Raw genomic sequence first — 223144 nt, forward strand, 5'->3', positions numbered from 1 at the left:
CTGGTTGAGCTGGAAGCGCCATCCCTCGTACCCGCCGGGGACGGAGGCGTTGACGTCGGCGCCCTTCGCCGCGTACGCCCAGGTCCCGTCGGCGGGGGCGACATAGAAGGACCAGTACGCCCCGCCGGGCGGGAACTCCTGGCACTTCTCGGTGTAGCGGCGACCATCGAGGTCGAGCGCCTCGTCCTCCGCAGGCTGACCGTCGATGCGGCAGGCGCCCGTCATCCCGCTGCCGGTCACCGGGGTGACCTCGAAGCCCGCGGCCTCGAGCGCCTGCATGCCGGTCATGCCGGCGGAGTCTTCGGCGCACTTGACCTCGACGTCGCCGCCGAGATCGGTGAAGTCGACGACGACGGTGGTGCCCGACGCGTCGGTGCACACCCCGTCGGCGGCGTGGGCGGACTGGGTGGTCCCCAGGACGGGGAGGGCGGCCCCTACGAGAAGAGCGGCGGCAGCGGCGAGCGTGCGCATGCGAGCGGTTCCTTCCTGCTGCGACGGGCGGGGCCCGTTGTCCTCGGCAGCACACGGAGGTGGACTCCGGATCGCGGAGCGGATCGCGGAGCTGGCAGCAGGTGCTCCGGCTCGCCTCTTAGGGGAGGCCTACGGTTGCGGGTCAGCGCCGGACTTCGACCGGCTTTCCCTTTTGCCGCACTCAGCCTAACCGGTCAGCCGGGGAGGCGGTGCACCGTCCAGTCGTCGCCGTCACGCCTGGCCTCGCACCTCGTGCTCGGTCCGTCGTCGTCGCCAGCCCAGAACGTCAGGCGCTGCGGAACGAGGTGGAAGCAGAGCCATGTCGGCGGTGGCACGAGGACGGGATGGGCCTCGTCGAAGCGGCGCCACTCCTCCTGGCGTTCCTCGCGGGGCAGCCGGGCAAGGCGCGGATCGTTGAGCCACGCCAGCAGCTGGAGGTCACGCGGACATGCCTCGAACAGCCGCGCCGCCTCGTCGTCCGTCGCCCGCTCGGTCGCGCCGGCGACCACCAGCTGCCTCGCTTCCTCCGGCCACACGAGGACGCCGACGGCGTACGGGTAGGCCGTGAGCTGGGCGACCTTGCGGGCGCGGCTGTCGCTGTGGAACGAGATCCGCTCGCCGTCGAACCCGTTGACCATGACCGTACGGGCGTCGGGCGCGCCGTCGATCTCGCGCGTGGCGAGCGTCATCAGCGGTGGCTCCGCGCCCGGGACGGGACCGAGCCACGAGGCCAGCAGGTCGAGCGGATCGGGGAGGTCCTCCCCCGGCTCCGGGACGTGCCGATCACGCGCGCTCACGGGGCCGACACTAGCGGCCTCACCAGGGCTGACCCGGACGACCGGTTGATGTCGCCGTGACTATCCCCCTCTCGGCGCGCTCTTACGCGTGCGAGAACCTCGTCTTCGTCCTCGTCGTGCCGGTGTCGATGGGGCTCCCCCGGCGCTAGTCGTCGTGCTCGGGCTCACGACGATCCTCGTGCTCACCCGGCGACGTCCGGCGTCGCTCGGCCGGCTCACACCGCTCCGCATCGCCATCGACGCAGGCCCGGCACCAAGCGCCACTGGCCGCAGCAGCCTCCGTACCGGTAGAACTCGTCCATGACGCTCCCGCCTCGTACCGCCGCCACGCTCGTCGTCGCCGTCGGGGTCTGGGTCCTCTGCGACCTCGTCCGCGTGTGGGCGCCCTCGCTGATCACGATCTTCGGACAGGCCGCGTCGACGCCGCCCGAGCTGATTGGCGCGTACGCGCTCGGATGCGTCGCGGTCGGCGCGGTGGTTGCGCTTCTCGCGCGGCGCCACGCCACGGGCGTGGCCGCGGGCGCGCTGGCCGTCGCGCTCGTGTGCCGGACCGCCCTGCAGCTGACCGACGGCGGGCAGGCTCAGCTCGTCGCCGCCTCGCTCGGGATCGCCGCGGGCATCGCGTGGCTCTCGCTGGCGGCAGTCTCGTACGGTGACGTGCTCGTCGTCGGCCTCGCGGCAGGCCTCTCGCTCGGGACGGTGACGCATGCGGCCCTCGGGACGTGGGGTGCGGTCTGGCGCGGTGACGCGTGGGGCTGGGTGCTGCTCGTCTTCCAGGTCGTGGGCGCCGCGGTGGCATGGCGGCTCGCGCGCGACCACCGGTCGAGGGCAGCGGCGCGTCGTACGGCCTGGCTGGTGATGCCCGGTCTCCTCCTCGCCGGCATCGTCTTCGCGAACGCGGGCCGCGCGTCGGCGGTCGCGGGGACGGCCGGGCTGGTCGTCGTCGCGCTCGCGTCGGTTGCCGCAGTCGCGACAGCGGCCGTGCGGCCGCGCCGCGCGATGGCGTGGGCGGCGGCGGTGGTCCTCGTCGCAGCGAGCGCCGTGGCGCTGCTCGTGACCGCCGACGTCGACGGCATCCCGGCGGTGTCGCCGACGTGGACTCTGGCGGCGTACGCCGTCGGGCTTCCCGCGCTCACCCACCTGTGGGCCGCCTCCGACCACGGCCGACCGGCGCGTGCCGCGACCCTGGCGCTCGGCGGGCTCGTGTGGGTGGCGCTGCTGTTCGTCTACTACGCCGGGTACGACCTCGGCTACCGTGCGGACATCGTCGTCGTCCTCGCAGCGGCAGTGCTCGCCGTCGTCGCGGCGACCGGGGCCCCGCGCGCGGCCGGCACCGACCGTACGGGGGCGGCGCGCGTGTCGCCCGTCCTCCTGGGCGGCCTCGGCCTCCTCGCCGGCACCGTCGCGTGGCTCGGCCCCGGGCTCACTGTCCCGGCGCTCGACGACGTCGCGGGCCCCGACCTGCCCGCCTCGGGGAGCGTGCGCGTGACCGCGTACAACCTGCGCATGGGCTACGGCATGGACGGCACGTTCCGCCCCGACCTCGTCGCCGAGACCCTGCGGTCGAGCGAGGTCGCGCTGCTCAGCGAGGTCGACCGCGGGTGGTATCTCAACGGCGGCCAGGACGAGCTCGCGATCCTCGAGCGGATGCTCGACCGCGACGCCGTGTTCGCGCCCGCGGCCGACCCGGTGTGGGGCGACGCGGTGCTCACAGCGCTGCCGGTCGAGGAGTCGGTCGGGACCCCGCTGCCGTCGCACGGCGCGGTGACCGGAGCCCAGGCGTTGTCCGTACGGCTCGACCTCGCGGGGGCACCGACGTGGTTCGTGTCGACGCACCTGCAGCCGAACGACGGCGATGAAGGCGTCGGCCCGCAGACCGAGGATCTCGCCGCGATGCTCCGGACCCGGCTCGCCGACGGTCTCCCGCTCGTCCTCGGCGGTGACCTCAACACGCAGCCGGGCAGCACCTCGTACGCGCTGCTTGTGGGCCTCGGGCTCGTCGACGCCCTCGACGGCGCAGACCCGACCTCGCCGGCGGACCGGCCGACGGCACGCATCGACCACCTGCTCGTCAGCCCCGACCTCGCTCCGTCCGCGCCGCGCGTCGGCGGCTCGCAGGCCTCCGACCACCTACCCGCCTCGGTGACGCTCACGCCACGCGGCTGACCCGCGTACCGTGGCCGGATGAGCGCTCACCGGATGCTCCGCGGCGCGGCCGTCGGCGCCCTCGCGTCGCTGCCCGCGTCGTACGTCAAGGCCGTGACCGAGCCTGCGCTGCAGCGCGCCGCGGAGCAGGTGGTCCCGCCGCAGGTGTGGCAGAAGCGCCTCGTCGGGACTGACCCGAGCGGCCACCCGGAGAACATGCCGCCGGCCGTCGTCGCCGCGGAGGTCGCCGAGCTGCGCGACGGGACCGTGCTCGACACCGCCCAGAAGGTCCGCGCCAGCACGGCGATCCACTACGTGTTCGGTGCCGTGGCCGGCGCCGCGTACGGGGCGCTTGCCGCGCGCTTCCCCGGCGTGACGCGCGGGAGCGGCGCGCCTGCGGGGATCGCGCTCTACGCGGCCACCCATGGGACGGGGCTGCCGGCGGCGGGGATCCAGGAGCCACCGTGGACGCTCCCGGCGTCGGCCGTGCTGTGGGAGAGCGGCAGCCACGCCGTCTATGGGGTGACGCTGGAGGTGTCTCGCCGGCTGCTCGACCGGGTCCTGCCGTAGGTCAGCGCACCGCGCTCCACTGCATGACGGGCCGGGACGGCTTCCAGGCGATCGAGCCGCCGCCCGAGAAGACGGCGTCCACGGCGATCCGGACCAGCTCACCGCCGTGCTTGCGGAAGCGATCGATCAGCGCGGCCTCGTCGTCGAGCGTGACGGCGTGCACGACGAGTCGTCCGCCCGGGCGCAGCACGCTCCAGGCGGCTTCGACGAGCGCGGTGTCGGAGCCACGGGCACCGAGAAAGACAGCATCGGGTGCCGCCAGGGCGTCGAGGGCCTCGGGCAGCGCTCCCTCGACGACGCGCAGCTCGGGAACGCCGAGGTCGGCCGCCGACTCCTTCGTGCGGACGAGGCCTGCGCGGTCGGGCTCGACGACGACGCCCGAGGCCAGCGGCTCGGCGCGCACCCACTCGATCGCGACCGAGGCGGCTCCCGGTCCGAGCCCCCAGAGCAGGTCGCCGGCGGCAGGAGCGAGGCGCGCCAGCGCGGCCGTACGGACGTCGCGCGGCACGACCGCGCCTCCCTCTCCGAAGGCGCTGTCCGGCAGACCCGGGACGCTCGACATCGCGGAACGGCGGGACGCGTCGGCAACGCAGTCGAGGCAGACCACGTTGAGCTCGGAGGCGACCCGGACGTTCCACGACGCCGCCGTCGCGTCGGCACGCGACTCGGTGAGCCCGCCGAGGTCTCCGAGCACGGTCATCCTCGTGTCCCCGTACCCCTGGGCGACCAGCAGCGCGGCCACCGACGAGGGCGTGCCGCCGTCGTTCGACAGCACCACCAGCCTGCGCCCGGGCGCGAGGTGCGGGACGAGCTGGCGGACGTCGCGGCCGACGAGCGAGACCAGCGAGGTCTCCTCGTACGACCAGTGCATGCGTGCGCGTGCGAGCGCCTCCGACGACACGGTCGGCACGATCTCGACATACTCGGCGCCGAGCATCCGGACGAGCGTCGTCCCGATCCCGGCGACGAGGGGGTCGCCGGACGAGAGGACGACGACGCGCTTGCCCTCGTGCTCGTCGAGCAGAGCCGGCAGCACCTCGTCGAGCGGGTGCGGCCACTCGACCCGGACCTGCCACCACGCCCACGGAACGGTCTCGAGGTGTCGCTTGCCGCCCATGACCACCTCGGCCTCACGGACGAGCCGGCGCGACTCCATGGCGAGACCCTCCCAGCCGTCCGCGCCCATGCCTACGACCGTGATCCGCTGCATGGGTGCAGACGCTATCCGTCCGAGCGGGCAGAGCCCAAGCCCGGGCGGAGTGTGATCGAGCAGATTGTCCGCGATGCGGCGGGTACGACCCGTGCGGGAATTCCGCGCCTACCATCGAGGACTCATCCGCGAACGAGAGGACGACCGCGCTGATGGCACGCGCCGAGGGGTTCCGAGCCACCCTTCCCGTCTCCGGCCGCCGCGTCCTGGTGGTCGGCGGCGACACCGAAGCGCTCACGCACGTCGCTGCCCTGCGCGACGGCGGCGCCCGCGTCACGGTCGTCGCGCCGCAAACCGTGCAGTCGATCAGCGACCTCGCGGACCGGGGCATCCTGACGTGGCACGCGCGGGCGTACGAGCCCTCCGACGTCACCGGTCACGACCTCGTCGTCCTCGCGACCGGCGATCCCCAGCTCGACGCCCGGGTCTCCTCCGACGCCTCCGAGACCGGCACCTGGTGCTCCGTCCCCGATTCGGGCAGTTCTCCACGTTCTGACGGGGGCGAAAGCGTGGAGAACCGCCCGAATCGCGGACGGGTCGTGCTCGTGGGCGGCGGGCCGGGCGACCCGGGGCTGATCACGGTGGCGGGTCTGGAGGCCGTACGCTCGGCCGACGTCGTCGTCACGGACCGGCTGGCGCCCCTCGGCGTCCTGCACGGCCTCGGCTGCGAGATCGTCGACGTCGGCAAGATCCCTCGCGGGCGCACCACCCCGCAGGAGGAGATCAACCGGATCCTCGTCGCGCACGCCGCGGCCGGCAAGCGTGTCGTACGGCTCAAGGGCGGCGACACCTTCGTCTTCGGGCGGGGCGGCGAGGAGCTCGAGGCGTGCGTGGCCGCCGGCATCCCCGTCGACGTCATCCCCGGCGTCACGTCCGCGATCGCCGGTCCGGCACTGGCCGGCATCCCGGTCACGCACCGCGGGCTGAGCCAGGGCTTCACCGTGGTCTCCGGACACGTGCCGCCGGGAGACCCGCGCTCGACCCTCGACTGGGCAGCGCTCGCCCGCTCCGGCACGGACCTGGTCCTGCTCATGGCCGTGGCGACGCTCCCGGCGATCACCGCGACACTGATCACCGAGGGCCTCGACGCCGCGACCCCCGCCGCGACGGTTGCCGACGCGACGCTGCCGACGCAGCGCGTGGTCCGCGCGGACCTGGCCACGATCGCCGAGCGCATCGCCGAGGCCTGCATCGCCTCTCCGGCGATCACGGTGATCGGCAAGGTCGCGGGCTTCGACCCCGGCTCCGAGACCACCGGCGTTTGATGCTTCCCTGCGCCGGGTACCCGTCCGGTGACGGAGGGAGCGGACGTGCGGATCGTCGTCACCGGAGCCAGCGGCAACGTCGGGAGTGCCGTGGTGCGCGAGCTCACCCGCAGGCGCCACGCCCTGACCGGGGTTGCCCGGCGCTCACCCGAGCGCTCCCGTGGCACGGCGCTGGACGGCGTCGACTGGCACGCCGCGGATGTCGCCCACGAGCCGCTCGACCCGGTCCTCGTCGACACGGACGCGCTCGTGCACCTGGCCTGGATGTTCCAGCCCACCCACGATCCCGACACCACGTGGCGAGCGAACGCGGTCGGCACGAGGAAGGTGCTCGAGGCCGCCTCACGGACCGGCATCGGTGTGGTCGTTTGCGCGTCCTCGGTCGCCGCGTACTCCCCCGCGCGCGGCGACGACCCGGTCGACGAGTCGTGGCCGACCGACGGCCCGTCTCCTGCCGCGTACTGCCGTGAGAAGGCCTACGTCGAGCGGGTGCTCGACGTATTCGAGGCCACCCACCCCGAGGTGCGCGTGGTACGCATACGCCCGGCCTTCGTCTTCCAGCGCTCGGCGGCCTCGGAGCAGCGGCGCATCTTCGGCGCTCCCGCGCTGCGTCCTTGGATGCTCGACCGCCGCCTGCTCCCTCTCCTCCCGATCCCGTCGGGACTGCGTCTGCAGACCGTCCACGCCGACGACCTCGCCCGGGTCTACGCCGAGGCCGTGGAGCGGCCGGTACGGGGAGCGTTCAACGTGGCCGCCGACGGTCTCCTACGACGCGAGGAGCTCGGCGAGGTCTTCGGCGCGCACACGTTCACCGCGCCCCGACGCATCGCGCGCGCCGCGTTGGAGGGAGCGTGGCGCGCGCGGCTCGCCGGCGCACCCGGCGACCTCTTCGACGCGCTCCTGCGAGTCCCCGTGCTGGGGACGGCGCGTGCCAAGACCGAGCTTGGGTGGCAGCCTCGCCACGACGCCGCCGAGGCCCTCGGTGAGATGCTCGCCGGCGCCCGGGAAGGCGCCGGCGGGCCTACACCGCCGCTTGACCCCGACTCATCGCGAGTCTGAGACGCCCTCCACCGACTCGTCGAGCCCCGGCAGCGTCTTCATGACCCTCGGGTCACCCGCGTCGGCGAAGTAGTCGCCCGCGATCGTCTCGTCGGTCCCGTTCGAGACCTTGCCGGCCCGCAGTGCGAGCGTGACGACCGCCGCCACCCCCACGTTGATGACGAACGCCGTCAGCGCGATGTATCCGAGGTGCCCGATGATCGGGATCGGGTCGAGCGACCCTCCGAAGTGCGCGCCCGTGACCGGGTTGACGACCTGGTACGCGCTGATCGTCCCGTACACCATCCCGACGGCCCAGCCGAGGAGCAGACCCCAGCGGTGGAACCACTTCGTGTAGAGGCTGAACACGATCGCCGGCAGCGTCTGCAGGATCCAGATGCCGCCCAGCAGCTGGAAGTTGATCGCGTTCTGCTTGTCGAGCGTCAGCACGAACGCCAGCGCGAACACCTTCACCACGAGCGAGGCGAGCTTGGAGACCTTCGCCTCTTGCTTCGGGGTGGCGTCCGGTCTGACGAACTCCTTGTAGACGTTGCGCGTGAACGTGTTCGCCGCCGCGATCGACATGATCGCCGCAGGCACCAGAGCTCCGATCGCGATCGCCGCCCAGGCCACGCCCGCGAACCACGACGGGAACATGTCCTCGAACAGCTGCGGGATCACCAGCTGCGCGTTCGGCTCACCGTCGAGCCCGACGGGTTGCGTCCCGGCCGCGATCGCGACCCAGCCGAGCAGCGCGAGAAGACCCAGGATGAACGAGTACGCCGGCAGGATCGACGCGTTGCGCCGGATCGTGTTGCGGCTCTGGCTGGACAGCGTCGCCGTGATCGAGTGCGGGTACATGAACAGCGCGAGCGCAGAGCCGAGCGCCAAGGTCGCGTACGCCCAGTGGGCATCAATGCCGGTCGGGATGAACGAGCCGGTCGGTGCACCGGTCGCAGGGTTGGGTGTGGCCATCTTCTCCTCGGCCGCACCGAAGATCGCCTCCCAGCCGCCGACCTTCGAGGGGAGATAGATGATCGCGACGATGATGACCAGATAGATCAGCGCGTCCTTCACGAACGCGATGACCGCGGGCGCGCGCAGCCCCGACGAGTACGTGTAGGCGGCGAGCAGCGCGAACGCGATGAACAGCGGCGCGTCCTTGGCGACCCAGTTGGAGCCGCCGCCGAGACCCGCGACCTCGAGCACGGCCTGGATGCCGACGAGCTGGAGCGCGATGTACGGCATGGTCGCCAGGAATCCGGTGATCGCGATCGCGAGGGTCAGGCCGCGGCTGCTGTAGCGCCCGCGCACGAAGTCGGCGGGCGTCACGTACCCGTGCCGGTGGCTCACCGACCACAGCCGCGCCATGAACACGAAGATGATCGGATAGAGCACGATCGTGTACGGCACCGCGAAGAAGCCCGCGACGGCGCCGGTTGCGAACATCGCCGCGGGCACGGCGACGAACGTGTACGCCGTGTAGAGGTCGCCGCCGAGAAGGAACCACGTGACCCAGGTGCCGAACTTGCGACCCCCGAGCCCCCACTCGTCGAGCGACTCCATCGAGTGCGGGCGGCGCCAGCGCGCCGCGTAGAAGCCCATCACGGTGACGAGCGCGAAGAGCAGGATCAAGATCGTGAGGGCGACCCCGTTGATGTCGTTCATCGCTCGTCGCCCTCGTGCATCGGACGGTGCGGGCGGGCCACGAGGACGATCCGGTACGAGGTGTACGTCAGCGCGGCGGTGATGAAGACCCAGAGGAACTGGTACCAGAAGAAGAACGGCCAGGGACCGAGCTTCGGGTCGACACGTGCGTACGAGTCGACCCACAGCAGGGCGATCACGGGGATGGCGAGCAGCACGGCTGCGAGGGTCAGCAGCGCACGATTCGCCGGTGGAGTGGTTTCGTGCAGGGTCGGGTCGTCGGCCCGGTCGTTTCCGGAGGTCATCACGTCTCGCTCTCTCGAGGCATTGCGGGGTCCCGGGGAGGACGTACCCGGTGTGACTGCGGTCACACAGGCTGGCACCGGCCCCGTGCGCCGTCCACGGCCCGCGCCGTCGACGTCGGTGAGCGGTCGGTACGAGGCGGCAGACGGTCGCGTGCGCCGGTCAGGCGGAGCCGGGCTTAGGCTGAAGGGCCCGTTCGCCCCACTCGGAGGACCACCCGATGACCCGTCCCGACGCCGCAGGCCGCGTCGCTCCCCCGTCCGACCGCGCCCGTACGCAGGCCGCCGAGCGGCTGGCCGGACTCGCGACGCCTGCCGGTGCGCTGGGCCGGCTCGGTGATGCCGCCGTCTGGTTGTCGGCCGTGCAGGACGCATGCCCGCCGCGCCCGCTCGACGACGTCCGCATCGTCGTCTTCGCCGGCGACCACGGGGTGACCTCGCACGGCGTCTCGGCGTACCCGAAGGAGATCACCGCGCTGATGGTGCGGCAGTTCCTGTCCGGCGGTGCCGGGGTCGCGGTGCTCGCCCGCCAGCACGGTGCGGCACTGCGTGTGCTCGACCTCGGCGTCGATGTCGAGCCGGGCGTCCTGCCGGCCGAGGTGAGCGTCCACAAGGTCCGTCGCGGCTCGGGTGCCCTCCACCTTGAGGACGCGCTCACGCCTGGCGAGACCGACCAGGCGCTCGCCGTCGGCGCCACCGTCGCCGCGGAGGAGATCGCCGCGGGCGCCGACCTGCTGATCCCGGGCGACATGGGCATCGGCAACACCACGCCGTCCGCCGCCCTGATCGCCGCCACGCTCGGGCTCGACGCTCGTGACGTGACCGGCCGCGGGTCGGGCGTGGACGAGGCGACGCTCGCACACAAGGAGCAGGTCGTCGCGCGGGCCCTCGTACGCGCGGGCGAGCGCGTCGCCGATCCCGTCGACCGCCTCACCGCACTCGGATCGGCAGACCTGGCCGCACAGGTCGGGTTCCTCGCCGAGGCCGGCCGGCAGGGGGTGCCGGTGCTCCTCGACGGGGTCATCTCGGTCGCGTGCGCGCTCGTGGCGGAGGACTACGCGCCCGGCTCGTCGGCGTGGTTCGCGGCGGGCCACCGCTCCCCCGAGCCCGCGCAGGCGCTCGCGCTCAGCAAGCTCGGCCTCGACCCGCTCCTCGACCTCGACATGCGCCTCGGCGAGGGCAGCGGCGCGGTCGCCGCACTGCCGGTGCTGCGCTCGGCCGGGGCGCTGCTCGCCGAGATGTCGTTGCTCGCGGACGTCCTGGGGTCGTGACCGCAGGGGTGCGCCGCGGGGTGCTCCCCGACGGCGTCCTGCTCGCGGTCGGGACGTTCACGGTCTTCCCCGTGGCGCCGCCGTCGACGGTGGATCGGGCCCGTGCACGTGCGGCGATGCTGCTCGCGCCTCTCGCGGTGCTCCCGCTCGCGCTCGGCGTCGCGGCGGTCGTCGCGCTCGGCGACGCGCTGGCCTGGCCCGCCGTGCTGACCGGCGCGCTCGGTGTCGGCACGCTCGCCGTCGGGACGCGGGTGCTGCACCTGGACGGACTCGCGGACACCGTCGACGGGCTCAGCGCCCCGTACGACCGCGAACGCCGGCTCGCGATCATGAAGTCGGGTGACGTCGGGCCCGCCGGCGTCGTTGCGCTCGTCCTCGCGCTGCTCGTCCAGGCCGCAGTGCTCGGCGCCGTCGCCTCACGCCCGTACGGGTGGCTGCTCGCCGGTGTCCTCGTGTGCGTGTCGCGGGCCGTCGTCGTCGTCACGTGCGCGACCCCTGTCCCCGCCGCCACGCCTGGCGGACTGGGTGCGGCCGTCGCCGGCTCCGTCCCGGTTCTGGCCGCCGTCGGCGTCGGCCTCGTCGGCGCCGCTGTCCTCACGCTCGCACTCGCCGCGACCGGCGCACCGTGGTGGCAGGGGTTCGTCGCCGCGGCGGTGGCCGCGGCGGCCGTCGTGCTCCTCGTACGCCGGGCGGTCACGCTCCTCGGCGGGATCACGGGCGACGTGATCGGTGCCGCGGTCGAGCTGGCCCTGGTCGCGCTCTGCGTCGTCACCGCGGCACGATGAGGCCGCGCGACCTCAGAGGTAGAGCACGCGCCCCGCGACGACCAGCGCAACCTCGTCCGAGCACTCTGCGACCCGCTGGTTCACGAGCCCGAGGACGTCGCGGAACACCCGGCCCGAGCGGTGCTCCGGCACCACGCCGAAGCCGACCTCATTGGTGACCGCCACGCTCAGGTGACGACGCGCGCACCACGCCTCGACGAGGCTGTCGATCTGCTTGCCGACCTCCGGTCGCCACTGCGCGTCCGGGGCGTCCCAGGCGCCGAGCTCGTCGAGCATCGCCGTCACCCACGTGCCGAGGCAATCGACGATCACCGGGGTCGATGTGCCCTCGAGCGCGCTCGCGACGTCGGTGGTCTCCGTCGTCACCCACCCGTCCGGGCGGCGGCTCTGGTGGTCGGCGACCCGCGCCGACCACTCGGGATCGCTCCCGTCCGGCGCCGGGCCCGGCGCGATGTAGGTAACCACCGGCTCTTGCTGGAGGAGCGACTCCGCGTACCGGGACTTGCCCGACCGTACGCCTCCGGTCACCAGCACCCTGTGTCCCATGTCCGCCCCTCTCGCCCTGAAGGTCGTCCGTGCGTCACGCGCCGACGGCGCTCCTCCGCAGCCTTGCACGTCGGCCCGCGCGACGCGAGCCTGACCCCGCGACAGGGTCCGACCGAGGCGGATACGGTGCGGGGATGAGCCGGAACCGTCGCGGAGTGATCATCGGCGCGCTGCTGGGCGCCGCGCTCCTCGCAGCAGTCGCGATCGCAGGGACGTGGTGGGTCATGGACGACGCCGATGCCGACGAGTTCTCCGGCGAGTGCGCCCGGATCACGTACGACGGCCGTTCCTACTACTCGGTCAGTCGGCCGGTCTCCCGCGACGACCTGGTCACCCCAGACGACCCGCTGAACGCCGGCGAGGGGCCGCGCAGCTGCGATCCGGGCGCGATGGAGACGCTGGAGTTCCGGCCGGCGGGCGTCCGTCACATCCCGGGCGTTGATCCGACCGAGGCCGTCGTGGCCCGGTACGACATGACCGACGGGCGCGAGGCGCTGTACGTCGCCGACCGCGACTACGCCCGTACGGGCGAGCTCCCCGACGACCTCGCCGAGGCGCTCGGCTCGTCATGACCGAGCCGGGCGGCTGGCGGCGACCGGCGGTCGTGATCGTCGGGCTGGGCGTCCTCCTCGGCTGCTCGTCGGCCGCCGACCTTGCGGGCGACCGCACCGCCTCCCCCACCCCGACCACCCCGACCGCCACGCCGTCGACCGCCACGCCGCCGCCCCGTGCGCTGCCGGGCGGCTGGCAGGCCGAGGCCCTGCCCGGGCGGCTGCGACCCGTGGTCATCACCACCGACGGCAGCCGCCTCGTCGTCGGTGGAGGCGCGGGCATCGGCGACGACGCCGAGCCGCGCCTGCTCGTACGGGGCGGCGACGGGTGGGAGGACGTGCCGCTCACGCCGCGGACCGGGTACGGAGAGATCGCCTCCCTCGTCGAGCTCGCGGTCGCCCCGAGCGGCAGGGTCGTCGCGCTCGGCAACGCCACCGGAGGCGCCCATCTGATGCCGCGCTGGACCGCGTGGTCGGGCACGCTGGAAGCGGTGACGGAGACGCCGCAGGTGTTCGAGACGTTCGGCGGTCCGTCGGCGGGCGGACTCGCGGGCGTCGCCTCAGCCCCGGTCGCGACGGTGATCGGCAGCTGGGCGACCTCGTCCCAGCAGCTGTCGCCCGCGGTGTGGCACGAGGATGCCGGGCGATGGCTCCGCCGTACGGATGTCGACGCCTTCGCGGACCGGGGCGGAGTCCAGGCGCTCCCGACGGCGGTGGCCGCCACCCGCACTCAGGTCGTGGTCGTGGGCACCGAGACGATCACCACCGCCACGAGCACGCGACAGACCGCCGTGGCGTGGCGTACCCGCGACCTCCAGCGATGGGACCGGCTCGCGCTGGCCGCAGGCGCCCGCGTCTCCAGCGGGGCGACGGACCTCGCCTGCGGACCGGACGCCTGCGTCGTCGCCGGCTGGGTCGGCGACCGGCTGTCCGCGTGGCGGGTCGACGCGCAGGCCGTGCGGCGTCTCCGGCTGCCGCGTGTCGCGGTCGAGGCGTACGTGGCGCGGCCGCGCGCGGCGTACGACGGGACCTGCATCGCCGTGGCCGCAGGGCAGGAGTCGCGCGACCTCGTCTCGTCCGCCGACGGGCTGCGCTGGAGGTCGACGCCGGTCCCTCAGGCCAAGGTCACCGACCTCGCGGTCGTCAGTCGGCGGCTGTACGCGCTCGCACCCGCGGGCGCGACGCCGCTGGTCTCGCGCGACGACGCGTGCGCGAGGTGAGGTGACGACCTCTCAGGCCGGGATCCCCACGACCTCGCGCGAGCCCTCGACGTCGACGCGCGACCCGGTCGCGACCCGGGGTGACCCCACGATTTGACGGGTTCTCCACCGCATCGCGGGCAGAAAGGGTGGAAAAGGCGTCAAATCGCGGGGCGGACGCGGTCACGCCGGGGCGAGTGCCTCGGCCAGCGGGACCAGCGTCTCGGCGCACCCGGCGTCGACCTTGAGCGTCGCGAGCTCGTCGCCGCGCGTCATCCCACGGTTCACGATCACCACCGGCGTCCCGGCCTTCGCCGCCTGGCGAACGAACCGCAGGCCCGACATCACCTGCAGCGACGACCCCACCACGAGGAGCGCGCCGGCGTCGTCGACGAAGGCACGGCACTGCTCCACCCGCGGCTTCGGGACGTTCTCCCCGAAGAACACCACGTCTGGCTTCAGCCTCCCGCCGCACCGCTCGCACGGGGCGACGACGAACCCGCTCGTCTCCTCGAGGACGGCGTCGCCGTCGGGCGCGATCGCGTGCGCCCCCTCCCCGTACCCGGGGTTCAGTGCCTCCAGCCGCTCGTGCAGCGCGAGCCGCGACGTACGGTCGCCGCAGTCGAGGCAGACGACGTCGGCAATCCGCCCGTGGAGCGTGACGAGCGCGTCCTGCCCCGCGGCCTCGTGGAGCCCGTCGACGTTCTGCGTGATGACGGCCGACACCGCGCCCGCGCGTTCGAGCGCGACGAGTGCATGATGCGCCGCGTTGGGCGCGGCGCCGGTCATGTGGCGCCACCCGACGTGTGCGCGTGCCCAGTAGCGCTGCTGCGCGTGCGGGGTCGCCACGAACTCCTGGTACGTCATCGGCTGGCGTGGCACGGAGTCCGGGCCGCGGTAGTCAGGGATGCCCGAGTCGGTGCTGATCCCGGCCCCGGTCAGCACGACGACGCGGCGCCCGGCGAGCAGCGTACGGGCCTCGGCGAGGGCGGGAGCGGGGGTCAGGGTGTCCACCCTTCGAGGGTACGAGGCCGGGCACACCGCGCTCTCCGTCTACGCTGGCGGGCGTGAGCGACCGGGTCTGGACGAGCAAGGGTGTCGTGATCCCGGCTGTCCTGAGCCTCGCGTGCGCCTCGGCAGGCCTCCTGGCCTGGGCGGGCGCGAGCGCCGGGGCCCAGGTCAGCGAGGCGAGCGTCACGACTCTCGAGGCGCCGAGCATCGCGACCGACGCGCCCGCTCAGCCTCTTGTCACGCCCTATCTCGCGGCGACGTCGCTCGACTCCGGTGTCGGGACATCCGGCTCGGGAGTCGCTCGCGCCTGGGTGTCGGACATGGCCGCCCGTACGGGGATCGGCGACGTCGCCCTTGCCGCGTACGCCGGCGCCGCGCTCCGGATCGGCACGGAACAACCCACCTGCACCCTCGGATGGACCACGCTGGCCGCCATCGGCTGGGTCGAGTCGCAGCACGGCACGATCGACGGCAACGCACTGCTGCCCGACGGCACCACCCGTACCCCGATCCTCGGCCCCGCGCTCGACGGCGGCGACGGCGTCGGCGCCCACCGGGCCCAGAGCGAGGACACCGCCGCCCACGGCAACGCCGAGTGGGACCAGGCCGTCGGCCCGATGCAGTTCATCGGCTCCACGTGGCGCCGGTGGGGTGCTGACGGCGACGACGACGGACGCACCGACCGTACGGACATCGACGACGCCGCGTACGCCGCGGCCCGCTACCTGTGCGCGGACGGACACGACCTGGCCACAGGCCCGGGGTGGACTGCCGCCGTCAGGTCGTACAACCACTCCGACGCCTACGTCGCCTCGGTGCTCGCCACCGCCGACGACTACGGCGCACGCGTGGGCTGACGCGTACGACCAGGGTCGGGTACCCCAGCGAACCTCAGGACACCCGACGGTGCACAGTCGGGGAAGGGTGCGTTCGCTGGGGTACCCCAGCGAACGCACCCTCGACCGACGCAGGTGACGTCAGCGCGTTCCGGCCTCGACCGGCTCCTTCGACTCCTGGGCCTCCAGGCGCTTCGTGAGCTGGTCGCCCTCGATGTCGAGGTTCGGGATCAGCCTGTCGAGCCACTTCGGCAGCCACCACGCCGACTTGCCGACGATCGCCATGAACGCTGGGATCAGCGTCATGCGGACCAGGAACGCGTCGACGAGGATGCCGAACGCCAACCCGAAGCCGATCGGCTTGATCATCGCCATGTCGCTGATGATGAAGCTGCCGAACACCGAGATCATGATGATCGCGGCCGCGGTGACGACACGGGCGCTGTGGCTGAACCCCGTGACCACCGACGCCTGCGCGTCACCGGTGTGGACGAACTCCTCACGCATCCGCGACACCAGGAACACCTGGTAGTCCATCGCCAGGCCGAACAGGATGCCCACCATGAGCAGCGGCAGGATGCTGATGATCGGTCCCGGGGTGTCCACACCGAAGAGCTCCGACAGCCAGCCCCACTGGAAGACCGCCACGGTCGCACCGATCGCCATGCCGATGGTCAGCAGGAAGCCGACCACCGCCGACAGCGGCACCAGGAGCGAGCGGAACACCAAGATCAGCAGGATGAACGCCAGCCCGACCACGAGCGCGAGGTAGACCGGCAGGGCGTCAGCGAGCTTCTCCGACACGTCCACCGACACGGCTGTCTGGCCACTGACCAGGACCTCGGCACCGGTGTCGTCCTGGATGCCTCCCACCGCGTCACGGATCTCGGCGACCAGGTCCTGCGTCGCGGCGTCTGCAGGGCCGCTCTCCGGGATCACGGTGATCGTGGCGAGGTCGGCGTCAGGGATCCCCTGGCCGGGAACGACCGCGGCGACATCGGTGTCGATGCCCTCGATCGCCTCGGTGGTCTGGCTGACGGCGGCCTCCGCGTCCGCGGCGTCGCGGGTGTCCACCACGACCAGAAGCGGGCCGTTCGCCCCGGCGCCGAAGCTGTCGGCGATGAGGTCGTACGCCTTGCGCTGGGTGGTGTCCGTCGCTGCGGTGCCGTCGTCGGGCAGGGACTCCTCCAGCGACATCACCGGGATCGACGCGATCGCGGCGACCAGCACCCCGAGCACCGCGACGATCCACTTGCGCCGCGAGACGAAGCCGGCCCAGCGGTGCCCCATCGCGGGCTTGTCGGAGTGGTCGTCGGCTTCGGGGTCGTGCTGGCGCAGGCCCGGGATCTTGCCCTTGATGATGCGCTTCTTCGCGAAGCCGAACAGCGCCGGGAGCAGCGTGAGCGCGATGAGGACGGCGATCGCGACGGTGGCGGCAGCAGCGAGGCCCATCTCCGTGAGGATCGAGATGTTGACGACCGACAGGCCGACCAGCGCGATCACGACGGTGAGGCCGGCGAAGACCACGGCACTGCCGGCGGTGCCGACCGCGCGACCTGTCGCCTCCTCGGGGTCACGGCCGATCATCACCTCGTGGCGGTAGCGCGACACGATGAACAGCGCGTAGTCGATGCCGACCGCGAGGCCGAGCATCGTCGCGAGGATCGGCGTCGTCGAACCCAGCGACATGAAGCCCGTGAGCGTGGTGATGCCCGCGATGCCGATCCCCACGCCGATCAAGGCCGTGAGCAGCGGCATGCCGGCGGCGATCAGTGACCCGAAGGTGAAGATGAGGACCACGAGCGCGACGACGACACCAATCGCCTCCGACGCCCCCGTCTCCGGGATCTCCATGAGCGCGTCGCCGCCGATCTCGACCGTCATCCCGGCCTCGCGTCCGGCTTCGGGCGCCTCCTCGAGCGCCTCGACCTGGGCCTCGCTGAGGTCGACCGACTGCGTGTCGTACGTGATGGTCGTGTAGGCGACGGTCTCGTCCGGCGAGATCTGCTTCGCCTCGAACGGGTCGACGGCGTTGATCACGCCCTCCTCGGCGCCCAGTGACTCGACCGTCTCGCCGATCACGCCGGCGTACTCCGGATCGGTGACCTTCGAGCCCTCCGGCGCCTGGAAGACGATGCGCGCTGTGGCACCGTCCGCGGCCGCGTCGGGGTTGCGTTCCTTCATCAGGTCGAACGCCTCGACGGACTCCAGGCCCGGCATCGAGAAGTTGTCGGAGGTCTTGCCGGACAGCGTCGCCGCGCCGGTGCCGGCGAGGATGAGCGCGATCAACCAGGCGGCGAGGACGCCCTTGCGGTGACGGAACGCCCACCGTCCGAGGCGGTAGAGGTACCAGGACACGGTGTCTCCTGTGGGTCGTGCGCCCGCGGGCGCGTGGTGGGTCAGGGGGTGGGAGAGGTAACGCCGAGCGCCGGCAGCAGCACGGCGTCGAGGATCTCGACGAAGAAGTCGGGTCCGCACTGCTCGTTGGTGAGTGCGTCACGGAGGATCGCCGGCCCGATGAGGACCGGGACGACCAGCGGGATAGCGGGGTTGTCGGCCCTCACCTCGCCGCGTGCGATGGCGCGGTCGACGACCGTGGCGACGACCTGCACCCGCGACGCGACCACGCGGTCGCTGAACGACTGCGCGAGGGACGGGTGCGTCTTGCAGGCGTGGAGGATCGCGCCGGCAAGCGCGATGTCCGGGTCCTCGTCGCGCGGCAGCGCCTCGATGAGCGCGAGGAGGTCACCGCGCAGAGAGCCGGTGTCGACGCTCTGAGGCACCACCGGCGCATCGGCGTCGATCGCCGCGATGACCAGGGCTTCCTTGCTCCCCCACTGCCGGTAGAGCGTGGCCTTGCTGGAGCGCGTGTGCTCGGCGACCTTGTCCATCGTCAGCTTGTCGTAGCCGACCTCGGCCAGCAGGCGCAGCGTGGCGGCGTACAGCTCGTCCGTGCGCTCGGGGGTCAGTCGACTGCTCACGCGTACGGGCTCCTGCTCGATCGAAACGAAACGGTTTCGTTCTGATGTTAGGTCGGGCCTCGCCAGAACCGCAGCGCGCTGGACGTGGCCTCGCTCACACCGGGCCGCCAGGTAGCGTCGAGGTATGGCCGACCTCGCGACCTCCCTCCGCACCGCCCTCGACGGCCCGTACGCCACCGCGCGCGACACCGCGCGCGACCAGCTGGCGGCGACCGGCGTCCTCACCGACCCGACGCTCTCCCTGGACGAGCAACGCGCCACCATCCGCGAGGCGCTCAAGGGCCTTGCCTCGAGCGGACTGTCCGCAGCCGGCTTCGCCACCGCGCACGGCGGCACCGGCGACATCGCCGCGACGCTGGTCGGGTTCGAGATGCTCGTCCACTCCGACGTGTCGCTGATGGTGAAGGCCGGGGTCCAGTGGGGCCTGTTCGGCGGTGCCATCGAGAACCTCGGCACCGACCGCCACCACGCCGCGTACCTTCCCGACGTCATCAGCGGCGACCTCCTCGGCTGCTTCGCGATGACCGAGACCGGGCACGGCAGCGACGTGCAGAGCCTGGAGACGACGGCGACGTACGACCCGACGACGGGCGAGTTCGTCGTCGACTCCCCCACGCCGACCGCCCGCAAGGACTACATCGGCGGGGCGGCCCACGACGCGACGCTCGCCGCTGTCTTCGCGCAGCTCGTCACCGCTGCGCCGGGCGAGACGCCGGAGTCGAAGGGCGTCCACTGCCTGCTGGTGCCGATCCGCGACGCCGAGGGCAACGACCTCCCTGGCGTCACCACCTCGGACTGCGGGGTCAAGGGCGGCCTCAACGGCGTCGACAACGGCCGGATCGTCTTCGACCAGGTCCGGGTGCCGCGCCAGAACCTGCTCGACCAGTACGCGTCGGTGGCCGAGGACGGCACGTACTCCTCCCCCATCGACAACCCGAACCGCCGCTTCTTCACGATGCTGGGCACCCTCATCCGCGGCCGGGTGAGCATCGCGGGCGCGAGCGGCGCGGCAGCGCGGCACGCACTGGCGCTGGCCGTCCGGTACGCGCTGCAGCGGCGCCAGTTCGGCGCACCCGGGAGCGACGGCGAGGTGCTGCTGATGGACTACCGCACCCACCAGCGCCGCCTGCTCCCCGCGCTCGCCCGCGCGTACGCCCTGCAGACCGCGCAGAACGACCTCGTCGCCACCCTGGCGCGGCTCCAGGGCGGCGGCAGTCCCGCAGACCCGAAGGAGCAGCGCGAGCTCGAGGCGCTGGCCGCCGGCGTGAAGGCGTACGCGTCCTGGCACGCGACCGCGACGATCCAGGAGAGCCGCGAGGCGTGCGGCGGCGCCGGATACCTCGCGGCGAACCGTCTCACCTCCCTCAAGGCCGACACCGACGTCTTCACGACCTTCGAGGGCGACAACACCGTGCTGATGCAGCTCGTCGGCAAGGAGCTACTGACTGGGTACGCCGACGAGGTGCGCGGGCTCGACCCGGTCGGGATGGTGTCGTTCGCGGTGTCCAACGCCGCCGAGGTCGTGCTGGAGCGTACGCCGGTGGCACCGCTGGTCGCCCGGCTGCGCGACGCGACCAAGCGCGAGGGCGACGAGCCCGACCTGCTCGACCGCGGGACGCAGCTGCGCCTGCTCACCGACCGCGAGGAGCACCTGCTGGAGACGCTGGCGCGCCGCATGCAGGCGGCACGCAAGGCCTCGAGCGGGGAGGCGTTCGAGGCGTTCAACCGCGCTCAGGACCACCTCGTCCACCTGGGACGCGCGCACGTGGAGCGCGTCGTGCTGGAGTCGTTCGTCACCGTCGTCGGCGAGGTCGAGGACGACGAGACGCGCCAGGTCCTCGACGCGCTCTGCGACCTCTACGCCCTGAGCGTCGTCGAGCAGGACAAGGCATGGTTCCTCGAGCACCGCCGGCTGTCCATCAGCCGGGCGAAGAACGTGACGACGTCCGTCAACGCCCTCTGCGAGCGGCTGCGCCCGTACGCCGGCGACCTCGTCGACGCCTTCGGCATCCCCGACGGCCTGCTCGAGGTCGAGATGCTCGGCTAGGAACGGGCGGTCATCGGTCCGCGCGGTCGAGGCGTAGCCGCTCGGGCGTGTGCAGCCGCACCATCGTGCGGGCGACATTTGACGGCCGGCGGTGCTGGGTCGCGAGCGACACCACCACCATCGCGGTGAACGCGAGCGGCACCGACCACGCCGCAGGCCGGGACAGCAGGAGGTCGAGCCAGCCGTCGTCGGTCCCCCGGACGATCGTCGCGACAACCGCGCCGCCCGCCCCGAGGCCGCCGGCGAGCATCCCCGCAACCGCGCCGGCAGCCGTGAGGCGACGCCACCAGATGCCGAGGACGAGCAGCGGGCAGAACGTCGAAGCCGCCACGGCGAACGCGAACCCGACCGAGCTCGCCACCGCGATCTGGTCCGAGGCGAGGGCGAGACCGAGCGGGAACGCCGTCCCGACGACCGCGCCCGCCCGGACGGCGGCGACCGGTCCGAGTGCGCGACGGCCGAGCGATCCCTGGGCGAGCACACCCGCGACCGACATCGTCAGTCCCGAGGACGTCGACAGGAAGGCGGCGAACGCCCCCGCCGTCAGCAGCGCGCCAAGCACGTCGCCGAGCGTCCCGCCGATGACGCGCAGCGGCAGCTCGAGGACGACGATGTCGCTGCTGCCGGTCCCGGCCAGGTCTCCGGCGTACACGCGACCGATCACCCCGTACGCCGTCGGCAGCAGGTAGAACGCACCCAGCAGCGCCAGCACGATCAGCGTCGTCCGGCGCGCGGCCCGGCCGTCGGGGTTCGTGTAGAAGCGCACGACGACGTGCGGCAGGCCCATCGTGCCGAGGAACGTGGCGACGATGAGCGAGTACGTCCCGTACAGGGCGAGCGAGGTGTTGTCCCCCGACATCGGCGACAACCAGGCCCCCGTGGCGCCCGCGCCGGACGGGGTGGGGCGACCGTCCTCGGTCCACGCGTGGAGGAGGAAGACGAGCGGGACGAGCAGCGCGGTGAGCTTCAGCCAGTACTGGAAGGCCTGGACGAACGTGATGCTTCGCATACCTCCGGAGACGACGTTGACGACGACGATCGCCGCGACCAGCACCGACCCGGCCCAGGTCGGCGCCCCGGTGACGGTGTGGAGGACCAGACCGGCCCCTTGGAACTGCGGCATGAGGTAGAGCCACCCGATCACCACCACCAGCACGCTCGCCACGGCACGGGCGACGCTCGACTGGACACGGATCTGGGTGAAGTCCGGCAGCGTGTAGGCCCCAGAGCGGCGCAGCGGCGCGGCCACGAACGCGAGGAGCACGAGATAGCCCGCGGTCCAGCCGACGGGGAACCACAGCATGTCCGCGCCGAAGGTGAGGACGAGCCCGGCGATGCCGAGGTACGAGGCCGCGGAGAGGTACTCCCCTCCGATCGCCGAGGAGTTCCAGAGCGGGCTCACCGACCGCGAGGCGACGTAGAAGTCCGAGGTCGTCCTGCTGAAGCGCAGCCCGAACAGACCGATCCCCAGCGTCAGCAGCGCCACCACGGTGACGGCGACGGCGGCGTACGAGCTGTTCACGGCCTCTCGACCAGGTCGCTGAACGCCCGCTCGTTGCGCTCAGACGCGCGGACGAACCCCCACCCGACGACGAACAGCAACGGATAGACCGCCACCCCCAGCAGCCACCACGGCAGCGGGACCGAAGCGACCGTGACGGTCTCGAGGTCGGACAGCACGAAGAGCAGCGGCAGGCTCCCGACGAGGAGGACCAGCAGGGCAGCGACCGCGAGCGCGAGCCGCAGCTGGGAGCGGACGAGCGAGCGCATGTAGACCTCGCCGATCGCGGTGTCCTCGTCGATCTCCTGCTCGACCGTCCGGCGCCGGTGCGGGCGTGCCGTGGTGTGCGGGCTGGCGATCCGGACCCGCGAGGGCGCCTCGTCGGGCGCCACCTCAGCCGCCGCCGGTGCGGGCGCGCTGCTGCACGAGATCGCGGAGGTCGCGGGTGTGGCGGCGCGCGACTTGGAGCTCGACGTACGGAGGGCCGCCCGCGTCGACGAGGACCGAGCAGCGCCCGGAGACCGTCCGTACCTCGTGGACCCGCGCGGACGATACGAGCAGACTCCGGTGGATCCGGACGAACCCGGCCGGCGCCCAGTCGTGCTCGAGCGTCATCAGCGGCGTACGGAGCAGGTGGCTCTCGCCCTCGGTGGTGTGGAGGCGGACGTAGTCGCCCTGCGCCTCCACGTACGCGACGCTGGAGCGGGGGACGAACCGGGTGACCCCGGCGAGCTCGACCGCGACGACCTCGTCGTCGGAAACCGGCGTCACGGGTTGGGGAGAGCGCGCGCCCACCACGCGGCGTACGGACTCGCGCAGGCGCTCCTCGGCGACCGGCTTGAGGACGTAGTCGACGGCGTCGAGGTCCCACGCGCCGACGGCGTGGTCCTCGTGGGCGGTGACGAACACAACCTTGGGCTGGGTGCGGAACCGCGCCAGGACCCGGGCGACCTCCAGCCCCGAGAGCGCGGGCATCGCGATGTCGAGGAACACGGCGTCGACCGGGTCGGACTCCAGCGCGCGGAGCACGTCAGCGCCGGACCCGACCGCGCGGACCTGGCTCACGCGCTCGTCTCGGCCGAGCAGATAGACCAGCTCGTCGAGAACTGGCTGCTCGTCGTCGGCGACGAGGACGCGGAGACCCATGGCGCACGAGTCTAGGCCGCACCTGTGGTCCCCGTCACGCACCGACTCAGCGGGAGGCACCGGGGGCGTACTTCGGCACCCGGACGCTCACCTTCGTCCCGGCGCCGGGTGCCGTCTCGATGACGATCCCGTACGCGTTGCCGTAGACCGTGCGCATCCGCTCGTCCACGTTGCCCAGACCCACGGAGTCGGTGGACGGGTCGCCCGCCAGTGCACGGCGTACGCGGTCCGGCTCCTCCCCCACCCCGTCGTCCTCGATCGTGATCACGGCCTCGTTGCCCGCATCTCGCGCGATCACGACCACGTTGCCGCCGCCCGCCTTGCGCTCGAGGCCGTGCCGGACTGCGTTCTCGACCAGCGGCTGGATCGAGAGGAACGGCAGCGTCACGCTCAGCACCTCCGGCGCGACCTGGACCGTGACGTGCAGCCGGTCGCCGAAGCGCGCCTTCTCCAGCACCAGGTAGCGCTCGATCGACCGCAGCTCGTCGGCCAGCGTCGTGAACTCGCCGTGCCGCCGGAACGAGTAGCGGGTGAAGTCGGCGAACTCCAGCAGCAGCTCGCGCGCCCGCTCGGGATCGGTCCGGACGAACGACGCGATCGCGCCCAGCGAGTTGTAGACGAAGTGCGGCGAGATCTGCGCCCGCAGCGCCCGCAGCTCGGCCTCCATGAGCGCCGTGCGTGACTTGTCGAGCTCGGCGAGCTCGAGCTGGCTCGACACCCACCGCGCGACCTCGGTCGTCGCTCTCGCCAGGCCCGCCGACGCGGTGGGCGAGCTGACGACGACGGCACCCACCACGGCGTCCTCGACGGTCAACGGGGCGACGATCGCGTGAGGATAGGTGGCCCGCGGCGTGCTGAACGCCTGCGTCGTCCCGGCCGAGATCACCTCGCGGGCCAGCTCCATGACGTCGGTGAGACGCTGACGCGGGCCGTCGGTCGCGAGCACCCGCTCGGTGTCGGTGAGGGCGACGGCCGGCGCTCCGAGGAGGGTGCGCAGGTGCTTGAGCGCCTTCTCAGCGCTGCCCTCGTCGAGACCGCGACGCAGTGCCGGCGCCGCCAGCGACGCGGTGTGCAAGGTCTCGTACGTCGCACGGTCTTCGGCGGACCCGAGCGAACGGCGCGACCACGGCGTCCTCACGCGAGCGCCTTCTCCAGACGCACGAGCGTCCCCCACGGCTCCTCGAACGCACGCTCACCGCGCTCGACGAAGCCGCGGTCCCGGTAGTACGTCCGCAGCGCAGCGTTGGCCGCGGCCGTGTCGAGGCGCAGGTATGCCCGCCCCGCCTCGCGGGCACGCGCCTCCGCCCACTCCAGCAGCACCACGCCGAGCCCGCGTCCGCGGTGGAGCCGCCGCACCATCAGCCCGTGCACGTACAGCGCGTCTCCGGAGCCCGGTGCGACGAGGTCGTCCCAGATCTCGGGGTCGTCCTCGAGGATCCGGACGGTGGCGTTGAGCGCACCGTCGTCACGCAGGACCCACCACTGCCCGGCCGCGATCTGGTCGCGCACCGTCGGCACGTCGACCTCGCCAGGCTGCCACTGGTCGATGCCGGCGGACGCCTGCCAGCGAGCGAGCGCGTCACGCAGGGACACGATGGCAGCGGCGTCGAGGACGTACGCACGGGAGGGGATCACGCGCCTCAGCGTAGGACGACCGCGGCCGCAGGTCGACCGTTCGCTAGGCGCCCATCACGGCGGGGATCGTCGCGGTCCACGTCTCGCGCAGCTCGGAGATTGGCACCGTGAACTGTCCCTCGACGGACAGTGCCTCGCCGCCGGTGGTCCCGATCTGTGCGACCGGCACCCCGTACGAGCCGGCGAGCGCTGTGAATGCGTCCACACGCTCGGGCGACACGGTGACCAGCGCCCGCGCCGTCGACTCGGAGAAGAGCCCGACGAACGCGTCGCCGTCGAGCGCGACCGTGGCGCCGACGCCGTTGCGGATCGCTGCCTCGGCGAGCGCGATCGCGAGCCCGCCGTCCGACAGGTCGTGCGCGGCCGTGGCCAGGCCCTGCTTGGCGACGTCGACCATCAGGTCGGCCAGCGCCTTCTCTGCAGCCAGATCGACCTGCGGCGGAAGGCCGCCGAGGTGGTCGTGGGCGACCTGCGACCACGCCGATCCGTCGAGCTCGTCGCGGGTAGTCCCGAGGACGAGCACGGCGTCGCCCTCGGAGGAGAACCCCTGCTTGATGCGCTTGGTGACGTCCTCGACCACGCCCAGGACGCCGACCACGGGCGTGGGGAGGATCGCCGTCTCGCCGGTCTGGTTGTAGAACGACACGTTGCCGCCCGTGACCGGGATGCCGAGCACCTCGCACGCGTCCTTCAGCCCCGACGTGGCGCGCTCGAACTGCCACATGACCGCCGGGTCCTCGGGCGAGCCGAAGTTGAGGCAGTCCGTGACGGCCAGCGGCAGCCCGCCGGAGACACCGACGTTGCGGTACGACTCAGCGAGCGCGAGCTGCGCGCCGGCGTACGGGTCGAGCTTGGCGAACCGTCCGTTGCAGTCGGTCGAGACAGCCACACCGAGGTTGGTCTCGTCGTCGATCCGGATGACACCGGCGTCCTCGGGCTGCGCGAGCACGGTGTTGCCGCGGACGTACCGGTCGTACTGGTCGGTGACCCACGACTTGTCGGCCTGGTTGGGCGAACCGAGCACCCTCAGCACCGTCGTACGGAGCTCGTCGCCGGTCGTCGGCCGCGCAAGGGACGCGGTCGTGTCAGCCTGCAGCGCGTCCTGCCAGTCGGGGCGCGCGTAGGGGCGGTGGTAGGTCGGTCCGTCGTGCGCGACCGACCGCGGCGGCACGTCCACGACGGTCTCGCCGTGCCAGTCGATGACCAGGCGACCGGTCTCCGTGACCTCGCCGACCACGGTCGCCTCGACGTCCCACTTGCGGCAGATGTCCATGAACGCGTCGAGGTGCTGCGGCTCGACCACGGCCATCATGCGCTCCTGCGACTCGCTCATGAGGATCTCCTCCGGCGAGAGCGTCGAGTCGCGAAGCGGCACGGTGTCGAGCTCGACGTGCATGCCGCCGTCGCCCGCGCTGGCCAGCTCGCTCGTCGCGCACGACAGCCCGGCACCGCCGAGATCCTGGATGCCTGCGACGACGCCGGCGTCGAACAGCTCGAGCGTGCACTCGATGAGGAGCTTCTCCATGAACGGGTCACCGACCTGGACGCTCGGGCGCTTCGCGGGACCGCCGCTGGTCGAGCCTGTCGAGGCCTCGAAGGTCTCCGACGCGAGCACCGAGACTCCGCCGATGCCGTCGCCGCCGGTGCGTGCCCCGTACAGGACGACCTTGTTGCCCTCGCCCGAGGCATGGGCGGTGTGGAGCTGCTCGTGGCGCAGGACGCCGACGCAGAGCGCGTTGACGAGCGGGTTGCCGAGATAGGTCTCGTCAAACACGACCTCGCCCCCGATGTTGGGCAGGCCGAGGCAGTTGCCGTAGCCGCCGACGCCCGCGACGATGCCGGGCATCACGCGCTTGGTGTCCGGGGCGTCGAGCGGGCCGAAGCGCAGCGGGTCCATCACGGCGACCGGGCGTGCGCCCATCGCGAGGATGTCGCGGACGATGCCGCCGACGCCGGTCGCCGCACCCTGGTACGGCTCGACGTAGCTCGGGTGATTGTGCGACTCAACCTTGAAGGTGACCGCATAGCCCTGGCCGACGTCGATCACGCCAGCGTTCTCGCCGATGCCCGCCAGCGTCTTGCCCAGCGGCGTCTCCTGCGACAGCTCGCCGAACTTCTTGAGGTGGACCTTGCTCGACTTGTAGGAGCAGTGCTCGCTCCACATCACCGAGTACATCGCGAGCTCGGCACCGGTCGGGCGGCGACCGAGGATCTCGAGGATCTGCTCGTACTCGTCGGGCTTGAGTCCCAGCTCGGCCCACGGCAGCTCCCGGTCAGGAGTGGCGGCGGCATGCTCGACGGTGTCGAGGCGGGTCTGGGGAGTCGGTGCGGTGGCGGCAGGCGCGTCGGTCACGGGACCAGGGTAGTCGTCGCCGCCAGAGGGCTACTCCAGCCAGTCGGTCTCGAACGTGTCGCTGGCGTGGATGTGGGTCGCCCGGTAGCCACCCGGAAGCACGGAGAACTTGTGCGGGGTCTCCGGCGGGACCACGATCACCTGGCCCGCGCGGCCGACGAGCTCGTCGCCGTCGACGGTGAACAGCGCGCTGCCGGCATGGATCACGAAGGTCTCCGCGTACGGATGGGTGTGCAGCCGCGGGCCGCTCCCCTCCACGTCGGTGTCCTCCTGGATGATCGAGATCCCGGCTCCGTACGCCGCGCCCTCGATGTTGTCGGTGGTGGTGACGTCGATCAGGTACATGTCCTCGACGCTAGTCCGACTGCGGCCAGGTGTTCTCCCAGAGCCCGACGATGTTGCCCTCCGGGTCACCGAAGTACGCGGCGTAGCCCATGTCGCCGACCTTCTCCTTCGGGCCGACCACCGCGCCGCCCGCTGAACGGCTCGGTGCCGAGAAAGTCCTTCGACCGTCACCCGGCCGAGCCGCTAGTTTCGACCAGTGGAGATCCGTGACCTCGCTGTCGACGACCTCGACCCCGCCCTCGACGTCCGCTCGCGCTCGTTCGGCCCGCTGTCGGGGGGCGACGTCGACCAGTGGAAGACGATGATGACGCGCGCGATCGGTGCAGGTCGCGTGCTCGCCGCGTACGACGGCGGCACGGTCGTCGCGATCGCCCGCATCAACGCGTTCGGGCAGTGGTGGGGCGGACGACGAGTGCCGATGGCGGGCATCGGCGGGGTGGTCGTGGCCCCTGAGCACCGTGGGTCCGGCGTCGGCCTGGCCCTCATGGAGGCCGTCGTCGGACGCTCCCGTTCACTCGGGTTCACACTCTCCGCGCTGTACCCCGCGACCACTGCCCCCTACCGCCGCGCCGGCTACGAGCTCGCGGGCGTACGCCGCACGGTCGACCTCTCGACCGACGCCCTGCGACGGCTGCCCGGCTCTTCGGTGCCGCTGCGGCGCGGTGGAGCGGAGGACGCGAAGGAGGTCGTGCGGCTCCTCGGCGCCGCCACGCAGGCGCGCGGCGACAGTGGCCCCTTCGACTGGGAGCCGGCCGAGGTCGCGGCCGACCTCGCGGACGACGAGGTGCTGACCTACCTCGCCGACGACGGCGCGCTCCAGTACGGGTTCGCTGGCGACCGCTTTCAGGTCCACGCGATCGGCGCGACGTCGCCCGAGACGCTGCACGCCCTTTGGCGGCTGGTCGGGTCGGGCTCTTCGACGCAGGCGACGACCCGAGTCGCCCTGGGGCCGACCGACCCGGTGTTCTGGATGCTCGCCGACAACGAGATCGCGGCCGCCGCGAGCCAGTGGTGGATGCTCCGGCTGGTCGACGCGGCCGCTGCGGTCGCGGAGCGTGGGTTCCCGGTCGGGCTCACCGTCGAGGTGCCGCTCACGCTCTCCGACCCGCTCGACGCCGCAGGCTCAGGGACGTTCGTGCTCGCGGTCTCAGGCGGCCGCGGAGTCCTGCGTCGTTCGGACGGCCCGGGAGGCATCGCGCTCGGCCCACGCGGCGCAGCGGCGCTGTTCGCAGGGACGCCGGTGTCGACCCTGCGGGCGTCGGGGCTCGCCGAGGACGGCGATCCGTCCAACGACGCGCTGCTCGACGCCGCCTTCGCGGCGACGCCGTTCATGACCGACTACTTCTGAGGACGGACGGTCAGGCCTTCGGCTGAGTCGCCTTCCAGGCGCGGAAGCCCTCCTCGGTCGCGCCCTGCCGCCAGTAGCCCGACAGCGACAGGCGCTCGCGCGGGACGCCACGCTCGGTGAGGAGGTACGAGCGGAGCTGCTTGAGCAGACCGGCCTCACCGTGGACGAACACCTGGGGCGCTCCTGGCGGCCACTCGTCGGCGCGTACGGCATCGGCGATCAGCGTCGTGCTCCCGGGAGCGGCGCCGTCGCGGTGGAGCCAGGTGAGCGTCACGTCGGCCTCGCTGACGACCGGCTGCTCGTCGGCGGGCCCGTCGACCTCGACGTAGGCGTGCACGCGCGCACCGGCCGGCATCGCCTCGAGCGCGGCCTGGATCGCGGGCAGTGCTGCCTCGTCTCCGGCGACGAGGTGCCAGGGCGCGATCGGGTCGGGCGAGTAGGCGCCACCGGGACCCAACGCGTGCAGTGTGTCTCCGACCTTGGCCGTAGCGGCCCACGGCCCCGCCACACCGGAATCGCCATGGAGCACGAAGTCGATCGTGATCCGCCCGTGCTCCAGGTCGATCGCCCGCAGCGTGTATGTGCGGACCGTCGGCTGCGCTTCGGGCGGGTAGGACTCCTTGACGAAGTCGAGGTCGAGCGGATCGGGGTAGTCCACACCCTCGGTGAGGAAGACCAGCTTGACGTACGAGTCGGAGAATCCGCCGAACTTGCGGGCGAACTCGTCGAACTGGTGACTCGAGAAGACCACACGCTGCATGTGCCGGGTGAGTCGCTCGCTGGCGACGACCTCGAACCTGAGGGGCGTACGGCGCCCCCGTGCTGCGGATGACTCCGGCTGCGCCGTGATGCTCATATCAGGCAACCCTAACCGCACCCGTCAAGTGCCCTCGCGCGCGTCCGGACGGTCGACTCTGAAGAGCACGTGCCGGTGCAACGGCGACTCCACCGGCAGGGTCGGGTGGTCGAACTCGGCCGCGAGCACCATCCCGAGGCGCCGCATGACGGCCTGCGAGCGAACGTTGGTGCGGGCGGTGAAGGACCACACGCGGTCGAGCCCGGCCGAGCCGAACGCGTGTGCGAGCGCCGCACGTGCGGCCTCGGTGGCATAGCCGCACCCCCAGGCTTCGTACGAGAGTCGCCAGCCGACCTCTGTGCCTGGGGGCTCACCAGCGGCCAGGATCCCCGGCGGGACAGGGTTGAAACCGGTGAATCCGAGGAACCTCCCTGACGCGCGCTCCTCAAGCGCCCACAGGCCGTACCCCTGCGCGGCCATCCGGTCCATGATCCGGTCGACCATCGCGTCGGACTGCTCCCGCGTCAGCGTGCTCGGGAAGTGCTCCATCACGCGAGGATCGGCGTTGAGCGCGGCGAACGCCGGACGGTCGTCGTCGGTCCAGCCCCGCAGGATCAGCCGTGCCGTCGTCAGCACGACCGGCGCGGCGCCGGTCACGGGAGCAGGTCTTGACCGATCGGACCCGGGTTGTACGCGATCTCCCAGGCGAACCCGTCAGGGTCGACGACGTAGCCGCTGTAGCCGCCCCACTCCCGCTCGGCACCAGCCGAACGGAGCGTCGCACCTGCGGCCACAGCCTCCTCGATGACCTCGTCGACGTCGGCGGGAGAGGCGACGTTGTGGGCGAGGGTGAGCGGTGGGACCCCCGTGCCACCGGCGATCGGGCCGACCTCGGCCTCGAAGGCCACCCGGTCCCACAACGAGAGGACGAGACGCTCCCCGACCCGGAGCATGAGCACCTCACCGGGGACGTACAGGCTCTCCTGCCACCCCAGGCCGTCGACGAAGAACGCACGGCTGCGGGCGACGTCGGCGACCGCGAGGGTGATAAAGCTCAGACGTTGGTCCATGTCGGCAGCCTAGGGCTCGGCACCGTCAGGCAAAGGTCAGAACGAGAAGCGCCACGTTGAGCGCGATGACAAGGCCGGCGATGACCGCCGCGACAGCCGTGGTCACACGGCGGTTCACCCACTCCCCCATCACCGACCGGCGCGCCGTCAGCCACAGCAGCGGGACGAGCGCGAAGGGGATGCCGACCGACAGCACGACCTGGGACACCACCAGCGCCCACGACGGCTCGATCCCGAGGGCAAGCACGATCAGCGCAGGGATCACGGTGACGATCCGGCGCGCCACCAGCGGGACCCGCCGACGCAGCAGCCCGTGCATCACCTCGGCCCCTGCCGCGCAGCCGACCGACGTCGACGCCAGGCCGGAACCGAGCAGGGCGACCGCGAACAAGAGCGCGACGCCGGTGCCCAGCTCGGAGCTCATCAGCGCGTGCACGCCGTCGAGCGTGTCGGTGCCCTCCTTGCCGGCCAGGCTCGTCGCGGCGGTGAGCAGGAGCGCCAGGTTGAGGGTGCCGGCCACCAGCAGCGCGACGCCGACGTCGATGCGCGTCGCGCCGAGCAGCTCGGCAACCGTCCGGCGCTGGCCGCGGACACCGAGCCGACCCGCGGTCAGACCGGAGTGGAGATAGATGACGTGCGGCATCACGGTCGCACCGATGATCGCCGACGACAGGAGCAGACTCTCCGTCCCCTCGAAACGGGGGACGAGACCCTCGGCGACGGCACCGGCGTCCGGTGGCGCCACGAAGAGGCCGGCGGTGAACCCGGCCGCGATGAGGAGCAGGAACCCGATGACCACGCGCTCGAGGACGCTCTGCCCGAACCGGTCGCCGATGCGCAGGACGACCATCGAGACGACGACCGTGACGACCGCCCCGATCAGCAACGGCAGGTCGAACAGCAGCGACAGCGCGACCGCGCCGCCGACGACCTCGGCGACGTCGGTGGCGATCGCGACGCCCTCGGCCTGCAGCCAGTACGCGAGACGGGCCGGGCGCGGCAGCGTCTCGCCCATGTGCGTGGCCAGCGACTGCCCGGTCACGATGCCGAGCTTGGCGGAGAGGTACTGGACGATCACCGCCATCGCGTTGGCAAGGACGACCACCCACACCAGTGTGTATCCGAAGGTCGCGCCAGCGGTGACGTTGGTCGCGACGTTGCCCGGGTCGACGTAGGCCACGGCCGCCACGAAGGCAGGGCCGAGGAGGCTGACGCTCTTGGGGAGGCGGGGCGCGCGGACGAACACGCCCCCCAGCATGGACCAACGCCGTCTCGGAGGCGACGAGCGTGTCACACCACGACGAACCACGCGCCTCCTGCGCGGACGAGGACGAACACCGCGTTGTGCATCGCGACCGGCGCGTGCGCGAGGTGGCGAGGCTCGACCGTCGCACCGTCTCCCTCGACGAGGGCACCCCGAACCACGACCTCGCGGTACGCGCTCAGCTCACGGGGTTCGAGGTCGTCCAGAAGCCGCCCGAGCCCGTCCTCGCAGCGCTGCAATGCCGTCCCCGTACGGATCGGGAAGCCGTCAGGCGCGGCAACGGAGCAGGCGGCTCCCACGTCACCCTCGCCGAGCGCGTGCAGCATCGTCTCGACGCTGCGCTCGGGCGTCGTCGGGGCGGGTGCCCCGGCCGCCTGTGCGTGCGAGCCGCTCGCACCGATCGTCCCGAGGCTCGTCGTCAGGCTCGCGACCGCGGCCAGCGCGACGCCGGCGACGAGCGCGGCGAGCATCGCCATGGGGCGCGGGAAGGGCTGCTCTCGGTGACGCGGCGCGGTGCCGGTCACGAGGTCGTCACCACCACGTACCAGCGGTCGTCGATCCGTACGAGCTCGAAGAAGCCCTCGTCGAACGGCTGCGTGATCCCGGCGATCCGCTCGCCCGGGATCTCGACGTGCGTCCCCTTCGCTGGGACGTCCGGAACGGAAGCCTGTCGCAGCACCTGGATGACACCGGGGCGTAGACCCTCGGCGTATACGCGCATCGTCCTGACGCACTCGGTGAGCGCGTCGCCGTCGACCGGGACGCCGTCCTGCGCGGTGAGCCTGCACGCGTCCTCGTACTCGCGGTTGGCCATCGCCACGAGCATCCTCTCGAGGCTCTCGCCGGGCTCGTCGGCCGGACCTTGGCCCGCACCACCGACGAAACTGAGCGCGGCGATCGCTGACAGGGTGACCGACCACGTCACAAGCTTGGCGACCATCGAGCGGACCCTCCCCGAGCTCGGAATCTCCTACATCGTGGGGGGTCACTCGATCCTCACCCGAGACCGGGCGAGGCGCTACTCGAAGGGCCGGGCGGACCTCAACGCTCGACGACGAGGTCCGCGTACTCGGTGTGCTTCTGCACGTACGAGGCCACGTACGGGCACGTCGGGACGACCTTCAGGCCCTTGGCACGGGCGTCGTCGAGGGCCGCTCTCGCGATGATCGAGGCGAGCCCCTGCCCGCTCAGCTCTGGGCGCACCTCCGTATGGACGAGCTGCCTCACGCCGGCTCGGGGGTCCCGGTAAACGATCGTGCCGGCGAGCTCACCGTCGACCAGGAGGTCGTACCGCTGGTCCTCGGCGTTGTCGACGACCTCGATGCTGCGAGTGTCCTCAATCATGGCGTCCACCATACTGAGCGCCGTGGCGCTCCTGGAGGTACGAGGTCTGCGACGGCGGTATGCCGAGGTCGACGTCGTGAGCGGTCTCGACCTCGACGTCGACGCCGGGCAGGCGGTCGCGCTGGTCGGCAGCAACGGCAGCGGCAAGTCCACCGTGCTGCGGTGCGTGACCGGTGCCGACGCACCGACCGAGGGCACGGTCACGCTGGACGGCGCGCCGCTCGACGAGCGAGCGGCGCGGGTCCGCGCCGCGCTCGCGATCGTGATGGACGACCTCGACTACTTCCCCGACCTCAGCGTCGTCGAACACCTTGACCTGTTCGCACGGGCCCATCGCGTCAGCGATGCCGAGACGGTCGTCGACGACGTGCTGCGTGACGTCGGGTTGGTGGCGCAGGCGAGCCAGCTGCCCGGCTCCCTGTCCTCCGGTCAGCGTCGGCGGCTCGCCCTGGCCAGCGCGCTGGTACGGCCGCGCCGGCTGCTGATCCTCGACGAGCCCGAGCAGCGGCTCGACGTCGAGGGCGTCGCGTGGCTCGCAGAGCGCCTCCAGCGTGAGAAGGCCGCGGGCACCGCGATCCTCATGGCCAGCCACGAGCCGAGCCTCGTCGACGCCGTCGCCGACCGCGTGATCACTCTCGGGGCCCCGCGCTGAGCACTCACGAGCTCCGTGCACTGCGCGCCGAGATCCGCCACTGGAGACGAGGGCGCGCGTCCGTCCGGCTGGTCGACGCGCTTCAGGACGCCTACGTCGCCGTGTTCGCGACGATCATGCTCGGCGGGATGTTCGTCAACGCGGTCGTCCAGGTCGGTGGCGTCACCGATCAGCTCTGCGCCTCGGCGGCGTGCCGCGACGCCCGCAGCCTCGTGCCCTGGCTCGTCGCTGGCGGCTGCCTGGTCACGATTCTCGTCGTGGCCCGACTGTTCGGTCCGGTGTACGTGACGCCGGCCGACGGCTCGTGGCTCCTGTCGAGCCCGCTCGACCGCGCCTCGCTCCTGCGGCCACGGCTCACGCAGATCCTGCTTGCTGCCACCGTCGTGACGCTCGCGACGGTGGGTGTCGGCGTGGTGCTGGCCGGGACCGCCCTCACCTCCGCCGTCGCGTTCGCCGCCGCGACGTCCCTGCTCGCGACTGCGACCGCGGCAGCGGCCGCGTACGCCCAGGAGCAGGACCGACGCGCGCTGGCCACGGCGTCGCAGTGGGTGCTCGTCGTCGTGCTGTGGTGCGCAGTCCTGTCGATCGCCGTCGGCGAAGCTCCCCGGATGCCGCTGCCCGCGGCGGATCACCCGGCATCGGCGGTCGCCGTGGTCGTGGTGGCGGCCGCAGCCGTCCTCGCCGGTACGGCGGCCTGGCGGCGGCTGGGCCGGCTGCGTCACCGCGACGTCGTCACCGGCGGGGAGCTGACCCCCGGACTGTCGGGTGCACTCGCGACCCTCGACCTCGCCCTCGCGTACGACGTCGTCCTCTCGCACCGCTGGAAGGGGCGCGGCAGCGTACGCGCCCGCCGAGGTGGACCCGGCGGCGCGCTCGCGCTCGTGGGGAGCGACGTCCTGCGGCTGCGTCGCAGCCCGCAGCGGCTCGTGGTGCTGGCGGCGACGGCAGCGGTCCCGTACGCGGCGACCGCTGCCGGTGCGGGACGGTTCGTCGTGCTCGTGGCCGCGACTGCCGGATTCGTTGCGTGCCTGCCGCTGCTGAGCGGCCTGCGGGTGATGGCGCGCGGCCCCTCGCTCGCCCGCGCGATGCCATTCTCGAGCGCGGTCGCCCAGGCGGCGACGGCGGCGGTGCCGACGGTGGCGGCACTGGCGTACGGGATGGCGACGGCGGCGGCGATGCGCCAGGACGTCGCAGCGGACCGTGAGGCTGCGCTGCTGTGCGGGCTCGCAGTAGGCGTCGCCGTCGCGGCCTCGGGGGTGCGCTGGGTGACGCGACGTCCCCCCGACTACAGCAAGCCACTCATCGCGACACCGGCGGGCGCGATCCCGACGAACCTCTACGGGAGCGTGATCGCGGGGTTCGACGTGCTGCTGCTGACGACAACGCCGATGCTGCTCGCCCCGGACCTGCACGGCGCGTCGGTCTCGCTCGCGCTCGGCGCAGGCGTGTGGGCCTTCTTGGTCAGCCGTTCACCAGCGCGCTGAGCACCGAGGTGAAGAACGGGAGGCCGTCCGTCCCGGGGCCGCAGAGCTCTTCGACAGCGTGCTCGGGGTGCGGCATGAGACCGACGACGTTGCCGCGCTCGTTGGTGATGCCGGCGATGTCGCGCATCGAGCCGTTCGGGTTGTCGTCGAGGTAGCGGGCGACGACGCGCCCCTCCCCCTCGAGAAGGTCCAGGGTGAAGTCGTCGGCGACGAAGCCACCCTCGCCGTTCTTGAGCGGGATCACGATCTCGTCGCCCGCCTCGTACCCGCTGGTCCACGCAGTCGCGGCGTTGTCGATGCGCAGGCGCTGGTCACGGCAGACGAACTTGCGGTGGTCGTTGCGGATCAGTGCACCCGGGAGCAGGTGGGACTCGCACAGGATCTGGAAGCCGTTGCAGATGCCGAGGACGGGCATGCCGCCGTTCGCGGCGTCCACGACCTCGCTCATCACCGGGGCGAAGCGCGCGATCGCCCCGCAGCGCAGGTAGTCGCCGTACGAGAAGCCGCCCGGCAGCACGACCGCGTCGACCGACTTGAGGTCGTGGTCGCCGTGCCAGAGCGCGACTGGCTCGGCACCGGCGAGGCGTACGGCCCGCTGGGCGTCGATGTCGTCGAGCGACCCCGGGAAGGTGACGACGCCGACCCTCATGCGTCGAGCCCGGCCTCGGAGACGGGCTGCTCGATGCGGACCGCAAAGTCCTCGATGACAGGGTTGGAGAGCAGGGTCTCAGCGAGCGTACGGATCTCGGCGAGGCGCTCCTCGGTGATCTCGCCCTCGACCTCGAGCTCGAAGCGCTTGCCCTGGCGGACGTCGGCGACTCCGCCGAAGCCGAGCCGGTCGAGCGCGCCGTGGACGGCCTTGCCCTGGGGGTCGAGGATCTCCGGCTTGGGCATGACGTCGACGACGACACGAGCCACGGTGGCACTCCTTGGGAGGCGGGACGGGATTCCGGGCCAGTCTACCGGCCGCCGTCGCGTCCCCGATTCGGGCGGTTTCCCACCGAGCACCCCGGCGGGAAGGGTGGAGAAGTGCCCAAATCGGGGACGGGACGGGAGGGCGTCAGATCTCGCGCTTGAGGATCTTGCCGGTGGCCGTCATCGGGAGCTCGTCACGGAACTCGACGACGCGCGGGTACTTGTACGCCGCCATCTGCTCCTTGGCCCACGCGACCAGCTCCTCCTCGGTGGTCTCGTCACCGGCGTTCTTGATGACGACGGCCTTGACCTCCTCGCCGTGGCTGTCGTGGGGGACGCCGATGACCGCGACCAGCGACACCGCCGGGTGGGTCATCAGCACCTCCTCCAGCTCGCGCGGGTACACGTTGAAGCCGCCGCGGATGATCATGTCCTTGGCGCGGTCGACGATGTAGTAGAAGCCATCCTCGTCCTTGCGGGCAAGGTCGCCCGACCGGAACCAGCCGTCCTTGATGACCTCGGCGGTTGCCTCCGGGCGGTCGTAGTAGCCCTTCATGATGTTCGGGCCCTTGATCGCGATCTCGCCGATCTCGCCGAGCTCGGTGACCTCGGCCCAGTCCGGGTCGATGAGCTTCATCTCGACATCGGGGATCGGGGTGCCGATCGAGCCCGGACGCGGCTCCTCACCGGGCGGGGCGAAGCTGGCGACCGGCGAGGTCTCCGACAGGCCGTACCCCTCGCGGATGTCGATGCCGAAGCGCGACTTGAACTCCCTGATGATCTCGACCGGCAACGACGAACCGCCGGCGGCCGCGATTCGGAGGTTGTCGGCGATCTGTTGCGCCTCGATGCCGCTGCCCTCGAGCGCACCGAGCAGGGCCCAGTACATCGTGGGAACACCGGCGAAGAAGCTGACCTTCTCGCCCACGAGCAGCTGCAGCGCGGCGTTCGGCTCGAAGCGGGGCAGCATCACGATCGTGCCGCCGTACGCGAAGGCGCCGTTCTGGATCACCGTCTGGCCGAACGAGTGGAACAGCGGCAGCACGCACAGGTACGTGTCGGGGTGAGTGGCGTCCGCACCGAAGAGGCGGTCGCCGACGAGGGCGTTGCTCCGCATGTTCTCATGGGTCAGCTCGGCGCCCTTGGGCTGCCCGGTCGTCCCGCTGGTGTAGAGGATGACCGCGGTGTCGTCATCGGCCGTCTCGACCGAGTCGAACGTGAGGGGCTGGTTCGCGACGGCGGAGGCGAACGTCTCGGCACCCTCGATCGGCGATGGGGCCGTCGGGTCGATCGTGATGAGGAAGAAGTTGTCGCACTCGTCGGCGTCGTTGAAGCCCTTCCAGGCCTCCGCGCCGATCGGCAGGTCGGCGGTGCCCTCGAACGCGAAGAGGGCGCGTGCGTCGGAGTCGTCGAGGTAGTACGTGACCTCACGCGCCTTGTTGAGCACGTTCAGCGGAACGACGGTGGCACCGGTCTTGAGGATGCCGTAGTAGACGATCGAGAAGTACGGGACGTTCGGTGCCGCGAGAGCGACCTTGTCGCCGTGCCCGATCCCGCGGGACGCCAGCAGGTTGGCGACCTGGTTGGCGGCGCCGTCGACCTGCGCGTAGCTGAAGCGCTTGTCACCGAAGACGATCGCGGTCCGCTCGGGGTACTGGGCGGCAGAGTTCTCGAGGAAGGAAGCCAGGTTGCTCACCGCAGGTGCTCCTGTTCTGGGGGGGTCGGTCAGAGCGCACGGCTACTGACGAGTACGTTCGGCCCAAGAGTGACACGCGACACATGATGCACGTCACGCCGGGTCGGGCAGCCCGTCTCAGAACGTGGAACCGGTGAGCGTCTCGTACGCCTCCACGTAGCGCGCACGGGTCCGCTCGACGATCTCATCGGGCAGGCGCGGTGGAGGCGTGTCGGACGCGCGGTCCCACCCGGAGGCCGGGGACGTCAGCCAGTCGCGGACGAACTGCTTGTCGTACGAGGACTGCGGGTGGCCGGGCTCCCACTGGTCGGCGGGCCAGAAGCGTGACGAGTCGGGCGTGAGCAGCTCGTCGGCGAGCACGAGCGTGCCGTCGGGTCGCAGGCCGATCTCGATCTTGGTGTCGGCGACGATGATGCCGCGTTCGCGCGCGAGCGCCTCGCCACGCACGTACACCTCCAGCGTGAGGTCGCGCAGCTTCGCGGCCAGGCCCTCACCGACCAGGTCCACGACCTGCTCGTACGAGATGGGCTCGTCGTGGCCCCCGTACGCGGCCTTCGTGCTCGGCGTGAAGATCGGCTCGGGCAGCTGCGAGCCGTCGGTCAAGCCGTCCGGGAGCGCGATGCCGGAGACGACGCCCGTCGCGCGGTAGTCGGAGAGGCCGGAGCCGGTGAGGTAGCCACGGGCGATACACTCGACCTGCACCATGTCGAGCCGCTCGACCTCGATGCCGCGCCCGGCGACCACATCGGGGACGCCGGTCGACACCACGTGGTTGGGGGCGACGTCGCTCAGCTGGTCGAACCACCACAGCGACATGCGGGTGAGGATCTCCCCCTTGTCGGGGATCGGTGGGTCGAGCGCATGGTCGTACGCGGAGATCCGGTCGCTGGCGACCATCAGCAGGTTGCCGTCGGCCAGGTCGTACAGGTCGCGGACCTTGCCGGAGTAGACGTGGGTGGCTCCGGGGATGTCGTACGGCTCGCTCACGCGCTCAGCGTAGACGAGGCCGCAGACCGTCGAGCGCGGTGGCGACGACGCCGTCGGCGTACGCGTGGGTGAGCGGCCCGCTGCGTTGGAGCCAGCGACTGAACAGCGGGCTCCACACGAGGTCGACGACCACGTCCAGGTCGAGGTCGTCGCGCAGCTCGCCGGCGCGCTGGGCACTGCGCAGGCGCTCCTTCTTGAGCGCGCTCATCGGCTCGCCCAGGCGCTCGGCGTAGGTGGCGGCGAGGGCGGGATCGCGCGCGATCTCCAGCATCAGCGCCCGCATCGGGACGTCGTACCGCGGGTCGTTGAGCTCGTCGACGGTCGCACGCAGCACCAGGGCGAGGTCGGCCCGCAGGTCGCCGGTGTCGGGAAGCGCCGGGTCACCGTCGTCGCCCTCGCTGAGCATCAGGAACGCGTCGAAGAGCACCGCGCCCTTGGACGGCCACCAGCGATAGATCGTCTGCTTGCCGACGCCGGCTCGCGAGGCGATGCCCTCGATGCTCAGCCCGGAGTAGCCGACCTCCTGCACGAGGTCGAACGCGGCCGTGAGGATCGCGCGCCGCGAGGACTCGCTGCGGCGGGACGCGTGGGCGGTAGAGGTCGACTTCGGACGCTGGGTCGGCATGGGCTCCACCCTAGCAAGTGACTAGACGAGACGGTCCGTCTTGACGTGGCGACCGAACGCGCCTTAGAGTCAAGGAAGCGAGACGAACCGTCTCGCTTCACCCGACCGCAGGAGTACCGCTGCACACCTCACCGCACTCCCAGCTCGCCCTCCACGACGTCTCCAAGACCTACGACGAGCGCCGCGTGATCGACCGCGTCTCCCTGACGGTCAAGCCCGGCGAAAAGGTCGGCGTCGTCGGCGACAACGGCTCGGGCAAGTCCACACTGCTCCGCCTCCTCGCGGGCCACGAACACCCCGACGACGGCGAGGTCACCGTCCGCGCACCGGGCGGCATCGGCTACCTCGCTCAGGCGCTCGACCTCCCGCCGGAGGCCACCGTGCGGGACGCCGTCGACCTCGCACTCGCCGACCTACGCACTCTCGAGTCCGCGATGCACGCGCTCGAGGACGCCCTCACCCGCGAGCCGCCGGAGCGGTTCGCCTCCTCCTCCGTCGCCGCGACCTACGCCACCCTCACCGCACGGTACGAAGCGCGCGGCGGGTACGAGGCCGACGTCCGGGTGGGCATCGCGCTGCACGGGCTCGGCCTGCCCGACCTGGATCCGGCGCGGCCGCTCGGCACGCTGTCCGGAGGCGAGCGCGCGCGGCTGGCGCTGGCTGCGACCCTAGCCTCGCAGCCGGAGCTGCTCCTGCTCGACGAGCCGACCAACGACCTCGACGACGCGGCGATCGGCTGGCTGGAGGACCACCTGCTGCGCCACTCCGGGACGGTCGTGGTCGTCACCCACGACCGCGTGTTCCTCGAACGGCTCACCACGACCGTCCTCGAGATCGACGGCGGCCGGGTCGCGCGGTTCGGCAACGGGTACGACGGCTACCTCACGGCGAAGGCCGCCGAGCGCCGGCGACGCCTGCAGGAGTACGAGGCCTGGCGCGACGAGCTCGTCCGCAACGAGCGGCTCGCCGCCTCGAACGTCGCCCGGCTGGATGCGATCCCGCGCAAGCTGCCGCTGAGCGTGTTCGGACACAGCGGGTTCCGGACGCGCGGTCGCGGCCACGGCGCCATGGTCCGCATCCGCAACGCGAAGCAGCGTGCCGAGCGGCTGCGAGCGGCGCCGCTGGCTCCGCCGCCAGACCCGCTCACCCTCGCCGCGCGGATCGCGACCGGCGACGGCGGGTCGCACGAGCCGGCAGCCCGACTCGCCGACGTGCGGGTCGGCGAGCGGCTCGACGTGCCGTCGCTGGTGATCCCGGCCGGGGGCCGCGTGCTCGTGACCGGTCCCAACGGGGCCGGCAAGACCACGCTGGTCCGTGTCCTCGCCGGCGAGCTGCGCCCCGACGCCGGCAGCGTCCGGGTCCCGGGCACGGTCGGTCACCTTCGCCAGGACGAGGCGCCGTGGCCGCCGGGGACCACCGCGCTCCAGGCCTTCGCGTACGGGCGGCCGGGCCCTGCGGACGAGCACGCGGAGGCGCTGCTGTCGCTCGGGCTGTTCGAGCCGGGGGATCTGCAGAAACGCGTCGACGTGCTGTCGTACGGGCAGCGGCGCCGGATCGAGCTGGCCCGCCTGGTCAGTCAGCCCCTCGACCTGCTGCTGCTCGACGAGCCGACCAACCACCTGTCCCCCGCACTGGTGGAGGACCTGGAGGAGGCGCTGGCCGCGTACGAGGGCGCACTCGTGGTCGTCACGCACGACCGGCGGATGCGTTCGCGCTTCACCGGCTTGCACCTCGCGATGCGCGACGGACGGATCGACGACGGCCCGCCCAGGTGATTAGGCGTCCACGCACCCGTACAGCGCGCGCAGATATCCCGCGCCGCGGTGCGAGCCGAGCAGGCCGTTGCCCATCCTGTTCATCACGTAGGTCGCGGTCATCTGTCGGTCGAGGTCGTTGACGACGTATGACCCGCCCCAGCCGCCCCAGTGGCAGATCCGGCCCTCGGGGAGGTAGGGCTGAGTGACCGGGTCGACGAGCGCATAGCCGATCCCCCAGCGCAGCGGCGCGCCGAGCACGAGGTCTGGCCCGGACGCCTGCTCGTCGAAGATCAGCGCGATCGTCTCGTCAGAGAGGAACGTGCGTCCGCCCGCGACGCCGCCGTTGCTGACGGTCGACTGGATCGTCGCCAGCGAGCGGGCGTTGCCGTGGCCGTTCGCGCCGCCGATGTCGGCGCTGCGCCACTCGTCGGTGAGGACGACCGTCGCATGCAGCGGGGGCCCGCCGAGCGTACGGAGCGCCAGCGGGCCCGGCTCCACACCCGGCGGCATCTCGACACCCGTAGGCGCGATGATCGGGCTGACTCGGTCGTACGCGTCCGCTGGCAGGCCGATCGTGAAGTCGGCGCCGAGCGGGCCAGCGACCTCGGCGGCGACGAACTCCTTCAGGCTCTGGCCCGTCACGCGACGGACGACCTCACCGATCAGATGCCCGTAGTTGATCGCGTGATAGCCCGACGCCGTCCCCGGCTCCCACCACGGCTCCTGCGCCGCGAACCGCGCGGCAGCGCTCTCGGCGTCGAACAGGTCGTCGACCGTGCACGGCTGGTCCATCGCCGGGACGCCGGACATGTGCGCGAGCAGATGGCGCACCTCGACGTCAGCCTTGCCGTTGGCGGCGAACTCGGGCCAGTACGTGGCGACCTTCTCGTACACGTCGATCAACCCGCGGTCGTGCAGGACGAGGGCGGCCAGCGCGGTGACCGTCTTGGTGCACGACCAGACGTTGGTGACGGTGTCCTCGCTCCACGGCGTCGTCCGCTCGGCGTCGGCATGGCCTCCCCAGACGTCCACGACCGTACGGCCGTCCTGGACGACCGCAAGCGAGGCGCCCACCTCGTCGCCGACATCGAAGCGACGTGCGAGCTCGTCGATCAGCGGCTGGAAGCGGTCGTCGTACGTGCCGTGGATCTCGGCCATGGGGGCTCCTGAGGGACGAGGCTAAGCGTGCGCTTACCTTGCCAGCCCGCGGCGAGCGTGTCGAGGACCGGCGGTGTGCCCGCTCAGCACGATCACCGCCACGAACGGGGTCAGCCCGGCGCACAGCAGCAGCATCGACCCGGTCGGCCCGAACGCGTCACCGAGCACGAGGGACAGACCCTGCGAGGCGACGAGGTTGCCGCCGGCGTGCAGCATCGCGCCGGGCCACACCGAGCCGGTCTCGGACCACAGCCATCCGATGACGAACTCGAGCAGGATGCTCAGGGGCACCCACAAGACCATGGCCCACACGGCGTCGGCAGGGGTGGTGGTCCCGCCGAGGTAGCCGACCCAGGGCAGCGGCCAGTGCCACACGCCCCACACCAGTCCCGTGAGGAAGGTGGTCGCGACGGGCCGCCCCGGGACGAGACGATCTCGGAGATAGGCGGTCCAGCCGTACTCCTCACCCCAGAAGAGAGGCGCCGCAAGCAGGCACACCAGCGGACCTGCTGCCAGGTAGGCCCATGACGTCGCGCTCAGGTCGACCGACGCCGGCGACCATCCGGCGAGCATCGCGACGGCGACGGCCGCGAGCACCACACCCCACGGCATCGTGATCGCGATCAGGACGTGCCGCCACGACGTGCGTAGGTGCAGACGGAGCCCGGAGTCAGCGAAGCCTTGACGGGTTACCCACTGCCGGACCACGCACGCCGCGATCGCCGGCACGAACGCGGCGGTCGCGAGCTGGATCACCGGATCATCCATCGAACCGCCGGCCAGATGGACCACCAGCCAGGGCACCCACGCACCCAGGAAGGCCAACGCGAGGAACCACCGCACTCCACGGTGACGGACGTGATCGGGCTCGGGCAGCACTGGCGTACGGGGGACGTTCATGTCTCCAGTTCATCGCGGCGGTGGCACGAAATCCCTACCCCGTGGGCCCGTCCAGGGGTAGCGCAGACGCCACCTCGGCGCGCGCTCGAGCGGTGGTCGAGATCAGCCGGCGCCGGAGAGCAGTGCACCCGCGCGCTGCAGGTGCTCGACAAGCGCCGGTGGCTCGACCTGCTCGTACGGGGCACCGACCGAGGCGAGGGCGAACACCACCCAGTCGAAGGTGTCCACGCTCATCGTCACGCAGCACCGCTCGTCGCCGTCGGCCTCGACCGTCCCCCACCAGCGGACGACCCGTGCGACCTTGTCCGCCGGCGCGTGGACGAGGAACGACACGTCGGTCGTCGGTCGCAGCGCGGCGATCTTCTCGTTGACGAACGTCGCCGCGTCCGGCGCGGGCAGCTCGCGCTGACGGAACCGCACGCCGGTGGCTCGCGGCTCGGACATCCGGTCGACGCGGAACGTACGCCAGTCGCTGCGCCCGAGGTCGTAGGCCACGAGGTACCAGCGGCGACCGAGCGAGACAAGCCGGTGGGGCTCGACCGTACGACGGGTCCGCTCGCCGTCGGCGCGATGGTAGACGAGCTCGAGGCGCTCGTCGTCGCGACAGGTCTGGGCGAGCACCGACAGCAGCACCGCGTCGACCGACGGGCCGTACATCGGGCCTCGGTCGGTGTAGTCCTGCAGCGCCTTCACCCGGCGACGCAGCCGCGGCGGCATCACCTGGACGATCTTGCTCAGCGCGCGGACGGCGGCGTCGTCGAACGCGCTCGCCCCCGTGCCGGCCGACGACTGCAGTCCGACCGCGATGGCGACCGCCTCGTCGTCCGCGACCAGCAGCGGAGGCAGCGACGCGCCGGCCTGGAGCTGGTAGCCACCGGCCGCCCCTCGCGTCGCGTCCACGGGGTAGCCGAGCCCGCGCAGCCGATCGACGTCGCGGCGCAGCGTGCGCTCGCTGACGTCGAGCTTGTCGGCCAGCACGGGGCCCGTCCAGTAGCGGTGGGTCTGCAGCAGAGACAGCAGCCGCAGCATGCGTTCACTCGATCCGGCCATGTTTCTCAGCCTAGGGCACCAATCAGGACAGAACCTGTCCGGAAGCTACGAGACAGTAAGGCCATGGACACGATGATCGAGACACAGGGACTCACCAAGGAGTTCCGTTCCGGCAAGAAGACCGTCACCGCGGTCAAGGACCTCGACCTCCACATCGCGGCGGGTGAGATGGTCGCGCTGCTCGGGCCGAACGGCGCGGGCAAGTCGACCACGCTGCGCATGCTCACGACGCTGCTCGCCCCGACCTCAGGGTCCGCCCGCGTCGCCGGGTTCGACGTGACGAGCGACCAGCACGCCGTCCGTCGGGCGATCGGCTACATCGGCCAGGGCAACAGCGCCGGCCACGCGCAGCGCGTGATCGACGAGCTCGTCGTCAGCGGGCGGGCGTACGGACTGTCGCGCGCCGAGACACGGACCCGCGCCGACGAGATGCTCGAGTCGCTCGGGCTCACCGACCAGGCGACGCAGAAGGTCATGACGCTCTCGGGCGGGCAACGGCGCCGGCTCGACATCGCGATGGGCCTCATCCACTCGCCGGGGCTGCTCTTCCTCGACGAGCCGTCGACCGGGCTCGACCCGCAGAACCGCGCGAACCTCCAGCAGCACGTCGTGGACCTGCGACACAAGCACGGGGCGACCGTCGTGCTCACGACCCACTACCTCGAAGAGGCCGACAGCCTCGCCGAGCGCATCGTGGTCATCGACGACGGGAAGGTCGTCGCCGACGACTCCCCCGCGGCCCTCAAGTCGCGCCACGCGGGCGACCGCATCGCGATGACGTTCGAGAGCCGCGACGCGGCAGCGCGTGCCGCACGGCGGGCGATCGCCGCGCACCCGGCCGCACAGGTCGCGCACGACGGCACCGCGGTCGATGTCCAGGCCACCGGAGGCGCCGGGCTCGTGAGCGGGCTTGTCACCGACCTCGCTGCGTCAGGCATCGCGCCGTCGACGATCGAGGTGGCGCGCCCGACGCTCGACGACGTCTTCCTCGCGCTCACGGGCCGCAGCCTGCGCGAGGGCCGCACGGACCTTCGCACCGACCTGACCACCGACATCACCGAGGAGGTGGCGGCATGACCGCCCTCGACACCCCCACCCGTACGGCCACAGCACCGGCGCCGACGAGCCGACCGACCAGCCAGCTCCACAACATCGGGCTCGTCTTCGGCCGCGAGCTGCGGCCCGTCGTCCGAGACCCGTTCTCGGTCGTCTTCGGGATCATCCAGCCCTTGTTCTTCCTCGGACTGTTCACGCCGCTGCTCGTCGCGTCGTCGGGTCAGTCGACGGCCGACACACTGCAGTGGTTCGTGCCGGGCGTGATCGTGATGCTGTCGTTGTTCGGCACGTCCACGACCGGGGCCAACCTACAGTTCGAGATGCAGACCGGCTCGCACGAGCGCACGCTCGTCAGCCCGCTCTCGCGCTCGTCGCTGATGATCGGGCGCGCGCTGAAGGAGATCGTCCCGACGATCGTGCAGGCGCTGGTCATCGTCGGCGTCGCGGTGCCGTTCGGCTTCCGTCCCGACGTCGCCGGGCTGGTCGTCGGTCTCGCGGTGCTGTCGGTGTTCTGCGTCGGGCTCGGCGCGCTGTCATATGCGCTGGCGCTTGCCGTGAAGGAGAACCAGTGGGCGTTCTGGGGTGTGCAGCAGACCCTGCTGTTCCCGCTGATGCTGCTCGCCGGGATCCTCCTGCCGCTCCAGGGGGCTCCGGGATGGCTCGAGGTGGCCTCGAAGATCAACCCGCTGACCTACGTCGTCGACGCCGAGCGCGCCCTGATCGCAGGCACCTGGGACGGCGACGCGGTCGCCGGTGCGGTCGCCGCCGCGATCACCTGCGTCGTCGGGCTCGTCATCGGGGCGAAGGCGATGCGCGCCAGCAGCTGACGCGCGACCCTGCAGGACGACGAGGCATTCCGACCAGATATCGGTCGGAGTGCCTCGACGTCCGTGCGGGTGCTGTCAGAGAATGGAGCCGGGAGAGTACGCCGCAGCCTCCGGGTGCTGCTCGACCACTGCGGCGACCTTCGCGACGACCGCGCCGACCTGCGCGACCGCGGCGCCGGTGAACGTCAGCGGCTCGGCGACCAGGGTCCCGAGGTCGGACTCGGTCAGCCCGAGGCGCGGGTCGGCACCGAGGCGCGCGAACAGCTCGTTCTCGGTCGACCCCTTCTCGCGCATCTCCAGCGCGACGGCGACCGCGTGCTCCTTGATCGCCTCGTGCGCCTCCTCGCGTCCGACGCCGTGGCGGACCGCCGCCATCAGCATCTTGGTGGTCGCGAGGAACGGCAGGTAGCGGTCGAGCTCGCGCGCGATCACCGCGGGGAACGCACCGAACTCGTCGAGCACCGTCAGGAACGTCTCGAACAGCCCGTCGGTCGCGTAGAACGCATCCGGCAGCGCGACCCGCCGGACGACGGAGTCCGAGACGTCGCCCTCGTTCCACTGGTCGCCGGCGAGCTCGGAGACCATCGACAGGTGGCCGCGCAGCACGACCGCGAGCCCGTTGACCCGCTCGGACGAGCGCGAGTTCATCTTGTGCGGCATCGCGGACGAGCCGACCTGACCCGGCTTGAAGCCTTCCGTGACCAGCTCGTTGCCGGCCATGAGCCGGATCGTGGTCGCCAGGTTCGAGGGGGCGCTGACGAGCTGGACGAGCGCGCTCACCACGTCGAAGTCGAGCGAGCGGGGATAGACCTGGCCCACCGAAGTGAGCACGTTCTCGAAGCCGACGTGCCCCGCGACCCGCTGCTCGAGCGTCGCGAGCGCGTCTCGGTCTCCGCCCAGCAGGTCGAGCTGGTCCTGCGCGGTGCCGACGGGGCCCTTGATGCCGCGCAGCGGGTAGCGCGCGATCAGTTCCTCGACGCGGGCGTACGCCACCAGCATCTCGTCGGCGACCGTGGCGAACCGCTTGCCGACGGTCGTCGTCTGGGCCGCGACGTTGTGGCTGCGGCCGGTGAGCACCTGGGCCTCGAACTCCGCCGCGCGCTCGGCCAGCCGGGCCAGCACCGCGACGGCACGGTCGCGCACGAGGAGGAGGGACGACCGGATCTGCAGCTGCTCGACGTTCTCGGTGAGGTCGCGCGAGGTCATGCCCTTGTGGATGTGCTCGTGGCCGGCGAGGGCATTGAACTCCTCGATCCGCGCCTTCACGTCGTGACGCGTCACGCGCTCACGGGCGGCGATCGAGTCGAGGTCGACCTGGTCGACGACGCCCTCGTACGCCTCGATCACGCCGTCGGGTGTCTCGATGCCAAGGTCACGCTGAGCCTCGAGGACGGCGATCCACAGGCGGCGTTCGAGCACGATCTTGTGCTCGGGCGACCAGATGCGGACCATCTCGGGCGAGGCGTAGCGGAGCGCGAGCACGTTCGGAGTCGTCACGCGCCCCATTGTCCCAGGTGCCCCGTACGAGAACCGATCCAGCGTGGCGCCGCGAGACGGTCACCGCTTTCCCTTGCGCAGGTGGAGAACGCTCGCGATAGGTTTCGTCGTCATGGAAAGTGACTCTGAGGTCCGCGACCAGCTCCGGGACCTCGAGCGCGCAGAACCTGCGTCCTACACCGACGCTCCGCCGACTCCCCGGTGGCGCCTCCCCACAACCGCGCTCGCGTCCGCTGCCCTCGCGGCTCTCGCGAAGCTGACGTACGGCAACGACCCGTACCGCATCTGGGCCGCCGCCAGCAACGTCGGGTTGTCGGTATTGGTCGGCGTCTACCTGGGCTGGTACCAGCGCTACCACGAGGCGCCGCCCTCGCTGCGCGGCAAGAAGCCGTTCGAGATCCGGAGCGTCGGGCGTAGCTATCTCGTGGGGGCTGCGGTCGCGCTCGCGGTCAACGCGGCCACGGTCGCCGTCGCCCCGTGGTGGTTGTGCGCAGCGGTCGGGTTCGTCACCGTGGGGGCCGGACTGTGGTGGTACGAGCGCGCGTACGCCCGGGCAGCAGCGGCGGCGAAGGAGCGTCTCGGTTGACCCTCGCCGACCTCGACCCGGTGATCCACGCGCCGAAGCGGCTGGCCGCGATGGCCGTGCTGACCTCCTCTGACCACGTGACGTTCCGGTTCCTCCTGGCCACCTCGGCCTCACGGAGTCGGACCTGTCGAAGCAGATGTCTGCGCTCGATGCCGCTGGCTACGTGAAGGTGCACAAGAGCGGACGCGGACGCGGGTCAGGCACGTCCTACTCGCTCACCGCGACCGGCCGGGCGGCCTACCGCCGCTACCGCACGGCGCTCAAGGAGCTCCTCGGCGACTGAGCCGCTCCTACACCGGTTCGGCGAGCAGGACGGGGATCTCGCGGTCGGTGCGGCGCCGGTACTCCGCGTACGGCGGAAACGCCTCGACCGCCCGCTTCCACCACTCCTGGCGCTCGTCACCGTGGAGCTCGCGGACGCGCATGGCACGCTTCTCCGTCCCGTCCTGCAGGTCGATCTCGGGATGCAGGGTGAGCGCGTGGTACCACGCCGGGTGCTGTGGCGCCCCGCCCTTGGACGCGACCAAGGCGTAGGAGCCGTCGTGCTCGACCCGCATCACGGCCGTCTTGTGGACCTTGTGCGAACGACGACTGTGGAACGTCATGACGACGATCGGCTTGTCGAGAGGCGTGCCGGTCGGGACACCCGTCGTCTCCATCTCCTCCACGTGCTTGCGCACGCGTGCCGACGGGCTCGGTTCGTACTCTCCGGTGACTGACATCTGCCCAGTCAAGCACCGGTAACGGGCTCCAGCACGAGGACAGGGATCTCGCGAGTCGTCTTCTTCTGATAGCCGGCGTACGGAGGAAAGGCCTCGACGGCCCGCTCCCACCACAGTGCCTTCTCGTCACCGTGCACCTCGCGCGCGACGAAGTCCGCAGGCTCGGGCCCGTCCTGGAGCATCACGTGCGGGTCGGCGACGACGCTCGCGTACCACTGCGGGTGCTGCGGGGCACCGCCCAGCGACGCGACGATCGCATAGACGCCGTCGTGCTCGACCCGCATCACCGGCGTCTTGCGCACCTTGCCCGTGGTGCGACCGCGATAGGTGACGATGACGACGGGCTTGCCCACGATCGTGCGGTGCGTACGCCCGCCGGACGCCTCGTACCCCTCGACCTGGTCACGCGACATCTTCCACGCGCTCGGGACGTACTCTCCAGTGATCGGCATGTCCGCCAGTGTGCACCCGCCCTCGCGCGTCGCGCGAGGGCTTAGACGGCAGCCGCCTTCGCGGCGATGTCGCGACGCGAGAACCCGCCGTCGATGTGGATCAGGTCCACGGCCTCGTACGCCCGGCGGCGCGCGTCGGCGAGATCGTCCCCGCGTGCCGTCACGGTCAGCACCCGGCCACCGGCGGTGACGAGGTTGCCGTCGGCGTCGCGCGCGGTGCCGGCGTGGATGACGTCGACGCCCTCGAGCGCGTCGGCGGCCTCGACCCCGGTGATGACGTCGCCCTTGCGCGGCGACGCCGGGTAGTCCTCGGCGGCGATGACCACCGTGACCGCAGCCCCGTCGCGCCAGCGCGGTGACGGGACCTGCGCGAGCGTGCCGTCGGCGGCGCCGGCGAGGAGCGCGCCGAGCGGCGACTCGAGCAGCGCCATCAGCGCTTGCGTCTCTGGATCACCGAAGCGCGCGTTGAACTCGACGACCCGCAGGCCACGGCTCGTCAGCGCCAGACCCGCGTAGAGCAGGCCCGTGAACGGGCGACCGCTCTTCGCCATCTCGTCCACCGTCGGCTGGAGGACGCGGCGGGTGACCTCGTCGACGAGGTCGCCAGGCGCCCACGGGAGCGGTGTGTAGGCGCCCATGCCACCGGTGTTCGGGCCGGCGTCGTCGTCGTACGCGCGCTTGAAGTCCTGGGCCGGCTGGAGCGGGACGACGGTCGCGCCGTCCGTCTCGCTCCAGCTGCACAGCGCGAAGAGCGAGACCTCGGGCCCGTCGAGGTACTCCTCGATCACGACCCGCTCGCACTGGGCGGCGTGGTCGACGGCGGCCTCGCGGTCGTCGGTCACCACGACGCCCTTGCCGGCGGCCAGCCCGTCGTCCTTCACGACGTACGGAGGTCCAAAGGCGTCGAGCGCGGCGGCAACCTCGTCGGCCGTCTCGCACACGTGGGCCATCGCGGTCGGCACCTCGGCAGCCGCCATGACCTGCTTGGCGAACGCCTTGGACCCCTCGAGCCGCGCGGCCTCGCCGGACGGTCCGAACACGGCGATCCCGCGCTCACGGACGGCGTCGGCGACACCCGCGACCAGCGGAGCCTCGGGCCCGACGACGACCAGGTCGACGCCGAGCGACGCGGCGAGGTCGGCCACCGCAGCACCGTCGAGTGCGTCGACAGAGTGCAGGGTCGCGACCTGCTCGATGCCGGGATTGCCGGGCGCGGCATGCACCTCGGTGACGGACGGATCGCGGGAGAGCGCGAGCGCGAGCGCGTGCTCACGGCCGCCGGTGCCGATGACGAGGGTCTTCACGGGCGACCAGCCTAGTGGTGGCGTCTTCGCGCCAGCGCATCGCAATCCGCCAGTGCGAGTGTTACATTCTCGATGAGACCTGGCTCACATCCTCGCCAGAAGGAGACCGCGCATGTCGCTGACCACCGACGAGCAGCAGTCGCGCATCGCCGCCCAGCGCGAGGAGTCCGGCCAGCGGCTCCTGAGGTCGTCCGCCGCGCTGTCGTACGACCCCGTCGTCGACCTCGACTGGGACGCCCCGCTGCTCGACGACGCGTTCTTCGCGCCGCCGCACCGGATCACCCTGTACGGGACCGACCTGTGGGACTCGATGTCGCGCGCCCAGCGCATCGACCTGTCGCGCCTCGAGCTCGCGAGCATCGCCTCGATGGGCATCTGGTTCGAGACGCTGCTGATGCAGATGATGGTGCGGCGCCTCTACGACAACGACCCTCGTACGGCCCACGTCCAGTACGGGTTCACCGAGATCGGCGACGAGTGCCGCCACTCGGTGATGTTCGGCAAGCTCCTCTCGAAGCTCGACGCGCCGTACTACCGGCCGGTGCGCTTCATGCACGAGGGCGGCCGCTTCCTCAAGGCCACGTCCAACGGCGCCACCTGCTTCGCCGCCGCGCTGTTCGTCGAGGAGGTGCTCGACCAGATGCAGCGCGAGGCGTTTGCCGACGAGTCGCTGCAGCCGCTCGTGCGCGGGGTCTCGCACGTCCATGTCGTCGAAGAAGCGCGGCACATGCGGTTCGCGCGCGAGGAGGCGGCCCTCGAGTACGAAGGTCAGGGCCGTGTCACCCGCGAGTGGTCCAAGCTCGCGATCGCCACGTCGGCGTTCCTCGCCTCGCGTGGCCTGGTCCACCCCCACGTCTATCGCGATGCCGGACTCGACATGCGGACGGCGGTGCGCGTGGCCCGCACCAACCCGTACGCGCGAGCGACCCGCACCTGGGCGGCCCGACGCGTACGCGCGACGCTGGAGGAGATCGGCATGATCACCGGCCCGAGCCGCCTGCTGTGGAAGCGCGCAGGCCTGCTCGACGCGGTTCCGGAGACGGCGTGAGCGACGCGGAGGAGCAGGACGAGGCCACGTACGTCGGGACGCTCGAGCTGGTCGCGGGAGACGAGGTCGTCGCCGCACGGGGGACGTTGTCCGGCGTGATGCAGCCGATCGACGGCGCGTACCACTGGACCGGGCGACTCGAGCCCGCCGACGCGCTCACCGCGCTCGCCACCAAGGTCGGGCGCAAGCCGATCGGCGTACGGGCGCCCGGCGGCACCGAGGTGACCGCACGGCTCGGAGAGCGCAACCCGTGGGGCGGCTACCGCGCAGCGGGACCGGAGCGCCGCCCGTCCCGCTGACGCGGTGACCCTCAGAGCAGGTCGTGGCAGACGATCGCCTGGTCACGGCCGGGGCCCACACCGATGACGGACATGCGCGCGCCCGACAGCTCCTCGACGCGACGCACGTACGCCTGCGCGTTGGCCGGCAGCTCCTCGAACGTCCGTGCCCCCGAGATGTCCTCGGGCCAGCCCGGCAGCTCCTCGTACACGGGCACCGCGTGGTGGAAGTCGGACTGGTCGACCGGCATCTCGTCGTGACGCACGCCGTCGACGTCGTACGCGACGCAGACCGGGACGGTCTCCAGGCCGGTGAGCACGTCGAGCTTCGTGAGGACGAAGTCGGTGACGCCGTTGATCCGCGCGGCGTAGCGGGCGACGACGGAGTCGTACCAACCGCAGCGACGCGGCCGACCCGTCGTCGTGCCGAACTCGCCGCCCTGCTCGCGCAGGAAGTCGCCGGACGCGTCGAGCAGCTCGGTCGGGAACGGGCCCTCGCCCACACGCGTCGTGTAGGCCTTGACGATGCCGATGACCCGCTCGATGCGCGTCGGGGCGATACCCGAGCCGGTCGCCGCGCCCCCGGAGGTCGCCGACGACGACGTGACGAACGGGTACGTCCCGTGGTCGACGTCGAGCATCGTCGCCTGTCCCGCCTCGAGGAGCACCGTCTTGCCGTCGGCGATCGCGCGATCGAGCACCAAGGTGGTGTCGGTGACGTACGGCGCGAGCCGGTCGGCGTACCCCCGCAGCTCCTCGACGACCTCCTCGACCGTCACGGCGCGGCGGTTGTAGACCTTGGTGAGGATCTGGTTCTTCAGCTCCAGCGCACCCTCGACCTTCTGGGTGAGGATCTTCTCGTCGAAGAGGTCCTGCACGCGGATGCCCAGACGGTTCATCTTGTCGGCGTACGTCGGGCCGATGCCGCGCCCGGTCGTGCCGATCTTGCGCGAGCCGAGGAACCGCTCGGTGACCTTGTCGAGGACCTTGTTGTACTCGGGGATCACGTGCGCGCTCGCGCTGACCTGCAGGGCCGAGGTGTCGACGCCGCGCGCCTCGAGGCCGTCGATCTCTTCGAACAGCACGCCGATGTCGACGACGACGCCGTTGCCGATGACCGGGATGCAGCCCGGCGTGAGGATGCCGCTGGGCAGGAGGTGGAGGGCGTACTTCTCGCTGGTCCCGTCTTCCTGGGGGATCACGACCGTGTGTCCGGCGTTGTTGCCGCCGTTGAACTTGACGACATAGTCGACGCGGCTACCGAGCAGGTCGGTCGCCTTGCCCTTCCCCTCGTCTCCCCACTGGGCTCCGACGATCACGACTGCGGGCATGGACCTGCACCACCTGAGACATGCGACAAGCCCCGTGCGACGGGGCTCTTACGGTCAGAGTCTACCGGGCCGCGCCGACCGACGGCGCCCCCCGAGGTGGTAGACCGTCTCCATGACCTCCGCCCTCCTCATTGCGAACACCTCCGCAGGCAGTGCCGACGACGACGTGCTCGACGAGGTGGTCGCTGCGCTGCGCTCTCGCTGGGACGTCGAGGTCGCCCGTACGGCCAAGCCGGACGAGCTGCGTGACGTGCTCGCCTCCCACACCGACACCGACGTGGTGGTCGCGGCCGGCGGCGACGGTTCGTGGCACGCGGTGGTGCAGGCGCTGCACTCCCTCGGCCGGCTCCCCGAGCAGGTCGTTGCGCTGGTCCCGATGGGCACCGGCAACGACTTCGCACGCACGCTCGGGCTCCCCGACGATCCTGTCGACGCGGCCCGCGGGCTGCTCGACGCCGAGCCCCAGCCGCTCGACCTCGCCGTCGACAAGGACGGCGCCGTCGTCGTGAACGCCGTCCACGTCGGCGTCGGCGCGCTCGCCGGCGAGGAGGCTGGCCCGTGGAAACGTCGGCTCGGGCCGCTCGGCTATGCCGTGGGCGCCGTCAAGGCAGGTCTGGTCGGGGCGCCCGAACGGCTGCGGGTCGTGGTCGACGGGCGGCTCGTCGACCACGGTGATGACGTCGTCCAGGCTGCGGTCGGGATCGGCCGGTACGTCGGGGGCGGCGCACCGCTGCTCCCCGACGCCGATCCGAGCGACGGGCTGCTCGACATCACGATCTCCCACGCGGACGCCCTGCCACGACGGCTCGCATACGGGCTGCGCCTCTTGCGGGGCCGGCACACCGAGCGCGACGACGTCGTGTCCGTACGGGGCCGCGAGGTCACCATCTCCGGCGACGCCATGACCTGGAACGCCGACGGCGAGGTCAGCGACGGCATGCGGACGCGGACCTGGCGGATCGAGCAGGCTGGCTACCGCATGCTCGTCTCGGGCCCCGACAAGCCCACCCAGGACGAGTGAAACTCGGTCTTACAGGACATATTGCGGAGTGACCCCATCCGGGTCACAATGGGGTGAGTGGCAGTGGCCGCGACGGAGTCTACCGGGGGATGGCTCCAGTCCGCGGCCACTGTTACGCCTTTCAGGACAGGCTATTCGGCCCCTGCGCGACCGCCCAGGACGAGCACGTCGTACGCCTCCTGGCTCGACTCCCGAAGGAACTCCCGGCAGCGGTGCGCCTCGTCGAGATCGCCGATACGCTCCGAGGCTTCGGCCAGATCGGCCAGCGCCCGCAGGAAGCCCTGGTTGCCGGGGTGCGACCACGGGACCGGGCCGTGACCCTTCCAGCCGCTGCGGCGCAGCGCGTCGAGCCCACGGTGGTAGCCCGTACGGGCGAACGCGTACGCCGTGACGTCGTCGTCGGCCGCGAGCGCCTCGTCCGCGCACAGCGCCCACGCCAGGCTGGACGCCGGGTAGGCCCGCGCGACGTCCTGCGGCGTGCCGTCGGCTCCCGCCGCCGGGTCGTCGGGAAGCAGGGTCTCGGTCGGTTCTCCGAGCAGGTTGGACATGTCCGCCGCCTCAGCCGAGCTTCGTGCCGGTCGAGGACAGGTGCTGGCAGGCCTCGACGACACGCGCCGCCATGCCGGCCTCGGCCGCCTTGCCCCACGAGCGGGGGTCGTACTTCTTCTTGTCGCCGACCTCGCCGTCGACCTTGAGCACGCCGTCGTAGTTGCGGAACATGTGGTCGGCCGCCGGGCGCGTGAAGGCGTACTGGGTGTCGGTGTCGATGTTCATCTTGATGACGCCGTACGAGACCGCCTCGGCGATCTCCTCCGCCGTCGAGCCGGAGCCGCCGTGGAAGACGAAGTCGAACGCGCGCGCGATGCCGTACTTCTCCTGGACCGCCTTCTGGGCGGCGTCGAGGACGGCGGGCCGCAGCTTGACGTTGCCCGGCTTGTAGACGCCGTGGACGTTGCCGAAGGTGAGCGCCGTGAGATAGCGGCCCTTCTCACCCGTGCCGAGCGCGGCGACGGTGGCGAGCGCGTCCCCCGGAGTCGTGTAGAGCTTGTCGTCGATCGCGCCGACAATGCCGTCTTCCTCGCCGCCGACGACACCGACCTCGATCTCGAGGATGACGTTGGCCGCGGCGCACGCGGCGAGCAGCTCCTCGGCGATCTGGAGGTTCTCGTCGAGCGGCACGGCCGAGCCGTCCCACATGTGCGACTGGAAGTAGGGCAGACCGCCCTGCTTCACGCGCTCGGTGGACGCGGCGAGCAGCGGACGGACGAAGCCGTCGAGCTTGTTCTCGGGGCAGTGGTCGGTGTGGAGCGCGACGTTCACCGGGTACTTCTTGGCGACCTCGTGCGCGTACGCGGCGAACGCCAACGAGCCGGTGACCATGTCCTTGACGGTCGGCCCGGAGAGGTACTCGGCGCCGCCGGTCGAGACCTGGATGATGCCGTCGCTCTCGGCCTCGGCGAAGCCGGCGAGCGCGGCGTTGAGCGTCTGGGACGAGCTGACGTTGATCGCGGGGTAGGCGAACGCGTCGCGCTTCGCCTTGTCGAGCATCTCGGCGTAGACCTCGGGCGTTGCGACGGGCATGGATGACTCCTCATCGAGCTCGGCTGTGCAGTTCGTGGGGCGGTGAGTTCATGACCCACGCAGTGGGGCCATTATCGCAGGGGCGCGCCGAGCGTCGACACCGCGGCGCGTGCGGCCTGCTGGACGGGGTCCCAGACCGAGGCGAACGGCGGCGCGTAGCCGAGATCGGTCATCATCAGGTCGTCGACGGTCATCTCGTTCCACAGGGCGAGCGCGAACGAGTCGATCCGCAGGGCCGCTCCCTCTCCCCCGACGATCTGGGCGCCCAGGAGCCGCCGGCTCGGACGGTCGGCGACGACCTTGACCGTCAGCGGGCGGGCGTTCGGCATGTATCCGGCGCTCGTCGTCGCCTCGATCGTGACCGCGACGGGCGTGAAGCCCGTGTCGGAGGCGTCCTGCTCCCCCAGCCCCGTACGCGCGATCTCGAGCGTGACGACCTTCGTCATGGCGGTACCGACGACGCCGGGGAAGGTGACGTCGGACCCGGCGAGATTGCGGCCGACGACCCATCCCTGCTTGTTGGCGTGCGTGCCGAGCGGGATGTAGACCTGGCGCCCGCTCACCCGGTGGCGCGACTCGACGCAGTCTCCGGCGGCCCAGACGTGCCGGTCGGCGTCGAGCATCCCGCGGGCGTCGACAGGCAGCGCGCCCTTGACCCCGGTCGGCAGACCCGCGCCCGCGGCGAGCTCCGTCCGGGCCCGTACTCCGGCGCCGAGGATCACGAGATCGGTCTCGATCGTGCCGTGGTCGGTCACCACCGCCCGTACGCGGCCGTCGACGTCGGACTCGAAGCCCGTCACCGTGACGGGCGCGCGGACGTCGATGCCGTCCGTGCGCATCTCGGTCGCGATCTGCGCGCCGAGCTCGGCGTCGATCGTCGGCATCGGGGTCGGGTGGCTGCCGACGACGACGGTCTCGAGGCCGCGACGCACGCATGCCTCGGCCATCTCGACGCCGATGTATCCGGCGCCCACGATGACGACGTGCTTCGGGTCCTTCTCGAGCGCGTCGAGCACGCGGCGGCCGTCGGCAAGCGTCTGCACCCCATGGATGCCGTCGGCGTCGACGCCCGGGACGTCGGGGCGTACGGGCTCGGCGCCGGTGGCGATCAGGAGCTCGTCGTACGCGAACGTCTCCGTACCCTCAGGCGTCCGCGCGACGACCTTGCCGGCATCGAGGTCGAGCTCGATCGCCGTCGTCTCCGTACGGACGTCGATGCCGTTGGCGCGGTGCTGCTCAGGCGTACGGGCGACGAGGTCGTCGAGCGTGGTGACATCGCCGGCGACCCAGTACGGGATGCCGCACGCGGAGTACGACGTCCAGGGCTGGCGCTCGAGGACGACGACGTCGAGCGCGTCTTTGAGCGCGCGCTTCGCGGTGGACGCCGCTGACATCCCGGCGGCGTCACCTCCGACCACGACAAGTCTGCGGGGCATGGGTCGAGCCTAGGCGCCGCCGGCGATGAGCCCTCGTTGGAAGGCTGGTGGTTGCGGTGCTCGCTGCCGGAATGTCCGGTCAGGACCTTCTGCCAGGACAGATCCCGAGCTGTCGCGCCAAGCGTCCCGCCGGCCAGCCGCCCGAGCAGAGCAGCTGCCGCGAAGCGGGGATCCCAGTCGTGGTCCGCCAGCTCCTGGGCGCCCTCGCTGTAGAGCCGGTCAACGTTGGGGCCGTGCGAGGCCGCAACGACGAGCGCGGAGGTCGCCGGCATCTCTGGGATCGCGCCGGTGGCGATCGCGCCACGCGATCAGTTTGAGGACGACCTGCGCCTCCAGGGTCGGGACGGCGATTCGTCCTGCGTGACGCAGCCGCGCGACGTCTGCGTTCGCATAGGCCTCAGTGAAGCCCAGCACCGTCATCACGTAGTCATTGGTCCACCCGATGGTGCGGTCCGCACGCTCGACCGCTCTCCCTGCGGAGGTCGCTCGACTTCAGCCGCGAGGTCTCTTGACGGTTCATGCGTTCGGAATAGCCCATTGTTCATGGTTTCTGAACAGACTTGAATCCTGAACAGACCTGAACGCTCAGCCCGAGATCTCCGCGTGCTGCAGGACCCAGGAGTGCATCGCGACGGCGGCCGCGGCGCCGACGTTGATCGAGCGCGTCGAGCCGAACTGCGTGATCTCCAGCACGGCATCGGCCGCCGCGAGCATCTCCTCCGACAGCCCTGGCCCTTCCTGGCCGAACACCAGTGCGCATGCGCGCGGCAGCACGGCGCGCTCGATCGGGCGCGACCGCTCCACGTTGTCGATCGCGACCAGCGGCAGCCCTTCCGTACGGGCCCATGCCACGAAGTCCTCGACCGTCGGATGGTGGCGCACGTGCTGATAACGGTCCGTCACCATCGCGCCCCGACGGTTCCAGCGACGTCGCCCCACGACGTGCACCTCCGCGGCAAGGAAGGCGTTGGCGGTACGGACAATCGAGCCGATGTTGTGGTCGTGCTGCCAGTTCTCGACGACGACGTGGAACGGGTGCCGGCGCGTGTCGAGGTCGGCGACGATCGCCTCAACCGTCCAGTAGCGATAGGCGTCGACCACGTTGCGCCGGTCGCCGTCACGCAGCAGCTCGACGTCGAACCGCGGATCGTCGGGCCACTCCCCCTCCCAGGGGCCGACTCCGACCTCGGTCTCGTGCGCCTCGTCACCGTCCACGGGGCGAGCGTACGGGTCTCGACAGGGCTCGACCGGCGGGAGGCGGGCTCGACCGGCGGGAGGTCTCGACAGGCTCGACCGGCGCAGGCCAGAGCTCGACCAGCGGAGGACCGGCGAGCCGGACCGCGGGCGCTTGCCCACGCGGCGTACGCTCGTCCCGCTATGTCTGGACTCCCCGGACCGGCAGGCAACGTCCGACCGGTCGTGATTGCACACCGCGGCGCCTCCGGCTATCGCCCGGAGCACACGCTCGCGTCGTACCTCCTCAGCGTCGCGCTCGGCGCCGACGTCATCGAGCCCGACCTCGTCAGCACCGCCGACGGCGTCCTGGTCGCCCGCCACGAAAACGAGATCGGCGGCACCACCGACGTCGCCGCCCACCCCGAGTTCGCCGGCCGCCGGACCACCAGGCGCGTCGACGGCCGCGAGGTGACCGGCTGGTTCACCGAGGACTTCACGCTCGCCGAGCTCAAGACGCTGCGCGCCCGCGAACGGATCCCGCAGCTGCGCCCGAGCAACACCTCGTACGACGGCTGGTACGAGGTGCCGACACTCGACGAGATCCTCGGGCTCGCCGAGATGGCGTCGTACCAGTTCGGGCGACGCGTCGGCGTCGTGCCCGAGCTCAAGACGTCCACGTACTTCCGCGAGCGCGACCTGCCGCTCGAAGAGCCGCTCCTGCGGGCCGTGCGCGAATGGGGACTCGACGCCGCCGACTCCGGGTTCGCCGTGCAGTCGTTCGAGGTCGCGAACCTTCAGCGGCTGGCCGCGGACTCGCGGCTGCGACTCGTCCAGCTGGTCGAGCCGGTGGGTGCCCCGTACGACCGTGTGCGCGCGGGCGACCCGCTCACGTACGCCGAGATGGTGCGCCCCACGGGTCTGGCGCGGGTCGCCGAGTACGCGCACGTGCTCGGCGCGCCGAAAGACCTGCTGCTCCCCCGGACGCCGGCAGGCGAGCTCGGGTCACCCAGCGGCCTCACCGGCGACGCACACGCGGCCGGCCTCGAGGTGTACGTCTGGACGGTCCGGCGCGAGAACGCCTTCCTACCCGTCGACCTGCGCTCCAGCGAGATCGGCGGCGACGCCGGAGACGTACGCCGGGAGCTCGACGCGCTGCTCGCGCTCGGCGTGGACGGGATGTTCGCCGACCAGCCGGACGTCGCCGTCGAGGCCGTCGCGGCGCGGGTGGCGCGCTACAGCCCGAGGTCGGTCTTCGAGATCGCGAAGCGGTAGTCGAGGCCCTCGGCGCGCACGCGGTCGGCCGCGTCGGTCTCGCGGTCCACGATCACGGCGACGGCGACGACCTCCGCACCGGCCTCGCGCAGCGCCTCGACGGCAGTGAGCACCGAGCCACCGGTGGTGGAGGTGTCCTCGACGGCGACGACCCGCCGACCGGCGACGTCGGGCCCCTCGATCCGGCGCTGGAGCCCGTGGGCCTTCTCGGCCTTGCGGACCACGAACGCGTCGAGCGCCCGTCCCTGCGCCGCGGCCTGGTGGAGCATCGCCGCTGCGACGGGGTCGGCGCCCATCGTGAGCCCGCCGACCGCGTCGTACTCGAGGTCGCCGAGCAGGTCGAGCATTACGCGTCCGACCAGCGGTGCTGCCTCGTGGTCGAGCGTCACCCGGCGCAGATCGACGTAGTAGTCGGCCTCCTTGCCCGAGGAGAGCGTGACCTTGCCGTGAATGACGGCCTTGTCCTTGACCTGGTCGATGAGGGCGTCGCGATCGCTCATGGCTCGAGGGTATCGAGCCGCTGGCGCCTACTTCGCGACGGCCGACGCCAGCTCGCCGAAGACCACCGACCGCGCGTCGGTGTGGAACAGCTCCGAGCACGTGACGAGGGTGATCAACCGCTCGGTCGGCACCCCGCCCGGCTCCCCGGGCACCGGGTCGAGCACCCACCCCTCGGAGAAGTCGAGCTCGCGGTCCGTCCCGTCGTCGCGCAGGAGGTACGTGAAAACGTGCGTGCGTGTCTCGACGATGACCTCGTCGCCCTTGCGCAGCCCGAGGAAGTGGCGGAACGGCTCGCCGTGCGTGACCCGATGTCCGCTCGCACGCGTGGACGGCGCGCCTGCCGGTCTCCGCCCTCACCCGACGACTCGCGCCCCACCCGAGGGCGCGACTCGTCAGGGAGCAGGTGCTGGGGCGCGATCGTCGCGGCGTACCGGTGCCCCGCGTACGCCCGTGGGCTGCGAAGCACGTGGTGGCGCCTAGAGTCGGGACGGTGAAGACCAGCAGCGCACGCGTCGCCGGACTCGGCACGACCATCTTCGCCGAGATGTCGGCGCTCGCCGTCCGTACGGGCGCGGTCAACCTGGGCCAGGGCTTCCCCGACACCGACGGTCCGAGCGACGTGATCGACGTGGCGGTCGAGGCGATGCGCGCCGGCGCCAACCAGTATCCGCCGGGCCTCGGGGTCCCCGCGCTGCGCGAGGCGATCGCGGCGCACCAGCGGCGCTGGTACGGGATCGTTCTCGATCCCGAGACCCAGATCGCGGTGTCGACCGGGGCGACCGAAGCGATCGCGGCGGCGATCCTCGGCCTGGTCGACCCCGGCGACGAGGTGGTCGTCCTCGAGCCGTACTACGACTCGTACGTGGCGGTCCTGGAGTTTGCCGGGGGCATCCGCAAACCGGTCACGCTGCGTGCTCCCGACTTCCGGCTCGACCTCGACGCGCTGCGCGCCGCCGTCGGTCCACGCACGACGGCGATGCTGATCAACAGCCCGCACAACCCGACCGGGATGGTGCTGAACGCCGAGGAGCGCGAAGCGATCCGCGACCTCGCCGTCGCGCACGACCTCGTGGTGATCACCGACGAGGTGTACGAGCACCTCACCTTCGACGGGGTCGCGCACGTGCCGCTGGCGACGCTGCCCGGCATGGGCGAGCGGACGTTGACGATCTCCAGCGCCGGCAAGTCGTTCTCGTTCACCGGCTGGAAGATCGGCTGGCTGAGCGGGCCTGCCGCGCTCGTCCGGGCGGCCGTCGGAGCGAAGCAGTTCCTCACCTACACTTCCGGCGCGCCGTTCCAGCCCGCGATCGCGCACGCGCTCGGGCACGACGCGGCGTACTTCGAAGGGTTCGCGGCGACGCTGCAGGCGCGGCGCGACCAGCTCTGCGCCGGGCTAACCGAGATCGGCTTCACGACCTACGTGCCGCAGGGGACCTACTTCGCGACGACCGACATCCGCCCGCTCGGCTACGACGACGGCATCGCGTTCTGCCGCGCGCTGCCCGAGCTCGCAGGCGTCGTCGCGGTGCCGACGCAGGTGTTCTACGACGACGAGGACGCGGGTCGTCCCCTCGTACGGTGGGCGTTCTGCAAGCAGGAGCCGGTGATCGCCGAGGCCCTGAGCCGCCTGGACGCCCTCCGCGTCCGCGCGGTGAAAGCAACCTGACCGAATTCGGCAGCAAGAAGGGTCAGGTTCCTTTCACAACGCGGAGAAGGCGTGACGCCCCGCGCGAGCGCCCCTAGCGTCCCCTCATGCGCGCTGCCCTCCGCCGTCTGCTCGTTCCCCTGGCCTCCCCAGAACCCCGCGACCACCACCACGGGCACCGCGACGATGCACGGCGACTCGGCGTCCAGCGACACGACCCCGTACGCAGGTCCGGGCACCGGATCGGTCGCGCTCTGCACCGCGATCTTCGACCGGACGCCGACGGTCCACCTGCTCGACCCGGCGAACGGCAAGAGCCTCGCCTCGCTGCCGCTGACGAAGGGAAGCCTCTTCGGCGGCGTGTACGCCTACCTGGACCACGAGGACCGGCTCGTCGTGGTCGACGGCGACAAGAACCTGCTGCGGATCGGCCACCACCGCGACGGCAGCACGTGGCGCCTCACAGTCGACGAGTCGACTCCGCTCGCGTCGGCGCTGCCGGCCGGGGCGGCCGTCGTCGGACTCTCCCCGGGCTGGGACCACGAGGTGTGGATCGCTGCGAGCGACGGCACCGTCGGTACGGTCGCCGAGGACGGGACCGTACGGACGATCGCCCTCGGCGAGGCCGTCCAGAACAGCATCTCCACCGTCGAGGGCCGCACCGCCGTTGTCACGGAGCATGCGCTGTACGTCCTCTCCGCACGCGCCGACGGCACGCCCGAGGTGCGGTGGCGTGCCCCGTACGCCCGTGGTCCGGGCCGCAAACCCGGCCAGCTCAGCTGGGGAAGCGGCGCGACGCCGACGTTCTTCGGCCCGCGCCAGGGCACCGAGTAGGTGACGATCACCGACAACGCCGCCCCGCACTCGCGACTGCTCGTCTATCCCGCGAACAGCGGCAGCGAGGACTCGCCGATCGCGTCGGGGCGCAGCGTCTTCGTCACCAACACCTTCGGCTACCCCTATCCGGCCCTTCCGGACGGCGCGCCAGCGAGCGTGCCGTCGTCAGGGTCGTTCACCGGGGGCATGACCCGCGTCGACGTGCGCGCCGACGAGTCCGGCTGCGACGTCGTCTGGGAGTCCGACGTGAAGTCGGCCGCGCTCCCCCGAACTCTCGCTCGGAGACGACCTGACCTACACCGTCACCGTCAGCGGGCCCACCGACATCGTCGGGAGCCACACGTTCGCCGCGTACTCGTACGCGGTCGTCGACCCTCACACGGGCCGCGTCGTGAAGACGTCGCTGCTCGGCCTCGGGCTGCTCTTCAACCCGCTGCAGATGACCGGCATGACGGGACGCGACGCGACGCTCTACCAGGGGACGGAGACCGGCGTCGTGCACGTACGCCGCAGCTGACGAGTCACTACGCGTCTCGCGCCCCGCGCCGTCGTACCAGGAGCGAGGCGAGCACACCTGCACCGAGCACGAACGAGGCAGTCGGGACGACGTCGGCGACGCGGGACGGAGGCGACGCTCCGTCCCGACCGGCGGCCACCGCGGATCGTGCCTCGTCAGGCCGCTGCGTGAGATCGGACGAGGGATATGCCACGACCTCGCACGCGTTGGTCGCGAAGTCTTCGCTCGTCCCGACCAGGTAGCGCTCACCCGGCTCCAGCTCTGCGTCGATCGAGCTCGTGGCGGCCCTCTACGAGAACGGCCATGGCGGTGCCTCCTGTCCGGACAGGACCCACACCTCCGGTGCAAGGTCCGGGCCCTTCCAGACCTCTTCGACCGCGAGCCGCGTGAAGCCGCGCTCAGTCTCCGCTGCGACGCCGACGAAGACCACAGGCGCTCTCGTCGGAGCGTTCACGGCACAGATCGCGTGGGCAGGAGCCGCAGACGCGACCAGCGCGGCGAACCCGAGACCCGCAGCAACGACGAGCGACCTCACGGGCGCGCCTGGGCGGCGGCCTCGATCTCCTTCGCCGGGGCGAACGTGCGGGCGACGAAGAGGATGGACGGCACGAGGATGAGCGGCACGACGTAGATCCACCGGAGCGCGCCCTCGGTGGCGAGCACCCCGATGAGTCCGGCGCCGATGATGTTGCCCAGATAGTTGAAGAGGTTGAGGCGGGCGATCGCGACGTCGGCGTCGGAGCCGGGCAGGTTGCCGGCCGCGGCGAACGCGAGCGGGATGATCACCGGGAGGCCGAGGCCCATCAGGCCGAACGCGGCGATCGCCAGTGCCGGGGTCGGCGCCACGACGACGAGTGCGAGGGCGACGATGCCGACCACGGTCCCCGCGCGGACGACGGCGACCGCGCCGAACCGGACGACGAACCGGTCACCCGCCAGCCGGGAGATGACGGCACCGACCTGGTAGGCCGCATAACCGAGCGGCGCGACCGACTTCGCGGCGTCGAGGGCGTCGTGGAGGTAGATCGTGCTCCAGCTCATCACCGACGTGTCGGCCAGGTAGAAGACCACGACGACGAGCCCGAGCGCGACGAGCGGGCGCCACGGCACGTGCAGCGGCGGACGCTCCACCTCCGAAACCTCGCCCGCCTCGTGCTCGACGGCCGGACGCACCAGGTAAGGGGAGAGCACCAGGGTGGCTGCCACGCCGACCACTCCGACAGCCACCAGCGACGGCATCAGCCCAATCTCGAGCTCCGCGCAGCCGGCGGCGTATAGGGCTCCGACGATCGCACCGATGCTCCACATCCCGTGGAAGCTGGTCATGATGCTGCGGCCGTACAGCCTCTGGACGGTCACACCCTGCATGTTCGTCGAGGCGTCCGTTGCACCCACACCGATCCCGTACACGGCGAACGCCGCGTACATCGCCGGCTTGGACTCGGCGAACCCGATCACGACCACCATCACGCTGATCGTCAGCAGCGCGAGTCGTAGAGCGAGCGCGCTCGAGCGGCGCACCGCGATCCGTTCAGCCAGCAGCGACCCGCCGCCGGCGATGACCGAGGTCAGCAGCAGGAGGAGCGTGACGTCGCCCTCAGTGACGCCACGCTCGTCCTGGAAGTCGGGCAGCCTAGACAGGATCGTGACGAGGATCGCCGCCTGGAGGAAGAAGCCGACCGAGGTCGCGAGTCGCGCCCGCCGTGCCACAGCATCAGGGGGTTGCGTGATCTTGGACACACGCCCAGTATGTGCCCATGACCGGAGCAGAGGCCAGGGTTTCGACGAGCTCAACCGGCGGGACCGGTGACTTCTGGTGGGGCGCCGCGACCGCGTCGTACCAGGTCGAGGGCGCCGTGGACGAGGACGGACGAGGCCCCAGCATCTGGGACACCTTCAGCGCCGAGCCCGGTCGGATCGCGGACGGCTCGTCGGGCGCGGTCGCCTGCGACTCGTACCACCGGTGGCGCGAGGACCTCGACCTGCTCAGCGGTCTCGGCGCGAACGCCTACCGGTTCTCGATCGCCTGGCCCCGCGTCCAGCCGACCGGATCCGGCCAGGTCAACGCCGCGGGGCTGGCGTACTACGACCGCCTCGTCGACGGCCTGCTCGCACGCGGCATCGCGCCGTTCGCCACCCTCTTCCACTGGGACCTCCCGCAGCCGCTGCAGGACGCCGGCGGGTGGATGGTGCGCGACACGGCGCAGCGGTTCGCCGAGTACGCGGCCGTGATCGCGGAGGCGCTCGGTGACCGGGTGGCTGCCTGGGGAACGCTCAACGAGCCGTTCGTGCACATGGCGCTGGGCTATGCGTTCGGCAGTCACGCGCCGGGCGAGACGCTGCTGCTCGACGCGTTCGCCGCGGGGCACCACCAGCTGCTCGGGCACGGGCTTGCGACGCAGGCGTTGCGGGCGGGGTCTCGACAGGGCTCGACCGGCGGATGGGGCTCGACCGGCGGATGGGGCTCGACCGGCGGACAGGGCTCGACCGGCTCACCGCCGGTGATGCTGGTGAACAACCTGACCCCCGTACGCGCCGCGTCGCCGTCGACGGAGGATGCCGCCGCGGCGGCGGTGTACGACGCGTTCCACAACCGGATGTTCCTCGACACCGTGCTGCGGGGTACCTATCCCGACGAGCTCGCCGACGCAGCCGAGAGGGTCGTGCACGACGGCGACCTCGCGACCATCGCGCAACCGCTCGACCTGCTCGGCGTGAACTACTACAACCCCACGCTCGTGAGAGCGCCCGGCCCGGACAACCCGCTGCCGTTCGAGCTCGTGCCGATCGAGGGCTATCCGCTGACCGGCTTCGGGTGGCCGGTGGTGCCCGAGGGCCTGACCGACCTCCTGACCGGACTACGCCAGACGTATGGCGAGGCGCTGCCGCCGGTAGTGGTCACCGAGAACGGATGCTCCTACCCCGACGAGCCCGGGCCCGACGGCACGGTCGACGACGCGGCACGGATCGCGTACCTCGACAGCCACATCGCGGCGGTCGGCGCCGCCCGTGAGGCAGGTGTCGACGTGCGCGGCTACCTGGCATGGTCGCTGCTCGACAACTTCGAGTGGGCAGAGGGCTACACGCAGCGCTTCGGGATCACGCGCGTCGACTTCGCGACGGGCGAGCGCACCCCGAAGGCCTCGTACGAGTGGTTCCGCGAGCGGATCGCCCGAGGCTGGTGAGGGCAGCCCGGTCGGTCAGGAGGCGAAGAGGCGGTCCGGACCGAATTGGAACCAGATCGTCGCGATCACCGCGACGTACCAGAGCAGCACGATCAGCAGCGACCAGTTGGACACGAGCTTGGTGAAGCCTGACGCCGGCGCCCAAGACCGGAGGTTGCGCGCGGTCACCATGACGAAGAGCGGGATCGTGACCGTCCAGACGACCATGCAGTAGGGGCAGAGCTTCACGAGAGTGAAGATGCTCGTGTACTGGAGGAAGGTGATGAGGCCGATCGCGAACACGACGCCGACCTGCAGGCCGCCCCACATCCACTCCGGCAGGCGGGTGCCCGACAGGAGCAGCACGCCGAGCGTCACGACGACGGCGAATCCGACGAGGCCGAGGAACGTGTTGGGGAACCCGAAGAGCGACGACTGCGAGCTCGAGACGACACCGCCGCAGTCGACCCACGGGTTGAGCGTGCAGGCGAGCTGGCTGTCGGGGTTCTGCAAGAGCTTGATCTTGTCGTAGGTCAGGACGCCCGAGGCGATCAGGCCGATCCCTCCACCCACGACCATCAGCCACGCCAGCACGCTGCGGACGCCGGTCGCCTCCACAGCACCGTCTCGGGGAGCCACCTGCTCGTCGATGTCGATCACGAAGCCATCGTAGGCGGGCAGTCCCACCCCGCGGGGCCGGACGTCGTGATGCGTCTCACCACCGGGCAAGGAAACATGGAGTCACCGAGACCTCGTTGTCTGGTTGTAGGCGATTTGCGCCGCGCGAACGTGGGGAGGGAGCGCATGAGCACCAAGGAACGAACCCCGTGGCCGATGATGGCCGGGCTGGTGACGACCACAGGAGCAGCGGCAATCACGCTCCTGCTGTCGGGGACGGGTCTTCCCGACGTTCTCGTCGTCCCGGTGCTGGTCGTCCTCCTCGCCACCATGGTCGGCGGTCTCGTCGCCGACTTCCTCGTACGCCGTGACGAGCGGCGGACCATCGCCACCCAGCGACGCTGGCTGGCGGGACTCGGCAAGGACCTGCCGACGTACCGGCACCGCGTCGACGACCGGGAGCGGGTGCTGTTCAGCTGGGAGAGCAGCTGGTATCAGCCGCTCGGGACGCTGTTCCTCGTAGCACTGGCGGCCGCGCTCGTCCCGTTCAACCTGATCTTGCCGCTGGCGCCGCGCGCCGGCGTCGAAGCGCTCGTCACTGCCTGGGTGGCCGCCTCGCTGCTGCTGACCGGCGCGCTGGTCGTACGGACGGTGGCCGCGGCACGCAAGGACAGCCGTGGGCTCCTGCTCCCGGGCCCGGCAGTGCCGTGGACCCCGGCGTCTCCTGTGGCGCCGCGCGATCCCGCCAAGCTCGCCGCCGAGGAGAACGCCGCGAGGTATCTGGTCGTCGAGGAGGACGCATCACCGCAGGAGCACCTCTCACGGGAGATCGAGCGGATGACGTCGATCCTCGACAGCCCCGAAGCACCGCAGCCCGTGCTGCCCGTGCCCGCCGATTGGATGCCGCGGCCTCCCGCGCCGCCTGAGGCGCCCGAAGCGACCAAGCCCGAGCCCGAGCAGCCGTCCACGCCGTCCACGCCCGAGACTCCCCCGGCACCGCCGACGGAAGACAGGCCCGAGGGCGAGCTCGACAAGCTCGCCAGGCTCTTCCACAGCGCCGCCTGAGCTCAGGGGCTACTTGGGCTCCTCGGAGTCGTCGGCACCCTGCTCCATCTCGTATCCACGCTCCCACTTCGCACGGGCCTCGGCTGCTGCGGCATCCTCGGCGTCTTGCGCGGTCCGTAGCGCGACCAGCGCCGACGCGACCGCGCCCGACTCCGCGATCTCGTACGGCGTGCCGCCGATGGTGACCTCCGGGACGATCGGGGCGACCGCCCGCGCGAAGTCCTGCAGAGCCTGACCGAGCCCAGACCCGTTCGGGCCGAGGTGGAACGAGCCCACGGAGAGCACCGTGCCGCCGGGGAGGGACTCGAGCCTCTTGTCGAGCACCTCATACCCGATCTCGTGCTTGTCGAGCACGCCGAGCAGCGCCTCCGCGCCGTTCTCGGTGACGGCGACCTCCACCGTCTGCGTCCCGGCCAGCCCGCCGCTGATCCGCAGCTCGACGCCGGTCGATGCCGTCATCGCCGTCCCCTCTCGTCCCCCGTCACGTTCCGTTCATCATGGCGCGGGCGGCCGTACCCCGCCATCGCGCGAACGTCCTGCTCAGCCGTCGCCGGTGGGCCCGAACCGCTCGGTGCGCACCCGGCGTGGGTCGTGGCCCAACGCGACCAGCATGTCGGCGACGGTCTCGACGAACCCCGTGGGGCCGCAGACGTAGCAGGTGGGCGCGAAGTCCGGTGGCCACCCGCCGGTGTTGACGTCGGCGACGGTGAGGCGCCCCGCCGGCCGCGGAGCAGCCTCCGGCGCCTCACGCGTGTAGGCGATCGTGACGTCGAGTCCCGGATCGGGCGCGCGGAGCTCCCGGCGGTAGAACTGCTCGGCACGTGAGCGTACGGAGTAGATCAGCCGGAACGGCGCCTTGCTGCCGGCGTCACGACGGGCCCGGATCATCGCCATCAGCGGCACGACGCCAGAGCCGCCAGCGACCAGCAGGACGGGCTCGGTCTGCTCGGGCCGCCACACGAACCACCCTCCGATCGGTCCGCGCAGCTCAAGCTCGGCGCCGACCTCGATGTCGTCGACGAGGAACGGCGAGACCTCTCCCCCCTCGATCGCCTGCACGGTGATCTCGGCCCGGTCGAGGTCACCGACGCGCGCGAGCGAGTATTCACGGTCGGCGGTGTAGCCGTCCTCGGCGGTCAGCCGGACCTCCACCCGCTGCCCGGCGACGGCCTGATGGTCACCGTCGACGTGCAGCAGCAGCGTCGCCGCCGTCGGTGTCTCCTCGCGGCGCGCCAGCACCACGGCACGACGCCACGGCATCCCCGCCATCAGTCGCCCGCGTAGCGTTGCTCGCGCCACGGATCGCCGTAGTCGTGGTAGCCCGCGCGCTCCCAGAAGCCGGGCTCGTTCGTGCTCATCAGCTCCAGGCCGCGCACCCACTTGGCCGACTTCCAGAAGTACAGGTGCGGGACGAGCAGTCGTGCGGGTCCGCCGTGCTCGGGCCGCAGCGGCGCGCCGTCGTACGCGAACGCCACCCACGCCTGCCCGTCGCGCAGGTCGGCGAGCGGCAGGTTGGTCGTGTAGCCGCCGTACGAGTGGGCCATCACGTACGCGGCCTGCGTGTCTACGCCGTCGAGCAGCAGGTCGACGCTGACACCGCGCCAGCGCGTGCCGAGCTTGGACCACTTCGTGACGCAGTGCAGGTCGACGGTCACGTCCTCGGCCGGCATCGCCCGCAGCTCGTCCCAGCTCCACCGGCGTTGTGACCCGGTCTCCGTCGTCACCGTGAACGACCACGCACCCGGTGCGATCTGCGGCGTCGGCCCCGCCGAGAGCACAGGGAACCCGTGCTCGAGGTACTGACCGGGCGGCAGCACGACCTCATCGCGGTCGCGGCGTCCGCGAAAGCCTCGCGTGACGATTCCCATCGCCGTCTCCCTTCGCCCAGGGTCCGAGCGTAGGGCGGTGGCGGTCGCGACGCACGAGGGCGCGCGTCAGCTGTTGCGCAAGGCCGAGATCAGCTCGCTCTTGGTCATCGACGACCGGCCGTCGATCCCGATCTCCTTCGCACGCGCGTACAGGTCGGACTTGGACCAGTCGTCGTAGTCGCCCGCCTTGCCGCCCTTGCGCCCCACTTTCGCGCGCCCCTGCGCCGCGGCGGCGTTCGCGATGCGCGCCGACTTCTGCTTCGAGTTGCCTTCGCCGCGCAGCTCCTCGTACAGCTCCTTGTCCTTGACGCTCGGTCCCGACGACTTGCGACCCGGCATGGTGCTCTCCTCTCGTACGGGCTCTCCGCTTCCCGATACCCGCACGATCGGTCACCCATGCGCACACTGGTGCTCGTGACCACCGTGCTGGCCGACCTCGACTCCGCCGCAGCGCGCGCCCGCGCCCTCGTACGCGACGGCGGGCGTCTGCTCGGCGTCGCCGGACCGCCCGGGGCAGGCAAGTCGTGGCTGGTCGAGGCGGTCGTCGCGCGCAGCGTGGATCTCGCGGTGGCGCACGTGCCGATGGACGGCTTCCACCTTGCCGACGACTCGCTCGCACGGCTCGGGCTCCTCGACGTGAAGGGCGCACCAGCGACGTTCGACGTCGGCGGGTACGCGGCGGCGCTGCGCCGGATCGCGACGCGCGACGAGGATCTGGTCTACGTCCCGGGGTTCGCGCGCGACCTCGAGCAGCCGATCGCGGCGGCGCTCGCGGTCCCGCGGGAGGCAGGCCTCGTGCTCACGGAGGGCAACTACCTGCTGCTCGACGAGTCGGGGTGGCGCGACGTCCGGTCGCTGCTCGACGAGGTCTGGTACGTCGACGTCCCAGACGACCTGCGCGGACGACGGCTGGTCGCCCGGCACGTCGCGTTCGGGAAGTCGCCGGCGCAGGCCGAGGCGTGGGTACGCCGAAGCGACGAGGCGAACGCGAGGCTCGTCGCCGAGTCACGCACCCGCGCCGATGTCCAGGTCCGGCTCGGCTGATCAGCTCTGGCGCTGCCGACGGATCAGGTTCGAGCCGATGATGAGGCGCTGGATCTCGCTAGTGCCCTCGTACAGGCGCAGCAGACGCACGTCGCGATAGATCCGCTCGACCGTGCTCTCACGCATGTAGCCCGACCCGCCGTGGACCTGGACGGCAAGGTCCGCGACACGGCCGGCCATCTCCGTGCAGTACAGCTTGGCCGCCGACGGAGCGATCCGACGGTCCTCGCCGGACACGTACGCCCGCGCGGCCTCGCGAACCAGGCTGCGACCGGCCATCACGCCCGTCTGCTGGTCGGCGAGCATCGCCTGGACGAGCTGGAAGTCGCCGATCGGCGTCCCGCCCTGTGTCGCCGTCGCGGCGTACGAGACCGACTCGTCGAGCGCGCGCTGGGCCTGCCCGACGGCGAGCGCGGCGATGTGGACGCGGCCCCTGGCCAGCGAGGTCATCGCCGCCCGGTAGCCGACCTCGACCGCGCCGCCGACGAGTGCGTCGTCGTCGACGCGTACGTCGTCAAGGTGCACGTCGGCCGTCCACGCGCCCTCTTGGCCCATCTTCTTGTCGTGCGGGCCGACCGTCAGGCCTGGCGCGTCACCTGGCACGAGGAAGACGGCGATCTGCCCGTCGCCGTCGGCCCCGACAACCCGAGCGAACACCATGAAGAGGTCGGCGAGCGGGGCGTTCGTGATGAACCGCTTCTCGCCGGACAGCGCCCAGCCGCCCTCGACCCGTGCGGCACGGGTGCGCAGGCCGGCAGGGTTGGACCCGGCACCGGCCTCGGTCAGCGCGAACGACGCGACGACCTCGCCGCTCGCGATCCGCTCCAGCCAGGCCGCCTTCTGCGGGTCCGTGCCGAAGTTCACGAGAACCTGGCCGGCGATCCCGTTGTTGGTGCCGAACATCGAGCGGAAGGCCAGCGTCGTGTAGCCCAGCTCCATCGCCAGCTCGACCTCCTGGGTGAGGTCGAGGCCGAGGCCGCCCCACTCCTGGTCGATCGCGTAGCCGAACAGACCCATCTCCCGCGCCATCGCCCGCAGGTCGTCGGGGACCGCGTCGGACTCGACGATCTCGCGCTCGCGGGGAACGACCTCTTTGCGGACGAACTGACGCACCTGCTCGAGGACGTCGTCGAACTCCTCGGGACTCACCTGCTGGGTCATGACGCGATCATCGCCTGACACGGCGACGTGTGCCTAGAGATCACTCCCAGGCGATGCGCCGTCCGCTCACCTCGCTGGGCGTCAGCGCGATCCACAGGATCCGGCTGCCGTCGGCCCACGGCGTCGCCCGGTCGGGTCCCCACAGCTCGCTGAGGACCGCAGGATCGGTCTCGTGCTGGCCCGTCCCGCTCAGGAGCACCGACCATCCCGTCTGGTTGGGGTGGTCGATCATGTCCACCTCGAAGGCGATCGGCGTGTCGGTGACCGCCTGCGCCACGGCTCCGTACGGGGTGGTCCGGAACAGGACGCGGCCCTCGTGGACCTGGAAGTTGACGGGGAAGATCTGCGGCGTGCCGTGGTGGACGAACCCGACCCGTCCCACCTCCTGGTTCTGCAGCAGGTCCCAGCACTCCTCGGCCGACAGCTGGAGGAGCTGTCGGCGTGGTCCTCGGTCGTCGAGCGTGCTCATGGTCGTCCTCTCAGCTGGGGCGTTGCTTCGGGGCGTTGCGGCCGGTCATCGCAGGGTCGCGCACGACCACGTCCGCGAGGACGTCGTCGATCGCGTCCATGATCTCCGCGTCGAGCCGCACCCCGCTCGCGGCGACGTTGTCGCTCACCTGCTCGGGACGGGAGGCCCCGATGATGGCGGCCGAGACGTTGTCGTTCTGGAGCACCCACGCCACCGCCAGCTGTGCCATCGTCAGGCCGGCGTCGGCGGCGACGGGCGCAAGACGCGCGACACGCTCGAGCACGTCGTCGTTGAGCCAGCGGGCGATCGTGTCGGCGCCGCCCTTTGCGTCCGTCGCGCGAGAGCCCGGAGGCACGGGCTGGCCGGGCTGGTACTTGCCAGTGAGCACGCCCTGCGCGATCGGCGACCAGACGATCTGGCTGATGCCGAGCTCCTCGCTCGTCGGGATGACCTCCTCCTCGATCACCCGCCACAGCATCGAGTACTGCGGCTGGCTGGAGATGAGGGAGATGCGCAGCTCCTTCGCCAGGGCCGCACCGGCGCGGAGCTGGTCGGCGGTCCACTCCGAGACGCCGATGTAGAGCGCCTTGCCTGACCGTACGACGTCGGCGAAGGCCTGCATCGTCTCTTCCAGCGGCGTCTCCACGTCGTACCGATGCGCCTGGTAGAGGTCGACGTAGTCGGTGCCGAGGCGACGCAGCGACCCGTCGATCGACTCCATGATGTGCTTGCGGGAGAGGCCGGAGTCATTGGGACCGCCGGGGCCCGTCGGCCAGTAGACCTTGGTGAAGATCTCCAGGGACTCGCGGCGGACGCCGGCCAGCGCCGCCCCGAGGACGGACTCCGCCCTGGTGTTGGCGTAGACGTCCGCGGTGTCGAACGTCGTGATGCCTTCGTCCAGAGCACGGCGTACGCACTCGGTCGCGATGTCGGCCTCCACCTGGGAGCCGTGGGTGAGCCAGTTGCCGTAGGCGATCTCGCTGATCTTCAGACCACTGTCGCCGAGGTAGCGGAATTCCATGCACCCCACGTTAGTGCGACAAGCCCGATGGGGGGCCGGGGACGAGCACGGCCCGCGCAAGGCAGGATGTCGTCCGTGACGACGTTCGACGACGTACCCGAGGGCAGCACGACCGGCACCGCGCGCTGGACGACGCGGATCACGCTCGTGGTGCTCTGCGCGGTCGTCGTCGCCGGAGCCGCCGGGCTGTTCGGCGTCCGCAACCTGACGGCGACGACCGAGGAGGACGGCTGGACCCTGTCGGTCGACTACCCGCGACTCGCCCGCGCCGGGCTCGACACCCCGCTGTCGATCACGGTGTCGAACCCCGACGGTGTCGGTGAGGAGGTCGTCCTCGCGATCTCGCAGGAGTACCTCGAGATCTTCGAGCACCAAGGCATCTTCCCCGACCCCAGCGACTCGAGCACGGACGGAAAGCTCCTCTATCTCACCGTCGCCGCAGCACCAGGTGCCACCGAGGTGCGCATCGACTTCGACGTGTACATCCAGCCTTCCAGCCAGCAGGGCGAGCAGGCGACCGTCTCGGTGGTCGACGACGGTCGACGGATCGCGTCGACCCGGATCCGTACGAGCCTGGTTCCCTGACCCCCGACAGAACGAGGACCCGCAATGGAGATCGTCATCCGAGCGATCGTCGTCTTCGCGTTCCTGTGGCTCATCACACGGGCCGTGGGCCGCTCGACGCTCGGCGAGCTGAGCACGTTCGAGCTGGTGCTCTTCATCGTCATGGGCGACCTCATCCAGGGCGCGGTCACCCAGCAGGACTCCTCCGTCACGGGAGCCGTGCTCGCCGTCGGCACGTTCACCCTCTTGACGGTCGCGCTGTCATGGCTTTCGTGGCGGTGGCCGCGGCGCCTGCGCTTCATCCGCGGCGAGCCGGTCGTGGTCCTTCGCGACGGAGAGCCGCGCATGAAGGTGCTCGCAGACCAGCGCCTGAGCCTGGCCGATCTGGTCACCTCCGCGCGCCAGCAGGGCGTACGGCGCCTGCGTGACGTCGAGATCGCTGTCCTGGAGACGGACGGCCGGATCTCGTTCTTCACGTACGAGGGCGAGGACGACGGCGCCCCGGAGAGCGGGCCTCAGGCTGCGTGACGTGCGGCGAGCCGCTCAGCCGTACGCCCCAGCGGCGAGCACCGCGGCGCCGATGATGCCCGCCGCGTTGCCGAGTCGCGCCGCGACGATCGGGGCCCGTAGGTGCAGGAGCGGAAGGTAGTGGTCGGCATGCTTGGCGACCCCTCCCCCGACGATGAAGAGGTCGGGCCACAACAGGTCCTCGACCCGCGCGAAGTACGTCTGCAACCGCGCGGCCCACTCCTCCCACGACAGGTCCTCGTTCTCGCGTGCCGCCGACGACGTCGACTTCTCCGCGTCCTCGCCGTCGATGCGCAGGTGGCCGAGCTCGCTGTTGGGGACGAGGACGCCGTCGCTGATGAGGGCGGTGCCGATGCCCGTCCCCAGTGTCGTCATGATCACCAGCCCGGAGGTCCCGCGACCCGCGCCGTACTCCAGCTCCCCGATGCCGGCGGCGTCGGCGTCGTTGGTGACGACGACGGGGCGGTCCAGGCGTCCGGTGAGCAGTCGTGCAGCGTCGGTCCCGATCCAGCTCCGGTCGATGTTGGCCGCCGTACGGACGAGGCCGCGGGTGACGACGGCCGGCACTGTGACCCCGACCGGCGCATCCTTGGCCGGCGCGAAGTGGTCGACGATCTCGGCGACCACCTCCGCCACGGCGTCCGGCGTCGACGGCTGCGGCGTTGCGATCCGCAGTCGGTCATCGGCGAACTCACCCTTCTTCAGGTCGACCGGAGCACCTTTGATGCCGCTGCCACCGATGTCGACCCCGAGAGGACGCGAATGCTTGGCCATGGCACCAACGTGCCATTACCCGGCGTCCCACGCTGGCTCAGAAGTTGCCGCGCCGCTCCTGCTCACGCTCGATCGCCTCGAACAGCGCCTTGAAGTTGCCCTTGCCGAAGCCGAGCGAGCCGTGCCTCTCGATCAGCTCGAAGAACACCGTCGGGCGGTCGCCGACCGGCTTGGTGAAGATCTGCAGCAGATAGCCGTCCTCGTCACGGTCGACGAGGATGCCGCGTGCCTGGAGCTCCTCGATCGGCACTCTGACCTCGCCGATGCGGGCGCGCAGCTCCGGGTCGGTGTAGTAGGACTCCGGCGTCGCGAGGAACTCAACACCCTCGGCACGCAGGATGTCGACCGCACGCACGATGTCGTTCGTCGCGAGCGCGAGATGCTGAGCGCCGGGGCCGCCGTAGAACTCGAGGTACTCGTCAATCTGCGACTTCTTCTTGCCGGCCGCCGGCTCGTTGAGCGGGAACTTCACGCGGTGGTTGCCGCTGGCCACGACCTTGCTCATCAGCGCCGAGTAGTCGGTGGCGATGTCGTCCCCGATGAACTCGGCCATGTTCGTGAAGCCCATGACGCGGTGATAGAAGTCGACCCAGTCGTCCATCCGGCCGAGCTCGACGTTGCCGACGACGTGGTCGAGCGCCTGGAAGATCCGCCGCGGGGCACCGTCCCCCCGCTGGTTGAGCCTGCGCCGTCCTGAGCCTGTCGAAGGGTCGAAACCGCTGGTGCGCGCGACGTACCCGGGCAGGTACGCGCCGTCGTACCGCGAGCGGTCGACAAGGGTGTGGCGGGTGTCGCCGTACGTCGCGATCGCGCCGACGCGGACCGTGCCGTGCTCGTCGGTGACGTCGTGCGGCTCCTCGAGGACGGTCGCGCCCTGCTCGCGCGCGTGGGCGACGCAGCGGTCGACATCGGGCACCTCGAGGGCGATGTCGACGATGCCGTCGCCGTGCGCGGCGTGGTGTGCGACGAGGGTGCTGTCGGCAGCGACGGCGCCCTTCAGGACGAAGCGCACCCCGCCGCTGCGCAGCACGTACGCCGCGTGGTCGCGGTTGCCGGTCTCGGGACCGGAGTACGCGACGAGCTCCATCCCGTACGCCGACTGGTAGTAGTGGGCGGCCTGCGCGGCGTTGCCCACGACCCAGACCACCGCGTCCCAGCCGGTCACCGGGAAGGGATCGTTCTGCTCGTCGTACTCGACCAGGCCGACGAGCTGCTTGAGCTGGTCGACGTCGAGTCCGGCGAGAGCTTCCTCACTGGTCAGCGTGTGCTCGATGGTCATCGCGGGTCCCTCCGTGAACGGTTGTGGTCCCGATCACAGCGTCTCGTCGACCGCTGTGCAACCCGTGCGCCGCGGGCTGGCCAGAACGTGCAGATCGCCCATCCGATCCCCCTTTGTGGTGGACGACCAGCCCAGTTCATACGACAGTAGGCAGATGACCCTCGACGAGCTGGACCTCGCCCTGATCCGCGCGATGCACGCGCATCCGCGTGCGGGAGTGCTGGAGCTGTCCCGCACCACCTCCGTCGCCCGCGGCACCGTCCAGGCACGCCTGAAGCGGCTCGAGGAGGAGGGCGTGATCACCGGGTACGGACCGGACGTCGACCTGCGGCGTGCCGGGTTCCCGGTCCAGGCCTATGTGACGCTGGAGATCGCGCAGGGCGCGCTCGACGAGGTCCGCGAGGCTCTGGACGCGATCTCGCAGGTGGTCGAGGCGGTCGTGACGACGGGGTCGTTCGACGTGCTGTGCCTCGTGGCCACGGCGTCGCACGAGGACCTCCAGGCGACGCTGCTGCGGCTCGACCAGTCACCGAGCATCGTCCGCTCGACGAGCATCGTCGTGCTGTCGGTGCTCATCGCACGGCGTGTGCAGCCGCTGCTGGAGTCCGCTCCACGCCCCGGCACCACCCGCGCCCCCGCGTACCGGGGATAGGCCGCCGGCCAGGCCGCGCTCAGCGCCGGCGCGTGCTCCGTACGACGAACGTCGGCGCCTCGGTGAAGGCCACCGGTAGGTTGCGCACCTGCGGCATCGCCGCACCGCGCGACTCCAGCTCGTCCTCGAGCTCGGCGACGCGCGACTGCAACGCCATCACCTGGTTCTCGAGCTCGAGGACGCGCTTGACGCCCTCGAGCCCGAGTCCCTCGGCGGTCAGTCGCGCCACCGATCGCAACAGCTCGATGTCGCGCAGCGAGTAACGACGCCCGCCACCCCCCGTGCGCGCGGGACGGACCAGCCCTAGCCGGTCGTACGTCCGCAGGGTCTGGGGGTGCAGCCCGGACAGCTCGGCGGCGACGCTGATCACGAAGACCTTCGCTTCGGGGCCCGGCGGCACGAAGTCACCGTTGCCGCGCGACATCATCACGCACCTCCCGCGAAGAGCGTCGCGCGTGGGTCGCCGCCGTCGCGCGCATCCCGGTACGACTCGACCGCGGCCCGCTCCCCCTCGGTCGGCGCCGTGGGCACCTGGACCTCGACGGTCACGAGCAAGTCGGCCTTGGTGCCGTCCTTGCGCGGCGCACCCTTGCCCCGGGCCCGGAACGTACGCCCGTTGGGCGTGCCCGCCGGGACCTTGATGCGGACCGGCGCCCCGCCCAGCGTCGGGACCGCGATCTCGGCGCCCAGCACGGCCTCGTCGAACGTGACCGGCACGGTGACCGTGAGGTTGTCGCCCTTGCGGCCGAACACCCGGTGCGGCTTCACGTGCACGGTGACGTACAGGTCGCCGTTGGGACCGCCGTTCTCGCCCTTCGTACCCTTGCCCTTGAGGCGGATGCGCTGGCCGTCCTTGACGCCGGCGGGGATGCGGACCTGCATCGTCCGCGACGACGCGGCGCGTCCCGACCCGTGGCACGTGTCGCAGGCCTCGTCGACGACCAGGCCACGGCCGCGGCAGACGTCGCACGGCTCGGTCATCGTGAAGACGCCGCCCGACGCGCTGGTCTGCATGCCACTGCCCTCGCAGCGGGGGCAGACCCGCGGGACGGTGCCCGCCTTGGCCCCGGTGCCGTGGCAGGTCGGGCACGGCTCGTCGCTGGACATCCGCAGCGACACCGTCGTCCCCGAGATCGCGTCCTCGAACGCCAGCGTCGTCTCGGACTCGAGGTCGGCACCGCGACGCGCCGGCGCCGAGCGCGTACGTGCCCCGCCGCCACCAAACACCCCGCCGAGCAGGTCGGAGAAGTCGAACCCCCCGCCGCCGCTCTGGCCGTAGCCAAATCCGCCGGTGCCCGTTCGGCCGCCGCCGAACCCGCCGCCGAACCCGCCGGAGGAGAACATCGCTCGCTGCTCGTCGTACTCCTTGCGCTTCTCGGCGTTGGAGAGCACGCCGTACGCCTCGGAGATCTCCTTGAACTTGTCCTCGGCGGCCTTGTCGCCGGGCTTGGCATCGGGGTGGTGGTCCCGCGCGAGCTTGCGGTACGCCTTTTTGATGTCGGACGCGCTCGCGTCCTTCGAGATTCCCAGGACCTTGTAGAAGTCCTTCTCGAACCACTCGTTGTTCACGAGACCACCTCCCTACTTCTGATCGATCGAATTCTCGTGCGGATCACTCCGCCGTGGGCTCGGACGCGCCGTCGACCTCCGAGGTTGCCTCGGCCTCGCCGGCGGGATCGTGCTCGACGACCGAGACCCGCGCGGGGCGCAGGATCTTGTCGCCGATCCGGTATCCGACCTGCATGATCGCGTCGACGGTCGGCTCGCCCTCGGGCGCGTCGGCGTCGAGGCGGTGCATGAGCGCCTCGTGGAGCATCGGGTCGAACACGTCGCCGTGCTTGCCGAATGGCTCCAGCCCGTGCGCGCTCGTGGCCTGGACGAGCGAGTCAGCGACGGCCTTGAAGCCGCCCTCCAGCTCACCGTGGTCACGGGCGCGGCCGATGTCGTCGAGCACCGGGAGGAACGAGACGAGGACGGACGCCGTGGCGTTCACCCGCTGCACCTCGCGGTCGCGGTCGACGCGCCGCTTGTAGTTGACGTACTCGGCCTGCAGGCGCTGGAGATCGAGCGTCCGCTCGGCGAGCTGGCGCGCGAGGTCGGACGCGGCGAGCTCCTCCTCCTGGGCCGTGGCCTCGGGGGCCGGAGCAGCCTCCTGCTCCGGCACCCCCTCAGCCTCGGGCGTGACGTCGCGCTCCGACGTCACTTGTTCTCACCCTCGTCGTCGACGATCTCGGCCTCGACCACGTCGTCCTCCTCGGCCTGCGCCTGCCCCTCACCGGAGCCGGCGGCGTTGGCCTGGGCCGACGCGGCCTCGTACATCGCCGTCCCCATCTTCTGGCTCGACTCGCCGAGCTTGGCGATGGCGGCCTTGATGGCGTCGGTGTCGTCGCCGTTGAGCGACTCCTTGAGGGCGTCGACGTCGGCCTGGACCTCGGTCTTGACGTCGTCGGAGACCTTGTCGCCGTTCTCGGCGAGGAACTTCTCCGTCGAGTGGACGAGCGTCTCACCCTGGTTGCGGACCTCGACGGCCTCCTTGGCCTTGCGGTCCTCCTCGGCGTACTGCTCGGCCTCGCGGACCATCCTGTCGATGTCGTCCTTGGAGAGGGCCGACCCGCCGGTGATCGTCATCGACTGCTCCTTGCCGGTGCCCCGGTCCTTGGCGGAGACGTTGACGATGCCGTTGGCGTCGATGTCGAAGGTGACCTCGATCTGCGGCACGCCACGCGGGGCCGGCGCGATGCCCGTCAGCTCGAACGTGCCGAGCATCTGGTTGTGCGCCGCGATCTCGCGCTCGCCCTGGTAGACCTGGATCGCGACCGACGGCTGGTTGTCGTCGGCGGTCGTGAAGACCTCCGAGCGCCGGGTCGGGATCGTGGTGTTGCGCTCGATGAGCTTGGTCATCACGCCACCCTTGGTCTCGATACCGAGCGACAGCGGGGTGACGTCGAGCAGCAGCACGTCCTTGACCTCGCCCTTGAGGACGCCGGCCTGCAGGCTCGCGCCGACGGCGACGACCTCGTCAGGGTTCACGCCCTTGTTGGGCTCCTTGCCGCCGAGCAGCTCACGGACCAGGTCGGACACGGCCGGCATGCGGGTCGAGCCACCGACGAGGACCACGTGGTCGATGTCGGCGACCTTGATGCTGGCGTCCTTGATGACGTGCTCGAACGGCGCACGGGTGCGCTGGAGCAGGTCGGCGGTGATCTTCTGGAACTCCGCACGCGTCAGCGTCTCGTCGAGGAACACGGGGTTCTTCTCGGCGTCGACGGTGATGTACGGCAGGTTGATCGAGGTCGACTGCGAGCTGGACAGCTCGATCTTGGCGCGCTCGGCAGCCTCACGGACACGCGGCATGGCCATCTTGTCCTTGGTGAGGTCGAGGCCGGTGCTCGCCTTGAACTTGTCGACGATCCAGTCGACGACCTTCTGGTCCCAGTCGTCGCCGCCGAGGTGGTTGTCGCCGCTGGTGGCCTTCACCTCGATGACGCCGTCGCCGATCTCGAGCAGGGACACGTCGAAGGTGCCGCCGCCGAGGTCGAAGACGAGGATCGTCTGGTCGTCGCCCTTGTCGAGCCCGTACGCCAACGCAGCGGCGGTGGGCTCGTTGATGATGCGGCTCACGTTGAGGCCGGCGATCTCGCCCGCCTCCTTGGTGGCCTGGCGCTGAGCGTCGCTGAAGTATGCCGGGACGGTGATCACCGCGTCGGTGACCGGCTCGCCCAGGTATGCCTCTGCGTCGCGCTTGAGCTTCTGCAGCACGAACGCCGAGATCTGCTGCGGGGTGAAGGTCTTGTCGTCGATCTTCACGGACCAGTCGGTGCCCATGTGACGCTTGACCGAACGGATGGTCCGGTCGACGTTGGTGACACCCTGGCGCTTGGCGACCTCTCCGGTCAGCACCTCGCCGTTCTTGGCGAAGGCGACGACGGACGGGGTCGTACGCGCACCCTCGGCGTTCGCAATGACGGTGGGCTCTCCGCCCTCCAGCACGGCGACGACAGAGTTGGTCGTGCCGAGATCGATTCCGACCGCACGGGCCATGAGTTCCTCCTGATGGATCGCGGGGCGGGCTCGCGACCCGCCGATTTGCCTGCACTCAGTTAATTGAGTCTGATCCTATCAACTTATGTGAGCGCGACTTCATTCCACCCTAGCGCCAACGTTTTCGCCCTCGTCGAGTGGTGACCAGACCAGGCGGTCGGTTAATATCTACGTATGTACGAAGATACGCAGATAGATTCGTTCGATGCCGACAGCCAGTACGCGGAGCTCGCCGCGGAGGTCTTCTCGATGCTGGCTGACCCCACGCGGGTCCGGATCATCCTCGCGCTCCGCAACGGCGAGCTCTCGGTCAACGCGCTCGCCGAAGCCGCTGCGAAGTCCCCGACAGCGGTCTCCCAGCACCTGGCGAAGCTGCGGTGGGGGCGGGTCGTTCGGTCCCGCCAGGAGGGCAACCGGGTCTTCTACTCGCTGACCGACGAGCACGCGCGCACCCTCGTCACCCAGGCCGTGTTCCAAGCACAGCACTCAGTTGACGACATGCCCCCGCACCACGGCAGGCATCCGGGTCGGCAGAACGGCGCGCCATGACCTCCGTCCACGCGCACGGCCACGGGCACCGGCACGGGCTGAGCGGCTGGCTTCACGAGCTGTTCGGCCCGCACTCGCACGACCCGGCAAGATCTGTGGACGACGTCCTGGAGGCAAGCGGGCAGGGCATCCGCGCGGTCACGATCAGCCTCGCCGTCCTCGCCCTGACCGCGATGGCGCAGCTCACGATCGTCGCGGTGAGCGGATCGGTCGCCCTGCTGGCCGACACGGTCCACAACTTCTCCGACGCCCTGACCGCCGTGCCGCTGTGGATCGCTTTCGCCCTCGGCCGCCGGCTGGCCACGGACCGGTACACCTACGGCTTCGGACGCGCCGAGGACCTGGCCGGACTCTGCGTGGTCGCGATGATCGCCCTCTCCGCGGTCGTCGCCGGCGTGGAGTCCGTCCGCCGTCTGGGCACACCGGTGCCGATCGAGAACTTGGGCTGGGTGCTCGTCGCCGGGCTCATCGGGTTCGCCGGCAACGAGGTCGTCGCGGTCTACCGCATCCGGGTCGGTCGCCGGATCGGCTCTGCCGCCCTCGTCGCGGACGGCCTGCACGCCCGTACCGACGGACTCACATCCCTCGCTGTCGTCCTCGGAGTAGTCGGGATCTGGTCCGGGTTCCCGCTCGCAGACCCGATCGTCGGCCTGCTCATCACCCTCGCCATCCTCGTCCTGCTGTGGGGGACGGCCCGGGACGTCGGGCGCCGCCTGCTCGACGGCGTCGACCCGGACCTCACCCACCGCGCCCGTCACGTGCTCGCACACGCTCCTGGCGTCGTGGAGGTCACCGACCTCCGACTCCGCTGGATCGGACACCGGCTCGCCGTCCAAGGTCGGCTGCGGTTCCCTCTCGGCACCCCGCTCGCGGCCGCCGACGCGACCACGGCGACCGTCGCCGACGAGGTACGCCGGGTGCTACCTGCAGTCGGCAAGGTCGACCTGGTCGTGACCGTCAGATGACGAGCTCGGGCTGCAGCTGCTTGGGGGTCCAGACCTTCTGCCGTCGCGCCGCCAGCGCGGTCAGGAGGATCGCGACGACGAACACGCCGAACAGCACCGAGACGTCGCGAACGATGATCCACGCCTCTCCCCCGTAGAGCGTCTGCCGCAGCCCGTTGACCCCGTACGACATCGGCAGAAGCCAGTGCAGCGACCGCAGCGGCTCGGGGATCGTCTCCCACGGGAAGGTGCCCCCCGCGGTGACGAGCTGGACGAGCATGAGGACGAGCCCCAGGAACTCGCCCACCTCGCCGAGCCAGGCGTTGAGCGCCTGCAGGATCGCAACGAAGGTCATCGACGCGATCACGAGCAGGGCGACTGTCGCGACCTCGTAGACCGGATCGATGTCGAGTGCGAACCGGACGATCGTGAACATGACCGCGACCTGGACCAGTCCGACGACCGCCGGCGGGATCCACGCGCCGAGCGCCGTCCGGGTCGCCGGACCGTTCGCCGCGAGGGCACGCGACGACAACGGCCGGACGAGCAGGAAGAGCACGTACGCCCCGATCCATGCCGCGAGCGACATGAAGAACGGGGCGAGGCCGGCACCGTACGACCCGGCGGGCGCGAGCGTGTCCTCCTTGACCGCCACCGGATCACCGATCGTCTCCGCGGTGTCACGCGCGGTCGTCTTGTCCAGGTCGGGGACCTTGCGCAGCCCGTCCTGCAGTCCGTTCCGGAGCTCGCTGGTCCCGGTCTCGAGCCTCGCGCTGCCCTTGCGCAGCGCGAGGCTCGAGGTGGCGAGCCGCTCAGCGCCGTTCGCCACCTCCTCCGTCCCGTCCGCCAGCGTGCCGGCACCACGTGCCAGCGTCTGGGCGCCGCGGTCGACGCGCGCCGACCCCGAGGCGAGCTCGGCTCCTCCCGACGCGGCCTTCCTGACGCCTCGCGTGAGAACGGGGGCCGCGCCCGCGAGCTTCTCGGTGCCGGCGGCGACCTCGGAGGATCCCCTGCTCAGCGCGTCCAGCCGGTCTGCCGCGCTCTCGATCTGCGCTGCCACCGCGTCGACGGGGACTTCGGCGTCGGCGAACAACGCCAGCAGGGCGTCTCTCTCGGCGTCGGTCATCCTCCCCTGCTCGACGAGCGAGTCGAGGCCTTCGTCGAGCGAGGCTCGCGCGGCACGGAACTGGTCGACCACCGCGCCCGCCACCTCCGCCGCGTCGTCACCGACGGCGGCGACCTTCGCGTTTCCCGCGGCGACCTCCTGCGCGCCGTTCGCGAGCTTGCGCGTGTCCGCCGGCAGGCTCCCCGTGCGGCGCTTCAGCTCCTCGAGCCCGTTCGAGAGCGTGGTCGCGCCGTTGGCGATACGACGCGTCCCAGTCGCCAGCTCACCGGCACCCGACTCGAGGCGGGCGGCACCGTTCGCCGCCTCCTCAGCGCCACGCGCGAGCGTCGCCGTCCCGTCGACGAGCTCGGCGGTCCCACTGGTGAGCTGACTGGAGCCGGTGACGAGCTCCTGTGCGCCGTTCACCCCCTTGGTGAGATCGGTGTGCACCACGGAGAGGCCGTCGAGGAAGCTGCTCGCGGCGACGGTGCCGACCTGTGTCGCGATCGTGTCCCGCACATCTCCCACGATCGTCTCGGCGACCCGGGTGACGATGTAGTTGTTCGCGTTGTTCGTAATGAGGGTGAGCCCTGCGCGCTCCGGCTCGAACCGGGCGGACGACGTCAGCTCCTCGGAGAACTGTGGACCGATGATGAGCGCGGCGTCGTAGCGTCCGTTCCGCACACCGGACTCCGCCTCGCCCTCCGTCGTCTCGACCCAGCCGAATCCGCCGTCGCCGCGCAAGAGGCGCTCGGCGACCTCGCCTCCGTAGTCGACCTTCTCGGTCGTCCCGTTGATCGCGTTGGTCGTGGTCGCACCACGGTCCTGCACCACGAGGGCCGCCGGTACGCGGTGGAGCTCGCCGTACGGGTCCTCGTTGGCGAACAGGTAGAGCCCTGCGTACAACGAAGGGATCACGGCCATGGCGAGGATCGCCAGCTTGGGCAGCGTGCCTGCACTGATGCGCCGGATCTCCGAGACGGCCAGGCGGATCGCGATCATTGATCCTTCTCCCTCGTACGGGGAGCACCGGGCTCCTGCTGGTCGTCTGCCGGCGCCTCGCCGAACAGCCAGGCGGTGTCGAGCGCCTCGTCGGGGGCCGGACGGTCAGGGTCGGCGGCGGTTGGTCGCGGCGCCGACGGCGGCCGGGTCCGGAGGGCCTCCAGTGGTGTCGCCCGGCGCGCACTGTCCCCGCGGGCCGGCGGGATGTCGGCACCGAGGTCCCGCGCCGAGGAGCGGCCGCACTGGACCAGCACCCCGTACCCGAACGACGCATACGCCTGAGCGATCTCCCACCAGTCCGCTGGCTCTCCGCCGTGCCTGTCGGGCAGGGAGAGCACGAGGAAGCGGACCTCCTTCCGCTCGGCAGCTAGCGCGGTGAGCAGTGCCGTGCGGACGGCGCCCCCGACCTCGTCGACCCGGACGGTGCGCAGCGCTCCCATGTCGTGCCTGTCCAGCCAGCGCGTCGGCCCGCCCGGCGCGCTACCCCGGCGGGCCAGGGCGAGTCCCTCGGCGGTGACGGTCCCCACCGGGACGGCGTCGTCGGGCTCGGAGACGGCGGGGAGGTCGACGACGGCGGTGAGGCGTCGGCGCTCCGTCCGGTCCTCGGTCTCCGACCCGTCGTCCCTGACGAGGCGGACCCGACCCGAGAAGGGGGCGAGGCGACCGGTCGCGACGAGGGCCATGGCCGTGTGGCCCTGCCCGGGCTCCCCCGCCATGAGCACGCACTCACCGGTCGAGACGGTGAACCGGTCGAGCTCGAGCAGCGGGCCGCGCCGCCCGTAGACCGTGATGTCCTCCAGCACGAGCTGCACGTCCGCACTCCCTCGGTCAGCGACCGCGTGGGCGTCGTCGCGGCTGGCGCGCGCTCCTGCCCAGCGGCGTCATGGGCGTTTGAGCATCGGGATGAACGCCGCGACCACCAGCAGTACCCAGGTGGTGAGGATGTAGGGCCACGTGTAGTGCGGCTGATCGGTCAGGTCCGTCATGACGAGGGTCGTCACCGCCGTGATCGCCGCACCGACCGCGGCGTACACCCACGAGGCGGCGCTGCTCTTGAGGAACACGACCGACAGCGCGATCGCCGTCAGGACGCCGGAGTATCCGGCCAGGCCCTCCGCGATGGTGGCGTCGGTCTCTCCGAGCGCAAGCGCGCAGAGGCTCCCGATCACGCTGCCCATCACGGCGGCGAGACCGACCTTCCAGGAGGCGATGAAGAGCCCCAGGAGGATCAGCGCGCCGGCCCACACGCTGTTGACCAGCACGACCTCGGAGACGTTGGTGAGCAGCGAGCGCAGCACGGACTCCCCCGTACCGTCGGTGGCGTGCACGGTCGATCCGCTGACGTGCAGGTTGAGGGTCGAGGCGTAGATGATCCCAGCGACCGTGCAGAACGGTGCGGTCGTCGACGGGAGAGCAAAACGCTTGAGCGGCTCGGTGGCGAAGAGCCACACGAAGAACCACGTCACCGGCGCGCACAGGACGCCCCCGATGACGGTGAAGAGGTACGCCCACCCCTCGCCGCCCATCGCGGTGTACATCGCGGCGCCGATGAGCGCGCCGTTGAACCCCTGCATCCCGATCCGGATGTTGTCCGCACCGACGCGCATGAGGGCACCGGCAACTGTCGAGCAGACGGCTCCGATGACAACGAGCAGCGCCATCTGCCAGTCGGCGAAGAAGAAGCCGGCGATGATCAGGAGGCCGGTCCACACGTTGTTCTGGAAGAAGATCTCGGACACCCCGCGCGGCAGCGTGGAGGCCCACGTGACCCAGGTAGTCAGTGGTGACGCAGTGGCTCCGGACGTCGACATGTCGGCTCCTAGCTCTTACGGATGGCGGGGGCATCGATGCCGGTGAGCAGGCATCGCAGGGCGCGCCAGGCCAGCGTGATCGCATGCAGGACGACCTGAGTGTCATCGCCCAGGAGCCGGACCCAGACGCCGGCGTCAGCGGGGAGCGCGCTGACTCCGAGGACGAGGCCAGCAGCGGAGGACGGCCGTAGCGCCTCGTGAAGGAGGTCATTGACCTCGCCCACCGAGGCGCGTGGCGTGAATACGTACAGCGTGGAGAGGACGTCGTGATCGTCCAGCACCGCGAGTCCACCCGTGACCCCGTCGCTGGGGGTCAGGCGCACCCGGTCCAGTGCGACCATCGCCCCGTCAGGACGACGTACCTCGAGGTCCGACGCGATCGCGGTGTACTGGTGGCGCTCGTCGCGGGCGAGGCGTCCTGAGATGAGCGTCTCGCCCAGGACGAGCGTCCCCGACGGCGCGAGCGTCACCGACGTGCGCTGATAGAGGCGCGCGCCGCCGAAGGCGATGACCGGGTCCGGCAGGTACTCGAGGTAAGCGTCCTCGGCGACCGAGATGTTGGTCTGGGCCACCGCGTAGTCGTGCTCCATCCGCAGCACCTTCGTGTACGCCGATGTCGTCACGTACGCCGACGTGCCCGCTCCGAACGTGAGGTCGGTACGGAGCCGGTCGCCCTGGAGGATCCCGGCCCCGGTCGACATGAGATACGTGTACGGCATGTCGGGACGGGCGAGGTCGTAGTAGAGCGGGCGCATGATCTGCAGCGGCGACTTCTGGTAGTGCTGGACCAGCTCAGTCCCATTGCCGGTCCGGCCGAACTCGAGCTGGAGCACCCCGACCTTCCCGGGGCTGCCGGACGGCAGGGTGTCCGGCACGCCGCTGAAGCGTGCGACCTCGCGCGGCACCCGGTCGGGCTCGTAGTACGAAGGATCGAGCCGGTGCCCGCCGTACCGCGACGCCGGCGCCAGACCGCTCGCGGGTGTGGGCGACACGGCGCGGACGGTGGCGGCTTTCATCGCGACAGCACCGCCGGGCGGGCTTCCCACGCAGCGAGGATCTGGTCCTGCAGCGCGTCGACACCCTCCCCCGTCAGCGAGTTCGTGAGCACCACCGGTTTGCCGTCGCGCACCCGACGGGCATCGGACTCCATGACCTCGAGATCGGTCCGGACATACTGGGCGATGTCGATCTTGTTGATCACAAGGATGTCGGAGTCGGTGATCCCGGGCCCCCTCTTGCGTGGCATCTTCTCCCCCTCGGACGTGTCGAGGACGAAGACGAAGACGTCGGCCAGCGACGGCGAGAACGTGAGCGTCAGGTTGTCCCCGCCCGACTCGTAGACCAGCGTGTCGACCTGCGGAAACCGCTCGAGCATCTCGGCTCCCGCGGCGAGGTTCATCGTCGGGTCGTCGCGGACCGCGGTGTGGGGGCAGGCGCCCGTCTCGACGCCGACCACCCGATCCGGGTCCAGAACCCCCGCGAGCTCACGACGCACATGCTGCGCGTCCTCCTGCGTGTAGATGTCGTTGGTGATGACCGCGGGCTGCCGGCCGGCGGCGAAGAGCCGAGGCACGAGTGCCTCCGTCAGCGCCGTCTTGCCCGAGCCCACCGGTCCTCCGATGCCGATCCGCAGCACGTCCTCGCTCATTCGTCCTCCTCGTTCTCGTCGCTCTTGCCTCGCTGTGGTGTCGTCAGCTCGCGAAGAGTCGTGCCTCCGCGCGCTCGTGCTGGGCGGACATGGCGTCCGCCATCGGGACGCACCCGCCCATGTCCTCGAGGTCACGACCGACCGCCTCGGCGGCCTCCTCGGCGATGACAGGTCCGACCGCGTGCAGCACGACCTGCACGTGCCGATGGTCGGAGAGCCGCAGACGCAGAGCCGCCCCGAGGAAGCTCACCGCGAACGCGAACATGTCCGAGGCGACCGCCTGCTCCGTGCCTACGCCGGTCGCCGCATAGGCGACTGCCGTCGCGACCGGCTGACAGCCCGGCGTCTCCTTGGCGGCCACGGCCCGCTTCCACTCCTCGAGCTCCGGTCCCCCGATCGCCTCGAGTGCGATGTCGGTGAGCTGGTGACCGCTGCGCACCGACGCCCGGCGCATCTCTGCGTTGAGCTTCGCGGCGAACAGCATCTCGTCGACCCGGCGTACGCGCTCCCAGTCACCGTCCTCGACCGCCTCGTGCGCCCGGGCGAGCGCCGTGGCGTCCCCCGGGCCGACGGAGTGCCGCAGCAGTCCGATGAGCAGACCCTCGATCCCGTCCTGGTCGACCGCACGCGCCTGGCTGAACCCCTCGAGCCCGTGCGACATCGTGTAGAAGCCGCTCGGGAACGCGGAGTCGGAGAGCTGGAGGCTCACCAGGAGGTCACGCACTGCGGTCGACGTCATCGCGGTCTCAGGCGAGGAAGAACAGCTGGGTCAGCGGCAAGGACTCCGCCGGCTCGATGTGTGCTGGCTTCCCGTCGTACGTCACCTTGTATGTCTCTGGGTCGACGTCGATGACCGGCAGCTGGTCGTTGTACATCATGTGCTGCTTGCCGATCGCCCGGCACCGCCGCACGGGCAGCACCTGGCTCTCCAGCCCCAGTTGCTCCGGGACGCCCAGGTCGATGGCGGCCTGGGACATGAAGGTGACCCGCGTCTTCTGCTGCGCCTTGCCGTACCCGCCGAACATCGGCCGGTAGTACACCGGCTGAGGCGTCGGCAGCGAGGCGTTGGGGTCCCCCATGAGCGCCCAGTTGATAAGGCCGCCCTTGATGACCATCCGCGGCTTCGCGGCAAAGGAGGAGACCGGCCAGAGCACGATGTCGGCGATCTTCCCGGCCTCGAGCGATCCGATGTAGTCGGAGACGCCTTGGGTGATCGCCGGGTTGATCGTCACCTTGGCGAGGTAGCGCAGCACCCGGAAGTTGTCGTTGCCCTCGTCGTCCTCCGGCAGTGGGCCGCGCACCTCTTTGTTGTGGTGGGCCGTCTGGAACGCGCGCGTCACGGACTCACCGATGCGCCCCATCGCCTGCGAGTCCGACGAGAACATCGACAAGACGCCCTCGTCGTGCAGCACGGTCTCCGCCGAGATGGTCTCCGCACGCACCCGCGAGTCCGCGAAAGCGACATCCTCGGGGATGTCGTGCGACAGGTGGTGGCAGACCATCACCATGTCGAGCAGCTCGTCCACCGAGTTCGCCGTGTACGGGAGCGTCGGGTTCGTCGAGGACGGGAGGATGTTGGGGTAGCCCGCAGCCCTCATGATGTCCGGCGCGTGACCACCGCCCGCACCCTCGGTGTGGTAGGTGTGGATCGTCCGACCGTCGATGGCGGAGATCGTGTCCTCCACGAACCCAGCCTCGTTGAGGCTGTCGGTGTGGATCGACACCTGAACGTCGTACTCGTCGGCCACGGTCAGCGCGTTGTCGATGACCGCTGGCGTCGAGCCCCAGTCCTCGTGCACCTTGAGCGAGGAGGCCCCGGCCTCGATCTGCTCGATGAGCGCCGCTGGCAGGGAGCCGTTGCCCTTGCCGTGAAAGCCCATGTTGACCCCCACGTCCTCCGCAGCCTGGATCATGCGGTGGAGGTTCCATGCACCCGGCGTCGTGGTGACGCCGTTCGTGGCGTCCGTCGGTCCGGTGCCGCCGCCGAACAGCGTCGTGATGCCGTTCGACAGCGCCGCCAGCGCCTGCTGCGGAGAGATGTAGTGCACGTGGCTGTCGATCGCCCCGGCGGTCGCGATGCAGTGCTCCCCCGCGAGCACCTCGGTCACGGCGCCGACGACCAGGCGGGGGTCGACCCCTTCCTGCAGGGCCGGGTTGCCCGATTTGCCGACACCGACGATCTTGCCGTCCTTGACCCCGATGTCGCCCTTGACCACACCGAGGACGGGATCGAGGACGATCGCGTTGGTGATGACGAGGTCGAGGGCACCCTGTGCGCCAGTGGCCTGTGGATCGGCCGCCATGCCGTCGCGTGCGGACTTGCCGCCGCCGTAGACGACCTCGTCGCCGTAGTGCCCCTCGTTGTAGTCCTTCTCGATCTCGATGACGAGGTTGGTGTCGGCGAGCTGAACCCTGTCGCCAGTCGTCGGACCGAAGAGATCCGTGTACTGCTTGCGCGAGACGATAGCCATCAGTTCTTCCTCGCCCTCTTCGCGGCGCCGGTCTTCTTCGCGGCGCCGGTCTTCTTCGCCGCGGTCGACTTCGTCGCCGCGCTGGACTTCTTGGCCGGTCGGGAACGTGCCGCCGGCTTGCCGTTCTTGAACTCGCCCTCGGTCATCCTGGCCATCGCGTCGATACGGGTCTGTCCGGCATCGAGCCCGCCGTCGACGAGGTTGTTGAACCCGTAGACGCGCCGCGAACCCGCGTACGCGGTCAGCGTGACGTTGCGCGTGTCGCCCGGCTCAAACCGCACGCCGGTCCCGGCCGGGATGTCGAGATGCATCCCGTACGCCTTCTCCCGCTCGAAGAGCAGGGCGCGATTGACCTCGAAGAAGTGGAAGTGCGACCCGATCTGCACTGCCCGATCACCCGTGTTGCTCACGGCGATCGTGACGCTCTCGCGCCCGGCATTGATCTCGATGTCGTCGTCGAGGTGGTGGTACTTAGGGCTTCCCAGCATGTGGTTCCCTCCGCTCTGTGCGGGCCCGCGCCAGAGGCGTAGCCCGATGGCTCAGTGGGGCGAGGTGAGGACCTCGTCGTGGGAGGCGCCGCGCTCGGCAGACGTCTCGTACGGTGCGTGGTGACGGGGATGCGGGTGGGAATGACCTCCCGCATCGACCTCGAACGCGTGTGAGTGGGCGTACCCGTGACCGTGGTCCGCGAGGAGGCCGGCAGCGATCCCGTCGAGCCCGTGGCTCAGGTCGTGCTGCGCGGCACCCACCCGGCGGCGGATGACGTCGAGCACGGCCCGCTCCGAGAGCAGCGGTCCGAAGAACGTCGCGTGCTCGGAGGGCAGCCCCGCCGGTGCGGTCCGCGCGAAGCCGGCCGGCACCACGACCACGTCGTCGGAACCGAGCAGGCGAGCCCGGTCCACGGCGTGTGCCAGGTCCGCCGTGGCAGCGACGCACGCCACCTCGACCTGGACGCCGGCACCGTGCGTGCGCACGAGGTGGGCGATGCGATGCAGCTCCGCGTCGTCGAACGGGTTGGACGACGGCGCGGTGACGAGCATCCCACTGCCGTGGCACTGTCGTGCCGTCTCCGTCGCAGCACGACGCAGCCAGGCAACCATGTGGTCGATGGTCCCGAAGCTCGGGCACAGAGCCACGCGTCCGGCGCCGGCGCTGGCTGCGATCCAGCTCAACGTCTTGGCGGCGTCGGCCACCATGACCGGGTCCCGGCCCCACGTCATGGGAAGGACCGCCACGCGGGCTTCATCCGCAGCGAGGTGCGTCGTGACGGCGTCGCGCAACGCGCGTCCGGGCGGGGTCACCACAGCACCAGGCAGCGCGTCGAGCAGCGGCACAAGGTCGCTCCCCTGAGCGCTCTCGTGGCCACCGACGAGAACCGTCGTGACCGCGCCGTGCTCCCCCGTCGGCATTACGTCAGGCCGCCACAGGATCGTGACAGGACACGAGCTTGCTGCCGTCGATGAACGTCGCCTCGACCTGGAGCAAGGCAAGGCGTTCGCGTACGCCGGGCATGCAGTCAGCCTCGGACACGACATGCTTGCCGAGCTCCATGCACTCCGCGACCGACTTGCCGTCACGTGCCGCCTCGAGGATTGCCTCGGAGACGAGAGCCTGGACTTCGCTGAGGTTGAGCTTGGTGCCGCGGTCTCGCCGCCGCCGGGCCAGCTCGGCGACCTGGTACACGTAGAGCTTGTCGATCTCTCGTGGCGTGAGATTCATTGCCTCGACCACCTTTCATGTTCGCGGCTGGCGACGGACAGACACCAACCTGGGTGTGTCGTACCTCATCCGATAGTTCGCTGGGGCCGTGTGCACCGCAAGTCGAAAGAGGCGTCTGACCAGCGCGAAGGATTCGCGAGGCGTATCTCGCCCGCGCCGTTAGCCTGACCGGGTGGAGGCCATCTGGTTCGTCCTGGGCGTCGTCGTCCTGACGGCGACACTGCTCGACGTCTTCCTCACGGCACTGAACTACGACGAGGCCGGGTTCATCAGCGGCGTGGTGACGCGTGTGCAGTGGCGCGTCCTACGTCAGATCACCCGGCGGCTTCCCCGTCGCTGGCGAGCGGTCGGCCTGCGCCAGGTCACCGGCATCCAGATCGTCGTCGTGATCGCCGTCTGGCTGTTCGGGATCATCCTCGGGTTCGGGCTGGTCTACTACGGGCTGATGTCGAAGTCGTCGTTCTCCGTCTCGGGCAGTGGCGCAGGGCTCACGCTCTTCGACGCGCTCTACTTCAGCGCCGCTCAGCTGTCGACCGTCGGCGGCTCGTCGCTGACAGCCGAGACCGACCTGCTGCGCTTCCTCAGCATCACCGAGACGCTGACCGGCGTCATCCTGATCTCCCTCGTCCTCACGTTCCTGCTCGGCGTGTACTCGGTCATCAGCGACCTCAACACCCTGTGCCGCTATTTCTTCACCGTCGAACGTGGTGCAGGCTCCCCCGTCGCGAGTCTCTCGCCCTTCTTCCGCGACGGGCAGCCCAACGGACTCGACGGCCATCTCGATGGCATCGTCGGCGCGTTCGCCGCGTACACCGACGGTCTCCGCTTCCACCACGCCGCGTACTACTTCCAGAGCGGACACGACCAGTTCGCGCTCCCGTACGCGCTCCGCATGCTCGCCGGGACGCTCGGGGCGCTCAGATGGGGCCTGCCTTCGGGGCACCCCGCGTCGACCGACCCCGGACTGGTCCCTCTCACCTTCCAGTTCCTCGAGTTCGGGGAGTACATAAAGAGGGGCGCACCCTGGAAGAGTCGCGACGTACCCGAAGTCGTGAGCGCCGAGGAGTTCACGACCCTCGTCCGGGATCACGGACGTGACGCGGGAGACGGCTGGGTCGGCCAGTTCGTCGACCTCGACGCGTCGATGGCGCGGCTCGCCCAGGTCGAGCCGCTCGCCGACATCGACGACGCCTATCAGCGCTACAGCCAGTGGCTGCCGTTCGCGTACCGGGCCCAGCAGATCGCCCTCGCCGTGAGCAAGGACCTCGACTACCAACCCGCCATCGTCACGGACAGACCGATCTCGCTCTTGCACAGCCACGACACTCTCGCCATGCAGACCGTTCTGGCGGAAGAGTCGTCACCGGTCCGTCCGCAGCCCGACCCGGCGCGCGAGCTCCCGGCCCCCGCAGGCTCCCGCCTCTCGCGCTGGTGGTCGTCGCTGGACCTGCGGCACTCCCAGGTCGATCCCGGGTACGCGCGTCTGCGCGCGGCAAGCCGAGCCGTCCTCGCGGCCGTCAGCGCCGCGCTCCTCCTCTATCTGTTCCTCGACGCGACCGGCCGTACCGCCCTGCAGCCGGCCATCTTCTGCGGGTTCGTGGGCATGCTGAGCACCGGGGCCTCAGGAGGCACGACGCCCCGCGCCGCGAGGATCACCAGTGCCCTCGTCGTCCTCCCGATCGGGGTCGTCGTGCTCCTGGGCGCCCTCGTCTCCGACTCTGTCCTGCTGACCGGAGTCCTCGTCGTCGTGGTCGCCTTGCTGGGCGTCTGGTCAGGGCGGTTCGGCCCTCGCTGGGCATCGCTCGGCCGCGTCACGTTCATGTCGTACTACTTCGCCCTGATCCTGCGGCTGGACATCTCGGAGGTGCTGCCGTACCTCTGCGCGGCCGTGGTCGGCGTCGCGATGGCATTCCTGTTCAACCACGTCCTGCTCCCGCCGCGACCCCGCCGGATCCTCCGCAGCGGGATCGACGGGTTCGGCCACCGCCTCCTGTCTTCGCTGGACCCGCTCCTCGACGCCGTCGCCGGGGCACGGTGGGATCCCGACATCCGTCGGCGTGTCTCTCTCAGCGAGCGCCAGCTCCGCAGAGACGCGGCGTTCCTCGAGGGTCAGCTGAGCGCCGACGAAAGCATGACGGACATCCCCGCCGAACGAGCCGCCGCGCTCCGGCTTCGGGTGTTCGACAGCGAGCTCGCGCTCACGAACCTCGTCATGGCGGCGCGCAACGTCACCGGCACGGTGATCTCGCTGGAGCTGCGTGGCCGACTTGCGGGCCGGATCGAGCTACTGCAGGCCCACCTCGTCCAGATGGCCAGACAGCCAGGGATCCCGGGCGCGGAGGCGCCCGCACGCGACGTGACCCCGCTCGCCCCATGGAGCGACGACGACCCACCTCCGACATGGCCGAAGGCGGCGCGGCTCCTGTACCAGGCGATCGGCGACCTCCACCGCTCCGCCCGCGAGTTCCGGACCGTCGCGGTGGCGACCCTCGACCCGACCGTCCCGTTCACCGCCGCCCTGAGCGACGACGTCGGCGTCGACAGCGAGCCCGACCGTTCCGTCGCGACGCCGACGCCGGACGCCGCAGCCGGCGGCCGACCGTTGTCCCCCACGACCCGCCTCGCCACCCAGGCCGCCGTCGCCACGGGCGCCGCGCTGACGATTGGCGAGATCGTCTCCGCGACCCACCAGTACTGGGCTGCGCTCGCGGCGTACCAGGTACTGGGTGGGACCAACGGCGAGACCTTCGTCAAGGGCGCGCAGCGTGTGGCCGGCACCGTCGCGGGCGCCGCGGTCGGCTTCTGGGTCGTGCTCTCGACCGACGCCGACGCCGCAGTGGTGCTCCCGCTGCTCGCCGTCGCGGTCTTCGGGTCGACGTACTACCGCCCGGTGGCCCCGGCGGTGTCGACGTTCTGGACCACGATGATCTTCGCCCTCCTGTACGAGTTCCTCGGTCGGCTCACCACGCTCGCGCTGGAGATCCGGGTCCTGGAGACGCTTTTCGGTGCCGCGATCGCCCTCGTCGTCTCTGTCGTCGTGCTGCCCACACGCACCCGTTCCGTCGTGAACAAGGACATCGCCTCCCTCGCGAAGGACGTCGACGCGATCGTGAGCGCGAGCCTGAGCCGGCTCGCCGGCGACCGGACGATCTCGAGGTCCGCGATCCGTCAGCGGCTCTTCCTCGCCGAGCAGCACGTCCGCACGATCGACACCGCCGCCGCACCGCTGCGACTCGCCCCCAGCGCCTTCGCGGTGGGTGCCTTCGAGGTGGGCGGTGTCGAGAGCCGGCTCACGGCGGTCTGGTCGCTGATGTACCACACCCGCCACCTCGTCGGAGCGGTCGAGCACGCGATCAGTGCAGGCGTCAGCACGACGGCCGAGGACTGGCGCGACCTCGGCGGCGCCACCAGTGAGAACGTCACCGCACTGACGACCGCGCTGAGCGGGAGCCTCCCAGGACGGGTCAACCCCGTCGTCACCGGCGACGACGGGCAGGAGGAAGACGGGCTGACGCCTGCGGCCTCCCGCGCCACGAAGGACGTCCTGCGCGAGCTCCAGCTGGTCAACCAGACGGTGCTGGCGCTCACCGAGGACATCTCACCCGGCGCCGTCAACGCCGCAGACAAGGGCGACGCCGTCCGCCTCTGAGGTGCGCGACACCCGACGCGCACCCTCGGTGAAGCCGCACTATGGTCGAATGATGACCACTGGGGCACGGCCGGCGTACCTGAAGGGTGCGTCGATCGCGCTCGTCTTCGTCGGCGGGGTCATCGGCGTAGCGGCACGCGAGGGCTTCATGCTCGCCGTTCCGAACGAGGACAACATCCCCATAGTCGTCCCGATCGTGAACATTCTCGGCGCGTTCGTGCTCGGCTACCTGTACGAGGCACTCACCCGTACCGCCCCTGGTCCGGAGTTGACCTCACGGCTCAAGCTGCTCATCGGCACCGGGTTCTGCGGCGGCCTCACGACCTACAGCTCGCTCGCGACGGACACCGCCGTGCTCTTCGACGACGACCGGGCCGGCATCGGCATCCTGTACGCCGTGGGGACGGTCGTCATCGGCGCGGGCGCGACGTTCGCCGGCATCGCGCTCGCGTCGACCCTTCACGAACGCAAGAGCGAGGGGACGGGGTCCGGCACATGACGTTCGCACTCTTCCTCCTGATGATCGTCTCCGGCGGGCTCGGCGCCACCGTGCGCTACGTGGTCGACGCGATGATCAAGGCCAAGACCACCCACTCGAAGTTCCCCTGGTCGACCGCGATCATCAACCTGACCGGCTCGCTCGTCCTGGGCTTCCTCACCGGCCTGGTCGTGAGCAACATCGCCTCGACCGACGTCAGCGCCGTCATCGGCACGGGATTCCTCGGCGGGTACACGACCTTCAGCACCGCCAGCTACGAGACCGTCACCTTGATCCGCGAGAAGCGCTGGGGGCTCGCCGTCGCGTACGGGTTCGGGATCCTGGCGGCCGCCGTCGCGCTGGCGGTCCTCGGCTACGTGTGGGGCAAGAGCCTCTAGGAAGCGCGCGGCTACTCGGCGAAGATCGCGAGCGTCCGCGCGACACAGACGGGCTTGTCGACGCCCTCGGCCTCGACGGTGAACTCGACCGTGACCCGCTGGCCGAGCGCGACGGGGACGATCTCGATGAGCTTCGCCCGCCCTCGGACCTTGGAGCCGACTGGCAGCGGCGCCGGGAAACGGACCTTGTCAGAGCCGTAGTTGACGCCCATCTTCACGCTCTCGACCTTGTAGGTCTCGGCCGACAGCTTCGGGATCAACGACACCGTGAGGTAGCCGTGCGCGATGGTCCGACCGAATGGCCCCTGTGCGGCCTTCTCCGGGTCGACGTGGATCCACTGGTGGTCGCCGGTCGCCTCGGCGAAGAGGTTGACCTGCTCCTGAGTGACCTCGTGCCAGTCACTGACGCCGAGCTCCTCGCCCGTGCACGACGCGAGCTCGGCGAGGTTCTTGAAGGTGCGCATCCGGAATCCTCCGTACTAAGCGATCGCTTACGGCACGCCGATCCTAGAGTGCCGCCGTGATGTGCGGCACACCGGCCGTCTCACCGTACGAACCACGGGACCGCGGCGAGGAGGACACCGAGCGCGAGCAGGCCGGAGTCTGCAGGCGTCCACGGCGCAGGCTCGGCCCACGTACGGGTCTGCGCGCCGGCGAACCCGCGTGCATCCATCGCCACCGACATCCGCGCGGCGTCACGCAGCGCGCTGACCAGCAGCCCGAACGCGAGCGACACCGCGTGCCGCGCACGAGAGAGCGGGTTGCGGGTCGGCCCGTACCCACGCGCACGTCGCGTTCGGTCGAGCTGTCCCCACGTCTCGCGCAGGGCACCGAAGCGCTGCATCGCCGCGGCGAACGCAACCACCGGCCGCGCCGGCATCCTCAGCCGCTGCCCGAGCTGGTCGGCGAGCCTCGAGGGGTCGACGAAGGCGGCCAGCACCGCTCCTGGCAGAGCGAGGACGACGATCCTGAGACCGGCTGTCAGTGCGACCTCGACGTCGCGGCCGCCAAGCCACCACGTCGACCACACCAGCGAGACCGACGCCACGGCGATCGCCGTGAACCGCGCCAGCGCGAACCGCGGCGACGGCAGCAGCACCGCGCCCGCGAGCACGTAGGCACCCAGGGCCACGACGGCCGTACGAAGGTCGTGTACGGCGAACGACGCCACGATCGCGAGCATGCCCACGGCCAGCAGAACCAAGGGGTTCGCGGCGGGGACGAGGCGTCTCATCGCGCGTCCTCCGCAGTCCTGGCCGGCTCGGCGTTGCGTCCGCCCGCGAGTCGCACCAGGTGATCCGCGCGGGCCGCGAGCACGCCGTCGTGGCTCGCCGCGGCAACTGCCGCGCCTTCCCGGGCCGCCGCGAGCATCCAGCCGGCGACCGCTGCCCAGGTCCCACGGTCCTGCCCGACCGTGGGTTCGTCGAGCAGGAGGACGGGCGGTCGGTGGGCGAGCGCGGCGGCGAGGGCGAGCCGGCGCTGCTCGCCACCGGACAGCCGGTACGGGTTCACCTCGGCCAACGACTCGAGACCGAGGTGCGCGAGCACCGCGTCGACGTCGACCACTGCCCCGACCTGCCGAGACGTCGCCGCGACCTCGTCGCGGACCCGGGTCGTCAAGAATCCGTGCTCGGGATTCTGAGGGACCCACCCGACGACCGCGGCGAGCGCACGAGAGCGCATCCGGTGTGGGGGCACGCCCAGTCCTCGCACCTCCCCCGAGGTCGGGCGCTGCAGTCCGCCGAGCGTCGCGAGCAACGTCGACTTGCCGGCACCGCTCGGCCCACCGAGGACGGTGACGGCTCCCGGTACGAGCACGGCGTCGACCTCACGGAGGGCGGGTGTGCGCGTGGTCCCCCGGACGTCGCTGCGGCGAAGGTCGACGCTCAGCGCGACGGCCTCGAGGGTCGGCGCAGGATCGCGCGGCGTGACGAGGGCAGCCGGTGGCGGGGCCGCCACCGGCGCGGGCGCACCCGGCATCCACACCCCCGCCGACGCGAGGTCGTCACGCATCGTCTCCGCGAACGTCGCCGGATCGGTATCGGCGACCACCGCGCCGTCACGCCCGAGCACGACGACCCGGTCGACGTGGCCGAGCCACGCGGCGAGCCGGTGCTCGACGACGACGAGAGTCGCGCCGGTCTCGGCCACCACCTCGGCAACGCAGTGGCGTACGGCCTCGGCGTTGGCGTCATCGAGCATCGACGTCGGCTCGTCGAGGAGCAGGACGTCGGCCCGCGACGCGAGCACCCCGGCGAGCGCGGCACGTTGGAGCTCGCCGCCGGAGAGCGCCGAGGTCGGGTGCTGGATCCCGTACGGCAGCCGTACGGCCTCGAGGGCGGCGCGGACCCTCGGCCAGATCGCGTCGCGCGGCACGCGGGCGTTCTCCAGACCGAAGGCGACGTCGCGCCCGAGGCGATCGGCGACGCCAGCGTCCCCGGGGTTCTGGAGGAGCAGCCCGACGCGACCCACGGTCTCGACCTCGCCGAGCAGGTCACCGTCGGCGGCGGTCGCGAGCACCCCGGCGGCGGCGCGGAGCACCGTCGACTTGCCGGCGCCGGAGGGGCCCGCGAGAAGCACCCGCTCGCCGGGCTCGATCCGCAGGTCGAGATCGGCCACGACCGACGAACGCCGACCGAGCGGACGCCAGCCGAAGCCGCGGAGGGAGACCGAGCCGGTCACGCCTGTGCGGGGCTGGTCGCTGCCGCGCGCTCGTGGTGCTCGCGGCCCGGACCGAAGGCGTCGAGGGACCCGGTCGAGGCGAGCGCACGCACCAGCGCCCACCCACCGACGCCGGCGACGAGCGCACCCGAGACCACGAGGAACGCGAGGTAGGTGAGCTGGTAGCCGAACGACCAGTCCGCGTAGTACGCGAACCACTCGTACACGGCCTCACCCGCACCGGCCAACGCGCCTGCGAGCGCGGCCGCGACGACACCCCAGCGCCGATAGAGCAGGACCGCGAAGACGAGCTCGGCGCCGAACCCTTGGATCAGCCCCGAGACGACGACGGACATGCCCCACTGGTTGCCGAGCAGCGCCGACATCGTTGCCGCGACGAGCTCGGTGCCGACGGCGGCGCCGGGCTTGCGGACGACGAGACCGCCGACGACGCCGCCGAGCAGCCAGACGCCGCAGATGAGCCCCGAGCTCGGCGGAAACGCGAACAGCGCGGTGCCGCTGACCACGGCGAACAGCTGGTTCCAGCCCCAGAAGACCACGCCGAGCGCGACGCCGAGCATCGCCACGGTGACGAGGTCGACCGTGCGGTAGCGGGTGGTCGCGGACGCGCGAGAACGAATGGCCTCAGCCATGGATGACTCCCTTCGCCGGTGCTAACCGGTGCAGGTTCGGAGGGTCTGCGGCCTTTCCGCACTCTCAGCGCGCCGTGCCCGTAGGCACCCGCGCTCCCCTGTCGTGGGGTCGACTCTAGCCCCCCGCCTGCTCCGCGTACACCGCGTCTCGCGCACACTGCGTCAGCGGGCCGGCAGGACGAACGGCACCTCCTCGCCCCGCGCGAGGGTCACGAGGGGGTCGGAGAGGTCAGGTCAGCAGGCTGTCGCGGCCGAACATCGCAGCCGTCGCACGCGCGGACGGCGTCCCCAGATCCGGGTCTGCACCCGCGCCGATGAGGACCGACACCACCAGGTCCTCGCCCTTGAAGATGGCGCCGGCGAGCGGGCTCTGACCCCGGTCGTTGAGCCGGTTGACGTCCGCGCCGGCGTCGAGCAGCCGCTGCACGATGTCGGCGTGGCCGTGATAGGCCGCGAGCATCAGCAGCGTGTTGCCGCTGGAGTCGGTCAGCTCCACGGGGACTCCGGCGTCGACGTACGCCAGCAGCGTGTCGGCGTCGCCGTCGCGCGCCAGGTCGAACATCCGGTGCGCGAGCTCGACCACCGCCGGATCAGGGCGCGCGCTCTCGCTCATAACGGGGACCTTACCGGGCGATCCCTTCGATGCTCCCTCTCACGAAGTCGCCGAACTCCCGGTGCCCGTCGCGCGTGAGGTGCAGCCCGTCCTCGAGGTAGGCCAGGTCGAGCCCGACCGCCGAGACGTACGAGGCGCCGTGGGCCTCGGCCAGTCTGGCGAGGTCGGCGTCGACGTGATGCACACCCGCCTCACGGGCAGGGGCGACTGCCGGACCGACCACGACGACGGGCAGCCCCTCGACCGCACGCATCACCCGCGCGAAGCCTGCTCGTACGGCCTCCAGCGGCTGGTCGACGTCGTTGAGCCCACCTTGGACGAGCACGAGGTCGGCACCGCCGGCCACGGCGCGCGCGGCCCGCTCGGCGAACCACGAGCCCTCGCACGGGCTCGCGTACCGGCTGAAGCCCGACCCGGAGAACGCGTCGACGTGGACCTGGCCGGACAGCCGGGCGGTCCATGCGTCACCGGCATCGTCGAGCCCTCGGCCCGCCGACCACGAGTCACCGATCACGACGACCCGCTGGCCGACCGCGGACGGCACCGCCGCGCGGCGCGCCTCCGACTCCGCGGTGAACCGCTCGCACCGCGCGGCGTCGGCACGGCCCCCGCCGAGCTCCAGGAGCAGCACACCGCTCAGCAGCGTGAGCACGAGCACTGCCGCGACCCGCATCCGCCACGACGCGTCGAGCAGGCGCGGTCGGGCAGCACGGAGAACTCTCACGACTCCATGATCCCTCGCGCGCGGCCCTGAGGGGCCAGAACCGCGACGGTCAGGCCACGTAGACCTTGCGCAGCGTCTCGCGGACCTCCCACACCGTACGGTCGCCGGCGTACAGACGTGCGGCGACGCCGGGACGCAGCTCGAGAGCGCTGCCGTCCTCAAAGCGCACGGTTGCGTCTCCGGACAGCACGACGAACACCTCGTCGATCTCGGTGTCGCGCACGGCGCCCGCGGTGATCTCCCAGAGGCCGACCGAGAGGTCACCGAACGTCGCGAGTGCCGTCGACGCGACGGCCGGGGTCCCGTGCACGACGTCGGCCGGGTCGAGGGCGCCGGGCTGCAGGGGGTGCGCCTCGACGTCCCCAGACAGAAGCCGCGCGGCCGCCCATTCGCCCGTCACGAGTCGAACCCCAGGCCGACGGCGTCCATCGCCCGCAGCCACGCGTTGCGTACGCCCTCGTGGTGGTCGGCGCGATCGAGCGACCACCGCGTCAGGTTGATGCCGACCGCGGCGGCAGGCTCCGGCGGGAACGGCAGAGGCTTCTTGCGGACCATCTCGACCTCGGTCCGCGGCGTCCGCTCGCCGGCCAGCCGGTCGAGCATCACGTCGGCCGCGAAGTGGGTCGCGGCGACACCGAGTCCGGTGAAGCCGGCCGCGTACGCGACCCGCCCCTGCTTCGCGAGTCCGAAGAACGCGCAGAACCGCGTCGACGTGTCGATGGCGCCTGCCCACCGGTGGGTGAAGCCGATGCCCTCGAGCTGCGGGAACGTCGTGAGGAAGTGCGACGCGAGCGTCCGATAGGTCTCAGGCCGGTGCTCGTACGCCGATCGGACCTTGCCGCCGTAGTGGTAGACCGCGTCGTAGCCGCCGAACAGGATCCGGCCGTCCGCAGACTGCCGGTAGTAGTGGAACTGGTTCGCCATGTCGCTGACGCCCTGCCGGTTGTCCCAGCCGATCGCGTCGCGCTGGGCGGCGGTCAGCGGCTCGGTCATCAGCGCGTAGTCGTAGACCGGCACGGTGAACAGGTCGTACCGCGGGAGCAACGACGGGAACACGTTCGTCGCGAGCGCCACCCGGTCCGCCCGCACCGAACCGCGCGGCGTCCGTACGAGCACCGGCCCGCGGCGCCCGGACGTCTCCAGCGACTCGGCAGCGCTGTACTCGAAGATCTCGACGCCGAGACCCGCCGCGACGCGAGCGAGCTCCTTGGCGAGCTTCGCCGGGTGCAGCATCGCCGTCGAGTCGCGGTGCCAGACGCCGGCGAGGTACGTCGGGCTGTCGACCTGCGCCCGTACGGCGTCGGTGTCCAGGAATTCGCCGGACCCCTCCTCGAGCCACGCCACCTGGTGCGGTTCCACGGCGACGTCGAGCGACCCCGTGCGCTCCAGCTCGCAGTCGATGCCGAGCGCGTCGACCGCCTTGCACAGCGACTCGAGGTTGTCCTGCCCCAGCCGCTCGAGCGTGTCGTACTCGTCGGGCCAGCGTGACCGGCCGTTCTCCTCGCCGTGCGTGAGGCTCGCGTCGCAGAAGCCGCCGTTGCGCCCGGACGCGGCCCAGCCGACCGTCTGCGCCTCCAGGACGGCGACGCGCGTGCCAGGGTTGCGCAGCTTGGCCTTCACCGCCGTCCACAGGCCCGTGTAGCCGCCCCCGACGACGAGCAGGTCGGTCGTGTGCGCACCGGCCAGCGGCGGGTACGCGACGGTGTCACCGACGTCGTCGAGCCAGAAGCAGCCGTCGCGCGTCGCCTCGAGCGACGCGTCGACGATTGCTGCGGGCGGTGCGAGTCGCTCGAAGACGGTCGACCGCACCATGGCTAACGCGCCACGTGGGCGTCGCCGACGGACAGGGCCTCGTCGAGGATCCGCAGGCCGTCGCGCGCGTCGTCGTGGCCGATGTTGAGCGCGGGGACCACGTGGATGCGGTTGTAGTTGACGAACGGGAGCAGCCCGTTCTTCTTGCACGCGGCCACGATCTCGTTCATCGCCGGGCTCGAGCCGCCGTACGGAGCCAGCGGCTCGCGCGTCTGCGGGTCGGCGACCAGCTCCAGCGCCCAGAAGGCCCCGATGCCGCGGACCTCGCCGACACACGCGTGCTTCGCGGCGATCTCGGCGAGACCGGGTCCGAGGACGTCGGTCCCGAGCGTCGCCGCCGCCTCGACGATGCGCTCGTCCTTCATCGTCTCGAGCGTCGCGACGGCGGCCGCGCACGCGAGCGGGTGGCCCGAGTACGTCAGGCCGCCGGGGTAGACGCGCTCGGCGAACGTGTCGTAGATCGGCTCGGAGATGATGACGCCACCGAGCGGGACATAACCCGAGGTGATGCCCTTGGCGAAGGTGATCAGGTCGGGCTTCGCGTCGTACAGGTCGAGCGCGAACCACGTGCCCGTACGCCCGAAGCCGGCCATGACCTCGTCGGCGATCCAGACGATCCCATAGCGGTCGCAGATCTCGCGCACACCCTCGAGGTAGCCCGGCGGCGGCGGCATGATGCCGGCGGTCCCGGGGATGGTCTCGAGGATGATCGCGGCGATCGTGGCCGGACCCTCCATCTGGATCGTGTGCTCGAGGTGGGCGAGGGCGCGCTCGCACTCCAGGGCCTCAGTCGTCGCGTGGAACTCCGAGCGGTAGAGGAACGGCCCGAAGAAGTGGACCACTCCGTCGGCGGCGTAGTCGTTCGGCCAGCGCCGCGGGTCACCGGTGAGGTTGACCGCCGTCTGTGTCCCGCCGTGGTACGACCGGTAGCGGCTCAGCACCTTGCGGCGGCCGGTGTGCAGCCGCGCCATGCGGACCGCGTGCTCGACGGCGTCGGCGCCGCCGTTGGTGAAGAAGACGCGGTCCATCCCCTCGGGAGCGAGCTCGGCGATGAGGTGCGCGGCCTGCGAGCGGGCCGCGTTGGCGTGCTGCGGCGCGATCGTGCACAGCGTCGCCGCCTGGTCCTGGATCGCCTTCACGACGCGCGGGTGCTGGTGGCCGATGTTGGTGTAGACCAGCTGCGACGAGAAGTCGAGGTAGCGCTGGCCCTGGTCGTCGACGAGGTAGCTCCCCTCGGCGCTCTCGACAACCATCGGCGTCAGCGCCGCCTGCGCCGACCACGAGTGGAAGACGTGCGCGCGGTCGAGCTCGTACGTGCGGTTGCTCATCGAGATCCTTTCGCTGGTTGAGCTCTGTCGCTGGTTGAGCTCTGTCGAAACCCGCTCAGCTGTTCTTCGGGAAGGCGAGCTCGAGGCCGCCGACGGGCTTGACCGCGGGGTCGCCCCAACGGGAGGTGACCACCTTGCCACGGGTGAAGAAGTGCACGCCTTCGGTGCCGTGGGCGTGGCTGTCGCCGAACAGCGAGCTCTTCCAGCCGCCGAAGGAGTAGTACGCCATCGGGACCGGGATCGGGACGTTGATGCCGATCATGCCGACCTCGACGTCGTACTCGAACTTGCGTGCCGCACCGCCGTTGCTCGTGAACAGCGCGACGCCGTTGCCGTACTGGTTCGCGTTGATGAGCGCGACAGCCTCGTCGTACGTGTCGACCCGGACGACCGAGAGCACCGGACCGAAGATCTCGTCGGTGTAGACGCTCATGTCGGTGGTGACGTTGTCGAGCAGCGTCGGGCCGAGCCAGAAGCCGTCGGCGCCACCGTCGGCGACGACGTCACGACCGTCCACGACGAGCTTGGCGCCCGCCTCCTCACCGGCGTCGACGTACGAGGCGACCTTGTCGCGGTGCACCTGCGTGACAAGCGGGCCCATGTCGGCGCCCTCGGTCCCGTCGCCCGTACGCAGCGTGCGGGTGCGGTCAGCGATCTTCGCGACGAGCTCGTCGCCGACGCCACCGACGGCGACGACGACCGAGATGGCCATGCAGCGCTCGCCGGCCGAGCCATACCCGGCGCTGACGGCCTGGTCCGCGGCGAGGTCGAGATCGGCGTCGGGCAGGACGACCATGTGGTTCTTGGCCCCGCCGAGGGCCTGGACGCGCTTGCCGGACTGGCTGGCGCGCTCGTAGACGTAGCGGGCGATCGGGGTCGAGCCGACGAAGCTGATGGCCTTGACGTCGGGGCTGTCGAGCAACGCGTCGACGGCCACCTTGTCGCCCTGGAGGACGTTGAAGACGCCGTCGGGAAGTCCCGCGTCCTTCCAGCGCTCGGCGATCCAGAGCGCGGCGGACGGGTCCTTCTCGCTCGGTTTCAGCACGACGGTGTTGCCCGCGGCGATCGCGATCGGGAAGAACCACATCGGCACCATGGCCGGGAAGTTGAAGGGGCTGATGATGCCGACCACGCCGAGCGGCTGGCGCTTGGAGTGGACGTCGACGCCCGTCGAGACGCCCTCGGAGTAGCCGCCCTTGAGCAGGTGCGGGATGCCGCACGCGAACTCGACGACCTCGATACCCCGGGTCACCTCGCCGAGCGCGTCGTCGAGCACCTTGCCGTGCTCGGCGGTTATCAGGGCGGCAAGTTCCTCCTTGCGCGCATTGAGGATCTCGCGGAACGCGAAGACGATCTGGGTCCGCTTGGTGATCGAGGTCTCGCCCCACGCACGGGCGGCTGCTGCGGCGGCGCCGATGACGCGCTCGGCGTCGGCCTCGTCGGCGAAGGCGACCTGCGCGGTCACGGCGCCGGTGGCGGGGTTCGTGACGTCACCGGTACGGGCGGACGCCGTCTCGGCGCTGCCGAGGTACGGGGCGCCGTCGAGCCAGTGCGGGATCAGGGTCGAAGTGCTCATGGGTACGAGCGTGAGCCCGCAGGCCCCCGTACGGCAACTGACGACGTGTCACCGACAACCTCCCGCAGGAGACGGACTGTCCGGAGCAGCTCACCGGCGCGGGAGGCCACGCTCCACCATGAAAGCGACGGCAGGATTCATCCGTACAGGAATGAGCTCGGTCGAGGGATGTTCGTTCGCCCACACACGGAAGAGCTCATCGACAAACCCCTGACCGACCATGTCCACACGGTCGAAGTCCAGCTCCACCTGATCGAACTCCTCCAGTCCGACCGCAAGCCGCTTCGCTTCGCTCCGACTCACGAACTCCGAGCCGATCTCGAACAGCTCGATCACGGGCCTCGATCGGGCGAACTCATGATTCGTCGTGAACTCGGCGAAGACCTCAGCGAGATGACGCTCGGTCGCGAGCGCGATCGCGATCCTGACGGTCGTCCCTGTCACCACCTCGGAGATCCCGACCCCGATGTCGTCGCGCAGGTTGTCGACGAACCAGCGCAGACCGTTGCTCGCCAGTTCGAACGTGTCGACCGCCTTGGAGGTGAAGAAGATGCCCTCCCCCGTGTGCGCCTCGCTCATCGTCGTCCGCTTCCCCTTGGTCAGCTCGGCGATCGAAGCGAAGAGGTCAGGGAGCTCGAACGAGTCCCGGAGATGCGCCAGCGTGCCGACCCCGTCATCGGCAATCTCGATCCACAGGACACCGCCGTCGATCCCCACCTGCACGTCGACGTGATACCCGCTCGAGTGATCGATGGCATTGTTGAGGATCTCGGTGAAGGCATAGCCAGCGATCACACGGGCACGCGGCAGCGACTCGAGCTCGCCGAGCGTGAGGCGGACATCGCGCCAGACGAGATCCTCGGCCAGGTCGGCCAGGTCGAGCCTCTGGCGTGACCGAGGCACTCTCGCACGGTCAGGGACCACTTCTGCCAGGCGATGAGCGCGGTACGACGCGACTGCGAGGGCCCGATCGAACCGTCGATGCCCGCCGGCTGTCCGCACCGAGGGGATCACTTCTGCGTCAGCCAACTGCCGCACGCGGCTCACCGACAGCCCGAGAAGCCGCGAAAGCGCACCGATGCCGAGGACCTCTCGATCCACTGCCTACCTCCCTGCGGAATCTACATCTGGGGACTTTTCCTCGGCCAAACCTCCACATACGCGCGCGACCAGCGCTGACCACCGACGATCCGTCGCCCCTCTCACGCGCGGCGGCGACGAACCGTACGCTGATCCCGTGCCTCTCCCGACCTTGCGCGCCGTCCTCGCCTCGGACGCCGTCCGCGCCGCCAAGCCCGAGGTCCTGTCCGGTGCGGACCGGCTCGACCGCCCTGTGCGCTGGGTCCACGTGAGCGAGGTGCGCGAGGTGACCGGGCTGCTCACCGGCGGCGAGCTGCTGCTCTCGACCGGGCTGGCGATGCGCGGCGGCGGCAAGGACGCCGCGGCGTACGTGGCCGATCTCGTCGAGGCCGGTGCAACCGGTCTGATCGTCGAGGTCGGCGACTCGTTCCCGGAGGTCCCCCTCGCCGCGCTTCGCGTGGCTCGCGAGCGCCGCTTCCCCGTGATCGCCCTGCGGCGCAAGACCCGCTTCGTCGAGATCACCGAGCAGGTGCACCGCGCGATCGTCGCCGAGCAGTACGAGCGGGTCGACTTCGCGCGACGGGTGCACGAGCGGTTCACCGCACTCAGCCTCGAAGGCGCCGGCGCGCAGGCGATCGTCGAGGCGACCGCCGAGCTCGCCGGATCCTCCGTCGTCCTGGAGGACCTCTCCCGGCACGTCGTCGCGTACGCGGCCGTCGGCCGGCCAGCCAGCGGTCTGCTCAAGGACTGGGAGAAGCGCTCCCGCCTCGTTGCTCCCACCGGGACCGCGGGGCTGACCGGACCTGAGGGATGGATGGTGACGCCGGTCGGGCTCCAGCAGCGCTGGGGCAGGCTCGTCGTCGTCAACCCCGCGTCCGACCAGGCACGTCTGGCGATGGTCCTCGAACGCGCCGCGCAGGCGCTCGAGCTCGGCCGGATGGCGGAGAGCGACAGGTTCGGGATCGCCCACCAGGCGCAGGGCGGCTTCCTCTCCGAGCTGGCCGACGGTCGCATCCGCGACGACGCCGAAGCCGATGCCCGAGCGCGCTCACTCGGGCTGCCGCCCGCCGCCCCGTACGTCGCGCTCGTGGTGCGATCGGCGCCCCGCGGCACGAGCCCGACCGACCCCGTCGCCGTCCACCGCCGCGCCCGCGGACTCCTCGAGCGCGTCGCCCAGGCGGCACGCACCGTACGGGTCCCCGTCCTCCTCGGCTCGCTCGGCCCGGCCGAGGTCGCCGTCCTCCTCGCCGCCGGCGGCCGCCCCGAAGACACCGCGCTGGAGGCGTTCGCCGATGCGTTGCACGCGCAGGTCCTGCGCCAACCCGACCTCGACGCCGTCGCCGTAGGCGCAGGCGAGCCGGCCGCCACTCTCCTCACCGCCGGCGCGAGCCTGCGGCACGCCCGGCACGTCGCCGAGGTCGCGCACGCGCTCCCGCCCGGCCGTCGGCGCCCGTTCTTCCGCGCCCGTGACGTCCGCCTCCGGGGTCTCGTCGCCCTGCTGCACGACGACCCTCGGGTGCAGGCCTTCGCGGAGTCCGAGCTCGACCACCTGCTCGTCCACGAGGCCACGCACGACGACGGCATGCTCGCCCTGCTCCGCCAGTACCTCGCCGTCGGTGGCAACAAGACCGAGCTCGCCCGGGTCAGCCACCGCAGCCGCCCCGCGCTCTACAAGCGTCTCCACCGGCTCGAGCAGATCCTCGAGGTCGACCTCGACGACCCCGACTCCCGGCTGGCGCTCGGCGTCGCGCTGATGGTGCACGACCAGCGCCGCTGACTAAAGGACTGCGCATGGGCCGCAGCCTCCCGTAGCCGCTCCTGCTGGGGCTCGTCGCTCCGTTTCGATGAGAACGGCAGACGGTCCGACCGGCGACAGGACGTCACGGCGGACCTCGCCGCGGTGACACACCGGCTGTTGTCCGCGCCCGGATGTCGTGCTGGAATCGCCGCATGACCGCACCGCGCGCCTTCGATCCCCGCAGCATCCCCGCCGGCCAGTACGTCGCAGGGCGCTTCCTCGACGGCTCCGGACCCGAGGACGTCGTGGTCACGAACCCGGCGACCGGCGAGGTGGTCCGGAGCTTCGCGTCGGCGACGCAGTCCGACGTCGACGACGCCGTGTCGGCGGCCGAGCAGGCGTATCCCGAGTGGTCCGGCGCGACGCCGGGTGAGCGCAGCGCGGCGATGCACGCCCTGGCGGCCCGCCTGGAGGAGATCGCGAGCGAGCTCGCCGCCGCCGAGACCCTCCAGACCGGCAAGTCGATCCGGATGTCGACGGAGTTCGACGTGCCCGGGACCATCGACAACACCGCCTTCTTCGCCGGCGCAGCGCGCAACCTCGAAGGCAAGGCCACCGGTCGCTACTCCCCCGACCATGCGTCGTCGATCCGCCGTGAGTCGCTCGGCGTCGTCGGCTCGATCGCCCCTTGGAACTACCCGCTCCAGATGGCGGCCTGGAAAGTCCTCCCCGCCATCGCCGCGGGAAACACGATCGTGCTCAAGCCCGCCGAGATCACGCCGTTCACCTCCCTGATGTTCGCCCGCGCGGCAACCGAGGCAGGGATCCCGGACGGCGTCTTCAACGTGGTCAACGGTCCCGGCCGGTCGACGGGCACCGCACTCGTCGGCCACCCCGACGTCCGGATGGTCTCGTTCACCGGCTCCACCGCGGTCGGCAAGCAGATCGCGACGACCGCTGCGGCCTCGGTCAAGCGCGTCCACCTCGAGCTCGGCGGCAAGGCGCCGTTCGTGGTCTTCGACGACGCCGACCTCGAGGCCGCCGTCAGAGGCGCCGTCGCCGGCTCGCTCATCAACGGCGGTCAAGACTGCACGGCGGCTACCCGGGCGTACGTGCACGCGAGCCGCTTCGACGACTTCGTGAACGGGGTGGCGGAGCTGATGCGCAAGGTCGTGATCGGCGATCCGACCGATCCTGCGACCGACCTCGGGGCGCTCAGCTCGGCGGCGCACCGCGACAAGGTGGCCGCGAAGGTCGAGCGCGCCCGCGCCGCCGGCGCCGACGTGGTGTGCGGCGGCAGCGCGCCCGACCGCCCGGGCTTCTACTACGAGCCGACGTTGCTGACCGGGCTCCCGCAGGACGCGGAGGCCGTCCAGAACGAGATCTTCGGCCCCGTCCTGGTCGCGCTCCCCTTCGACTCCGACGACGAGGCGATCCGACTGGCGAACGACACTCCGTACGGGCTCGCCGCGTCGGCGTGGACCCGCGACGTCTATCGCGCGCAGCGGGCGGCGGCCGAGATCCAGGCAGGCTGCGTGTGGATCAACGACCACATCTCGATCGTGTCCGAGATGCCGCACGGCGGCTATAAGCAGTCCGGCTACGGCAAGGACATGAGCACCTACTCGTTCGACGAGTACACCCAGGCCAAGCACGTGATGCAGGACCTCACCGGCGAGCCGCGCAAGGGGTGGCACAGCACGGTCCTCACCGCATGACCTCTGACAGGAAAGTCGGCCCTTCCGAAGATAGATAGATAATCTACGGGTATCATCCCGTAGCATGAGCCCGTGGATCCCATGCCTCCCATCGACCGGAACGACGTCCGCTTCCAGGTCGGGATGCAGCTGCGCGAGCTGCTCCGCCTCGCCCCGTCGGTCCATGCACGCCTCGCCTCCGACATCGGCATCGGCATCACGGACGCCCAGGCGCTCGACCACGCAATGGCGGCACTCCCGGACCCGATGGGTGTCGGCGACCTCGCCCACAACCTCGGCATCCGCTCGGCCTCTGCGACGGTGGCCGTCGACCGCCTGGTCTCGTCGGGCCACATGGAGCGTGCCGCCCATCCGACGGACAAGCGCCGGACGAGCCTGGTCCCGACCGACTCGGCGTACACCGACGCCGCACGCGCGGCCGCTCCGCTCATCACGGCCATCCGTTCCCTCACCGGAGAGCTCGACGACGAGGTCGCGGACCAGATCCACGTCTTCCTCGCCGAGGCGATCGACCTGCTGCGCGGCTTCGCCGACCACGACGACACAGAAGAGTCGCTCGGGGACCCATCCTCGAGCGCCTGAGCGACGAACCACCTGCATGGGACGACGCAGGGGGGTCCGATGAGGCGCCGCGCGGCGGTGATCGGTGCGGGGGTGTCCGGCCTGACGGCCGCGTACCTGCTCCAACGTGCCTACGACGTCACGGTGTACGAGGCCGACGACCGTCTGGGGGGCCACGCCCACACGCACGACCTGCTCGACGCGCACGGCCGTACGGTCGGCGTCGACAGCGGCTTCATCGTGCACAACGAGCAGACCTACCCGCACCTCGTCCGGCTCTTCCATGAGCTCGGCGTCGCGACCCAGGCCTCCGAGATGAGCATGTCCGTCCGCTGCGACGGCTGCGGTCTGGAGTACGCAGGGGCACGAGGCCTGCCGGGCCTGCTCCCGACAGCGGGGCACCTGGCCCGCGGCGCGTACCTGCGGATGCTTGCCGACATCCCACGCTTCCACCGTGCCGCGCGCGCCCACCTCGACGACGGCGCCGACACCGGGCTCACGCTCGGCGCCTTCCTCGACCGCCACCGCTTCAGCGCCTACGCCCGTCAGCACTTCGTGGTCCCGCTCGTCTCCGCGGTGTGGTCGTGCGACGCCGAGACCGCCGCCGCCTATCCCGCCCGCTACCTCTTCCAGTTCCTCGCCCACCACGGGATGCTCTCCGTCTCCGGCTCACCGCCGTGGCGGACGGTCGTCGGCGGGTCGGCGCGATACGTCGAGCGGCTCTCGAAGGGGCTGACCGCCACCCACACGTCCCTGCCCGTACGGGCGGTGGCGCGCGTGCACGACGGCGTCCTCGTCCACGACGCCGACGGCGACCACCGCCGTTTCGACGTCGCGGTCGTCGCGACGCACGCCGACGACGCGCTCCGCCTGCTCGCCGATCCGACGCCGGACCAGGTCGCCGCGCTCGGCCCGTGGCGCTACTCGCGCAACGCGACCGTGCTCCATACCGACACCCGGGTGATGCCGCGGCACCCGCGCGCCGCTGCGTCCTGGAACTACCGGATGCCTGCCTGCGACGCCCGGTCGTCGGCGGTCCGCGTCAGCTACGACATGAACCGCCTCCAGCGGCTCGATCCTGAGCCCCGATGGTTCGTCACGCTCAACGACGACGGCGGCGCGGTCGCAGAGGACCGCGTCCTCGCTCGGATGGACTACGCACACCCGGTCTTCACCCCGGAGTCCGTCGGGACTCAGCCGATGCTGCCCACGCTGAACGACGGCGTGCTCGCCTTCGCCGGCGCCTACCACGGCTGGGGCTTCCACGAGGACGGCTGCCGCTCGGGAGTGCAGGCCGCCGAGAGCCTGGGGGTGCGGTGGTGACGGCGCGCTACGACGTCGTGGTCCGACACCAGCGGCACGGGCCCGTCCGGTACGCGCTCCGCTCGCGGCAGGCGTACTGGCTCGTCGACCTCGACGAGGTGCCACGGCTGCCACGTGGGCTGCGCTGGCTGACCGGCTTCCACAGCGCCGACCACCTCGGCGACTCCGCGCGCACGATCCGCGAGAACCTCGACTCCTGGCTCGCAGAGTCCGGTGTTCCTCGGCCCGCTCGGGTGAGGATGCTGGCGCAGCCGCGCATGCTCGGCCACTCGTTCGACCCGCTGACGGTGTTCTGGTGCCACGGGGCCGACGACGCGGTCAGCCACGTCGTCGCCGAGGTGCGCAACACCTACGGCGGTCGCCACTGCTATCTGCTCCAGCCCGACGCCGACGGCCGCGCCGAGACCGACAAGGCGTTCTACGTCTCCCCGTTCAACCCGGTCGAAGGCCGGTATGCGCTGCGCGTCCCCGAGCCCGACGACGCACTGATCGTCGTCATCACGCTCGACCGGCCGGGCCACCCGCCGTTCACCGCGACCATGACAGGCACTCGCAGCGCTAACGCGTCGCTCTGGCGTGCTCCGCTGCGACCGTGGCGCACCCGCGGCGTGAGCGCCGCGATCCGGTGGCACGGCATCCGCCTCTATCTCAAGGGCCTGCGCCCGTTCCCTCGAGGAGGACACGCATGACCACACTGCGACTCGCCCCGACCCACCACCTCGGCGGCGCCGAGGTCGACATCGATCCCGCGCGATGGCCGTACGTCGCCGAGGTCCCGCGGAGCCGCCTGCGCGCCGTTGCGGCCCGCGTGGTCGTCGCGGGTGCCGCGCGACGGCTCCCGCTTCGGCTGCGCTGGCCCGACGGGACGGTACGAGGCGCAGGCGGGCCGGACGATCCCGAGCTCCGGCTCGTCCGGCCTGACGCCTTCCACGAGCGGCTCGGCTCCCGCGGGCTGATCGGGTTCGGGGAGTCGTACATGGCGGGCGACTGGGAGGCCGACGACCTCGCCGGAGTCCTCACGGTGCTCGCGGAGCATGCGGCGACGCTCGTCCCGCGTCCGCTCCAACGCCTGCGACGGTTCGCGGTGCCTCGCCGGCCCCGCGGCGACGCCAACACGCGTGACGGGTCGCGCGCGAACATCGCGCACCACTACGACCTGTCGAACGACCTCTTCCGCACCTTCCTCGACCCGACCCTCAGCTACTCCGCGGCCCTCTTCCCGGAGGAGCCCGCGCTCCACGCGCTCGGCGAGCCTGTCGATCTCGGCTCCGAGACGCTCGCCGACGCGCAGCGCCACAAGGTCGGCCGGGCGCTCGACCTCGCCGGAGCCGGACCGGGCACGCGGCTCCTCGAGATCGGCACCGGGTGGGGCGAGCTCGCGCTCGAGGCGGCCGACCGCGGCGCCGAGGTCACGACGATCACGCTGTCGCAGGAGCAGGCGACGCTCGCGCGCAGGCGCCTCCTGGACGCCGGGCTCGGCGACCGCGTGCGGGTGCTGCTGCAGGACTACCGCGACACCCAGGGCAGCTACGACGCGATCGCCAGCGTCGAGATGATCGAGGCCGTCGGCGCGGAGCACTGGGACGAGTACTTCGCGACCCTCTCGCGCCTGCTCGCGCCCGGCGGGCGGGTCGGGCTCCAGGCGATCACGATGCCGCACGACCGAATGCTCGCCAGCCGTGACACCGGCACGTGGGTGCTCACCTACATCTTCCCGGGCGGCGCCCTCCCGTCGAAAGAGGTCGTCGCGGAGTGCACCGAGGCGGCGGGGCTGCGCATCGACTCGGCGTTCTCGATGGGCTTGCACTACGCCGAGACGCTGCGCCGCTGGCGTGCCCGCTTCGAGGCACGCGCCGACGACGTGGCGGCGCTCGGGTTCGATGCGGTGTTCCGGCGGATGTGGTCGTTCTACCTCGCCTACTCCGAGGCCGGCTTCCGCTCCGGCTATCTCGACGTCGTCCAGTACGGCCTGGTGAAGCCGGCCGACGATCCCCAGGAAGGTCCGACCGCATGAGCGAGACCACCCCGTACGGGGCCGCGCACCGGCTCCTCGACCTCGTCACCCCCTTTCTCGGCGCCTCACCGCCCGTCCGGGTCCGGGCGTGGGACGGGAGCACGGCGGGGCCGTCCGACGCGCCGCTGCTGGACGTCCGTTCGCGCCGTGCCTTGCGGCATCTCCTCTGGTCTCCGGGCGAGCTCGGGCTCGCGCGGGCTTACATCGCGGGCGACCTCGACGTCCCGGGCGGGGCCGACGCGCTCGCCGACGGCCTGCGGACGGTGTGGGACAGCGTCGCCGAACGTCCCGCGCCCACGCGGCCGGGCTGGCGCACGTGGGTGGGCGCCTTCCCGGCCGCGCTGCGCCTGGGCGCCTTCGGCCTCAGACCACGTCCGCCGGCCGGCGAGATCCGGCTGGACGGCGAACGCCACACCCGCCGCCGCGACGCCGACGTGATCGCCGCCCACTACGACCTGTCGAACGCGTTCTACGCGTTGTTCCTCGACCCGACGATGGCGTACTCGAGCGCCTCCTACCGCGCCGACGACGTCACCCTGGAGCAGGCGCAGACCGCCAAGCTCGATCTGATCTGCGACAAGCTCGGGCTCACTGAGGGACAGACGTTGCTCGACGTCGGGTGCGGCTGGGGCTCGCTGGCGCTGCACGCGGCCGAGCACCGCGGTGCCCGGGGCGTCGGCATCACGCTGTCCGCGCAGCAGCACGCGTACGTCACGGAGCAGGCACAGCGGCGCGGCCTCGCCGACCTCGTCGAGGTTCGGCGCCAGGACTACCGGGCGCTCGACGCCCTCGACCGTACGGCGGACGGGCGCGGCTTCGACGCCGTGGCCTCGATCGAGATGGGCGAGCACGTCGGCGAGGAGAACTATGCGACATACCTCTCCGTCCTGCGCCACCACGTCCGGCCGGGCGGCCGGGTGCTCGTCCAGCAGATGTCGCGCCGCGCCGGCTCAGCACCGGGTGGAGGGCCCTTCATCGAGACCTACATCGCGCCCGACATGCACATGCGACCGCTGCCGGAGACACTCGCGTACGTCGAGCGGGCAGGATTCGAGATCCTCGACGTCGAGGCGATGCGTGAGGACTACGTCCGTACGGTCGCCGACTGGCAGGCGGCGTACGAGAAGCGCTTCGACGAGGCGGTCGCGCTCGTCGGCGAGGAGCAGGCCCGGATGTGGCGGCTCTATCTCGTCGGCGGCGGACTCGCCTTCGCGCAGGGCCGGATGGGGGTCGACCAGGTGCTCGTCACGAGGTCCGCCGCATGACGTCCCACCTCGACAGCGCCTTCTGGGGCGCGCTGCCGTGGACCGCGCTCGGCGTCGTCGCGGTCCTCGCCGTCACGTACCTCGCGTCGAAGGTCGCCGGCAAGCACGCCGTCATCGACGTGGCGTGGGGGCTGCTGTTCTGCGCGGTCGCGGTGGTCGCGTTCGTCGCCTCGGCGGGGCACGGCGACGATGCGCGCCGCTGGCTCCTCCTCGTGCTGGTGCTTGTGTGGGGTCTGCGGCTCGCGGTCCACATCGGCCGGCGCAGCCGCGGGGCCGGTGAGGATCCGCGCTACGAGGAGTTCCTGCGCGACCGAGGCGAGCTCGGCATCGTCGCCGTCGTGTACGGCTTGCAGGGTGTGCTCGCGTGGGTGATCTCGGCGCCCGTCCAGGTCGGGATGTTCCTCGACGCCCCGCTCGGCGCACTGGCGTACGCGGGTGTCGTGGTCTGGGGCATCGGGATGGTCTTCGAGGCGGTCGGCGACTGGCAGCTCGACCGCTACAAGGCCCAGCCGAAGGATGCGCGCCCGCCGGTGATGGACCGCGGCCTGTGGGCCTGGACGCGGCACCCGAACTACTTCGGCGACGCCTGCGTGTGGGTCGGGCTGTTCCTCGTGACGGCCGACCGCTGGCCGGGCGCGCTGACCGTCTTCGCGCCGGCGCTCATGGTCTACCTGCTGGCGTTCGGGTCCGGCAAGAGGGTGCTCGAGCGCCGGATGTCGCAGCGCCCCGCCTACCGCGACTACATGCGCCGCACTTCCGGCTTCCTCCCTCTCCCGCCGAAGCGCTGACGGGGCCTCACGGCAGGGCGGCGAGTGCGGCGCGGACGAGGGTGTCGTCGCGGTGGCGCAGCACGAGCGCGACCGCCCGCTCCCCACGGACCGCGAGGGCAGCGGCACGGTCAGCGCCGGGCGAGCTCACCGTGGGTGCGCCGAGCGCCGCCACGAGAGCCGCCACCGCATCGGCGTCGAGAGCCACGGCGCCGGTCACGTCACCCGCCGTGACCTCGACGCTCGTACGGTCACGCTCCGCACGCGCGGCTGCCTGAGCCCGTACGGCCTCCACGAGCGCATCGCGGTCGGCCTCGCGCGACGCCCGTACGTCGAGGACCGCCGTCACGGTCGCGGCGGCGACGCCGGCGGCGGGCACGTCCGTACGCAGCTCGCCGAACGTGGCTCTGGCCTCGTGCAGCCGCGCCTGCTTGGCCGCCGCGAGCACCGTCATCGCGGCTGTGAGAAGTGGGTCGGCGCGCACGCCCATCGGAGCCTCGTACGGCACCGGGGTGCCCGTAAAGGTGAACGTCCAGCGCCCGCGCGGCCACGCCGCCCCCACCGTCGCGGCGTCGACGCCCTCCGGCAGCACGCACGCCAGGTCGTCGACGACCTCGACGAACGTCCCACCCTCGGTACGCCACAAAGCCCACCCCGGACCGGACTCCACCACCGACGCCTCCATGCGCGCCATCCTGCCCTGCCGGTGCAGGGACCGCCGCGGCCCGCAGGCGATACTGGACGCCATGCGCATCACGCGGGACGAGGCCGATGCCGTCGAGGAGTCCGACCTCTCGGCGCGTGACAAGGCCGAGAAGCTCATCGAGTTCGCCACGTCCGACGAGTACGAGCTCGTCGACGACGTCAACCCGCGTTCGCTGCTCGTCGCGGCCTCGGAGTACCTCGGCTACGCCGGCGCGTTCGACCGCCAGGAGGAGGTCCTCGCGATGGCCGACGCCGCCGCCGGCGTCTCCGCGATCCACCCCGACGTCGTGCGCGTGGGCGCCGCGCTGAGCCGCGGCCTCGACCCCGCGCCGTACGCCGACCGCTACCGCAAGTCCGGCCACATCACTCCGCTGTCGGCCCACTACATGGGCGACCTGTACGACGAGGCCGGCGAGCCGCTGGCGGCCGAGCGCTGGCTCAACATCGGCATCCGTGCGCTCGAGCACCTCGACCCCGACATGGTCGACACCGGCACGTGGGACCTGCTGCTGATCTCGCGGCGCAACCTTCGCGCCCGGCTCGGCAGGCCGATGGACGGGTACGACGAGGAGGCGGAGGCGGCCGACGCCCACTTCGCGATCGACAGCGACGACCTCGGGGCCTGACGTGGAGCTCCGCGAGGTCGTACGACGCCGGCGGATGGTCCGCTCGTACGACTCCCGCCCGGTGCCTCGCGAGGTCGTCGACCGGATGCTGGAGCATGCGACCCGTGCACCGAGCGCCGGCTTCAGCCAGGGCTGGGCGTTCCTCGTGCTCGACACCCCGGAGGACGTCGCGCGGTTCTGGTCGGCGACGACCCCGCCGGAGCGCGCTGCCTCGCCGTCGCGGTGGCTGCGCGGCATGCGCACGGCCCCCGTCGTGATCGTGCCGCTCGCGCACAAGGAGGCCTACCTCGACCGGTACGCCGAGGCCGACAAGGGCTGGACCGACCGCGACGAGTCGCGATGGGCTGCCCCGTACTGGTACGTCGACACCGGCATGGCCTCGCTCCTCGTCCTCCTCACCGCCGTCGACGAGGGGCTCGGCGCCTGCTTCTTCGGCATCCCGCCGGCGCGTACCGCCGAGCTCCGGGCCGTCTTCGGCGTCCCCGACGGGTACGACCCGGTGGGCGCGATCACCGTCGGGTACCGCGCGGAGGACGACGTCGAGGGCTCCCGTGCACGTGGTCGCCGCCCCCTGTCGGAGGTGGTCCACCGCGGCCGGTGGGGGCAGGACAGGACCTAAGACCCTGGTCTGTGAGCAAGATCACGAGTAGCCTCGCCGCATGCTGGTCGCCGAGGAACTCACCCTGCTCGCGCTCGATCCCGAGAGCGGGAGGATGCGCGCGAATCCATCCGCCGTCGAGCAGGCGCTCGCCGGCGCACTGCTGCTCGACCTCGCTCAGGCCGGCCCTCTGAGCCTCGACTCCGACGGCGTGATCCAGCTCGTCAGCACCGGCCCCAGCCACCCCGTCCTCGGGAGCGGCTTGTCGCGACTCACCGGCCAGATCCCGCTCAAGGTGCGCGACGCGATCCACGTCCTCGCCCCGGGCCTGTCCGAGACCGTCCTCGACACGATGGCCGTGCGGGGGCTGGTCCGCCGCGACGAGCACCGCACGCTCGTCCTCAAGATCCTGGTGCGCTGGCACATGACCGCCCCGGCGATGGCGGACGCGGCGCGCGCCGACCTCACGAGCATCCTGGCCACGTCCTCGGGCACGCCTGCGTCGGCCTCGGACCCGGTGCTCGGTCCGCGCGAGGCGGCGCTGCTCACCGTGCTCGGAGGCGCCGACCTCCTCGCGCTCGCCGAGACCTCGCGCAATCCGGCCTCGGCAGCACGGATGCGGGAGTGGTGCGCCGATGTGGCGTACGGGCGCAACTGCCTCCACAGCGTCCCCGACAACGTGCTGGCCTTCCAGCGCGCGGTGCACGCCGCTCTCGCCACGTCGGCCACCGCCTCGAGCCACGGCGCCCCGCCGGCCCCGTCCGCGCCGGAGACCGCCTCCGTCTGAGTCCTCCGGCTCTCTGACCCCTGTCTCTGGCCCTAGCGTTCGGGCCGCGCTCCTCGCGACGACGCCACCGGGTACGGCCGCGGCCCGCAGACGTCGCAGCCCGCCTGCTGCTCGACCGGGATCGCGTGCGTGCTCGGGCGGTCGCGGATCATCGCGAACGCCAGCGCCGCACCTGCGATGAGCAGCCCGACGCACACGAGCATCGCCTGGTCGAACCCGTCGTCGAAGAGCACCGGGTCCGACAGCGCTCCCCCGACGATCCCGACCAGCGGCGGCAGCGCCGCGACGGCGAGCAGCTGCGCCGTCCGCGCGACCGCGTTGTTGACTCCCGACGCGGTGCCGGCGAGGTGGTCCGGAGCGGCCGCGAGCACGGCGGTGGTCAGCGGCGACACCAGGATCGTCAGGCCGATGCCGAACACGACCACCCCGGGGAGGACGTCGACGAGGTACGACGCGTCGTCCCCGATGCGCAGCATGAGCAGCAGGCCGACGGCCGCGACGAGCGGCCCGACCGTCATCGGGAGCCGCGGGCCGATCCGCGTCCCGAGACGTCCCGCCGCCGGCGAGAAGAGCAGCATGAGGACGGTCACCGGCAGCGTCGCGGCACCGGCGGCCAGCGGCGAGTAGCCCGCGACGACCTGCAGCTGCACCACGAGGAAGAAGAAGACGGCGCCCAGTGCCGCATACACGGCGAACGTCACGAGGTTGGCCCCCGCGAACACGCGGTCGGCGAACAGCCCGAGCGGCACGAGCGGGTTCGCGCTGCGGTGCTCTTGCGCGACGAAGAGCAGCAGCACCACAAGCCCTGCCACCGCGATCCACGTGGTCGAGTCGATGAGCCCGTATGTGAGCGCCGCCAGACCGCCCGCGGTGAGCACCACGCCGAGGACGTCGAAGCGCGCGGGCGCGTCGGGGTCTCGGCTCTCCGGCACGTGACGCCCGCAGATCCACACGATCGCGACCGCGAACGGGAGGTTGAGGAGGAACACCGCGCGCCAGCTCACCGCCTCGACGAGCCATCCGCCCAGCAGCGGGCCGAGCGCGGTCGCCACTCCGCCGAGCCCGGACCAGGCGCCGATCGCCGCGCCGCGGTCGTCGGGGTCGAACGACGCCGAGATGAGGGCGAGGCTGCCGGGCGTGAGCAGCGCGCCGCCGACTCCTTGGAGGAGGCGCGCCGCGATCAGCATCTCGACGTTCGGCGCGATCCCGCACAGCAGCGACGCCAGCGCGAACCAGATCACCCCGATCACGAAGACGCGGCGCCTCCCCCACCGGTCGCCGAGCGCGCCACCGAGCAGGATCAGTGAGGCGAGCGCGAGGGTGTAGCCGTTGACCACCCACTGCAGACCACCGACGTCGGCGTCCAGGTCCTCGCCGATCGTCGGCAGCGCGACGTTGACGACTGTCCCGTCGAGCATCGCCATGCTCGATCCGAGCACGGTCGCGAGCAGCAGCCAACGCCCCGGCGCGGTGCGAAGACGAACGACGGCATCCACCTCGTCACCGTACGCACGCTTGTGGCCCCATGGGTAAGGATGGAGCCCATGACGGTACGCACGCCCGATCCCAATCCCGGTTGGCTCTCCGAGGACGACCTCGACGAGGCGCGCAAGCGCGTCCCGATGCTGTACGTCGAGGCGGTCCCGGTCCGCATGGACCCCGACGGTCTCGTCGCCGAGATCGGACTGCTGCTGCGCGGCGCCCAGCACACCGGCACGATCGCGCGCTCGTTCGTCAGCGGCCGCGTGATGCACGGCGAGCGGGTCCGCGACGCGCTCATGCGCCACCTCGAGAAGGACCTCGGTCCCACCGCGTTCCCGGTGCTGCCGGTGAGCACGGTCCCGTTCGCGGTCACCGAGTACTTCCCCTACCCGGGCGCCTCGCAGTTCTCCGACCCGCGTCAGCACGCGGTCGCGCTGGCGTATGTCGTGCCGGTCTCAGGCGAGTGCCACCCGCGTCAGGACGCGCTGGAGATCACCTGGTTCACCCCCGCGGAGGCCGCGACCGACGCCGTTGCCGCCGAGATGGAGGGCGGACGCGGCGCGCTCCTGCGCCAGGCGCTCGGCTACCTGGGGCTGCTGGGCGGCTGACCGCCGGTCGAGCCTGTCGAGACCCGCCCACGCCCCCGCCGGTCGAGCCTGTCGAGACCCGCCCACGCCCCCGCCGGTCGAGCCTGTCGAGACCCGCCCACGCCCCCGCCGGTCGAGCCTGTCGAGACCCGCCCACGCCCCGCCGGTCGAGCCTGTCGAGACCCACCCCGCCGCCGGTCGAGGCCTGTCGAGACCTCAGTGCACGACCTTCAGGCCGACGACCCCTCCGATGATCATCGCGAGGAAGAGGACGCGCAACGCTGAGACGGGCTCGGCGCCCGTCACCATCGCGTACGCCACGGTCAACGAGGCACCGATGCCCACCCACACGGCGTACGCGGTCCCGGTCGGGAGGCTGCGCATCGCGTAGGCGAGACCGACCATGCTGAGCACGACGGTGATGCCGAAGACGACGGTGGGGACGACTCGGGTGAGGCCGTCGGAGCGTCCGAGCGCGGTGGCCCAGACGGCTTCGAGGATGCCGGAGATGATGAGGACGAGCCATGACATGGCGAGCTCCTTGATCGCGGACGAGTCGGTCGCGACGTCTTCGCTTCACCGGGTACGTCACCCTCGTCCGGGGCCTCACGGCCGCCCCCACCCTACGCGAGCAGCACACGCCGTACGATTTCCATATCGTGAGATCGGAGTCTCAACATATGGATGCGCCTGCAGCCGCGCCGTCCCGGATCACGGCACGCCACTGGCTGATGCTCGGCGTCGCCACCTTCGCCCAGGCGGCGGGCGCCTGCTTCGCTCACGGCGTCGCGTTCCTCATCCCCGCACTCCAGGACCGCGAACATTCGCTCACCACCGCCGGGGCCGTCGCCGCGATGCCGCTTGTCGGGACGATGCTCACGCTGGTCGCGTGGGGCGCGATCGCCGACCGGTACGGGGAGCGCGTCGTCCTCGTCGGCGGCACCCTCGGCACCGCGGCGGCAGGTGCGGTCGCGGTCGTCGTCGCCGATCGCCTCGTCCCGCTGTGCCTGGCGCTCCTCGTCGCCGGGATGCTCGCGGCGAGCACCTCGGCGGCATCGGGTCGCGTGGTCGCGGGGTGGTTCCCCGCGCACCGCCGTGGCCTCGCAATGGGGATCCGTCAGATGGCGCAGCCGCTCGGTGTCGGGCTCGCTGCCGCGACAATGGCTCCGCTCGCGGCCGGCGCCGGGCTCGGCGCTGCCTTGTGGGTCCCCGTCGCCGCCGCCGCGATCGCGGGCGTCGCGTGCGCCACGGCCGTCACCGACCCGCCCCGTCCGAGCCGTGCGACCGCCCAGGCGTCCGGCCACCTCAGCCACCCGTACACGAGCCCGTATCTCCCCCGCATCCACCTCGCCTCGATGCTGCTGGTCGTCCCCCAGTTCACGGTCTGGACGTTCGCGCTCGTCTGGCTCGTCGGCGACCTCGGCTGGTCACCGGGCGCGGCGGGCGGCCTGGTCGCCGCGACCCAGCTCCTCGGCGCACTGGGCCGGATCGGCGCCGGACAGGTCTCCGACCTCGTCGCCAGCCGCCTGCGTCCGATGCGCTGGGTCGCGGTCGCGGCTGCCGTCACGATGGCAGGGCTGGCGGTGACCGACCGGCTCGGCTGGGATGCCGTCGCCGTCGCGCTGCTGGTCGTCGCGACGGTGGTGACGGTCGCCGACAACGGGCTCGCGTTCACGGCCATCGCCGAGCGGGCCGGCCCGTACTGGTCGGGTCGTGCGCTCGGCGTCCAGAACACCGGCCAGTACCTCGCGGCGGCCGCCGTACCTCCGGTCCTCGGAGCCGTGGCGACAGCGGCCGGGTTCCCCGTGATGTTCGCCCTGGTCGCACTGTTCCCGGTCGTCGCGGCACCGCTCGTACCGGCCAAAGAGGAGCGCCCGCTCACGTGACCCGACCCGCCAGGGAGACACAAGATGTTACCGACGGGTAGTGTTTGGATAGCCTCACCCGTAGGAGCGCCATCACCTCGGGCTAAAGTTCGCTTGACTGGAGATCTCTCGGCAGGAGAAGAGCATGCAGGTCGTCGCGATCATCGTGTCGCTGGCCATCACCGCCGTCGCCGTCGCGCTCGCCGCCAAGGCGGTCACGCAGATGGTGCGCGTCGTACGGATGGGTGGGCCCACGCCTGGCACGCGCACCGACGACAAGGGCGCGCGCTGGAAGAACATGTTGGTCGAGACCATCGGCCACACCCGGATGCTCCAGTGGCACTGGATCGGCATCATGCACTGGTTCGTGTTCGCGGGCTTCATCCTGCTGAGCTCGATGGTCGCCGCGGCCTACTTCCAGGTCTTCGACGCCCACGCCGTGCTTCCGATCATCGGGCACTGGGTCGTCTACCAGTGGGTCGCCGACCTGTTCTCCTGGCTGACGCTGATCGGCATCCTCTACCTGATCTTCGTCCGGCAGCGCAACAAGCCCAACGCGCTCGGACGCAAGTCGCGCTTCTTCGGCTCGACGTTCTGGCAGGCGTACTTCGTCGAGGCCGTGATCCTTGCCGTGGTGGTCTGCGGCTTCCTGCTGCGCGGCCTCGAGTACGCGCTGTTCTCGCACGACGCCCCCTCCGACGCGACGTTCGTGCAATTCCCCGGCACATTCTGGCTCGGCGAGATCTTCTCCGGCATGTCGGCCAGCGCCCTCGAGACGACCATCTACGCCGTCGCGATGGTCAAGATCGTCATCTCGATGACCTGGCTCATCACGATCTCGCTCAACATCACGATGGGCGTCGCCTGGCACCGTTTCACCGCGTGGTTCAACATCTGGTTCAAGCGCGAGTCCTCGGGCCGTACGGCACTGGGCGCGCTGCAGCCGATCTACATCAAGGGCGAGCCGCTCGACCTCGAGAAGATGGAGGACCTCGAGGAGGAGGACTTCAACAAGCTCGGCGTCGGCGCGGTCGAGGACTTCTCCTGGAAGGGCATCCTCGACTTCACGACGTGCACCGAGTGTGGCCGCTGCCAGAGCCAGTGCCCCGCCTGGAACACCGACAAGCCGCTGTCGCCCAAGCTGCTCATGATGGGCCTGCGCGAGCACGCGTACGCGAAGTCCCCGTACGTCCTCGCCGGCGAGGACGGCCGTGAGGGTCTGCCCGAGGAGGTCCTCAAGGAGGGCGAGCGCCCCCTGATCGGCGACGAGTCGATGTACGGCGTGATCGACCCCGACGTCCTGTGGTCCTGCACCAACTGCGGCGCGTGCGTCCAGCAGTGCCCGGTCGACATCGAGCACGTCGACCACATCGTCGACATGCGCCGCTACCAGGTGCTCGTCGAGTCCAACTTCCCCAACGAGCTCAACAACATCTTCAAGGGCCTCGAGCGCAAGGGGAACCCCTGGGGCATGTCGCCCAAGAACCGCATGGACTGGGCGAAGGACCTCGACTTCGAGGTGAAGCAGGTCGGTGTCGACGTGGAGGATCTCGACGAGGTCGACTGGCTGTTCTGGGTCGGCTGCGCTGGCGCATACGAGGACCGCGCCAAGAAGACGACGCAGGCGGTCGCCGAGCTGCTCGACACCGCAGGCGTGACCTTCGCGGTGCTCGGCGACGGCGAGACCTGCACCGGTGACCCGGCGCGCCGGGCGGGCAACGAGATCGTCTTCGCCCAGCTCGCCATGCAGAACGCCGAGGTCTTCAAGGAGACCAAGGTCAAGAAGGTCGTCTCGACCTGTGCGCACTGCTTCAACACGCTCAAGAACGAGTACGCCGAGTTCGGCGTCGAGCTCGAGGTCGTCCACCACACGCAGCTGCTCAACCGCCTCGTGCGCGAGGGCAGGCTGACTCCGGTGGCGCCGACCGCGGGCGCCGTGGGCGGCAAGACGATCACCTACCACGACCCGTGCTTCCTCGGACGCCACAACCAGGTGTACGAGGCGCCGCGCGAGCTGCTCAGCGTCATCCCGAACGCCGAGTTCAAGGAGATGCCGCGCAACTCCGAGCGCTCGTTCTGCTGCGGTGCCGGCGGCGCCCGGATGTGGATGGAGGAGACGCTCGGCGAGCGCATCAACCTCAACCGCACCCAGGAGGCCATCAACACTGGGGCCGACCAGATCGCGGTCGGTTGCCCATTCTGCCGGGTGATGCTCGCCGACGGCCTGACGGCCAAGCAGGCCGACGGTGACGCCCGCGAGGAGGTCGAGGTCCTCGACGTCGCGCAACTGTTGCTCGCCGGCGTCAAGCGCGGCTCGGATGCCGCAGCGGCGACCGAGCCCGGCCCGGACGCGACTGCCGCCGATGCCGGGATGGCCGCGACCGCGACCGCGGTGCTGGAGCGCCCCGAGGGGCGGGGTGAGGAGCTCGACGCGCCCCAGGCCGGCACGGCTGCCGAGAACGCGGCGATCGCCGAGGAGTCCAACGTCCACGTCGACGACGAGGGCCACGGTCACCCGAAGGCCTGATCTCCTTCACGGCCCGCGCAACGCGTGCACGAACGATGAGGGGTTCCGCCCATCTGCTGGGCGGAACCCCTCATCTTTGTCACCGGGCCAGGCTCAGGCGTCGCGTCGGCGCAGCGAGACCGCGGCCAGCGTCATCAGCACCGCGATCTGCCCGGCGAAGATCGCGAAGCTCAGCCACGCGTCCAGCAGGTTCGGGTTGAACGACACCGGCGTCGCGATCACCGCGCCGGCGTTGCCCGGCATGACGCGCTCGAGGAACAGGCCGAAGTCGCCAGGAATCAGCGCGACCATGTTGCTCACCACGAAGCAGACGGCGATGGTGATCGTGATCGCCGCCGCCGTGTGGCGCAGAAGCGTGCCGACAGCGACCGCGAGCAGGCCGAGGCCAGCCATGTAGAGACCGCTGCCGTACATCGACCGCAGCACGTCACCCTCGAGCGCCATGCCGATGCCCTCACGGTCGAGGAAGTAGTTGCCCCCGAAGTAGCCGATCAGGGCCGTTGCCGTGCCCACCACGAACAGCAGACCCGCGACCAGCAGCGACTTCGCGGCCAGGACGCGCCCCCGTCGCGGGACCGCGGCGAACGTCGCCCGGATCATCCCCGTGCCGTACTCGCTCGTCACCGCGAGCACCCCGAGCACGATGGCCGTGATCTGCGCGATCATCATGCCCCAGGTGATGAAGGCACCGGGCGACTCGTCGGCGTCCGCGCTGGCGAGCCAGTCGGCGTTGCCCCAGCACATCACGATCGTGAGTCCTGCGCCGAGACCGACCAGCGCGGCGATCGTCCACCAGGTCGAGCGGACCGAGCGCAGCTTGATCCACTCGGCGTTCAGCACCTGGGGGAAGCCCTGACGGGCCACTGTGTCCTCCGTGGCCACCGCCACGGCCGTGGTCGCTGCCGTGCTCATGCCGCCACCTCCTCGCGGGTCTTCGACGCGTACTCGACGTGAGAGGCGGTGAGGGTCATGAACGCGTCCTCCAGCGAGGACCGGACCAGTGCCAGCTCGTGCAGGGCCAGCCCCTGCGCGTGGACGAGGTCGCCGATCGCTGCGGCGTCGATCCCCTGGACGTGGAGCGCGTCGTCGACCGCGGCGACGTCGGCTCCCGCACGCTCGAGCAGCGCACCGACCTCGGCACGTGCGGGCGACTTGACCCGCACGTACGAGGTGGCGTGCCTCGCGATGAAGTCCTCCGTCGAGCAGTCGGCGAGGATCTGGCCCCGCCCGATGACCAGGAGGTGGTCCGCGGTGAGCGCCATCTCCGCCATGAGGTGGCTCGAGATGAACACGGTCCTTCCCTCGTCGGCCAGGCGGCGCGCGAGCGAGCGCACCCAACGGATGCCCTCCGGGTCCAGGCCGTTGACAGGCTCGTCGAGCACGACGACCGGGGGATCCCCGATGAGGGCGGCGGCGATGCCGAGCCGCTGGCCCATGCCGAGCGAGTAACGACCGGCACGCTGGCCGGCGACGTTCTCGAGCCCGACGAGCTCGAGCACCTCACCGACGCGGGCGGCGGGGATGCCGTTGCTCGCCGCGAGCCAGCGCAGGTGGTCGCGGGCCGAGCGTCCCGGATGGAACCCCTGGGCCTCGACGAGCGCACCGATCGAGCGCAGCGGCGCGCGCGACGTCAGGTGTCGGTGGCCGTTAACCGTCACCGAGCCCGCCGTCGGGGCATCGAGGCCGAGGATCATCCGCATGGTGGTCGACTTGCCAGCGCCGTTGGGCCCGAGGAATCCGGTGACCTTGCCGGGCTTGACCGTGAAGTCGATCGCATCGACAGCGGTCTTGTCTCCGAACGTCTTGGTGAGTGCCTGGGCGCGGATCATACGATCGCCGCCCGGATGCCTGAGGTATCCATGAGACCACCGTGCCGGGCCTGATCGCCCCCGACATCGGGGAATGACCCCAGTACGGCCCTGACCCGACCCCGAACCGATCCCCGCCCTAGAGCGCGGACCTGACCTCGCCGAGGACAGGGCGCGCGCCCGTACGGGACACCGCGATCGCGGCCGTCTCGGCACCCCGACGCAGCGCCTGCTGCGGTTCGAGGCCGTCCGCACTCGCGGCGATGAACCCCGCGGCGAACGCGTCGCCGGCACCGGTGAGGTCTTCGACCTCGGCGGCCTCGGCACGCTGCCGTACGAGGAAGCCGTCGGGCGTCATCTGCACCGATCCCGACGCACCGAGCGTCGCGACGACCGTCGGATACCAACGGGACAGCTCCAGCACCGCACGATCGGGCTCGTCCTCCCCGGTCATGCACCGCAGCTCGTCGAGGTTGGGCAGCACGACGTCGACGCCTGACGTCCACCGCGCGAACTCCTCCACCCCCGCCTCGCGCAGGAACGCGACCGAGCCCGGGTCCAGAGACACCGTCACCCCGCGGTCCCGAGCACGGGCGACCAGCTCCTGCGCGACCGGACGGGTCACCGGGTCGAAGAACGTGTAGCCGGTCAGGTGGAGCCAGCGCACGTCCTTCCACGCCGACAGCGGCACGTCCTTGGTCGTGAGGGCGCTGTTGGCGCCGCGGTCGACGTACATGGTCCGCTCACCGACCGCGTCGAGCGTGATCACGATCGTCGCGGTGTCTTGCTCCCCGTCCGCGGCGATGCGCGCCTGGACGTCGAAGCGCGCCAGCGCCTCGGTGTGCCGCTCCGCGCCGTCACGGCCCGCCCTGCCGACGAACATGACGTCGGCGCCCTGCCAGCCGAGCCAGGCCGAGACGTTGGCCGCGGATCCACCGTCACGGCGGCGGATCACGGCAGGAGTGTCGCTCGCCGGGGTGACGGCGGTGAGCGGACGGACGATGAGGTCGTCGACCACGTCACCGACCACGAGGATGCGCGCCATGCACGGAACGGTACCGCCGAATAATCGGATGCGGAGGAGGCGGCCCTCCCCCTAGGCTCTGTGCAGTCGCACAAGAACGAGTGCCGAAAGGGGGGCTAGAGATGGACGACTACACCCACGAGATCCTTGCGCGTCAGCGCGAGGCCCGGCTGCGCCGACTGCACGGACGCAGGGGAGCCGACACCATCGACCACGCCTCCTGGCGCGGACGCGCGGCCGACGCTCTGCGCCGGATCGCCGACACGGTGGACGTCGATCCCCGAGGGACGACGACCCCGGCTCGTCCGATGTGACTCCTGGCCCGCCCAGCCGCATCGCGCACCGCTCCACGCAGCGGTGACCCACGACCTCTTTGAGGTCTGCCTCACTTCCGTCCGCCGCACGCGTCTGCGCGCGGACACACGCACGACCCGATGACGAGGGCACTCGCTATGACCGAACACACCCATCTCCTCCTCGAGCGCATGCGCGAGGACGAGTTCTACCGCACGCTCGAGCAGCGGCAACGGCGTCACTCCGAGCCGCGCCACGCCTGGCGCGTCCGGCTTGCCACAACGCTGCGCCACACGGCAGACCTGCTCGACGACAACCGCCGTACGCCCACCCGGGACCTCACCGCCACCCGGTGAACCCGTGACCGTACGGCTCGCACCATCGAGACCGGTGACACCTGCAGGGGAGGTGTCACCGGTCTCGTGCGTACGGGGCGGTGACGCTAGCGAGCGCTCCAGGCCCGCGCGATCTCGGCGCCCACCGCGATGTTGTTGGCCGCGATGTCGAGGTTGACCTCGAGGCTCGAGCCGCTGGTGAGCTCGACGATGCGTGCGAGGAGGTACGGGCTGACGTCCTTGCCGGTGATCGCGTCCCGCTCGGCCTCGGCGAGCGCCTGGGCCAACGCGTCGTGGTGCACCTGTGGATCGAGCTGCTTGTCGTACGGCAGCGGGTTGGCGACGAGGACGGCGCTGCTGCGGCCGAGGGCGTCGTTGGCCGCCATCACCGCGGCCACACCCCCCGCGTCGGGGACGGCCCAGTCGAGGGTCTCCCCGGACTCCGTCAGCCAGAAGCTCGGGAACTGGTCCGTCCCGTAGCCGACGACGGTCACGCTGAGCGTCTCGAGCCGCTCGAGCGTCGCGGGGATGTCGAGGATCGACTTCACTCCCGCCGAGACGACGGTGATCGGGGTGTGCGCGAGCACGGTGAGGTCGGCCGACTCGTCGAACGTCGTGCTGGCCCCGCGGTGCACTCCCCCGAGGCCGCCGGTGGAGAAGACCCGGATGCCCGCCTGCGCAGCCAGGTAGGCCGTGGCCGCCACCGTGGTCGCGCCGGACGCGCCGGTCGCTATCGCCACGGGGAGATCCCGGACGCTGACCTTCACCACGGACTCGTCGAGCGCGATCTTCTCCAGCGCCTTCTCGTCCAGCCCCACACGCGGTTCGCCATCGACGACCGCGATCGTGGCGGGGACGACGTCGCGGTCGCGGAGGATCTGCTCGAAGTCACGAGCGGCCTGGAGGTTTCGGGGGCGCGGGAGTCCGTGCGAGATGATCGTGGACTCGAGCGCGACGACGGGTCGACCGGCAGCGATGGCGTCGGCGACCTCAGGAAGGATCTGCATCCTCCCAGTCTGACCTCAGATCTGCGTGCGGTGAAAATTCGCGTACGAGCGCGACGGGGTCGGACCGCGCTGGCCCTGGTAGCGCGAGCCGTACTTCTCCGATCCGTACGGGTGCTCGGCCGGCGACGAGAGCCGGAAGAAGCAGAGCTGGCCGATCTTCATGCCCGGGTAGAGCTTGATCGGGAGCGTCGCGACGTTCGCGAGCTCGAGGGTCACGTGGCCGTTGAACCCAGGATCGACGAACCCGGCGGTCGCATGCGTGAGCAGGCCGAGGCGTCCGAGAGACGACTTGCCCTCGACCCGCGCCGCCACGTCGACCGGCAGCGCGACGCGCTCGTAGGTCGACCCGAGGACGAACTCGCCGGGATGCAGGATGAACGGCGCCCCGTCGGCTGCGGTGACCTCCTTGGTGAGGTCAGACTGGTCCTCGGCGGGGTCGATGTGCGGGTAACGGTGGTTCTCGAAGACGCGGAAGAACTTGTCGAGACGGACGTCGATGCTCGACGGCTGCATCATCGCGTCGTCGTAGGGATCGAGCTCGATCCGTCCGTTGTCGAGCTCGGTACGGATGTCGCGGTCGGAGAGCAGCACAGACCGACCGTAGCGCAGGGCCCGAAGCGACCCGCGCTGCAAGGCCGCCCGACGTGATCCCGACCCTTTCGTACGGTCGTGGACATCTCGGACAGACTGTGCCATTCGACTCATCGCCACGGTCTGAAATGGCCGATGACCGGGGGCAAGCGGTGCGGCTTTCGGACCCTCCTGAACCGGCTTCTCCCGGACCAGCCTGTGCAGGACCCCTTGGCTCGGCCGGGGAGGATGTGCTTCACTTCCGTGGTCCCCCTGCAGTCCACGGAAGGTGAATCTTGTGGCTACCCCCGGCCGCAGGAAGGCACACCGCGCGCCACGCAAGCTCCTGGTCACCCGCACGTCGTCCAGGACCCGTCCCCCCGAGACGGCGGCACGCGAGACCCCGCAGGCACGCCTCGAGGCGCTGCCGCTGCGCTCCACCCGCCGTCGGCCCGCCACCCTGGCCGGCCTCCTGATCGCGGGGGTCGCCACCGTCGCCGCGTCCGCCCCGCAGGTGGTCACGACGACCGCGGCGAGTGTCGGCGGGACGACAGACGTAGGCCAGACCCACGTGCTCGCGTCGCCCCCGAGCCTCGAGCAGCACATCGCCGAGCGCCGCGAGGTCGCGGTCAGCCGCTCCAGCGAGCGCCAGGCCCTCCCTCAGGCACGCGCGGGCCTGGTCGCCGGCGTCGCTGAGGCGACCGCCGAGCCCGAGGAGGACGGGGAGTCCGCCGACGGCAGCGAGTCCGACTCGCCGAGCACGTCGGTCTCCGGCAAGCCCTGCGCGAGCGGCTCGTCCGTCGAGAGCGGTCTCACGTCCAACGCGATCAAGGTCCACCGCGCGGTGTGCGCCGAGTTCCCCAGCGTCACGTCGTACGGAGGCGTCCGCTCGGGCGACGGCGGCGAGCACGGCAGCGGACGCGCCCTCGACATCATGGTGAGCGGTGCGACGGGCGACCAGATCGCCGACTACGTCCGTGCCAACGCCTCGCGCCTCGGCGTCACCGAGGTGCTCTGGGCCCAGCAGATCTGGACCACGCAGCGCGCCTCAGAGGGCTGGCGATCCATGGAGGATCGCGGCTCATCGACGGCCAACCATTACGACCACGTCCACGTGACGGTGGGCTGACAAGGTCGTATAGAGTGGTCCGCGTCGCCTCGGCGGCAACGCATCGCGGGCGTAGTTCAATGGCAGAACATCAGCTTCCCAAGCTGATAGTGCGGGTTCGATTCCCGTCGCCCGCTCTCCCGCACGAAGGCCCCGGACCGATGGTCCGGGGCCTTCGTCGTTGTCACACCGTCCTCGCGAGTACGCACAAATTTCACGATCACCCCTGGGCATGTGACGTAGGTCTCACCTACGTTGGGCGGGTCACACCCGACTCAACGAGGAGGTCCGACGTGAATAAAACACTCACCGGAGCCCTGGGAGCGGTGGTCGCCGCAACCCTGGTGACCACCGCGACACCCGCAGCGGCAATCGACGACGTCAACACGAGCCAGCTCCGCAAAGCTGTCACCGTCAACGGCATTCTGAAGCACGCGCGCGCGCTCCAGGTCATCGCCAACCAGAACGAAGGAACGCGCGCATCCGGACTCCCGGGCTACGAGGCCTCCGTCGACTACGTCGCCAAGCAGCTGCGTCGATCGGGCTACTCGGTCACGAAGCAAGCGTTCACGTTCTCGTTCTTCCGGTCGCTCTCCGACCCGACCCTGTCCCAGGTGTCACCCACACCGACCGACTACACGACGGACATCTTCGACTACTCGGGCGGCGGTGACGTCACCGGAGTCGTGGTCCCGGCCACCAACAACGTCGTCCCTGCGACCCCGGAGCCCAGCAGCACCGCGGGCTGCGCCGCCGGCGACTTCACCGCCGCACCGGCAGAGCCCTCGGTCGCGCTCGTCCAGCGCGGCGGCTGCGACTTCGCCGACAAGGTCGACAACGCCGTGGCCGCCGGCTACGACGCCGTGATCATCTTCAACGAGGGCAACCCGGGCCGCACGGAGCTGTCCATCGGCACGCTCGGTGACCCGAAGTCGGTCCCGGTCGTGGGCCTGTCGTACGACGACGCCGTCGCCCTTCTCGGGCAGGTCGCCGCCGGTCCCGTCACCGTGAACGTCTCGACCGAGGTCGAGACCGATCCCAACCGGACCACCTGGAACGTGATCGCGGACCTCCCGGCGAAGGACCTCAAGAAGATCAAGAACAAGGACCAGGTCGTCGTGGTCGGGGCACACCTCGACTCGGTCGCGGCCGGCGCGGGCATCAACGACAACGGCAGCGGCACGGCCGGCATCCTGACGATCGCGCAGGAGATGTCCAAGCTCAAGCTGACCAAGAAGCTCGCCCGCCCGGTGCGCTTCGCGTTCTGGGGAGCAGAGGAGGCCAACCTGCTCGGGTCCGAGCACTACGTCGCCTCGCTCACCGACCAGCAGCGGTCGAAGATCTACGCGAACCTCAACTTCGACATGATCGGCTCGCCGAACTACGTCCGGTTCGTGTACGACGGCGACGGCTCCGACGGCGGCCCCGTCGGACCGCCTGGGTCCGACGTCATCGAGACCGTCTTCACGGACTACTTCGACAGCAAGGGACTGGCCAGCGACCCGACCGCCTTCGACGGACGCTCTGACTACGGGCCGTTCATCGCGGCGGGCATCCCGGCCGGCGGCCTCTTCTCGGGCGCCGAGGGCATCAAGACGGAGGAGCAGGCGGCGGTCTACGGCGGCACGGCCGGTGAGCCGTACGACCCGTGCTACCACCAGGCCTGCGACGACATCACCAACCTCAGCGTGAAGTCGCTCAACGAACTCGGCGACGCCGCCGCGCACGCCACGCTGACGCTGACGAAGTCGAGGTCGGGACTGTTCCCCGACGGCAGCCGCAAGGCCAAGGCGGCAGCGGCCGCCAAGGCGCAAGCGCTCTCCGCGCCGAGCACGGCCACGCGGAGCGGTCACGCCTTGATCCGCTGACCGGCCTCGGAGAAACCGGCGGCCCCTGCACCCACGTGGGTGCAGGGGCGCCGGCGCGTCAGCGCCGTGGCACTCGCTCAGCCCTTGTCGCTCCGCTCGACCCGAAGCAGTGCCTCACCGAGGTCGTTGAGCCGGTCCTCGCCGAGCACGTCACCGAGCAGACCGAGGAAGGCGCCGTCGAGCGCGCGCTCCGCGTCTCGCCAGCGCGCACCGTCACCAGGACGCTGATGGGTCTTCGCCTCGTCGATCTCCTCCTCGTTCCATCCGAGCGACGTCATCCGGTCCGGCCCGGCCCCGGGGTCCGCGAGCATCGCGCGGTGCACGGGGAGCCCCACGAGCGCGAGCGCCGCGAAGTAGAGCCCGCCGCGGATCTCGCGTACCGCCATGGCGGCCTGGGCCAGCCGCGCGGGGACGTCGTCGGCACGCGGCGCGCGCTGCCAGCCCTGCGCGAGCAGCATCGGCGCGAGCTCGGCCTCGTCCAGCACGCACTCGAGCAGCTCCGCCGCGCGGGTGGCCGCCGCGTTCTCGACGAGGTTCTCCCGACCCCAGCGCCGACAGGCGTCGACGTAGAGCTCGACCGCCTTGTCGGAGGTGACGTCGGCGCTGCGCTCCCAGATCGTGTCGACGACACGACGGGAGAAGATCGCCTGGACGTCGTACGCCGTCTGGGTCGAGACGTCACCCAGGATGCCGACGCGTCCGCGGAAGTAGAGCGCCGAGCCCGGCATCCCCGCCTCCTTCGACGCCGAGCGAATGATCGTGGAGGTCATGAAGGCGCTGCCGAGTGCGTTGAGCGCCTCGCGCCAGGGGTTCGCGGTCGTCGTCATGGAAGCAACGCTAGCCGCCCCGCCGTACGGGGCGAAGAGGCGCACTACTAGGCTCGGGAGGACCCCTTCCCCCGAGGAGGTCCCCCGTGCTCGTGCTGCGAATCCTCGCTGCCTACGCCGCGTTGGTCGTGGTGTGGTCCGGCGCGCTCGCCCTGTTGGGCTTCCGCCCGATCCCGCTCCAGATCGCGCTCCTCGCGCTGGGGCTGATCACGTCATCTGTCCTGGTGACGCGCGTCCTGCTCGAACGCGAACGCGGGCGCGTGAGCGCTCCCCCGCTCACCCTCGAGGACGGCGTGTCGCCCGAGGGCTGAGCCCCGTCGTCCACGCCGACGCGTCAGTGCGGCTGCCAGGCGTCGTCGTCCTTCGTGAGCGCCTCGACCGCATCGGGGAGGATGCCGTCGGCGAGATGCTGGATGGTCACCGACTCGAACACGTCGCGCAGGCTCGCACGGGCGGCGATCCACACGTGCTGGAGGACCTCCGCGCCGCCCTTGTACGAGACGGCCTCGGGCCGCAGGCCGTACACACTGACGAGCGGGCCGTCGACCGCCCTGATCACGTCGGCGACGGTGATGTCGTCGGCCGGGCGGGCGAGGCGCCAGCCGCCGGACTGGCCGCGCTGGCTCACGACGATCCCGGACCGGCGCAGATCAGCGAGGATCGCCTGCAAGAACCCGTGCGGGATGTCCTGCTGTCGGCCGATCTCCTCGGCGGAGACGGGACCCGCGTCATCGCGGCTGGTGATCTCGATCAGGCCGCGAAGGGCGTAGTCGGACTTGGTGGAAACCCGCATGCGTGAAGTCTCCCAGATCCGTACGAGAACTCTGGTTGGGCGCCCCGGGCTTGCGTGGGTTACCGGCGAGTAGGACACTGGTGTTACCGACTAGTAAGTGCGCTGGCCTCCCGAGGCAGCACCAACCACGAAGGAACACGTCGCCGTGAGCCACTACAAGAGCAACCTTCGCGACATCGAGTTCAACCTCTTCGAGGTCTTCGGCCGCGACGAGGTCCTCGGTACAGGTCTCTTCGAGGACCTCGACATGGTCACCGCGAAGAGCATCCTGAGCGAGATCGACCGGATGGCTCGCGAGGACCTCGCCGTGTCGTTCGCCGAGGCCGACCGCACGCCTCCGGTCTACGACCCCGAGGCCTGCACCGTCACGATGCCGGCCGGCTTCGCGAAGAGCTACAAGACGTGGATGGACTCGGAGTGGTTCCGCCTGCAGCTCCCCGTCGAGCTCGGCGGCCAGCCCGCGCCGCCTTCGCTCGTCTGGTCCACGGCGGAGCTGGTGCTCGGCGCCAACCCGGCGGTCTGGATGTACTCGGCCGGCCCGAACTTCGGCTCGATCGTCTACCGCAACGGCACCGAGCGGGACAAGTTGATCGCGCAGCACATGGTCGACCGTCAGTGGGGCGCCACGATGGTCCTCACCGAGCCCGATGCGGGCTCCGACGTGGGCGCCGGCCGCACCAAGGCGTACCTCCAGGAGGACGGCACCTGGCACGTCGAGGGCGTCAAGCGCTTCATCACCTCGGCCGAGCACGACATGAGCGAGAACATCATCCACCTGGTGCTCGCCCGCCCGGTCGGCATCGAGGGCGTCGGCGGCCCCGGCACCAAGGGTCTCTCGCTGTTCGTCGTCCCGAAGTACGGCTTCGACCTCGAGACCGGTGAGCTCGACGGCACCCGCAACGGTGCGTACGTCACCAACGTCGAGAAGAAGATGGGCATCAAGGTCTCGACGACGTGCGAGGTCACCTTCGGCGATCCGTCGGTCGGCAACGGCGCACCGGCCAAGGGCTGGCTGCTCGGCGAGGTCCACGACGGCATCGCCCAGATGTTCCAGGTCATCGAGAACGCGCGCATGCTGGTCGGCACGAAGGCCATCGCGACGCTGTCGACCGGCTACCTCAACGCGCTCGAGTACGCCAAGGAGCGCATTCAGGGCGCCGACATGCTCGATCCTGCCAAGGACGCCCCGCGCGTGACCATCACGCACCACCCGGACGTGCGTCGCTCGCTCATGACGCAGAAGGCGTACTCCGAGGCGCTGCGTTCGCTGGTCATCTACACGGCGACGTGGCAGGACCGCGTCATGCAGGCCGAGGCCGACGGCGAGGAGGACAAGCTCGCCGAGCGCGTCAACGACCTCCTGCTGCCGATCGTCAAGGGCTACGGCTCCGAGCGGTCCTGGGTCCTGCTGGGCACCGAGTCGCTGCAGACCTTCGGCGGCTCGGGCTTCCTCCAGGAATACCCAATCGAGCAGTACGTCCGCGACGCCAAGATCGACACCCTGTACGAGGGCACCACGGCGATCCAGGGTCAGGACCTCTTCTTCCGCAAGATCGTCCGGGACCAGGGGCAGGCCATCGCGCACGTCGCTCAGGAGATCCAGGGCTTCATCGCCTCCGAGGCCGGCAACGGCCGCCTCAAGCTCGAGCGCGAGCTGCTCGCCAAGGGGCTGGAGGACGCCCAGGGCATCCTCGGCGCGGTCTTCGGTCAGATGATGTCGGCCAACCCGGCCGACGGCGGCGACCCGAAGAACGTCTACAAGGTCGGCCTCAACTCAAGCCGTCTCCTCATGGCGCTCGGCGACGTCGTCTGCGCGTGGTTGCTGCTGCGCGGGGCCGAGGTCGCTCTCGAGGCGCTCGACGGTGAGGTCTCGCCGTCGGACAAGCACTTCTACGAGGGCAAGGTCGCCGCGGCACAGTTCTTCGCTCGCCAGGTGCTCCCGAAGCTTGCCGCCGAGAAGGCGATCGCCGAGGCCGTCGATCTCGACGTGATGGACCTCGACGAGGCCGCGTTCTGATCTGACGCAAGACCCGACACAAGGACCCGGCGTTCCGACCACCATGGTCGGAACGGCCGGGTCCTTTGTCGCTCAAGGGGTGAGCGAGACGTCGAGCGAGGCTGCGGCTCTCGACAGCGCCTGGTCGGCAGTGACGAGCGGGATCTCCTCACCGAGTGCGAGTGCGAGGTAGGTCGCGTCGTACGAGGAGATCTCGAGAGCGAGCGCGAGCTCGAGAAGCACCTGGCCGTGCGGGATCGCGGGCGAGACGTGGATCGGAAGTCGCGTGAGGCGCGCAAGAACCTCGGGCGCGTCGTCTCGCGCCAGCCGTCCCCGTCGGACCGCGACAGCGACGGCGTTGGAGACCTCCTGGAGGAACAGCGGCGGGACGACGGCCCGCTGTCCGGTCCGAAACGCCACCTCCGCCACCTCACCGTCCTCATCATCGAACAGCAGGCCAAGCGCGGCCGAGGCGTCGAGGACGAACACTCCTAGGCCCGACCCTCGTCGATCATCTCCCTGATCGAGAGGTCACCGTCTCGGCCAGGCACCCGGCGGTGGCGAAGGTCGTCGAGGACGACCTCGATCGGGGTCCACGAGGCATCGCCGATCGGGACGAGCCGGGCGACCGGACGACCGTGCTTGGTGATCGTGACCGTGTCGCCGTGCTCTACCTGGTCGAGAAGAGCGGACAGGCGTGTCTTGGCCTCGTACGCGCCGATCTCGTGTGCGTTCGCCGTCATGGGTTCAGACTAGTCGCCGACCGGTCTGACGGCCAGGACCTCAGCCCAGGCAGGTGGAGGAGCTGGCGCCGGAAGCCGGCAGGCTGCAGAGGTCCCGGCTGCGATCGTCCGTACGGGTGGTCCCGGGGCTGCGGGTGATCCCTCCCCCGTGCTTCTGCTCGCCCGGCGCGTCGAGGAGTTCGCCGTCCCCGTCGAGCACCTGCGTCTCCAGGTGCAGCGCCCCCACGCCGTCGAGCATGGACGCGGCGATCCTCGCCTGCAGATAGACGTATCCGTCGACGGCCGGGGCCACGTGCCACGGACCCGGCTCGCCGTCGACGACGAACCGCTGGCGCATTGACGCGACGCGCTCGTCGACCTGGTAGGTGCCGCCCGCGTAGCCGAGCGAGTGTCCGCCCGGGCCGTCGGTCGGGATCGCCGGATGCGTGGCGTCGTTGCTGTTCACGGTGGACTTGCTTCCCGGACCCCCCATCAGTGCCGCTCCGAGGACCTCGGGGGCACGCTTCGGGCGCAGGGCGATCTCGCACCCGAGACGCTCGCCGGTCGCGGTGTCCTCGGCGAGGACGACGGCCACCGGACCGCGACCGACCAGTGCGCGATGCACCTGCGCGGACAGCACCTCGCCCGCCTCGAACACTGAGCGGGTGCTCCCCATCCCGGTCCCGCACTGGGTCGCAAGGGTTGCCGCCTCGTCGTGCGGGAGGTCACGCAGCCACAGTGCGACGTCGGGCTCCGCAGCCTCGGGTGCTGCCGTCGGTGCTGCCGCGACCTCGGGCTCGGGTGCTGCGGCCCCCGTACCGGCCGGGTCGTCGCCGGCGAACACGAGGCTCAGACCGATGACGGTCGCCGCGGCCACGGCGGCGACGACCGGGGCAGCCCAGCGGAGTGCGCGGGTGCGACGGCCCCGAGATGCCGTCGCGACGATCCGCGCAGCCCGCTCGTCCTTGTCGGGAAGCGTCCGCTCGGGCGGAAGGTCGATCCTCATGCCAGTTCCTCTCGTCGCACGATCACGGACTGCTCGCCGAGTCGCGCGCGGGCGCGGGCGAGGCGGGACTTCACGGTGCCGACGGGCACGCCGAGCGCGTCGGCGGCCTCCTGCATCGAGCAACCCGACCACCAGACGAGCTCGACGACCGCCCTCTGGCCTGCTGGCAGGCGGTCGACCACCGCGCGGATCTCCCGCATCCGCCGCTCGCTGTCGACGTCGGCCGCAACCCCGTCGGCGTGGTCGCGGTCGACCTCCTCGGCGGGCACCTTGCGCCGCAGGGCGGCGAGCCGGCGCCGTCCACGCAGTGCGTTGGCGCACTCCTGCGACGCCATCGCGAGCAGCACGCTCCGCGCCGAGTCGCCTCGCAGCTCCTCGACCCGGCCCTCGCTCGCCCGCCGCCACAGCGCCACGAACGTGGCCTGCGTGACGTCGTCGGCGGTCGCCCAGCACGCCACGCGCCGGAACGCGAAGTTGTAGACGGCGTCGCCGTACCGGGAGAACAGCTCGCCGAAGGCCGCCTCGCTGCCCGTACGGAGCTGAGCCCACGTCCCGTGGTCGGCGCGCGGGTCGAGGCGGTCTCCTGCATGGATGCTCACACCCAGAAGAGTCCACCACGGGCGTCCGGGTTCCCTCAGCCGCTCCCCGACCGCCTAGTCTCGGGGCATGCCGTCGCGCGCGTGGTACGGAGTCGGGGTGGCGCTCGCGCTGGTCGGTGTCGTGGGCGCCGTGATGCTCGGTCTGGCAGCCGCGGGAGTGGCCCGCGACGCGGAGGTGACCCGTCTGCCGGCGGACGGTGCGCTGACGGTGCCGGACCACCGGTTCGCCGTGTGGGTCAAGGCCGACGTGCCGTCCGACAGCACCGGCGACGACCTCGGTGTCTCCTGCGCGCTGACGCCGGAGGGCGGACCCACGCTCGACGTGCCCGCACTGCGCAACCAGTCCGCGTCGGTCGTGGGGTGGCACCTCGTCGCCCTGTCGGCGAAGGACTCGCTGCGCACCTGGGAGGGTGCCCCGGCAACACTGTCGTGCGGCGCGGAGGACGCGCGCCTGACCGACGCGCAGTGGGGTACGGGCAAGCAGCCGCAGGTGCTCGGCGTGCTCGCCCTGTCCGTGGGTGCGCTCTTGGTCGGGACCGGCGGCGTGGTCCTCGGCGTGTTCGCGGCGCTGCTCGTGTGGTTCCTGCGGCGGCGGAGCGCGCAGCGGCACGCGCCCGTCTGAGGCCGGTGCTGCGGCGTCCTTTTCCCGCCAGTTCGCGGGGCCCGTCACTGCTGGGATAGAGGTCGCACCACGGCCGCCGAGGACCGCGGCCCTCACGTCTCGGAAGGACATCACCCATGAAGATCGCACTCATCACCGGCGCCAACAGAGGAATCGGGTTCGCCGCTGCACGCCGCCTCGCGAAGGACGGTCACCACGTGATCGTGGCGTCGCGCAACGCGGCGGACGGCGAGGAGGCGGCGCAGCTCCTGGTCGAGGAAGGACACTCCGCCAGCAGCCTCACCTTGGACGTCACCGAGCCGGCCCAGATCCGGTCGGCGGCCGCCCACATCGGTGAGGAGTTCGGGCACCTCGACGTGCTGGTCAACAACGCCGGCATCCTCCCCGAGGCGACCGAGGCCGAACCGGGGAGCATTCTGGACCGCGCGATGTTCGAGAAGACCTTCGCCACGAACGTCTTCGGGCCCGTCGCGGTCTCGTCCGCCTTCTTGCCGTTGCTGCGCAAGAGCGCGGCTGGCCGGATCGTCAACGTCTCGAGCACGATGGGATCGCTGACCGACCAGTCCGATCCCGAGTCGGCGTACTACCCGATGGTGCTGCCGGCGTACCAAGCCTCGAAGGCCGCCCTGAACAACGTCACGGTCGCGCTGGCGAAGGCGTTGGCGCAGACACCGATCAAGGTCACGTCCGTGTGCCCCGGATGGGTCCAGACCGATCTCGCTCCCGGCAACCGCGAGCAGGCACCCACGACGACCGAGGCCGCAGCCGAGGTGATCGGTGCGGCGGCCACACTCCCCGAGGGCGCCGCGTCAGGCACCTTCGTCGATGCCGGGGGGACGGTCCCGTGGTGAGCAGTGGTGTCCCGTCCGTCGGGCCTAGGTCGTCCCGCCGAGCGGGAGGTCGATGCGGGCGGCGCCGTCGTCGGTGAGGCGCACCGGCACTCCCCAGTCCTGCTGGTGTACGTGGCACGCCGCACCGATCTCGTCGCCGTCGTCGCACGAGGCCGCCATCGCCGCGATGTGGAGGACACCGTCACCGACGGCCGGGTCGAGGACGAGGCGTCGTACGAGGCCGGTGCCGCGGCCCTCGCCCTCGCGCAGCAGCGCGGGCGGGGTCGCGGTGACGACGAGACGGGTCGCCGGACCGTACCGCTCGTCGAGGTGCTGTCCGGGAGGCGGCGTGAACGCGATCGCGAGCTCGACCTCGCCGCTTCGCACCTCGGTCGCAGGGCGGCCGGTGGTGTGGCTCGCGCCGGTGGCCCGCGCCGAGGCGCCGAGCGGCACACGGGTGAGGCGGTGCGCGGCCGACTCGACGACGAGCAGGTCGGCGCCGTCGAGGAGCAGTCCGGCGCCGTCGAGGAGCAGTCCGGACGGCTCGGCGAGGTCGGCCGCGAGCGTGCTGACCTCGCCGGTCGCCGGGTCGTAGCGGCGGACGGCACCGTTGTAGGTGTCGGCGATCGCGACCGACCCGTCCGGGAGCACGGCGAGGCCGAGCGGGTGCTGGAGGAGCGCGTCGCCGGCAGGACCGTCGACGAACCCGAAGTCGAACAGCCCCTTGCCGATGACCGTCTCGGCGACGAGTGCGCCACCGTTCTCGACGATCCGACGCAACGCGCTCGTCTCGGGGTCGGCGAGCCAGAGGGTGTCGCCGTCGGGTGCGAGGCGAGAGGGCTGCGCGAACCACGCCTCGGCGAGCGGGCCGTCGACCATGCCTTCGTTGGTCGTCCCGGCGACGATCTCGACGTCGCCGGACATCGGGTCGTACGTCCAGAGCTGGTGGATGCCCGCCATCGCGATCCACACGCGGTCGCGCCACCACGCGACGTCCCACGGAGAGGAGAGCGAGCCCGTGCCGTCGCCCTGCATCCACTGACGGCCGTCGCCGGCGAGGACCTGCAGGGCGCCGTCGGCGAGGTTCAGCCCCAGGAGCCGGTGCGCCACCGTGTCGGCGACGACGACGTCGTACCCGAGGACGTCACGCAGCTCGTCCGGGAGCACGAGCAGGCCGTTCGGCTCACGGAACCCTTCGTACCGGCGCAGCACGGTCGTGGCGTCTGCCGCGAGCTCGACGAGGCTGCCGCTCCCGGCGTCGGCGACCAGCAGCGAGCCCGACGGCAGCCGGATCACGGACGCGGGGAAGCGCAGGTCCCCCGGCTCGGGCGTGGGGGCGACGTACGGCGAGCGGCCGCGGGTGAGCGTGCCGCGCGCCTCGTACTCCGGCACGAGCCGTGCGAGCAGCGCGTCGATGGCGTGCACGTGGCCCTCCCCCGCGTACTGGGCGATGACGTAACCCTCAGGGTCGATCAGCACGAGCGTCGGCCAGGCGCGGGCGGTGTACGCCTGCCAGGTCGTGAGCGCGGGGTCGTCGAGGACGGGGTGCGTGATGCCGTTGCGAGCGACGGCGGCCGCGAGGGCGTCGGCGTCGGCCTCGTGCGCGAACTTCGGTGAGTGGACGCTCACGACGACCAGCGCATCGGCGTACGTCGACTCGAGCGGCCGCATCTCGTCGAGGACGTGCAGGCAGTTCACGCAGCCGGAGGTCCAGAAGTCGAGGATCACGAAGCGGCCTCGTAGGTCGGCCAACGTCAGGGGCTCGCCGCCGGTGCCGAGCCAGCCGCGACCCCGCAGCTCGGGAGCACGTACGCGAGGCTTGAGTCCGTCCGTCACCTCTCTATTGTCATGCGGAGGGGCGCCAGGGGACCACCGCGTCCCCTAGGCTGCCGCGCATGGATCTCTCGTTGTATGTCGACGCCTGGGCCGAGTCGGCCGAGCGCACGCTCGCCCTCCTCGCGAACCTGCCCGCCGAGGCATGGGCCGCACCCACCGGGTGCCCGGGCTGGACGGTCCGCGACGTGGTCGCGCACCTCGCTGCGCTCGAGTCCGAGCTCTCGCACACCGGCCGGGGCGGCCCTAGCGAGTTCCACGCCGAGGGCAGTGAGGTCGAGGCCGCTTACACCGAGGCAGGAGTCCGTCAGCGCGACGACATGTCGACCGCCGAGCTCCTCGACGAGCTGCGTATCGCGGTCGCCGTACGCCGCGACGTGCTCGCCACCGTGCCCGAAGACCCACGGGCACCGGCCGAGGACACCCCCGGGGGCATCGGCTGGAGCAACGAGGTGCTGCTGCGCAACCGGATGATCGACATGTGGGTCCACGAGCAGGACATCCGGGTCGCCGCCGGCGTCGCGGGCGGGTACGACGGCAAGGCGGCGGTACTGGTCGTGAGCGGGTTCCTGCTCGCGCTCCCGTACGTGCTCGCCAAGAAGCTCAAGGCCGCTCGGGGCACCAGCCTGGTCCTCGAGCTCACCACGCCGATCACGCGTACGGTCACGGTCGGGGTCGGCGACGACGGGCGCGGCCGGCTCCACGACGGCGCGAGCGACGATGCCGACGTCCGGATCACGATGACGGCCGACACGTTCGTCACGCTCGTCGCCGGTCGCGAGGCCCTCCAGCCTCTGAGCCTGACCTGGACAGGCGACTCCACCCTCGTCGGCGACCTGCTCGCCGAGATCGCGGTGACGCCGTGAGCGGAGATCCCTCCGGAGCAACCGGCGCTCCCGGGGGCACAGCGCGCGGTGCCGACGCCGCGTCCTGGAGCACCGAGGACATCCCTGACCTGACAGGCAAGGCCGTCGTCCTCACCGGCGTCACCGGCGGCCTCGGCACCGAGGCGGCCTACCAGCTCGCCCACCACGGCGCCCGCATCGTGGCCACCGGCCGTGACCTCGCCAAGGTCGAGGAGGCGCTGACCGCCTTGCGCCACGGCGTCCACGACCTCGACGCGACAGCCGTCCGCATCGACCTGGCCGACCTCGGCTCCGTGCGCGAGGGCGCTGCGGAGATCATGGCGCACGCCGGTACCGTCGACGTCCTCCTCAACAACGCCGGCGTCATGGCGTCGCCGCGCCGCACCTCCGCGCAGGGCTTCGAGCTCCAGATGGCCACCAACCACCTCGGCCACTTCGCGCTCACCGCGCACCTGTGGCCGATGCTCGTCGCGAGCCGCGCGCGCGTCGTGTCGGTGTCGTCGTTGATGCACTCATTCGCCCGCGGCATCGACCTCAAGACGCTGCAGCCGCACGCCGAGCTGCGCCGGTACGGCCGGTGGACGGCGTACTACCAGTCCAAGCTCGCGAACCTGCTGTTCATGCGCGAGCTCGACCGCCGTGTGCGGGCCGCGGGGATCGACGTCACGAGCGTCGCGGCCCATCCCGGCTGGGCCCTCACCCACCTCGATCGATCGGGGTTCGAGCTCGGCGGGCGCTCCTTCCAGCGCGTCCTCGTTCACCAGGTCAGCCGAGCGATCGCGCAGTCGGCCGCCGCCGGCGCCTGGCCCCTGGAGCGCGCCGCGACGGAGCCGGGCCTGCCCGGCGGCTCGTACGTCGGGCCGTCCGGACCGCGTCAGCTGCGCGGCCGGCCCCGGCTCGTCGGGATGACCTCGACGGCGCGTGACCCGCAGCTCGCCGCCGACCTGTGGGCCGCGTCCGAGGCCGCGGCGGGCTTGACGTTCGACGCAACCTGACGGTGTTCCCGAGTACTTCTCTCCCGCTGGCGCCGCGAGGCGGTTAGGCTCCGGCCATGCTCGTACGACGGATGGAAGACTCCGACCTCGACGCGGTCCTCGCCCTCAACCAGAGTGCGATCGACGGTGTCGGGGCGCTGACGGCCGACAGGCTCCGTGAGATCGTCGGGTACGCCGACCAGTCGGTCGTGAGCACCGACGCGGACGGTGTGCTCACCGGGTTCGCGCTGACGCTGCCGCCCGGCACGCCGTACGACAGCATCAACTACCAGTGGTACAAGGACGAGTACGACGCCCAGGACTATGCGTACCTCGACCGCGTCGTCGTCGCCCCCGACTTCCGACGACGTGGCGTCGGCACCCTCCTCTACAACGTGCTCGAGGAGCGGGCGCGTGCCCGCGAGCTCGTGGCACTCGAGGTCTATGTCGACCCACCGAACGAGCCGTCGCTCGCGTTCCACCGCGCCCGCGGCTACACCGAGGTCGGCCGCCTCGACCATCCGAACGGCAAGAAGGTCGCGATGCTGGTCAAGCGCGTCGGCTGATCCTCCCGCCGCCGCTCCGGACGTCATACGTTTCGTGGTCCCTGACCCGCAATCGGTATGACGTCCCGGGTGGGGGATCAGACGGAGACCGACTCGCCGCGCCGCATCGCCTCCAGCATCTCGGGCGCCGTCGCCGCGAGCTTGCGCCGCATCACGCCGCGGTGCCGCAGGATCATGGTGATCCCGAGCGCCCACGGCACCGCCTGCACGGCCATCGCCCAGCCGAACGCGTCCGACGGGTAGGCATCGGTCCCGGCCGGCGTCAGGACGTCGAGCACCACCCCGATCGCGAGCATCGTGCACAGCGACGCGATGAAGCCGCCGGTGTTGACCAGCGAGGTCGCGAGCCCCGCCCGCTCGGCGCTGCCGAAGGTGCGGACGAAGTCGAACCCGACCATCGACGCCGGTCCCCCGACCGCCGTGACGACCACCATCACGACGAGCAGCCAGTACGGAGCGTCGCCGGGCCACAGCAGGACCGCCGCCCACGCGCACGCGATCGCGGCGATGATCGCCACCGTCGTGGACGAGCGGTGGTACGGCCGGTGGGAGGTGAGCCACGCGAGGAACGGGCCCGAGGCCATCGTCGCCAGCGTCAGCAGGGTGAGCAGGAACGCCGCGAACGCCGGCGAGGCGTGCTCGCCACGCACGAAGAACGGGTAGCCCCAGAGGATGCCGAGGACGGTGCCGCTGAACTGCGTCGAGAAGTGCGTCCAGAAGCCGAGCCGGGTGCCGTCGTCGGCCCACGCGTCACGGACCCGGCGCCCGAGTCCCCGCACCTCCAGCGGCGGACCGAGGTGACGACGCATGCCCGGCCGGTCGTGCACGACGACGACCAGCGCGAACGCGAGCACCAGACCGACCGCTGCCGTCACGAGGTAGGCGGTAGTCCAGCCGACGTGGTGCAGCGCCCAGGTCATCGGGACTGCGGCGAGGATCATGCCGGCCTGCCCGCTGATCCCGGTGAGCTGGGTCATCAGCGGGACCCTGCGCGGAGCGAACCAGTTGGCCACGAGGCGCAGCACGCACACGAACACCATCGCGTCGCCCGCACCGACTGCGATGCGGGCCGCGAGCGCCACCGGGTACGAGGTCGCGAACGCGAACCCGACCTGCGCCACGCTCAGCGTCAGCACACCGGTCAGGATCACGGCGCGAGGGCCGAACCGGTCGAGCGCGAGCCCCACAGGGATCTGCATCCCGGCATAGACAACGAGCTGCAGGACGGTGAACGTCGAGAGCTGCGCAGCGCCAATGCCGAACCGCTCGGTCGCGTCGAGCCCCGCGACCGCGAGCGACGACCGGTGGAAGACGGCGAGGACGTAGACGAGCAGCGCCACGACCCACACCGCGTAGGCGCCACGCCGCAGGCCGAGACGTCGCGAGACGGTCGCGATCACGCGTCGACCGTCGCGTCGCCGTTGGCGTCGCCCTGGACCGCGTGCCGCGACGTCGCGAGGTGCCGGTCGTTCGCCGCGACGAAGGCGCTGAGGTCGTCCCCCGCGATGAGCATGGCCAGCTCACGGTGGTCCCGGATCGCGCGATCCATCCGCGCCGGCGAGGGGCCCATCGCCGTCGCGTTGATCATCATCTGCCGCTCCCGCAGGCTCCGGTAGAAGCGCGACAGGTGCGCGTTGCCCGCGGCGTCGACGACGACCTCATGGAACAGACGGTCAGACTCCGTGAACGCGGCGAGGTCGTCGTCGGCACGGTGCTCCTCCATCGCCTCCACCTGCGCGTCCATGGCGGGACGGACCCGCGCCCCCTCGGCGAAGGCCCGCGGCGCCGCCCACTGCTCGACCAGGGCACGCGCCTCCCACATCGAACCGGCCTCGGCACTCGTGACCGGGAGGACGATCGCGCCCTTCTTCGGGTAGATCCGCACGAGCCCCTCCGTCTGCAGCCGCAGCAGCGCTTCGCGGACCGGAGTGCGCGAGCAGCCGAACCGCTCTGCCAGCACCACCTCGCCGAGCTCGTCCCCGCCCGGCAGGTCGCCGACGAGGATCGCACGCTTGATCGCCGCGTACGTGCGTTCGGTCGCGGAGGTGCGGGCGGTGGGGACCGTGGGCGGAAGGGCAGAGGCCGGTGATGCACACATGTTGCATACATGATCGCAGGCGGCCGGCGCTGCCAGCGGAGCGGGTACGGTTTGGCACCTTTCGCCGTACGGGGCCGTGTGCCGCAGGTGTGAGGATGGTCGGGCCCCGCACCCGAACCCAGGAGCCGTGATGCTGTCCGACATCGTCGTCGTCGATCTCACCCGTGCCCTCGCCGGCCCGCACGCCGCGATGATGCTCGGCGACCTGGGAGCGACGGTGATCAAGGTCGAGTCGCCCGGCGGCGACGACACCCGCCAGTGGGGTCCTCCGTTCGTGACGGGGAGCGAGGGCGACGAGCAGGCGACCTACTACCTCTCGTGCAACCGCAACAAGCTCTCGGTCACCGCCGACCTCAAGAGCGAGGAGGGTCGGCGCCTGCTCGAGCGGCTCGTCCTCCAGGCCGATGTCCTCCTCGAGAACTTCCGGCCGGGCGTGCTCGAGCGGCTCGGGTTCGGTTACGAGCACCTGCAGGAGCTCAACCCGCGGCTCGTCATCTGCCAGATCACCGGATTCGGGCACGACGGACCGGAGTCGACACGTGCCGGCTACGACCAGATCGCGCAGGGCGAGGGCGGCCTGATGAGCATGACCGGCCCCGACGCCGAGCACCCGACGAAGGTCGGCGTCCCGATCGCCGACCTCCTCGCCGGGATGAACGCCGCGTACGGCATCGCGGCCGCGCTGCACGAGCGCGACCGTACGGGCCGTGGCCGCGTGGTGCGGACAAGCCTCCTCGCGGGCATGGTCGGCGTGCACGCGTTCCAAGGCACCCGCTGGACCGTCGCCGGTGAGCTCCCGCGCGCCGCCGGCAACCACCACCCGTCGATCTCCCCGTACGGGCTCTTCCGCACCGCCGACGCTCCCGTACAGCTCTCGGTGGGCTCCGAGGGGCTGTGGAGACGCTTCGCTCCGCTCATCGGCGTCGACGTCGACGACCCCGCGTTCTCGTCGAACCCGCTGCGCGTCCGCAACCGCGACGCGCTGACGGCGCGGATCGAGTCGGCGTTCGCCTCCGAGGGCGCCGAGGTCTGGTTGGCGCGGCTCGCCGAGGCTGGCGTCCCTGCGGGCAAGGTGCGCCAGCTCGACGACGTCTATGCCTGGGACCAGACCCTGTCGCAGGGCCTTCTCGTGGAGGTCGACCACGAGACCCTCGGGCCGATCGAGATCCCCGGTCCCGTCCTGCGGCTCGACGACAACCCGTACGCGGGTGCGCGCGAGAAGAACCTCGCGCCGCCGCGGCTCGGTCAGCACAACGCCGAGGTCGACGCCTGGCTCGACGAGCAGGAGTCCGCCGCTCGCTGAGCGGCTTCGGTGGTCCGCGCTCGAGCGTCAGCCCGCGTCGCGGCGCGCGGTGAGCACCGCGATCACCCGCTCGGTCCAGGCGAGGTTCTCGCGCTCGAAGGCGAGGCCGCGCTCAAGGGTCAGGTACGGCCCCACCCGGTCAGCCTCACGGAGGTAGGTCTCCGAGTCGCGACCGTCGAGCATCCGCTCGCGGACGACCTCGAACAGGTGCTGCTTGGCCCGGAACTCCTCGGCCTGCTGCGCGACCGCGGCGAGGAGCGCGTCGAGATCGGCGACATCCGCAGCCTGGACCTTCACCATGAGGTCGCTGCGGATCGCCTGCGAACGGGCCGGCGCCGACGCGTACGCGCGCAGCGCCGCGAGGCCGGTTTCGTTGAGCGAGAGCACCTTCTTGGTCGGACGCCGCTCCTGCGGCACCACCTCGACGTCCACCAGACCGTCGTTCTCGAGCCGATCGAGCTCGCGATAGAGCTGCTGCGGCGTCGCCGACCAGAAGTGCGCCGACGACACGTCGAACACCTTGCTCAGCTCGTACCCGGACGCGTCGCCTTCGAGCAGAGCGGCGAGCAGCGCGAACCTCAACGACACGACGCCAACCTAGCCCGCCGTGCTGCCGTACGCCCCGAGGGCACCGAGCAGTCAGGTGACCCGCGCGTCGTCGACGCGGCCGCCGTGCTCGAGCCACCACCGCGCACCCGCGCGCATCTCGGCTGATCGGCGGCGATCTCGGGACAACCTCGCAAGGACGGGGTCCTGCTGCATCCCGGCGGCGAACAGCGCCGCGTGCGCGACACCTTGGTCGGCGTGGCCCAGCAGCGGCGCCACTCCCGCGACCGGCCCACCGGGCACGTGCGCGAGCGTCACCAAGGTTTGGCGCAGGTCGGCTCCGGACTCGTCGAGCCGCGTGATCAGCGCGTCGCGCTCGGCCTTGCCCACGACGTACGGGAGCACTCCCGGCGCTCCGTCGAAGCACCGGTTGGGATGCGTCTGCTCGATCAGCACCTCGGCGAGTACCGGGGCGTACGGGCTGCGCGCGAGAAGCATCGCGGACTGGTGGCGTACGTCGTGGCTGGTGGCGCTGTAGGCGTCCTCGATGACCGCGCGTCCGACGGCGTCGACCTCGCGTCCCGTCACGGACTCGATGCGGGCGGTCGCTCCGCGGACCGCCGTCGCGAGCATCGTCGCGCGGCTCGTCGCCGAGCCGGCCACGCCGCGCGGACGCGTCGGGAAGAGCTGCGGACGCAGCCTCCGCAGCCGCTCGGCGGTCTGCGGAGGGAGGACGTCGAACAACGGCACGATGCGGACGAGGGCGTTCTCGTTAGACCCGTCGAACAGGATCTGTGCAAGCTGTGCCTCGAGCGCAGCCATCGATGACGGCGTGACCTCGTGCCGGGTGAGCTTGCGGTGCAGCCCCCACGTCGCGCCGAGCTGCAGCTGCGCCGACGGCTGACCGAGCAGGGAGATGAGCGTGTTGACGGCCTTCTCCGCCCGCACCTCGGCGATCAGGATGACGGGGATCAGCGTCGCCTGCGCGGTCGGGTCGATCACCTGGGCGCCGATCGTCTGCATCACCCGCCCCTGGTGGGTGGGCGACTCGATCAACCGCCGCAGCGCCTCGTAGCGGGTCACGAGCGCGAGGCCGTTGGCGCGCGACGCCTCGCTGACCAACCGGGCCACGAGCGGACCCGTCTCAGCGGCGAGGGTGTCGTCGACGGCGTGGCGTGCCGCGACGCAGCCCGCCCACTCGAACCAGTCGACACCCTCGACGACCGAGCCCTGCACCGTCGCGAACGCCTCGCTCAGGATCTCGTCGGACACCTCGGTCGTACGGGTCGGGGGCCGTGCACCCCACGAGCGCGCCACGCCTTCGCACAGCGCCGCGAGGCCGGCCCGGGGCAGCCCGAGGATCTCCTCGTACGACCGCAGGACCGACTCGGGGACACGAAGCCTGCCGGACTCCCATCTCGAGATGCGAGAGGCGTCTGCGCGGTGGCCGTGGCGCGCGAGCACCTCGGCGTACGGCTGCAGCTTGCGGAGGTTCGTGTCGGCAGACATCAACCGCCATTGGCGCAGCAGCCAGCCGACGCGTTCGTACGCGCTGACGTCACGTGACTCACCTGTCACCGGATCACCCCTTCGCCCCCCGGCCCCGGTTGTCCTCAAGCAAGGTAACGAGTGGACGGCAGAGCGGAGAGGAAAACGGCAGAAGTGGCGCATTCACGACATCCGTATGTCAGGTCCGCGCCGTCATCGACCCGCCATAGGGCGATGTCAGAGCGTCATGGCGCTCGCCGGGTCCTCCAGCAGGCGGCCGACGTCGGCGAGGAACCGCGATCCTTGCGCGCCGTCGACGACGCGGTGGTCGAACGAGACCGCCAGCGTCGTCACCCACCGGGGCACGATCTCGTCGTCGACGATCCAGGGCCGGCGGTTGATCGCCCCGACAGCAAGGATCCCAGTCTGGCCCGGGACAAGGATCGGCGTCCCCGCATCCACGCCGAAGACCCCGACGTTGGTGATGCTGAACGTCCCGCCCGTCAACGCCTCGGGCTGCGTCTTGCCCTCGCGGGCGGTCCGGACCACGTCGCCGATCGCGGCCGCGAGGTCGGGCATCGTCAGGCGGTCCGCGTCACGGACCACCGGCACGAGGAGCCCCCGCGAAGTTGCCGTGGCGATGCCGAGGTGGACGTCGTGCTTGAGAACGATCTCCTGCGCGGCACCGTCGAAGGTCGCGTTCATCTCCGGCGTACGCCGAAGCGCGAGGCACACGGCACGGATGACGAGCAGGAGCGGCGAGACCTTGGCCTCTGCGAGGTCGGGGTCGAGGCGCATCCGGTCGACGAGCTCCATCGACCGGGTGACGTCGGCCGTGAGCCACTCGGTGACGTGCGGAGCGGTGAACGCCGAGGCCACCATCGCCTCCGCGGTGGCCTTGCGGACACCCTTGACCGGAATGCGGGTCTCGCGCTCGGCCGACGGTGGCGCAGCGGCGGGTGAGAGAGGGGCGGGGGCGAGAGGGGCGCTCGCTGGCGTCTCGGCTCCCTCCGCGTACGCCTCGAGATCCGTTCGCCGCACGATCCCGCCCTCGCCGGGCGGCACCTCGCGGAGGTCGATGCCGAGGTCCTTCGCGAGCTTGCGGACGGGCGGCTTGGCGAGCGTCCGGAGCGGGAGGTCGCGCCCTCGATACGCGCCTCGCTCCTCGACGGCCGGACGGCGGCGGCGCCGTACGGACTGCCGCTCGCGCGGGCCGTACCCGACCAGCGTCGCCACGGGCGTGGGCTCCTCGGCCGACGGGGTCTCGACAAGCTCGACCGACGGGGTCTCGACAGGCTCGACCGACGGGGTCTCGACCGCGAGGATCGGGGTCCCGACCGCGACGGTCTCCCCCGCAGGGACGAGCAGGGCGGTGACCGTGCCGGCGTACGGGGTCGGGAGCTCGACGACCGACTTCGCGGTCTCGATCTCGCAGACGATGTCGTTGACCTTGACGGTGTCGCCGACGGCGACGTGCCAGGAGAGCATCTCGGCCTCGGTCAGTCCCTCGCCGGGGTCGGGCAGGTTGTACTCGTGGGTCGTCACGGGCCTCACCACGCCAGGCTTCGGTCGACGGCGTCGAGGACCTGGTCGAGGTCCGGCAGGTAGGACTCCTCGACGCGGCTCGGCGGGTACGGGATGTCGTACGCGCCGACGCGCAGCACTGGCGCCTCGAGGGAGTAGAAGCACTCCTCGCTGATGCGGGCCGCGAGCTCGGCACCCATCCCGAGGTTGCGGTACGCCTCGTGGACAGCGACCACGCGTCCGGTCTTGCGCACGGACTCGTACACCGGCCCCATGTCGAGCGGCGAGAGCGTCCGCAGGTCGATGACCTCGAGGTCGAGCCCGTCGGCGATCCCCGCCTCCGCAGCACCCATCGCGACGGACACCGACGGCCCGTACGCGAGGACCGTCGCCGTGCTCCCGGCCCGGACGACGCGTGAGCTGAACAGCGGCGGCGGTGTCGCGTCGAGGTCGATCTCGGCCTTCGTCGAGTGGTAGAGCCGCTTGGGCTCCAGGAAGATCACCGGGTCCGGCGAGGCGACGGCCTGCTGGATCATCGCGTACGCGTCGCGCGGGTTGGAGCACGCGACGACCTTGAGGCCGGGCGTGTGCGCAAACTGCGCCTCGGGGCTCTCGGAGTGGTGCTCGACCGCCCCGATCCCGCCACCGAACGGGATGCGGACGACCAGCGGCATCGAGACGCGACCGCCGGAGCGGTAGCGGTACTTCGCGACCTGGCTGACGATCTGGTCGTACGCGGGATAGACGAAGCCGTCGAACTGGATCTCGACCACCGGCCGGTATCCGCGCAGGGCGAGACCGACGGCCGTACCGAGGATCCCCGACTCCGCCAGAGGCGTGTCGATCACGCGATCCTCGCCGAAGTCCTTCTGGAGGCCGTCGGTGATGCGGAAGACGCCGCCGAGCTTGCCGATGTCCTCCCCCATCAGCACGACCTTGGAGTCGCGGTCCATCGCCGCGCGCAGACCGGCGTTGAGCGCCTTGGCCATCGTCATCGTCACCGTGCGGCTCATCGCGCGACCTCCTCCTCCAGGCTCGCCGACCAGGACCGGAACTCCTCCTGCTCGGCGGCGATCTCCGAGGTCTGCTCTACGAAGACCTGGTCGAAGAGCGTCGTCGGATCCGGGTCCGGGAGCGCCCGCACCTCCGCGCGCAGCCTCTCGCCCAGGGCCTCCGCCTCGGCCTCGACGTCGGTGAAGAACTGCTCGTCGACGGCGTGGACCCGCCGCAGGTACGCCCGTACGCGCTCGAGCGGATCACGCAGCTTCCAGCGCTCGACCTCGTCGGAGTGGCGGTAGCGGGTCGGGTCGTCGGTCGTGGTGTGCGCCCCCATGCGATAGGTGAAGGCCTCGATCAGGCTCGGCCCGCTCCCCTCGCGGGCTCGTTGCAGCGCCTCGGTCGTGACCGCGTGCACGGCGAGGACGTCGTTGCCGTCGACCCGCACACCGGGGAAGCCGAAGCCCGCCGCGCGCTGGTAGATCGGCACCCGCGTCTGGCGCGCCGTCGGCTCGGAGATGGCCCACTGGTTGTTCTGGCAGAAGAAGACGACCGGCGCGTTGGTCACGGCCGCGTACACGAACGCTTCGTTGACGTCGCCCTGGCTGGTCGCACCGTCGCCGAAGTACGCGATCACCGCCGCGTCCCGCCCGTCCTCACCGGTCCCGACCGCGCCGTCGCGCTGCAGACCCATCGCGTAGCCGGTCGCGTGGAGCGTCTGCGCGCCGATGACGATCGCGTAGAGGCCGAAGTTGTGCTCGTCGGGGTCCCACGTCCCCTGGTCGGTGCCGCGGAAGAGCCGCAGCAGCGCGATCGGGTCAACGCCGCGGCACCAGGCGACACCGTGCTCTCGGTATGTCGGGAAGGCGTAGTCCTGGGCTGCCAGTGCACGACCCGAACCGATCTGCGCAGCCTCTTGGCCGAGGAGTGACGCCCAGATGCCGAGCTCTCCGTGGCGCTGGAGCGCTGTGGCCTCGGTGTCGATGCGGCGGGTGAGCACCAGGTCGCGGTAGAGGCCCGCGACGACCTCGTCATCGCCGTCGTACTGGTAGTCGGGGTGCTCGACCCGCTCGCCCTCAGGGGTGAGCAGCTGGACGAGCGGAGGGTCGACGGGGTCGGCCATGCGGCACTCCTCGCGTTCGGCGGCCCGGGGTCACCGCGGCCGGCGGATGTGAGTCGTGGGGCGCCTACCTGTTGGTGTTTGGCGCGCACCCCACCGGTGTGAGCATGCTCACACCGTGCAGTCAGGCTAGCACTGGGGAGCGCCGCACGGCCCCGTCATCAGGAGGTCTGGCTGGTCACCGTCACCCCATTGTCGGCGGCGTCGCCGGTGGAGAACACGTAGTCGGCAGCCGCCGCGTCACCGAGCTGCGCCTTGAGGAACAGCGCCGCCCAGCGGGCAGACGTCGCGATGCTCGCCGCTTGCGAGATCGGCTGAGCGCTCGCATCGGGATCGGCGCCGGCAGGGTTCTGCGCATTGGTGATGCCGTAGTGGTTGGCACCGGCGACGCGGACGATCTGCTTCGGTCCGTTCTCGAGCTTCGTGTACGAGGTCTCCGCGTCGGCCGGAAGCGCGACGCCGTCGACCGTGCCCTGGACGAGCTGGACCGGGATCTGGTTGTCCATGCTCGCGGAGTTGCCGAACAGCGGGGACTTGTTGTTGGTGCCGAACAGCGACGCCGCCTTCACCTCGCTGGGCAGCGAGTAGCCGAGCGTGGTGCAGAACGGGATGCCACAGCTCTCCTCAGCGACACCGAGCGCAGCGGCGCCCCCGAAGGAGTGACCGAGCAGCACGAGCGTGTCGGTGTCGATCTTGCCAGCGAGCGGCGAGGAAGAGTTCGCGTTCTCGTCGTCCATCCAGCCGATCGCCTCCGCGGGCATCTTCTGGGACGGGTAGTAGTCCTGGTCGAAGAAGACGAGGCGCTTGTGGTTCGGGACGACGACCACGAAGCCGTACGAGGCGACGGCACGTGCGTACGCCGCGTAGTGCATGCGGTGGACCTGAGCCCCCTGCATGAGCAGCGCGACCGGCAGCTCACCCTGCGCGTCGGACGGGTAGTAGACGTCGGCGCCGTCGTTCACCACCTGGCTCGAGTAGTGCGCGACGGTGGGCTCCGCAGAGGCTGGGGCCGGGGAGACGGCCAGGACGCTACCGGCAAGTGCGGCGGCAGCGGCGAGGCGGGCGGGACGGGCAAGGCGCATGTGACCCTCCATATGTTGGAACGGCGTTCCATCGGTGTCGCGTACCCTTCCGCGCCCGACCGACGTCGGTCAAGAGGTATGGCCGAACAGTCCGGCGTACGGTCATCTCATGCCGTCCGCGTGGATCGCGCCGATGCTCGCGACCCTGTCGTCGCGGCGCTTCGACGACCCCGCCTGGGTGTTCGAGCGCAAGCTCGACGGCGAGCGCCTGATGGCGGTCCGCGACGGCACCGACGTACGGCTGTGGACGCGCAACCGGCTCGACGTGAGCGCGAGCTATCCCGAGATCGTCGAGGCCCTGCGAACACTGGACGGCGCGAAGGACTGGGTCGTCGACGGTGAGCTGTGCGCGATGCGGGGCGACCAGACGAGCTTCGAGGACCTCCAGAAGCGGATGCACGTCACCGATCCCCGCACGATCGCGAACGCGGGCGTCACGCTCGCATACTGGGCCTTCGACCTGCCACGTTTCGACGGCCACGACCTGTGCCCGCTCCCGCTGACCGCCCGCAAGGACGCCCTGCGCGACGCCTTCTCGTTCTCGGACACGATCCTGCTCAGCGAGCACGAGGATGAGCACGGGCTCGCGCTGTTCCACCACGCCGAGGAGGCCGGATGGGAGGGCGTGATGGCCAAGCGCGCCGCGTCGTCGTACCAGCCCGGACGGCGCTCGGCGGACTGGCTCAAGTTCAAGGTCGTACGGGGCCAGGAGCTCGTGGTCGGCGGCTGGACCGACCCGCAGGGATCGCGGTCGGGCCTCGGAGCCCTGCTGCTCGGCTACTACGACGGCGACGCGCTGCGGTACGCCGGCAAGGTCGGCACCGGCTTCGACGAGCGCACGCTCGCCCAGCTCGGCTCGTTGCTGGTGCCGCTGGCCACCGACACGAACCCGTTCGCAGAGTCGGCCGCCGAGATCCGCAAGGCCAGCCGTTCGAGCCCCTCGCAGACCCACTGGGTGGAGCCGCGGCTCGTCGTCGAGATCGGCTTCAGCGAGTGGACGGGCGCGGGCCGACTGCGTCACCCCCGCTATCAGGGGCTGCGCGACGACAAGGACCCGCGCGAGGTCGTCCGCGAGGAGCCCCGCCCGATCGGTCCGTGACCGAGACCTTCGACCGGCGGCGCCGTCAGCGCGTGGCGGAGACCAGGGTGGACACCCCGAGCGTGGTAATGATGCCGGCCGTGCCGCGGTCGATCGCGCGCTGCACCCGCGGGCGCCGCAGCCACGTCAGCGCCCGCCCCGCGACGGTCGCGATCGCGGCGAAGTAGACGAACCCGACCGCAGCGAAGATCGTGCCGAGCACCAGCGTCGCACCGAGCGAGGCCTCGTGGCCGGGCAGGAACTGCGGCACGACCGCGACGAAGAACAGGCCGACCTTCGGGTTGAGGACGTTCGAGATCAACCCCGCCCGCATCGCGGCGCCGGCCTTGACCCCGTACGCGCCCTCGACGTCGCCGAGCCCCTGCCCACGGCGCAGCAGCGCCCGCAGACCGAGCCACAGCAGATACAGCCCGCCCGCGATCTTGACGACCCGGTACGCCCCGGCCGACTGCTCGAGCAGCGTCGCGAGACCTGCGGCGACGGCGAGCGCCCAGAGCAGGGAGCCGGTCGCCGAGCCGAGCGCGGCCGCCAGCCCTGTACGGGTGCCGCCGAGGCTGAAGCGCAGCACCAGGAACGTGTCGGGACCGGGCGTCAGCGCGAGGAGCACGCACAGGCCCGCGAAGCCGAGGAGAAGCGAGGGATCCATTTTTTCCTGAGAAACAACAAAATAGGCAACCTGAAAAACAAGACAGTCCAGAGCATAGCAACCTGCGATCGAGATGAGCGAATCAGTCGGCATTCTGCACCCCGCGTCACCGAACGGACTCCAGTTTGCTACCCCGATGCCACACCTGTGGGAGGCGACCAGCCCACCTGCCCGCCTACGCTCGTCCTGTGCCTTCCCTCGCCGACCTCCAGGTCTCCTCCCTCGGCCCATGCACGTACGAGTCACCGCTCAGCAGCTACGTCGCCGGGCGCAAGACCAACGAGTACTACGTCTCCGAGGGCGACCGCGTCCTGTACGACGACACGATCTCCCTCCTGGAGCAGCGCGGCGAGCCCGTCGAACGCTGGCCGTCCTTCGAGCCGGGAGGCCCGCGCCCCGCGATCTTCCACGACCCCGCGACGACCCACGTCGGGGTCGTGACCTGCGGCGGCCTGTGCCCCGGCCTCAACGACGTGATCCGCGCAGTCACGCTGGAGCTCTACACGCACTACGGCGTGACCCAGGTGACCGGCTTCCGCAACGGCTACGCCGGCTTCGACAAGGAGCTCGGGTTCGAGCCGATCCCCCTCACGCCCGGCCTCGTCGGCTCGATCAACGAGCGCGGCGGCACGATCCTCGGCACCTCGCGCGGAGCCCAGGACGCGGCGGTGATCGTCGACCGTCTCGTCGAGCTCGAGATCAACGCGCTCATCGTCATCGGCGGCGACGGTTCCATGCACGGCGCGCACGGCATCGTCGAGGAGATCACCCGGCGCGCGCTCGCGATCGGCGTGGTCGGGATCCCGAAGACGATCGACAACGACATCCCCCACATCGGCCAGAGCTTCGGTTTCGCCACCGCGTTCGCGGAGGCGTCGAAGGCGATCGCGGCCGCCCACATCGAGGCCGAGTCGGCGTACAACGGCGTCGGTCTCGTCAAGGTGATGGGCCGGCACGCGGGCTTCATCGCCTGCTACGCCGCCCTCGCGAACCATGACGCCGACTTCGTGCTGATCCCCGAGGTCCCGTTCAGCCTCGAGGGCGAGAACGGCCTGCTGCGCTCGCTCGAGCGCCGGATCCGCCAGCACGGCAGCGCCGTGATCGTCCTCGCCGAGGGCGCCGGGCAGGAGCACACGCTCGCCACCGGCAAGTCCGACGCCTCGGGCAACAGCCGTCTCGGCGACATCGCGACGATCGTGCGCGAGGCCATCGAGAAGGACTTCCGCAACCGCGGCGAGGCACTGACGCTGAAGTTCCTCGACCCCGGCTACGGCATCCGCGCCATCCCCGCCGACGCCTCCGACTCGGTCTACTGCGCGCGCCTCGCGCAGGTCGCCGTCCATGCCGTGATGGCCGGCCGTACCGACATGGTGGTCGGCCGACGTCGCCACCGGTTCGTCCACGTGCCGATCCCGCTGGTCATCGAGCGCCGCCACTCGGTCTCGCCCGAGGGCGACCTGTGGCTCTCGGTGCTCGAGTCGACGTCGCAGCCGCTCGACATGCGCTGAGGCCCCGCTCTAGCCTGCGAGCCGCCGCAGCACCTCGATCACGCGGTCGTTGGCGTCCGGCTCGCCGATGGTGATCCGGATGCCGTCCCCGGCGAACGGCCGTACGGCCAGCCCGTCGTGGGCGAACACCTCCGCCACCTCCAGCGTCCGCTCCCCCGTCGGCAGCCAGAAGAAGTTGGCCTGCGTGTCCGGGACGGCCCAGCCGAGGTCGCGTACGGCCATGACGGTCCGGTCACGCTCGGCGACCAACGCGTCGACGCGGGCCAAGAGCTCTTTCTCGGCGTCCAGCGAGGCGACCGCCGCCGCCTGCGCCACGTCCGACACCCCGAACGGCAGCGCGACCTTGCGCACGGCCGACGCGATCCGGGCCGGTGCGACGGCGTACCCGACGCGCAGGCCCGCCAGGCCGTACGCCTTCGAGAAGGTCCGCAGCACGACGACGTTGTCGCGCGCGCGCGTCAGCTCGAGCGCCCGGGTCGGGGTCGAGGCGAACTCCGCGTAGGCCTCGTCGACCACGACGAGCACGTCCTCGGGCACGCGCGCGACGAACGCGGCGAGCGCGTCGCCACCGACGCCGGGTCCGGTGGGGTTGTTGGGGGTGCACACGATCACCACGCGCGTACGGTCGCTCAGCGCGCCGAGCATCGCATCGAGGTCGTGCTCCGCGGTCGGGGTCAGCGGCACCTCGACCGGGGTCGCGCCGACCAGACGGACCGCGATCGGGTACGCCTCGAACGACCGCCAGGCGTACACGACCTCGTCGCCGCTCTCGCAGGTCGCCTGGAGCAGGTGGTAGAGGACAGCGACGGAGCCGGTCGCCGCCGCCAGATCGGGCACCGGGACCTGGTGATGGCGCGACAGCGCGGCGTACAGGTCGATCGCGCCCATGTCGGGGTAGCGGTTCAGGTGCCCGCACGCCTCCTGGACGGCCTCGAGCACGCTCGGCAGCGGCGGGTACGGGTTCTCGTTGCTGGACAGCTTGTACGGCACTCGGTCGTCGGCCGCGCTCGGTGGTCGCCCCGGACGGTAGTCGGGTACGCCGTCGAGCGCCGCTCTGATGCGGGGTTCGCCCATGCCCGCACCCTAGGCCCGCCGCCGTCCGATGGTCGAGATGTCGACGGCTGCTAGCCTCCCGGCGTGCCCTCCTCGACCTTCCTCGCCGGAGTCGCCGTCTTCGTGGTGCTGCTCGTGCTGGACCAGCGGCGGCGGCGCGCGGCGATGCGGCGGCGGGCCGAGCGGGGAGAGAAGCCGCGGGGCGGCGGGTCCGAGGACTGGCTGGCGACCCGGCTGGTGCTCGAGACCGATCCCGAGACCGCGGGCGAGATCGTCGCCAAGGTGGCGCGGGCCGCCGTGTCCAAGCCCCTCGCTGCCGGCCGCTGGGCGCTCGTGACCGGGTTCGACCGGTACGACGCGTCCGCAGGCGTCGTCCGTACGGACTCCGGCTCCGTCACCCTTGCACCGCTCAGCGCTCCTGACGACGGAGGCACTCCCGACGGGGCCGCGTGGCTCGACTTCCGCGACCGCGTCGCCAAGGCGGCGCGCAAGGCGGGCATCGAGACCCGGACGGAGCCGTCGCCGCCCTTCGTCGCGACGGCGGGGCCCGGCGGCACCTCGCGATGGGTCCCGCGGGCGTAGCCCGGAGCCCTGTCGCCCGCCATTGCGTGAGAGCATCCCGAGGTGGCACGCGGTGAGTCGTCGGCACGGATCGGGTACGGCCTCGTCGTCGGCGGCGCCGCCCTCTTCATCGTCAACGCGGGGGTGTCCCGGGTCGCGATGCGGGCCGGCGTCGACCCCGCACTGCTCACGAGCCTGAGGACGACGGGCTCGGCGCTCCTCTTCCTCGCGTTCGCTGCCCTCACGGACCGGTCAGCCCTGCGGCTGCCGCGCGGACGCGAGCTCGCGATGCTGCTGCTCCTCGGCATCGTCGGGGTCGCCGGCGTCCAGTGGACCTACAACATCGCGATCGACCGCATCCCTGTCGGCATGGCGCTGCTCCTCGAGTACCTCGCCCCCGTCCTCGTCGTCCTGTGGGCACGCTTCGTCCAGAAGCAGCCGGTCCGTCGCACGATGTGGGTCGCCGTCGCGATGACCTTGCTCGGGCTCGCTCTCGTGGCCCAGATCTCCGAGGGCCTGGCGTTCGACGGGCTCGGGATGCTCGCGGGCCTCGGCGCCGCGGTCTGCTTCGCGGTCTACTTCCTCGTCGGCGAGCAGGGTGTGCGCGACGCCGACCCGATCCGCGTGGTCCTGTGGGCGTTCACGTTCGCGGCGCTCGCGATGAACGTCATCAGCCCGGTCTGGACCGTGGAAGGCCTCGGCGCTCCTGCCAACCTGCTTGGCGCCCTCGACGCCTACGAGGTCCCGCTGTGGCTCGTGCTCGGATGGGTGATCGTGCTCGGCACTCTCGCGCCGTTCTTCATGGAGCTCAGCGCGCTGCAGTACCTCCCCGCGACGGTCGTGACGGTGGTCGCGACGCTCGAGCCGGTGGGCGCCTCCGCGCTCGGCTGGGCATGGTTCGGGGAGTCGCTCGACGGGGTGCAGATCGTGGGCGGACTGCTCGTCGTCGCCGGCATCGCCGTCGCCCAGCTCTCACGTCCGTCGAGCCCCGCGCCCGTCCCGGAGGTGGCCGGCTGACACCGGTCCGGCGCCGTACGGGCGTCTGCTTGGATGGACCCATGAAGCTCGTCCTCACTTGGTTGTGCAACGCCGCCGCCATCGCCGTGGCGGCCTGGATCTTCAGCGGCATCAGCATCGGAGACGCGGGACAGGACGGCTGGGAGAAGGCCGGCGCGCTGCTCATCGTCGCCGCCGTCTTCACGGCGATCAACCTGACGGTCGGACGCCTCCTCAAGCTCGTCTCGATCCCGTTCATCGTGCTGACGCTCGGCATCCTGCTGCTCGTCCTCAACGCGCTCCTGCTGAGGTTCACCGCCTGGGTGACCGACGCGCTGCCGGTGCTGGTCGAGTTCCACGTCGACGGGTTCTGGGTCGCGTTGTGGGGCTCGATCGTGATCTCCCTCGTCAACATGGCGCTGCGGCTGTTCATTGATGCGGACTAGCGTGGATGCGGACTAGCGTGAGGGCATGACCTCGCCCGGCGACGCCGACCACCCGCTCCGCATCGCCGTCGTCTGTCTGGGCAACATCTGCCGCTCCCCGATGGCCGACGTGGTGCTGGAGCAGAAGCTCGACGACGCCGGACTGTCCGACAAGGTCCGCGTGGACTCGGCAGGCACGGGCGGATGGCACCGTGGCGAGCCGATGGACCCGCGGGCCGCCGCCGTCCTCGCCGAGCACGGCTACGACCCCACCCGGCACCGCGCGCAGCAGATCACGCGCGAGTGGTTCAAGGACCACGACCTCATCCTCACGATGGACGAGTCCAACTTCGACGACGTCGCCGCGCTCGCCCGCGACGCGAGCGACCGCGCCAAGATCCAGATGTTCCGTTCGTACGACCCGGCGGCCACACCGGGTGACGACGAGGTCCCCGACCCCTGGTACGGCGGGCCGGAGGGATTCGAGCACGTGCTCGGCCTCATCGAGCGCACCGCGGACGCGATCGTCGCCAGCGCCCCTCAGCTGGTGCAACAGCTTCCGCACTGAGCCCGGCGCGCGGACGCCGCGCTGTGTAGCGTCAGCACATGGCGCGCATGGGGGGCATAGCAGCGAAGGCGGAGGCCCTGCTCGGAGCAGGGGTCATCGCCACCACACCCGTAGCCGGCGGGGACACCAACACGGCGATCAGACTCCGACTCACCGACGGGCGCAGTGCGGTGCTCAAGACACGACCGCACGCGCCGCACGACTTCTACACCTCCGAGGCCGAGGCGCTCGGCTGGCTGGCCCAGGCCGGCGGCGCTCCGGTGCCCGAAGTGCTCGGCGTCGCCGAGGACTGCCTGATCGTGTCGTGGGTGGAGCCGGCCAAGGCGACCGCCGACGCCGCAGAGGCGTTCGGGCGCGCCTTGGCCGTGACCCACGCGGCGGGCGCCGAGGAGTTCGGGTTCCCGCGGGACGGCTACATCGGCCTGGCCCCGCTGCCCAACAAGCCCGCAGCGACGTGGACCGAGTTCTACGCGACCCGCCGCGTGCTGCCCTACCTCAAGGTCGCCGTCGAGCGAGGAGCGATGACCGCCGAGCAGGCGGCGCCGATCGAGGAGGTCGTCCGTCGCCTCGACGACCTCGCAGGGCCGCCCGAGCCACCGGCACGCGTCCACGGAGACCTGTGGTCGGGCAACGTCGTGTGGTCGACGGAGGATCGGGCGTTCCTCATCGACCCGGCCGCGTACGGAGGCCACCGCGAGACCGACCTCGCGATGCTCGCCCTGTTCGGCATCCAGCACCTGCAGCGGATCCTGGACAGCTACGACGAGGCGACCCCGCTGGCCGACGGCTGGCGTGAACGGGTTCCGCTGCACCAGCTCCACCCGCTCCTCGTGCACGCCGCACTGTTCGGTGGCGGTTACGGGGCACGGGCGAGCGCCGCGGCGGAGCAGCTTCTCGCCGGAACCGACGCAGCGACGTCCTGACCGCGCCACCGACTCACCGGTGGTGCTGGGCCCGACCTGGCACGCTGGCACCATGCGCATCCTCGTGGTCGACGACGACCGGGCTGTCCGTGACTCGCTCCGGCGCTCGCTGGAGTTCAACGGCTACACCGTCGACGTCGCCTCCGACGGTGCCGAGGCGCTCGCGCGCGTCCCGATGATCAACCCCGACGCGATCATCATGGATGTGATGATGCCGCGGCTCGACGGCCTCGAGGCGACGCGGGCGCTGCGCGCGGCTGGCAACGACGTGCCGATCCTGGTCCTCACCGCCAAAGACGCCGTCGACGAGCGCGTGGACGGTCTCGACGCCGGAGCCGACGACTACCTCACCAAGCCGTTCGCGCTCGCCGAGCTGCTCGCGCGTGTCCGCGCCCTGCTGCGCCGCGCCGCACGCTCGAGGTCGGCCGACGAGGACGAAGAGGTCGTACTGGAGTTCTCCGACCTCACGATGAACACCGCCACCCGCGAGGTCACCCGCGGCGAGCGCTCCATCTCGCTGACCCGTACGGAGTTCGCGCTGCTCGAGCTGTTCATGGAGCGCCCGAAGCGCGTGCTGGAGCGCTCGTTCATCCTCGAAGAGGTCTGGGGCTTCGACTTCCCGACGACGGCCAACTCCCTGGAGGTGTACGTCGGGTACGTGCGCCGCAAGCTCGAGGCCGACGGCGAGCCGCGCCTGCTCCACACCGTGCGCGGCGTCGGGTACGTCCTGCGCGAGACCGCGCCGTGATCGCGGAGCACCGCTGATGGCGCGTGATATCGCCTCGGCCCGGCGCTGGCTGCACGACAAGGCCGAGGGGCTCCCTCTCGCGACCCGCATCTCCCTGCTCACCACCGCAGCGGTGGGCATCACGCTCGCGTTCGTGAGCATGATCGTCTACGTCAGCGTGAAGGCCGAGTTCACCTCCAGCCTCGACGAGAACCTCCAGCGCCGCGCCGTGGCCGCCGTGCAGGCCGGCATCGCCACCGAGTGGGAGATCCGCGGGATCCCCCAGTCGGCCCTCCTCGCCACCGACGTCAAGATGACCGTCATCACGTACGGCGAACCCGACCCGCGGCTCGCCGACTACGTAGGACCAGACGAGGAGGAGGTCGCCTCGGGCAAGCGGACCCACTCTCTGCGCACGGCCGACATCGACGGCACTCCGTACCGGGTCGTCGCCGTGTACGCAGGCTCGGGGCGCGCGCTCGTGGTCGCGCAGTCGATGGAGAGCATGGACGCCGCGCTCGACCGGCTCGGCGTCGTCCTGTGGGCGGTGGGGATCTTCGGCGTCCTGATCGCCGGGCTCCTCGGCTCGGTGATCGCCAGCGGTGGCCTGCGCCCCGTACGACGCCTGACCACCGCCGTCGAGCACGTCGCCCGTACCGGCGAGCTGCGCCCGATCGCCGTCCACGGCGCCGACGACCTCGGGCGCCTGACGGTGGCGTACAACCAGATGATGGTCGCCCTCGACGCCTCCCGTGAGCGCGAACGTCAGCTCGTCGCCGACGCCGGCCACGAGCTGCGTACCCCACTGACCTCGCTCAAGACCAACATCGAGCTGCTCGGTCAGGCCGAGATCCGCGGTGGGATGCCGCAGCCGGCCCGCCTCGAGCTCATCAACGATGTTGGTGCCCAGGTCGACGAGCTCGCCACCCTGGTCGGCGACCTTGTCGAGCTCGCCCGCGACGAGGGGACCCCCGACCCCGAGCCGATCGATCTGTCGGAGGTCGTCGCGACCGCCGTCGAACGCGTGCAGCGTCGGGCCCCCGGCATCGCGTTCGAGGTCGACACCGAGCCGTGGATCGTGGTCGGCGAGTCTCGCACGCTCGAGCGGGCCGTCACCAACCTCCTCGACAACGCCGCGAAATGGAGCCCGCCGCTCGGGGAGGTCCGCGTACGGCTGCGCGACGGCACTCTCACCGTCGAGGACGCGGGCCCGGGGATCAACGACGAGGATCTGCCGCACGTGTTCGAGCGGTTCTACCGCTCGCGCGACGCCCGACGGCTCCCCGGTTCGGGCCTCGGGCTCGCGATCGTCGCCCAGGCCGCGTACCGTCATCACGGGCAGGTCAGCGCGGGCCGTGCGTCCTCGGGCGGCGCGCTGATGACGCTGCGGATTCCCGGCCGACCGGGCGAGCCCGAGGGTCGCGGACTCTCAGCAGATCCCCAGTAACCTCTTCCGGTCGTCCCAGATCTGTCTCAGCGGCCTCTTAGTCGTACGCGGCATGCTGGTGCACATGAACGATCAGTCCCGTCCTACAGACCCGCAGGGTTCGGCCCCGCAGCAGGCGCCGCAGCCCACCACTCCGTACGCGGCGCCCGCCAGCGGCGCCAGTACGGGATACCCGAGCAGCACGCCGTACACGCACCGTTACGGCGCCGCCTCTGACACCACCGACCGTCCGGGCGAGCAGACCCAGGCGTACCCCTTCGGCTTCACGCCGCAGGAGCCCGGCAAGCCCGCGCCCAAGAAGCAGCGCAGCGGCGGCTTCGCGGCGGCGGTCGTGGCAGGCGCCCTGGTCGCCGGCCTCGTCGGCGGCATCGGCGGTGCGGCCGGATACCAGGCGCTCAATGACGACAGCACCGGCACGTCGCCCTCGACCTCCTCGCTCGACAACACCTCGACCTCGAGCGCCTCGCTCTCCGAGGGCGAGATCGAGAAGGTCGCCCAGAAGGTGCTCCCCTCGACCGTCCAGCTGAACGTCCGCGGTGGCGACAGCAGCGGCAGCGGCACGGGCATCATCATCAGCTCCGACGGCGAGATCCTCACCAACAACCACGTGGTCGAGGCCGCCGCCGACAGCGGCGAGATCACCGTCTCCTTCAGCGACGGCTCGATCGCGCGCGCCCAGATCGTCGGCCGTGACCCGGTCACCGACCTCGCCGTCGTCAAGGCCGAGGGCAAGAGCGGCCTGACCCCGGCGACGCTCGGCAACTCCGCCGACCTGCGCGTCGGCCAGGACGTCGTCGCGATCGGCTCCCCGTACGGCTTGGAGAGCACCGTGACCTCCGGCATCGTGTCGGCGCTCAACCGGCCGGTGACCGCGGGCGAGACCAACGAGTCGCGCAACGTGTTCCCCGCGATCCAGACCGACGCCGCGATCAACCCGGGCAACTCCGGTGGCCCGCTGGTCGACCTCAACGGGTCGGTGATCGGTATCAACACCGCGATCCGCACCAGCGGGGGCAGCGAGTCCGGCTCGATCGGCCTCGGCTTCGCGATCCCGATCGACCTCGCCAAGAACGTCGCGTCGCAGCTCGTCAAGGGCGACACGGTCGCTCACTCCCGGATCGGCGTGACGGTCGCCGACGCCGTCGAGTCGGACGGCATGACGACGATCGGCGCCGAGGTGAAGTCGGTGACCGACGGCAGCGCCGCGGCCAAGGCCGGCCTCAAGACCGGCGACGTGATCATCCGTGTGGGCGACCAGCCGGTCGCGAGCTCGGACGCGCTCGTGGCGACGATCCGCGGCTACCAGCCGGGCGAGAAGGTCGAGCTGACCTACACCCGTGGCGGCGAGCAGCACACCGCCGACGTCACCCTCGACTCCGACGGCGGTTCGTTGGGGTCCTAAGACTCCTGGTCGCACCAGGAACGCAGGGGCCACGCGCATTTCCCCCGGTGCGCGTGGCCCCTTTTTGCGTCCCGTGGGGCCGGGGTGTCAGACGAGCAGCTCGGCGACGAGGTCGCGGATGATGCGATCGCCGTGCTGGGTGAGGATCGACTCCGCGTGGAACTGGATCCCGCGGAACCCCGGCCCGGCAACGGTGTGCACGTCGCCCGTCTCAGCGTCGGTCTCGACGCTCACGCCCTCGGGCAGTCCCGACCCAGGAACCCGGGCGACGAACGTGTTGTAGAACCCGACCGTCTCCGTACGACCACGCAGGGGCAGCGCGCTCTGCGTGCCCTGGAAGACGATGTCCTTGTACGCGAGGTCGAGCCCGAGCGCGCCGCACAGCACCTGGTGGCCGAGGCACACCGCGAGGAACGGGCGTCCGGCGGCGAGCAGGTCGTCGACGGCGCGTCGTACGGTCGCGATCTTGGGGTCGTCGAGCTCGCGTGGATCGCCGGGGCCGGGACCGACGAGGACGAGATCGTAGCCGTCGAACACCTCCGGCCCCGCGTAGTCCTCGTGCCGCAGCACGTCGGTCGTGATCCCCAGAACGCCGAGGACGTGGCCGAGCATGTTGACGAAGTCGTCCTCGTTGTCGAGGATCACTGCCCGCTTGCCGGCGAGCGGGTCGGTCGGTGCCGCGCCCGACTGGTCGGACAGCCAGAACTGGCTGAGGCGCTGGTTGCGCGACCCGAGCGCGATCAGCACGTCGTCGTCGTGCGCGAACGCGTCGAACCCTTCGGACGGCAGCGGCGCCGCCTCGACGAGCCCGAACGCGCTGAGGACACCGGCCGCTTTCGCGTGCGTCTCCGCGGTCTCGTAGTCGGAGTCGGAGTCTCGTACGAGCGTCGCCCCCGCCGTGACCTTGAGGTTGCCCTCGAGGTCGACGTCGGCGGTCCGGATGAGGATCGGCGAGTCCGCCGTGGGGCGCCCCTCGTCGTCGCGCCCGAGCAGCGCCGCAGCCGCCGCGTAGTAGCCACGCCCTTCGGCCTCGTACTTCTTGATGAGCTTGCACGCGTTCTCGACCGGGCTGCCGGTGACCGTCGCCGCGAACATCGAGTCGCGCAGCACCTCGCGCACGTCGCGGTGGGTGCGACCGGCGAGCAGGTACTCGGTGTGGACGAGATGCGTCATCGGCTTGAGGTACGGACCGAGGACCATGCCACCCTCGCTGCAGATGTCGCACATCATCTTGAGCTCCTCGTCGACGACCATGAAGAGCTCGTAGATCTCCTTCTCGTCGTCGAGGAAGCGCAGCAGCTCGCGCTTGCGGTCGGCCTGCGTCTCGAGCCCGCGCAGCCGGAACGTGCCCGAGATCGGGTTCATCCGGACCTGGCCCGCGTCGATGCTCACGTGCCGCTCAGGGCTCGCGCCGATCAGGTAGCGCTCGCCGGTGAAGATCACGAACGTCCAGTGCGCCCCGCGCTCGCGCTCGAGCAGGCGCCGCAGCACCGTCAGCGCGCCGGTCGGCCCCCACTCGGCGAGACGCGCCCGGTAGTGCCGGCCGATCACGAGGTTCGCGCCCTCGCCCTGCCCGATCTCGGAGTCGATCACCTCGCGGACCATGCCGGCGTACGTCGCGTCGTCCGTCTCGAACCCGCCCCTGTCGGCGAGCGCGACCTCACCGTCGGGGAGAGCGGCGAGCAGGTCGTCCAGGGCGACCTCCAGGGACGTCTCGGCGGCGATCACCGAGAGCGGGGTGCCGTCGTCGTGCGCCTCGAAGCCGCGTTCGCGGACCTGGCGGAACGGGACGAGCACGAGGTTGTCGTACTGGGCGGGCAGCCCGGGCACCGGATCGGGGACGGGCACGTCCATGAGCGAGTCGACGTCCGTACGGGCTCCGCCGAGCAGGATCACGCGGTCGGAGTCGCGCACGCGGATGATCGCGTACGACGGGAGCGTGACGAGGTGCGCGAGCGCTGCGGAGACATCGAGATCTGCGCCGTCATGAGGTGGCATCGTCGGTCCTTTGATTCGTCGGCCGACGGGTTGCCCAGACGCGGCCGAGAGGCGGGTCTGGGGGATGAAGCACGAGACGCCACCTAGAGGTGGCGCCACCAACCGAGCGTGGTGCGTGCGTTCATGGGCGCGAGCGTAGCGCACGTGCCGAGCAGAGGACCACGCCGTGAGCGGTTCAGCGCTGAACGACGGGTGAACCCGAGGGCAGCGGGAGGCGCAGCGACGTCAGCGGCGCCAGACCGAGCAGGACGAGCGAGGCGGCGAACGGCATCAGGTCGACCTGCCAGGCGACGGCGAGTGCCCCGGTCACGACGGCCGCCGGACTCCACCACGCCAGCGCGCCGTGCTCGACAAGCAGGAGCAGCAAGGTCGCAAGACCTGCGACGAGCAGCGTGGCGGCAGCCCCCGAGACCGACCCTGGCAGGTGGGCGGCCGCGGCGCTCTCGGGCGCAAGGGCCGCGACCGCCACCCACATAGAGCCGACGGCACCGAGGAGCCCGACGGCGACCGCCGCCTCGGTCACCCCGCGGCCGGATCCGGTGATGGGCGGGACGCTGCGCGCCAGGCCCACGACCAGCACGGCGAGCAGGAGGAAGGCGAACAGGAGCGCGGCGTGACCGAGGTCCCACGCGGGCCCATCGCCGTACCCGCCGTCCATCACGTCGACGAGACGAAGGAGGCCGGCGACGAGCACCAGCAGCGGTGCGACGAGCGCCGGGCCCACGACGAGCGGGTGGCGTGGACCGAGAGGCGCCGCGGGAGTCATCTCACCACGGTGCACCGCGGAGGCTGCTGCGCCCATCGGTGACACCACGGAGACGACCCCGAGCGACCCCCGGCACCTCACTCCTCCGGCGTGGTCGTGGTCGTCGGCGTCGTGGTCGTCGGCGTCGTGGCCGTCGGCGTCGTGGTTGTCGGCTCGGGCGGCGTCGTGGTCGGGATGTCCGCGGGCGACGGCTCCGACGCCAGGTCGAAGGCGACGTAGTCGGCGACAGCGATCGTGCCGTCGGGGTTGAAGTTGACCGGCTGCAACCCGACCGGACGCCCGTCCCGGTAGGTGATGAGCGTCGTCTGTGCCTGCCGACGCAGCTTGCTGCCCAGCGCGAACGCGAATGCGGCACCGCCGGTGCTCGCGTTCGTGTACGAGACCGTACGACGTCCGTCGGGTGCCGTGGTCACCGTCGGCCCGCGCTGCACGTGGAGGTGGCCGGACAGGACGAGGTCGACGCACCCGGAGGCCGCGACCTCCTCCCCCGTCGTCGGGCTGTGCACGACGACCGTGCTGACGTCGCCGTCGTCGCAGGCGGTCTCCGTGAGCTCCTTGCCCTGCTCGCGGATGGACGTCGAACCCTGCTCCCAGCCTGCCGTCAAGCCGGAGCTGCGGGGGTCGCTGTAGCCGAGGAAGCGGATGCCTTCGACGTCGGTGGGCTCGCCGTCGAGGACGGTGAAGCCCTCCTTCTTCATCTGCTCGGCGACGAAGTCGCCCTCGTCGTGGTTGCCCGCGACAGCGACCGTCGGGATGTCGCGGAACTGGCGTGCGAGCGAGCGGATGCTGAACCCCTCCCACGAGGCACCGGTCGACGTGTCGTCGCCGGCGTCGATGAGCAGCGACGCATCGACCTCGTCGGCCACGGCCCGGACGACCGAGTCCATGCCGACGTTGTCGTGACGGTCCGCGACGAGCACTGCGACGATCTCGCCCTCCGCCGGCTGACGCAGCTGCGAGGCGATCTCGGGTACGCGGTCCTTCATCGCACCGTAGAACTTCACCGACGTGTCGTACGTGGTGATCGCGGACTCGACGATCGCGCGGCTGGCATCGGTGGCACTGCCCGAGGAGATCTCGACGGCGCCGAGGTCGAGGTCGTCAGGGATCTCGGGGTACACCTCCTCGATCGGCCGCCACCGCTTGTCGGCGACCTCCTCGACGGCCGGCTGCGGCCACGTGAGGAGGACGAGCGCGAGCACGCCCGCGAGCGCGAACGCGACGAGCGCCCGTACGGGTGAGTGGGGAGCCTGGCGACGACGGAAGGCGCCCCGGACGCGCGCCGCGATCTCGTGGCGGCGCCGCCGGCCGACGAGCATCCACACGGCCATGAGAATGAGGACGACCGCGAGGCCGGCACCGAGACCACGCAGGGCGGACGCCACCGCGACGTCACGTACGACCGTGCGGATCTGCTCGACCTCAGCCTCGGGCTGCGACGCGATCACGGCGTCGCGGGCGACGAGCTCGTCGAGGCTGTCGGCCTCGGTGTCGCCGATGTCGATCGAGACGCCGACCCCGAGCGGGGCGTCGATGGGCATCCGGATCTGCGGGAGGACGGATCCGAAGTCGAGCGTCGCGTGGCCGTCGAAGGTCGGGGTCACGACACCGGAGTGGGCACCGACGAGCACAGTGCGGTGGGCGTTGGTGAACGTCGCCAGAGCGACGACGCTCGCGACCGCGAGCCCGACGGCGACCAGGAGGACGACGGGGATCCAGCGGCGACGGCGACGGGCGATGACGGTCGAGGGATCGGCGGGTACGGGAGACTCGTTCGGCACAGACATCGCCTTCAGTCTGTCGCATCGGGCAACGGCGCGTCAGCGACGGGCGTCGCATCTCGGGCACCTGCACAACTTGGACTGGCGCCCAAGATGTGACGCACCTAACATTCCGGGTCAAGTGGAGGGACCTGGACGAAGGGCGGGACGCGATGAGAGCGAGCAGCAGACGGAGCAGAGGGCTCCCGAGACGAGGCATTGGTGCGATCGCGGCAGCGGTGGCGCTCACGGTCGCGGCGGCGGGTGCGCCGGCCGCCGCGCAAGGCGAGTGGTGGGAGCCGACGAACCCGCCCGCAGTCGAGTCCGAGGTCAACGTGACGGGTGCACCGTTCACCGGCACCGCCCCGAACGGCGACGTCCGCGGGTTCGTCGACGCGCACACCCACATGTTCTCCGACGAGGGCTTCGGCGGGCACGCCGTCTGCGGTGAGACGTTCGACCCGCGGGGCATCGCGGCCGCACTGCAGGACTGCGACGGCCACGGCGCCTCGCTGCTGGAGAACCTCACGAACTCCGTCAAGGGCGCCGGGCCGCTCGACAAGCACGACACGACGGGTTGGCCGACGTTCCCCGAGTGGCCGACGTACTCGTCCTTCACGCACCAGCAGATGTACTACAAGTGGGTCGAGCGGGCGTGGCGCGGCGGCCAGCGGATCATGGTCAACGACCTCGTCTCCAACACCGGTCTCTGCACGATCCTCGGTGTCGTCGCAGGGCCGAACGAAGCACCGTGCAACGACATGGACGCGGTGCGGCGCGAGGCGCGCAAGACCTACGCGCTCCAGGACTACATCGACGGCCAGTACGGCGGCGCGGGCAAGGGCTGGTTCCGTGTCGTCACGACGCCCCAGCAGGCCCGCAGCGTCGTCGAGCAGGGCAAGCTCGCGGTGGTGCTGGGCGTCGAGGTGTCCGAGCCGTTCGGCTGCAAGCAGGTCCTCGGGGTCGCACAGTGCAACAAGAGCGACATCGACCGTGGCCTCGACGAGCTCAAGGGCCTCGGCGTGAGCAGCATGTTCCTCTGCCACAAGTTCGACAACGCGCTCTGCGGCGTGCGCTACGACGCCGGCACCACAGGGCTGATCGTCAACGTCGGGCAGTTCCTCACCACCGGCACCTGGTGGAACCCGCAGCCGTGCAAACCGGGTCAGACGCCCGACAACACGGTCATCGGAGGGGTGATCCCGAAGGAGCTGTCGATCATTCCGGGGTTGCCGGCCGTGCTGCCCGTCTATCCGACCGGGCCTCACTGCAACCCCCGCGGGCTCTCGGACCTCGGCGAGTATGCGCTCAAGGGCATGATGCAGCGCAACATGATGGTCGAGCTGGACCACATGAGTGCCAAGTCGGCCGACCGTGCGTTCGAGCTCATGGAGGCGTCGGGCTACCCCGGTTCCCTCTCGAGCCACAGCTGGCTCGCCGGCACGTCGACGGAGCGGCTCTACAAGCTCGGCGGCTTCGCGACGCAGTACGGCCACTCGGTCGGTGAGTACGTCGCCGACTGGCAGGCGACCCGCTCGCTGCGCGCGAAGTACGGCGTCGGGTACGGCTACGGGACGGACATGAACGGCTTCGGAGGCACACCCGCTCCCCCGGCGAACGACGGCCAGAAGATCACGTACCCGTTTACCTCCGTCGATGGCGGCGCGGTGCTCGACCGGCAGCGTACGGGTCAGCGGGTGTGGGACTACAACACCGAGGGCGTCTCGCACTACGGCATGGTCCCCGACTGGATCGAGAGCCTGCGCCGCACGGCCGGGTCGGCGATCACCGACGACCTCATGGCCGGCGCGCAGTCCTACCTCGACACCTGGAACGCCTCGGCGACCTGGGCTCGTGGAGTCAACCTCGCCGGCGGGGCAGCGGCAAGCGCGAGCTCCACCGAGTGGACGGTGCTCGGTCGCTTGAAGCCGGCCCAGGCGGTCGACGGATCGCTGTCGACACGGTGGGCCAGCCGGTGGGGCCACGACGACGAGTGGTTCCAGGTCGATCTCAACACCGCACGGCAGGTGTCGCGGGTGACGATCGACTGGGAGGCGGCGTACGCACCTCGCTACCGCGTGGAGGTGTCGACGAACGGGAGCACGTGGAGCACGGCCGCGACCGTGGACGCCTCGAACGGCGGGTCAGACACGGTGATGTTCACGCCGCGGTCGGCGCGGTACGTGCGGGTGCAGGGGGTGAGTCGCGCGACGGACTACGGGATCTCGATCCGAGAGCTCGGCATCTTCAGCTAGTCCGCTCGCGAGGCTTCGGTTTTGTGCACCGAGCGACGGGTATCCGCGTCGCTCGGTGCACGAAAGCGGCGCCTCGTCCGACGCAGCCGTCAACGGCACGGCGAGGGAGCCTGCGCACTCGCGAGCCACCGTCGCACGTCCTCGCGTGAGCCCAGGGGGTGTCGCCGATGGCACGCGTCCAGGTGGTCTACGAATCGATCTGGGGCAACACCGAGGCCATCGCCAGAGCGATCGGTGAAGGGATTGCCGTACGCCTCGGCAACGACGCCGTCACGATCGAGGAGGCGTCCCCGCAGGTCACGCTCGATCCGGACATCGAGCTGCTCGTCGTCGGAGGTCCGACCCACGCGTTCGGGATGTCGAAAGCGGCGACGCGCAGGTCGGCCCAGACCGCGGCGCGACCTTCGACACGCTCACCGTCTCGGCGGCCAAGAAGGCGCTCAAGCGCCTTGTCCACCGAGCTCGCCGCGTGCGTACCGCAGTGACTCGCGAGCGTCAGGGCGCGTCGATGCGGTCCAGCCACTTGCGGGTCGACCCGACCGTGAGCAGCAGCTGGGTCGCACGCGTGAGCACGACGTACAGCGTGCGCCACCCCGCGACGGACTCAGCGACGATCTGGTCGGGCTCCACCACGAGCACCGCGTCGAACTCCAGGCCCTTGGTGTCGAGACCGTCGAGCACCCGTAGGCGCTCGAACTCCTCGCGCTCCTCGGACAATGCCTCCGTCAGCTCGTCACGACGGGCGGACGGGACCACCACGGCGACCGAGCCGTCGACCGCGCCGAGCAGGTCGCGCACCCCGCTGCGGACCTCGGCGTGCAGCAGGTCCGGCGAGACGATCTCGTGGCGCGGCTCCTGGCCCGTACGACGCACCGCGTCCGGAGTGTCGGCGCCCGGGATCGTCGCGTGCGCGACCGCTGCGGCCAGGTCGTAGATCTCGGCCGAGTTGCGGTAGTTCGTGGACAGCCGGAAGAAGTGCTCGTCCTTGCCGTCGAGAGCTGCCGCCCGCGCCGCCGCGGCCTCGTCGGGGTACGGCCAGGACGACTGCGCCGGGTCGCCGACGATCGTCCAGCTCGCATACTTTCCGCGACGTCCGAGCATCCGCCACTGCATCGGGGACAGGTCCTGGGCCTCATCGACGAGCACGTGCGCGTAGGAGTCGTCCTCGATCGACTGGGTCGACCGCTGCTTGCGCACGGACTGGTCCTCGCGCTCGAACGACATCAGCTGCTTGACGTCGTACGGGTCGTCGTCGGCGTCGGCCGGCGGCACCTCGCCGAGCAGGTAGCGCAGCTCGTCGATGAGCGGCACGTCCTCGATCGACGGCACGCCGTCCGCCTCCTGCCAGGCGCGCGCGAGCAGCTCGATCTCCCCGCGCTTGAGGACGCCATCGGCGTAGCGGCGCAGGACGTCGATGTCGGCGAGCGACTCCCACACGTCGACCGCGTCGAGCGGCGGCCACCACGCGGCGGCGAACTCGAGGAACGCGTCGTCGCCGGTGAGGACCTTGTCGAACTCGTCGCGCTCCTTCTCGAGCGCGCGCTCACCCTCGACCTGTGCCCAGAGCGCGTCGAGCAGCGTCTTCTGGACGCGCCCGTACGCACGGTTGCGCTGCTGCCCAGAAATGAGCTGGCGGCGCAGCCGGTGGAGTGCGGCGGCGTCGAGGCGCAGGACGTCGTCGCGGTAGAAGTAGCGGAACCCGGTCGGCTCCCCCGGCTGCGCGGCGCGCGCGGCACGGGTCAGGACCTCGAGCATGCGGGCGGAGCCCTTGACGGCCGCCACGTCGGCGGGGTCGTGCGCGCGCCCCGAGACGCCGTCGACGACCTCCCCGAGCGAGCGCAGCGTCACGGACGTCTCGCCGAGGCTCGGAAGGACCCGCTCGATGTAGTTCATGAAGACGCCCGACGGCCCGACGACGAGCACGCCGCCCGACTCGAAACGGCGACGATCGACGTAAAGAAGGTAGGCGGCGCGGTGCAGCGCGACGACGGTCTTGCCCGTGCCCGGCCCGCCGCCGATCGTGGTGGCGCCGCGGCTGGGTGCGCGGATCGCCTCGTCCTGCTCCTTCTGGATCGTCGCGACGACCGAGTGCATGGACGCGTCACGGGCGCGCGACAGGCTCGCGAGCAGCGCTCCCTCGCCGACGACCACCATGTCGTCGGGGGCGTGGTCGCCGTCGAGCAGGTCGTCCTCGACCCCGACCACGGTCGAACCGCGGCTGCGCAGCACGCGCCGCCGCACGACGCCCGCCGGGTCTTGCGCGGTCGCCTGGTAGAACACCGACGCCGCGGGCGCCCGCCAGTCGATGAGCAGCACCTCGCGCTCGGCGTCACGGACACCGATTCGGCCGATGTAGCGCTTGTCGCCGTCGAGGAGGTCGAGGCGACCGAAGACCAACCCCTCGTGGGCGGCGTTCAGCGCGGCGATGCGCTTGGACGCTTGGTAGACCATCGCGTCGCGCTCCACCAGCCCACCCTCGTGGCCTACGTGCCCGCGCGCGTAGCCCTCTCGGGCCAGCGCCTGCGCCGCCTTCGTCGACTCCTCGAGACGTCCGTAGACGACGTCGACGTATGCCTGCTCGTCAGCGATCTCACGCTGCTCGGCCGACGGCTGGGTGGGGTGCTCTGGCACGTTGCTCCTCGTTCGCGACACCAGGGACAGAACTGTCAAGTGTATCGGGCCGTCTGGCATTCCCTGCGTCGTCCCGGCATGGCCCCCACATCGCCCTCGCCGTGCCTGTACACACGGTCTCTGCGACGGTGTAGCCATGGTCGAGTTCCTGACCGACACCGCCGTTCTTGCCATGCTGCGGGCCCGCGATGCCGTGCAGTGGATGAAGGACGCCGCCGTCGCGGCGCACCGCGGACAGCTCCATGCGCCGGCCCGCATCCGGGCCGACATCGGCGCCGGCTCATTGGTCGTGACGGCCGGGCACCTCGACGGTCACTGGTACGGCTACCGCGCGTACGACACCTTCGGCCTCGTCGCCGGCGACCAGGTCGTCGTCGTCCACGACGCGGAGCTCGGACGGGTCCACGCGATGGCCGTCGGCGCCGAGCTCGGCCCGCGTCGTACGGGCGCGATCGGAGGCGCCGCCGCCGACACGCTCGCGACCGCCGACGCGTCCCGCCTCGCGCTGATCGGCGCGGGCACCCAGGCCTGGACTCAGCTGTGGGCGATCGACGCCGTACGGGATCTCTCCGAGGTCCGCGTGTTCACCCGCGACCCCGTCCATGCGGAGGGCTTCGCGCGACGCGCCCGCGAGCAACTGGGGCTCGACTGCACCCCGAGCCGCTCGGCCCGCGACGCGGTCGACGGCGCCGACCTCGTCGTCTGCGCGACGCCGAGCAACGAGCCGGTCCTCGCGTACGACTGGCTGACGCCCGGCGCGTACGTCGCCACGCTCGGCCCCAAGCAGATGGGGCGGCACGAGGTCGACGCCGAGTTCCTCGAGGCCGCTGACGTGGTCGTCACCGACTCGCGCGCCCAGGCGCTGGAGCACGACCCGCCGACCACCGTCGTCGGCACGCGCGTCGAGGACCACCTCCAGGAGTTGGGGGCGGTCCTCGACGGGGCCGCGACGGGACGGACCTCGCACGACCAGGTGTGCGTCTTCTACTCGGTCGGCCTCGCCGGCACGGAGCCCTACCTGCTGGCGAAGCTCACCGGGCTCGCCTGACGCGGACGGTCAGGACGCCGAGGCGATCCAGGTGTCGGGCCCGAAGACCTCGTAGTGGATGCGCTCGGCGGGGACGTCGCGCGCGACCAGCGCATCGCGCACGCCGAGCATGAACGGCAGCGGCCCGCACAGGTAAGCCGTCGCGCCGGCCGGGAGCTCGACCGACTCGAGATCGACCCGTCCCGCACGGACACGCCCCTGAGGCTCGCGTGTGCCGAGGTCCTCGTACCAGGTGTGCAGCGTGGCGCCAGGGATGCGCGCGACCAGGGCGGAGAGCTCGGCGCGGTGGGCATGTCGGGCAGGCGTGCGGTCAGCGTGGATGACCTCGACGCGACGCTCCGCACGCGCGCTCGCCAGGTGGTCGAGCATGCCGAGGATCGGCGTGACACCGATGCCCGCCGAGACCAGGACCAGAGGCTCGGCCGAGTCGTCGAGCGTCAGGTCGCCGAACGGGAGCGAGACGCGGACGCGGTCGCCCTCGAAGAGGTTGTTGTACAGGTGGTTGGACACCTCCCCGGCCGGCTGCGGGGTGCCGTCGGGCGCGTTTGCGGGGATCCGCCGCACGCCGATGCGCCAGGCGCCGGAGCCAGGCGCGGCCGACAGGCTGTACTGCCGGATCTGATGGGCGCCGTCGGGCAGCTCGACCTGCACCGACACGTATTGCCCGGGCAGGAAGTCCGGCAGCGCCAGGCCGTCGGGATCCGCGAGCGTGAAGGCGACGGTGTCGGTGGAGACGAGCTGACGGTCGGCGACGACGAGCGTGCGCCAGACGTCGCCCGACTCCACACCCGCCGTCTCGTACAAGCCCTTCTCGGCGGCGATCAGGGCGTCCGCCATGTGCCAGTAGACCTCGTCCCAGGCCGCGGCCACCTCGGGTGTGACGGCCTCACCGAGCACCTCCACGATCGCAGCGAACAGGTGCTCGTGCACGATCGCGTACTGCTCGGGCAGGATGCCGAGGGACGCGTGCTTGTGCGCGATCCGCGACATCAGTGCCGACGCCGGCGTCGCGTCCGGGTCGACGAGGAGGGTCGCGTACGCCGCGATGGCACCGGCGAGCGCACGCTGCTGGTCGCCCTGCGCCTGGTTGCCACGGTTGAACACGTCGCGCAACAGCTCGGGATGGGCGGCGAACATCCGTCGGTAGAAGATCGGAGTGATCTCGCCGATCGCGCCGCCGACGGCGGGCAGGGTGGCGCGGACGACCTCGGTGGAGGTGGCAGACAGCATGGAGCTCCCTTCGTAGGGGTGGAAGCGGCGCCGGGTGGGCCGCGGAGCCGGTGACGGCGAGGTCATCGCGCCGCCAACGTGAGGAGGACGGTCCCTGTCGGGTGGCCGGCGATCTCGGCCATCGTGTGTCCGTCGAGGGTCGTGAAGAAGGCCTCGCGCGCCTGCGCGAGGAGACCGCGCAGGCGGCACGCGTCGCGCAGGGGGCACGGAACGCCGCCCTCGCAGTCGACGACCTCGCCCACCCCCTCGAGCTGACGCGCGAGCCAGCCGACGGACGTCTCGCGTCCGGCGTCGGTCAGCGAGAGACCGCCGGTACGACCGCGTCGGGTCTCGACGACTCCGAGCGAGGCGAGGCGGGCGACGACCTTGGCAGCGTGGGTCGGGGAGACGTCGATCTGAGCGGCGACATCCTGCGTACGCCTCGTCTCGCCGGCGGGGAGCACCGCGAGGCCCATCACGATCCGGAGTCCCAGATCGGTGAACTGCGCCAGCTGCATGGCACGACGCTACTTAAATCGGAATCTGGAGTGCAAGATATGGCGGCGTCGGGAACGTCACATCGACGCTCGTACGACCTACGCCTCCGCGGGAACGTTCAGCAGGGTCAGCAACCGTCGTCGCAGCGCCCCGAACGCCGGGGCGTCGGCGGCGCGAGGATGCGGGAGCGAGACCTCGATCTCCTCGATGAGCCGGCCGTCCTCGAGGACGAGCAGGCGGTCCGCGAGCAGGACCGCCTCGTCGACGTCGTGGGTCACGAGGAGTGCCGCGAAGTCGTGCGCGGTCTGGAGCTCGCGGAAGAGCCGCTGCATCTTGAGGCGGTTGAGGGCGTCGAGCGCGCCGAACGGCTCGTCGAGCAGCAGCAGCTCGGGCCGTCGGACGAGCGCACGGGCGATCGCGACCCGCTGGGACTGCCCGCCCGAGAGCTCGCCGGGCCACGCCCGCTCGCGATCGGCCAGGCCGACCTCGGCCAGCGCCGCCGAGACCCGCTCCGCCACGTCCGCGCCCCGCACGCCGAGTGCGACGTTGCCCGCGACCCGCTTCCACGGGAGGAGCCGGTGCTCCTGGAAGACGACCGCGTGGGACGACGGCACGTCGAGCTCGCCGGTCGCCTCGTCGTCGAGCCCGGCGAGGATCCGCAGCAGCGTGCTCTTGCCGGACCCGCTCGCGCCCAGCAGCGCGACGACCTCGCCGCGCTCGATGTGCAGGTCGATCCCGTCGAGCACGACCGTGTCGCCGAAGCTGCGGCGTACGTCTCGCGCCGCTACGAAGCCTGCAGTCCGCGTCGCCACGACAGCGCCCTCCTCTCGGCTGCGCGCAGCGCGACGTCGGACAGCAGCCCGAGCACCGCGTACGCGAAGAGTCCGAGGAGCACGATCTCCGTCTGGGAGAACTCGCGCGCCTCCATCATCATGAAACCGAGCCCCGAGTCGGTGTTGACCTGCTCGCCGACCACCAGGCTCAACCAGCCCGCCGCGAACGCGAGGCGCAGCCCGAGGAACAGCGACGGCATCGCCCCCGGGATCACCACGTGGCGGACACGTCCGAGTGCCGACAGGCCGCAGGTCCGGGCGGCCTCGACCAGACGTTCGTCGATGTTGCGGATGCCGGCGTAGAGATTCAGATAGATCGGGAAGAACGCGCCGAGCGCAACCAGCGTGATCTTGAGCGGCTCCCCGATGCCGAGCCAGATGATGAGCAGCGGGACGAGACCGAGGTGCGGGAGCATCCGCGCCATCTGGACGGTCGGGTCGACGAGCGCATCACCGACCCGCAGGAGCCCGGCGAACGCGCCGAGCACAAGCGCGAGACCACCTCCGATCGCCAGGCCGATCACGGCGCGCGTCAGCGACTCGTACACGTGCGCGGGCAGGCTGCCGTCCTGCGTCAGACGCCAGCCCGCTGCGAGGACCTCGCTGGGCGGCGGCAGCTTGTCCGGAGACAGGATGCCCGTACGGGCGAGGAGCTCCCACGCGCCGACGAGGAGGAGCGGAGTGGCCAGGCGAAGGCGGCGGAGCCGCGCGTCCGTACGGGAGCGCCTGCGCGCGGACCCCGTACGAACGACTGCGGCCACCACGGGCTCCGCGCCCACCCCGGACTGTGCGGGTGCGGGCGCGGATGCGGCCAGCGGTGCTCGGCTCACTCGAGGATGTCCGAGTAGCGGTCGTCGACCCGACCCGCGATGTCGACCGGACCGGGGATCAGCTCAAGGTCGGCGAAGCCGTCGGCGATCTCCTGGAGCTCGGCACCGATCTCCGGTGTGAGCGCGGCCAGCGGTTGGGCGCTGCGTGCGAGGGCGCGCGTCGTGGTGTCGAGCGGGATCTTGAGCTCCGGCGCGAGAAGGTCCGCGCGCTCCGTCGGGTGAGCAAGGCCCCAGTCGGTCGTCTCGCGGTACGTGCGGAGGAACTCCTCGATCTGCTCGGGCTTCTCCTTCAGCGCCTCCGGGGTCACGAGCACGTACTCGCGGTTGTTCGCCAGGCCGGTCGCGTCGACGAGCACCTTGACGCCCGGCTGCTCGGCGAGCGCGAAGTAGGGGTCCCAGATGATCCAGGCGTCGACCTGGTCGTTGTCGAAGGCCGGTCGTGCCTCGGCGGGCTTGAGGTACTTGACGTCGATGTCGTCGATCGTCATGTCGTTGGCCTCGAGGAGCTTCACGAGCAGCCAGTTGACGTTGGAGCCCTTGTTGAGCGCGACGGTCTTGCCCTTGAGGTCCTTGAACGTGCTGAAGCCGCTCGCCTCCTTGACGAGGACCGCCTCGCCCTTCGGGACGGGCGCGGACGTCGCGATGATCGTGAAGTCGGTCTTGCCGGCGGCGGCGAAGATCGGCGGCGCCTCACCGGTCTGGCCGATGTCGATCGCGCCAGCCTTGAGCGCCTCGGTCAGCGCCGGGCCGCTCTCGAACAGCGACCACTTCGCGTCCGGCGCCGCATCCTTGGCCTTGACCAGGCTCAGGCCGCCGAAGCGCTGATAGCCGACGTTGAGTGGCTCGTCGGCGTCGGCCTCCTCCGCGCCGCCGCAGGCCGACAGCCAGCTCGACATCAGCAGCGCGACGGCGGCGGTCAGGGTGGCGGTGGTTCTGCGCATGGGGGGGGTCCTCGGAGGATCGGGGCGGAGCAACGGCGGTCAGTCTTCCGAGGGCCGCAGGGTCGGGCCAGGGTTGCGCTCGCCCCGACATAAAAGGGGACCTCGACGGGCGTGTTTACGTTCCTGACACACTGTCGTCACCGTCACCGTCACGGTCTCGTACGAGGCGCCGAGCGCGAAGAAGCTGCACCTGAGGGTCGTCAACAGCGGTGACCCGCGGCGAAAACCCTCATCGTTTCGCACGGTTACGGTTCGGAAACAGGGTTCCTCTTCACTGATCGTCGGCCCTACGCTGAGCGGCGCACGCCAACCCCGGCGAGCACGATCCCCGCCGAGGAATACCGCGTGCGCCGCACCCTTGTCCCTGCCCTCGCCGTCGCCTTGTTGCCGTTCACAGCGATGGCTCCCGCCCACGCCGGTGTCTCGACACCCTCAGTCATCACGCCCATGAGCGGCCCCGTGACCTTCACCTTCGAGCTGACCGAGCCGATGACCGCCGCGCTCCTCGAGATCCGCCGGACCAGCTCGGCCACCGTCGTGGCATCGCAATCGCTGGGTGACCTCGCCGCCGGGAAGGCCTCCGCCACCTGGAACGCCCGAACGGCGGCAGACGAAGCAGCTGCGGACGGCTCGTACGTGGCCACGCTGCGCGCTGGCGGGAGCGAGACTCCGGTCGCGGACCAGGCGACCGTACGCGTCAACCTCGTCGCCCCCAAGGCCAGCACGGCTCCGACGATCTCGGCGACCAGCGTGTTCCCGTGGACCGACGGCTACCGCGACGCGATCACGATCAACGGCCCCGCACCGACGACGGAGGTGGGAGCCAACGCGTTCGTGGAGGTGGTTAACGCCGCGGGTACGGTCGTCTGGTCTACCCGCGGCTCGTCGGTGCGCTGGACCGGTCGTACGAGCAGCGGCAGCCTCGCACCCGCCGGCTTGTACCGCGTCCGCTCCCGCTTCGTCGACGCAGACGGCCTCACCGGCCACAGCCCGACCCGCAACGTCGCCGTGTCCGCCAAGCGACTGGTGACCCGCACGGAGAACGACACGATCTCGCCGCGCCGCTATGCGATCACGCACTACGTCGGCAAGTGCGGCAAGATCTTCACCCCCGCACGCAAGGGCAAGGCCTGGAAGAAGTCGGTCGGGGTCGCGAGCCGCCACAAGTGCAAGGGTGGGAAGGTCTCCGGCCTCACCGAGGCGCACTTCGGCGCCTGGTGGCCGAACGCGTACGACGTGCGTTCGGTGAAGCTCGAGGTGGTCGGCGCCGGACACACGCGCAACAAGCGCAACTGGGCGGTCGGCTACGTCCTCGGGAGCAACGGCAAGCTCGCCAAGGACCGCCGCCTCTCCCACCGCTCCGGCAAGCGGACCCTCGTCTCGGCCTCCGGCGCAGCAGCCCGCTCGTACTTCTCGGGTCGCCACGAGCTCTACTGGGGCGTCGCCGCGTTCGAGGGCAGCCGGTACGACATCAAGTCGTTCCGTCTGAAGGTCGTCTACCGCACGCTGGTCGACCCGAATGCCCGCGTCGCGGGTGCCGCGGGCGGCGTGCAGCCGCTCGGCTGACCTCCCGCCGTGCGCACCGAAGGCAAAGTTCGCTAACGTGACGCCCTCGTCCGCCGACCCCGCGGCGGACATGTCATGCAGGAGGCCTCCATGGCGAGAACGTCCAGCAAAGCGTCCACCCGTCAGATCGTCACCGTCATCGTCGTCGTGTGGCTCGTGATCGGCGCCCTCGCGGCCGCCCAGCGCGGATACTTCCGCGGCTCGGACGCGAACTGCGCCAAGCTCGGCACGATCGCGGTGACGATCATCGCCGGCCCGCTCAACTATGTGGGTGCCAACCCGAAGATCGACTGCGACATCGAACCCAGCAAGTGAGCGTACGAAGGGCCCGGCACGTCATGTGACGTGCCGGGCCCTTCGCCGTACGGGGTACGGGGTCAGCGCCGCAGGACCTTGCGGGCCAGGTAGTTCCCGCCGAACTGCACCACCTGCACGATGATCACGATCATGATCACCGCGGACCACGTCACTATCGGGTCGAACTGCCGGTAGCCGTACTGCAGCGCGAAGTTGCCCAGCGTGTTGCCGCCGATCACACCCGCGATCGCCGACATGTCCACGACCGCGACGAACGCGAACGTATAGCCGAGGATCAGTGGACCGAGGGCTTCGGGGACGATGACGGTCCGGATGATCCGCAGCCGGCTCGCGCCCATCGACCGCGCGGCCTCGATGACGCCGGGATCCACGGTGACGAGGTTCTGCTCCACGATGCGCGAGATCCCGAACGCCGCCGCAAAGGTCATCGCAAAGATGATCGCCTTGTTGCCGATCCCGATGCCGACGACCACGCGCGCAAGAGGTTGGAGCGCGGCGATCAGGATGACGAACGGGATCGGGCGGAAGAAGTTGACGAGCACGTTCAGGATGAGGGCGACAACGCGGTTCGGGTAGAGCCCCGAGGGACGCGTGACGTACAGCGCCATGCCGAGGACGAGGCCGACGGCACCGCCGATCGCGAGCGCGATGACGACGATGTAGAGCGTCTGCCAGGTCGACTCCCAGAAGATCGGCCAGAGCTCGCCCATCTGGGTGTCGGCGGCGAGGATCTCGACGGCGCTCATCGCAGCTCCCGCGTCTCTATGCGTGCGCCGATCGCGTCGAGGGCCGCATCGACGTCGGGGTCGGCGCCCCGCAGCGACAGCGTGAGGTTGCCGAAGGTCCTGCCGCCGACATCCTCCATACCGCCGTGGACGAGCTCGAAGGTCACGTCCCGCCGGATCAGCTCGGCGAACACGTCGGCCTGTCGTACGCCCTCGTCGCGGAACGCGAGCCGGACGAACCGCCCGGGGTGGCGAGCCTGCAGGGCGACCAGCGCCTCCGGGTCAGGCACGTCGTCGATGATCGTCGAGACGAAACGCCGCGTGACCGGCTGCTGAGGATCGGAGAACACGTTGAAGACGGGGCCGCGCTCGACGATGCGCCCCGCTTCCATCACGGCCACCCTGTTGGCGATCGTCTTCACGACCTCCAGCTCGTGCGTGATGACCATGATCGTGATCCCGAGCTCGTCGTTGACGCGACGCAGGAGCGCGAGGACCTCCTGCGTCGTCTCGGGGTCGAGCGCGCTCGTCGACTCGTCGGCGAGCAACAGCTTGGGCGAGGTCGCGAGCGCACGGGCGATGCCGACGCGCTGCTTCTGACCACCCGAGAGCTGGTCGGTGTAGGTGTGCGCCTTCTCCGCGAGCCCGACGAACTGGAGCAGCTCGGCGACGCGCGCGTGCGCCTCGTCCTTGCCGACGCCGGCGACCTGCAGCGGATACATCACGTTGCCGTACACGGTGCGCGACCGCAGCAGGTTGAACTGCTGGAAGATCATCCCGATCCCCAGCCGTACCTTCTGCAGCTGCCGCTCGCGCAGCCCGGTGATCTCCGTGCCGTCCACCCTGATCGACCCGGCCGTCGCGCTCTCGAGTGCGTTGACCAGGCGGATCAGGGTGGACTTGCCGGCGCCGGAGTAGCCGACGATCCCGTAGATGTCCCCGGCCTCGACGTCGAGGTCGACGTCGTCGATCGCACGCACGGATGAGCCGTCGCGCGACGGGGCCGGGAACACCTTCGAGACGCCGCGCATCTCGACAAGAGCCATGGCGACTACTGTGCCTGGATCTTCGACTCGACGTCCTTCAGGGTGCCGTCGAGCTCGGCGCCCGGGAGCTTGACGATCTCCGCCGTGTTGCCGGAGACCTCCTGCAGGCCGTCGATGACCGGCTGGCTGTTCTGGAAGATCTCGACGAGCTTGCGGTAGGTCGCGTTGTCCTTGTCCTCGGCGCGGACGGCGAAGATGTTGACGTACGGCTGCGCGCTCGGGTCCTTCGCGTCGTCGGTGACGAGCGCGTCGGCGAACGTCAGGCCGGCCTTCTCGACGAAGTCGTTGTTGATGACGGCCGCCGCGACGTCCGGCAGCGAGGTCGGGGTGAGGTCGGCCTTGATGGCCTGGACCTTCACGCGCGAGGAGTCCTCGACGTCGTTCAGGGTGGAAAACGGGCTGCCGCCGTCCTTCAGCGAGATCAGGCCCGCCGACTGGAGCAGCAGCAGGGCGCGCGCCTGGTTGGTGTCGTCGTCCGGCACGATGACGGTGTCGCCGTCCTTGATCGCCTCGACCGAGTCGACCTTCTGCGAGTAGAGGCCGAGCGGATAGATCGCCGTCGACCCGATCGGATAGAGATCGTCGTCGTTCTTCACGTTGTAGTCGGCGAGGTAGATGATGTGCTGGAACTGGTTGATGTCGATCTCGCCCTCGCTGACCGACGGGTTCGGCTGCGCGTAGTCGGCGAAGTCGATCACCTCGACATCGATGTCTTCCTTGGCGGCCTCGTCCTTGAAGGTCTTCCAGTACGGGTCGCTCGCACCGACGACTCCGAGCTTGACCTTGGTCATCCCGGCAGCCTCGTCGTCGCCACCTCGGACGGCGAAGAAGACGCCGACGACCACGGCGAGTGCGACGACCGCAGCAACGATCCACACCCCCTTGCGGGACTTCGGCGGTGCGACCTGCGGGACCTGCTCGGACATCGTGTGCTCCTCGTTCGGGTGGGTACGGGGATGTTCGCCCCTCCCTCGAGATTGCGCCGCAGTCCCGCATTCTGGCCGCCCGTCTCGCATCGCGAGATGGACGCGACGTTCGAAATCCCTCGGAAACACGGGGATCGGCCTGAATCAGCGTGACTGACACCACGCATTTGCGGTCATCCCGAGTCGAATCGACTCAGATCCGCAAGGCCGCTCAGAGGCTCCACAGACCGGCCGAGATCGGCAGCTGAACGAGGCCGGCGACGATCGCGACGGCCGCGAGCGAACGCCGTACGACAGGGTTGCCGCCCCTCATCCGCAGCCGCTTGACGCCGATCCCGATCGCGAGCGCGGCGAGCAGCAGGCCGAGGAGGTTGAGGCTCTGCTCCGAGACGACCTCGCCGTTGACCGTCGTCGTGCTCGACGAGCCACCGAACACCCAGAAGGGCAGCACGGCCAGGGCGATGGCGACCAGGGGCCAGACCACGTCGTCGCGGAGGTCCAGAGGTGCCGGTGTCGGCTCGCGCGTCTCACTCATGTGCGGATCGTAGACGTCTGCTCGGCAACCCCACCGCAGAGCACGTGCCCCACCGGAAACAACCGGTGGGGCACGCACGTTGAGTGGGGGCCAACGCAAAGTGCGCTGGCGCCGGGGGCCGGGGGCCGCTACTTCTGCAGGTCGTCGATCGCGCGCTGCGAGCCGGGGTGGACGGGGACGGGGTCCGACAGCGTGGCGTCCTCGAGGCGGATGTCCTTCGCCGCGGGGTGCACCGCGACCAGCGCGTCGGTGTCCTCGAAGACCACCGTCGTCAGTGCGCAGGCGACGTTGTCGGCCATGTCGTTGCGCGCGAGCAGGACGTTCGGGACAACGACCGTCGGCACGTCCGCGTCAAGCTCGTACGTGGCCGCCGGGATGCTTCCCTCCTCGTACACGGGGTTGATCTCCTGCAGCGCCGGGAGCTCCGGCGTGATGTCGAGGAAGGTGACCTTGTCGCCCATCGACGTGAAGAGGTCGGTGATCGCCGGAGTCGGGAGACCGCCGGACCACACGAGCCCGTCGATCGAGCCGTCCTTCATGCCGTCGACGGTCTTGGTCAGGTCGAGGCGCTGCGCCGACACGTCGTCCTGCGACAGCCCAGCGGCCTCGATCAGCCGCTGGGCGATGACCTCGGTGCCGGACTTCGGCGAGCCGGTCGAGATGCGCTTGCCCTTGAAGTCGGCGATCGACGTGATGCCGGAGTCGGCGCGGACGACGACCTGGGTGTAGTTCGGGTAGATGCGCCCGATCGACGAGACCTCCTGCTTCTCGGTGAACGAGCCCGTGCCAGACACCGCGTCCGCCGCGGTGTCGGCCAGGGAGAAGGCGAGGTCGTAGTCGCCTGCGACGAGCTGCTGCACGTTCTGCACCGACGCCCCGGTCTCGGCCGCGGTGGCCTTGAGCTCGGTCTCGTCGCTGATGATCTTGGCGAGGCCACCGCCGACGACGTAGTAGACGCCCGTCGAGTTGCCGGTCGCGATCCCGATCCGACCGGAGCCGGCGTCGCAGCTGTCAGTGTCGCCGTCGGCCTGGTTGTTGTCCTGCTGCCCCCCGCACGCCGCGAGGGCGAGGGAGGCGGTCAGCGCGCCGGCGGCGAGCAGCGTACGGGTCTGTCTCATGGGTTCTTCACTCCTGGGTGATGGGTGTGGCGGACGGTGACGTGGTGGGGCGCTGCGTACGGCGGCCCACGAGGTGGAGGACCACCGCGGCCACAAACAGCGCGAGGCCGATCGCGATCGAGACCGGGACGAGGTAGAGGAGCAGCAGTGCCGCGGGGATGCACAGCAGGCGTTCGAGGCGACGCGTAGGCCCGAACATCCAGCCGGACGTCGCGACGGCGAGCGCGGCGACAGCGAGGGCGGCGACAGCGGTCGTCCACACGACGTCGATCAGCGCGCCGCGCCCGAGCAGGTGCGTGCCGTTATCGGTCATGATGAACGCCATCGGCGCAAGGAAGGCCGGCAGCGTGTACTTGCACGCCTGCCACATCGTCGCCATCACCTTGCCGCCGGTGATCGCCGCAGAAGCGACCGCCGCCAGCGCGGTCGGCGGCGACACCTCCGACAGGACCGCGTAGTAGAAGATGAACATCGCGACCTCGGGCCCCTCTGCGCCGAGGCTGATGAGGGCGGGGCCGATGATGATCCAGCTGAGGATGAACGACGCGGTCACCGGGACGGCGAGCCCGAGCACGATGATCGCGACGGCGGAGAACAGCGCGCTCAGCACGACCAACGACGCGTGGTTGGGAGCGAGCGCGTCGGCAGCGTCGATGAGCAGGGATGAGAGCACCTGCCCGAGTCCGGTCTTGGCGATCGTCGAGGTGATCACGCCCGCCGCGGCGCACACCGCGATCACGGGGACCGCCCCGCGGATCCCGGTCGCGAGCGCCACGTACAGACGGGCGACGTAGTCCCGCAGCGACTCCCCCAGCGGCAGCTGCTCGGCGTCCTCGGGCCGCTCGTCGATGCCACCGACGAACCGGCGCCGCGACAGGACGGCCTCGAGCAGCCCGAAGGCGGCGGCCACGGCGGTGGCGTACACGACGGCCTTGAACGGCGGCACGTCCATCGCGAGGAACACGATGATGACGCCGAGGCTCACGAAGTGGTAGCCGAACCGGCCGAGCAGCGCCCACGGGCTGTTGACGTCGATGTCCACGCGCCGGGCGCCGAAGCGGCGGGCGTCGATCTCGACGGCGAGGAAGATGCCGAGGTAGTAGAGCAGGGTGGGGACGAGGGCCCAGCCGAGCACCTGCAGGTAGGAGACGCCGAGGTACTCCGCGATGATGAACGCCGCCGCGCCGAGCGTCGGCGGCGACAGGATCGCCCCGATGCCGGAGGCGGCGAGCATGCCGCCCGCGGCCTCGCGCGGATAGCCGGCACGCTTGAGGATCGGCCACGCGAACGACCCGAGCGTCACCGCGGTCGCCGTCCCGGAGCCCGACACCGTGCCGAGCAGGAAGCCCGAGGTCGCGACCGTACGACCGGGCGCCGTGCCCGACTTCCGGAACAGCGAGAAGCTGAACTCGACGAAGAAGCGCCCCGCGCCCATCCGGTCGAGGACGGCGCCATAGATCGTGAAGAGCACGATGTACGTCGCAGCGACGTCGAGCGGGACGCCGAAGAAGCCGCTGGCCTCGTTGTAGAGCGCGTTGATGATCTGGTCGATGTCCTCGCCGCGGTGCGAGATCGCCCACGAGATCGGGAGGAAGCCGCCGTAGTAGGCGTACGCGAGGAACACCGCGCAGACGATCGGCAGCACCCACCCGGTCGTACGGCGGGTCGCCTCCAGCACGAGCAGGAGCAGCAGGAGCCCGGCGACGACGTCGATCGTGCCCAGCGCGCCCTGGCGATCGAGGAACGCGCTGAACCCTCCCCCACCCTGCCCCCAGTCGGGAAGCGGGAGGACCGGGTAGAGACCGACCACGAGGGCGACCAGGGCGAGCAGCCAGTCGACCGGACCAGGGTCGTCGCGGCCGTCCGTGCTGCGCCGCGCGCGACCGCGGTAGAGGAGGAACGCCAGCGGCAGCGTGACGCCCAGGAAGACGACGAGATAGAACTGGTTGCCCTCGCGCAGAGGGAAGAAGACCTGCCGCAGCACGAACACCGCGACGACGAAGCACCAGAGCGTGATCAGGTGCTCCCAGCGGCGGGACAGGCGGCGCGACGGGCGCTCCTCGTCGTACTCGGAGGCGAGGTGTTCGAGGTCGGTCTGGTCGACCGGGGTGTCGCGCTCGGCGGTGGGCATGGCGGGTAACGTACTCGTGATCCGTGTCACATCCACGGCCGCGAAGCCCAGGCTTTACACAGTCTTGACGTCGCCCCGTGGCCGGGAGGTCCGTGGTGGGCGTTCTCCTCCCTGAATCGTCATCGTTCGGTGGGTTCCAGCTGCCGCGAGGCAAGCTTTCCGCTGAGTATCGTCGAGAGCGCGACCACCGCGATCACGAGACCGATGAGCGTCCAGGGAATCACGAGGTCGTACCGCGGGACTCTTGCAACCGTGACCACCAGTGATGCGACCGCGACTGAGGCCCCGACTCCGACGGACAACGTGGTGATCCAGACATGCTGACGGCTGATGGCTCGGGCTGCCCATCGTCGCCGCACGCCCACCTGGGTGAGTTTGCTGGCCCACCCCCGCATGGCGCGGACCTGGGCGCGGGTGGCCAGGACCGAAACACCCACGAGCAACGCGACCAGCAAGACGACCGATCCCACGATCGCGGCAGGCGGAACCACGGGCACGGGCGTCTCGTAGACACCGATTGATCGCGGATCGAGGCCCCTGTCGCGCAAAGCCGTGCGCGCAGCGCGGCGGTCGTCGGCGGAGATGTCCTTGAACAGCATCGCAGCGGGGGTCGTCGCCATCCCCAGACGCTGCGCGGTGGCTCTGAGCATGACGAAGGGAACAGCTTGGGTCCACCGGGTCTGCGCAGGATCGACGATGCGTGCCGGCACGTTCGCCACGCTCTTGCCGGTCGCGTTGTCGATCAGCGTCAGCCGTCCGCGCGCCACCCGAACGAGGTCGGGGTTGATCACCAGAGCGCCATCATCGGCGAGCAGCTCCCGGTCGGCCGATGTCAGCACGACGCCGAGCGCTCCCTCGAGATCGTCCGCGGAGTCGAAGGCGAACGCCACTCCCGGCCGGTCTCGCGTACCGACCGTCTCCTCGGACTCGAGCACTCCGGTGGACGGGTCCACTCTTCGCTTGCCGATGAGGAAGAACTGAATCGGCTCTGCCCGCTTGATCGAGTGCACTGTCTCGACGGCTGCAACGACAGCCGGGTCGGGCTTCAGGAACGGGGTGCCGAAGCTGTCCATCAGCACGTCTCCGGAGGGCACCGATACGGGTCGCCGGGCGCGTTCTAGCGCGACCTCGCTCGAAAGGATGGTGAGCATCCCGACCGTCGCAGCAACGATCACGATATAGATGCCAGCCACGACAGCCAACCGTTGATGGTTCGTCGAGATCTGTCGTGCCACAAGCCGTTGGGTCAGGGTGCGGCGAGGCATCACCCGCAGCAGGCCGTCGATCAGCTCGGGGCCGAGGGCTGCCGCCGCCAGCGCCATGAGGCCGATCAGCGCCATCGCTCCACTCGGCTCGCGCATGGTCAGCGCCTGCCAGAGCGTAGTGCTCGCACACGCGACGCCGAGGAGTTGCCGAGCTGAACGCAGCCTGCCACGCGTACCCGCCGACAGTTGGCGTCGGCCGGAGACGAGGATCCGGTCCCGGAGCGCGGCGAGTCCAAGCGTGAGACCGAGCACGACCCCCACCGCGCTGACCTCGATAGCGGCCCACGGGACGCGGACATTCGTGACGAAATATCCCCACCGACCCTCGCCCCAGAAGGCCGCGGCATAACCGATCGCCGTGCCTCCCGCGGCGGCGACGAGCGCGCTGACCACGATGAGAGGCAGCGGGACGAGCCAGACCGCGAGCAGAGCGTCGCGCCGCTCGACGCCTTGCGCCATCGCCACGCTTGCCGACGACTCCAGTCGCCTCGCGAGGATCACGTATCCCATCACCAGCAAGGCCGGCAGCGCCAAGAGCCCGGGAATCCAGAGGCTGAGCGGCGACTGCGCGGTCCACGGACGAGGCGACTCCGCCTCGAGGTCGGCGCGGATCTGAACACGTTCACCGATCGCCGCCCTGGAGATCGCCGCACCCTCGCCGGACGCGGAGAGGGCGGTACTTCCCACAGCCTGGTCGACGGCGTCGATGAGCGCCGCCGCGTCGTCTTGCGTCGTCTCGAAGGTGGGAAAGGCCAGCAGTGGTGAGCCGTCGCTCCCCCGAACCTCCGCCATCTGGCGCCAGGTCCCCGGGGCGCCCAGCAGCTTTGGCCAGCGGTCGAGCTTTGCCCGCGCGAGCCCTACGATGCGAAGATCAGGCGCCGCGCCTGCAGTCGGAATTTCGTCGCCGACACGCATGCCCGTCAACCCTGCGCCGGCAAGCACCACGTCACCGGCGTCGCGCGGCCACCTGCCGTTGGTCAAGCTGAACTGGCGTGTCGCCGGACTGCGGACCCAGTCCTTTTCGGTGTAGTAGACCCCGTCCAGGCCCCATCGGAAGAGCGGGAAGTCGATCACGTTCAACGCCATGGTGAACCCTGAGCCCTGCGACTCGAAAGCGCCCCGGAGCCTGTCGCCGTCGTCAGTGCTCGCACGAAGCTCGACGTCGAACATGGTGACGGCGGCTGAGGCACTCCCCAGCTCGGCGTCGGCAGTCTGAGCCGGTGTCAGGCCCTGCGCGTCCATGAAGCTGTTGGTAGCGAAAAGGAAGGCAATGAACAGGATCGGTGCCGCGAAGACGGTCGCGACGATGGTGCGTGACCGCAGACGCCGCCGAATCGTCCCGATCATGCGAGGGACGTCACGTCGCCGTGCACCACGCCGTCGAGCATCTCGATGCTCCGCGACGCTCGCTCCCGGCATGCGGGATCGTGCGACGCCACGATGACCAAGACACCTTTGCCCGACATCACCCCCAGCAGGTCGAAGATGGCGCCAGCGTTGCGGCTGTCCAGCGAGCCCGTCGGCTCATCGGCCAGCAGGATCTTGCGCCCGCCCGAGAGCGCCCGGGCGATCCCGACACGCTGCTGCTGCCCGCCGCTCAGCTCGTCGGGGTAGCGACGTCCGTAACCGGCGAGACCCACCGACTCGAGCAGCCGTTCTGCCTCGTCGAGAGCCTCAACGGTCTTCGTCCCTCGAGCCTCGATCGGGAGGGCGACGTTCTCCGCTGCGGTGAACTCCGAGATGAGCTGGTGCGACTGGTGCACCATCCCGACCTCGTCACGACGCAGCCGGATGCGGCCCTCGGCGCCGATCTGCGCAAGATCGTGCCCGGCCACCACGACACGACCCGAGGTCGGGAGGTCCAGCCCCGCAAGGAGATTGAGCATCGTCGTCTTTCCCGAGCCGCTGTGCCCGAACAAGCACACGAACTCCCCGGAATCCGCCTCGAAGTCGACTCCCCCCACCGCCCTCACGGTCTCGGCAGGGGAGACGAACTCTCGCTCGACCCCGACCGCCCTGACCAGCGGACCTGGACCCCCCATGCTCAGCATCCCTTGTTGGTCCTCATGCTCGAGGTCTTGTCCGAATCGAAGACCGACATGTTGTCGTCCCGGCTCGCGATCCCCATGGTCAGCAAGGCACCGGTGCCGTTGCGTCCGTCATAGAGACAGCCCTTGTAGTCGTTGGAGCGGTTCTGCCACGAGTCGGCCTGGTTGTCCTCACCGTTAGCATCGTTGAAGACATCGACAACGCCCTGGCCGTCGGCCTGCGCAGCGATCAGCAGCTTGTAGTCGTTGTTCCCCCAGACACACATCTTGCTACCCGTGCACTCGAAAGCGATGCCTGCGCGGTCATTGGCGCAACGACCGCGACGGCGAACAACGCCCCCGCAGTGGCAAGTGAACGGACCATTCTCATCTTCGACCTCATATCGTCGCGGCCGGCCCGTGTGGCCGGCCCGTGTGGCCGGCCCGTGTGGCCGGCCCGTGTGGCCGGCCCGTGTGGCCGGCCCGTGTGGCCGGACATTATCGAACCCAGAGTGTCAACGCGGCTGACCATGCTCACAGCTCTGTAATTCCTTCCCGGACAGGGTCGTCGGGTCGAAGCACAACGTGCTTGATCGGGGCACTCCGTCGCCCTCCCGAGGGCGCGCCGGTTAACGTACCGGTGGCGTGGATCACAACGCCCTGACGTTCCCCCGTCGCCAAGGAGGTCCGTAGTGCGCGTGCTGCTCGTCGAGGACGACGACGCGGTCGCCGGCGCCCTCGGCGCGGCGCTGCACCGCGTCGGGCTGGCGGTCGACCGGGCTGCCGACGCCGAGGAAGGCTGGCGCAAGCACAGCGAGGCCACGCTCGTCCTGCTCGACATGGGCCTGCCCGACTCCGACGGGCTCGCGCTGGCCCGACGGATCCGCGCCGCGAGCGAGGTCCCGATCATCGCCGTCACCGCCCGGCGCGGCGAGTCGTCGGTGGTCGCCGCGCTCCAGTCGGGCGTCGACGACTACGTCACCAAGCCGTACAGCACGCAGGTCCTGCTGGCCCGGATCGACGCCGTCATGCGCAGGAGCGGGCGCGGTGTGGTCATCGGCGACATCCGGGTCGGAGGCCTGGTGCTGGAGCCGCAGGAGCAGCGGGCGACGTACGACGGGGCGCTGCTCGACCTCTCTCCCAAGGAGTTCGCTCTGCTGCTCGTCCTCGCCCAGAACGCCGGTCACGTCGTCACGCGCGCGGCGCTGATGGAGCGGATCTGGCACACCACCTGGGTCGGCGGCTCACGCACCCTCGACGTCCACGTCGCGAGCCTGCGCGCCAAGCTCAGGCGCGCCGAACTCGTCGAGACCGTACGAGGGACCGGCTACCGCCTCCGCGACACCGGGTGATCGCGTGCGCCGCCGCCTCCTCGCCCTCTCGACGCTGGCTCTGTCGATCCTGCTCGCCGCGCTCCTCGGGCCGCTGATCAGCACCTACGCGTCGGACCGTACGCAGGAGCTCTTCGTGACGCGGCAGGCCGACCTCAACCGCTTCGCCGTGGTCGCGGCCAACGCGCTCGAGACGGGGTCGGTGTCGTCGCTGCGCTCCGAGCTCGACCGGTACGAGGAGGTGCACGGGGCGCGCGTCGTCGTGGTCGACGCCGGCCGCCGTACGATCGCCGCGTCCTCGGGCGACCTCGAACCCGCGTCCGTCCCTCGCCAGGTGACCCGCGCGCTCGCGGGCAACAGCGCCGAGAAGCCGGCCCCGGTCTGGCCGTGGTCGGACGACACCTTCGTGCTCGCCTCCCCCATCGGACGCGACGCGCACGTCCTCGGGGCGGTTCTCATGGAGGCGTCGACGCAGGGGGTGCGCGACGACGTCGCCGCCCGGCTCGCCCTGCTGGTCGTCGCCGGCCTCGCCGTCCTTCTCGTCGCCGCCGCGGGTGTCGCCGTCCCGCTCGTGCGTTGGATCCTCCGACCGGTCGACGACCTCGACGAGGCCGCCCGCCGCGTCGCGCACGGCGACCTGGCGACGCGCGTCCCCGCGAGTGCCGGTCCGCCCGAGCTGCGCCGGCTCGCGACCTCTTTCAACGCCATGGCCAACCACGTCCAGGTCGCGCAGCGCCAGCAGAGCGACCTCGTCGCGGACGCCTCCCACCAGCTCGGCAACCCGCTGACGGCGCTGCGGTTGCGCGTCGAGACCCTCAGCGCCGACGCCGAGCCCGAGGACGCGGCACAGCTCGACCTCGTCCTCGCCGAGACCGACCGCCTCACGCGGATCGTGGACTCGCTGCTCGACCTGGGTCAGATCGGCGCCGAGCCACCACCGGTGACGGAGGTGGACGTCGCCGCCGCCGTCCGCGCCCGCTGCCGGATCTGGGAGCAGGCGGTGCCCGGCCTGACGGTCGGCGCGCCGGACCGGATCCTCGCCCTCGCGACCGTCGAGGTCGTCGATGTCGTCCTCGACGCGACACTCGACAACGCGACGAAGTTCGCGTTGGGCTCGCCCGTCGAGGTGACGGTCGGGGAGGTCACGATCAGGGCTGCCGACGCCACGGAGACTGCAGCCGTCGAGATCCGCGTCCGCGACAACGGCTCCGGAGTGCGCGACGAGGACCTTGCGAAGGTCGGAGCCCGGTTCTTCCGGGGCGCGCAGCACCAGAACGTGCACGGGACCGGCCTCGGGCTCGCCATCGTCCGTGCCCACGTGGTCCAGCTCGGGGGGACCTTCGCGGTCGGACGTCCGCCCGGCGGCGGCTTCGAGGTGAGGGTGACCCTCAGGAGCCCCGCTCCCGGTAGTAGCGCAGCGCGCCGGGGTGCAGCTCCAGCGGCGCGGTGAAGATCGCCGCACCGAGCGTCGGCTGCCCGACTCCTGGCTCGAGCCGCTCGATCTCGTCCTGCCGCTCGAACACGATCCGTGTCACCGCGTACGCCAAGGGCTCGGGCAAGGCCGGGTTCGCGACGAGGTAGTTCTTCACGCTGAGCGTGCTCACCGCCTCGCGCAGGCCGTACGCCGACGGCGGGATCGGCGCCCGTACGTACTGGGGGCCGAACGCGGCCACCATCGGCTCGACGACGTCACCGAGGTCGAGGAGCCGGACGGGCGTCTCGCGGGCGAGCGCGGCGATCGCCTGGTTGGGCAGCCCGCTCACGAAGAAGAAGGCGTCGATCCGGCCGGCCCTCAGCGCGTCGGCCGAGGTTTCGAGCGCGGCGTCGACGAACCTCGCCCCGGGACTGCGGACGTCGTGGACCTCGAGGACGCGGGACGCGATCACCTGCGTTCCGGAACCGTGGGCGCCGATGCCGATCCGGGCGCGCGCGAGGTCCGAGACCTGGCGGTACGGCGAGTTCTCGCGGACGACGAGGTGGACGAAGCTGTCGTACATCCGGGCCAGTGCGACGAGGTCGTACGACCGGGCTGCACCGCCGGGCGCGGCGGGGGCGACCGCGTGGGCCGCTGCATCACCGAGGGAGAACCCGGCGTCGCACGCGCCCTCGGCGACGAGGCGAAGGTTCTCCAGCGAGGCGTTGGTGGTCCGGGTGCGAGCTCGCACTCCGTCGAGGTCACGCGCGATCACCGTCGTCAGCGCACGGCCGTAGCGGACGAAGACGCCACCGGGGTTGCCCGTCGCGATCGTCAGCGCGGTCTCGTCCAGCGCGTCCCATCCGCGCGGGACGCAGCCGAAAAGCCCGGCGAGCACGGGCAGGCCGAGCGCGGCGAGGACGCGGCGTCGACTGAGCTCCTGCACAGACGGATCGTAGCCTCTTGACTATCGTACGTGTGTTCTAATAATCTGCTCTCAGGCGTGGCAGCCTGACCCCGGGCACACCCGTGGGCACGACCGGACGGGGGACCGGTCGTGCCCACGGGTGTCGTGGCATTCAGCTCTTCTTGCGGTTGAGGAACGCCAGCATCGCCGTGCGTGCCTCGTCTGACCCGAAGAGGCGGCCCGACTGCTCGGCGACCTCGTCCCCCAGCCGGTCGATCCGCGCGACGAGGTCGGCGTTGAGGAGCGCCTTCGTCTCGCGCAGACCCTGCGGGTACGCCTTGCGGAGCCCGTCGAGGATCTCGCCGAGCGCCGCGTCGAGCGCATCGGGGGCGACCGCCTCCGTGACAAGTCCGTACTCCACAGCCTGGGCCGCAGAGAACTTCGCCCCCGTCAGGAAGGTCCGCGCCGCCGCACGGGGCGTCATGCGCTCGAGCGTCGTCAGCGAGATCACGGCAGGCGCGAGCGCCAGGCGTATTTCGGTGAACGCGAACGTCACGTCGTCGGCGCAGACGACGACGTCGGCCGCACCCACGATCCCCAGCCCGCCGGCGCGGACCGGACCGTGCAGGCGTACGACGACGGGCTTCGGCAGGGTGACGATGAGGCGCTGCAGGGCAACCAGGCCCTTCGCCCCCTCGACCATGCCGCCACCTGCCGCCTCGGACAGGTCGGCGCCGGAGCAGAACACCGGCCCGGCCGCCGCGATCACGACGACGAGCGCGTCGGGATCCGCGGCCGCGGTCTCGAGGTGCCCGACGAGCTCCGTGACGAGCTGCGCCGACAGGGCGTTGCGGTTGTGCTGGCTGTCCAGGGTGATCGTGGCGACCTGGTCGGCGACCTCGAGGCGGACGAGCTCGGTCATGCGGTGACTCCTTCGACGTGGGGGCCGGACGGGACGGACGCGGGCATCAGTACGACTTCGGCAGGCCGAGCGAGAACTGCGCGATGAAGTTGAGCACCATCTCACGGCTCACGGGCGCGATCCGCGACAGGCGCGACCCCGCCAGCATCTGCACGAGCCCGTACTCCTCGGCGAGCCCGTTGCCACCGTGTGTCTGGATGGCCCGGTCCACCGCCGCGCACACGACCTCGCCGGCGGCGTATTTCGCCATGTTCGCCGCCTCGCCCGCGCCCATGTGGTCACCGACCGCATAGAGCGCGGCCGCCTTCTGCGTCATGAGGCGTGCCAGCTCGATCTCGATGTGGGTCTGCGCGAGCGGGTGAGCGACCGCCTGGTGCGCACCGATCGGCGCCTTCCACACCTGGCGGGTCTTTGCGTACTCGGTCGCGAGCTCGAGCGCGAGCCGCGCCGTGCCCGTGGCGAAGGACGCCGCCATGATCCGCTCGGGGTTGAGCCCGGCGAAGAGCTGCTCGATCCCGGCGTCCTCGCTGCCGATGAGGGCGTCCTGCGGCAGGACGACGTCGTCGAAGAACAGCGTGAACTGCTTCTCCGGGCTGACGATCCCCATCGGGATCTCCTGCCACGTGAAGCCCGGCGTGTCCGTCGGCACGAGGAACAGCGCCGGCTTGAGGTTGCCGGTCTTGTGGTCCTCCGTACGGGCGACGACCAGGACGTGGCTCGCCTCGTCGACTCCAGAGATGAAGGTCTTGCCACCGGTCAGGCGCCAGCCGCCGTCTTCCTGCCGGTACGCGGTCGTGGTGATCTTGTGCGAGTTCGACCCGGCATCCGGCTCGGTGATCGAGAACGCGAACGTGCTCGTCCCGTCCGCAAGCCCGGGCAGCCAGCGCTGCTTCTGGTCGTCCGTCCCGTACTGGGCGATGATCGTGCCGACGATCGCCGGCGAGACGACCATGAGCAGCAGCGGGCAGCCGGCCGCGGCCAGCTCCTCGCACACGGCGGCAAGGTCACCGATCTCGCCGCCACCGCCCCCGTACTCCTCCGGGACGGCGACGCCGAGGTAGCCGAGCTTGCCGGCCTCCTCCCAGAGCTCCGTGGTCTTGCGACCCTCCCGGTAGGCGGTGTTGAAGTAGTCGCGCCCATACTTGCGGCCCAGGTCGGAGACGGCCTTGCGGAGCGCCTGGCGCTCCTCGGACTCGGCGAATGCGGTGGTGGTCATGCGGGTTCTCCTTCGACGTTCTCCTGGGCGGCCGCGTCGTCGATCACCGCGAGGACGGCGCCGGACTCGACCTGGCTCCCCGCGGTGACCGCGAGCTCGACGACGACGCCGTCGGTCGGTGCGGTGATGGTGTGCTGCATCTTCATGGCCTCGAGCACGAGGACGACGTCGCCCTTCGCGACCGGCTGCCCCTGCTCCACGGCGACCGACACGACGGACCCGGGCATCGGCGCGAGCAGCGACCCTTCGGCCACCTGGTCGGCGGGGTCGGTGAAGCGCGGCACGACCACGAGGTCGAGCGGGCCCTGCGGACCGTCCACGTCGACGACGCCCCCGCCGAGACGGATCTCGTACGTCTCCTCGACGCCGTCATAGACCAGCACCACGCGGTCCGTGCCGACGTGCACCGCAGTCGTCGCCTCGTCCACGCCGACCGGGACGAGCCGCCCGCGCCGCGACGCGTACGCGACGGCGAGCTCCTCGCCGGCGACGGCGTACGTCGCGGTGATCGGCTGCGACGGCACGTTGCGGAACCCGGCCGGGATGCGCGAGAGCACCGGCGCCGCCTTCGCTGCCGCGGTGGCCGACGCGAGCGCGGCAGCGACCGCATACCGGCGCTTGGCGGCGTCGTCGCCGCGGGCCTGCGACCAGGCGTCGAGCTTCTCCTCGAGCAGCAAGGTGCTCAGCGCCGCCGCGTCGGCGAACTCGGGGGCGCCAAGGATGCCGCGCAGCAGATCGAGGTTGGTGGCGACCCCGTGCACCGTCGTACGGTCGAGGGCGCCGCGCAGCATGCGGGTCGCCGACGCGCGGTCGGGCCCGTACGCGACGAGCTTGGCGAGCATCGCGTCGTAGTGGATGCCGACGTCGCTGCCGCTCTCGACGCCGGAGTCGAGACGCAGGCCCGAACCGGTGAGCGCGCCGAAGCGGACGGTGGCCCCGGGGACGTCGAAGGCTCGTACGGTGCCGGTCTGCGGCGCGAAGCCGTCGGCCGGGTCCTCTGCGTACACGCGGACCTCGATCGCATGGCCTCGGGACGTCGGCGGCTCGGTGAGTCCGGTGGCCTCGTGCAACGCGCGCCCTTCGGCGACGGCGATCTGGAGCGCCACGAGGTCGAGGCCCGTGACGGCCTCGGTGACGGGGTGCTCGACCTGCAGGCGGGTGTTCATCTCCAGGAAGGAGACGAGCGCGGGCTGGTCCGCGCCGCGCTCGGCGACCAGGAACTCGACCGTGCCGGCACCGGTGTAGCCGACCTGTTTGACCAGCGCGCGTGCCGCGTCGTGCAGCGTCGCGCGGGTCGCCTGCGAGAGACCGGGCGCCGGCGCCTCCTCGACGACCTTCTGGTGGCGCCGCTGCAGCGAGCAGTCGCGGTCGCCGAGCACCCAGCAGGTGCCGTGCACGTCGGCCATCACCTGGACCTCGACGTGGCGCGCGTGCTCGAGGTAGTGCTCGACGAACACGGTGGCGTCACCGAACGCGGAGCCCGCCTCGGCCGCCGCCTGCTCGAGGGCCGCCGGCAGCGCGTCGAGGTCGCGGACGACACGCATGCCGCGGCCGCCGCCACCCGAGGACGCCTTGACCACGAGCGGCAGGTCGGAGGTCGTCATCGCCTCGGGCTCCAGCAGCCCGGCGACCGGACCGCCCGCCTCGGCCATCAGCTCCTTGGAGCGGACCTTCGAGCCCATCGCGGCGATCGCGTCCGGGTCCGGGCCGATCCACGTCAGACCCGCGTCGCGGACCGCTGCCGCAAACTCCGCGTTCTCCGACAAGAACCCATACCCGGGGTGGATCGCGTCCGCACCGGTCGCGCGTGCGGCGGCGATGACGAGGTCACCGCGCAGGTACGTCTCGCTGGGCGCGTTGCCGGGCAACCGGACCGCCGTGTCTGCGTCCTTCACGAACGGCGCGTCCGCATCGGCGTCCGAGTGCACCGCGACCGTCGCGATGCCGAGCGCACGGCAGGTCGCGAAGACCCGGCGCGCGATCTCGCCGCGGTTGGCGACGAGCACCTTCTGAATCATGCTTCTCCTCCGTCTCGTCCCCGATTTGGGCGGTTCCCCACTGTTTTCGCCGCTCGATTGCGTGCCGAATTGCCCGAATCGCGGACGGGGCGTGCGCCGGTCACAGCCGGAACACCCCGTAGCCACGGGCCCCTTCGATCGGCGCGGTCGCGATCGCGCTCAGGCAGATGCCGAGCACGGTGCGGGTGTCGCGCGGGTCGATCACGCCGTCGTCATAGAGGAGCCCGGAGGTGAAGTACGCCAGCGACTGCTCCTCGATCTGCTTCTCGACGAAGGCGCGCATCTGCTTGTCGCCGTCCTCGTCGTACGGCATGCCCTTCGCCTCGGCGGCACCGCGCGCGACGATCGAGATCACGCCGGCGAGCTGCGCCGGGCCCATCACCGCCGACTTCGCGTTGGGCCAGCTGAACATGAAGCGCGGGTCGTACGCGCGCCCACTCATGCCGTAGTGGCCGGCCCCGTACGAGGCGCCCATGACGACGGAGATGTGCGGCACCGTCGAGTTGGAGACGGCGTTGATCATCTGCGCGCCGTGCTTGATGATGCCGCCCTGCTCGTACTCGGCACCGACCATGTAGCCGGTCGTGTTGTGCAGGAACAGCAGCGGCGTGTCGATCTGGTTGGCGAGCTGGATGAACTGCGTCGCCTTCTGCGCCTCCTCGCTGAACAGCACGCCCTGGGCGTTGGCGAGGATGCCGATCGGATAGCCGTGGATCTGCGCGAACCCGGTCACGAGCGACGTGCCGTAGAGCGGCTTGAACTCGTCGAACCCCGTTCCGCCGTCCACACTGGGCCCATCAACGATGCGGGCGATCACCTCGCGCGGGTCGAACGGGACCTTGAGGTCGCTCGGGACGATGCCGAGCAGCTCCTCGGGGTCGAAGGCCGGCTCCGCGTACGAGGCCTTCGGTGCCGGGCCCTGCTTGCGCCAGTTCAGGCGGCGGACGATCTGACGGCCGAGGCGGATCGCGTCGTACTCGTCGACCGCGAGATAGTCAGCGAGTCCCGAGACGCGGGCGTGCATCTCGGCACCGCCGAGCGACTCGTCGTCGGACTCCTCGCCGGTCGCCATCTTGACCAGCGGCGGCCCGCCGAGGAAGACCTTCGCGCCCTCCTTGACCATCACGACGTAGTCGCTCATGCCCGGGACGTACGCACCACCGGCGGTCGAGTTGCCGAACACCAGCGCGACCGTCGGGACGCGCGCGGCGCTCGACCTGGTGATGTTGCGGAACGTCGCGCCGCCGGGGATGAAGATGTCCTTCTGGGTCGGCAGGTCGGCGCCGCCGGACTCGACGAGGTTGATCGTCGGGAGCCGGTTCTCGGCCGCGATCTGCGCGGCGCGCAGGCCCTTCTTGACCGTGAGCGGATTGCTGGAGCCGCCCTTCACGGTCGGGTCGTTCGCGATGATCATGCACTCGACGCCCTCGACAACGCCGATGCCGGCGACGAGCGAGCCGCCCACGGGGAAGTCGGTCCCCCACGCCGCGAGCGTCGACAGCTCGAGGAACGGTGCGCCTTCGTCGATCAGCAGCTCGATGCGCTCGCGCGCGAGGAGCTTGCCACGCTTGTGGTGACGGGCGACGTACTTCTCACCGCCGCCCGCGAGCGCCTTCGCGTGCTGCTCGGCGAGGTCGTCGATCTTCTCGAGCAACGCCTCGCGGTTGTCGGTGTACGTGGGTGACGCGGTGTCCACCGTCGTCGTCATCGTGGTGCCTCCATGGTCAGCTCGACGGGGATGTCGAGGTATCGGGAGAAGCGATCGGCCTGCACCGCGAACCTGTCGCGGACGGCCGAGGTCGTGGGGGTGAGGAGCGTGAGGGTGAGCCGCACCGGGTCGTCCTTGCGCGTGGGGCGGGACCACTTCCAGCCGCCGACGACGCGCCCCTCGTCGAGGGCGAGGCCCCAGAAGAAGAGGCCTTCGATCGGCTCGCGGACGTAGTCCTCGCTGGCGTCGACGGCCTGGCGGTTCTTGTACGAGATGAGGTACTCGTCGTACGGAGGAAGCAGATGGCTGATGCCCTCCCCGCCGGTCGAGGACGTCTCGAGACCCGGCAGCTCGTAGTACGTCAGCCCCTCGACCTCGTACGACGCCGCGCCCGCCGCCTCGTACCCGCGACGCGCGTCGGTGACCGTGATGCCGCCCCACCACGACAGGTCGTGCGGCGTCGCCGGCCCGTGGCTGCGCAGGTAGCGCTCCGCCAGACGGGCCACCGCCTCGTCGTGCTCCAGCGGGTCCGACGCCGGCACCCGGTCGTCGAACGCCGCGAACGTCTGCTGCTTGCCCTGCGGTGCCCCGCTGATCGCGACCCGCTCCAGCTCCGCGGCGAGCGTGATGAAGCCGATCCGTTTGGTCGTGTCGACGCCACTCGCCTCGAGCCGCTCGGCGAGCTGCTTGCGGGTGAGGTGCTCGCCGTCACCGAGGACCTCTGCGACGGCATCGAGCACCCTCGCACGCTCATCCGGCTCGTCGAGGCCGGTCGCGCGCCATGCCGATGCCATCGTGCGGACCACCCGCGGACCCGTGAGCTCCAGCATCCAGCGGGCATCGGCCGGCCGGACGAAGTGCCACGTCGGACGCAGCACGTGCGTCCGCAGGATCTCGCCGGACGCGACCAGCGCCTCGACCTCGCCCGCGGTGGGAGCATCCTCGCTGCGCTGCGACAGCGCCCAGCCGGCGTCGACGTACTCCTGCGCCTGCACCGCGCCCAGCCACTCGACCACGTCGACCGGCGAGGCGAACGGCTCGCCCACGAGCCGCTGTCGGCTCATGCGGGCGCTGCGCAACGGCGACCAGTCACCGTCGGCAGGATGCCCCCTTCCCGGCGGTCGAGCGTGTCGAGACCTCTCCATCAGAACCCCAGGATCTTGGCGACCAGGTCGTTCATGACCTCGGTCGCGCCGCCACCGATGCCGAGGATGCGCGCGTCGCGGTAGTGGCGATCGATCTCGGACTCGCGCATGTATCCCATGCCACCGTGAATCTGCACTGCCTCGTCCACCACGAACGCGCAGGCCGCGACGGCGTCGTTCTTGGCGATCGCGGCGTCGGCGGCCAGGCGCATCGGGTCGACGTCCGCGCCCGCGGACGCGGCGGCGGCACGCTCGACGACCTGGCGCGTGTACGCCCGTGCCGTCGTCGTCGCGCGGTGCATCTCGACCAGCTTGTGGCGGATCACCTGGCGGCTCGCGAGCGGACGACCGAACGTCTCGCGCTCCTTCGCGTACGCGACCGCGAGGTCGAGTGCGCGCTGCGCGGTCGCGTACGACTGCACCGCCAAGCTGAGGCGCTCATTGACGAACTGCTGCATGACGAGGACGAAGCCGCCGTTCTCCTCACCGACAAGGTTCTCGGCGGGGACACGGGCATCGTCGAACGCCAGCTCGGCGGTGTCGGAGCAGTGCCAGCCCATCTTGCGCAGCGGGCGCTGCACCGTGAAGCCGGGAGTGCCCTTGTCGACGACGAGCAGCGAGATGCCGCCGAACCCGTCGCCACCGGTCCGGACGGCCGTCGTCACGAAGTCGGCGCGAACACCGGAGGTGATGAAGGTCTTAGCGCCGTTCACGACGTACCCGTCGCCTTCGCGCACGGCGCGCGTGCGCAGGTTCGCGACGTCGGAGCCACCGCTCGGCTCGGTCACGCCGAGCGCGCCGATCATCTCCCCCGCGAGCGTCGGGCGGACGTAGCGGTCGACGAGCGCCGCGCTGCGCTCGGACGGCGCTGAGAGGTGCGCGGACACGATGTGAGGCAGTGCGATGCCGTGGGTGAACAGCGCGGCCATCAGGCCCGACGATCCCCCCGACTCGATGACCGCCTCGGTGAGCACGGAGATGTCGACGACGTCACCGCCCTGTCCACCGACCTCCTCGGGGAAGCCGATGCCGAGGAACCCGGCGGCCGCCGCCTTCTTGTGCAGCTCGCGCGGGATCTCGCCGTCGTCCTCCCACCCGGCCAGGTTCGGGACGATCTCGTGGGTCGTGAAGCGCGTGACCGCGTCGCGCAGCGCCGTGCGCTCGGGCGTCGACCAGGCGTCGTACGGGGCAGCGGTCATCGCAGGAGCTCCTCAGGAACGTCGACCACACGGGCCCGCAGCCACTCGCCGAGCGCCTTGGCCTGCGGATCGAACCGCGTGGAGGCGGCCACACCGTCGCCGAGGAAGCCGTGGGCGACGATGTTGACCGCGCGGAGGTTGGGCAGCGGGTGGATCTCGAGGTCGAGACCCGCAGCCTCGGGGATCAGGGTCACGAACGTGTCGGCGTCGAGCAGGTCGATGAGCCACGCGTACGCGGCGTCGGGGTCGGCGACGTCGCTGCGGACCCAGACCCCGACGTTGGCGTCGCCACCCTTGTCGCCGCTGCGCGCATGCACGACCCGGCCGAGGGCGACGGCTTGGGTGGTCTCGCTACGGGCTCCGCTGGGCGAGTAGTCCGAGCCGCTAGGCAAGGACGTATCGACACCCGGCGACGACGTCTCGAGGCCCGCCGGTGGTGGCACGTCGATTCGCGTGCCGTCGGCGAGCACGACGGTGTGCGGCACGAGCTCCTGCGGCACGTACGCCGGGGTGTAGACCCCGTACGGGGTCCCGGCTGCGGGCGGTCGCGTCACGGTGAACCCCGGGTACGAGGCCAGTGCGAGCTCGACGGCCGCGGACGAGAACGCGCGTCCGACCGGGTCGGGGGACATCGCCTTCACGTGGCAGCGCAGCAGCGCCGTCGCCTGCCCCTGGGTCCGGGGGTCTGCGACGTCCGTGCGGTCGAGGTCCCAGACGACCTCGTCCGGCATCCCGGCCGGCGACTGCGCGAGCGCGTCCTCGATCTGGAGGCGCACCAGCGCGGCCTTCTCCTCGATGTCGAGGCCGGTCAGCACGAGCTCGACGGTGTTGCGGAACCCGCCGAAGGAGTTGAGCGCGACCTTTGTGGTCGCCGGCGGAGCGGACCCGCGTACACCGGAGACGGCCACCCTGTCCTCGCCGTCCTGCGTGAGGACGATCGAGTCCAGATGGGTGACGACGTCCGGTCCGGCGTACGCGGGCCCGCCGATCTCGTACACGAGCTGGGCCGTGACGGTGTCGACGGTGACCGCGCCCCCGGTCCCCTCGTGCTTGGTGATGACGCTGCTGCCGTCCGCCGCGACCTCCGCGATCGGGAAGCCGGGGTGCAGCAGGACCTTGGGGTCGAGCGTCGCGAACCCGGAGAAGTTGCCGCCCGTCGCCTGCGCCCCGCACTCGACGACGTGCCCGGCGACCACGGCGCCGGCGAGCGCGTCGTAGTCCTCACGCCCCCACCCGTACGCGTGGATGGCAGGCCCGACGACAACCGACGCGTCGGTGACACGACCGGTCACGACGACGTCCGCGCCAGCCTCGAGCGCCGCGGCGATGCCGAACGCGCCGAGATAGGCGTTGGCGGTGATCGGCGGCTGTCCGCCGTGTCCGACGAGGCCGAGCTCGTCGGCACGCGGACGCAGGTCGTCGCCCTCGACATGGGCGACGACGATCTCGAGCCCCTGCTCGGCAGCGATCTCGCGCAGCTTGTCGGCGAGCCCTGCGGGGTTGAGACCGCCGGCGTTGGTGACGATGCGGACACCGCGCTCCTTGGCCAGGCCCATGCACTCGGTCATCTGGCGGACGAACGTCTTGGCGTAGCCGAGCGAGGGGTCCTTGAGGCGGTCGCGGCCGAGGATGAGCATCGTGAGCTCGGCGAGGTAGTCGCCCGTGAGGTAGTCGAGGTCACCCTCGGTGAGCATCTCGCGCATCGCCGCGAGACGGTCGCCGTAGAAGCCCGAGCAGTTGCCGATGCGGATCATGCCGACCCCTCCGCCGGTCGAGCCTGTCGAGACCCCTCCGCCGGTCGAGCCGCACCTTCCGCCGGTCGAGCCTGTCGAGACCCCACCGGCACCGGGTCGGGACCCGGGAGCCCCGCGAAGGCCTGCACGATGTCGAGCCACTCGTCGGCGGCGGCACCGTGGGCGACCACGTCGACGTCGTCGCGGGTACGACGGCGCGTCGCGAGCAGCGCGAAGTCGTAGCCGTCGCCGGTGACGCGGTCCTCGGCGTCCTCCGGCCCCCACGCCCACGTCTCGCCGTCGGTGCCGACAAGCTCGACACGGACCGGTGTCGAGGGGATGTCGCGACCGCGGACGAGATAGGCGAAGGCGCGGGTACGGAAACCGAGGTTCGCGACGTGCTTCGCGCGGGCGGTGCGCGGCAGCTCGATGCCGAAGGCCTCCGCGACGTCACGTCCGTGCGCCCAGGTCTCCATCAGCCGTGCGGTCGCCATCGAGGCCGGGCTCATCGGCGGGCCGAACCAGGCGATCTTCTCGCCCGCGGGCACCGCCCGGAGAGCGTCGGCCAGCTGTCGGCGCGCGTCGCGCCATGTGGCGAGCAGCTCCTGCGGCGCGAGCGCGGCGAGCCGGTCGGCCTCGGCGTCGACGTAGCCGGTCGGGTCCTCGACCGCGTTCTTGATCAGTGTCGCGAACGCCTCGCCGCCCTCGATCGCCGCGAGCGAGGCGCTGTCGGTCCAGTGCAGGTGTGCGATCTGGTGCGCGACGTCCCAGCCCGGCGCGGGCGTCGCGGTGGCCCATCCGGCGTCGTCCAGGTCGGCGACGATCGCGTCGAGCTGCTGGCTCTCCGCGTGGAGGTCGGCGAGGACGGCCTCGAGGACCGCGTGGCGGGCCGCGTCGGGCGTCGGGTCGGGCGAGGTGTCGGTGCTCATCAGCGTTCCAGCTCCGTGTCGAGGGTGATCGCCCACGCGTCGAGGATCGACGTGCGGCGTGCGGTGTCATCCGAGAGAGAGGCGGCGAGCCCGAGCCCGCGCATGAGGTCGAGGGTGGCTTGGACGAGCTGCCGGTTGCGGCCCCGGTTGTCGTCGATGCCGAGCAGGTCGACCGCGTAGGCGTGGGTCTCGCGGCCGACGCGGCGCTCCAACGGGCCGACTGCGGCCCGCAGCTCGTCGTCGGTGCGGGCGGCGACCCACAGCTCGAGCGCCGCGAAGAAGACCGGCGAGACGAACTGTGCGGCGAGCACGTCGAGCACCGCCCGCGTACGACCTTGGGCCGGCAGCCCTCGCACGGCTGCGGCGAGGTCGTCGCGGCGCCGCTCGGTCAGGTGGTCGACGGCAGCGATGACGAGGGCCTGCTTGCTCGGGAAGTGGTGCAGCTGCGCTCCGCGCGAGACGCCGGCGCGCTGCGAGACGACGGTCGTGCTGGTGCCCGACCAGCCGAGCTCGACGAGCGAGTCGACGGTCGCCTCCAGCAGCCGCTGGCGCATGAGGCGGCTGCGCTCGCCCTGCGTCGTGCGTGTGGTCGCGGTCACGCCCTCATCATCGCTCCGCAACTAACAAACAGTCAACCCTGTCTTTTTCTGCGAAAGGCCCACCCGCCCAGGAATGCGGTCGAGGCGCAGCCCGCTGCGCCCCTACGCTGACCCCGTGCGCATCGCGTCCCTGCACCTCTATCCCGTCAAGTCCACCGCCCCTCACGACGTGGACCGCGCGACGGTCGAGCCGTGGGGTCTAGCCGGCGACCGGCGGTGGCTCGTGATCGGACCGGACGGCCGCAAGGTCGACGCCCTCGCCCACCCCCGGATCCTCGCCGTGCACGCCACCCCGACGGTCGACGGTCTCCTCCTGCGTTCCGGCGGCCTCCCCGACCTCCTCGCGCCTCGACCGGTGCACGGTGTCGACATCCCCGTCGGCATCTCCCGCCAGGACGCCCTGCGGTACGCGGGCGAGGATGCCGAGACGTGGATCTCCAAGGCGATCGGCACCGCGGCTCGGCTCGTGTGGCAGGAGGACCCCACCCTCCGCCCGATGTCGGCGACCCACGGAGGGACGAGCGGCGAGCCGTTGACGCTCGCCGACACCGCACCGATCCTCCTCACCACCACGTCCTCGCTCGACCAGCTCAACGCGTGGGTCGCCGAGACCCCGGACCCGAATCCGCTCTCCATGCGCCGGTTTCGCCCCAACGTCGTCGTGGAGGCCGACCCCGACGAGCTCGCCCCGTTCGAGGAGGACGGCTGGCGTACGGTCACGCTCGGCGACGTCCCGTTCCGCTTCGCCGAGCTCTGCGACCGCTGCGCGATCACGCTGATCGACCCGCGGACGCTCGTACGCGGCAAGGAACCGATCCGGACGCTGTCGCGCACGCGAAAGTGGGACGGGGTCACGTGGTTCGGTGTCCGCATGGTCCCGACCACGATCGGGACGCTTCAGGTCGGCGATCCGGTGAGCGTGACCCGCGCACTACCGTGACGCCATGCCCGAGCGTGAGATCACCAGCCCCATCGACCTCTGCGGCCCCGACGGGCGTCTGAACCCCGACGCCGTCGGCTGGACGCGACGGCCCTTGCACCGCGCGAACCTCCGCGGCTGGGGGCGTACGAAGCGCTGGGAGTACTGGGGGGTCGTCTCCCCCACCCACGTGATCGGCATCCAGGTGTCGTCGCTCGACTACGCCGCCGTGCACGGCCTGTACGTCCTGGACCGCCGCAGCGGCCAGGAGTGGCGTCACGACGTCACCGTCCCGCTCGGGCGCGGCGTCGCCCTGCCCGACCGGGCCGGCAGCGGACGCGTCGCGGTGGTCGCGAAGGACCTGACGGTCGACATCGACCAGCCCACCGCCGGCACGACGGGTCCGACGACGATCCGTGCCACCTCGCCGCAGATCACGCTCACACTCACGGTCGAGCAGCCGGAGGGTCACGAGTCGATGGGCGTGGTCGTGCCGTGGAGCACGCGCCGGTTCCAGTACACGGTCAAAGACCTCGCCCGCCCCGTACGCGGCACGCTCGGGATCGACGGTGTCGCTCACCCGCTCACCGACGCGTACGCCGTGCTCGACCACGGGCGCGGCGTCTGGCCGTACCGGATGACCTGGAACTGGGGCGCCGGATCCGGTCCCGGCGGCAATGCCGTCCAGCTCGGCGGCCGGTGGACCGACGGCACCGGGTCGACCGAGAACGCGATCGTCGTCGACGGCATCGTCCACAAGATCGGAGCCACGCTCACCTGGTCGTACGACCGCGACGACTGGCGTGCACCGTGGCGGGTCACCGGCGACGGCGTGGACGCGACCTTTGTCCCCGAGCACGTCCGCGAGGCGCGCACCGAGCTCGTGGTCCTCGGCAACTCCACCCACCAGGCGTTCGGGACGTGGGCGGGCACGGCGCGCGCCGACGACGGCACCACCCTGGCGCTCGACGGGCTCGTGGGATGGGCCGAGGAGGCCAGCAACCGCTGGTGAGACCGGGTGATCTGCGCGAACCCCGTCGCGTGGTTACAGTCACCGACAGGTTCACACGTCGATCGGGGGGACGATGTCGGGGGACGATTCCGTGCGCACAGGAGACCCTGTCGCGCGACTGACCCTGGAGCAGAAGGCCTCGCTCACCTCGGGGAGCGACTTCTGGCACACGCAGCCGGTCGAGGAGGCCGGCGTCGCGGCGATCATGCTGGCCGACGGGCCGACCGGGCTCCGCAAGCAGGCGGGCGAGAGCGGACTCTCGCTCGGGATGGGCCAGAGCGTGCCCGCCACCTGCTTCCCGACGGCGACGACGCTGGGGTCCTCCTGGGACCCCGACCTCGTCGAGCGCGTCGCGGCCGCGATCGCCCGCGAGGCGCGTGCCGAAGGCGTCTCGGTCGTCCTCGCGCCCGGCGTGAACATCAAGCGCTCACCGCTGTGCGGACGCAACTTCGAGTACCTCTCGGAGGATCCGTACCTGTCCGGCGAGCTCGGCCTCGCGTTCGTCCGCGGCCTGCAGACCCAGGGCGTCGGCGCCTCGGTGAAGCACTTCGCGGCCAACAACGCCGAGACCGACCGCATGCGGCTGTCGGCCGACGTGGACGAGAGGACGCTGCACGAGATCTACCTGGCCGCGTTCGAGCGCGTCGTCACCGCCGGCGACCCGTGGACGGTGATGGCCTCGTACAACAAGATCAACGGCACGTACGCCACCGAGAACGCGTGGCTGCTGCGCGACGTGCTGCGCGACACCTGGGGCTTCGACGGCGTCGTGGTCTCCGACTGGGGCGCCGTGCACGACCGGGCGGCGGCGCTGCGGGGCGGCACCGACCTGGCGATGCCGCCGTTCGGGGACGATGACACGGTCGTGGACGCCGTCCACGCCGGGACGCTCTCGGAGTCCGTGGTCGACGAGGCCGTACGCCGGGTGCTGGCGCTGGTCGCGCGCGCGGGGGCGGCAGCCGGGGACGACGATCCCGACGAAAAGAACACCTTCTCCGAGGAGGCCCGCCTCTCCCATCACGAGCTCGCTCGCGAGGCCGCAGTCGCAGGGTCGGTGCTGCTCAAGAACGACCCCGTCGGTGGTGCTCCCCTGCTGCCGCTGAGCGAGTCGGCCGACGTGCTCGTCGTCGGCGAGCTCGCCCGCACCCCGCGCTTCCAAGGCTCGGGATCCTCACGGGTCAATCCGACGCAGGTCGACGTCCCGCTGGACGCGCTGCGCGCGACGTGGGGCGCCGACCTCCCCTTCGAGCCGGGCTACACCCTCGACGGCACGCCCGAGGAGGACCGGACGCTGCGGGCGGCCGCCGTCGAGGCCGCACGCGCCGACCGTACGGTCGTGTGTCTGCTGGGGCTGCCCGAGTCGTACGAGTCGGAGGGGTACGACCGCACGCACCTGGATCTGCCGCCCGCCCAGGTCGAGCTGGTCCAGGAGCTCGTCGCCGCCAACCCGCGGGTCGTGGTGGTGCTCGCCAACGGAGGCATCATCACCCCCGTCGCGTGGTCGCGCGAGGTGCCTGCCCTGCTCGAGGCATGGCTCGCCGGTCAGGCCGTCGGCTCCGCGATCGCCGACCTGCTCTCCGGCCGCGCCGAGCCCACCGGACGGCTGGCCGAGACGATCCCGTTCCGCCTCGAGGACACCCCGGCATACCTCGACTTCCCCGGCCACCTCGGCCACTCCCGCTACGGCGAAGGCGTCTTCGTCGGCTACCGGTACTACGACGTGAAGCACATCCCGCCGGCGTACCCGTTCGGCCACGGCCTCGGCTACACGACGTTCGCCCAGGGCGACCTGGCCGTCGACGTCGCGGGCGAGGGCGACGAGGTGCGGGCGACGGTGTCGGTGACCGTCACGAACACAGGCTCGCGTACGGGCACGGAGGTCGTGCAGGTCTACGTCAGCGACCTCGAGTCGCCCGTCGCGCGGCCCGAGCGTGAGCTCAAGGGGTTCGCCCGGGTCACGCTCGACCCCGGCGCGTCGCAGCGGGTCGTGCTGGAGCTCGGCCCGCGCGCGTTCGCGTACTGGCACCCCGTCCTGCGCCGGTGGGTGGTCGAGCCCGGCACGTTCACCGTGTCGATCGGCGCCTCCTCGGCAGACCTGCGGCGCAGCGTCACGGTCACGGTGGAGGGGACGCAGGTCCGGACCCCGCTGAGTGCCGAGTCGACGGTCGCGGAGTGGAGTGCCGACCCGGTCGGTGGCCCGCTCCTCGCGAGGGCATTCGGAGGGGGCGCGGCGCTCACGGACAACCCAATGGCCGCCGAGGTGCCGCTCGGCGTCCTCGCCGGTCTCGCCGGGTTCCCCCGCGCGAACGTCGACGTGCTCGTCGACGCCGCGAACCCTGGCGACGAGCGCGACGAGGGCGACGCCGCTACTCGCTGATGTCGGCGCGCTGCGCGCCGAGGACGTCGGCCAGCGCGTCGGCGTCCACGGTGAGCCCGACACCGTGGCCGCCACCGCCGACCGAGATCTCACCCGAGATGCCCGCATCCATCACGACCGGCCACGCCGTCGTGCTCCCGAGCGGCGTGATCGTCCCTCGCTCGAAGCCGGTGACCGCCTGCGCCGTGTCCGCGTCGGGCATCGAGACGCGGTTGACGCCCAGCAACGCACGCAGCTTGGGCCACGAGAACTCGCGGTCGCCCGGCACCATGACGAAGCGGTAGTCGCCCTCGCGCACGCGGACCACCAGCGTCTTGACCAGGGCGCGCGGGGCGATCCCTCGTGCGGCCGCGGCCTCCTCCAGCGAGCGCACGCGTCCGTGCCGCGTGACGGTGTGCGCGAGGCCGAGCGCCTCGGCGGCGGCGATCGCGCGGGCCGAGTTGTCGGAGGGGTCCGGGGTGTCGGTCATGGGTCCATCGAAGCATGGCGGTTTCGACAGGCTCAACCAACGGCAGGCGCGGTTTCGACAGGCTCAACCAACGGTGGGCGCGGTTTCGACAGACTCAACCAACGGCAGGCGCGGTTTCGACAGGCTCAACCAACGGTGACGGGCATCGGCCGGTCGGCCAGCGCCTTCGCGACCGAGACGAGGTTCGAGGCCATCGTCCGACCGGTCGCGTATGACCAGGCGTGGCCTTCCGAAGTCTCGCTGAAGGACGGGCCCGGCCCGGGGCCACGGTTCCAGTACGTCCAGGCCTGGCCGGGGATCGTGAACCCGATGTCGACGAGCGCGCCGGCGATCTCGGAGATCACGTGGTGCGCGCCGTCCTCGTTGCCGGTGACGACGACGCCCGCCACCCGGTCGTACGCGATCGGGCGGCCGTCCTCGTCGGTCTCGGCGATCATCGCGTCCATCCGCTCGATCGCCTGCTGGGCGAGCGAGCTCGGATGCCCGACCCACGTCGGCGTCGCGACGATCAGGATCTGGCTCGTCGTGATCGCGGGCGTGCACTCTCGGCCAGTCGTCGCCCGCACCGAGGTCGGTCGCGACCCCGTGCGCGAGCCGCAGGTCCACGAGGCGGTACGACGTCGTCTCGACGCCCCACCCCTTCATCGCCGCGACGACGGACTCGGCGAGCATCTGGGTGTGCGACGGTTCGGGCGATCTCTTCAGCGAGCAGTTGAGCAGCGTGGCACGCACGGTCTCCCCCTCGGTCGATTCACCCGAGGCGTACCCACCCTGGCTCAGACCATGCGGCGGACGATCCCGAGAGGCAGGTGGCGGATCAGGAACGCAACCGGACGCCACGGCCACGCCGGCACGATGCGTTCGGGCTTCTCGCTGTCGATCGCGGCGACGAGGGCACGCGAGCCGGTCTCCGTGTCGACCATGCCCTTCGGCTTCTGCTCGACCTTGTCGTTCATCTCCGACGCGATATAGCCAGGGAACACGGTCGTGACGGCGATGTCGTGGCCCTTGCGGTTCACCAGGTCCGAGCGGATGCCCTCGGCGAGGAGCGCGATGCCGGCCTTCGTCGCGGCGTACGTCGTCATCGAGCTCGGCATCCCGCGCATCGCCGACACCGAGGAAACCACCACGAGGTGGCCGGAGCGCCGCTCGTAGAAGTGCTCCATCGCCGCCTCGCACTGCGCCAGCGCAGCGACGAAGTTGGTCTCGGCGGTCTCGCGGTTGGCCTCGAACTTCCCGGTCCCGATCCGGGCGCCCTTGCCGAGCCCGGCGTTGACGACGACGCGGTCGAGCCCGCCGAGGTCATCGGCGGCGCGCTTGATGACGGCGAAGACCTGCTCGTGGTCGGTGACGTCGAGCGCATGGACGACGACCCGGATCGTCGGGTGTGCGGCCTCGAGCTCGGCCTTGAGCGCTTCCAGACGGTCGAGGCGGCGTGCGGTGAGGGCGAGGTCGTGGCCCTTGGCGGCCCAGACGCGGGCCATGCCGGCTCCGAGGCCGGAGCTGGCGCCGGTGATGAGGATCGTCTTGCGCATGTCGCTCCAGTCAGCGGTAGGTGACGAGGTCGGGAGGTAGGTGGGTGTGCTCGTTGAACGACAGCAGCGTCCGACCCGACGATCCGGTGACGACGGTCGTCACGCCCGCGTTGATCGTGACCGTGTTGAGCCGCGGCCAGAGGGCATGCGCCTGCGGGGTCCACTCCGGCGCGTCACCGGCGAGCAGGTGCGCGGCGACGACGGCGAGCGGTCCACCGGAGGTGAACACGACGGCGCTCTCGCCGCTGCCGAGGGAGTCGGCGAGACGGTCGAAGGCGCCGAGGACCCGGGCCGTGAAGTGGGCGTACGGCTCGAGGTACTCGTCGTCGTGCTCGCCCCCCGCCCAGCGCCCGACCGCCGAGACGAAGATCCTCTGGAACTCCTTGGGGTCCTCGCTCACGAACCCCGGGGCGTACGCCTCCACGACCGACTCGTGCGGGAACTCGTCCCAGCCTCCGTCCACGTCGTAGCCGTCGGACGGACCCGCGGCGTCGAGCGCGGCGATCGCCGTCTGCGCGTGCCTCTTCATTGAGCCTGCGACCCCGTGCGTGGGAAGGAACGCCGAGGCTTCCCAGGACTGACCGAGTGCCGTCGCCTGCGCGTAGCCACGCTCGGACAGCTGGTCGTAGTCGTCGGCGCCGAACGACGCCTGCCCGTGCCGGACCAGGTAGATCGCGCTCACCGGACCACCTGCGCGCCCGTGGTGCGGGCACCGCCGACGGCTGCCTCGTCCGCAGCGGCCTTGCGCGCGGCGCGACGCATCGCGGCGGCGTACAGCCACGGTGCGAACCGCTTCACCGCGTACGCCGCGCGGGCCTCACGGTCGGGCAGGATCAGGTGCTTACCTGCGTCGAGCTGCTTCAGCACCTCGCGTGCCACGGTGTCGGCGCTGCGCTTCGAGCCGTCGATGAGCGTGCGGGCGGACGCCTCGGCGGTCGGGTCGGCGCTGCGGATCGAGTCGGCGAGGTTGGTCTTGAAGAACGTCGGGCAGATCACCGAGACCGCGACCCCGTACGGCTCGAGCTCCCACCGCAGCGTCTCGCTCAGCGCGACCACCCCCGCCTTCACCGCGTTGTACTCGCTCATGCGCGGCGGATGGACCAGCCCTGCCGCCGAGGCGGTGTTCACGAGGTGTCCGGTGCGCTGCGCCTTGAGCATCGGCGCGAAGGTCCGGCAGCCGCGGGCGACGCCGAGCAGGTTGATCTGAGTGATCCAGTCCCACTCGTCGGTGGTCGTGAGCTCGATCCTCCCGCCCGACGCGACGCCGGCGTTGTTGACGACGAGGTCGATGCCCTTCCAGGTGTCCTCGACCCACGCGCGGGCGGCATCCCAGTCGGCGTCGCTGCGGACGTCGAGGGGCCGGTACGTGACGCGGTCGCCGAGGGCGGAGACGGCGTCGGGAGTCTCGGGGTGGACGTCGGTGGCGAGGACGCGGCAGCCCCGCTCGGCGAGCCTGGTCGCGAGCGCGAGGCCGAGCCCGGAGGCGGCACCGGTGACAAGGACGCGATCGCCCGTACGTACGGTCATGCGGCCGAGCGTACCGAGCGAGCGCTTACCTCCCGCCCCGACCGCCCCGCGCCCCTCCACTTTCCGTTGGGGCCAACGAAGCGCGCGTGCCCCACCGGACGGTTCCGGTGGGGCACACACTTTCCGTTGGGGCCAACGGAAAGTGTGAGGACGGCGGGGAGTGATCACGGTTGCGTAACGACGTATGGGAGCGCTCCCAACGCTCTTGACCCTAAGGTGTGAGCCAGGCCACAGTGCATGGGAGCGCTCCCACCGGCGGGAGCGGCGAAGGAGAGGGTCACCGTGTCACACACACGCCGTTCGCGCTGGCTGGCTGGGGCAGCCGCGCTCGCCAGCTTGTCGATGCTCGCCACCGCATGTGGCGGCTCGGACTCGGACAACGAGTCCGGAGAAGACGTCACGCTTCGCGTGAACCTGTTCGGGAAGTTCGGATACACCGAGCTCTACAAGCAGTTCGAGAAGGAGCACCCGGGCGTCAAGATCGTCGAGACCGCCGAGGGCGACCTCGGGAAGTACAACACCGCACTCACCCAGCGCATCGCTGCGGGGACCGGCGCGGGCGACGTGGTGGCCATCGAGGAGGGTCAGGCGGTCAACTTCCTCGCGAGCGCCGACAAGTTCGTCAACCTGCAGGACCACGGCGCGAACGACCTCACCGACCAGTACCTGCCCTGGAAGTTCGAGGGCGCCACCACGGCCGACGGCGAGACCACCATCGGTCTCGGGACGGACGTCGGCGGGCTTGCGATGTGCTACCGCCGCGACCTGTTCGAGAAGGCCGGACTGCCCACCGACCGCGAGGCGGTGGCTGCGCTCTGGCCGACCTGGGACGCGTTCATCGCGACCGGCGAGAAGTTCCAGGACGGGATCGGCGACGCCAAGGCGAAGTTCATCGACAGCGCCACCAACACGTACAACTCGATCCTCATGCAGGGCGCCGACCACACCTACTTCGACCGCGATGGCGAGCTCGTGATCGAGAGCAACCCCGCCGTCAAGGCCGCGTGGGACAAGGCTCTCGAGATGGACGAGAAGGGCATCTCCGCCGAGCTCAAGTCGTTCTCGCCGGAGTGGAACGCCGGGTTCAAGAACGGCGACTTCGCCACGATCGCCTGCCCCGCCTGGATGACGGGCTACATCAAGGACCAGGCCGGCGAGGAGAACGCTGGCAAGTGGGACATCGCCACCGTGCCGGGCGGCAGCGGCAACTGGGGCGGATCGTGGCTCGCCGTGCCCGAGGCCAGCGAGAACCAGGACGTCGCGATCGAGCTCGTGAAGTTCCTCAGCAGCGCCGACGGCCAGCTCGCCGCGTTCAAGGAGGTCGGCAACCTGCCGTCCAACCCGAACCTGTACGAGGATCCTGCGCTTCAGGAGGCCACGAACCCGTACTTCAGCGACGCACCGGTCGGACAGCTGTTCGTCGCCGGCGCCGCCAACCTCGAGCCGGTCTTCCTCGGCGCGAAGAACCAGCCCGTCCGCGATGCGGTCGAGAACGCGATGCGGTCGGTCGAGAACGGCCAGCGCAGCTCGTCTGAGGCCTGGTCGACGGCGGTCAGCGATGCCGAGAAGGCCGCAGGCTAGGTCGTACGACCTGGTCTCGAGACCTCCGAGCCCGTGGTGCCCGCGCCGCGACCCCTACCGCGACGCGGGCGCCACGACGCCACCTCTGTCCGCCCCCTCGACCTCAGGAGCACTCCATGCACCTGCGCGACCGGCTCGCTCGGTTCGACATCAGCGGCGCGCCCTACGTATTCATCGCCCCGTTCTTCGTGCTCTTCGGCATCTTCGGGCTCTTCCCGCTCGGCTACACGCTCTGGGTGTCGCTGCACGACTGGAGCCTGCTGGGCGGCAACGAGGGGTGGGTCGGGTTCGCCAACTACACCGAGCTGGTCGGTGACGAGTACTTCTGGAACAGCTTGCTCAACACCTTCGCGATCTTCGTGATCGCGACCGTCCCGCAGATCCTCGCTGCGCTCGCGCTCGCGCAGGTGCTCAACACCAGCCTGCGTGCGCTCACCTTCTGGCGGATCGGCGTGATCGTCCCGACGGCAACCTCGATCGCCGCGGTCGGGATCATCTTCACGATGATGTTCTCCCGCGACTTCGGGATCATCAACTGGCTCATCGGGCTCGTCGGCGTCGAGCCGATCGCCTGGAACCAGGAGCGTCTGCCCTCGTGGCTGGCGATCGCCACGATGGTCGACTGGCGGTGGACGGGCTACAACGCCCTCATCCTGCTGGCCGCGCTCCAGGCCGTCCCCAAGGAGCTGTACGAGTCCGCACGGCTCGACGGCGCGTCGGCCCTGCGGCAGTTCCGCTCGATCACCATCCCGATGCTGCGCCCGACACTGATGTTCGTCGTGACGGTTGCGACCATCGGTGGCATCCAGCTCTTCACCGAGCCGCTGCTGTTCAACCCCGGCGCCAACGCGATCACCGGGGGCGACACCCGCCAGTTCCAGACGAGCGCGATGTACGTCGTGGAGCAGGCATTCACGGGTCAACGGTTCGGGTACGCCGCCACGGTCGCCTGGATCCTGTTCGCGATCATCGTCGTCGTCTCGCTCGTGAACTCCCTGCTCGTACGCCGCATCCGCTCGGTCGACTGAGGAGCCTCGTATGACCACACCCCTCATCCCGGTGGACAGGATCCTCCCGGTCCTGGACGAACCAAAGCCCGTCCGACGACGCCGTCGCCGCGCCCTCGGCAAGGCGTCGCCGCTGACCTACCTGGTCCTGACGTTCGTCATCCTCGCCTCCGTGGCACCGCTCTACTACATGGTCGTGATGGCGTCGCGGCCCAACAGCGACATCACCTCCACCCCGCCACCGCTCACGCCCGGCGACCAGCTCGGCGAGAACGCCACCCGCGTCTTCGCGAACCCCGACGTGATGTTCGCGCAGTCGCTGCTCAACTCGCTGATGGTCTCGCTCGTCGCGACGATCACCGTGGTGACGCTCTCCTCGCTCGCGGGGTTCGCGTTCGCCAAGCTCCGCTTCCGCGGCAAGAACGTCTTCCTGCTCGCGGTGATCGGCACGATGATGGTCCCGGTCCAGCTCGGCCTGGTCCCCCTCTACATGCTGATGGGCTGGCTCGGCCTCGCCGGCAGCCTGTGGTCGGCGGTCCTGCCCTTCCTCGTCACCGGCTTCGGCGTGTTCTTCATGCGCCAGTACGTCAGCCAGGCGATCCCAGACGAGCTGATCGAGGCCGCGCGCGTCGACGGCGCCTCGACCCTGCGGATCTTCGCGCAGGTCGTCTTCCCTGCGATGCGCCCTGCCGTCGCGGTCCTGGGGCTGCTCACGTTCATGGAGCGCTGGAACGACTTCATGTGGCCCTACCTCACGCTCTCCCCCGAGAACCCGACCGTCCAGGTGGCGCTGTCGCGGCTGTCGGGCGGCTACTACACCGATCAGGCGCTGGTGATGGCGGGCACGCTGCTCGCGACCGTCCCGCTGGTCCTGGTCTTCATCCTCTTCGGTCGCCGCATCGTCGGCGGAATCATGGAAGGTGGGCTCAAGGGATGACCGACGTCGTCACCGATCCCCTCACCACGCTCGCAGCGTCGTTCCCGTCCGGCTTCACCTTCGGCGCCGCCACCGCGGCCTACCAGATCGAAGGTGCCGTCGCGGAGGACGGCCGTACCCCGTCGATCTGGGACGCGTTCTCCGCGCAGCCCGGCCGCGTCGCGAACGGCGACACGGGCGAGGTCGCCGTCGACCACTACCACCGGATGCCCACCGACGTGGACCTGATGAGCGACCTCGGCCTCGGGGCGTACCGGTTCTCCGTCTCGTGGCCGCGCGTTCAGCCCGGCGGCGCCGGACCGGTCAACCCGAAGGGGATCGACTTCTACGACCGGCTGGTCGACACCCTGCTGGACCGGGGCGTCGCACCGTGGGCGACCCTCTACCACTGGGACCTGCCGCTCGCGCTCGAGCAGGCGGGCGGTTGGCCGGCACGCGACACGGCGGCGCGGTTCGCCGAGTACGCCGGAGTCGTCGCCGACGCCCTCGGCGACCGCCTCCACGGCCTGATCACGCTGAACGAACCATGGTGCTCAGCGTTCCTCGGCTACGGCAACGGCGTGCACGCGCCGGGTCGTGCCGACGGGGCGACCGCGCTCGCCGCGTCGCACCACCTGCTGCTCGGGCACGGCCTGGCCGCACAGGCGATCCGCGCGATCGCGCCCGAGACGCCGCTCGGCCTCACGGTCAACCTCTATCCGACCTCGCCTGCGCTCCCCGAGGGCTATGACGGCCCTGACCGCGCGGCGTACGACGATGCCGTGCGACGCGTCGACGGACTGTGCAACCGGTGGTTCCTCGACCCGGTGTTCGGCCGCGGATACCCGGCCGACGTCGTCGAGGACGTCCGGCCGATGTCGGCGCTGGAGTTCGTCCGGGGCGGAGACACCGACGTGATCGCGGCGCCGCTGGACTTCCTCGGCGTCAACTACTACACGCGTCACGTGGTCGCTCCGGGCGCGCACCCGGGCGCGGCGACGGTGGAGTTCCGCAAGCGCGGACTGCCGACGACAGCCATGGGCTGGGAGGTCGACCCGGACGGCCTGTACGACGTGGTCCGCCGCGTGCACGACGACTACCCGGCGATCCCGATCTATCTGACCGAGAACGGCTCCGCGTACGAGGACGTCGTCTCCGCCGACGGCCAGGTCCACGACCCGGAGCGGCTCGCGTACCTCCGGGAGCATCTCGAGGCGATGGCACGCCTGTCCGCCGACGGTGTCGCGGTCGCGGGCTACTTCGCGTGGTCGCTGGTGGACAACTTCGAGTGGGCCGAGGGCTACGCGAAGCGGTTCGGGCTGGTGCACGTCGACTACGACACGCAGGTGCGGACCCCCAAGGACAGCGCGCGCTGGTATGCCGCACTCCTTGCGGCCCACCGGGACGGGATACTGGGCGCATGACGGGTGGGCCGGAGGCTGGCAAGCGCCCGACGCTCGAGCAGGTCGCCGCGCTCGCCGGCGTCGGGCGTGGCACCGCGTCCCGCGTCATCAACGGCTCCCCCTCGGTCGCGCCACAGACCCGCGACGCGGTGATGAAGGCGGTCGCCGAGCTCGGCTACGTCCCCAACCAGGCCGCGCGCTCGCTGGTCACCCGCCGTACGGGCGCGATCGCCCTGGTGATCTCCGAGCCCGAGGAGCGCCTGTTCAGCGAGCCGTTCTTCGCCGGTGTCGTCCGCGGGATCTCACAAGTGATGGACGAGCGCGACCGCCAGCTCGTGCTCGTGCTCGTGCACGGACCGGCCGAGCGACGCGACGAGCCCGCCGCCTACCTGAGCCCGCAGCACGTCGACGGTGCGCTGCTGCTCTCGCAGCACGAGGGCGACGACCTTCCGCAGCAGCTGCGTGACCGCGGGCTGATGCTCGTGCACGGCGGCCGGCCGCCGGGCGTCGAGGGCGCCAGCTATGTGGACGTCGACAACGTCGGCGGCGCACGCGCGGCCCTGCGTCATCTGCTCGAGCGCGGGCGGCAACGGGTGGCGACGATCGCAGGACCGCCCGACATGCAGGCCGGACGCGACCGCTTGCGCGGCTACCGCGAGGCGCTCGAGGCCGGCGGGATCGCATACGACCCGAGCCTGATCGAACAGGGTGACTTCACCGAGCCCGGCGGGTGGCAGGCGATGCGTCGCCTGCTCGCGCGCCACCCGGACGTCGACGCGGTGTTCGCCGCATCCGACCCGATGGCGCTCGGCGCCCTGCGCGCACTGCGCGAGGCGGGGAGCGCGGTGCCTGCCGACGTCGCCGTGGTCGGCTT

General features: G+C 70.9%; 222 protein-coding genes, 1 tRNA gene, 3 pseudogenes and 3 riboswitches (2 of these 229 running past the window's edge). Of the genes and pseudogenes, 88 read left to right on the plus strand and 138 right to left on the minus strand.

All coding sequences use genetic code 11. The features are described from left to right. Positions 1 to 471, minus strand: the 5' portion of a protein-coding gene (locus tag HCT63_RS14835; RefSeq protein WP_167006334.1) for a hypothetical protein. It extends 228 nt beyond the left edge of the window; only the first 471 of its 699 coding nucleotides appear in the window; its start codon is at positions 469 to 471; its stop codon lies beyond the left edge, outside the window. A gap of 78 nt (positions 472 to 549) precedes the next feature. Then, positions 550 to 686: riboswitch (cobalamin riboswitch) on the minus strand. Further along, positions 666 to 1268, minus strand: a complete 603-nt coding sequence (locus tag HCT63_RS14840) for a pyridoxamine 5'-phosphate oxidase family protein (RefSeq protein ID WP_243843049.1) — start codon at positions 1266 to 1268, stop codon at positions 666 to 668. It overlaps the preceding riboswitch by 21 nt. Positions 1269 to 1568: 300 nt before the next feature. Here HCT63_RS14840 and HCT63_RS14845 point away from each other — a divergent pair, with 300 nt between their 5' ends. Both HCT63_RS14845 and HCT63_RS14850 read left to right on the plus strand, forming a co-directional pair. Continuing rightward, complete coding sequence (locus tag HCT63_RS14845; RefSeq protein WP_167006337.1) at positions 1569 to 3434, plus strand: endonuclease/exonuclease/phosphatase family protein; 1866 nt, start codon at positions 1569 to 1571, stop codon at positions 3432 to 3434. Between the two features lie 18 nt (positions 3435 to 3452). Further along, positions 3453 to 3983, plus strand: a complete 531-nt coding sequence (locus tag HCT63_RS14850; RefSeq protein ID WP_167006340.1) for a DUF1440 domain-containing protein — start codon at positions 3453 to 3455, stop codon at positions 3981 to 3983. A 1-nt stretch (position 3984) separates the two neighbouring features. On the opposite strand, the gene cbiE is transcribed toward HCT63_RS14850, so the two are convergent. Beyond that, the gene (gene cbiE, locus HCT63_RS14855; protein WP_167006343.1) at positions 3985 to 5193 is read right to left on the minus strand and encodes a precorrin-6y C5,15-methyltransferase (decarboxylating) subunit CbiE; all 1209 of its coding nucleotides are present in this window, start codon (positions 5191 to 5193) and stop codon (positions 3985 to 3987) included. A gap of 152 nt (positions 5194 to 5345) precedes the next feature. Between cbiE and cobA the strand changes: the two genes are divergently transcribed. After that, positions 5346 to 6458 (plus strand): uroporphyrinogen-III C-methyltransferase, encoded by a 1113-nt coding sequence (gene cobA / locus HCT63_RS14860; RefSeq protein WP_167006346.1) that lies wholly within the window; start codon positions 5346 to 5348, stop codon positions 6456 to 6458. A gap of 45 nt (positions 6459 to 6503) precedes the next feature. Continuing rightward, positions 6504 to 7517 carry an NAD-dependent epimerase/dehydratase family protein gene (locus HCT63_RS14865; RefSeq protein WP_167006349.1) on the plus strand — a complete coding sequence of 338 codons (1014 nt, stop codon included), beginning with the start codon at positions 6504 to 6506 and terminating at the stop codon, positions 7515 to 7517. Here the strand turns inward: HCT63_RS14865 and HCT63_RS14870 are convergent. Both HCT63_RS14870 and HCT63_RS14875 read right to left on the minus strand, forming a co-directional pair. Then, positions 7503 to 9164, minus strand: coding sequence for a sodium:solute symporter (locus HCT63_RS14870; protein ID WP_167006352.1), 1662 nt, complete (start codon positions 9162 to 9164; stop codon positions 7503 to 7505). The two genes, HCT63_RS14865 and HCT63_RS14870, sit on opposite strands and share 15 nt — an antisense overlap. Further along, entirely contained in the window at positions 9161 to 9448 is a 288-nt protein-coding gene (locus tag HCT63_RS14875; protein ID WP_167006355.1) for a DUF3311 domain-containing protein, read from the minus strand. Before HCT63_RS14875 ends, HCT63_RS14870 begins: the two co-directional genes overlap by 4 nt. Positions 9449 to 9666: 218 nt before the next feature. Here HCT63_RS14875 and cobT point away from each other — a divergent pair, with 218 nt between their 5' ends. Together cobT and HCT63_RS14885 are read left to right on the plus strand one after the other, a co-directional pair. Further along, positions 9667 to 10716: a nicotinate-nucleotide--dimethylbenzimidazole phosphoribosyltransferase gene (gene cobT, locus HCT63_RS14880; RefSeq protein ID WP_167006358.1), complete on the plus strand. Its 1050-nt coding sequence runs from the start codon at positions 9667 to 9669 to the stop codon at positions 10714 to 10716. Then, entirely contained in the window at positions 10713 to 11501 is a 789-nt protein-coding gene (locus HCT63_RS14885) for an adenosylcobinamide-GDP ribazoletransferase (RefSeq protein ID WP_243843050.1), read from the plus strand. Before cobT ends, HCT63_RS14885 begins: the two co-directional genes overlap by 4 nt. 12 nt (positions 11502 to 11513) lie before the next feature. Here HCT63_RS14885 and HCT63_RS14890 read toward each other — a convergent pair whose 3' ends face one another. Beyond that, positions 11514 to 12047: a bifunctional adenosylcobinamide kinase/adenosylcobinamide-phosphate guanylyltransferase gene (locus tag HCT63_RS14890; RefSeq protein WP_167006361.1), complete on the minus strand. Its 534-nt coding sequence runs from the start codon at positions 12045 to 12047 to the stop codon at positions 11514 to 11516. Positions 12048 to 12181: 134 nt separating this feature from the next. On the opposite strand from HCT63_RS14890, the gene HCT63_RS14895 reads away from it, so the two are divergent. Next, the gene (locus HCT63_RS14895) at positions 12182 to 12619 is read left to right on the plus strand and encodes a hypothetical protein (RefSeq protein ID WP_167006364.1); all 438 of its coding nucleotides are present in this window, start codon (positions 12182 to 12184) and stop codon (positions 12617 to 12619) included. Then, positions 12616 to 13818: a hypothetical protein gene (locus HCT63_RS14900; RefSeq protein ID WP_167006367.1), complete on the plus strand. Its 1203-nt coding sequence runs from the start codon at positions 12616 to 12618 to the stop codon at positions 13816 to 13818. The genes HCT63_RS14895 and HCT63_RS14900 overlap by 4 nt, the downstream gene beginning before the upstream one ends. A 162-nt stretch (positions 13819 to 13980) precedes the next feature. Here HCT63_RS14900 and HCT63_RS14905 read toward each other — a convergent pair whose 3' ends face one another. Further along, complete coding sequence (locus HCT63_RS14905; RefSeq protein ID WP_167006370.1) at positions 13981 to 14811, minus strand: NAD-dependent protein deacetylase; 831 nt, start codon at positions 14809 to 14811, stop codon at positions 13981 to 13983. A gap of 53 nt (positions 14812 to 14864) precedes the next feature. Here HCT63_RS14905 and HCT63_RS14910 point away from each other — a divergent pair, with 53 nt between their 5' ends. Then, entirely contained in the window at positions 14865 to 15665 is an 801-nt protein-coding gene (locus HCT63_RS14910; protein ID WP_167006373.1) for a lytic murein transglycosylase, read from the plus strand. 120 nt (positions 15666 to 15785) lie between these two features. Here the strand turns inward: HCT63_RS14910 and HCT63_RS14915 are convergent, their stop codons facing one another. After that, positions 15786 to 18002 (minus strand): MMPL family transporter, encoded by a 2217-nt coding sequence (locus HCT63_RS14915; RefSeq protein ID WP_167006374.1) that lies wholly within the window; start codon positions 18000 to 18002, stop codon positions 15786 to 15788. 41 nt (positions 18003 to 18043) lie between these two features. Beyond that, positions 18044 to 18625, minus strand: a complete 582-nt coding sequence (locus HCT63_RS14920; protein ID WP_208322450.1) for a TetR/AcrR family transcriptional regulator — start codon at positions 18623 to 18625, stop codon at positions 18044 to 18046. A gap of 124 nt (positions 18626 to 18749) precedes the next feature. On the opposite strand from HCT63_RS14920, the gene HCT63_RS14925 reads away from it, so the two are divergent. Then, entirely contained in the window at positions 18750 to 20672 is a 1923-nt protein-coding gene (locus tag HCT63_RS14925; protein ID WP_167006376.1) for an acyl-CoA dehydrogenase, read from the plus strand. Between the two features lie 10 nt (positions 20673 to 20682). Here HCT63_RS14925 and HCT63_RS14930 read toward each other — a convergent pair whose 3' ends face one another. The 7 genes from HCT63_RS14930 to HCT63_RS14960 are packed head-to-tail and all read right to left on the minus strand — an operon-like array spanning position 20683 to position 27652. Then, a complete protein-coding gene (locus tag HCT63_RS14930; protein ID WP_167006378.1) occupies positions 20683 to 22194 on the minus strand; it encodes a cation acetate symporter in 1512 nt (503 codons plus the stop codon). Next, positions 22191 to 22565, minus strand: coding sequence for a hypothetical protein (locus HCT63_RS14935; protein ID WP_167006380.1), 375 nt, complete (start codon positions 22563 to 22565; stop codon positions 22191 to 22193). Before HCT63_RS14935 ends, HCT63_RS14930 begins: the two co-directional genes overlap by 4 nt. Before the next feature lies 1 nt (position 22566). Next, on the minus strand, positions 22567 to 23319 hold the full coding sequence (locus HCT63_RS14940; protein ID WP_167006383.1) for a LytTR family DNA-binding domain-containing protein: 753 nt from the start codon (positions 23317 to 23319) through the stop codon (positions 22567 to 22569). A 46-nt stretch (positions 23320 to 23365) separates the two neighbouring features. Next, positions 23366 to 24457 (minus strand): histidine kinase, encoded by a 1092-nt coding sequence (locus HCT63_RS14945; protein WP_208322451.1) that lies wholly within the window; start codon positions 24455 to 24457, stop codon positions 23366 to 23368. Further along, positions 24454 to 24954, minus strand: a complete 501-nt coding sequence (locus HCT63_RS14950) for a GNAT family N-acetyltransferase (RefSeq protein ID WP_167006389.1) — start codon at positions 24952 to 24954, stop codon at positions 24454 to 24456. The genes HCT63_RS14945 and HCT63_RS14950 overlap by 4 nt, the downstream gene beginning before the upstream one ends. 43 nt (positions 24955 to 24997) lie before the next feature. After that, positions 24998 to 27307 carry a phosphoribosylformylglycinamidine synthase subunit PurL gene (gene purL / locus HCT63_RS14955; protein WP_167006392.1) on the minus strand — a complete coding sequence of 770 codons (2310 nt, stop codon included), beginning with the start codon at positions 27305 to 27307 and terminating at the stop codon, positions 24998 to 25000. A 30-nt stretch (positions 27308 to 27337) separates the two neighbouring features. Beyond that, positions 27338 to 27652, minus strand: a complete 315-nt coding sequence (locus HCT63_RS14960) for a cupin domain-containing protein (RefSeq protein WP_167006395.1) — start codon at positions 27650 to 27652, stop codon at positions 27338 to 27340. Positions 27653 to 27848: 196 nt separating this feature from the next. Here HCT63_RS14960 and HCT63_RS14965 point away from each other — a divergent pair, with 196 nt between their 5' ends. Next, positions 27849 to 29000: a GNAT family N-acetyltransferase gene (locus tag HCT63_RS14965; RefSeq protein WP_167006398.1), complete on the plus strand. Its 1152-nt coding sequence runs from the start codon at positions 27849 to 27851 to the stop codon at positions 28998 to 29000. A 10-nt stretch (positions 29001 to 29010) separates the two neighbouring features. Here HCT63_RS14965 and HCT63_RS14970 read toward each other — a convergent pair whose 3' ends face one another. From HCT63_RS14970 to HCT63_RS15000, 7 genes are all read right to left on the minus strand, one after another. Continuing rightward, positions 29011 to 29856 carry a siderophore-interacting protein gene (locus HCT63_RS14970; RefSeq protein ID WP_167006401.1) on the minus strand — a complete coding sequence of 282 codons (846 nt, stop codon included), beginning with the start codon at positions 29854 to 29856 and terminating at the stop codon, positions 29011 to 29013. 24 nt (positions 29857 to 29880) lie between these two features. Next, the gene (locus HCT63_RS14975) at positions 29881 to 30453 is read right to left on the minus strand and encodes a GNAT family N-acetyltransferase (RefSeq protein ID WP_243843051.1); all 573 of its coding nucleotides are present in this window, start codon (positions 30451 to 30453) and stop codon (positions 29881 to 29883) included. Next, positions 30450 to 30866: a VOC family protein gene (locus tag HCT63_RS14980; RefSeq protein WP_167006404.1), complete on the minus strand. Its 417-nt coding sequence runs from the start codon at positions 30864 to 30866 to the stop codon at positions 30450 to 30452. Before HCT63_RS14980 ends, HCT63_RS14975 begins: the two co-directional genes overlap by 4 nt. A 25-nt stretch (positions 30867 to 30891) precedes the next feature. Next, on the minus strand, positions 30892 to 32112 hold the full coding sequence (locus HCT63_RS14985; RefSeq protein WP_243843052.1) for an Nramp family divalent metal transporter: 1221 nt from the start codon (positions 32110 to 32112) through the stop codon (positions 30892 to 30894). A gap of 44 nt (positions 32113 to 32156) precedes the next feature. Next, positions 32157 to 32606 carry a hypothetical protein gene (locus HCT63_RS14990; RefSeq protein WP_167006410.1) on the minus strand — a complete coding sequence of 150 codons (450 nt, stop codon included), beginning with the start codon at positions 32604 to 32606 and terminating at the stop codon, positions 32157 to 32159. 44 nt (positions 32607 to 32650) lie between these two features. Then, positions 32651 to 33070, minus strand: a complete 420-nt coding sequence (locus tag HCT63_RS14995) for a hypothetical protein (protein ID WP_167006413.1) — start codon at positions 33068 to 33070, stop codon at positions 32651 to 32653. Positions 33071 to 33171: 101 nt separating this feature from the next. Further along, positions 33172 to 33474, minus strand: a complete 303-nt coding sequence (locus tag HCT63_RS15000; RefSeq protein ID WP_167006416.1) for a GNAT family N-acetyltransferase — start codon at positions 33472 to 33474, stop codon at positions 33172 to 33174. On the opposite strand from HCT63_RS15000, the gene HCT63_RS15005 reads away from it, so the two are divergent. Together HCT63_RS15005 and HCT63_RS15010 are read left to right on the plus strand one after the other, a co-directional pair. Continuing rightward, positions 33473 to 34126, plus strand: coding sequence for an ABC transporter ATP-binding protein (locus tag HCT63_RS15005; protein ID WP_167006419.1), 654 nt, complete (start codon positions 33473 to 33475; stop codon positions 34124 to 34126). The two genes, HCT63_RS15000 and HCT63_RS15005, sit on opposite strands and share 2 nt — an antisense overlap. A gap of 101 nt (positions 34127 to 34227) precedes the next feature. Continuing rightward, positions 34228 to 35610 carry a DUF6297 family protein gene (locus tag HCT63_RS15010; protein WP_167006422.1) on the plus strand — a complete coding sequence of 461 codons (1383 nt, stop codon included), beginning with the start codon at positions 34228 to 34230 and terminating at the stop codon, positions 35608 to 35610. Here the strand turns inward: HCT63_RS15010 and purQ are convergent. From purQ to HCT63_RS15035, 5 genes are all read right to left on the minus strand, one after another. Continuing rightward, complete coding sequence (purQ, locus tag HCT63_RS15015; protein WP_167006424.1) at positions 35588 to 36259, minus strand: phosphoribosylformylglycinamidine synthase subunit PurQ; 672 nt, start codon at positions 36257 to 36259, stop codon at positions 35588 to 35590. The genes HCT63_RS15010 and purQ overlap by 23 nt on opposite strands. Next, a complete protein-coding gene (gene purS, locus HCT63_RS15020; RefSeq protein ID WP_167006427.1) occupies positions 36256 to 36528 on the minus strand; it encodes a phosphoribosylformylglycinamidine synthase subunit PurS in 273 nt (90 codons plus the stop codon). Before purS ends, purQ begins: the two co-directional genes overlap by 4 nt. A gap of 142 nt (positions 36529 to 36670) precedes the next feature. Beyond that, entirely contained in the window at positions 36671 to 38221 is a 1551-nt protein-coding gene (locus tag HCT63_RS15025) for a long-chain fatty acid--CoA ligase (RefSeq protein ID WP_167006430.1), read from the minus strand. A gap of 117 nt (positions 38222 to 38338) precedes the next feature. Beyond that, a complete protein-coding gene (locus HCT63_RS15030) occupies positions 38339 to 39208 on the minus strand; it encodes a phosphoribosylaminoimidazolesuccinocarboxamide synthase (protein WP_167006433.1) in 870 nt (289 codons plus the stop codon). Positions 39209 to 39212: 4 nt separating this feature from the next. Continuing rightward, positions 39213 to 39833: a TetR/AcrR family transcriptional regulator gene (locus HCT63_RS15035; protein ID WP_167006436.1), complete on the minus strand. Its 621-nt coding sequence runs from the start codon at positions 39831 to 39833 to the stop codon at positions 39213 to 39215. Positions 39834 to 39952: 119 nt separating this feature from the next. Between HCT63_RS15035 and HCT63_RS15040 the strand changes: the two genes are divergently transcribed. Then, a complete protein-coding gene (locus HCT63_RS15040) occupies positions 39953 to 41608 on the plus strand; it encodes a TlrC/CarA/OleB/SrmB family ABC-F type ribosomal protection protein (RefSeq protein ID WP_167007210.1) in 1656 nt (551 codons plus the stop codon). Here HCT63_RS15040 and HCT63_RS15045 read toward each other — a convergent pair whose 3' ends face one another. From HCT63_RS15045 to HCT63_RS15055, 3 genes are all read right to left on the minus strand, one after another. Beyond that, positions 41609 to 42748, minus strand: coding sequence for a serine hydrolase domain-containing protein (locus tag HCT63_RS15045; RefSeq protein ID WP_167006439.1), 1140 nt, complete (start codon positions 42746 to 42748; stop codon positions 41609 to 41611). 33 nt (positions 42749 to 42781) lie between these two features. Further along, positions 42782 to 43648: a CPBP family intramembrane glutamic endopeptidase gene (locus HCT63_RS15050; RefSeq protein WP_167006441.1), complete on the minus strand. Its 867-nt coding sequence runs from the start codon at positions 43646 to 43648 to the stop codon at positions 42782 to 42784. Positions 43649 to 43750: 102 nt separating this feature from the next. Beyond that, entirely contained in the window at positions 43751 to 44698 is a 948-nt protein-coding gene (locus HCT63_RS15055; protein ID WP_208322452.1) for a YafY family protein, read from the minus strand. Between the two features lie 63 nt (positions 44699 to 44761). On the opposite strand from HCT63_RS15055, the gene HCT63_RS15060 reads away from it, so the two are divergent. Both HCT63_RS15060 and HCT63_RS15065 read left to right on the plus strand, forming a co-directional pair. Then, on the plus strand, positions 44762 to 45775 hold the full coding sequence (locus HCT63_RS15060) for an ABC transporter ATP-binding protein (protein ID WP_347877944.1): 1014 nt from the start codon (positions 44762 to 44764) through the stop codon (positions 45773 to 45775). Then, positions 45772 to 46581 (plus strand): ABC transporter permease, encoded by an 810-nt coding sequence (locus HCT63_RS15065; protein ID WP_167006444.1) that lies wholly within the window; start codon positions 45772 to 45774, stop codon positions 46579 to 46581. The genes HCT63_RS15060 and HCT63_RS15065 overlap by 4 nt, the downstream gene beginning before the upstream one ends. Before the next feature lie 75 nt (positions 46582 to 46656). On the opposite strand, the gene purB is transcribed toward HCT63_RS15065, so the two are convergent. Then, a complete protein-coding gene (gene purB, locus HCT63_RS15070; protein WP_167006447.1) occupies positions 46657 to 48078 on the minus strand; it encodes an adenylosuccinate lyase in 1422 nt (473 codons plus the stop codon). A gap of 112 nt (positions 48079 to 48190) precedes the next feature. Between purB and HCT63_RS15075 the strand changes: the two genes are divergently transcribed. Both HCT63_RS15075 and HCT63_RS20525 read left to right on the plus strand, forming a co-directional pair. Then, positions 48191 to 48664 (plus strand): hypothetical protein, encoded by a 474-nt coding sequence (locus HCT63_RS15075; RefSeq protein ID WP_167006450.1) that lies wholly within the window; start codon positions 48191 to 48193, stop codon positions 48662 to 48664. Between the two features lie 136 nt (positions 48665 to 48800). Further along, the gene (locus tag HCT63_RS20525) at positions 48801 to 48947 is read left to right on the plus strand and encodes a transcriptional regulator (protein ID WP_243843054.1); all 147 of its coding nucleotides are present in this window, start codon (positions 48801 to 48803) and stop codon (positions 48945 to 48947) included. 7 nt (positions 48948 to 48954) lie between these two features. Here HCT63_RS20525 and HCT63_RS15085 read toward each other — a convergent pair whose 3' ends face one another. From HCT63_RS15085 to purD, 3 genes are read right to left on the minus strand one after another with little or no spacing between them, the layout of a single operon-like run. After that, entirely contained in the window at positions 48955 to 49386 is a 432-nt protein-coding gene (locus tag HCT63_RS15085) for a nitroreductase family deazaflavin-dependent oxidoreductase (protein ID WP_167006453.1), read from the minus strand. 8 nt (positions 49387 to 49394) lie between these two features. Beyond that, positions 49395 to 49838: a nitroreductase family deazaflavin-dependent oxidoreductase gene (locus HCT63_RS15090; protein WP_167006456.1), complete on the minus strand. Its 444-nt coding sequence runs from the start codon at positions 49836 to 49838 to the stop codon at positions 49395 to 49397. A gap of 41 nt (positions 49839 to 49879) precedes the next feature. Further along, a complete protein-coding gene (gene purD / locus HCT63_RS15095) occupies positions 49880 to 51142 on the minus strand; it encodes a phosphoribosylamine--glycine ligase (RefSeq protein ID WP_167006459.1) in 1263 nt (420 codons plus the stop codon). Positions 51143 to 51254: 112 nt separating this feature from the next. On the opposite strand from purD, the gene HCT63_RS15100 reads away from it, so the two are divergent. Beyond that, on the plus strand, positions 51255 to 52190 hold the full coding sequence (locus tag HCT63_RS15100; RefSeq protein ID WP_167006462.1) for a diiron oxygenase: 936 nt from the start codon (positions 51255 to 51257) through the stop codon (positions 52188 to 52190). Further along, the gene (locus HCT63_RS15105) at positions 52187 to 52489 is read left to right on the plus strand and encodes a DUF4873 domain-containing protein (RefSeq protein ID WP_167006464.1); all 303 of its coding nucleotides are present in this window, start codon (positions 52187 to 52189) and stop codon (positions 52487 to 52489) included. The genes HCT63_RS15100 and HCT63_RS15105 overlap by 4 nt, the downstream gene beginning before the upstream one ends. Positions 52490 to 52500: 11 nt before the next feature. Here HCT63_RS15105 and HCT63_RS15110 read toward each other — a convergent pair whose 3' ends face one another. Next, positions 52501 to 53799 carry an adenylosuccinate synthase gene (locus HCT63_RS15110; RefSeq protein WP_167006467.1) on the minus strand — a complete coding sequence of 433 codons (1299 nt, stop codon included), beginning with the start codon at positions 53797 to 53799 and terminating at the stop codon, positions 52501 to 52503. A 112-nt stretch (positions 53800 to 53911) separates the two neighbouring features. Here HCT63_RS15110 and HCT63_RS15115 point away from each other — a divergent pair, with 112 nt between their 5' ends. Beyond that, on the plus strand, positions 53912 to 54820 hold the full coding sequence (locus HCT63_RS15115; RefSeq protein WP_167006470.1) for a YegS/Rv2252/BmrU family lipid kinase: 909 nt from the start codon (positions 53912 to 53914) through the stop codon (positions 54818 to 54820). 131 nt (positions 54821 to 54951) lie between these two features. On the opposite strand, the gene HCT63_RS15120 is transcribed toward HCT63_RS15115, so the two are convergent. The 4 genes from HCT63_RS15120 to HCT63_RS15135 form a co-directional block, all read right to left on the minus strand. Next, positions 54952 to 55368 carry a DUF3151 domain-containing protein gene (locus tag HCT63_RS15120; protein ID WP_167006473.1) on the minus strand — a complete coding sequence of 139 codons (417 nt, stop codon included), beginning with the start codon at positions 55366 to 55368 and terminating at the stop codon, positions 54952 to 54954. Between the two features lie 10 nt (positions 55369 to 55378). After that, a complete protein-coding gene (gene fbaA, locus HCT63_RS15125) occupies positions 55379 to 56401 on the minus strand; it encodes a class II fructose-bisphosphate aldolase (RefSeq protein ID WP_167006476.1) in 1023 nt (340 codons plus the stop codon). 71 nt (positions 56402 to 56472) lie between these two features. Beyond that, positions 56473 to 57837: an FAD-dependent oxidoreductase gene (locus tag HCT63_RS15130; protein WP_167006479.1), complete on the minus strand. Its 1365-nt coding sequence runs from the start codon at positions 57835 to 57837 to the stop codon at positions 56473 to 56475. 585 nt (positions 57838 to 58422) lie between these two features. Next, complete coding sequence (locus HCT63_RS15135; protein ID WP_167006482.1) at positions 58423 to 59052, minus strand: RNA methyltransferase; 630 nt, start codon at positions 59050 to 59052, stop codon at positions 58423 to 58425. 162 nt (positions 59053 to 59214) lie between these two features. Between HCT63_RS15135 and HCT63_RS15140 the strand changes: the two genes are divergently transcribed. Then, positions 59215 to 60285 (plus strand): glycerophosphodiester phosphodiesterase, encoded by a 1071-nt coding sequence (locus HCT63_RS15140; RefSeq protein WP_167006485.1) that lies wholly within the window; start codon positions 59215 to 59217, stop codon positions 60283 to 60285. Here the strand turns inward: HCT63_RS15140 and pyrE are convergent. After that, positions 60246 to 60785 carry an orotate phosphoribosyltransferase gene (gene pyrE, locus HCT63_RS15145; RefSeq protein ID WP_167006488.1) on the minus strand — a complete coding sequence of 180 codons (540 nt, stop codon included), beginning with the start codon at positions 60783 to 60785 and terminating at the stop codon, positions 60246 to 60248. The genes HCT63_RS15140 and pyrE overlap by 40 nt on opposite strands. 27 nt (positions 60786 to 60812) lie before the next feature. Further along, positions 60813 to 61091: pseudogene (locus tag HCT63_RS15150) on the minus strand (sortase); the annotation flags it as partial. A 185-nt stretch (positions 61092 to 61276) separates the two neighbouring features. On the opposite strand from HCT63_RS15150, the gene HCT63_RS15155 reads away from it, so the two are divergent. The 3 genes from HCT63_RS15155 to HCT63_RS20720 all read left to right on the plus strand — a co-directional run bounded on the left by HCT63_RS15155 (position 61277) and on the right by HCT63_RS20720 (position 63785). Next, positions 61277 to 62452 (plus strand): pyridoxal phosphate-dependent aminotransferase, encoded by a 1176-nt coding sequence (locus tag HCT63_RS15155; RefSeq protein WP_167006491.1) that lies wholly within the window; start codon positions 61277 to 61279, stop codon positions 62450 to 62452. Between the two features lie 51 nt (positions 62453 to 62503). Next, positions 62504 to 63265: a hypothetical protein gene (locus HCT63_RS20285; protein WP_208322454.1), complete on the plus strand. Its 762-nt coding sequence runs from the start codon at positions 62504 to 62506 to the stop codon at positions 63263 to 63265. 394 nt (positions 63266 to 63659) lie between these two features. Then, positions 63660 to 63785, plus strand: coding sequence for a hypothetical protein (locus tag HCT63_RS20720; protein ID WP_279587743.1), 126 nt, complete (start codon positions 63660 to 63662; stop codon positions 63783 to 63785). A gap of 289 nt (positions 63786 to 64074) precedes the next feature. Here the strand turns inward: HCT63_RS20720 and HCT63_RS15165 are convergent, their stop codons facing one another. The 3 genes and pseudogenes from HCT63_RS15165 to HCT63_RS20535 all read right to left on the minus strand — a co-directional run. Beyond that, positions 64075 to 64320: a hypothetical protein gene (locus HCT63_RS15165; protein WP_167006494.1), complete on the minus strand. Its 246-nt coding sequence runs from the start codon at positions 64318 to 64320 to the stop codon at positions 64075 to 64077. Next, positions 64317 to 65111, minus strand: a complete 795-nt coding sequence (locus HCT63_RS20530) for an MFS transporter (protein ID WP_347877949.1) — start codon at positions 65109 to 65111, stop codon at positions 64317 to 64319. The genes HCT63_RS15165 and HCT63_RS20530 overlap by 4 nt, the downstream gene beginning before the upstream one ends. Positions 65112 to 65123: 12 nt before the next feature. Further along, positions 65124 to 65588, minus strand: a pseudogene (locus tag HCT63_RS20535) (MFS transporter); the annotation flags it as partial. Here HCT63_RS20535 and HCT63_RS15175 point away from each other — a divergent pair. Beyond that, positions 65543 to 66970 carry a family 1 glycosylhydrolase gene (locus HCT63_RS15175; protein ID WP_167006500.1) on the plus strand — a complete coding sequence of 476 codons (1428 nt, stop codon included), beginning with the start codon at positions 65543 to 65545 and terminating at the stop codon, positions 66968 to 66970. The pseudogene HCT63_RS20535 and the gene HCT63_RS15175 overlap by 46 nt on opposite strands. A 15-nt stretch (positions 66971 to 66985) precedes the next feature. On the opposite strand, the gene HCT63_RS15180 is transcribed toward HCT63_RS15175, so the two are convergent. After that, the gene (locus tag HCT63_RS15180) at positions 66986 to 67609 is read right to left on the minus strand and encodes a vitamin K epoxide reductase family protein (protein ID WP_167006504.1); all 624 of its coding nucleotides are present in this window, start codon (positions 67607 to 67609) and stop codon (positions 66986 to 66988) included. A gap of 144 nt (positions 67610 to 67753) precedes the next feature. On the opposite strand from HCT63_RS15180, the gene HCT63_RS15185 reads away from it, so the two are divergent. Continuing rightward, positions 67754 to 68632, plus strand: a complete 879-nt coding sequence (locus HCT63_RS15185; RefSeq protein ID WP_167006507.1) for a hypothetical protein — start codon at positions 67754 to 67756, stop codon at positions 68630 to 68632. 9 nt (positions 68633 to 68641) lie between these two features. Here HCT63_RS15185 and HCT63_RS15190 read toward each other — a convergent pair whose 3' ends face one another. The 4 genes from HCT63_RS15190 to HCT63_RS15205 all read right to left on the minus strand — a co-directional run bounded on the left by HCT63_RS15190 (position 68642) and on the right by HCT63_RS15205 (position 70839). After that, complete coding sequence (locus HCT63_RS15190; RefSeq protein ID WP_167006510.1) at positions 68642 to 69091, minus strand: hypothetical protein; 450 nt, start codon at positions 69089 to 69091, stop codon at positions 68642 to 68644. An 81-nt stretch (positions 69092 to 69172) separates the two neighbouring features. Next, on the minus strand, positions 69173 to 69901 hold the full coding sequence (locus HCT63_RS15195) for a ferredoxin reductase (protein WP_243843055.1): 729 nt from the start codon (positions 69899 to 69901) through the stop codon (positions 69173 to 69175). Further along, on the minus strand, positions 69901 to 70500 hold the full coding sequence (locus tag HCT63_RS15200; RefSeq protein WP_167006516.1) for a sulfite oxidase-like oxidoreductase: 600 nt from the start codon (positions 70498 to 70500) through the stop codon (positions 69901 to 69903). The genes HCT63_RS15195 and HCT63_RS15200 overlap by 1 nt, the downstream gene beginning before the upstream one ends. A 66-nt stretch (positions 70501 to 70566) precedes the next feature. Continuing rightward, on the minus strand, positions 70567 to 70839 hold the full coding sequence (locus HCT63_RS15205) for a Rho termination factor N-terminal domain-containing protein (RefSeq protein WP_167006519.1): 273 nt from the start codon (positions 70837 to 70839) through the stop codon (positions 70567 to 70569). Between the two features lie 57 nt (positions 70840 to 70896). Here HCT63_RS15205 and HCT63_RS15210 point away from each other — a divergent pair, with 57 nt between their 5' ends. Further along, positions 70897 to 71544 carry a nucleoside/nucleotide kinase family protein gene (locus tag HCT63_RS15210; protein ID WP_167006522.1) on the plus strand — a complete coding sequence of 216 codons (648 nt, stop codon included), beginning with the start codon at positions 70897 to 70899 and terminating at the stop codon, positions 71542 to 71544. Here the strand turns inward: HCT63_RS15210 and HCT63_RS15215 are convergent, their stop codons facing one another. From HCT63_RS15215 to HCT63_RS15225, 3 genes are read right to left on the minus strand one after another with little or no spacing between them, the layout of a single operon-like run. Beyond that, the gene (locus HCT63_RS15215) at positions 71545 to 72705 is read right to left on the minus strand and encodes an acyl-CoA dehydrogenase family protein (protein WP_167006525.1); all 1161 of its coding nucleotides are present in this window, start codon (positions 72703 to 72705) and stop codon (positions 71545 to 71547) included. Between the two features lie 40 nt (positions 72706 to 72745). After that, entirely contained in the window at positions 72746 to 73174 is a 429-nt protein-coding gene (locus tag HCT63_RS15220; RefSeq protein ID WP_167006528.1) for a pyridoxamine 5'-phosphate oxidase family protein, read from the minus strand. Between the two features lie 10 nt (positions 73175 to 73184). Continuing rightward, positions 73185 to 74195: an aldo/keto reductase family protein gene (locus tag HCT63_RS15225; RefSeq protein WP_167006531.1), complete on the minus strand. Its 1011-nt coding sequence runs from the start codon at positions 74193 to 74195 to the stop codon at positions 73185 to 73187. Between the two features lie 75 nt (positions 74196 to 74270). Between HCT63_RS15225 and HCT63_RS15230 the strand changes: the two genes are divergently transcribed. Both HCT63_RS15230 and HCT63_RS15235 read left to right on the plus strand, forming a co-directional pair. Next, the gene (locus HCT63_RS15230) at positions 74271 to 74780 is read left to right on the plus strand and encodes a hypothetical protein (RefSeq protein WP_167006534.1); all 510 of its coding nucleotides are present in this window, start codon (positions 74271 to 74273) and stop codon (positions 74778 to 74780) included. Positions 74781 to 74804: 24 nt separating this feature from the next. Further along, positions 74805 to 75287, plus strand: a complete 483-nt coding sequence (locus HCT63_RS15235) for a YetF domain-containing protein (protein ID WP_167006537.1) — start codon at positions 74805 to 74807, stop codon at positions 75285 to 75287. 15 nt (positions 75288 to 75302) lie between these two features. Here the strand turns inward: HCT63_RS15235 and ppgK are convergent, their stop codons facing one another. Together ppgK and hppD are read right to left on the minus strand one after the other, a co-directional pair. Then, entirely contained in the window at positions 75303 to 76061 is a 759-nt protein-coding gene (gene ppgK, locus HCT63_RS15240) for a polyphosphate--glucose phosphotransferase (protein ID WP_167006540.1), read from the minus strand. Between the two features lie 37 nt (positions 76062 to 76098). Then, complete coding sequence (hppD, locus tag HCT63_RS15245) at positions 76099 to 77340, minus strand: 4-hydroxyphenylpyruvate dioxygenase (RefSeq protein WP_167006542.1); 1242 nt, start codon at positions 77338 to 77340, stop codon at positions 76099 to 76101. 154 nt (positions 77341 to 77494) lie between these two features. Between hppD and HCT63_RS15250 the strand changes: the two genes are divergently transcribed. Beyond that, on the plus strand, positions 77495 to 77992 hold the full coding sequence (locus HCT63_RS15250) for an Lrp/AsnC family transcriptional regulator (RefSeq protein ID WP_167006544.1): 498 nt from the start codon (positions 77495 to 77497) through the stop codon (positions 77990 to 77992). Between the two features lie 19 nt (positions 77993 to 78011). Here HCT63_RS15250 and HCT63_RS15255 read toward each other — a convergent pair whose 3' ends face one another. From HCT63_RS15255 to dnaK, 4 genes are read right to left on the minus strand one after another with little or no spacing between them, the layout of a single operon-like run. Next, positions 78012 to 78416: a helix-turn-helix transcriptional regulator gene (locus HCT63_RS15255; protein WP_167006546.1), complete on the minus strand. Its 405-nt coding sequence runs from the start codon at positions 78414 to 78416 to the stop codon at positions 78012 to 78014. Positions 78417 to 78418: 2 nt separating this feature from the next. Continuing rightward, a complete protein-coding gene (dnaJ, locus tag HCT63_RS15260; RefSeq protein WP_167006548.1) occupies positions 78419 to 79561 on the minus strand; it encodes a molecular chaperone DnaJ in 1143 nt (380 codons plus the stop codon). A 43-nt stretch (positions 79562 to 79604) separates the two neighbouring features. After that, the gene (grpE, locus tag HCT63_RS15265) at positions 79605 to 80195 is read right to left on the minus strand and encodes a nucleotide exchange factor GrpE (RefSeq protein WP_167006551.1); all 591 of its coding nucleotides are present in this window, start codon (positions 80193 to 80195) and stop codon (positions 79605 to 79607) included. Beyond that, the gene (gene dnaK, locus HCT63_RS15270; protein ID WP_167006554.1) at positions 80192 to 82033 is read right to left on the minus strand and encodes a molecular chaperone DnaK; all 1842 of its coding nucleotides are present in this window, start codon (positions 82031 to 82033) and stop codon (positions 80192 to 80194) included. The genes grpE and dnaK overlap by 4 nt, the downstream gene beginning before the upstream one ends. 174 nt (positions 82034 to 82207) lie before the next feature. Between dnaK and HCT63_RS15275 the strand changes: the two genes are divergently transcribed. Together HCT63_RS15275 and HCT63_RS15280 are read left to right on the plus strand one after the other, a co-directional pair. Further along, entirely contained in the window at positions 82208 to 82582 is a 375-nt protein-coding gene (locus HCT63_RS15275; RefSeq protein ID WP_167006557.1) for a metalloregulator ArsR/SmtB family transcription factor, read from the plus strand. Continuing rightward, a complete protein-coding gene (locus tag HCT63_RS15280) occupies positions 82579 to 83547 on the plus strand; it encodes a cation diffusion facilitator family transporter (RefSeq protein WP_167006560.1) in 969 nt (322 codons plus the stop codon). The genes HCT63_RS15275 and HCT63_RS15280 overlap by 4 nt, the downstream gene beginning before the upstream one ends. Here HCT63_RS15280 and HCT63_RS15285 read toward each other — a convergent pair. The 10 genes and pseudogenes from HCT63_RS15285 to ureA all read right to left on the minus strand — a co-directional run bounded on the left by HCT63_RS15285 (position 83540) and on the right by ureA (position 93282). Continuing rightward, positions 83540 to 85633, minus strand: a complete 2094-nt coding sequence (locus HCT63_RS15285; RefSeq protein ID WP_167006563.1) for a YhgE/Pip domain-containing protein — start codon at positions 85631 to 85633, stop codon at positions 83540 to 83542. The genes HCT63_RS15280 and HCT63_RS15285 overlap by 8 nt on opposite strands. Then, positions 85630 to 86445 carry a hypothetical protein gene (locus HCT63_RS15290; protein ID WP_167006566.1) on the minus strand — a complete coding sequence of 272 codons (816 nt, stop codon included), beginning with the start codon at positions 86443 to 86445 and terminating at the stop codon, positions 85630 to 85632. The genes HCT63_RS15285 and HCT63_RS15290 overlap by 4 nt, the downstream gene beginning before the upstream one ends. Before the next feature lie 69 nt (positions 86446 to 86514). Further along, positions 86515 to 87444: an urea transporter gene (locus HCT63_RS15295; protein WP_167006570.1), complete on the minus strand. Its 930-nt coding sequence runs from the start codon at positions 87442 to 87444 to the stop codon at positions 86515 to 86517. Between the two features lie 8 nt (positions 87445 to 87452). After that, on the minus strand, positions 87453 to 88490 hold the full coding sequence (locus HCT63_RS15300; RefSeq protein WP_208322455.1) for an urease accessory protein UreD: 1038 nt from the start codon (positions 88488 to 88490) through the stop codon (positions 87453 to 87455). After that, the gene (gene ureG, locus HCT63_RS15305) at positions 88457 to 89092 is read right to left on the minus strand and encodes an urease accessory protein UreG (protein ID WP_167006573.1); all 636 of its coding nucleotides are present in this window, start codon (positions 89090 to 89092) and stop codon (positions 88457 to 88459) included. The genes HCT63_RS15300 and ureG overlap by 34 nt, the downstream gene beginning before the upstream one ends. 43 nt (positions 89093 to 89135) lie before the next feature. Next, positions 89136 to 89831, minus strand: coding sequence for an urease accessory UreF family protein (locus tag HCT63_RS15310; RefSeq protein WP_167006576.1), 696 nt, complete (start codon positions 89829 to 89831; stop codon positions 89136 to 89138). Positions 89832 to 89838: 7 nt separating this feature from the next. Continuing rightward, complete coding sequence (gene ureC / locus HCT63_RS15315; protein ID WP_167006579.1) at positions 89839 to 91563, minus strand: urease subunit alpha; 1725 nt, start codon at positions 91561 to 91563, stop codon at positions 89839 to 89841. 182 nt (positions 91564 to 91745) lie between these two features. Continuing rightward, positions 91746 to 92051 (minus strand): annotated as a pseudogene (ureB, locus tag HCT63_RS20540) (urease subunit beta); the annotation flags it as partial. 51 nt (positions 92052 to 92102) lie between these two features. Continuing rightward, positions 92103 to 92972 carry a cobalamin biosynthesis protein CbiX gene (locus tag HCT63_RS15325; protein WP_167006585.1) on the minus strand — a complete coding sequence of 290 codons (870 nt, stop codon included), beginning with the start codon at positions 92970 to 92972 and terminating at the stop codon, positions 92103 to 92105. Between the two features lie 4 nt (positions 92973 to 92976). Next, the gene (ureA, locus tag HCT63_RS15330) at positions 92977 to 93282 is read right to left on the minus strand and encodes an urease subunit gamma (RefSeq protein WP_167006588.1); all 306 of its coding nucleotides are present in this window, start codon (positions 93280 to 93282) and stop codon (positions 92977 to 92979) included. 172 nt (positions 93283 to 93454) lie between these two features. On the opposite strand from ureA, the gene HCT63_RS15335 reads away from it, so the two are divergent. From HCT63_RS15335 to crcB, 3 genes are read left to right on the plus strand one after another with little or no spacing between them, the layout of a single operon-like run. Further along, a complete protein-coding gene (locus HCT63_RS15335; protein ID WP_167006591.1) occupies positions 93455 to 96931 on the plus strand; it encodes an FUSC family protein in 3477 nt (1158 codons plus the stop codon). Positions 96932 to 96983: 52 nt separating this feature from the next. Next, positions 96984 to 97430 carry a CrcB family protein gene (locus tag HCT63_RS15340; protein WP_208322456.1) on the plus strand — a complete coding sequence of 149 codons (447 nt, stop codon included), beginning with the start codon at positions 96984 to 96986 and terminating at the stop codon, positions 97428 to 97430. Beyond that, complete coding sequence (gene crcB / locus HCT63_RS15345) at positions 97427 to 97807, plus strand: fluoride efflux transporter CrcB (protein WP_167006597.1); 381 nt, start codon at positions 97427 to 97429, stop codon at positions 97805 to 97807. Before HCT63_RS15340 ends, crcB begins: the two co-directional genes overlap by 4 nt. Positions 97808 to 97818: 11 nt before the next feature. On the opposite strand, the gene HCT63_RS15350 is transcribed toward crcB, so the two are convergent. From HCT63_RS15350 to HCT63_RS15400, 11 genes are all read right to left on the minus strand, one after another. After that, positions 97819 to 98271 (minus strand): MaoC family dehydratase, encoded by a 453-nt coding sequence (locus HCT63_RS15350; RefSeq protein WP_167006600.1) that lies wholly within the window; start codon positions 98269 to 98271, stop codon positions 97819 to 97821. 80 nt (positions 98272 to 98351) lie between these two features. Then, positions 98352 to 99041: an energy-coupling factor transporter transmembrane component T gene (locus HCT63_RS15355; protein ID WP_167006603.1), complete on the minus strand. Its 690-nt coding sequence runs from the start codon at positions 99039 to 99041 to the stop codon at positions 98352 to 98354. After that, entirely contained in the window at positions 99038 to 100489 is a 1452-nt protein-coding gene (locus tag HCT63_RS15360; protein WP_167006606.1) for an ABC transporter ATP-binding protein, read from the minus strand. Before HCT63_RS15360 ends, HCT63_RS15355 begins: the two co-directional genes overlap by 4 nt. Next, positions 100486 to 101121, minus strand: a complete 636-nt coding sequence (locus HCT63_RS15365; protein ID WP_167006609.1) for an ECF transporter S component — start codon at positions 101119 to 101121, stop codon at positions 100486 to 100488. The genes HCT63_RS15360 and HCT63_RS15365 overlap by 4 nt, the downstream gene beginning before the upstream one ends. Further along, positions 101112 to 101231, minus strand: a riboswitch (TPP riboswitch). It overlaps the preceding gene by 10 nt. Before the next feature lie 119 nt (positions 101232 to 101350). Then, positions 101351 to 101734, minus strand: coding sequence for an ankyrin repeat domain-containing protein (locus HCT63_RS15370; protein WP_167006612.1), 384 nt, complete (start codon positions 101732 to 101734; stop codon positions 101351 to 101353). Between the two features lie 10 nt (positions 101735 to 101744). Further along, positions 101745 to 102458 (minus strand): SGNH/GDSL hydrolase family protein, encoded by a 714-nt coding sequence (locus HCT63_RS15375; protein ID WP_167006616.1) that lies wholly within the window; start codon positions 102456 to 102458, stop codon positions 101745 to 101747. Positions 102459 to 102507: 49 nt separating this feature from the next. Next, a complete protein-coding gene (locus HCT63_RS15380; protein WP_243843056.1) occupies positions 102508 to 102858 on the minus strand; it encodes a cupin domain-containing protein in 351 nt (116 codons plus the stop codon). Further along, on the minus strand, positions 102855 to 104270 hold the full coding sequence (locus tag HCT63_RS15385; RefSeq protein ID WP_208322457.1) for an FAD-dependent oxidoreductase: 1416 nt from the start codon (positions 104268 to 104270) through the stop codon (positions 102855 to 102857). The genes HCT63_RS15380 and HCT63_RS15385 overlap by 4 nt, the downstream gene beginning before the upstream one ends. Before the next feature lie 2 nt (positions 104271 to 104272). Further along, entirely contained in the window at positions 104273 to 105598 is a 1326-nt protein-coding gene (locus HCT63_RS15390; protein ID WP_167006619.1) for an aspartate aminotransferase family protein, read from the minus strand. Between the two features lie 55 nt (positions 105599 to 105653). Then, positions 105654 to 107174, minus strand: coding sequence for a CoA-acylating methylmalonate-semialdehyde dehydrogenase (locus HCT63_RS15395; protein WP_167006622.1), 1521 nt, complete (start codon positions 107172 to 107174; stop codon positions 105654 to 105656). A 90-nt stretch (positions 107175 to 107264) separates the two neighbouring features. Continuing rightward, on the minus strand, positions 107265 to 108077 hold the full coding sequence (locus tag HCT63_RS15400) for a DUF4325 domain-containing protein (RefSeq protein ID WP_243843057.1): 813 nt from the start codon (positions 108075 to 108077) through the stop codon (positions 107265 to 107267). Positions 108078 to 108411: 334 nt separating this feature from the next. Here HCT63_RS15400 and HCT63_RS15405 point away from each other — a divergent pair, with 334 nt between their 5' ends. The 8 genes from HCT63_RS15405 to HCT63_RS15440 all read left to right on the plus strand — a co-directional run bounded on the left by HCT63_RS15405 (position 108412) and on the right by HCT63_RS15440 (position 117661). Then, positions 108412 to 110031, plus strand: a complete 1620-nt coding sequence (locus tag HCT63_RS15405) for a PucR family transcriptional regulator ligand-binding domain-containing protein (protein WP_167006628.1) — start codon at positions 108412 to 108414, stop codon at positions 110029 to 110031. Positions 110032 to 110204: 173 nt separating this feature from the next. Continuing rightward, on the plus strand, positions 110205 to 111710 hold the full coding sequence (locus HCT63_RS15410; protein ID WP_167006665.1) for a gamma-aminobutyraldehyde dehydrogenase: 1506 nt from the start codon (positions 110205 to 110207) through the stop codon (positions 111708 to 111710). 81 nt (positions 111711 to 111791) lie between these two features. Beyond that, positions 111792 to 112292: a MarR family transcriptional regulator gene (locus HCT63_RS15415; RefSeq protein ID WP_243843080.1), complete on the plus strand. Its 501-nt coding sequence runs from the start codon at positions 111792 to 111794 to the stop codon at positions 112290 to 112292. A 39-nt stretch (positions 112293 to 112331) separates the two neighbouring features. Then, on the plus strand, positions 112332 to 113594 hold the full coding sequence (locus tag HCT63_RS15420) for an FAD-dependent oxidoreductase (protein ID WP_167006671.1): 1263 nt from the start codon (positions 112332 to 112334) through the stop codon (positions 113592 to 113594). Then, positions 113591 to 114283, plus strand: coding sequence for a DUF1365 domain-containing protein (locus HCT63_RS15425; protein WP_208322458.1), 693 nt, complete (start codon positions 113591 to 113593; stop codon positions 114281 to 114283). Before HCT63_RS15420 ends, HCT63_RS15425 begins: the two co-directional genes overlap by 4 nt. After that, a complete protein-coding gene (locus HCT63_RS15430; RefSeq protein ID WP_167006677.1) occupies positions 114280 to 115608 on the plus strand; it encodes a cyclopropane-fatty-acyl-phospholipid synthase family protein in 1329 nt (442 codons plus the stop codon). The genes HCT63_RS15425 and HCT63_RS15430 overlap by 4 nt, the downstream gene beginning before the upstream one ends. After that, the gene (locus HCT63_RS15435; RefSeq protein ID WP_167006680.1) at positions 115605 to 116873 is read left to right on the plus strand and encodes a cyclopropane-fatty-acyl-phospholipid synthase family protein; all 1269 of its coding nucleotides are present in this window, start codon (positions 115605 to 115607) and stop codon (positions 116871 to 116873) included. Before HCT63_RS15430 ends, HCT63_RS15435 begins: the two co-directional genes overlap by 4 nt. Then, positions 116870 to 117661 (plus strand): DUF1295 domain-containing protein, encoded by a 792-nt coding sequence (locus HCT63_RS15440; protein ID WP_167006683.1) that lies wholly within the window; start codon positions 116870 to 116872, stop codon positions 117659 to 117661. Before HCT63_RS15435 ends, HCT63_RS15440 begins: the two co-directional genes overlap by 4 nt. A gap of 7 nt (positions 117662 to 117668) precedes the next feature. Here the strand turns inward: HCT63_RS15440 and HCT63_RS15445 are convergent, their stop codons facing one another. Beyond that, positions 117669 to 118325 (minus strand): hypothetical protein, encoded by a 657-nt coding sequence (locus HCT63_RS15445; RefSeq protein ID WP_167006686.1) that lies wholly within the window; start codon positions 118323 to 118325, stop codon positions 117669 to 117671. A 61-nt stretch (positions 118326 to 118386) separates the two neighbouring features. On the opposite strand from HCT63_RS15445, the gene HCT63_RS15450 reads away from it, so the two are divergent. Genes HCT63_RS15450 through HCT63_RS15460 form a run of 3 tightly spaced genes read left to right on the plus strand, consistent with a single transcriptional unit; the run spans position 118387 to position 120356 of the window. Further along, a complete protein-coding gene (locus tag HCT63_RS15450; RefSeq protein WP_167006689.1) occupies positions 118387 to 118971 on the plus strand; it encodes a hypothetical protein in 585 nt (194 codons plus the stop codon). 1 nt (position 118972) lies between these two features. Then, positions 118973 to 119590 (plus strand): nitroreductase family protein, encoded by a 618-nt coding sequence (locus tag HCT63_RS15455; RefSeq protein WP_167006692.1) that lies wholly within the window; start codon positions 118973 to 118975, stop codon positions 119588 to 119590. 40 nt (positions 119591 to 119630) lie between these two features. Beyond that, positions 119631 to 120356 carry a GPP34 family phosphoprotein gene (locus HCT63_RS15460; RefSeq protein WP_167006694.1) on the plus strand — a complete coding sequence of 242 codons (726 nt, stop codon included), beginning with the start codon at positions 119631 to 119633 and terminating at the stop codon, positions 120354 to 120356. Between the two features lie 32 nt (positions 120357 to 120388). Here HCT63_RS15460 and HCT63_RS15465 read toward each other — a convergent pair whose 3' ends face one another. Next, entirely contained in the window at positions 120389 to 121852 is a 1464-nt protein-coding gene (locus HCT63_RS15465) for an MFS transporter (RefSeq protein WP_243843058.1), read from the minus strand. A gap of 48 nt (positions 121853 to 121900) precedes the next feature. On the opposite strand from HCT63_RS15465, the gene HCT63_RS15470 reads away from it, so the two are divergent. Further along, positions 121901 to 122446: a DUF4916 domain-containing protein gene (locus tag HCT63_RS15470; protein ID WP_167006696.1), complete on the plus strand. Its 546-nt coding sequence runs from the start codon at positions 121901 to 121903 to the stop codon at positions 122444 to 122446. Between the two features lie 195 nt (positions 122447 to 122641). On the opposite strand, the gene HCT63_RS15475 is transcribed toward HCT63_RS15470, so the two are convergent. Then, positions 122642 to 122956 carry a multidrug efflux SMR transporter gene (locus tag HCT63_RS15475; RefSeq protein WP_167006698.1) on the minus strand — a complete coding sequence of 105 codons (315 nt, stop codon included), beginning with the start codon at positions 122954 to 122956 and terminating at the stop codon, positions 122642 to 122644. A 28-nt stretch (positions 122957 to 122984) separates the two neighbouring features. Further along, a riboswitch (guanidine-III (ykkC-III) riboswitch) is annotated at positions 122985 to 123044 on the minus strand. Positions 123045 to 123105: 61 nt separating this feature from the next. Here HCT63_RS15475 and HCT63_RS15480 point away from each other — a divergent pair. After that, positions 123106 to 124311 carry an MFS transporter gene (locus HCT63_RS15480; RefSeq protein ID WP_182397113.1) on the plus strand — a complete coding sequence of 402 codons (1206 nt, stop codon included), beginning with the start codon at positions 123106 to 123108 and terminating at the stop codon, positions 124309 to 124311. 124 nt (positions 124312 to 124435) lie between these two features. Next, a complete protein-coding gene (locus HCT63_RS15485) occupies positions 124436 to 126817 on the plus strand; it encodes a (Fe-S)-binding protein (RefSeq protein WP_167006700.1) in 2382 nt (793 codons plus the stop codon). Positions 126818 to 126910: 93 nt separating this feature from the next. Here HCT63_RS15485 and HCT63_RS15490 read toward each other — a convergent pair whose 3' ends face one another. The 3 genes from HCT63_RS15490 to HCT63_RS15500 all read right to left on the minus strand — a co-directional run bounded on the left by HCT63_RS15490 (position 126911) and on the right by HCT63_RS15500 (position 129670). Continuing rightward, complete coding sequence (locus HCT63_RS15490; RefSeq protein ID WP_208322459.1) at positions 126911 to 127729, minus strand: ABC transporter permease; 819 nt, start codon at positions 127727 to 127729, stop codon at positions 126911 to 126913. After that, positions 127726 to 128646, minus strand: coding sequence for an ABC transporter ATP-binding protein (locus HCT63_RS15495; protein ID WP_167006703.1), 921 nt, complete (start codon positions 128644 to 128646; stop codon positions 127726 to 127728). Before HCT63_RS15495 ends, HCT63_RS15490 begins: the two co-directional genes overlap by 4 nt. A gap of 118 nt (positions 128647 to 128764) precedes the next feature. Next, positions 128765 to 129670: a sugar kinase gene (locus tag HCT63_RS15500; RefSeq protein ID WP_167006706.1), complete on the minus strand. Its 906-nt coding sequence runs from the start codon at positions 129668 to 129670 to the stop codon at positions 128765 to 128767. Between the two features lie 101 nt (positions 129671 to 129771). Between HCT63_RS15500 and HCT63_RS15505 the strand changes: the two genes are divergently transcribed. Beyond that, positions 129772 to 129963 carry a hypothetical protein gene (locus tag HCT63_RS15505; RefSeq protein ID WP_167006709.1) on the plus strand — a complete coding sequence of 64 codons (192 nt, stop codon included), beginning with the start codon at positions 129772 to 129774 and terminating at the stop codon, positions 129961 to 129963. Positions 129964 to 130101: 138 nt separating this feature from the next. Next, complete coding sequence (locus tag HCT63_RS15510; RefSeq protein ID WP_167006712.1) at positions 130102 to 130299, plus strand: hypothetical protein; 198 nt, start codon at positions 130102 to 130104, stop codon at positions 130297 to 130299. Positions 130300 to 130385: 86 nt separating this feature from the next. Here HCT63_RS15510 and HCT63_RS15515 read toward each other — a convergent pair whose 3' ends face one another. Beyond that, positions 130386 to 131285 carry a pseudouridine-5'-phosphate glycosidase gene (locus HCT63_RS15515; RefSeq protein ID WP_167006715.1) on the minus strand — a complete coding sequence of 300 codons (900 nt, stop codon included), beginning with the start codon at positions 131283 to 131285 and terminating at the stop codon, positions 130386 to 130388. Between the two features lie 15 nt (positions 131286 to 131300). After that, complete coding sequence (gene dcd, locus HCT63_RS15520) at positions 131301 to 131876, minus strand: dCTP deaminase (protein WP_167006718.1); 576 nt, start codon at positions 131874 to 131876, stop codon at positions 131301 to 131303. Between the two features lie 277 nt (positions 131877 to 132153). Between dcd and HCT63_RS20290 the strand changes: the two genes are divergently transcribed. From HCT63_RS20290 to HCT63_RS15535, 3 genes are all read left to right on the plus strand, one after another. After that, positions 132154 to 132984, plus strand: a complete 831-nt coding sequence (locus HCT63_RS20290; protein WP_208322460.1) for an SH3 domain-containing protein — start codon at positions 132154 to 132156, stop codon at positions 132982 to 132984. Positions 132985 to 133029: 45 nt separating this feature from the next. Continuing rightward, a tRNA-Gly gene (locus HCT63_RS15530) sits at positions 133030 to 133100 on the plus strand. A gap of 156 nt (positions 133101 to 133256) precedes the next feature. Next, positions 133257 to 134831, plus strand: a complete 1575-nt coding sequence (locus HCT63_RS15535) for a M28 family metallopeptidase (protein ID WP_167006721.1) — start codon at positions 133257 to 133259, stop codon at positions 134829 to 134831. 77 nt (positions 134832 to 134908) lie between these two features. On the opposite strand, the gene HCT63_RS15540 is transcribed toward HCT63_RS15535, so the two are convergent. Continuing rightward, positions 134909 to 135658: a hypothetical protein gene (locus tag HCT63_RS15540; RefSeq protein WP_167006724.1), complete on the minus strand. Its 750-nt coding sequence runs from the start codon at positions 135656 to 135658 to the stop codon at positions 134909 to 134911. Between the two features lie 86 nt (positions 135659 to 135744). Between HCT63_RS15540 and HCT63_RS15545 the strand changes: the two genes are divergently transcribed. Continuing rightward, positions 135745 to 135969, plus strand: a complete 225-nt coding sequence (locus HCT63_RS15545) for a hypothetical protein (protein WP_167006727.1) — start codon at positions 135745 to 135747, stop codon at positions 135967 to 135969. A 23-nt stretch (positions 135970 to 135992) separates the two neighbouring features. Here the strand turns inward: HCT63_RS15545 and HCT63_RS15550 are convergent, their stop codons facing one another. Then, positions 135993 to 136451, minus strand: a complete 459-nt coding sequence (locus HCT63_RS15550; protein WP_167006730.1) for an Rrf2 family transcriptional regulator — start codon at positions 136449 to 136451, stop codon at positions 135993 to 135995. 145 nt (positions 136452 to 136596) lie between these two features. Between HCT63_RS15550 and HCT63_RS15555 the strand changes: the two genes are divergently transcribed. Continuing rightward, a complete protein-coding gene (locus HCT63_RS15555; RefSeq protein ID WP_167006733.1) occupies positions 136597 to 138468 on the plus strand; it encodes an acyl-CoA dehydrogenase in 1872 nt (623 codons plus the stop codon). Between the two features lie 72 nt (positions 138469 to 138540). Here HCT63_RS15555 and HCT63_RS15560 read toward each other — a convergent pair whose 3' ends face one another. From HCT63_RS15560 to HCT63_RS15575, 4 genes are read right to left on the minus strand one after another with little or no spacing between them, the layout of a single operon-like run. Then, complete coding sequence (locus HCT63_RS15560; protein WP_167006736.1) at positions 138541 to 138936, minus strand: type II toxin-antitoxin system VapC family toxin; 396 nt, start codon at positions 138934 to 138936, stop codon at positions 138541 to 138543. Positions 138937 to 138938: 2 nt separating this feature from the next. Next, positions 138939 to 139190: a type II toxin-antitoxin system prevent-host-death family antitoxin gene (locus tag HCT63_RS15565; protein WP_167006740.1), complete on the minus strand. Its 252-nt coding sequence runs from the start codon at positions 139188 to 139190 to the stop codon at positions 138939 to 138941. 40 nt (positions 139191 to 139230) lie between these two features. Further along, positions 139231 to 140175: a hypothetical protein gene (locus HCT63_RS15570; RefSeq protein WP_167006742.1), complete on the minus strand. Its 945-nt coding sequence runs from the start codon at positions 140173 to 140175 to the stop codon at positions 139231 to 139233. Then, on the minus strand, positions 140172 to 140774 hold the full coding sequence (locus HCT63_RS15575; protein ID WP_243843059.1) for a sigma-70 family RNA polymerase sigma factor: 603 nt from the start codon (positions 140772 to 140774) through the stop codon (positions 140172 to 140174). The genes HCT63_RS15570 and HCT63_RS15575 overlap by 4 nt, the downstream gene beginning before the upstream one ends. A 67-nt stretch (positions 140775 to 140841) precedes the next feature. Between HCT63_RS15575 and HCT63_RS15580 the strand changes: the two genes are divergently transcribed. Together HCT63_RS15580 and HCT63_RS15585 are read left to right on the plus strand one after the other, a co-directional pair. Continuing rightward, positions 140842 to 141396: a hypothetical protein gene (locus HCT63_RS15580; RefSeq protein ID WP_167006745.1), complete on the plus strand. Its 555-nt coding sequence runs from the start codon at positions 140842 to 140844 to the stop codon at positions 141394 to 141396. Positions 141397 to 141512: 116 nt separating this feature from the next. Continuing rightward, positions 141513 to 142247, plus strand: coding sequence for an SDR family oxidoreductase (locus HCT63_RS15585; protein ID WP_167006748.1), 735 nt, complete (start codon positions 141513 to 141515; stop codon positions 142245 to 142247). A 24-nt stretch (positions 142248 to 142271) separates the two neighbouring features. Here HCT63_RS15585 and HCT63_RS15590 read toward each other — a convergent pair whose 3' ends face one another. After that, positions 142272 to 144062, minus strand: a complete 1791-nt coding sequence (locus HCT63_RS15590; RefSeq protein WP_167006751.1) for a thioredoxin-like domain-containing protein — start codon at positions 144060 to 144062, stop codon at positions 142272 to 142274. 59 nt (positions 144063 to 144121) lie between these two features. Here HCT63_RS15590 and HCT63_RS15595 point away from each other — a divergent pair, with 59 nt between their 5' ends. The 3 genes from HCT63_RS15595 to HCT63_RS15605 are packed head-to-tail and all read left to right on the plus strand — an operon-like array spanning position 144122 to position 146465. After that, positions 144122 to 144925, plus strand: coding sequence for a maleylpyruvate isomerase family mycothiol-dependent enzyme (locus HCT63_RS15595; protein WP_167006754.1), 804 nt, complete (start codon positions 144122 to 144124; stop codon positions 144923 to 144925). Then, complete coding sequence (locus HCT63_RS15600) at positions 144922 to 145920, plus strand: oxidoreductase (RefSeq protein ID WP_167006757.1); 999 nt, start codon at positions 144922 to 144924, stop codon at positions 145918 to 145920. The genes HCT63_RS15595 and HCT63_RS15600 overlap by 4 nt, the downstream gene beginning before the upstream one ends. Before the next feature lie 56 nt (positions 145921 to 145976). Further along, positions 145977 to 146465 carry a GNAT family N-acetyltransferase gene (locus tag HCT63_RS15605; RefSeq protein WP_167006760.1) on the plus strand — a complete coding sequence of 163 codons (489 nt, stop codon included), beginning with the start codon at positions 145977 to 145979 and terminating at the stop codon, positions 146463 to 146465. Between the two features lie 77 nt (positions 146466 to 146542). On the opposite strand, the gene HCT63_RS15610 is transcribed toward HCT63_RS15605, so the two are convergent. Next, positions 146543 to 147865 carry an MFS transporter gene (locus HCT63_RS15610; protein ID WP_243843060.1) on the minus strand — a complete coding sequence of 441 codons (1323 nt, stop codon included), beginning with the start codon at positions 147863 to 147865 and terminating at the stop codon, positions 146543 to 146545. Continuing rightward, entirely contained in the window at positions 147862 to 148563 is a 702-nt protein-coding gene (locus tag HCT63_RS15615) for a GntR family transcriptional regulator (RefSeq protein ID WP_167006763.1), read from the minus strand. The genes HCT63_RS15610 and HCT63_RS15615 overlap by 4 nt, the downstream gene beginning before the upstream one ends. A gap of 130 nt (positions 148564 to 148693) precedes the next feature. Between HCT63_RS15615 and HCT63_RS15620 the strand changes: the two genes are divergently transcribed. Then, positions 148694 to 149866 (plus strand): CoA transferase, encoded by a 1173-nt coding sequence (locus HCT63_RS15620; RefSeq protein ID WP_167006766.1) that lies wholly within the window; start codon positions 148694 to 148696, stop codon positions 149864 to 149866. Between the two features lie 27 nt (positions 149867 to 149893). On the opposite strand, the gene HCT63_RS15625 is transcribed toward HCT63_RS15620, so the two are convergent. The 6 genes from HCT63_RS15625 to HCT63_RS15650 form a co-directional block, all read right to left on the minus strand. Further along, positions 149894 to 150454, minus strand: a complete 561-nt coding sequence (locus HCT63_RS15625) for a PadR family transcriptional regulator (protein ID WP_167006769.1) — start codon at positions 150452 to 150454, stop codon at positions 149894 to 149896. A gap of 51 nt (positions 150455 to 150505) precedes the next feature. Next, positions 150506 to 151990 (minus strand): helix-turn-helix domain-containing protein, encoded by a 1485-nt coding sequence (locus HCT63_RS15630; protein ID WP_167006772.1) that lies wholly within the window; start codon positions 151988 to 151990, stop codon positions 150506 to 150508. Between the two features lie 147 nt (positions 151991 to 152137). Beyond that, positions 152138 to 153445 (minus strand): dihydrolipoamide acetyltransferase family protein, encoded by a 1308-nt coding sequence (locus HCT63_RS15635; RefSeq protein ID WP_167006774.1) that lies wholly within the window; start codon positions 153443 to 153445, stop codon positions 152138 to 152140. Positions 153446 to 153450: 5 nt separating this feature from the next. Further along, positions 153451 to 154437 (minus strand): alpha-ketoacid dehydrogenase subunit beta, encoded by a 987-nt coding sequence (locus tag HCT63_RS15640; RefSeq protein ID WP_167006777.1) that lies wholly within the window; start codon positions 154435 to 154437, stop codon positions 153451 to 153453. Next, positions 154434 to 155543: a pyruvate dehydrogenase (acetyl-transferring) E1 component subunit alpha gene (pdhA, locus tag HCT63_RS15645; RefSeq protein WP_167006780.1), complete on the minus strand. Its 1110-nt coding sequence runs from the start codon at positions 155541 to 155543 to the stop codon at positions 154434 to 154436. The genes HCT63_RS15640 and pdhA overlap by 4 nt, the downstream gene beginning before the upstream one ends. 158 nt (positions 155544 to 155701) lie before the next feature. Further along, positions 155702 to 156622, minus strand: a complete 921-nt coding sequence (locus HCT63_RS15650; protein WP_167006782.1) for an alpha/beta hydrolase — start codon at positions 156620 to 156622, stop codon at positions 155702 to 155704. 109 nt (positions 156623 to 156731) lie between these two features. Between HCT63_RS15650 and ligD the strand changes: the two genes are divergently transcribed. Further along, a complete protein-coding gene (ligD, locus tag HCT63_RS15655) occupies positions 156732 to 157721 on the plus strand; it encodes a non-homologous end-joining DNA ligase (protein WP_167006785.1) in 990 nt (329 codons plus the stop codon). Positions 157722 to 157746: 25 nt separating this feature from the next. On the opposite strand, the gene HCT63_RS15660 is transcribed toward ligD, so the two are convergent. Continuing rightward, on the minus strand, positions 157747 to 158367 hold the full coding sequence (locus HCT63_RS15660; protein ID WP_167006788.1) for a LysE family translocator: 621 nt from the start codon (positions 158365 to 158367) through the stop codon (positions 157747 to 157749). Positions 158368 to 158555: 188 nt separating this feature from the next. Here HCT63_RS15660 and HCT63_RS15665 point away from each other — a divergent pair, with 188 nt between their 5' ends. Next, positions 158556 to 159875 carry an ATP-dependent 6-phosphofructokinase gene (locus tag HCT63_RS15665; RefSeq protein ID WP_167006790.1) on the plus strand — a complete coding sequence of 440 codons (1320 nt, stop codon included), beginning with the start codon at positions 158556 to 158558 and terminating at the stop codon, positions 159873 to 159875. A 9-nt stretch (positions 159876 to 159884) separates the two neighbouring features. Here the strand turns inward: HCT63_RS15665 and hisC are convergent, their stop codons facing one another. Further along, a complete protein-coding gene (gene hisC, locus HCT63_RS15670; protein WP_167006793.1) occupies positions 159885 to 160949 on the minus strand; it encodes a histidinol-phosphate transaminase in 1065 nt (354 codons plus the stop codon). A 63-nt stretch (positions 160950 to 161012) separates the two neighbouring features. Between hisC and HCT63_RS15675 the strand changes: the two genes are divergently transcribed. The 8 genes from HCT63_RS15675 to HCT63_RS15710 all read left to right on the plus strand — a co-directional run bounded on the left by HCT63_RS15675 (position 161013) and on the right by HCT63_RS15710 (position 167977). Continuing rightward, a complete protein-coding gene (locus tag HCT63_RS15675) occupies positions 161013 to 161510 on the plus strand; it encodes a hypothetical protein (protein ID WP_167006796.1) in 498 nt (165 codons plus the stop codon). Positions 161511 to 161552: 42 nt separating this feature from the next. Next, the gene (locus tag HCT63_RS15680) at positions 161553 to 162506 is read left to right on the plus strand and encodes an EamA family transporter (protein ID WP_167006799.1); all 954 of its coding nucleotides are present in this window, start codon (positions 161553 to 161555) and stop codon (positions 162504 to 162506) included. A 41-nt stretch (positions 162507 to 162547) separates the two neighbouring features. Further along, positions 162548 to 162931, plus strand: a complete 384-nt coding sequence (locus HCT63_RS15685) for a phage holin family protein (protein WP_167006802.1) — start codon at positions 162548 to 162550, stop codon at positions 162929 to 162931. A gap of 25 nt (positions 162932 to 162956) precedes the next feature. Continuing rightward, positions 162957 to 163478 (plus strand): low molecular weight protein-tyrosine-phosphatase, encoded by a 522-nt coding sequence (locus tag HCT63_RS15690; RefSeq protein WP_167006805.1) that lies wholly within the window; start codon positions 162957 to 162959, stop codon positions 163476 to 163478. A gap of 38 nt (positions 163479 to 163516) precedes the next feature. After that, a complete protein-coding gene (locus HCT63_RS15695; protein ID WP_167006808.1) occupies positions 163517 to 164401 on the plus strand; it encodes a fructosamine kinase family protein in 885 nt (294 codons plus the stop codon). Positions 164402 to 164453: 52 nt separating this feature from the next. Then, entirely contained in the window at positions 164454 to 165149 is a 696-nt protein-coding gene (locus tag HCT63_RS15700; protein WP_167006811.1) for a response regulator transcription factor, read from the plus strand. 16 nt (positions 165150 to 165165) lie between these two features. Then, positions 165166 to 166575 (plus strand): HAMP domain-containing sensor histidine kinase, encoded by a 1410-nt coding sequence (locus HCT63_RS15705; protein ID WP_167006814.1) that lies wholly within the window; start codon positions 165166 to 165168, stop codon positions 166573 to 166575. A 64-nt stretch (positions 166576 to 166639) separates the two neighbouring features. After that, positions 166640 to 167977, plus strand: a complete 1338-nt coding sequence (locus HCT63_RS15710) for a trypsin-like peptidase domain-containing protein (RefSeq protein WP_167006817.1) — start codon at positions 166640 to 166642, stop codon at positions 167975 to 167977. An 87-nt stretch (positions 167978 to 168064) separates the two neighbouring features. On the opposite strand, the gene HCT63_RS15715 is transcribed toward HCT63_RS15710, so the two are convergent. From HCT63_RS15715 to HCT63_RS15725, 3 genes are all read right to left on the minus strand, one after another. After that, positions 168065 to 169975: an anthranilate synthase family protein gene (locus HCT63_RS15715; protein WP_167006820.1), complete on the minus strand. Its 1911-nt coding sequence runs from the start codon at positions 169973 to 169975 to the stop codon at positions 168065 to 168067. A gap of 175 nt (positions 169976 to 170150) precedes the next feature. Beyond that, positions 170151 to 170741, minus strand: coding sequence for a hypothetical protein (locus HCT63_RS15720; protein ID WP_167006823.1), 591 nt, complete (start codon positions 170739 to 170741; stop codon positions 170151 to 170153). A gap of 77 nt (positions 170742 to 170818) precedes the next feature. Next, positions 170819 to 172528, minus strand: coding sequence for a metallophosphoesterase (locus HCT63_RS15725; protein WP_167006826.1), 1710 nt, complete (start codon positions 172526 to 172528; stop codon positions 170819 to 170821). A 212-nt stretch (positions 172529 to 172740) separates the two neighbouring features. Here HCT63_RS15725 and HCT63_RS15730 point away from each other — a divergent pair, with 212 nt between their 5' ends. After that, complete coding sequence (locus tag HCT63_RS15730) at positions 172741 to 174756, plus strand: discoidin domain-containing protein (RefSeq protein ID WP_208322461.1); 2016 nt, start codon at positions 172741 to 172743, stop codon at positions 174754 to 174756. A 167-nt stretch (positions 174757 to 174923) separates the two neighbouring features. After that, the gene (locus HCT63_RS15735) at positions 174924 to 175241 is read left to right on the plus strand and encodes a flavodoxin family protein (protein WP_167006831.1); all 318 of its coding nucleotides are present in this window, start codon (positions 174924 to 174926) and stop codon (positions 175239 to 175241) included. A 10-nt stretch (positions 175242 to 175251) separates the two neighbouring features. On the opposite strand, the gene HCT63_RS15740 is transcribed toward HCT63_RS15735, so the two are convergent. Next, positions 175252 to 177387, minus strand: coding sequence for a UvrD-helicase domain-containing protein (locus HCT63_RS15740; protein ID WP_243843061.1), 2136 nt, complete (start codon positions 177385 to 177387; stop codon positions 175252 to 175254). 136 nt (positions 177388 to 177523) lie between these two features. Between HCT63_RS15740 and HCT63_RS15745 the strand changes: the two genes are divergently transcribed. Continuing rightward, positions 177524 to 178435 carry an ornithine cyclodeaminase family protein gene (locus HCT63_RS15745; protein ID WP_167006837.1) on the plus strand — a complete coding sequence of 304 codons (912 nt, stop codon included), beginning with the start codon at positions 177524 to 177526 and terminating at the stop codon, positions 178433 to 178435. Positions 178436 to 178444: 9 nt separating this feature from the next. Here HCT63_RS15745 and HCT63_RS15750 read toward each other — a convergent pair whose 3' ends face one another. The 5 genes from HCT63_RS15750 to HCT63_RS15770 all read right to left on the minus strand — a co-directional run bounded on the left by HCT63_RS15750 (position 178445) and on the right by HCT63_RS15770 (position 182746). Further along, the gene (locus tag HCT63_RS15750; protein WP_167006840.1) at positions 178445 to 179665 is read right to left on the minus strand and encodes a globin domain-containing protein; all 1221 of its coding nucleotides are present in this window, start codon (positions 179663 to 179665) and stop codon (positions 178445 to 178447) included. A gap of 62 nt (positions 179666 to 179727) precedes the next feature. After that, positions 179728 to 180162: an Rrf2 family transcriptional regulator gene (locus HCT63_RS15755; RefSeq protein WP_167006843.1), complete on the minus strand. Its 435-nt coding sequence runs from the start codon at positions 180160 to 180162 to the stop codon at positions 179728 to 179730. Positions 180163 to 180240: 78 nt separating this feature from the next. Continuing rightward, a complete protein-coding gene (locus tag HCT63_RS15760; RefSeq protein WP_167006846.1) occupies positions 180241 to 180954 on the minus strand; it encodes an ABC transporter ATP-binding protein in 714 nt (237 codons plus the stop codon). Then, positions 180927 to 181736 carry an ABC transporter permease gene (locus HCT63_RS15765; RefSeq protein WP_208322462.1) on the minus strand — a complete coding sequence of 270 codons (810 nt, stop codon included), beginning with the start codon at positions 181734 to 181736 and terminating at the stop codon, positions 180927 to 180929. The genes HCT63_RS15760 and HCT63_RS15765 overlap by 28 nt, the downstream gene beginning before the upstream one ends. Positions 181737 to 181801: 65 nt before the next feature. Then, a complete protein-coding gene (locus HCT63_RS15770; protein WP_167006852.1) occupies positions 181802 to 182746 on the minus strand; it encodes an aliphatic sulfonate ABC transporter substrate-binding protein in 945 nt (314 codons plus the stop codon). A gap of 345 nt (positions 182747 to 183091) precedes the next feature. On the opposite strand from HCT63_RS15770, the gene HCT63_RS15775 reads away from it, so the two are divergent. Together HCT63_RS15775 and HCT63_RS15780 are read left to right on the plus strand one after the other, a co-directional pair. Next, positions 183092 to 184312 carry a FlgD immunoglobulin-like domain containing protein gene (locus HCT63_RS15775; protein ID WP_167006856.1) on the plus strand — a complete coding sequence of 407 codons (1221 nt, stop codon included), beginning with the start codon at positions 183092 to 183094 and terminating at the stop codon, positions 184310 to 184312. Positions 184313 to 184402: 90 nt separating this feature from the next. Beyond that, positions 184403 to 184627, plus strand: a complete 225-nt coding sequence (locus HCT63_RS15780) for a hypothetical protein (protein WP_167006859.1) — start codon at positions 184403 to 184405, stop codon at positions 184625 to 184627. 62 nt (positions 184628 to 184689) lie between these two features. Here the strand turns inward: HCT63_RS15780 and HCT63_RS15785 are convergent, their stop codons facing one another. The 9 genes from HCT63_RS15785 to HCT63_RS15825 form a co-directional block, all read right to left on the minus strand. After that, the gene (locus tag HCT63_RS15785; RefSeq protein ID WP_167007238.1) at positions 184690 to 185340 is read right to left on the minus strand and encodes a methionine ABC transporter permease; all 651 of its coding nucleotides are present in this window, start codon (positions 185338 to 185340) and stop codon (positions 184690 to 184692) included. Positions 185341 to 185372: 32 nt separating this feature from the next. Further along, positions 185373 to 186401 (minus strand): methionine ABC transporter ATP-binding protein, encoded by a 1029-nt coding sequence (locus tag HCT63_RS15790; RefSeq protein WP_167006863.1) that lies wholly within the window; start codon positions 186399 to 186401, stop codon positions 185373 to 185375. Between the two features lie 5 nt (positions 186402 to 186406). After that, positions 186407 to 187327: a MetQ/NlpA family ABC transporter substrate-binding protein gene (locus HCT63_RS15795; protein WP_167006866.1), complete on the minus strand. Its 921-nt coding sequence runs from the start codon at positions 187325 to 187327 to the stop codon at positions 186407 to 186409. Between the two features lie 211 nt (positions 187328 to 187538). Then, on the minus strand, positions 187539 to 187862 hold the full coding sequence (locus HCT63_RS15800; RefSeq protein WP_167006868.1) for a hypothetical protein: 324 nt from the start codon (positions 187860 to 187862) through the stop codon (positions 187539 to 187541). A gap of 128 nt (positions 187863 to 187990) precedes the next feature. Further along, positions 187991 to 188980, minus strand: a complete 990-nt coding sequence (locus HCT63_RS15805; protein ID WP_167006870.1) for a TAXI family TRAP transporter solute-binding subunit — start codon at positions 188978 to 188980, stop codon at positions 187991 to 187993. A 7-nt stretch (positions 188981 to 188987) separates the two neighbouring features. Next, positions 188988 to 191111 (minus strand): TRAP transporter fused permease subunit, encoded by a 2124-nt coding sequence (locus HCT63_RS15810; protein WP_167006872.1) that lies wholly within the window; start codon positions 191109 to 191111, stop codon positions 188988 to 188990. A 119-nt stretch (positions 191112 to 191230) separates the two neighbouring features. Next, on the minus strand, positions 191231 to 193723 hold the full coding sequence (locus HCT63_RS15815) for a hypothetical protein (protein WP_167006874.1): 2493 nt from the start codon (positions 193721 to 193723) through the stop codon (positions 191231 to 191233). Next, the gene (locus HCT63_RS15820; RefSeq protein WP_167006876.1) at positions 193720 to 194418 is read right to left on the minus strand and encodes an ABC transporter ATP-binding protein; all 699 of its coding nucleotides are present in this window, start codon (positions 194416 to 194418) and stop codon (positions 193720 to 193722) included. Before HCT63_RS15820 ends, HCT63_RS15815 begins: the two co-directional genes overlap by 4 nt. Before the next feature lie 2 nt (positions 194419 to 194420). Then, positions 194421 to 194690, minus strand: a complete 270-nt coding sequence (locus tag HCT63_RS15825; protein ID WP_167006879.1) for a hypothetical protein — start codon at positions 194688 to 194690, stop codon at positions 194421 to 194423. Between the two features lie 405 nt (positions 194691 to 195095). On the opposite strand from HCT63_RS15825, the gene HCT63_RS15830 reads away from it, so the two are divergent. Both HCT63_RS15830 and HCT63_RS15835 read left to right on the plus strand, forming a co-directional pair. Beyond that, complete coding sequence (locus HCT63_RS15830; RefSeq protein WP_167006882.1) at positions 195096 to 195755, plus strand: response regulator transcription factor; 660 nt, start codon at positions 195096 to 195098, stop codon at positions 195753 to 195755. A 4-nt stretch (positions 195756 to 195759) separates the two neighbouring features. Next, on the plus strand, positions 195760 to 197184 hold the full coding sequence (locus tag HCT63_RS15835) for a HAMP domain-containing sensor histidine kinase (RefSeq protein WP_167006886.1): 1425 nt from the start codon (positions 195760 to 195762) through the stop codon (positions 197182 to 197184). Here the strand turns inward: HCT63_RS15835 and HCT63_RS15840 are convergent. The 10 genes from HCT63_RS15840 to HCT63_RS15885 form a co-directional block, all read right to left on the minus strand. After that, on the minus strand, positions 197123 to 198094 hold the full coding sequence (locus HCT63_RS15840; RefSeq protein ID WP_167006889.1) for a TAXI family TRAP transporter solute-binding subunit: 972 nt from the start codon (positions 198092 to 198094) through the stop codon (positions 197123 to 197125). The genes HCT63_RS15835 and HCT63_RS15840 overlap by 62 nt on opposite strands. A gap of 133 nt (positions 198095 to 198227) precedes the next feature. Then, positions 198228 to 198977 (minus strand): enoyl-CoA hydratase-related protein, encoded by a 750-nt coding sequence (locus HCT63_RS15845; RefSeq protein ID WP_167006893.1) that lies wholly within the window; start codon positions 198975 to 198977, stop codon positions 198228 to 198230. A 46-nt stretch (positions 198978 to 199023) separates the two neighbouring features. Beyond that, a complete protein-coding gene (locus HCT63_RS15850; protein ID WP_167006896.1) occupies positions 199024 to 200193 on the minus strand; it encodes an acyl-CoA dehydrogenase family protein in 1170 nt (389 codons plus the stop codon). Beyond that, positions 200190 to 202211 (minus strand): biotin carboxylase N-terminal domain-containing protein, encoded by a 2022-nt coding sequence (locus tag HCT63_RS15855; RefSeq protein ID WP_167006899.1) that lies wholly within the window; start codon positions 202209 to 202211, stop codon positions 200190 to 200192. Before HCT63_RS15855 ends, HCT63_RS15850 begins: the two co-directional genes overlap by 4 nt. A 100-nt stretch (positions 202212 to 202311) precedes the next feature. Further along, positions 202312 to 203919 (minus strand): carboxyl transferase domain-containing protein, encoded by a 1608-nt coding sequence (locus HCT63_RS15860; RefSeq protein WP_208322463.1) that lies wholly within the window; start codon positions 203917 to 203919, stop codon positions 202312 to 202314. Continuing rightward, positions 203916 to 204983: a winged helix DNA-binding domain-containing protein gene (locus tag HCT63_RS15865; RefSeq protein ID WP_167006902.1), complete on the minus strand. Its 1068-nt coding sequence runs from the start codon at positions 204981 to 204983 to the stop codon at positions 203916 to 203918. Before HCT63_RS15865 ends, HCT63_RS15860 begins: the two co-directional genes overlap by 4 nt. A gap of 80 nt (positions 204984 to 205063) precedes the next feature. Beyond that, on the minus strand, positions 205064 to 206263 hold the full coding sequence (locus HCT63_RS15870) for an acyl-CoA dehydrogenase family protein (protein WP_167006905.1): 1200 nt from the start codon (positions 206261 to 206263) through the stop codon (positions 205064 to 205066). Next, entirely contained in the window at positions 206260 to 208017 is a 1758-nt protein-coding gene (locus HCT63_RS15875) for an acyclic terpene utilization AtuA family protein (RefSeq protein WP_167006908.1), read from the minus strand. The genes HCT63_RS15870 and HCT63_RS15875 overlap by 4 nt, the downstream gene beginning before the upstream one ends. After that, positions 208014 to 208925, minus strand: a complete 912-nt coding sequence (locus tag HCT63_RS15880) for a TIGR03084 family metal-binding protein (RefSeq protein WP_167006910.1) — start codon at positions 208923 to 208925, stop codon at positions 208014 to 208016. The genes HCT63_RS15875 and HCT63_RS15880 overlap by 4 nt, the downstream gene beginning before the upstream one ends. Then, a complete protein-coding gene (locus HCT63_RS15885; protein WP_167006913.1) occupies positions 208925 to 209524 on the minus strand; it encodes a TetR family transcriptional regulator in 600 nt (199 codons plus the stop codon). Before HCT63_RS15885 ends, HCT63_RS15880 begins: the two co-directional genes overlap by 1 nt. Before the next feature lie 115 nt (positions 209525 to 209639). Here HCT63_RS15885 and HCT63_RS15890 point away from each other — a divergent pair, with 115 nt between their 5' ends. From HCT63_RS15890 to HCT63_RS15900, 3 genes are all read left to right on the plus strand, one after another. Then, a complete protein-coding gene (locus tag HCT63_RS15890) occupies positions 209640 to 210464 on the plus strand; it encodes an MOSC N-terminal beta barrel domain-containing protein (RefSeq protein WP_167006916.1) in 825 nt (274 codons plus the stop codon). A gap of 4 nt (positions 210465 to 210468) precedes the next feature. Further along, the gene (locus tag HCT63_RS15895) at positions 210469 to 211455 is read left to right on the plus strand and encodes a DUF2804 domain-containing protein (RefSeq protein ID WP_167006919.1); all 987 of its coding nucleotides are present in this window, start codon (positions 210469 to 210471) and stop codon (positions 211453 to 211455) included. A 91-nt stretch (positions 211456 to 211546) separates the two neighbouring features. Continuing rightward, a complete protein-coding gene (locus HCT63_RS15900) occupies positions 211547 to 213832 on the plus strand; it encodes a glycoside hydrolase family 3 N-terminal domain-containing protein (protein ID WP_243843062.1) in 2286 nt (761 codons plus the stop codon). On the opposite strand, the gene HCT63_RS15905 is transcribed toward HCT63_RS15900, so the two are convergent. The 5 genes from HCT63_RS15905 to HCT63_RS15925 all read right to left on the minus strand — a co-directional run bounded on the left by HCT63_RS15905 (position 213822) and on the right by HCT63_RS15925 (position 217363). Continuing rightward, on the minus strand, positions 213822 to 214301 hold the full coding sequence (locus tag HCT63_RS15905; protein ID WP_167006925.1) for a YbaK/EbsC family protein: 480 nt from the start codon (positions 214299 to 214301) through the stop codon (positions 213822 to 213824). The two genes, HCT63_RS15900 and HCT63_RS15905, sit on opposite strands and share 11 nt — an antisense overlap. A gap of 125 nt (positions 214302 to 214426) precedes the next feature. Beyond that, a complete protein-coding gene (locus tag HCT63_RS15910; RefSeq protein WP_208322464.1) occupies positions 214427 to 214867 on the minus strand; it encodes an NAD(P)H-dependent oxidoreductase in 441 nt (146 codons plus the stop codon). Positions 214868 to 215077: 210 nt separating this feature from the next. Next, a complete protein-coding gene (locus HCT63_RS15915; protein WP_167006928.1) occupies positions 215078 to 215836 on the minus strand; it encodes an SDR family oxidoreductase in 759 nt (252 codons plus the stop codon). A 10-nt stretch (positions 215837 to 215846) separates the two neighbouring features. Next, entirely contained in the window at positions 215847 to 216518 is a 672-nt protein-coding gene (locus HCT63_RS15920) for a histidine phosphatase family protein (RefSeq protein WP_167006931.1), read from the minus strand. Beyond that, positions 216515 to 217363 carry an SDR family NAD(P)-dependent oxidoreductase gene (locus HCT63_RS15925; RefSeq protein WP_167006933.1) on the minus strand — a complete coding sequence of 283 codons (849 nt, stop codon included), beginning with the start codon at positions 217361 to 217363 and terminating at the stop codon, positions 216515 to 216517. The genes HCT63_RS15920 and HCT63_RS15925 overlap by 4 nt, the downstream gene beginning before the upstream one ends. 282 nt (positions 217364 to 217645) lie before the next feature. On the opposite strand from HCT63_RS15925, the gene HCT63_RS15930 reads away from it, so the two are divergent. The 5 genes from HCT63_RS15930 to HCT63_RS15950 all read left to right on the plus strand — a co-directional run. After that, positions 217646 to 218944, plus strand: coding sequence for an extracellular solute-binding protein (locus HCT63_RS15930; protein WP_243843063.1), 1299 nt, complete (start codon positions 217646 to 217648; stop codon positions 218942 to 218944). 116 nt (positions 218945 to 219060) lie between these two features. Then, positions 219061 to 219972, plus strand: a complete 912-nt coding sequence (locus tag HCT63_RS15935) for a sugar ABC transporter permease (RefSeq protein ID WP_167006940.1) — start codon at positions 219061 to 219063, stop codon at positions 219970 to 219972. 10 nt (positions 219973 to 219982) lie between these two features. Further along, positions 219983 to 220888: a carbohydrate ABC transporter permease gene (locus HCT63_RS15940; protein WP_167006944.1), complete on the plus strand. Its 906-nt coding sequence runs from the start codon at positions 219983 to 219985 to the stop codon at positions 220886 to 220888. Next, on the plus strand, positions 220885 to 222291 hold the full coding sequence (locus tag HCT63_RS15945; RefSeq protein ID WP_167006945.1) for a GH1 family beta-glucosidase: 1407 nt from the start codon (positions 220885 to 220887) through the stop codon (positions 222289 to 222291). The genes HCT63_RS15940 and HCT63_RS15945 overlap by 4 nt, the downstream gene beginning before the upstream one ends. Continuing rightward, positions 222288 to 223144, plus strand: partial view of a LacI family DNA-binding transcriptional regulator gene (locus HCT63_RS15950; RefSeq protein WP_167006948.1) — the 5' portion only. The gene runs 178 nt beyond the window's last position; only the first 857 of its 1035 coding nucleotides appear in the window; the start codon lies at positions 222288 to 222290; the stop codon falls past the right edge of the window. The genes HCT63_RS15945 and HCT63_RS15950 overlap by 4 nt, the downstream gene beginning before the upstream one ends.

It is taken from the genome of Mumia sp. ZJ430, assembly GCF_011751845.1.
Classification (GTDB): domain Bacteria; phylum Actinomycetota; class Actinomycetes; order Propionibacteriales; family Nocardioidaceae; genus Mumia.

What these genes read in the sequence shown, in the direction of transcription:
- HCT63_RS14845 (WP_167006337.1), top strand. Translation starts at nt 1,569, where the DNA reads ATGACGCTCCCGCCTCGTACCGCCGCCACGCTCGTCGTCGCCGTCGGG.
- HCT63_RS14850 (WP_167006340.1), top strand. Translation starts at nt 3,453, where the DNA reads ATGAGCGCTCACCGGATGCTCCGCGGCGCGGCCGTCGGCGCCCTCGCG.
- cbiE (WP_167006343.1), bottom strand. Translation starts at nt 5,193, where the DNA reads ATGCAGCGGATCACGGTCGTAGGCATGGGCGCGGACGGCTGGGAGGGT.
- cobA (WP_167006346.1), top strand. Translation starts at nt 5,346, where the DNA reads ATGGCACGCGCCGAGGGGTTCCGAGCCACCCTTCCCGTCTCCGGCCGC.
- HCT63_RS14870 (WP_167006352.1), bottom strand. Translation starts at nt 9,164, where the DNA reads ATGAACGACATCAACGGGGTCGCCCTCACGATCTTGATCCTGCTCTTC.
- HCT63_RS14875 (WP_167006355.1), bottom strand. Translation starts at nt 9,448, where the DNA reads ATGACCTCCGGAAACGACCGGGCCGACGACCCGACCCTGCACGAAACC.
- cobT (WP_167006358.1), top strand. Translation starts at nt 9,667, where the DNA reads ATGACCCGTCCCGACGCCGCAGGCCGCGTCGCTCCCCCGTCCGACCGC.
- HCT63_RS14890 (WP_167006361.1), bottom strand. Translation starts at nt 12,047, where the DNA reads ATGGGACACAGGGTGCTGGTGACCGGAGGCGTACGGTCGGGCAAGTCC.
- HCT63_RS14895 (WP_167006364.1), top strand. Translation starts at nt 12,182, where the DNA reads ATGAGCCGGAACCGTCGCGGAGTGATCATCGGCGCGCTGCTGGGCGCC.
- HCT63_RS14900 (WP_167006367.1), top strand. Translation starts at nt 12,616, where the DNA reads ATGACCGAGCCGGGCGGCTGGCGGCGACCGGCGGTCGTGATCGTCGGG.
- HCT63_RS14925 (WP_167006376.1), top strand. Translation starts at nt 18,750, where the DNA reads ATGGCCGACCTCGCGACCTCCCTCCGCACCGCCCTCGACGGCCCGTAC.
- HCT63_RS14940 (WP_167006383.1), bottom strand. Translation starts at nt 23,319, where the DNA reads ATGGGTCTCCGCGTCCTCGTCGCCGACGACGAGCAGCCAGTTCTCGAC.
- HCT63_RS14960 (WP_167006395.1), bottom strand. Translation starts at nt 27,652, where the DNA reads ATGTACCTGATCGACGTCACCACCACCGACAACATCGAGGGCGCGGCG.
- HCT63_RS14970 (WP_167006401.1), bottom strand. Translation starts at nt 29,856, where the DNA reads ATGAGCATCACGGCGCAGCCGGAGTCATCCGCAGCACGGGGGCGCCGT.
- HCT63_RS14980 (WP_167006404.1), bottom strand. Translation starts at nt 30,866, where the DNA reads ATGGACCAACGTCTGAGCTTTATCACCCTCGCGGTCGCCGACGTCGCC.
- HCT63_RS14990 (WP_167006410.1), bottom strand. Translation starts at nt 32,606, where the DNA reads ATGGCGATGCTCGCCGCGCTCGTCGCCGGCGTCGCGCTGGCCGCGGTC.
- HCT63_RS14995 (WP_167006413.1), bottom strand. Translation starts at nt 33,070, where the DNA reads ATGGTCGCCAAGCTTGTGACGTGGTCGGTCACCCTGTCAGCGATCGCC.
- HCT63_RS15005 (WP_167006419.1), top strand. Translation starts at nt 33,473, where the DNA reads ATGGCGTCCACCATACTGAGCGCCGTGGCGCTCCTGGAGGTACGAGGT.
- HCT63_RS15000 (WP_167006416.1), bottom strand. Translation starts at nt 33,474, where the DNA reads ATGATTGAGGACACTCGCAGCATCGAGGTCGTCGACAACGCCGAGGAC.
- purQ (WP_167006424.1), bottom strand. Translation starts at nt 36,259, where the DNA reads ATGAGGGTCGGCGTCGTCACCTTCCCGGGGTCGCTCGACGACATCGAC.
- HCT63_RS15035 (WP_167006436.1), bottom strand. Translation starts at nt 39,833, where the DNA reads ATGCCGACCCAGCGTCCGAAGTCGACCTCTACCGCCCACGCGTCCCGC.
- HCT63_RS15045 (WP_167006439.1), bottom strand. Translation starts at nt 42,748, where the DNA reads ATGGCCGAGATCCACGGCACGTACGACGACCGCTTCCAGCCGCTGATC.
- HCT63_RS15050 (WP_167006441.1), bottom strand. Translation starts at nt 43,648, where the DNA reads ATGAACGTCCCCCGTACGCCAGTGCTGCCCGAGCCCGATCACGTCCGT.
- HCT63_RS15055 (WP_208322452.1), bottom strand. Translation starts at nt 44,698, where the DNA reads ATGGCCGGATCGAGTGAACGCATGCTGCGGCTGCTGTCTCTGCTGCAG.
- HCT63_RS15060 (WP_347877944.1), top strand. Translation starts at nt 44,762, where the DNA reads ATGGACACGATGATCGAGACACAGGGACTCACCAAGGAGTTCCGTTCC.
- HCT63_RS15065 (WP_167006444.1), top strand. Translation starts at nt 45,772, where the DNA reads ATGACCGCCCTCGACACCCCCACCCGTACGGCCACAGCACCGGCGCCG.
- HCT63_RS15075 (WP_167006450.1), top strand. Translation starts at nt 48,191, where the DNA reads ATGGAAAGTGACTCTGAGGTCCGCGACCAGCTCCGGGACCTCGAGCGC.
- HCT63_RS20525 (WP_243843054.1), top strand. Translation starts at nt 48,801, where the DNA reads ATGTCTGCGCTCGATGCCGCTGGCTACGTGAAGGTGCACAAGAGCGGA.
- HCT63_RS15085 (WP_167006453.1), bottom strand. Translation starts at nt 49,386, where the DNA reads ATGTCAGTCACCGGAGAGTACGAACCGAGCCCGTCGGCACGCGTGCGC.
- HCT63_RS15090 (WP_167006456.1), bottom strand. Translation starts at nt 49,838, where the DNA reads ATGCCGATCACTGGAGAGTACGTCCCGAGCGCGTGGAAGATGTCGCGT.
- HCT63_RS15100 (WP_167006462.1), top strand. Translation starts at nt 51,255, where the DNA reads ATGTCGCTGACCACCGACGAGCAGCAGTCGCGCATCGCCGCCCAGCGC.
- HCT63_RS15110 (WP_167006467.1), bottom strand. Translation starts at nt 53,799, where the DNA reads ATGCCCGCAGTCGTGATCGTCGGAGCCCAGTGGGGAGACGAGGGGAAG.
- HCT63_RS15115 (WP_167006470.1), top strand. Translation starts at nt 53,912, where the DNA reads ATGACCTCCGCCCTCCTCATTGCGAACACCTCCGCAGGCAGTGCCGAC.
- HCT63_RS15120 (WP_167006473.1), bottom strand. Translation starts at nt 55,368, where the DNA reads ATGTCCAACCTGCTCGGAGAACCGACCGAGACCCTGCTTCCCGACGAC.
- fbaA (WP_167006476.1), bottom strand. Translation starts at nt 56,401, where the DNA reads ATGCCCGTCGCAACGCCCGAGGTCTACGCCGAGATGCTCGACAAGGCG.
- HCT63_RS15130 (WP_167006479.1), bottom strand. Translation starts at nt 57,837, where the DNA reads ATGCCCCGCAGACTTGTCGTGGTCGGAGGTGACGCCGCCGGGATGTCA.
- HCT63_RS15140 (WP_167006485.1), top strand. Translation starts at nt 59,215, where the DNA reads ATGTCTGGACTCCCCGGACCGGCAGGCAACGTCCGACCGGTCGTGATT.
- pyrE (WP_167006488.1), bottom strand. Translation starts at nt 60,785, where the DNA reads ATGAGCGATCGCGACGCCCTCATCGACCAGGTCAAGGACAAGGCCGTC.
- HCT63_RS20530 (WP_347877949.1), bottom strand. Translation starts at nt 65,111, where the DNA reads ATGACCAGCTTCCACGGGATGTGGAGCATCGGTGCGATCGTCGGAGCC.
- HCT63_RS15175 (WP_167006500.1), top strand. Translation starts at nt 65,543, where the DNA reads ATGACCGGAGCAGAGGCCAGGGTTTCGACGAGCTCAACCGGCGGGACC.
- HCT63_RS15185 (WP_167006507.1), top strand. Translation starts at nt 67,754, where the DNA reads ATGAGCACCAAGGAACGAACCCCGTGGCCGATGATGGCCGGGCTGGTG.
- HCT63_RS15190 (WP_167006510.1), bottom strand. Translation starts at nt 69,091, where the DNA reads ATGACGGCATCGACCGGCGTCGAGCTGCGGATCAGCGGCGGGCTGGCC.
- HCT63_RS15195 (WP_243843055.1), bottom strand. Translation starts at nt 69,901, where the DNA reads ATGGCGGGGATGCCGTGGCGTCGTGCCGTGGTGCTGGCGCGCCGCGAG.
- HCT63_RS15200 (WP_167006516.1), bottom strand. Translation starts at nt 70,500, where the DNA reads ATGGGAATCGTCACGCGAGGCTTTCGCGGACGCCGCGACCGCGATGAG.
- HCT63_RS15205 (WP_167006519.1), bottom strand. Translation starts at nt 70,839, where the DNA reads ATGCCGGGTCGCAAGTCGTCGGGACCGAGCGTCAAGGACAAGGAGCTG.
- HCT63_RS15210 (WP_167006522.1), top strand. Translation starts at nt 70,897, where the DNA reads ATGCGCACACTGGTGCTCGTGACCACCGTGCTGGCCGACCTCGACTCC.
- HCT63_RS15215 (WP_167006525.1), bottom strand. Translation starts at nt 72,705, where the DNA reads ATGACCCAGCAGGTGAGTCCCGAGGAGTTCGACGACGTCCTCGAGCAG.
- HCT63_RS15220 (WP_167006528.1), bottom strand. Translation starts at nt 73,174, where the DNA reads ATGAGCACGCTCGACGACCGAGGACCACGCCGACAGCTCCTCCAGCTG.
- HCT63_RS15225 (WP_167006531.1), bottom strand. Translation starts at nt 74,195, where the DNA reads ATGGAATTCCGCTACCTCGGCGACAGTGGTCTGAAGATCAGCGAGATC.
- HCT63_RS15235 (WP_167006537.1), top strand. Translation starts at nt 74,805, where the DNA reads ATGGAGATCGTCATCCGAGCGATCGTCGTCTTCGCGTTCCTGTGGCTC.
- ppgK (WP_167006540.1), bottom strand. Translation starts at nt 76,061, where the DNA reads ATGGCCAAGCATTCGCGTCCTCTCGGGGTCGACATCGGTGGCAGCGGC.
- hppD (WP_167006542.1), bottom strand. Translation starts at nt 77,340, where the DNA reads ATGACCATCGAGCACACGCTGACCAGTGAGGAAGCTCTCGCCGGACTC.
- HCT63_RS15250 (WP_167006544.1), top strand. Translation starts at nt 77,495, where the DNA reads ATGACCCTCGACGAGCTGGACCTCGCCCTGATCCGCGCGATGCACGCG.
- HCT63_RS15255 (WP_167006546.1), bottom strand. Translation starts at nt 78,416, where the DNA reads ATGTCGCGCGGCAACGGTGACTTCGTGCCGCCGGGCCCCGAAGCGAAG.
- dnaK (WP_167006554.1), bottom strand. Translation starts at nt 82,033, where the DNA reads ATGGCCCGTGCGGTCGGAATCGATCTCGGCACGACCAACTCTGTCGTC.
- HCT63_RS15275 (WP_167006557.1), top strand. Translation starts at nt 82,208, where the DNA reads ATGTACGAAGATACGCAGATAGATTCGTTCGATGCCGACAGCCAGTAC.
- HCT63_RS15280 (WP_167006560.1), top strand. Translation starts at nt 82,579, where the DNA reads ATGACCTCCGTCCACGCGCACGGCCACGGGCACCGGCACGGGCTGAGC.
- HCT63_RS15285 (WP_167006563.1), bottom strand. Translation starts at nt 85,633, where the DNA reads ATGATCGCGATCCGCCTGGCCGTCTCGGAGATCCGGCGCATCAGTGCA.
- HCT63_RS15295 (WP_167006570.1), bottom strand. Translation starts at nt 87,444, where the DNA reads ATGTCGACGTCCGGAGCCACTGCGTCACCACTGACTACCTGGGTCACG.
- ureG (WP_167006573.1), bottom strand. Translation starts at nt 89,092, where the DNA reads ATGAGCGAGGACGTGCTGCGGATCGGCATCGGAGGACCGGTGGGCTCG.
- HCT63_RS15310 (WP_167006576.1), bottom strand. Translation starts at nt 89,831, where the DNA reads ATGACGTCGACCGCAGTGCGTGACCTCCTGGTGAGCCTCCAGCTCTCC.
- ureC (WP_167006579.1), bottom strand. Translation starts at nt 91,563, where the DNA reads ATGGCTATCGTCTCGCGCAAGCAGTACACGGATCTCTTCGGTCCGACG.
- HCT63_RS15325 (WP_167006585.1), bottom strand. Translation starts at nt 92,972, where the DNA reads ATGCCGACGGGGGAGCACGGCGCGGTCACGACGGTTCTCGTCGGTGGC.
- ureA (WP_167006588.1), bottom strand. Translation starts at nt 93,282, where the DNA reads ATGAATCTCACGCCACGAGAGATCGACAAGCTCTACGTGTACCAGGTC.
- HCT63_RS15340 (WP_208322456.1), top strand. Translation starts at nt 96,984, where the DNA reads ATGACCACTGGGGCACGGCCGGCGTACCTGAAGGGTGCGTCGATCGCG.
- crcB (WP_167006597.1), top strand. Translation starts at nt 97,427, where the DNA reads ATGACGTTCGCACTCTTCCTCCTGATGATCGTCTCCGGCGGGCTCGGC.
- HCT63_RS15350 (WP_167006600.1), bottom strand. Translation starts at nt 98,271, where the DNA reads ATGCGCACCTTCAAGAACCTCGCCGAGCTCGCGTCGTGCACGGGCGAG.
- HCT63_RS15355 (WP_167006603.1), bottom strand. Translation starts at nt 99,041, where the DNA reads ATGAGACGCCTCGTCCCCGCCGCGAACCCCTTGGTTCTGCTGGCCGTG.
- HCT63_RS15365 (WP_167006609.1), bottom strand. Translation starts at nt 101,121, where the DNA reads ATGGCTGAGGCCATTCGTTCTCGCGCGTCCGCGACCACCCGCTACCGC.
- HCT63_RS15370 (WP_167006612.1), bottom strand. Translation starts at nt 101,734, where the DNA reads ATGAGCGAGAGCGCGCGCCCTGATCCGGCGGTGGTCGAGCTCGCGCAC.
- HCT63_RS15385 (WP_208322457.1), bottom strand. Translation starts at nt 104,270, where the DNA reads ATGGTGCGGTCGACCGTCTTCGAGCGACTCGCACCGCCCGCAGCAATC.
- HCT63_RS15390 (WP_167006619.1), bottom strand. Translation starts at nt 105,598, where the DNA reads ATGAGCAACCGCACGTACGAGCTCGACCGCGCGCACGTCTTCCACTCG.
- HCT63_RS15395 (WP_167006622.1), bottom strand. Translation starts at nt 107,174, where the DNA reads ATGAGCACTTCGACCCTGATCCCGCACTGGCTCGACGGCGCCCCGTAC.
- HCT63_RS15410 (WP_167006665.1), top strand. Translation starts at nt 110,205, where the DNA reads ATGACCGCACCGCGCGCCTTCGATCCCCGCAGCATCCCCGCCGGCCAG.
- HCT63_RS15415 (WP_243843080.1), top strand. Translation starts at nt 111,792, where the DNA reads ATGCCTCCCATCGACCGGAACGACGTCCGCTTCCAGGTCGGGATGCAG.
- HCT63_RS15420 (WP_167006671.1), top strand. Translation starts at nt 112,332, where the DNA reads ATGAGGCGCCGCGCGGCGGTGATCGGTGCGGGGGTGTCCGGCCTGACG.
- HCT63_RS15430 (WP_167006677.1), top strand. Translation starts at nt 114,280, where the DNA reads ATGACCACACTGCGACTCGCCCCGACCCACCACCTCGGCGGCGCCGAG.
- HCT63_RS15435 (WP_167006680.1), top strand. Translation starts at nt 115,605, where the DNA reads ATGAGCGAGACCACCCCGTACGGGGCCGCGCACCGGCTCCTCGACCTC.
- HCT63_RS15440 (WP_167006683.1), top strand. Translation starts at nt 116,870, where the DNA reads ATGACGTCCCACCTCGACAGCGCCTTCTGGGGCGCGCTGCCGTGGACC.
- HCT63_RS15445 (WP_167006686.1), bottom strand. Translation starts at nt 118,325, where the DNA reads ATGGAGGCGTCGGTGGTGGAGTCCGGTCCGGGGTGGGCTTTGTGGCGT.
- HCT63_RS15450 (WP_167006689.1), top strand. Translation starts at nt 118,387, where the DNA reads ATGCGCATCACGCGGGACGAGGCCGATGCCGTCGAGGAGTCCGACCTC.
- HCT63_RS15460 (WP_167006694.1), top strand. Translation starts at nt 119,631, where the DNA reads ATGCTGGTCGCCGAGGAACTCACCCTGCTCGCGCTCGATCCCGAGAGC.
- HCT63_RS15470 (WP_167006696.1), top strand. Translation starts at nt 121,901, where the DNA reads ATGACGGTACGCACGCCCGATCCCAATCCCGGTTGGCTCTCCGAGGAC.
- HCT63_RS15475 (WP_167006698.1), bottom strand. Translation starts at nt 122,956, where the DNA reads ATGTCATGGCTCGTCCTCATCATCTCCGGCATCCTCGAAGCCGTCTGG.
- HCT63_RS15480 (WP_182397113.1), top strand. Translation starts at nt 123,106, where the DNA reads ATGGATGCGCCTGCAGCCGCGCCGTCCCGGATCACGGCACGCCACTGG.
- HCT63_RS15485 (WP_167006700.1), top strand. Translation starts at nt 124,436, where the DNA reads ATGCAGGTCGTCGCGATCATCGTGTCGCTGGCCATCACCGCCGTCGCC.
- HCT63_RS15490 (WP_208322459.1), bottom strand. Translation starts at nt 127,729, where the DNA reads ATGAGCACGGCAGCGACCACGGCCGTGGCGGTGGCCACGGAGGACACA.
- HCT63_RS15495 (WP_167006703.1), bottom strand. Translation starts at nt 128,646, where the DNA reads ATGATCCGCGCCCAGGCACTCACCAAGACGTTCGGAGACAAGACCGCT.
- HCT63_RS15500 (WP_167006706.1), bottom strand. Translation starts at nt 129,670, where the DNA reads ATGGCGCGCATCCTCGTGGTCGGTGACGTGGTCGACGACCTCATCGTC.
- HCT63_RS15505 (WP_167006709.1), top strand. Translation starts at nt 129,772, where the DNA reads ATGGACGACTACACCCACGAGATCCTTGCGCGTCAGCGCGAGGCCCGG.
- HCT63_RS15510 (WP_167006712.1), top strand. Translation starts at nt 130,102, where the DNA reads ATGACCGAACACACCCATCTCCTCCTCGAGCGCATGCGCGAGGACGAG.
- HCT63_RS15515 (WP_167006715.1), bottom strand. Translation starts at nt 131,285, where the DNA reads ATGCAGATCCTTCCTGAGGTCGCCGACGCCATCGCTGCCGGTCGACCC.
- HCT63_RS15540 (WP_167006724.1), bottom strand. Translation starts at nt 135,658, where the DNA reads ATGACGACGACCGCGAACCCCTGGCGCGAGGCGCTCAACGCACTCGGC.
- HCT63_RS15550 (WP_167006730.1), bottom strand. Translation starts at nt 136,451, where the DNA reads ATGCGGGTTTCCACCAAGTCCGACTACGCCCTTCGCGGCCTGATCGAG.
- HCT63_RS15565 (WP_167006740.1), bottom strand. Translation starts at nt 139,190, where the DNA reads ATGACGGCGAACGCACACGAGATCGGCGCGTACGAGGCCAAGACACGC.
- HCT63_RS15570 (WP_167006742.1), bottom strand. Translation starts at nt 140,175, where the DNA reads ATGAGGATCGACCTTCCGCCCGAGCGGACGCTTCCCGACAAGGACGAG.
- HCT63_RS15580 (WP_167006745.1), top strand. Translation starts at nt 140,842, where the DNA reads ATGCCGTCGCGCGCGTGGTACGGAGTCGGGGTGGCGCTCGCGCTGGTC.
- HCT63_RS15585 (WP_167006748.1), top strand. Translation starts at nt 141,513, where the DNA reads ATGAAGATCGCACTCATCACCGGCGCCAACAGAGGAATCGGGTTCGCC.
- HCT63_RS15595 (WP_167006754.1), top strand. Translation starts at nt 144,122, where the DNA reads ATGGATCTCTCGTTGTATGTCGACGCCTGGGCCGAGTCGGCCGAGCGC.
- HCT63_RS15605 (WP_167006760.1), top strand. Translation starts at nt 145,977, where the DNA reads ATGCTCGTACGACGGATGGAAGACTCCGACCTCGACGCGGTCCTCGCC.
- HCT63_RS15615 (WP_167006763.1), bottom strand. Translation starts at nt 148,563, where the DNA reads ATGTGTGCATCACCGGCCTCTGCCCTTCCGCCCACGGTCCCCACCGCC.
- HCT63_RS15620 (WP_167006766.1), top strand. Translation starts at nt 148,694, where the DNA reads ATGCTGTCCGACATCGTCGTCGTCGATCTCACCCGTGCCCTCGCCGGC.
- HCT63_RS15640 (WP_167006777.1), bottom strand. Translation starts at nt 154,437, where the DNA reads ATGAGCCGCACGGTGACGATGACGATGGCCAAGGCGCTCAACGCCGGT.
- pdhA (WP_167006780.1), bottom strand. Translation starts at nt 155,543, where the DNA reads ATGGCCGACCCCGTCGACCCTCCGCTCGTCCAGCTGCTCACCCCTGAG.
- HCT63_RS15650 (WP_167006782.1), bottom strand. Translation starts at nt 156,622, where the DNA reads ATGCGCCTTGCCCGTCCCGCCCGCCTCGCCGCTGCCGCCGCACTTGCC.
- ligD (WP_167006785.1), top strand. Translation starts at nt 156,732, where the DNA reads ATGCCGTCCGCGTGGATCGCGCCGATGCTCGCGACCCTGTCGTCGCGG.
- HCT63_RS15660 (WP_167006788.1), bottom strand. Translation starts at nt 158,367, where the DNA reads ATGGATCCCTCGCTTCTCCTCGGCTTCGCGGGCCTGTGCGTGCTCCTC.
- hisC (WP_167006793.1), bottom strand. Translation starts at nt 160,949, where the DNA reads ATGGGCGAACCCCGCATCAGAGCGGCGCTCGACGGCGTACCCGACTAC.
- HCT63_RS15685 (WP_167006802.1), top strand. Translation starts at nt 162,548, where the DNA reads ATGAAGCTCGTCCTCACTTGGTTGTGCAACGCCGCCGCCATCGCCGTG.
- HCT63_RS15690 (WP_167006805.1), top strand. Translation starts at nt 162,957, where the DNA reads ATGACCTCGCCCGGCGACGCCGACCACCCGCTCCGCATCGCCGTCGTC.
- HCT63_RS15695 (WP_167006808.1), top strand. Translation starts at nt 163,517, where the DNA reads ATGGCGCGCATGGGGGGCATAGCAGCGAAGGCGGAGGCCCTGCTCGGA.
- HCT63_RS15700 (WP_167006811.1), top strand. Translation starts at nt 164,454, where the DNA reads ATGCGCATCCTCGTGGTCGACGACGACCGGGCTGTCCGTGACTCGCTC.
- HCT63_RS15705 (WP_167006814.1), top strand. Translation starts at nt 165,166, where the DNA reads ATGGCGCGTGATATCGCCTCGGCCCGGCGCTGGCTGCACGACAAGGCC.
- HCT63_RS15710 (WP_167006817.1), top strand. Translation starts at nt 166,640, where the DNA reads ATGAACGATCAGTCCCGTCCTACAGACCCGCAGGGTTCGGCCCCGCAG.
- HCT63_RS15715 (WP_167006820.1), bottom strand. Translation starts at nt 169,975, where the DNA reads ATGCCACCTCATGACGGCGCAGATCTCGATGTCTCCGCAGCGCTCGCG.
- HCT63_RS15720 (WP_167006823.1), bottom strand. Translation starts at nt 170,741, where the DNA reads ATGACTCCCGCGGCGCCTCTCGGTCCACGCCACCCGCTCGTCGTGGGC.
- HCT63_RS15725 (WP_167006826.1), bottom strand. Translation starts at nt 172,528, where the DNA reads ATGTCTGTGCCGAACGAGTCTCCCGTACCCGCCGATCCCTCGACCGTC.
- HCT63_RS15735 (WP_167006831.1), top strand. Translation starts at nt 174,924, where the DNA reads ATGGCACGCGTCCAGGTGGTCTACGAATCGATCTGGGGCAACACCGAG.
- HCT63_RS15745 (WP_167006837.1), top strand. Translation starts at nt 177,524, where the DNA reads ATGGTCGAGTTCCTGACCGACACCGCCGTTCTTGCCATGCTGCGGGCC.
- HCT63_RS15750 (WP_167006840.1), bottom strand. Translation starts at nt 179,665, where the DNA reads ATGCTGTCTGCCACCTCCACCGAGGTCGTCCGCGCCACCCTGCCCGCC.
- HCT63_RS15755 (WP_167006843.1), bottom strand. Translation starts at nt 180,162, where the DNA reads ATGCAGCTGGCGCAGTTCACCGATCTGGGACTCCGGATCGTGATGGGC.
- HCT63_RS15770 (WP_167006852.1), bottom strand. Translation starts at nt 182,746, where the DNA reads ATGCGCAGAACCACCGCCACCCTGACCGCCGCCGTCGCGCTGCTGATG.
- HCT63_RS15780 (WP_167006859.1), top strand. Translation starts at nt 184,403, where the DNA reads ATGGCGAGAACGTCCAGCAAAGCGTCCACCCGTCAGATCGTCACCGTC.
- HCT63_RS15785 (WP_167007238.1), bottom strand. Translation starts at nt 185,340, where the DNA reads ATGGGCGAGCTCTGGCCGATCTTCTGGGAGTCGACCTGGCAGACGCTC.
- HCT63_RS15790 (WP_167006863.1), bottom strand. Translation starts at nt 186,401, where the DNA reads ATGGCTCTTGTCGAGATGCGCGGCGTCTCGAAGGTGTTCCCGGCCCCG.
- HCT63_RS15795 (WP_167006866.1), bottom strand. Translation starts at nt 187,327, where the DNA reads ATGTCCGAGCAGGTCCCGCAGGTCGCACCGCCGAAGTCCCGCAAGGGG.
- HCT63_RS15800 (WP_167006868.1), bottom strand. Translation starts at nt 187,862, where the DNA reads ATGAGTGAGACGCGCGAGCCGACACCGGCACCTCTGGACCTCCGCGAC.
- HCT63_RS15805 (WP_167006870.1), bottom strand. Translation starts at nt 188,980, where the DNA reads ATGAGACAGACCCGTACGCTGCTCGCCGCCGGCGCGCTGACCGCCTCC.
- HCT63_RS15810 (WP_167006872.1), bottom strand. Translation starts at nt 191,111, where the DNA reads ATGCCCACCGCCGAGCGCGACACCCCGGTCGACCAGACCGACCTCGAA.
- HCT63_RS15815 (WP_167006874.1), bottom strand. Translation starts at nt 193,723, where the DNA reads ATGATCGGGACGATTCGGCGGCGTCTGCGGTCACGCACCATCGTCGCG.
- HCT63_RS15820 (WP_167006876.1), bottom strand. Translation starts at nt 194,418, where the DNA reads ATGGGGGGTCCAGGTCCGCTGGTCAGGGCGGTCGGGGTCGAGCGAGAG.
- HCT63_RS15825 (WP_167006879.1), bottom strand. Translation starts at nt 194,690, where the DNA reads ATGTGTGTCTGGGGGAACAACGACTACAAGCTGCTGATCGCTGCGCAG.
- HCT63_RS15845 (WP_167006893.1), bottom strand. Translation starts at nt 198,977, where the DNA reads ATGACCGAGCTCGTCCGCCTCGAGGTCGCCGACCAGGTCGCCACGATC.
- HCT63_RS15850 (WP_167006896.1), bottom strand. Translation starts at nt 200,193, where the DNA reads ATGACCACCACCGCATTCGCCGAGTCCGAGGAGCGCCAGGCGCTCCGC.
- HCT63_RS15855 (WP_167006899.1), bottom strand. Translation starts at nt 202,211, where the DNA reads ATGATTCAGAAGGTGCTCGTCGCCAACCGCGGCGAGATCGCGCGCCGG.
- HCT63_RS15860 (WP_208322463.1), bottom strand. Translation starts at nt 203,919, where the DNA reads ATGACGACGACGGTGGACACCGCGTCACCCACGTACACCGACAACCGC.
- HCT63_RS15865 (WP_167006902.1), bottom strand. Translation starts at nt 204,983, where the DNA reads ATGAGCCGACAGCGGCTCGTGGGCGAGCCGTTCGCCTCGCCGGTCGAC.
- HCT63_RS15870 (WP_167006905.1), bottom strand. Translation starts at nt 206,263, where the DNA reads ATGACCGCTGCCCCGTACGACGCCTGGTCGACGCCCGAGCGCACGGCG.
- HCT63_RS15875 (WP_167006908.1), bottom strand. Translation starts at nt 208,017, where the DNA reads ATGATCCGCATCGGCAACTGCTCGGGCTTCTACGGCGACCGTCTCGCG.
- HCT63_RS15880 (WP_167006910.1), bottom strand. Translation starts at nt 208,925, where the DNA reads ATGAGCACCGACACCTCGCCCGACCCGACGCCCGACGCGGCCCGCCAC.
- HCT63_RS15895 (WP_167006919.1), top strand. Translation starts at nt 210,469, where the DNA reads ATGCCCGAGCGTGAGATCACCAGCCCCATCGACCTCTGCGGCCCCGAC.
- HCT63_RS15905 (WP_167006925.1), bottom strand. Translation starts at nt 214,301, where the DNA reads ATGACCGACACCCCGGACCCCTCCGACAACTCGGCCCGCGCGATCGCC.
- HCT63_RS15915 (WP_167006928.1), bottom strand. Translation starts at nt 215,836, where the DNA reads ATGCGCAAGACGATCCTCATCACCGGCGCCAGCTCCGGCCTCGGAGCC.
- HCT63_RS15925 (WP_167006933.1), bottom strand. Translation starts at nt 217,363, where the DNA reads ATGACCGTACGTACGGGCGATCGCGTCCTTGTCACCGGTGCCGCCTCC.
- HCT63_RS15935 (WP_167006940.1), top strand. Translation starts at nt 219,061, where the DNA reads ATGCACCTGCGCGACCGGCTCGCTCGGTTCGACATCAGCGGCGCGCCC.
- HCT63_RS15940 (WP_167006944.1), top strand. Translation starts at nt 219,983, where the DNA reads ATGACCACACCCCTCATCCCGGTGGACAGGATCCTCCCGGTCCTGGAC.
- HCT63_RS15945 (WP_167006945.1), top strand. Translation starts at nt 220,885, where the DNA reads ATGACCGACGTCGTCACCGATCCCCTCACCACGCTCGCAGCGTCGTTC.